This is a genomic window from Arthrobacter sp. StoSoilB22, from assembly GCF_019977315.1.
Lineage (GTDB): Bacteria > Actinomycetota > Actinomycetes > Actinomycetales > Micrococcaceae > Arthrobacter.
This window is the reverse complement of sequence record NZ_AP024652.1, coordinates 4,287,977-4,515,646: the sequence shown is the minus strand read 5'-3', so window position 1 is coordinate 4,515,646 and position 227,670 is coordinate 4,287,977. Positions and strand designations below refer to the sequence as shown.

The following is a 227,670-nucleotide window of genomic DNA, read 5'->3' as shown; positions in this document are numbered from 1 at the left end:
AGCCGGAGTCATGGCCGCCTTTCCCGGTAAACCGCGCAGGGCGGCCCTTCACGGGGTACTCGCGCTAGGTGTCGCGTCAGCGGTCACCAACCTCATCTTCAAGCGGCTGCTCCCTCGGGCCCGCCCCCTCCCGACGCACCTGCCGCTGTTCCGCTTCGTGAACCCGCAACCCACCAGTTCATCCATGCCCTCGGGTCATTCCGCGTCCGCCGTGGCATTTGCTGTGGGCGCTGGGATTGTCTCCCCCGGCCTGGGTCTGGCCTTTGCTCCGATTGCTGCGGGAGTGGCCTACTCACGCGTGCACACGGGCGCCCACTGGCCCTCCGATGTGGTGTTCGGTTCCGCACTGGGCGCCGGAGCAGCCGTCCTGACCCGTAAGTGGTGGCCTGCCAGACCTGCTGAACCGACACCTCGCCGAACGCCTGCGAAGGCGCCGGCAATATCTGATGGCGACGGGCTGGGTATAGCGGTCAATGCCCTGGGTGGGTCCTACACCCCTGAAACCGCGGAACTTTTGCGGGGCATATTCCCTAAGGCGCATATACGTGAAATTTCCGAGGGTGAAGACGTAGCGGCTGAAATCGAGGCGGTCGCAACCCGACCAGGCATCGTCGCCTTGGGCGTTTGGGGCGGCGACGGAACGGTGGGCACCGCGGCGGCTGCCGCCGTCGAACATTCACTGCCGCTCCTGGTCCTGCCAGGGGGAACCCTCAACCACTTCGCCCGCGACCTCGGTACCAGCTCCATAGACGATGCAATCGACGCCGTGACCCGAGGGCAGGCGGCTTCCGTCGATTTGGGCCATGTGGTGGTCCAGCGGGGCCTTCCCGAGGCGCCCGAGACCACCGAGTTGGCCATGCTGAATACTGCCAGCTTTGGCGTCTATCCGAATCTGGTGCGTCGCCGGGAGAGATTGCAGCCCGCTATGGGTAAGCCGTTGGCCGGCGTGGTGGCATCGCTACGCACCTTCGGAGTGAACTCCCCCACCACACTCCTGGTTGATGGGGTGAAGCACAAGCTCTGGATTCTCTACATGGGCAGGGGCAGGTTCTACCCCAGCGATCATGCACCACTACGCAGGCCGGTACTGGATGACGGTGTTTTCGATCTGCGCATGATCACTGCGGACGAGCCGTTTGCCCGTGCAAGGCTGCTCTGGGCAGTCGTGACGGGTACGGTTGCCGCCTCCAAGGTCACCCACCTGACCGAGGCCACTACCGTTACCGTGGAAGCGATTGGGCAACCCTTGGTTCTGGCGGTTGACGGGGAGCCGAAGCCTGGCGTCCGCAAAGCCACCTTCACGGTGAAGCCGGGCGAGCTTACCGTCTACTCGCCGCTGCCGGAGGCCTAAGGCGCGGGGGCATCATCCGCGAGGACTACCCTGACTGAACCCTGAATCATCCCTGAGACAGGCGATTTGTGTTCCTTCCGTGAGTAGCGTTGTAGCTACATTCGAAACTCACTTGCACGCACATGTGCTCCGAGGAGGGAACGCTTCCATGATCGAAGCAAAAGGCCTGACCAAGGTCTACGGCGAGAAGACCGCCGTGGGCGGCGTCAGTTTCACTGTCCAGGCCGGACGGGTGACGGGCTTCCTGGGTCCGAACGGTGCCGGCAAGTCAACCACCATGCGCATGATCATGGGGCTGGACGCTCCTACATCGGGCTCTGTAACCGTCAACGGTGAGCCCTTCGCGCAACACAAGGCGCCGCTGCGGGAGATCGGTGCCCTGTTGGACGCCAAGGCTGTTCACACGAGCCGCACCGCATACAACCACCTGCTTGCCATGGCAGCAACGCACAGCATCCCCAAGAGCCGTGTCCGGGAAGTCATCGAGATGACCGGACTGGGAGACGTCGCCAAGAAGAAGGTCAAGGGATTCTCACTCGGAATGGGTCAGCGCCTTGGCATCGCCGCAGCGCTGCTGGGTGACCCGCAGACCATCATCCTCGATGAGCCGGTGAACGGTCTTGATCCTGAAGGCGTGGTGTGGGTTCGCAACCTCGTCAAGTACCTGGCTTCTGAAGGCCGCACGGTGTTCTTGTCCAGCCACCTCATGAGCGAAATGGCGCTGACTGCAGACCACCTGATCGTGATCGGCCGCGGCAGGATCATCGCCGACGCACCCATCGCCGAAATTATCACCGGCAAGGGCCATGCACGGACCCGCGTCCGCACGGACCAGCCTGAACGCCTCATGCAGCTCCTGGCCGGCACCGGCGTATCCGTGGAGGTCCACGAACGCGAACTGCTGGAAGTTTCAGGGCTTGATCCCCGCGGCATCGCCCGTACGGCTTTGGACAACCAAGTGATGGTCTACGAGCTGACACCGCTCCAGGCAAGCCTGGAAGAGGCTTACATGGAACTGACCAAGGATGAGGTCGAATACCACTCGCACATCACCACCGGGGCCTCGGTTCCCGCCCAGGCCGGAGGGAAATAGACATGAGCACCACCACTGTGGACCGCAAGTCCATCCGCAACTCCGTCGGTCCCGGACCGGCATTCCACCGCGTACTCAACTCCGAGTTCATTAAGTTCCGCACGCTGATGTCCACGCTGATCCTCCTGGCTTCCACTGCCTTGGTGATGGTGGGTTTCGCCGCCCTCTCAGCATGGGGAACAGGACAGTTTGCAGAGCAGGTGGCCAACGACCCTGAGGCCGCTGCCGCCATGGCAGCGCAGGGTGGGGACCTCGCGGTGAGCATACCCACCTCGGGAATCTCGTTTGCCCAGCTCATCCTCGGGTCCTTGGGCGTCCTGCTCATGAGCTCCGAGTTCACCACCGGAATGGCACGCTCCACCTTTGCCGCCGTTCCCAAAAGGCTTTCGCCCTTCCTGGCAAAGCTGATTGTGGTTATGGTCAGCTCCTTCCTCCTGACCGCCGTGTCCATCTACATCGCCGGGCTGGTGTCGCTCCCTATCGTGGATAACTACGACCTCAAGCTGGATCTGGGCAGCTCACAGTCGGTCAAGCTCCTGGTGGTCAACAGCATCTACGTGGCAGCTGTAGCGGCCATTGGCATGGCCCTTGGAACGATCGTGCGGAACTCTGCCGGCGGCATCATGAGCCTGGTTGGGCTGCTGTTTGTGGCACCCATCGCTTTCCAGCTCATCCCCGGTGATTTCTTCAAGGAAGCCAACAAGTACCTGCCCACCAGCACCATTAGTCCGTTGACCGCCGTCGAGCATGTTCCGGAAACGCTGGAAGCCTGGCAGGCAGGCTTGGTCCTGGGAGCTTGGGTAATTGTCCCGGTTGCGCTGGCCATGATTTTGCTCAAGAAGCGGGACGTCTAGGACGGAGTGCCGTCTAGGCTCGATTCATGACTGAAGCTCCACAGATGAAGGACGTATCGGCCACCACGGCCGATGCGTCCTTCGCTGAAATTGCCCAGCGACGCAGGGGCCGTATCCGGCGCTACTTCTTCAAGCGTCCCCGCGCCATGGATGCCGTGGTGATCCTCTGCTACGTTCTCCTGGCGCTGCCCACCATCATTCCGTCGGCCGTCGACGGTAAATGGCTCGTGGTGGTAATTCTGCTGTTGATCGCCTCGGCGTTGTTCTTCAGGCGACGGTTCCCGCTGCAGGTGGTTCTGGCAGTCGCGCTTCTTGAAATAGCGGCCACCATCCTGAACCCATGGGGCTCGAACGTTTCCGCTGGCCTGTGGTTCGCACTGTACGCGGTGGCGGCGCTCCGGAGGCGTGCGCTGACCCTGGTGGTGTTCGCCGCGGCCAGCCTCCCGTTGAGCCTTTTGTACTTGTTCATGTGGACCAGCCCCAGCCAGATGGACAATTTGCAGGACGTCCCGGAGAACTTCCACCTCATCAACAACATCGCCACCGCCGTGACCATCATGCTCTCCAACCTCCTCGCCACGGGCATCGGCATCTCGGTACGCCAGCGCAGGGAGCATGAGGCGGAGATCGCGGCCTGGGCTGCGCGGACAACGCAGCTGGGCAAGGTCACCGAACGGAACAGGATCGCCCGCGAAATGCACGACGTCGTTGCGCACTCGCTGACGGTAATGATCAGTCTCTCGGACGGTGCCGCCGTGGTGGTCAAGAAGGATCCGCAGCGGGCCGGCGACGTCCTCGGCGAACTGTCGCGCACGGGAAGGGCCGCCTTGGCAGATATGCGCCGGGTGCTCGGTGTCCTGCGCGACGATTCCGGGCGGCCAGCACCGCTGACACCCCTTGAATCCGGGCAGAACCTGGCGAAGCTCTTGGACGGTTTCCGAACTGCCGGACTGCCGCTGCACTATGCCCATACGGGACCTGGCCTCCCGGCTGACCCGGCTTTCGAACTGACGGTCTACAGGATTGTGCAGGAGTCGCTGACCAACGTTTTGAGGTATGGGCGCTCGCTCAGCCGGGTTGATGTCCAAGTGGCTCGCGACGGCGATTTGGTCACCATAGACGTGCTCGACGACGGCCGGGGAACCCGCGAAGGTGGCAGCGAGTCCGTGGGCAGCCTGGGGACAGGACAAGGCATTGCCGGAATGAATGAACGCGCCGGAATCTATGCTGGAATCGTTACTGCCGGTCCGGGAAAAAGGGGAGGCTGGGCGGTCCACGCCGAGCTCCGCTGGAACGGCGAAAAGGGGGAATCATGACCGAAGACATCATCAACGTGCTGCTGGTGGACGATCAGCCACTGCTGCGGATGGGCTTCCGGCTCATTCTTGAGGGCGAAGAGGACTTCCACGTTGTGGGCGAGGCGTCGGATGGGATTGAGGCCGTACGCCAGGTAGAGGCCCTGCAGCCGGACGTGGTCCTGATGGACGTGCGTATGCCAGGCATGGACGGCATCGAAGCAACACGACGGATCTCGGATTCAGGCTCCGATGCGCGGGTCATCATCCTGACCACTTTCGACCTTGATGAGTACGCTTTCAGCGGCTTGCAGGCCGGTGCTTCCGCGTTCCTACTTAAGGACGTTGCGCCATCTGAGCTGGTTCACGCTGTGCGCCTGGTAGCCAGTGGCGATGCGGTGGTGGCGCCGCGAGTCACGCAACGCCTGCTGGAAACCTATGTTCGCGGCGGCGTGGTGCCCGGACATTCTCCGAGCCCGCACCGCGATCCCCTTTTGGACGAACTCACCCCGCGTGAAACCGAAATACTCACCACCATTGCCGAGGGCCTCTCCAACGCTGAGATCGCCCATAAATTCTTCCTCTCCGAGGCCACGGTGAAGACCCACGTCCGCCGGATCCTGAGCAAGCTCCAGTTGCGTGACCGGGTGCAGGTTGTTGTCTATGCCTACGAAACCGGACTCGTGGTGCCCAGTAACCCGGATTACTAACCGGGACCCTGTCGGCACTGGCCGGCGTGGTCCCGGCGCCCAGTATCATGTCCTTCTGGGCCGACCGGCCATAACGATCCTTTGGAAGGGGACGCATGGAGCGAGCGGGCCTCGACGCCATAGACCAAAGGATCCTGTCAGAGCTGACCAAAAACGCCCGCATTCCGCATGCCGAACTGGCGGGCAAGGTACTGCTCTCCCGCAACGCGGTGCGCCAGCGGATCGAGCGCATGGAGCGGCAGGGCTACATCCAGGGGTACACCGTGGTGGCGGGCCTTGATACCCAGGATCTGGTGTCCGCCTTCCTCATGGTTTACAGGAAGGACCGGATGCGGGGCGCAGACGTCCTGAGTGAACTCCGCGCCATCCCCGAGGTGGTCCTGTGCGATGTGCTCAGCGGGGATTTCGATCTCATTGTCCGGGTCGAAGCACGTTCGCATGGGCGGATCCGGGAGATTTGGGAGCAGATTTCAGCCCTTCCCGGGGTCTCGGACACGGTGACGGCAGTGACGCTGTCCAACGTGATCCGCAGGGCGTAACGCCGGGAACCCGGCCTGCACCTAGGTCCTGACGGCGGTCCGTCAGGTGCCGACGGCGTCCAGAATCAACTGCGCGTCTTCCCTTCCCATGAAGCCCAGGGCCGCCACCGCATCGATCACGGCCATCTGCCCGTCCTTGGCCTTATGCGCGACTTCAGCTGCCGCCGCGTAACCAATCGCCGGAATAAACGCGGTGGCAAGTCCAGCCGACCCGGACACCCGTCGCCTGAGCTCTGCCTCGTTGGCCGTAATCCCTTCGATGCAGTGCGTCCGGAGGATCCGCACGCCATTGGTGAGCCAGTCGAAGCCCTGGAACAGTGCGTTGGCGATCACCGGTTCAAAGGCGTTGAGCTGGAGTTGGCCGTTGTCTGCTGCCATGGTCACAGTGGTGTCCGCGCCAGCTATGGCGAACGCTATCTGGTTCAGGGTCTCGGGTATTACCGGGTTGACCTTGCCCGGCATGATGGACGAGCCGGCCTGCCGGGCTGGCAGCAGGATTTCGGCGAAGCCATTCTGTGGGCCGCTGGAAAGCAGCCTCAGGTCGCTGCTGATTTTGGACATCTTGATGGCCGACCGTTTCAGCATTCCTGAGACATGCATGAAGACTCCGACGTCGGAAGTCGCCTCGAGCAAGTCCGCTGCGGGCACCAACGGCAACCCTGAGATTTCTGTCAGAGCGTCAACTGCCCGCGCCTGGTAGCCCGGCAGGGCGGTGATTCCCGTACCGATGGCTGTCGCCCCCAGACTGCATTCGAGCATGAGGTCCGCCGACTCTTGAAGCCTCTGCCGGTCTTCTTCGATCGTGGCGGCAAACGCGTGGAACTCCCGGCCCAGGGTCATGGGTACTGCGTCCTGCAGTTGGGTGCGCCCCATTTTCACCACATGCGCGAATTCCTCCCCCTTGACCCGCATGGCCTGAGCCAAAGCGGCCAGCTCATGATCCAGGCAACGGATCGCGGAGATCAGGGCCAGTTTGATGGCAGTAGGGTAGACGTCATTCGTTGACTGGCACCTGTTGACGTGGTCAATGGGATGCACGTACTCATAGCTGCCCCTTGAGTGGCCCAGGTGCTCCAAAGCTACGTTCGCGATCACCTCGTTGGCGTTCATATTGGTACTGGTTCCGGCACCACCTTGAATCATGTCCACGCAGAATTGCCCGTGGTGTTTCCCGTCCTCGATTTCCCGGCATGCGTGATCAATGGCCGCGGCAACCACGGGGTCGATCGCCCCAAGATCCATGTTGGCCCGGGCCGCGGCACGCTTCACCCTGGCCAGGGCCACCACCAGTCCCGGGTACCGGGAAACGGGGACCCCGCTGATGGAGAAGTTATCCAGTGCCCTGGCAGTGTGGACGCCCCAATAGGCAGTATCCGGAACCGGGACGGAGCCCAGTGAATCCCGCTCACGTCGATGCGTCACGATCCATGTCCTTGGTTATTGATGCAGATGACTTTGGGTTGGGTCATTTCTTCGTAGGCGAAGCGGACTCCCTCACGCCCCATGCTTCCGTACTTGGAACCTCCGAAGGGCATGCCGTCGAACCGGTAGTCGGAGGAATCATTGATCATGACTCCGCCGGCCTGGATCCTGCGGGCTGCTTCCATGGCCTGGCCCAGCGAGGCTGTGAAGATCCCAGCGTGGAGACTGAAGTCAATCGAGTTGGCAACCTCTATGGCTTCGTCGAGGCCGTCCACCGGACGCAACATCACCACGGGGCCGAACACTTCCTCTGCCCACAAGCGGCTGTCTTCCGGGACGTCTTCCAGGACTGTTGGGTGCAGGACGTTTCCCTGCACTTGGTTCCCGGCGAGAATGACGGCTCCAGCGTTCACCGCGAGATCGATCTTGGTGCGCACTTCTTCCAGGGCGGAGGCGCTGATCATGGGACCCACGTCAGTTGTTTCGTCCGAGGGGTCGCCGGCCACCAACGCCCTGGTCCCAGCGAGGAACAGTTCCTTGAACCGGCCGTATACTTCCTTGTCCACCAGGATTCTTTGAACGCCCACGCAGTTCTGGCCGGCTGCCCAGAACGCTCCGGATACGCAGGACGATGCCGCCTCCTGAAGATCGGCATCTCCCATGACGATCACCGGCGCGTTTCCGCCCAGATCCATGGAGAGCCTCTTGAGACCCGCCGTCTTCGCGATACTTTCGCCGGTGGAAAAGCCGCCAGTGAAGGACACCATCCGGACATCACGTGCAGCAATGATGTGCCCTGCGATCCCACGGCCGCCGTGGACCACGGTGAGCACGTTGTGGGGCAGGCCGGCTTCCATCAGGACTTCAGTGAGCAGCTGGGCTGACAAGGGGGTAAGGGCGGAGGGCTTGAGGATGACGGCGTTTCCGCCTGCAATAGCCGGTCCGATCTTGTGGGCCACGAGGTTCAGGGGATCGTTGAAGGGCGTAATTGCCAGGATCATGCCCAAGGGTTCCCGGGTGAACCACCCTGTCCGGTTCTCCGAGCCTTGGTAGGCATCGAACGGGATGACCTCCCCGGCGCTGCGGCGGGCCTCGGCTGCGGACAGCCGCAGGGTGTTGACGGCGCGCAGGACCTCCTTGCGTGCCTGCCGGATGGTCTTGCCGGCTTCGGCGACGATTGTCCCGGCAAAAGCGTCCCGCCGTTCCTCCATCAAGGCGGCGGCTTTGTCCAGAATCTCCGCCCGGGCGTGCCGGGAAAGGTCCGCCGCCACCCGGGCTCCCGCACGGGCGATTTCCAGGACGGCGTCAACATTCGCGTCGTCGGTCAGGGGAACAGCGCCCACTACGCGGTTGTCGTAGGGGCTGGTGACATTCTGGAAGGCCGGAAGGGACGGCGAGTCCGTTGCGGTACCTGTTTCCTTAAGCATGGGAGGCCACCTTTGATGCAGCGTGCATGGCAATGATGTCCGAAAGCAGGGCGTAGGCGGTCTCCACGCGTCCGGCACCCGGGCCGGACACCGTGACTGGTCCCAGGAGGTCCGTGGTGAAGGAGACGGCGTTGGTGGCCCCGGATATTCCCGCCAGGCCATGGTCCAAAGGCAGTGCCACCGGTTTGACGCTGGCCATGACTGAGCCGCTGGGCGTGATGCGCGCAGAGCCCACGAGCTTCCAGCGCAGCCCTTGGCGGGCGGCATCCTCAATAGCCCCGCGGGTGACGGAGGAGATGCCCTCGCAGCTGACGTCCTGCAGGGTGATGTCCGCCCCCAGAAGCTGGTTGGCGAGGATCAGGACCTTGAGGCGAACGTCGTAGCCTTCAATGTCTGCGGCCGGGTTGGCCTCTGCGTATCCCAGATCCTGTGCTTCCTTGATGGCATCATCCAGATCCATTCCGGCTTCCATACGGCCGAGCACGTAGTTGCTGGTTCCGTTGAGGATGCCCTCGAAACCGCTGATCGTGAGTCCGGCGAACATCTTCCTGGCGAGTCGGATCACCGGGGTTCCGCTCATGACAGCGCCTTCGAACTCGAAGTGCACGCCATTCATTTCGGCCAATGCCGACAACTCAGGCCCCTGCAGTGCCACCGGGCCCTTATTGGTGGTGCATACGCTCTTGCCTGATTCCAGTGCCCAGCGGACGTGGGATACCGCCGGCTCCCCGTCTTCAGGGTTGGTGAACGTTGCTTCACACACGATGTCAGCCGTGCAGGTGCGGATTACTGCCTCATTGTTGGTGTCCTCTGAACCGCCGTGGTCCGCAAAGGTCTCACCCTGTCCCAGTCCAAGCACCAGCGGAAGATCGATTCCGTCGGCGTTCATCAAAGAGCCCAGGCGGAGATCGGTGATGGCTACAACGCGAAGGCCAAATCCCAGTTCACTGGAAAGTTCCTTGCCCCGATTGGCAATAAGTTCGGCCAGGGTGCGGTTGACGCCGCCGAAACCGATCAATGCGAGGTCATAGGTCTTCATGGTTCTCCTTCATGGGTGGGGTGGATGCTTCAATCTTGTGGCAGTTCCCTGTCCGTCCCACCATGTCGTTTTGACCTAAGCGGTGGGCAGATCGACCATTCGGCTGCCGTTGTGTCCAGGCCACCCTCAGAGGGTCATGTGCATCATGTGCATTAACAAATGTATTTAATGACTACTACCGCCATTTTTGTGTTACCTTCGTCACTACAGACGCCATCCCCGGCACCCCCACCCCCGGATGTCCCAAGGCGTACCCTTTCGCATCTGCCACTTACCGGAGACACCACATGGAATCTTCAACACCTCTGCAACTGGACAATCCGCCCACTGCCACGGCTACCGAAGCTGAGGCCGGGCTACGCCGCTCAATGGGCCCACGGCACCTCATCATGATCGCTATGGGTGGTGTGATCGGATCCGGCCTGTTCCTGAGTTCCGGATACACCATTTCCCAGGCTGGCCCTCTGGGCGCCGTGATCGCTTACTTGATTGGCGCCTTCGTGGTGTACCTCGTGATGGCCTGCTTGGGGGAGTTGGCAATCGCCTACCCCGTGTCAGGGGCATTCCACATTTACGCGTCCCGCTCTATCGGTCCGGCCACTGGGTTCGCCACTGCCTGGCTTTACTGGCTCTGCTGGGCCGTGGCTATCGGGTCCGAGTTCACGGCTTCCGGACTCCTGATGCAGCGCTGGTTCCCCGACGTCGAGGTCTGGGTTTGGTGCCTTATCTTTGCCGCGGTTCTTTTTGGCTTGAATGCTTTCTCTTCCAAGTTCTTCGGTGAATCCGAGTTCTGGTTCTCAATCGTGAAGGTGGGTGCCATCATCGCGCTGATCGTGTTTGGCGGTGCCGCCTTGCTGGGCTTCCATCCGCTGTCCGGGTCCACCAACCACCCATTCCTCCTGGAGAACTTCAACACCTCCGGTGGACTGTTCCCCAACGGCTTCACAGGGGTACTTATCACGGCCCTCGCGGTGTTCTATGCCTTCTCCGGGTCAGAATTGATCGGCGTTGCGGCAGGCGAGACCAAGGACCCTGCCAAGAACATTCCCAAGGCCATGCGCAGTACTGTGATCCGGCTCCTGATCTTCTTTGTAGGCGCCATTGCCGTCATTGCGGCCACGGTTCCCTATGAACAAGTAGGGCTGGACGAGAGCCCCTTCGTCACCGTTTTCTCCTCAGTGGGTATCCCCTTCGCGGCGGACATCATGAACTTCGTGATCATCACGGCCCTTCTCTCCGCCGGCAACAGCGGGCTGTTCTCCTGTGCACGCATGCTTTACTCCCTGGCTGATGAAGGTCAGGGTCCCAGGGCCCTGAAACGCCTGACCCGCCGGGGCATTCCCTTGGTGGCGCTGTCCGTGAGCATGGTGGGCGGATTGGCCTCCCTGGTCAGCAGTGTGGCGGCCCCTGAGACCGTCTACCTTGCCTTGGTTTCCATTGCAGGTTTCGCGGTGGTGGGTGTCTGGATGTCCATTACGGCCTCCCACTTCTTCCATCGCAGGGCGTTCATCCGCAATGGAGGACGGCTGTCCGATCTTGGCTACAAAGCTCCGTTCTTCCCGGTGGTGCCGATCCTCGCCTTCGCCCTGTGTCTGGTGTCGCTGGTTGGCATTGCCTTTGACCCAACGCAGGTTGCTGCCCTGTACTTCGGTATTCCCTTCGTGGCGGCCTGCTACCTGTTCTTCCACTTCCGTTACGGGGCGAAAGCCAAGGCGAAGCGTTCACGCTGACGTAAACCAGTGAGGTGCACTTAAACCAGCAGCACGGCCGGGCACCATGCCCGGCCGTGCTGCCTTATCCAAGGAACCGGAATGACCATGAGTGACACCGGGCCCGCGGTCACGGCTGGCCTTTCCAGCTGGCTGGAGATCGACGGTTCCGCCTTTGGCAGGAATGTGCAGGCTGTGCAGGGCATACTGGACGGCCAGTCCATGTTGTGTGCGGTGATCAAATCCGATGCCTACGGGCATGGAGCGGACATGCTGCTGCCGTCCCTGGTGGCTGCCGGCGTCCCCTATATAGGGGTTGGAACCAACGCTGAGGCCTGCCTGGCCCGCAAGCATGGATTCGCGGGACGGCTCCTACGGGTCCGGGCAGCGGCACCGCAGGAGGTGCAGGCAGGCCTCCCGCATGTGATCGAGGAGCTGGTTGCCGATCCGCAGAGTGCTTGGGAAATGAGCCGGATAGCATTGGTGGCGGGGCTAAACCTCCGCGTTCACCTGGACATCAATTCGTCCGGTATCAGCCGGCACAGCCTTGATGTCTCATCGTCCTTGGGACGGGCCTGCGCGGCAGGCATCGTGGGCCATCCGGGTTTGGAACTGGCCGGAATCATGACTCATTTCCCGCTGGATGACCCGGAGCATATCCACAGTGGGCTCCGGCAGTTCAGGTCAGAGGCGACCGCAATTCTCCGCGCGGCCAACGTGGACCGCAGGAAGGTGTTGCTGCACGCCGCAAACTCTTTCGCAGCGCTCAACGTCCAGGACTCATGGCTGGACATGGTGCGCGCGGGGGCTGTGCTCTATGGCGACTCGGACCCGAAGCACACCGGATTCGAGCGGTGCTTGGCGTTCAAGGCCCGGATTGGATCCATTAATCGGTATCCGGCCGGGACCAAGGTGGGTTATGGCCACACCCATACGCTGGCGGTGGACTCCAGGCTGGCCACGGTGACTGTGGGTTACGGCGACGGATACCGCCGTGCCTTAGGCAGAGGCGGAACCGTCTTGGTCCGGGGGCAGCGGGCTCCGGTGGTGGACGCCATTTCCATGAATTCCATGGTCATCAACGTCTCCGGGATCAACAATGTGAACCCTGGAGATGAGGTGGTGCTCTTTGGGCGCCAGAATGATGCGGAAATCACTGCGGCCGAGCTCGAGACTGCCAATGCAGGAATACTCGCGGACCTGTACACGGTGTGGGCCAGGGACGCCCGTGTCCTCGCGGCGGATGTGCACGTGTGAGAATGGCGTGAGTGCTTGGTGGAAGGAGCGGATCAGTGGAGGTGTCTCCGGAAGCTTCGTCGTTGGCCCAAGGCCTGCGCCTGGTACGGCTGGTAACTGACCGCGAAAAACAGGGCCGCCAACTGTTGGGGGTCTCGCAACTGGCCGCCGAACTGGACATGGAGCAGAGCCGCGTCTCACGCCTGGCGCAGGAACTATGTGACCTGGGATTGCTGGAACGGGTGGACCGCGGCCCCTTCCGCACAGGACCGGGATTTTTCAGCCTGGCTGCCTCCCTCAACGTCGGCTGGGTCCAGGAATCCCGGGCAGAGCTCGAAGAGCTGGTGTCCAGCCTGGGTCTGAGATCCCGGCTCTCCGTGCGGCAGGGGGTCCGGGTCCTTCTGCTGCGGTCCTCAACCAATAACTCAGTACTCGGTGGCTTTGCCAAGCCCGGGATGGTCACGCCTGTGTGGTGCACGGGAGCCGGACGTGCCTTGCTCTGGGATCACACTCCCGCGGACCTGGAATCCCTGCTCCATGGCGTGAACTTCATTGGCACAGGTGGCCCCGCTGCGGCGCATTCCGCGGAGGAAGTCATGGACCTGATGGCGCGGGACAAGCCCGGCGGAGTTGTTGTGGCCGCGGAGGAGTTTGAGCATGACGTCTGGGAACTGGCTGTCCCCGTCCGTTCAGCAGACGGTAAGATCCTGGGAGCCCTCAGCGTGTTGGGGAGCCGATCACAGATGGAAAACGCCGCCCGGGAGATCGCCCTGGTTCTCCATTCGGCCGCGCAGCGTTTGGGCAGGTCGCCCCAGGCCTAGCTGTTTCCGATGGACCCGGGCAAGGTATCCGCGGGCCTTACCCGCCCGCCTGCGGTGGATTCGAGCCACTCACTCCACGAGCGCAGGGCAACAGCAAGGCTTTCGCGCTGTGGTTCCAGCCGCGATTTGGGGCCCACGATCTGCAGGGCAGCCGTTACTTCGCCTTTGAAGTCCCGGATGGGTGCCGCCAGGGAGTAGAGGCCCGGCTCGGCTTCCTCGTCAACAATCGAATATCCCCGTTCACGGGCAGCGCGGAGCCGGTCCAGGAAGTCGTCCACGGACACCGGGGTGTTGGGTCCGTGTTGGGCGAAGTCCACGGATTCCAAAATCTTCCGCACTTCTTCATCCGAGGCGTCCCACAGAAGAGCCTGGCCCGCGTCACTGCAGTAGGCAGGGTAGGGGCGGCCCAGCCAGGACCCTACGAGGTTGGCGCTGGCAGGCACTTGCTCGGCAATGGTGACTGTACTGTTTCCGCTCAGCACGCCAAGGAAGCAGGCTTCGCTGGTTTCGGCGGCCAGTCCCTCCAGGGCGGCCAAGCCGTTGGTTTTGAGGCGCTGTTCCGTCACCAGTTGTGCGTCGGCCAGGATGGACCAGTCCAGGCTGTACTCGCGTTGCCCGGAACGAGTCAGGAAACCAGCCTGCTGCGCACCTTTGAGGCTTCGCGAAACCTGGCTGCGGTCCTTGTCCAGGAGGCCTGCGACGTCGGCGACGGTCGCTCCGGCATGGCCGGAAGCATGACGGGCGCCGACGGCGAGGACGGCCATCATGCCGCGGCCCATGCTGGAGGTCTTAGACATGGATCGATTCTAGCCACCCGGTCAATCAGTGGATGGCAAAGACCCTGGCAGGGAATCCGCTGCCGCCCAGGGGTTTGGCCCAGGTTGCGATCAGTACGGCGCCTGATTCCGGCAGGGAATCGAGGTTGGCCAGCAGTTCTATCTGCCATTTGTTGCGGGCCAGGACGTAGGTTTCCAGGCTGAAGTCCTGGCGGGACGTGGCGAGGCCGGGGTCCGTGTCCGTCTGTTCGTGGCCGACGGCGGCGGCACCCCGCTGTTCGATCAGGTACTCAAGGACTTCCCGGGACCATCCGGGCGTGTGGCTCAGGCCGTCGTCGTCCTTGTTCGCCATGGCATCCGGGTTGGGCCAGCGTTCGCTCCAACCGGTCCGGAGGGCAACAAAGGATCCTTCGGGGACCTGACCGTACTGTGCTTCCCAGGCGAGGACATCCGCCATGGTGGGGACGGCGTCGTCGTCGTTTTCAACGCGGCCTCTGATGTCCAGGACCACCAGTGGAAGTACCATCTCTTCCACGGGGATCTGGTCCAAGGTCCGCCCGCCGCGGATGAAGTGCGACGGCGGATCGACGTGGGTGCCCCACTGGCCCACTATCGAATACCTGTGGGCGGTAAAACCGTCCCCCTTGTCCAGGTCGAAGAGCGCCTCCCGTGTTTCGTCCGGGAAGGCAGGGAAGTGGGGCTGGCCGGGATGGAATGCGTGGGTCAGATCGGTGAAGGTCTTGTTGTTCAGGAGAGGAGCGAGTTGATCCCAAAGGCTGGTCATGAGGCCACCGCTTGGTGGCCAACGGAGGTCAGTGAGCTGCTGGAGACACTCAGCGGTCCGGATACTTCAATGACGGGGACTTCCCAGGGGTGGATGTCTACGATCCTTTGAACGAGCTGGTGGACGGCGTCGTCCTCCAAGGAGTCATCGAAATAGGAGGTGAAAACGAAGGTCGGCGAAATGGTTCGCTGCCCTACGCTGCCCAGTGTGGGGTTGGCGCCCTCGGCAACGGTGAAGCCCTCGTAGCCTGCGGAGGACTCGAATACGTGGTGATAGTTCCCGAATCCGCCCAACTCCGGGCTTTCGGTCAAGGCTTGCAACAAGGATGAGATGCCGGCGTCCCTCTCCAGCGCGGAGAGATCACCTCCGGCGAGCCGTGTCATGGTTTCCGCAGGGATGGGCCAGTGAATGCGAAGTTTCCGTACGGGTTTGAGCTGGATTTTCATGGGGTAGAGCCTTCCGGTGATGTGCCTTCCGGGAGCCATGGTGGCATATTGTGACGCTCATTACAAGCATACAGAAATGTTTATAGTGCACACTCAACTTCCAAGGATCGATGAATCTGCACAGTCGCGGCACAGCTCTCCCATATACAACCCAAAGGCGCGGGGCGTTTCATGGATGCATGACTACTCCTCACCCCAATCACGACCGCGGCCTCGAGTTCGACCTCTCCACACTCCTGAGCCGGCGACGCGGCCTGGGGATGCTCTTCGGCGCAGGCGCGGCAGCAGCCCTGGCGGCCTGCACGCCAAGTGCGGGCGGCGGCAGCGCATCGCCGTCGAGCACTGCCACCGCAACGGAAAGCACGACGGCGGCCGCGTCGCCTTCCGCATCGGCCACGAGCACGGTGACCCGTGCCTTCGCTGAATGTGGAGTGGAGATCCCGGAGGAGACGTTGGGGCCCTATCCGGGCGACGGTTCCAACGGCCCCAACGCGCTGGAGGCCTCCGGGGTGGTTCGTCGCGACATCAGGTCCAGTTTTGGCGGATCCACCACAAAAGCCGAGGGCGTACCCCTGACAGTTACACTGACGCTTTTGGACAATTCCAACGGTTGCGCCCCCTTGGCTGGAGCCGCCGTCTACGCCTGGCATTGCGATCAGGATGGCAAATACTCGCTCTACGACTCAGGCCTTGAGAACGAGAACTACCTCCGCGGCGTTCAGGAAGCCGACGCCAATGGGCAACTTACCTTCAGCACCATCTACCCGGGTGCCTACAGCGGTCGCTGGCCTCATATTCACTTTGAGGTATTTGAATCCATGAGCAACGCGACGGCGGCCGGGCAGGTCCTCGCGGTCTCGCAAATCGCGCTTACTGAGTCTGCCTGCAAGGAGGTTTATGCGACCTCCGGCTATGAAGCCAGTGCCCGGAATTTCCCGAATACCACTTTGACCTCGGACAACGTCTTTGGGGACGATGGAGGAATATACCAACTGGCGACTATGTCCGGCTCGGTCGCGGGCGGATACACAGCCGCGCTGAACGTCACTGTATAGCCCGGTAAGCACGAGGAGCGGGGGCTAGACTCGGTGGCATGCCTTCGAATGCCTCCGCCGCAATTGACCACATCAAGGACCTCGGTGCGTACGTGTCGGCGTCCCCGTCCAGTTTCCACGCGGTGCACGAAGCCGCACGTCGACTGGATGCTGCAGGCTTCACCGGATTGGATGAACTGAAGCCGTGGAATGGTGGAGCGGGTAACTTCTACGTAATCCGCGACGGTGCACTCATCGCTTGGGTCACACCCGAAAGCGCCGGACCAACCACTGGTTTCAATATCCTTGGTGCACACACGGATTCGCCGTCGTTCAAGCTGAAGCCGAAGCCCACCACCGGCAAATTCGGATGGCTGCAGGCGGGCGTCGAGGTCTACGGTGGACCGTTGCTCAATTCCTGGCTGGACCGGGAATTGCAGTTGGCCGGCCGATTGGTACTGCGTGACGGTACTGAGCACCTGACGGCGACAGCTCCGCTTCTTCGCTTCCCGCAGCTTGCCATTCACTTGGATCGCGGCGTCAATGACAACGGGCTCCACCTTTCCAAGCAGCAGCACATGAACCCCATCTTCGGTCAGGGCGATGCTGCCAGCGAGGACCTTCTGGGATTGCTCGCCGATCGTGTGGAAGGCGCCACTGTTGATGCCGCGGACATCGGCGGTTACGACGTCGTTGTGGCGGACACGCAGGCACCTGCGGTTTTCGGGGCCAAGGGTGAGTTCTTCGCCTCCGGCCGGCTGGATAACCTTTCCTCCACGCACGCGGGGCTTCTGGCGCTGATAGCCCACGCCTCCGCAGCGCCTGCGTCAGGCCCGATCGCCGTCCTCGCAGCGTTCGATCATGAGGAGATCGGTTCCAATTCCCGATCCGGCGCCTGCGGACCCATCCTTGAGGACATCCTGGTGCGCATCTCCGACGGCCTTGGCGCTTCGGTGAGTGAAAGGCGGCAGGCCATAGCGGCGTCGTTCTGTGTTTCTGCGGACGCCGGCCACGCAGTCCACCCGAACTACGCGGAAAAGCACGATCCCGCCAACAGGCCGGTGCTCAATGGTGGTCCACTACTGAAAATCAATGCCAACCAGCGCTACGCCACGGACGCTGCGGGAGCTGCTTTTTGGGCCAGGCTTTGCGCCGAGTCCGGCGTTCCTTATCAGGAGTACGTCTCCAACAACGATCTCCCGTGCGGTTCCACCATTGGGCCTCTCACTGCTACCCGCCTCGGGATCCGGACGGTGGACGTGGGTATCCCGCTGCTGTCCATGCACTCCGCGCGGGAACTGTGCGGAGTGGAGGATCCCAGGAGCCTGGCCACTGTGGTGGAACTCTTTTTCGCCACTTCGGTCTAGGCTGAAGCGTCAAGCACTCATTTCAGGGGTATTACAAAAGTTTCCTATAGGAAACTTTGGATGCTTTGAGGTTTACATTTTGTGCACGGTTCCTGTTTGGGCGTCTTCAAAATGTTTGGTTGCACAGTATTCAGCGCGGTGTAGCAGGTTAGCGTGATGTAGTCATGTGGCCCGTGGCACACCACTGTGGCCAACCCCAAACCCAAAGGACGGCGCAGAACCATGCACGCTGACCAACAGCTTTCCAAGTCCCTGAAGCCCCGACACCTCTCCATGATCGCTATTGCCGGCGTCATCGGAGCCGGACTGTTCGTTGGTTCCGGAGCCGCAATCCAGCAGGCCGGTCCGGGTATTCTTGTTGCCTACCTTGCTGCCGGACTGGTGGTCATCCTCGTCATGCGCATGCTGGGTGAGATGGCTGCGGCCAACCCTGAGACGGGCTCGTTCTCCACCTATGCGGACAAAGCACTTGGCCGTTGGGCCGGCTTCAGCATCGGCTGGCTGTACGCCTGGTTCTGGATCATCGTCCTTGGCATTGAAGCCACGGCCGGTGCGGCCATCATGCATCGCTGGGTTCCCGGAGTGGATCAGTGGATCTGGGCACTCATTCTGATGGTGCTCCTCACGCTGACGAACCTGGGATCCGTGAAGTCCTACGGCGAGTTCGAATTCTGGTTCGCTTCCATCAAGGTTGCGGCAATTGTCATCTTCCTGCTCGCTGGCATCGTTGCAATCCTCGGTCTCATGCCGGGTGTTTCCGCCCCCGGTGTCGCCAACCTCCTGGATCAGGGTGGCTTCATGCCGAACGGTCCGGGCGCAGTCCTGGCCGGCATCCTCGTAGTGGTCTTCTCGTTCTTCGGCGCCGAAATCGCCACCATCGCCGCCGGTGAGTCCGAAAACCCGGTGGACGCCGTCAAGAAGGCAGTGAAGTCCACCGTGTGGCGCATCCTGATCTTCTACATCGGCTCCATTGCCATCGTGGTGACCTTGCTGCCGTGGAACGATGCTTCCGTGGCCAAGAGCCCATACGTAGCCGTCATCGAGCTTTACGGAATTCCGGGTGCAGGCACCATCATGGACATCGTTGTCCTCACCTCGGTTCTCTCCTGCCTGAACTCTGGGCTGTACACGGCCAGCCGAATGCTCTTCTCCCTCTCGCAGCGTGGCGATGCTCCCCGGTCCTGGATGAAGATCTCCAAGCGTGGCGTTCCGGCTGCTGCAGTGCTCGCTTCCACCGTGGTGGGATTCCTCACCGTTGGTGCCAACTACATCGCGCCGGACTCCGTGTTCCTGTTCCTGGTGAACACCTCTGGTGCAATTGCGCTCTTCGTGTGGTTGGTGATCGCAACTTCGCAGCTCATCCTGCGCAAACGAATGGGTGCAGCCGCCAAGGATCTCGATCTCAAGATGTGGTTCTTCCCGTACCTTACGTGGATTGCCATTGCAGCCATCGTGGCGCTGATCATCGGTATGGTCATCATCGAATCCACCCGCGAATCGTTGTTCCTTTCGCTGGCGTTGGCCGCGATCGTGGTGGGCATCGGCGTGCTTCGCTACCGCCGGAAGGGTGCCACACCTTCCAACCCGGTGCCCGCCGGGGAAGCTGAGGACGCCAAGATCGGTTCCTGACAGGGTTGGTTTTTTCGTAGCGGGACAGCCGCCGTCAATACCCGACGGCGGCTGTCCTGTTTCGTTTTAAGGGCACCGGTATGCGGCTACTGGGCCAAGCCGATGACCAGGTTGATGGTGACGGCCAGAATGACAGTGCCGAACATGTAGGACAGCAGGCTATGTTTGAGTGCCTCGGCGCGGATCGTGTGATTGCCGAGATTAGTGTCCGACACCTGATACGTCATGCCCAGGCTGGTGGCCAGGTAGGCAAAGTCCGTGTACTGCGGAGGGCGCTCTTGGTTGAAGCTGATGCCGCCCACTTCACCTCCGACCCGTCCATCCTGGCTGTAATACAACTCGGCGTAGCGCAGCGTGAAGAGGGTTTGGACCAGCATCCAGGACAATCCCACGCATGCCAGGGCGAGTGCCGCAGAGGAAAGACGCGTGCCGGTTCCTTGCGTGTGCGAATCGACGATGACAGCGGCGACGGCTGCAAGGCTGGCCAGGTTGGCGATCAGAATCAGCACGTCCGTGAGGCCGCGAGATGGGTCCTCGGAGGTCGCGTGCTGCTCGGTCTCTTCCGGATCCAGCCGTGCAATCACCAACCACACCCACGCCACATAGACCAGGGCGGCCACGGCCCAGCCAATTGCCGGAGCTTCCACCCAGTTGCCCAGGGCGCCGGCAACGGCAAAGGCCGAGGCGCCGGCCAGAACCATGACGACAAAGCGCAGCCGGCTCCGCTTCACCCTGACGTTGTGCATGTGCTCACCCTAGCCACTGGAGGAGCTCAAAGGTCTGCACGGCGTGACTGGTTGGTGGCAACTTGCCCGCTGCGTTTTTTGTCGGCCTGCAGAATGCCGTCCCGTACGCCGGCACGGATCGTGAAGTACAGGAAATAGAGGGCGATCGCTGAGAAAACAACGGTCAGAACCAAGGCGCTAAGCGGTGTGGCATCCATGGCCCTAACCCTAGCCGGAGGCTCCCACCGCAACTGGAATCCACGGATTGCTCCCGTTCGTGTTATTGTCTTTGTCGCTGTCAAGGAGAAAAACGAAACATAATTTCTCCTGATCACCTTGCGCGGGTGGCGGAATGGCAGACGCGCTAGCTTGAGGTGCTAGTCCTCGAAAGGGGGTGGGGGTTCAAGTCCCCCTCCGCGCACAGAGAAACCCCCGGAAGATGATCTTCCGGGGGTTTTGTCGTACCTGGGCTCTGGGCCCAGCCTCAGCCGCCCGACCGGGGTGCGAACATGATGACGCCCACACCCACCATGCAGATGGCGGCGCCGATCACGTCCCAGCGATCCGGCCGGAAGCCGTCCATCAGCATTCCCCACGCAAGGGAACCGGCAATGAACACGCCGCCATAGGCCGCCAGGACCCGGCCGAAGTGAGCCTCGGGTTGGAAGGCCGCGAAGAAACCGTAAATTCCCAGCGCCACGACGCCAAGCCCTGCCCACCACCACGCTTTGCCTTCGCGCACGGACTGCCAGATGAGCCAAGCTCCGCCGATCTCTGCGACGGCTGCCAAAACGAAGAGAATGGTGGACTTCAGAATGGTCATAGCCCCAGTATTCCTTGCTGCCCCACCGGGTTATCCACATACGCAACTTGGCCGGTTTCGGCCGGAGATTCCGCCGAATAGCTTTGAGTGCGGGAGATGCACTAAGATATTGAAGTCTGTGTTACGCCTTCTTGCCGTGTTTAGGCCAGGGAGCGCCAACGCAGCATCGCAAATGAACCTCCTGTTACGGAAATACCGTAACCGCTTAGCCCAAAGGAGGTGGGTTCACATATGCGTCCTTACGAATTGATGGTAATCATCGACCCCGAGGTCGAAGAGCGTACCGTAGAGTCGTCGCTTCAGAAGTTCCTCAATGTCATCACCACCGATGGTGGAACCATCGAAAAGGTTGACATCTGGGGCCGTCGCCGTCTGGCGTACGACATCAAGAAGAAGTCCGAAGGTATCTACGCCGTGGTGAACTTCACCGCAGCGCCGGCTACCGCCAAGGAACTTGATCGCCAGCTGTCTCTCAACGAGACGATCATGCGCACCAAGATCATCCGCCCTGAAGACCAGAAGGTCGTTGCTGAGTAATCAGCCCCTTCCAATCTTTAACCCGCAGGAACGAACAAGGAGGCAGTAGATGGCAGGCGAAACCACTATTACGGTCATCGGTAATCTCACCAATGACCCCGAGCTGCGGTTCACCCCGTCTGGCTCAGCAGTAGCGAACTTCACCATCGCTTCTACTCCCCGGACCTTTGACCGCCAGTCCAATGAGTGGAAGGACGGGGAAACCCTGTTCCTCCGCGCATCGGTATGGCGCGAAGCAGCCGAGAACGTGGCCGAGTCCCTTACCAAGGGCATGCGCGTCATCGTTTCCGGCCGTTTGAAGAGCCGTTCTTACGAGACAAAAGAAGGCGAGAAGCGCACCGTAATCGAGCTTGAGGTCGATGAAATCGGCCCGAGCCTGCGTTACGCAAACGCCAAGGTCAACCGTACCCAGCGCTCCGGCGGTGGCCAGGGTGGCTTCGGTGGCGGTAACGCCGGTAATTCCGGTGGCTTCGGAGGAGGCGCTCCTGGTGGAAACCAGGGCGGCGGCAACTCCGGTGGAACCTGGGGCGGCAACCAGCCCGCACAACAGCAGGATGATCCTTGGGCGACGCCCGGTGTCAGCAATGCTGGCGGCTGGGGCAATGGCCCGGATTCCGAACCTCCCTTCTAAACACCAAATAAACGTCCGACGCCGGACACTCACCGTAAGTGCCGGAAGGCACCATGGTGACAACCGCCGTCGAACACCACCATCCCGTGGATCAATATCCACGGGCTCCATAGAAAAGGAGCTCCACGATGGCTAAGGCTGAACTCCGTAAGCCCAAACCAAAGTCCAACCCCTTGAAGGCCGCTGACATCACTGTCATCGACTACAAGGACGTAGCACTGCTGCGCAAGTTCATCTCCGACCGCGGAAAGATCCGCGCTCGTCGCGTCACTGGCGTTACCGTTCAGGAACAGCGCAAGATCGCCCAGGCAATCAAGAACGCCCGCGAAGTTGCTCTGCTGCCTTACTCCGGCGCTGGCCGCGGCTAAGGAAGGGATTAACTAACATGGCAAAGCTCATTCTGACCCACGAAGTAACCGGCCTCGGTGCTGCTGGCGATGTTGTGGAGGTCAAGGACGGTTACGCACGTAACTTCCTGCTCCCCCGCGGCTTCGCTCTGACCTGGACCAAGGGTGGCGAGAAGCAGGTTGAGACCATCAAGGCTGCCCGCGCCGCTCGTGCGCACGCTTCTGTTGAAGCTGCACAGGCACAGGCTCAGGCTCTGTCCTCCAAGAAGGTCAAGCTCGAGGTGAAGGCCGGCGAGTCCGGTCGTCTCTTCGGCACCGTCAAGCCTGCTGATGTCGCTGCTGCTGTTGAGGCCGCTGGCCTCGGCGCCATCGACAAGCGCAACGTTGAACTGCCGAACCACATCAAGTCTGTCGGTTCGTACACGGCCAACGTTCGCCTGCACGAGGATGTTTCTGCTGTCATCGACCTCGAGGTCGTTGCTAGCAAGTAGTCTCTGACTGCAAGGAAGGCCCCCGCTACCGAATTCCGGTGGTGGGGGTCTTTTGCTTCCCCCCAACTGGCGGGGGATTACGGTGTGTTGATCTCCTCCATGACGTGCTTGTAGCCGGTTCGGATCATCTCTGCGAGCACACCCCGGTCCACGTCATCGAGCTTGTTGACGTAGAGGCAGGCGGCGCCGGTCTTGTGCTTGCCGAGTTCGGGTAGCAAACGGTCTGCATCGGGACTGTAAGTGAGTCCGTACAGCGCCAGGTTGGTCTTGCGCGGAGAGAACCCGACGGCGGCTGAGTCACCCTCGCGGCCGCTCTCGTACTTGTAGTGATAGCTACCGAAGCCGACGATTGACGGGCCCCACATGACGGCTTCCTGGCCGGTGATGTCGCGCATCATTTCCAGCAATTCAAAGCCGTCCTCGCGCCGCTTGGGGTGTTCCACCGCGGCCAGGAATTCTTCCACGGAGACGTCCGTGGGTTGGGTCTTGTTCTCTGCCATAGGGGTAGTGTGGCAGACGCGCCACGGGTGCGTCAGCATATCGGGTCAGCACCCCGGTGATAGCCTTCAGCGGTGACTTCAGAAGCCCTGCGTATTCGCCCGTTCCACCAAGTAGACGTCTTCTCTGAGGTCCCGTACCTTGGCAATCCGCTCGCGGTGGTGGTGGATGCCCTAGGCCTCAGCACGGAAGTGATGCAACACTTCGCCAACTGGACCAACCTCTCCGAGACGACGTTCCTGTTCCCTCCCACCCACCCCGAAGCGGACTATAAGGTGCGGATCTTCACGGGCAGCGAGGAGTTCCCTTTCGCTGGCCACCCTACGTTGGGCTCGGCGCACACGTGGCTGCAGGCCGGGGGAGTGCCCAAGACTGGCGGCGTTGTGGTTCAGGAGTGCGGCGCGGGTTTGGTGCGAGTAAAGCACGACGCCGGTCGCTTGGCTTTCGCTGCGCCACCGCTGACCCGCTTCGGTCCGGTGGATGAGAATACGCGGGCGCAGCTCGCTGCCGGCCTGCAGCTGCCCGAGGATGCCCTGCTGGATGCGTCGTGGCTGGTCAACGGACCCACGTGGATCGGCGTGCTCCTCGGTTCGGCTGAGCAGGTCCTGGCCGTGGAGCCGGATCTCGCTGCCATGGGTGACCTGAAGGTCGGGATCATTGGCCCCCACAAGCCCGGGGCCGGCATCGACTTCGAGGTGCGTACGTTCATTCCCGGCGACGCCATGGTGGAGGACCCGGTCACGGGAAGTTTCAATGCCGGTGCGGCCCAGTGGCTGATCGGCAGCGGCCGGGCTCCCCGCGAGTATGTTGCCGCCCAAGGTACTGTCCTGGGCAGGGCTGGCCGTATTCACGTCAGGGCGGAGGATGGCGAAATCTGGGTGGGCGGTGCCTCAGTCACGTGCATCGAAGGCACGGTGCTGCTCTAAGCGCTGCTAGGAGCGCTTGGGGCGTGTCAGGACAACCAGCAGGAAGATGCCGGCACTGAAGGCCGCCTGGACAGCAACAACGGACGTCGGTACGTAGCCAAGGTACAGGGCCAGCAGCATCGGAACCATGGCCAGGACGGTCACGTCCAGCCCGCGCATCAGGGAGCCGAGTTGGGCCCGCGGTACCGGCCCGAAGGGGGTCTCCACCGGCGGGGCGGTCCAGTCGGGTGGGGTCCTGGTGGCTGCGCGGAGTGTCCCGGCACCCATCCCGACCCCGGCCAGGGCACCAACGCCTATCAAGGCAGGGTTCGCAGCCCCGAGCAGCACCAACAGACTGCAGAGCACAGCCATCCACACGGACATCGCCACGCACGGCATCAGTGTCCGGCTTGTTCGCACAAGTGCCGGATGCAGCGGAAGCATTGCGTCGAGTTCAGGGACCAATGCCGTTTTGCGGGCCACACCGCCCAGTCCGGAAGCCGTGGCACACCCTGCGATCACGATCACCGTCAACTGTGCGAACTCGGGTAGGCCACCCTTCACCAGCAGTATGGCGATGCAGGCGGTGAGCCACAGGACCGGCGGCGTCACCGGGGGATTGAGCCTGATGAAGGCCACGGCGTCAGCACGGATCAGCGCCCTCAGTGGGCCCCGCGTGGGGCGGGCGTAGAAGCGGGCTGCCCTGCCGCCGTCGATCCTCTTACGATTGCCGCCCAGAGCTCTGAGCACCTCGTTGGAGTCCATCATGAACAGCGACGCACCGGCGTGCCCGGCAACGGCGCCGCCGCGTACCAGTTCGTCTCCCCGCACCTGGCCGGCGCGCGGCACCACCACGGCAAGGAGCCCGACGGCGGCAACGGTCGCCAGTGCTGTGGGCCACGGAGAGGATGAGAACGCCGGAAGGACAGAGCACGCAAGAACTCCCGCCGTCGCAATTGTCTTGCCAAGCCGCGGACTCAGTAGGGCAAGCTGCTGAAAGGCGGCTAGAGTCACCGCGATGGAACCCGCAGCTCCGAAGGTGAGTGCGGCAAGAACGTGTTCGCCAGGAGCACGGTCAACAGCGGTCACCATGCTGAAGGGCAGGTAGATGATGGTTGATCCGGCTGCGGTAAGGGCCACCCTGCGAATGAAGGGTGGCAGAACCATGGGCCGGCGGTCGACGGGGAGCGTGAGCCACCAAGTGCTCTCTGCTCCGTTCACTGATATCGGTCCAAGCTTCCGGGCAAGGTTGCTGATGACCAGGAGGGCCGCGAGTGTGATGGACGTCCACAGCAAGGACTCCGGCAGCACCACCCATTGGGCCCGGATGATGCTGTTCTGCGGTGATGTCCTCTCCGCGATTTCGTTGCGCAGCGCCAGGACGAACGAGGCCGCAATGGTCAGGGAAACACCTATGCCGAGTCCCCAGCTGTAGGCGTCAACGAAGCGGGTTCCCCACGAGATCCGGTTGCGTTTGTAGCGCCGGGCGGATTGGCGGGTGAAGCGGACAATGTCCGAGGCCAGCTCCCGGTATTGCGGGGAACGTTCAAGGGCAAGCACGTCAGGATCCGGCAATGATCGAGGCCCCCTGCTCGGGGTGAAACTCCTGGACTTCCTCGCCAATGACCAAACACGTGGTGGCCGTGGCGAGCAGCAGTTGCGGATCGTGGGTCACCAGGACCACGGCACCACCGTCTTGGGCATGCGCGGCGATTCGATCACCCAGGGCGTCGCGCATTGTGGGATCCAGCCGCTGTTCCGGCTCATCCAGGATAAGGAGCGACGACGGGCGGATGAGCCCGGAGGCAAGCAGTAACCTGCGGCGCTGGCCGGAGGACAACGCATCCGGAATGGCGTGGGCCCTGCCCAGGAGCCCAAAGAAGTCCAGTTCTTCTTCAACGCGAGCTTCGGGGTCATCCAGGGAGTGCCCACGGGCAATGAGGAGCAAATGCTCGCGGACTGTGAGGGACGGGAAGAAGAGATCGTTGTCGAAAACTGCGGAGACGTGCCGACGGAACGGTACCGCGTCCGGATCGATGAGGAGGCCGTGGACCTTGATGTCTCCGGCCAGGGCGCTCTGCCGTCCCGCAATGGTCCGGGCCACCGTGGACTTTCCGGCGCCGTTGACGCCTACCATTCCCAGGACTTCACCAGCGTCCACCGTCGCGGTCACTTCGCCGCAAACCGGAGACCCGGCATAGCCAACCAGCAGCCTTTCGGCCTCCAATACCTTCCCCATGGTGCAACCCTACCGGCGGGATTGCGTCACCCTCTGATAGCCAAAGTTGCTGCCCACTTCGCGGCGGAGAAGAAGAGATGCCTGTTTAGGCCTTGTTGGCGGGTACTGAGTACAGGGCAGTCGTGCGCCTCGAGGTGGATGTCAACCGCTTCCCTAACAGAATCAGCGGCTGTTCGACGGTACGGGCCAGTACCTCTGCAACACCGAATGACATGGCGGCGGCCAGGACCAGCCTGACAATAGCGAGCCCAAAATTTCGTTGGTCAGCAGGGATAGCCATGCTCACCACGTCGATGCAGAAAGGGTGGAAAAGGTAGATCGCATACGTCCTGGTCCCCAGGAAAGCGACAGGCTTCCAGCTCAGCAACCTTGTGAGGGGCGAGGTAGCAAGGATGAATGAAGGGAAAAGAAGCGCAACGGTGAAGGAGAACAGGACGTGCGCATTGCCGCTCTCGGCGCCGCCGGGGAGGACCGGGTCAAGAATGTAGGCGGTGATAGCTACAGGTATGAGCGCGGCAGCCACTCCGGGGTGCGCGAGCTTTGACACCATCTTGAATCCCCGGTGGGTGTGCATGGTGAGGCCAAGGACGCAACCGGCAAGAATGGCGGTGTAAATCCCGAAGTATCGCGCACCTTCACAGTAACTGGCCGCGGAGGCGAGGACGAGCAAAACGCTGGCCGTGGCCAGTCGATGCCTTCTTATCAGCGGTATGGCGAACATGAGGAACGGCCACACGATGTAGAACTTTTCCTCGATGCCAAGCGACCAACTGTGGACAAAGCTGCCACCGCTGGCGAGATCCCCATTGAACGTTGCCAGGAGCGGTAACCGCTCCGCAAATTTGACCGGACCCTCACCCAGGCCGAACACGAAGACGCCCACTGCGGCCGTTGAAAGCGCAATGTAATAAAGCGGCAGGATGCGAAAGGCCCTTCTTACATAGAACTGAAAGATCGACACCCGGCCACGCCGGCGTTCCTCGCGGATCAGGAGCGATGTGATCAGGAAACCGCTGATCACAAAGAAGAGAGTCACTCCCATTGACCCGTTGAGAAATCCCCAGATGTGGGGGTCGCTCATGTGAGAGACGAGGACTATTGCGATGCTGACGGTTCGGAGCCCGTCTAGCTGCGGCCAGTACCGGGCGGACAAGAAGGACGACTCAAGCTTTTCCACAGATCCCTTTTCAGGCTTCACTGCCTGCCTTGAGACATCGCGGCAGGTTCACGCCAATCGTCTAAATAGTGTGAACGGGCCAGGGGGTTTGGTCCGTTCACACCATCTATTTGGTCTACGCAGCGCGGTGTTGTGGACCTGCGTAAAGGCGTGTGGTTAGTGCCCGACTTCTCCGTGGCCGCCTATCGTGGCAAACTCAAAGAGCTGGACGGGCACATGAGGGCTGGCCGCCCCTACCTCACTCACTCCACCGGCACCTGATTGACGCCCAGCGCATTGGGTAGAAGTTAAGCGGGCGCATCTAGGAGGAGCACATATGGATACTGCACGGACCTTTGAGTCGATTGTCATCATCTTCAACCCCAACAGCACCGGGGACGCACCTGAGCTCGCGCAGCAGCTGCACGACAAGCTCGAGCAGCTGCTCACGTACCAGTCCGAAATTACACTTCAGCCCACTGAGCATGCCGGGCATGCTGTGGACCTGGCGCGTGAGGCGGCCTCAAAGGGCGGCGACGTCCTGGTGGTCTCCGTCAGCGGCGATGGGGGGTACAACGAGGTTGTCAACGGCGTCATGCAGGCGGAGAATCCGCGAGCCGTTTCCGCGGTTTTGGCTGCAGGCAACGCCAACGACCATAGCCGGATCATTGGCACCAAGCCGTTGGAAGAGGCCATTGTGGAGGGCCGCGTCCACAACATCGATCTTCTTCGGATTCACACGGGTCAGAATGATGATGCGCCCTATGAATACGCGCATTCCTACATCGGATTCGGCCTGACCCCGGTGGTGGCCACTGAACTGGAAAAGGGCAGTAAGGGCGCTCTCAAGGAAATGGTCACCGTGATCCAGACCTTTTCCAAGTTCGAGCCTTTCGGCATCCGCCTGGCGGATGGAAAGCGCCGGAAGTTCGACAGCCTGGTGTTCGCCAACATCAATGAAATGGCCAAGTACGCCACTTTGAGTGAGGCAGAGGATCACCCGTCCGACGGAAAGTTTGAAGTCATCACTTTTCCGCACATGCCCAAGTGGCGTGTTCTGCTGACCGCGCTAAAGGCCACCACCCAGGGCCTTGGTGATCAGCCGAGCGTGAGCAGCTATGAATTCACCACGCTCAAGCCGCTGCCGTATCAAATGGACGGCGAGGTCAAGTCCGTGGAGGCTAACGTCAAGGTCAGGGTGGAGTGTGCTCCCGGGGCGTTGGCTACCCTCGGCTAGGCACCTCTAGCCTGCCGGGGCACAGGCGGCCGTAACGAAGTCATAAATCCGGCCGCGCAGTTCATTCGAGGCCGCAATCTTCAGCACGCCCCTCCGGTCACCAACGGTCACCCTCAGCGGCAGGAGGGTGCCCACCTTGTCTTCAGCAACAGCGTGGGGATCGCAGCGGGCGGGCCGGATAGTAAGAGGTAGTTCCTGTTTGCGCGCGCCCACGGCGAGATGTGCCGGCCAGGGGTCTGCCGGAGATTGCGCCAGCAAGGTGGTCTCCTCAAATGACTCGATAGTAAGGCTTCCCGGGTCAGTCCCCGGCGTGGCCGGCGTGATGAGAAGGCGTACGACGGCGGTGCGGCCGTCAGCGGCAACCTCCAGCGCGGGGTCCAGGACCATGACAGCGACGGCGGCGGCCTCCGATGCCAGGCACAGCTCGCCGGCGTTTCTGGAAAGGACGCCGAAGGGATCGGAAGCGTTGGTGCTGGCCTCCACGGGCTCCTTGCCCGGTTCTGCGTAGGTGATCCTGGCGTTAAGTGCTGTTGTTGTGCCTTCTGATACTTCGCAGGCGGCCGCGGGCAGTATTGCGGGCAGGCTCTTCGGCTGACGGGGTGGCAGTTCGAGGCCGCCAGCAGAAGGCTTCCAGGCGATGTCACCTTGGAACAGCGGGGATTGCAGCTGCGCCACAGTCACAGTTATTGGCGAATCCGTGGTGTTGGTGAGCTGCAGCAGGATGGCCTGTTTTCCGTATTGGTCCCGGGACTGGTTGATCTCCACAGCCACGGTCTGGGTACTCCCGCTGCCGGAGGGAGAGCCGGTACTGCCGGAGCTGCAGGCGGCCAGAAATGGCATGGTCATGGCCAGAGCCAGACCCGCCGCAAGGAAAAGCCACCGCCGGCACGTCATGCGATCAGTGTAGGGGCGCGGACGAGTAGGAGGCTCCGGGCCAACCAGTTGGAGCCCTTCCGCGGTCCGCTCTTGCCCGGTATCCGCTTCGCGGCTAGTACTCTGAAATAAGAGGCGAATATGACAAGGAGATCCATAGCTTCCCCGCACTGCTGTGGGCGATTCCGGTGCAGGTTTTTCTTAGAGTCCACAAGTTTGCTGCCCCGCAACGGTCCGAAGCCAGGCCCATTTCGGCTGCCAGGGATTCGGCAGTATGCGGTGCTTCGACCTCTACTGCCATTTCCCGCCAACAACCACCCGATCCACATTCAGTGGAAACAGCCCTCGGTTGACTGGGGCCGGGAATCGAGGGAAATGCTGAATCCGGTGGAACGGCGCCCTCGTCTATTCCTGTCCAGAGGATGGAGCACACCCATGCAAACAAGACCACTCCAATAAGGAGCACGGCAAAGCATCCTAAGCGCGGACGTGTTTGAGTTTTGCCCGGTTCAGCCACTGATTCCCCCATTTTGCCGATCCCAGCCTACATGGGCATGATCTGTTGCCTTGAGCTGGGTAAGATGACCGCACGCACGCAGAATTCTGCTCGTTGATTTCCGGACGAAAGGCCACCCTGATGTCATTCCAGGCTTACCTTGACGCTATTGAAGACAAGACCGGCCTCACTCCGCGTCAGTTGGTTGAAATAGCAGACACCAAGGGCTTCAAAGACCCTTCGGTGAAGGCCGGGGCGATTCTTGAATGGCTCAAAGCGGACTACGATCTTGGACGCGGTCACGGAATGGCGTTGGTGCATGTCATCAAGAAGGGGCCGCGGATTGACAGCAAGCATGTGGGATCGGACGGCACGCACCGCGACGAATCGTACACTCTCTGGTTGGATGGCAAGGCGAGCAAGCCCACTCCTTAATGCCCCTGTGACATGCTGACGCTAAGCATGCTTAGGTTAATCAAGCCATCCTGGTGAGCACGCAGAGAGGACCACCATGTCCATAGTGACCCAGTTGTTCAAAAGCCCCGCCGCGGACGTATGGAAAGTGATCGAGGATGGCTGGCTCTATACAGGCTGGGTGGTGGGTGCCTCCCGAATCCGCTCCGTGGACGCGGCATGGCCCCAGCCAGGTGCCAAGCTGCATCATTCCGTGGGCTCTTGGCCCTTCCTCATCGATGACAGCACCAGTGTCACCGCCGTGGAGACCGGCCGTAAGCTGGAGCTGCTTGCCCGGGGATGGCCCATGGGTGAAGCGAAAATAGTGATCACCCTTGAAGATTTGGGTGGCCATCAGTGCCGTGTTTCCATTGCCGAAGACGCCGTGCGTGGGCCGGGAAAAGTGGTTCCCAAGGTCCTGCGGGATCCTGTCATCGGGGTCCGGAACCGGGAGACCTTGAAGCGCCTCGAACTGATGGCCGCTGGTGGGGCAGGCAGGTAGGACTAGGTGGTGTAGCGCGACGGCTTAACCCAGTCAAAGGCCGCTGCCTTGGACCTCGCGCCTTGGGCTGCCTTGGAGCGGTTCGGTTCGCCCAGTTCGGCAAGCAGCTTCTCGGACAGGACTACGAGCTCCCCGAAAACATCCGGGGTGAGCCACTCGGGCCGGGTTGCGAAGAGGATGTCCTCGCTGGAGGTGTTGCCGCTGGCGCCGGGTGCGAACGGGCAGCCGCCCAGTCCGCCGAGGGCCCCGTCCACCATTGCGGCACCGGCTTGGATGGCGGCAAGTGTGTTGGCCACGCCCAGGCCCCAGGTGTCGTGGCCGTGATAGACGATTCGCCGGGCGGGGGACTCGTCCCGGACCCGGGTGATCAGGCGGGCTACCTGCGCTGGAATGGCTTGCCCCAGGGTGTCGCAGATGACGATGTCCGTGGTGCCCTCGGCCCGGGGGTCGTTGGCGATCGAAAGAATGCGCTCCTCCGGAACGTAACCTTCGAACGGGCAGGTGAAGGACGTTGCGATGCACAGCTGGATCTGGCCGTTCACTGCGCGAGTGTACGCAACAGCTTCGGGCAGGGCGGCCAGGCTCTCATCAGTGGTCCGCCCGATGTTGGCCTTGTTGTGGGAGTCGGAGGCTGACAGGCAGTACTGGAAATTCCGCGCACCAGCGGCAGACGCTTTGGCTACGTGGCCTGGTGTGGCTACCCAGATCCAGCATTTCTCCAGTTCTTCGGGGGTGAGGGCCCGGACTACTTCGAGTGTGTTGGCCATGGTGGGGACAAGGTCGGCGCGGGCCATGGAGCCAAGTTCGATGGCGGGGACGCCGAGGCGCAGCAGCTCGCGGACTGTTTCGATCTTCTGGTCCGTGGGCAGGAGTTTGCCGGTGAGTTGGAGTCCGTCGCGCAGGGTGACATCCCTGAGGATGGCGTTGCCCAGCGTGGATGCCAGGGGGCTTTCGAAGCGGTTCATGGTCGGAGGGCCTCCTCGCGGCCGGAAGCCGCATTGATCTGCGCTGCATCCATGGTGAGGAGTCCGCCAAGGATTTCCTGCGTGTTTTCGCCCAGGTCGGGGCCGAGGTTTCGGATGGGCAGGGACTGGTCTCCGATCACGGGAACAATGCCGGGGAATCCGACGCCGGGGAGGATTTCCTCGCCGGTGGAAACGTCGAACTTCTGGATCATGTTGCGGGCGGCGTACTGGCTGTCCGTGCTGATGTCCGCCGCGGTGTAGATGGGACCGGCGGGAACACCGGCGGCTTCGAGGGCTTCGAGGGCCTCGGCGCCTGACAGCGTGGCTGCCCACTCGCCGATGGCCTGGTCCAACTCTTCACGCTTGGCCCAGCGCCCGGCGTTTGTCTGCAGGGAAGGGTCTTCTGCGAGGTCAGGGCGACCAATGGTCTGCATGTACCGCTGGTAGATCGAATCCCCGTTACCGGCCACCACAATGCTCGCGCCGTCCTTGCACACGTAGGCGTTGGACGGAGCGATGCCCTCCATGCGGCCACCGACGCGCTGCCGGTCCACGCCGTATGCCTGGTAGTCAGGGATCAGTGACTCCATCATGGAGAACATGGCCTCGTTCAACGCGACGTCGATGATGCGCTCGGTGAGCGGAACAGCGCCAGCCGAGTCCCGGCGTCGTGCTTCACGCTGGTACAGGCTCATCATGGAACCGAAGGCGGCGTACAGGCCCGCGATTGAGTCTCCGATGGAGACGCCCACCCGCACCGGCGCGCGGTCCGGGTCGCCTACCAGGTTGCGGAACCCTCCGTAGGCTTCGGCGACGGCGGCGAAACCAGGCCGCTGCGACAGCGGTCCCGTCTGCCCGAAGGCGGAAATGCGGGTGACGATGAGGTCCGGGTTCGCGTCGTTGAGAACCTCGGGCCCCAAACCCCACCTTTCCAGGGTGCCGGGACGGAAGTTCTCCAGAAGGATGTCGCATTTGGCCACGAGCTCCAGCACTGCCTGCTTGCCCGCATCCGTGCGGAGATCCAGGACCACTGACTTTTTGTTGCGGTTCAGGGTGCGGTACAGCATGGACGTGTTGCCCTTGTGCAGGCGCCAGTTGCGTAGTTCGTCGCCGGTTCCGGGCCGCTCCACCTTGATGACTTCAGCTCCGAAGTCGGCCAGCAGCCTGCCTGCCGTGGGCGCGGCGATGTAGTTGCCGAGCTCCAGAACCCGGACGCCGTCCAGAGGGGCGATTGTTTGGTGTGTCATGGTCTTCTTTCGTGCGGGGCGGATAGGCGGTGGGCGCGCCGATGTGAGTGCACCCCTACACTCTGGCTCAAAAGTGACCGCAGGCGCTAGAACGCGTCGAGGGTTACACGCGGTGGATGGTCGTTATGACGTTCGACGGCGGCGAGGGGTTCCGCTGGCGGCGGCGCGGCCGCTGTCCTGACCCTCGGGGACGACCCTCCGCCTTAGCATGGTCCAGAGGTACGCCGACCGGGGGAGTGTGTGATGGGGCCGTTGGAATCGAACCAAGCCAGTACGAGGCAGGATGAGCAGGCACGTACGGGCCTACGTTCCAGCACCAAGCGAAAGCGCTCCGCGCGGCGACGGAAGCTTGAGTTGGCGATCCTGCTGGTGTTGGTAGTCGCGCTGGCACTTTCGGCTACTCCGTGGCCCTCGGCGCTGCTGATCCGTGCTGTTTTTGAGCGCGGAGCACAGGCAACCATTGACGAAATGACTCCATACGTTCCGGATACGCCGCTGCAAACCCAAGAAGGGGTGGTCTACAAGCCCGGATCCACCTTTGATGTCTTTAGTCCTCAAGGCACCACGGCGGCACTTCCCACTGTGGTGTGGATTCACGGTGGCGCGTGGATTTCAGGAGCGCAGCGCGACGTGAATCCGTACCTGAAGATCATCGCCGCCGAGGGCTACACCACCATCGGCATGAGTTACCCCATTGCACCGGAGGCCACCTACCCCACGGCGGTGCGGGACATCAACGAAGCTCTCGCCTATATCAAGGCCAATGCCGCCGAGCTGAACGTGGACGCCAGCCGCATAGTTCTGGCCGGTGACTCCGCCGGCGCCCAGCTCGCCAGCCAGATGACCACGCTCACCGTAAACCCCGGGTATGCCAATCTGATGGGAATTGAGCCCGCGCTCCAGAAATCGGATCTGGCTGCCACCATCCTGCATTGCGGCGTGTACGACCTCAGGGCCATGGCGGATCTCAACGGGATTGTGGCCTGGGGATTCAAGACGTCACTGTGGGCCTACACGGGCACCAAGGACTGGTCCGCTACCTACGCCGGGGCCACCATGTCCACCATCGATTTCGTGACCGACGACTTCCCTCCCACGTTCATCAGCGGCGGCAATGGTGACGGGCTCACGTGGCTCCAGTCGGTTCCCTACAGCAACCGGCTGAAGGATGCGGGAGTTCCGGTGACCGAGCTGTTCTGGCCGGCCACTCACCAGCCCGAGCTACCTCATGAGTATCAGTTCCATTTGAACTTTGCCGAGGCCCGTGAGGCGCGGGACAAGACGTTCGACTTCCTGTCCGAGCACGCGCTGAGGCGTTGAGCACGGCAGAACCCTAGCGGACTTCAATTTATCTCCATGATGGAACTATTCTTGAGGAATGACTTCCTCTTTGCAGGTCACCGCAGACAAGCGCCTACCGGTTTTGTTCTGGGTTTCCGCCGTGTGCGTGGCCGCGTTGGTCCTAGTTCCGGGGTGGATGCTGCTGGGAAATCCGGCCGTACTGCGTGGTCATCCGCTCCTGCCGTCGCTCCTGGTGACGGCCGCCGTCGTCGGAGTTCTCTGGGGTATTTTGCTGTGGCGTCGACGCCGTAGCTCCTCGAAGCGGTCCTTGGCCAGGGCTGTGGGTGCGTGGGCCGCGCGCGTCGGCGTGCTGGCACTTGTGGCCATGCTGGCGTGGCTGAATCCCTTCGCATACCAGGCCTCCGAAGCGGCTGAAGCGGGATCGGTGGCCGGATCCATGGTGGAATCGCCCACAGCCATCACCATGAAGCCGGCCGGGGCAGCTGTCACCAAGGGGCTCGTTTTCTATCCGGGCGCTCGCGTTGAAGCGCGGGCGTATGCGGACATCCTCAAGCCAGCGGTGGACGCCGGGGTCCTCGTGGTGATTCTCAAGACGCCCCTGAATCTCAGCCTGCTGGACGGAAGCCAGGCACGTGGGGCCATGGCTGACCATCCTGAGATCTCCACATGGACGGTGGGTGGCCACTCGCTGGGAGGGGTGAGCGCGAGCTCTTTTGCTCTGGGAAACAAGGATGTGGATGGTCTGCTGCTTTACGCCTCCTACCCTTTGGACTCCTTGCGTGACCGGTCGGGACTGCAGGTTCTGTCCATTTCCGGCACCGAAGATGGCCTCAGCACGCCGGCGAAGATCGACGCCTCCCGTGAGTTGCTGCCCGCCGATGCCACCTTCGTTGAAATCCGAGGCGGGAATCACGCGTTCTTCGGAAGCTACGGTGCGCAGCCCGGCGACGGCGAACCCTCTGTGGATCGGGGCGTTGCCCAAGAGCAGATTTCCGCGGCAACCGTGGCGTTTCTGATGCAGCTCAAGGAGTAGCCAAGACGCCGCGGGAATACTTCTGACTCATCACCCGTTCAGTGATTTAGATGCAAATGCATGTAAGCTGGATGAACGAGCAACAGGAGAATGCCATGGAAACCCGCCGCATCACCGTACTTTCCGCCGGACTCGGCGTCCCGTCGTCGAGCCGCTTGCTGGCCGACCAGCTGGCCGCCTCCACCGAGCGGCAACTGCGCGCGGCCGGGTACGACGCGAAGATTGACGTCGTTGAACTGCGCGACCTCGCAGTGGACATCGCCAACAACTTCGTCACCGGCTATGCCGCACCGCGCCTGGCGGACGTGATTGCCGGCGTCGAGGATTCTGACGCCATCATCGCCGTCAGCCCCGTCTTCAGCGCCTCTTACAGCGGCCTGTTCAAGTCGTTCATCGACGTCCTGGACCCGAAGTCGTTGGACGGCAAAGCCGTGCTGCTGGGCGCCACAGGCGGCACCGACCGCCACCAGATGGTCCTCGACTACGCAATGCGTCCCCTGTTCAGCTACCTGCACACCAGGATTGCGGCCACCGGCGTCTTCGCGGGGCCGCAGGACTGGGGAAACACCGACGACGGCGCCTCGCCCCTGTCGGTGCGCGTAGACCGAGCGGCCGGTGAACTCGTGCAACTATTGAGCGGTTCCCAGCCGCACCGGAAGAACGATGCACTTGAGTCGCTGCCGTTTGAACAGTTGCTTGCCGGAATCTCAGCAGGCAGATAGGACGAACTAATTGCCAGGGCCGATCGTTGGGGCAAACATGAAATGTCCTGTGGATTCCATTGACCTGGTGATGAGCGAACGAAGCGGCGTGGAGATCGACTACTGCCCGCAGTGCAGGGGCGTGTGGCTGGATCGCGGGGAGCTGGACAAGATCATTGACCGGGTCGCTGCGGAGACCATTCCAGCCCCTGCCCGGCCTGCCGCCGCACCGTCCCAGCCGCCGATCGCGCCCCCGCCCATCTACAACCCCTTCGAGTCCCGGCCACAGCAGCCGCGGTACGACGATAGGGATAGGCGCGACTACGACCGGAGGGATGACGACCGACGCGACGGCTATGGTCGCGACCAGTACGGCCGCAAGCGCAAGAAGAAGGAAGGTTTCCTGGGGGACTTGTTCGACTTCTAGCTTTCAGTCGTCCAACAGCTCAATGAACTCGCGGGCCTGCTTGATGTTGATGTCTGAGTGGCGCGTCAAAGCAAGTGCCGCGCCCTCAACATCGCCGCTCTTTGCCAGCGTGCGGATACGACCGTAAATCTCGTCGTTGAGCATGTTGCTGCTCACTTCCCGGGTGACATCGCCCTTACTGACGATTGCCCTGTACCTGTAGGGGAAACGTTCAGGCTCGTCGTCGTCGGCAATCAAATCTTTGGGTGTGGCTTCCGGAGTGAACGGCTGGGGGTGCGCCGCCAGTGCGCCGACGGCGTCACGCGAGGCCCGCAGGCCCTCTCCAGTCGCCTGCAGGTAAAGCTTGATGGCCGCCATGCCCTGTCCCTGAGCAATGAGCGAGTAGAGCTGCCTGTGCTGCTCTTGATTCAGCTTCGCTGCAGACTCTCTGGCCAACTCAACCGCGTCCTTGGGTGCATTCGCCGCTGCGAAGTCGGCCTTGCTTTCGACGGAGCGCTTGGTGAAAGAGCGAATAAGCAGGAGCACTCCCGCAATGACCGCAACGAGGATCAGGAGCGGGATGAGGATGGAATCCATGGCGTCGTCATAGCCGATCTACGTAGTTCTTGGCAGTAAGCAAATCTGAATGGGTGGCCTGGCGGAGGACTTTGATGGCCTCGATCTTTTTACCGCTGCGGACCAGGTTTTGTAACTCGAAGGCCAGTTGAGGGTTCAGTTGACCGTTGGGGAGCACTGCTGGTTGGTGTCCCGTTTGTCCGGCAGCGTGAGACCGCGCAGCCTGTGCCTGAATGGCCGTCCTGCTGTTCTCCACCTGCTCGCGATGGCTGGCCTCGTTCTGGCTCGGCTTGGTAGTGGCATCTATGCGGGCGCGAAGGGCCAGTGCCTCCCGCACTTGGGACGCTTGGTGGGCAGCGGAACGTGCCGCCAGTTCGCGTTGATACCTCTCGGCGTCGGAAAGGCCGGTATCGCGCGGCTTGAAGGCTGCCGTGAGCGCCCACAGCAGGCCCACGAGGACAAGAAGCGGAAGGACAATCGTCAGTACGTCACCAAAGTTCATCCCCATGCCTAGAGCTTATGCCAGAACTTGGTTATCCACAGCACATTCCACTTCCGGCATAGGCTTCTGAGAGATCTCTGTCAAATTAAAGACGGTTTTGTAAGATGCATCACATTTCGAGTATGTATCACCGGATTTTCCGTCCTTGGATGACCCCCGGAGCTGTAGTGTCTGTGGATTAATTGCTGGCAAAACTTTCTCGCGTCCACAGCGTGTGGGGAGTGTTTCCGCAGGTCAGAGCGTTATTTCCCGTGAAAGAAATTCTCTATCCACAGGGTAACGCACAGTCTGTGCACAACCTCTGGCTGGTATTCCACAGGTTATCCACAGGGGGTGTGAAGCACCTGCTGTAACGTGTCTGGAGTGTCCATTTTGGGCACGAATATCCCGCGAAAGTGTTTCCTGGGCTTCCAAAAAGTCACCACTTGAGAAGAGCCCATGGAAGCCACTGTGGATAACCTGTGGACGCGGCTATTCTGTCGGGCCTGCGTGACATCGTGAGATGCACCAGGCGGACACTTGGCCACGCACTGCGCTTTACGGGCCGCCAGGGAGTTCAGCTCTACAGCGGCACACAAATGGAGGACGGCTTTGTCAGTAACGCACTTGGACTCAATCGAGGGCTCACGCGCTTCGGACTCGAGCCGGAAACCTCCCCAGGACATCCCCGCTGAACAGTCGGTGCTCGGTGGAATGATGCTGTCCAAGGACGCAATTGCCGACGTCGTGGAGATCGTTCGCGGACACGACTTCTACCGTCCCGCCCACGAGACCATCTATGAGTCCATCATTGACCTCTACGGCCGCGGTGAACCCGCTGACGCCGTCACCGTCTCGGATGAACTGACCAAGCGTGGTGAGATCAACCGTATCGGCGGCCCCGCCTACCTCCACGAGCTCATTCAGACCGTGCCAACGGCGGCCAACGCAGGCTACTACGCTGAGATCGTTGCAGAGCGTGCGGTGCTACGGCGCCTTGTTAACGCCGGCACCAAAATCGTCCAGATGGGCTACGGCCAGGACGGCGAGGTGGAAGACCTCGTCAACCAGGCGCAGGCCGAGGTGTACGCGGTGGCGGAAAAGCGTACTGCCGAGGATTACGTGGCGTTGAAGGACGTCATGGAGTCCACCGTGGACGAGATCGAAGCTTCGGGTCACCGCGGCGAGGGCATGACCGGCGTTCCCACCGGCTTCTACGAACTGGACGAACTGACGCACGGACTCCACCCGGGCCAGATGATCGTTATCGCCGCCCGTCCTGCCGTGGGTAAGTCCACGTTCGCGCTGGACTTTGCCCGCTCCGCTGCCATCAAGAACAACCTGGCCACGGTCATGTTCTCCTTGGAAATGGGCCGGAACGAAATTGCGATGCGTCTTCTCTCAGCAGAAGCGACCATTGGCCTGCAGGATCTCCGCAAGGGCACCATCAAGGACGAGCAATGGTCCAAGATCGCCACCACCATGGGTCGCATGAACGATGCTCCGCTGTTTATTGATGACAGCCCCAACATGTCCCTCATGGAAATCCGCGCCAAGTGCCGCCGCCTCAAGCAACAGCACGACCTCAAGCTCGTGATCCTCGACTACCTCCAGCTCATGAGCTCCGGCAAAAAGGTGGAATCGCGCCAGCAGGAAGTTTCCGAGTTCTCGCGTGCGCTCAAGCTGCTCGCCAAGGAGCTTCAGGTTCCCGTCATTGCCCTGTCGCAGCTGAACCGTGGTTCCGAGCAGCGCCAGGACAAGCGCCCCATGGTGTCCGACCTCCGTGAATCCGGCTCCATTGAGCAGGACGCCGATATGGTGATCCTGCTCCACCGTGAGGACGTCTACGACAAAGAGTCACCGCGCGCAGGCGAAGCTGACATCCTCATCGCCAAGCACCGTAACGGTCCCACCAAGGACATCGTGGTGGCATTCCAGGGCCATTACTCCCGCTTTGCCAACATGGCCGGTGAAACCGGGGCGGGTGGCGGCGGCTTCTAGCCCCTACTGCCCGGCCTGGGAAGAGCTGTTCAGCAGCCCTCGAAGTCCATGAGTACCTTCACCTTGGCGGCCGACCCGGATTCGGGATCGAACGCGTAGCCGATCCATTCCTTGGCCAAGCGACGGGCCAGTTCCACGCCCACAACGCGTTGGCCCATGGTGAGGACCTGGCAGTCGTTGGACAGGATGGACCTCTCCACGGAGAACGAATCATGGGCAGCCGTGGCACGGATACCCGGGACCTTGTTGGCTGCGATCGCCACACCAATGCCTGTGCCGCAGAAAAGGATGGCCCTGTCAGCCTTGCCGTCCCGGATCATTTCACCGGCGGCGATGCCCACGTAGGGGTAGGGCCTGGTGAAGTCCTCGTCCGCGCGGTTCACTCCGATGTCGATCACTTCGGTGATCCTGGAGTCGGCCTCAAGATCGGCCATGATTCGGTCTTTGTAATCAACGCCGGCTTCGTCGGCGCCCACAATGATGCGCATGAAATTCTCCTAGTGGGTTGCTGCAACGGGAACGGCTGTGAAATGGGGCCCGACGGCGGCGAACACCATGGCGAGCGACGTCGCCCCGGGATCCGGCGTGCCGATGCTCTTTTCGGCCAGTGGCCGGGCCCGACCCTTGAGGGGGCGAAGTTCCGCGGTGGACGCAGCAGCCGCTGTAGCGTCGGCTGCGGCAGCTGCCCAAGCGTCCTCCGCAACAGCGCCGGAGGAGATGCGGTCCTCCAGTGAGGACGCGAACGGAAGCAGGGCATCCATCATGGTCTTGTCGCCGATGTCGGCTTTCCCGAGGCTCGCGATGCGGTCCGCGAAAGCTCGAACAGACTGGGCTAGGACGTCCGGCGTCGGGGTTTCTGCGTCCCCCAACCGTTCGCCTAAGGCGCGCAGTCCGGCACCCCAGAGGACGCCCGACGTGCCGCCGGCCTTATCTGCCCACGCATCGCCGGCAGCGGCCAGTAGCGAGCCGGCACCTGCGCCACGCTCAAGGGCCACGGTTGCTGCTTCCAGGGCGGCTGCTGATCCGCGAACCATGCCACGGCCGTGATCGCCGTCGCCGGCGATTGCGTCCATGTCCCCGAGGATTGATTCGGAATCGCGGAGCAGCGTGGCCGTCGTGTCCAAGGCTCGAAGACACTGGGCAGCGTATGCGCGGGACTCGGCTGTGGAGGAGTAGTCCGCAGCGGCAACGTTGTCCGTCTCAGCTTCCGCGGTGTCAGAGGAAGCGGCAGCGAACCCCACCGCACCGCGACGGTATGCAGGTGTTAGCGCTGGAGCGGTCCAGTACTCCTCCAGTTCGTCATCCAGCCACGTCAGCGTCAACGAGGCACCGGCCATGTCCAGGCTCGTCACCAGCTCGCCCACCTCCGGCATGACCAGCGTGTAACCGGCCTCGCGCAGCAAGGGAGCCACGGTCCGCCAGAGGACAAAGAGTTCTTCGTGCTTGGTGGAGCCCAGGCCGTTGAGGAGCACGGCCAGGCGGGTGGAAGCGCCCACAGGCGTCTCGGCCAGCACGCGTCGCACCAGTTCCCGGCCAAGCTCGACGGCGGACGGCAGCTCGGTATCGAAGAGCCCAGGCTCGCCGTGGATACCAAGCCCCAGGCCCATCTGTCCTTCGGGAAGGCGGAACAAAGGCTGCTCGGCGCCGGGGAAGGTGCAGCCGCTGAATGCCGTGCCAATGGTTCGAGTGAACTCATTCGCCTTGCGCCCCAAGCGAACCACGGAGTGCAGGTCCAGTCCGGCTTCGGCAGCAGCTCCCATGACTTTGAACACCACGAAGTCCCCGGCGATGCCCCGGCGCTTCTCAACTTCGTCGAGTGATGCGCTGGCAATGTCATCGGTCACCAGAACGTTGTGGGTGGGGATACCCTCGGCGTTCAGGCGCTCGGTCGCCATGCCGAAATTCATCACGTCGCCGGCGTAGTTCCCGTAAGTGAACACCACTCCCGCTCCGGAATTGGCTGCCTTCGCCACCGAGTAAGCCTGCTGGGCGGAAGGCGAGGTGAAGATGTTTCCCACCACGGCGCCGTCGGCGAATCCCGGACCGATGATGCCGGCAAAGGCAGGGTAGTGCCCGGAGCCGCCACCGGTGATGACGGCAACCTTGGGCGCTGAGGGGCGGCTGCGGCGCACTGCGCCACCTTCCACCTGGCGGACGAGGTCCGAGTGGGCATCGCAGAAGCCAGCGAGGGCTTCGTCGGCGAAGTCGGCGGGATCGTTGAAGATTCTGGTCATGGTGGGTCCTGGTTCTGGATTTCGGACTGGGGGAGGGGCTTAGTGGATGTGGCTGCCGCCGTTGATGTCGATGGTGGTTCCGGTAAGGTACGCGGAGTCTTCCGAGGAGAGGAACGTGATGACGGCGGCTACTTCCTCCGTGGTGGCGTTGCGGCCCAGCGGGATGCCGGCGTTGATGGCGGCTTCCTGCTCATCGGTGCTGCCGACGCGGATGTTCGTGTCCACTGCACCGGGGGTGATGGCGTTGACGGTCACGCCGGTCTCCCCGATTTCGCGGGCGAGTGCCTTGGTGAAGCCCAGGATGGCGGCCTTGGCTGCGGAGTAGGGAACCTTGCCGAACACGCCGCCGCCGCGCTGGGCGGAGACCGAGGACATGTTGACGATGCGGCCCCAGCCGTTTGCGATCATGTCCGGCAGGAAGGCCTTGGTGACCAGGTAGGTGCCGGTGGCGTTAACGTCCATCACTTTGTGCCACAGTTCAAGTGTGGTTTCCAGGAAGGGAACGGGAGAGGTGATGCCGGCAATGTTGGCCAGTGCGCCTACGGCAGGGAGGTTACCGGCGGCAACTTCTGCGGCGACGGCGGCCTGGGCCGCGGTGACGGACGCTTCATTGGCGACGTCGATTTCATAGCCGAAGGCCGGGACGTTGAATTCGTTGGCGATCTCCGCAGCAACCTTGGCGGACTTCTCACCGTCGAGGTCCAGGATGACGATGCCCCAGCCCTGGTTGGCGTAGCGGCGGGCGGTGGTCAGGCCGATGCCGCGATCGGAGGTAGCTCCGGTGAGGACGGCGGTGCGCTGGATGGTGGTCATGGTGCTCCTTGAATGGTGGTTGTTAGATGAGGTCTGAGATGAAGCTGGCAGCCTTGGCGGCAGCGGCCGGGCGCTCGTCGTGGGTGACGTCCCGGGTTTCGAGTTCCAGCGAGAAGTGGCCGGAGTAACCGGCGCCTCCCAACGCCGCCAACCCTGCGGCAAAGTCGGCGGCTCCGTTACCGATGCTGAGGTTGATGTTTCCCGGCTGGTCGCCGGAGGCAGGCTTGGCATCGCGGAGGTGGACGTGCTTTACCCGTGATGCGAAGCGGTCAACAAAGTCCACGGGGTCCCCTCCGGAGGCCACGATGTGGCTGAAGTCCATCACCAGGCCAACCTCCGAGCCAGTCAGCCGGTCGGCCAGGAGTTGGGCGCGTTCGGCGTTCCAGCACAGCCGGTAGAAGTGCAGGGATTCAGTCCACAGCTCGATGCCGAACTCTTTAGCGCGAACAGAGGCATGAATCAGCTGTTCAGCTACAACGTCGATGTCTTCTTCCAAGCTCCGCAGCGGCTCGTGATCGATCGCCCCACACGGCAGGACCAAGGCTTTCGCGCCAGTCTTGGCTGCCAAGGCGAGCAGCATCTCGAGGTGCCTCTCGCGCGCCGCTTGGGCGCCGGCGTCGAGCGTTGCGTTCAGGTCGCCGACGTCGCCGTTCACCGAGCGGACGCGCAGGTCCGATTCACGCACGACGGCGGCAACCGCCTTCACTGCCTCGGCGTCAAGCACGTACGGCACATGATCGCAGACGCCCGGAAGCGCGCCCAGATCGATCTCCTCGAAGCCGAGCCCCTGCATGGTGTGGAGTGCCGCACCCAGTTCCTGGTGGCGGAAGCTGATGGACGAGCAGCCCAGTCGTTGATGAAACATCGTTGTTGATCCCCTGCGTCGAAGCCTCATCGGTGAGGACCTCTTAGTGATGTAAGCCACTTTAGATGCGTTGACTGTCAACAGTCAACCTTCAAAGTTGACTGTTGACATTGCTGGTGCGCTGCGTCACAGTTGTCGTATTATGTTGACTGTCGACAGTGAGGTCGCCGAAGAAGCGCCGCACTCTTCGAAAGGGAAAAAGACAGATGAGCAATGAAGCTCTGACCATGCGTGGTCCGGTTCATGGAACCAAGGATGCAAAGCGCGTCGCCGTCGGCTCCGGCGTTGGCGCAGTGATCGAAACTTACGACTTCATCGGCTTCGGCACGGCCGCCGCACTGTACTTCGGCACGGCGTTCTTTCCGGGCGCTGACCCGGTAACAGGCACCCTGGCCTCCTTCGCGACCCTCGGCGTCGGCTTCGCCGCCCGCCCACTGGGTGGCATCATTGGCGGCCACCTGGGTGACAAGCTCGGACGCAAGCCGGTCCTGGTTGCCTCACTGATCCTCATGGGCCTGGCCACCTTCGCAATCGGCCTGCTCCCCACCTACCAGCAAGTGGGCCTCTTGGCCCCGGCGCTGCTGGTACTGGTCCGCGTGATCCAAGGCCTCGCCTTCGGTGCCGAATGGGGTGGCGCCATCCTGATGAGCTACGAGCACGCACCATGGCGCAAGAAGGGTCAGTTCACGGGCATCGTGCAGGCCGGCTTCCCTGTGGGGCTGCTCCTGGCCAACCTGGTGTTCCTCAGCAGCGTGGGCCTGGGCAGCGAATGGGCCTGGCGCGTACCGTTCCTGGCCAGTATTGTCCTGGTGGCCGTGGGCCTGATCATCCGTTCCAAGGTTCCGGAGTCCCCGGTGTTCGAGGACGTCAAATCCAAGGGCGACATCGTCAAATCCCCCATCGTGGAGGTCATCAAGACGGACTGGCGCAACATTGTCCGCGGCATCGGCCTGCGCATCGCTGAAACAGCAGGCTACGCAGTGTCCGTCACGTACATGATCTCCTACCTCCACACCAACAATCTGGCGGACAAAACCGAGACCCTGGTGGCGCTCTGTGTCGCCGCCGGCATTGGCATCTTTGCCACCTACTTCTGGGGCAAGCTGACCGATAAGGTGGGCCGTCGGCCCGTCTACATCTGGTCCACAGCTTTCGCCGTGCTCTTCGGAATCCCCATGTTCATGCTGGTCAACACCGGCTTGTTCTTCCTGATCATTGCCACGATCGTGATCGCTTACGCCGTTTGCCAGAACTCCCTGGCCGGTGCGCAGGGCGCCTGGTTCCCGGAACTTTTCCAAGCCAAGACCCGCTCCTCCGGAGCCTCGCTGGCCTACCAGATCTCGGCCATGGTCTCCGGCTTCACCCCGTTCATCACCACCCTGCTGTTTGTCAGCATGGGTTGGATGGGACCGGCCCTGCTGTTCAGCGTCTACGCAGCCATCGGCCTGTGGGCGGCGCTCATCACCAAAGAAACCTGGGGCAAGCGGGAGCGTCAGCTTGCCGAAGAAGCCGCCAGCAAAACTCCCCAGACCATAAACGCCTAAGCACCCCTCGACGTCGGGCGCGTTCTCCCCATCGGTGCGCGCCCGACTCCGGAAGGAAACCTGTGACTCTCTCATCAATCGAAGCGGCGCCCGTAGCCGCTCCCACGGCAGAGCGCGTTGACCGTATCCGCGCCGCCGCGTACCGCATGCGCCACCACGCCCTGAATATGGGCGAGGTCCAGGGCCAAGGCTACGTTGGCCAGGCGCTCGGCGCCGCCGACATGCTGGCCGCCGTCTACGCCGATCAGCTCAGCTACCGTGCCGAAGACCCGCACTGGGAAGGCCGCGACAGGTTCCTCCTCTCCACCGGCCACTACGCGATCGGGCACTACGCTGCGCTGGCCGAAGCCGGGATCGTCCCCGTTGCTGAACTGGAAACCTACGGATCCGATGATTCCCGCCTGCCGATGTCCGGCATGTCCACGTACACCCCGGGCATGGAAATCTCCGGAGGCTCATTGGGCCACGGACTCACCATCGCCGTGGGAATGGCCTTGGGCCTGCGCTTGCAGGGTTCCGCATCCCGCGTGATCAACTTCCTTTCCGACGGCGAGCTTGACGAAGGTTCCACGTGGGAGGCTGCCATGGGTGCGCACCACCACCAATTGGGCAACCTGATAGCCATGGTGGACATCAATGCCCTCCAGGCTGACGGTGCCACCAACACCGTTCTGCGGACCGAGCCGGTCACCGAAAAGTGGGAATCGTTCGGTTGGTACACCCAGCGGGTGGACGGGAACGACGTCGGTGCGTTGCTGGCAGCGTTCGACAACATCGCCACGCGCTCAGCTGCTTCGGGCCAGCCGTCGGTGATTCTCTGCGACACCAAGGTGGGGCGGGGTGTACCGCTGCTGGAAAACCGCGAAAAAGCACACTTCATGCGAATCGAAGAAAACGAGTGGCAGATCTGCCGTGAGCAGCTGACTGCAGGATACGAAGGGAAGGCTGCCTCATGAGCGCCACCACCGAAGCCCCCAGCACCACGGCTGCCGTGAAGCCGAAACTCAAGACCTCGGCAATGATTGCGTCCTTCGCCGATCCCGGCCAGAAGACCGCCTCCGCCCCTTTCGGCCATGCGCTGGTCAAAGCCGCCGAAGCCGATTCCCGCATTGTTGGCCTCACCGCCGATCTGGGCAAATACACGGATATGCACATCTTCGCCAAGGCCTACCCGGACCGCTTCTTCCAGATGGGCATGGCCGAGCAGCTCCTTTTCGGTGCGGCAGCGGGCATGGCTGAGACCGGTCTTATCCCGTTCGCTTCCACGTACTCGGTGTTCGCGGCCCGGCGTGCGTATGACTTCCTGTGCCTGGACATCGCCGAACCGAACCTCAACGTCAACATCATTGGCGGACTCCCCGGCCTCACCACCGGGTACGGTCCCAGCCACCAGGCCACCGAAGATATGGCGATTTTCCGCGGCATGCCCAACCTGACAATCGTGGATCCCTGCGATTCCGTGGACATAGAGCAGGCAGTGCCGCAGCTTGCAGCCTCCGACGGTCCCACGTACCTGCGCTTGCTTCGCGGCAACGTGCCCACGGTCCTGGATGAATACGGCTACACCTTCGAGCTCGGCAAAGCCAAGGTCCTTCGCGGCGGCAACGATGTTGTCTTCGTATCCTCGGGCCTCATGACCATGCGGGCACTCCAGGCGGCGGACGCCCTGGCCAAACACAACGTGGACGTTGCCGTGGTGCACACCCCCACCATCAAGCCCTTCGACGCGGCCACCGTACTGGCGGAGCTCAACACCGACCGCCTCGCCGTCACGCTGGAAAACCACACCGTTGTTGGCGGTCTGTTCGAAACTGTTGCGTCCGCCGTCGTTACCGCCGGCCTGGGCAAGCGCGTGGTTCCCATCGGACTGCCGGACCAGTTCCTCGACGCCGGTGCGCTGCCAACGCTGCACGAACGCTACGGACTGTCCGTCGACAGGATTGTGGCCAAGGTCCTGGCCGAACTCGGCTAGGCTTCCGCGAGTTTTGTGCAGCTGATGCCCTTAAAACCCGCTCTAAAGGGCGTTAGCTGTACAAAAACCCACGCGCCCGTAGTATCGACTGTTAACAGTCGCCCATTGACACCGAGGAATCACTATGGCCCTAAGCGCCTCCCTGCTGGGACTGGAAAAGAAAAGCCTGCGCGAACAGGCGCTGGCCGCCCTGCGCACTGCCATCACCAGCGGCGAGCTGGAACCAGGCAAGCATCTTGTGGAGACCGAACTGTCCGAGATGCTCCAGATCAGCCGTGGGACACTGCGCGAAGCCCTGCGCCAACTGGAGCAGGAAGGCCTGATCTCCGCCGGAGCGCGTGGCCGGATGTCCGTGCGTCACCTGGACGTGAAGGAAATCCGGGACATTTTTGCCGTCCGGGGCGTACTGGAGTCCCTGGCTGCCAGGACCCTGAGCGCCATGGCCAATAAGGAAGCCGCGCTCGCCGAGCTGCGTGCCGCCGTCGATGCCATGGACAAAGCTGCGAAGTCGTCGTTGGAAGAGCGGATTGAGGCGGACCTGGAATTCCATCGGACTCTCTGCCGCCTGTCCGGCAACGAGACGTTGCTGCACTCGTGGGAGTCGTTGGAAGGTTCCATCCGCATGTCCATCATGTTTGCCGGCCTGGAACGTGCCACGCGCAATATGAGTGTGGGGCGTCATCACGACATTGTTGCCGCTATTGAAACCGGCAATGCAGCGAAAGCGCGCGAAACCATCATTGAGCACATGAATGGTGCTGCCGAAAACCTGGTGGGCTAGATTTACTCCAGAGTTCATTCAAATTTACAACCGCGAATCTCTGCGATCTCCCTAGAGTACTTTCCGGCCTGCGGCAAATAAGCTTGAACTAGCTTTCTGCGCGGTTGAACCCCAGAGCCTGACTATATATTCTCCATGCGGACCATCAGTGGTCGGATCCTTTTACCCCTACGTGGCGGCAGCTATTGCCATTCATGAATGATTCCCAGCAGTTGGCATCATTTAGTGATATTGATTGCAAGCAATCAAGGACGCCGTTGTGTCGTTTGGCAACGCCGGCCCCGCGCAATAGATGGTCTCTCAGGCTGAAATTCGGCCAGGAGCCACTTTCAGGAGGAGGAGCATCACCATGAACACAGGGTCGGCGACCAGCATCCACGGAAGTACAAGTGGGGTTGATTTGTCGGAAGAACCAGGAAACTTCGCGGGGTCGTACCGACTGAAACTCCGTGTTCTGGGAGCTTCTGTCTCAGTGGTGCTGCAGGCGGGAGTAACTCCGTATCTCTACGCGGAACTGCGGCGAGCATGGGAGCGCTGCCTCGATCTGTCTGACGAGCCGTCTTCCGGAAATAGCGCCGGGGCAGAACCGGTTCACGCAGCGGGACGGCCCTTTCGGGCCACAGTCTCATCGCGTGTTGGAACTTCCGTGGTCACCGGCCGCACATTCAGGCAATTCGCCGCGGATCTGACAAGCGCCATAACCTTGGCGGGCATCACCGCGGGCCGGGGAGAATTGGTGATGCTGCATGCCGCAGCATTGGCGGATACGGGAACCGGCCGGACAGTTGCCCTTGTAGGGCGTTCGGGCATGGGAAAGACCACCGCAACCAGACGTCTGGGGGCTACCCTGGGCTACGTCACTGATGAAACCGTTGCCGTTGATGGCGCAGGAATGATCGTTCCATATGCGAAGCCACTATCGCTGATAGTCGAAGAACTCCCCGCACCCAAGCACCAGATCGGCCCTGACGACCTCGGACTGCTGGTGGCACCTGCCTCGCCGACGCTGGCGTTGGTTGTCCTACTGGACCGAAAGCCCAATGCGTCCACACCTAAGGTCACTCCGCTTTCTCACGCGGAGGCGATCATCGAGCTCGCACCCCACACCTCGTCCCTGGGTGAAGTCCGCCAGCCAGTGAGTCGCCTCTGTGGGATCCTCGACGCGACCGGTGGCGCGGTCCGTGTGACTTACCGCGAGGCCGGAGACTTGGCGGTGGTTTTGCCCGCCCTCCTTGAACAGCCAGCCATACGTAAAACGTGGAGGTCAGTCCTGCATAGGGGCACAGAACCGTTGTCGGAAGAACATTCGCACCTCCATGGCGCCCACTCCAGGGTCCTCAAGAGGGCTGATCTCCTCGACGCCGTTGAGATTCCCTCACCAAACGGCCAGGACCCTGAACTGATCGTGATGACCGGCCAGGGCGTAGTTCGACTTTCAGGCATTGGGCCCGCCATCTGGCACGCACTGGCTACCCCTTGCGATCTAGTCGGAATCTCCGAGCGCATCGCTCCTCATATTGGACTTCCAGGTGGATATGAATCCCATTTGCTGGAGAGTGTTGAGAAGCTTCGGTCTCACGGAATTCTGCTGGATGCATGATCAGTGAGGCCTTTGAAACTTGCATAGTACATCCCAAGCAGCAAAAAATTTGGGATAAGAGCACAATGATAAGTTCCGTTTGCACCGAAATTTCCACGACAGATTTACTTCAGTCAGCTAGCGCGCTGACTGGCTTGAAGGAGCAAACGATGACCTTGGATAAAGGTAAAGCAAAAAGTTCGACTATTGACCGGCGTAAAGTGGTTATCGGGACGGCGTGGAGCATTCCTGCAATTGCTATAGCTGCGGCAACTCCGGCAGTGGCTGCGTCACTCCCTCCGGTGGTTGTGACGCCCGGAACCGGAACCGTCATCAGCAACTGGAAGGGCGACCACCACTACGGGAGCTTCGAAGAGGATCTGGATCAACGAGCCTACGATTTCCCCGTCACGGTAAAGGACGCCAACGGCAACCCTGTTGTAGGCGCTACGGTCACCGTCACCGTATCCGGCCAAAATGGCGACGGCGACGTCCTGGGTATCTACGCGTACCCGGCGCCGGATAACGGCGGACCAGAGTCGGATCAGAGCCGCAGTGTCACCGTCGTCACGGGTGCAGATGGTGTTGCTCTCTTTGCTGTGAGTACTCAAAACCTGGCATCCAGCGAGAGGCCTTCCACCGCAACCATGACTGTGACCGTGACCTACAACGGCACCACCACTGTGTCCGTCATCAGCGTTGTCTTGACCGAATCTGACTAGTAGCCGAAACGTTGGCTGCCCTGCCTTTGATGGGGAGGGCTTTTGCAGTTCCGCTCGTCCCGGGTGGTGGGTGTGTCCGCCCAGCCCGGGAAGGCGCACCTACGGGTTCGACGCTATCCGTCGGGCCCGTAGGTTGCGTTTCAGGGTCTTTTAGAGAGTCTTCACTTACGTACCTGGACTCTTCCTAGTTGCCCACTGCAACCCCGCGCTACTCCCGTTGTATCGGGGCCAGGATCACTTCGCTGTTGGCGTTGCTGCGGGCAAGGCTCGCTGCTGTCTGGTTTGGCACTTTCAGTGGCTCATGCCCGATGCCCCAATCTCAGTGGTGGAGCATGGAATCCCTCAGTGGCATAGGCCGCCTAAGGCCTGTTCACCATCGCCCGGAGGCATGCCACTGAGCGTCAGTGTGGCTGTATCCAATCTCCTGGAGTGCATTCGCCAGCTCCCCGCGTGTGGCGCATTTGAGGCCTGCAGCAGCAAGTTTCCGGCGGCCGCGGAAGAGATGGCCCCGGACGGTGGTGGTACGGAGTCCGAGCGCTGAGGCCAGCGACGAAGCTGTCAGGGCCCGGCGTTGCGCGAAGAGTTCCAAGACTTGGATTTCACGATCGGTGAGCCTGGTGCCGACTCCCGGCTTTGCCGGAAGCGTGGAGGCAGAACCAACCACCACCTCTTCAATCCGCCGTGGAATTTCCGCAGGTGTTGAGTCATCATCCAGGATGGCAACGGCACCCTCTGCGCCTAGCGCAGAGCGTTGAGCTGAGCTCACCCTTCCCAACACAATGCAGCGTCGGCCGGTCGCAGCAATAGTGCGGACCTTCAGCGGAAGAGGAACTTCGTCATCAAAAAAGGCGTCCAGCGCTATCCAGTGGGCAGCTCTGGGATGATCCCGCGAGAAGGAAGCCCAGGAACTGTAGACCTTCCCCAGCGTTGTGGCTTTTGCACTGCTTTCCCACTCAGACATGACTGCGCTGTTGAGAACTGGATTCCTGTGGATGAAGTCGACGTCAAAGGTGTATGCAACAGCTCCCATTTTGCCCCCTGATCGATGGCTAGGCCCGCGCTTTCAACGCGCCAGCTATGTGTAGATGTCGATCTGACACATGAGTAAGTTAGCCCGCTCTTTTCGCCCTATCAGTGGCCTTTCCTGTGTTGGCTAAGTGTTGTGGGGCGAGGCTCGGCGAGCGTTGTGACCTGCGCGGCACCGGGCCTACACCCCTAGTACTTTGGGAGTAGTCAGAGCACCTCAGGTCACCAGCGCTTCCATAATCAGACAGGCGGAGCAACTCCGCTTTCAGTCGGGAGTGAGTAGATGACCGAACAAGAGAGGCCACGATGCCAACCTTCCTTGCCTGTTCCGGTCATTCATGCGGGATCTCTTGCCTCACTCCTTCCGGAACCATCAGCTAGCCACATGGGATTTTTTGGTGTTGACATTGATGAATAAACCCACCCAAAGTGTGAGCAGTTCACGCCAGGTAAATGACAAGCTGGACATGCTTGAGCATGACGGCCGGGTAAGAGTCCTGCTGGTTGATTTCCTGTGCATTACGTGGGCTGTCGCGATTGCCGAGCTCCTCCGCTTCGGCCTGGAGCGACCCTCATTGGGCATAGGGTCCGTTCAGACGCCGTACCCGCTGGTTAGCGTGGTCCTCGACGTCCTGTGGTTGATTACCTTGGGGGCCCTAGGAACCCGTGGGCACCGAATCCAAGGCTTCGGCACTGAGGAGTACAGGCGGGTGACCACGGCTTCCCTGTGGCTGTTCGGAGGCATAGCCATCTTCTCGTACGTGTTCCAGCTCGACACTGCCAGAGGCTATGTGGCGGTGGCCCTGCCATTGGGCACCATCAGCCTGCTCATCGGCCGGTGGGCACTGCGGAAAGACTTGATCCTCCGGCGGAAGTCCGGCCAGCATCTGCGCCGGGTTCTTGTTGTTGGAGGGGCCCCGAGTGCTGCCCACCTTATTCAGCAACTCCGGGCCCATCCGGCTGCCGGCTACCAGCCTGTGGCCGCATACTTAACCACTCCAGATGCTTTCGACCCTTGGCCGGAAGGGCTCGACCTGCCTGTCATGGGCAAGGGCAAGGACCTGGAAGGAATATTGGCAGCGGTGGAAGCCTCCGCGGCGGACTCCGTGGCCATATCCGGCGCAGACGTTGACCCGCCCACATTGCGGCAACTTGGCTGGGCGCTAACCGCTCGCGACATCGGCATGTTCATGGCTCCTGCGCTGACCGATGTGGCAGGTCCGCGAATTCACATGCAGCCTTTGGCCGGGTTGCCCCTGATCCATGTCACCACGCCTAAGTTGGAGGGCCTGAAAGCTGTAGCCAAACGCGGGCTGGATGTCTCTGCGTCGTTGGTCATACTCACTATCCTTGCCGTCCCCATGTGCGTCGTTGCCCTTTTGGTCAAACTCGACAGCTCTGGCCCGGCAATGTTTCGGCAGACGCGTATCGGTCGGTCCGGTGAAGTCTTCAGTATGCTGAAGTTTCGATCCATGGTGACCGACGCCGAGCAACAACTGTCCCGGCTCGCCGATCTCAACGAGGGCAACGGAGTCCTTTTCAAGTTGAAAGACGATCCTCGCGTCACAAGGGTCGGCCGATTCATCCGTCGGTATTCCATTGACGAGTTGCCCCAACTCTTCAATGTCCTCATGGGCGACATGAGTTTGGTGGGTCCGCGTCCGCCGCTTCCGGTGGAAGTAGAAACCTACGACGACTTTGCCCACCGCCGGCTCTTGGTCAAACCCGGCCTTACGGGTCCATGGCAGGTTAGCGGGCGCAGCGATCTGTCCTGGGATGACTCGATTCGCCTTGACCTCTACTACGTAGAGAACTGGTCCATGTTTCAAGACATGATCTATCTCCTGCGAACCGTGAGAGCCGTCTTTGCCAAAGACGGCGCCTACTAGAAGGTTCCTCGTCGGGGGCTCGCTGCTGCGGGAGAGCATCCAGGACCGATCCCCGAGTCCGGCTCAAAAGCGATCCATTGTGTCTGTAGTGGGGATGTCACGTGGCACCTAGCGCAGTGCGTCGCTCAACGGTTTGCCATTGGCAAGAATCCAGGTGCTGGAAATCGCACCCTGGGGTGTTGTGGCTGGCATAGTCGCCTTCGGGAAGATACCGAAATCCGATGCATAGTAAACCCGTCTGGCGCTCTTCGTCACAGCGATTGCAGCTGCCTCTGGCACCGTCTCGGCGAAAGCTGCCCCGGCCGCCAGGGCAAACCCTCCGGTGGCGATCAATGCTCGCCGGCGAAAGCTGAGGGCATTCGTTCTTGCCGGAGAAATCGCAAGTTTGGTCCTCACGGTTCAACCGACCCCTCGAGGCAGTACATCTAGCCCGGAGGGGCCGAACGCCGGCCTCTGGAGCCATCCTGAGATGCACGCCATCGGCTGAGGGGATCCGACGCGGTTTGTCCCTCCTGGCTTCCAGGCAAAGAATTTACCGGGTGAGCCTCAAGAGCCCTGCCGGGAGCAGACGGTGGATTGTTTTCGGGCGTCAGTGGATTGTGGCCCTGCAAGTCTTCGGCGCTTCCGTATGCTCCGTAGTAGCCATAATTGAGATCTCCGGGACCCTTGGTGGATACGCAGTTAAGAATGACGCCCAGGACGCGCCCGCGCACACGAGTAAGGTTGCCGAGGGCGCGGTACAGGGTGTCACGGGTTGTCTTACGTGCCCTTGCTACCACAAGCGTGCCGTCTGCGACTCGGGAAAGTACAGCGGCGTCAGTGACGGGGAGCAGCGGCGGCGCATCGATGAGGACCATAGCTCTCAGCGACAGTTCCCTGAGCAGATGTTCCATGGCCCGTGAGCCAAGGAGTTCGGAGGGATTCGGGGGGATGCGACCAGCTGTGAGGATCCGGAGGTGGGAATTCGGACCCCATTCCTGAAGTACGTCATCGATGGCCGCCCGGCCCGAGAGGATGTCCGTCACACCAACGTCCGGCAAGACACCAAAAACCTGATGAACTGTGGGACGGCGAAGATCCGCGTCCACAACAATGACGTCCCTGCCGGCAGCGGCTATGGTCGCCGCCAGGTTGCTGGTGACTGTGCTCTTGCCTTCGGAGGGCAAGGAACTGGTAATCAGCAGGATTCGGGGAGGGTTGTCTACATCAATGAAGTCCAGATTTGTGCGTAGTTCCCTCAAGGCTTCAGCCATGGCATGGCCGCCGGGAACCCGATGAGTTCCCGCAGTATTTTCAAGTACGCTCGACTTTTCGCTGAGCCGTTTGTCCAGAGGCAAAGTACCCACGACGGCCAGGCCAAATAGCCGCTCAATCTCGCTGGCTCCGCGAATCCTCCGGTCCAGGTGGTTTCGTGCCAGCGCGTAGCCAAGACCAATGAGCAATCCCGCGGCCAGTCCAATGCCCAGCGTTGCCGTCAAGAGCGGTGACACGGGGGCCGATGGAAGGCTCGCCTTCGCCAAAGGGACGATCTTGGTGACGGGTTCTGTCCCGGGGCTGGCATTTCCTTTGTCCAAGTCGTAGACCTGCGCGGCCAAGGCGGTCACCCACGCATCAGCTACGTTCTGGGCTGTCTGGGGGTCGGATGACCGTGCAGTGATCCGGATTTCCACCGAATCGAGGGGGACACTCACGCTGATCGATCTAGTGATGTCCGGGGCCGATTCCTTCAAGCCCAATGACTTGATGACGCTTTCAGCTACCAGGATGGACTCGCCCACCGACTGATAGCCCTTGGCTTTGGACTTGGCGAGGCTGTCTCCCGCCAGGGACATGCCAAGGTTTTCGGCCCCCGCTGCCACCACTATTCCGCTTGACTCCGCTGAGTAGATCTTGGGCTGAAGCGCATACCACCCCAGGGATCCTCCCACCATCAACACTGTGATGAGCAGGATCCCCAGCCAATGTGAGCGGACTACGGAAAGGAGGTCATTGCCCGACATCCCTTGAGGTTTATCGTCCTGCAGCAATTGTGTGGTCCTCTCCATGCATGCCGGGTGCGTACTATTCCAAGACTTGTAGTGTCAGTCTCGGTACTGCTGTGGAGCACTGAGTACCTGATAGGCCGCGCGCCTCAGTACCGTGATCCGCCGTCGTTACCGGGGGTGTCGCAACTCGCGGCGAGGCCATGGAAAGCCAGCCCGGCCAGGAAGTTCCTGACTTGCTGGGCCACGGAAGGTTCATCTGCTCCCGAGTAGGCGCTGGCCAGCTCCATGAGAATGTCGGTTTCAGTACGTGTTCCGTCAATGAGTTCCCAAATCGCGGCCGCCGACCCCTGAAGAACGAGGGGAAAACCGAGTTCCACATTCAGCACCACCACGCGCTCTTCACCCAAGGCCGGGACTTCAGCCACGGCTTCTGCCCTGTGCCAGAACTGATTTACGTCATGGCATCCGTGGTGCTGCTGGGATAATTCTCCGTATTCACCCCCCAATTTGTCCGTAGTTGGTGAGAGCCCCCCGCGGTCATTGAGCAATTGCTGCATGGACGAAGGCGCCTGACCTGCGGTAGAGCTGGCCAGGCTCTGATAAACGTCCTCAAGCTGACTGGTGACCGCGTACATGGAGAATCGTTCCCTGGCCAGTCCGACGGCGGCTGTGGCCGCCGATGCTCTTAGCCCCGGCTCTTCGACAAAGCGGCGCATGGCTGCGGAGAGTGCCTCGACGCTTGAGTCCGAGACGATCCCCGCGCCTGACTCATCAATGAACGGGGCGAGCCCGCAGCTGTCTGTCACGATGACGGGGACACCCACGGACATGGCTTCAAGGACGCTCATGGGAAACGGCTCGTTGACGGAGGGCAGCACATACACGGATGCTTTCCGCATACGGTCAAGCGTGCTGCCGGGCTGCAGCGGCCCTTCAATCCGGATCCAGTCTGAGGTCCCGGTATCCAGAATTTGTTGCCGCACTTTGGACTCTTCGCCTTCGTCCGGCCCCACGAAAGCCACTTCTATTTGCTTGTCAATGGTCTTGGCCAGCATGGCGGCCGCATCGACCAGCACCGTGGGCCGTTTTCGACTATGCAGCCGGGCCAGGTAGAGAAATTGAAAGGAACTATTCGCTGTATTCACTACGACCCACCGTTCATCGCGACGTCGGCCTGAGGCACTCCGTTGACGAGCCGTTCGAGGGTTTGGTGACCGTCACCTAGAAGTTCTCCCAAGGATTTCTGTTCCTCGGGTGTCAGCCAAAAGCACCGTTGGCTGGCGCGCAGCACACGAAGGGTAAGCAGCCGGTCCAGGATCTTCGCCAGCTTCTTGTCGGATTCGTCGATCATGCCGTGCGTTTGGACCACGAAGGGTGTTCGCCGGATCAGGCAGAGGAGGGCAGCCGGAAGCATCACCAAGTCACGTGCCAGGTGAAGATGGACAACATCTGCACCTTTGAGTGCCCACCATAGGGACGGCAGCATTGTCGGTGCGCAGAGCCCGGCGAACCCGGTGCGGGGGACAATCTGGAGGGCCTTGAAAAGTCGGGTCCTTACGCCTGGACCAAAGTATGAAGGGTCCACATGCCCGCGTGCACCAGCGAATATCTGCACCTGATGTCCCCGTTTGGAAAGCTCTGCCGACTGGTTTTGAGCCACCCGAACGGGCCCGCCGTATGCTCCGTCCGGACTGACCAGCGTTACTACCTGCACAATTTTCATGGGGTGTGACTCCTGCCCCGACCGGACACCAACAACGTTCGCTTGATCGCCGCGAAGTACCGGTCAACCATGACGCTCTCCCGATGTCGGTCCGCATGGGATATGGCGTCTCGCCGCCGCGCGGCAACGTCCTCCGGATTGCTGAGCAGTGCCCTCAGGTGACCGCTTAACGACGTCGGGTCCAAGGGCGTGAAGCCTATGGCTTGCTGACCGGCGGCATCAGGCAGTCCGCCATGATCCGCATAAACCACCACGCACCCGGCGGCGGCCGCCTCCAGAGCCACGGTTCCGAAAGGCTCGGGCATCCGACTCGGTATAACCACGATGGAATTCCGGTTCAGAATCCGGTTGGCCTCCTCCGGACCCTTGGAGCCAAGGAACTTTACTGCCTTGCCCAAACCGCTCTCTTCGGCGAGGGTCTCCAGTCGTTCACGTTCGGTACCATCACCCACGATTGTCAGTGTGAGGCCGTCGTTCTCGCCTACCAGATCAGCTGCGGCCTGGATGAGGAGGTCCACGCCTTTGTCTTGACTGAGCCGGCCTAAATACACGATGCCCAACGGAGCGCGCACTTCGCCGTCGAGGACGTTGAAGAACTCATCCCGGTAGCTGTTAGGGATCACTTCAACATCACCTTTGATGTGATCCGCCAAAACCTTACTGTTTGCCACAAGGACATCGGCCCGCTCAATAATTTTGTACTTAGCTGAATACTTCAGCCGCTGAAGGCGGGACAGTTCCTGCCCCGGCATGGTCACCCACATCCTGAGGGTGACCATCCAGGGCTTGCGGATGAGTACCAGAGGCCACCACAGCGATATTGCCGGGTTGTTATGGAATACGACGTCGGCCCTGTTCACCAGCGCTAACAGTCGCCATGGTTTTGGCTTCCGGATGACTTCGTAAGGGAATGTCTTCGTCGGGTGCGCTTCTGGTGTGTTGGTGATGACGGTTACGTCGGCACCATGACGCATGAATCCACGGGCCAGAATGTCGGAAGTAATTTCCACTCCGCCGACACTCGGGTGGAACACGTGGGCCACCACTGCGATTTTCAGCGCTCGTTCGGTCTTGAGCTTAGTGACCACGAACACCACTTCCAATCTGTTGAAAAAATTGCGCTGTCCCGTCGCGAAAAGGCCCCCATCCGGAGGCTCTGGCTATCTCCAGGGCTTTGGCACTCCGCTCTTCAACCAGCCCGGGATCGTCCAGAAAACGGTGAAGTTCAGTAGCAATCTGTTCAGGTGCGAAGCGATCCACTATGGCGCCCGCTCCTAGGGCCACGAGGTCGTCAACACCGCTGCCGGCCGTGACCACCGCGGGCAGACCCTGACTGAGTCCTTCCAAAGCGGCAAGCGAACGACCCTCAACAAGGCTCGGTAGCAACAGCACGTGGTGCTTGCGCATTTCCAGGAGAATTTCGCTCCTTGGCATCGTCCCGCGGTAATCCACCGTGCGGAGCATGTCTTCAAGGGCTGGAAAAGTCTCGCCGGGAAGTTGGCCAATGGCCGTGACGTGGACGGCGGAAGAGAGGGCCTTGGCCGCTGACACAACGTCAGCGATCCCTTTCATGCCTACGATGCGGCCCACAAACAAGACCTTTAGCGGACCGCGCCCGTCCCACCTCAAGGGCTTTTGCCCGGGATGGACATCAGGACAGCCATAGGGAATCTCAGTGATGTGGCTGTCAATGCCGGCCGCGCGAAGGCTCTCAGTGACCTGTGCCGACGGTGAGATCAGCCGGGTTGCCAACGCTAGCTCAAGGTCTTCCATGGCATGGACCTTGCTTCTGGATAAGTCCTGACGCGCCGTAACGGCCCATCCCGGTGCGCGGCTTTGAAGCTGACCTGCCCAGCTTCTGGTGGTAGCCCAGTGAACGTGAGGAACTTCCAGAATCGTTTCCATGCCGCGTTCCCTGGCCGCCCCGAACACTCTTGAAGCGAAGGTCGAGTATCCGTAGACGGCCGCAGGCTGATTCAGCCGGCTGAGGGCCTTGATCGCCTTGTTCTCCACCTGCCGTGCGACCCAGTGCGCGGAGAGCGGACCTGATCCTGAGCCAAGCCGTCTCAACGCCGCGGGCTGTGCGCGCAGGAGAAGGTTGCGAACAAGTTCACTGGCCGGTGTGACGTGCAGCTGCTGGCTTCCAATCATGGGAAAAAGCCGGCGTTCAACCAATGACTTTGCGGGCCGGAGCCATGACAAGGCCTCCGACTCTGTCCAGCCGATGGAGGTGATGAAGGCAGATAGTTGACGGTGCTCGCTGAGCGCGGTCAGGGTTTGACGGACATTCTCGTTACCGAAGGGGTGCACAAGGACCGTTTCCACAGCGGTGGCGGAAGCGTGCTGCGTGGACTCACTCATGGCGCGTTGACGATGTCGGCGGCGATGGTGGCTATGTCATGGGGCCTGAAGACAGCAGCAATTTGCAGGTCGTTGCGGCCGCCTTCTACGTTCTCGCTGTGCAAGGCCTCTCTTTGCGAACGAGGATACATGGTGAGGTGTTGCCCCGCGGCGGCCACCACCCGCCGTCGATATCCATTGCGGATGGCCAGGGCGTTGAGCCAGATATCGTCGGCACGCGGAGCCACTTCCCGGAAAGCAGTCCCAGCCTCACGTATGGCTGACTGAAGCCTGGGAGGCAAGAGCGCGCCGGCCCCGCCCGTCAGGAAATTGGCGTGGCTGGTTGACCCGGTGGGTGCCGGGGCCCATGAGTTGTAGTCCTCCAGGGCGCATCGCGCCGCATCAGTCCTCATGCGGTGCGCACGATAGGCAGGAATTTCATGGGCATGCCCGGCGGCTCCAAGGAGGCCCTCAAGCCAACGCCGTGGGTACATTAGGTCATCGTCGGCCAAGACGAGGTCCATGCGGTCAGTGGTGAAATCACGACAATAGGGAAAGTACTTCTTGTGAGGTCCGAGGTCCTCGCAGGGAAGAATTTCCAACCCGCGGCGCTGAAGATTCCTGAGCATGGGGTACGTGGCTACCTCGAAATCCGGCTTGTCGACCCACAGAATCATCCGTGCCGGACGTACTGAACCCGCTGCGATGGACTCCAGGGCATGGGCAACGATCCCCAACCGGCGGCCATAGGAGGTCATGCTCACCACAACGTCCGCTGAACCCGTTATCTTGTGCCGGCTGAAACGGTTGCGAAGCCTGAGCATACTGATGAGCCCGGCCTTGTACGCAAGCCGGGGAACTCTCGGCAGGAGACTGTCCAAGGCAAGCTGTGGCCCTGGATTATGAGGAGACGGCATGTACGTTCTTCTTTCCTGTCAGGTGTTTGATCGTGGTGCGGACCAGTTGGAAATCCATCCGCCTGAGTCCGTAGAAGCCCCGCATTGCCATGCCGAAATGCGTCCGTAGCCAGACGATGTTCATGGTGCCGGCGACGACACTGCCGGCCAAAGTGGCCAACGCAGCTCCCATCGCGCCGAGGGCGGGTACTGCCGCCAAGAGAGTGGCGGTGTTGAGCAGCGCCCCAATGACCATTCCGAAGCTGCGCAGCCCGGGCCGGCCACGAGCGCTCAGACCGGCGCCCGCGACGGAACCGGTGGTGCCCAAGGACACTGCCGCAAGAATTACCCAACACACCGGTACGGCGTCATTGAAAGCCGTACCGAAAAACGTGGGGATGGCCCAAGGAAGGACCAGGCCGATTGCGACGGCCGCCAACCCAGTGGCTGCCGCCGTCAAGCGTGAAGTCTGTTGCAGACGCTCTCCGTCGTCGCGCTGGTGGGAGTCCTCCGCGTCGGAGGAAAAGACGACGTTTCGCACCGCTCCGGAGAGCAGGGCGGGGATCTCACCCAAACTGACCGCCACCGAGTAGAGTCCGAGCTGTGCAGCGTTCCCGAACGGAACCATCAGAAGCTGGTCGAGGCGCAAAAGAACCACACCTGCCAGGGAGCCCACCCACAGACGACTTCCATAGTTGAACAGCCGCACCCTTGCAGCGGTGGCATTTCTCCACCCGCGCCGATACATGATGAGGAACGGCAGAGTCACCAGGCCCTTCAATAGGGGGAAGCCCAGCATCACTATCGTCGCTGCCTGCGGGGTCAAAAGATGTGCTGCTGCCAGGGCGGACAGCGCAACAAGCCGGAGGACCGACAGGGCCAGATCAATCCTTGCCGATAGCCTCCATGCGTGGTTCCCGGCCAGGACACTGTTCGGTATTGAGGCCCAGAAGGTGGGAACGGTCAGGATCGCCGTAAGGAAGATGAGCTGTTCAATCTCCAGGTTTCCATCGGAGAGGAGAGATGCGCTTAGCGCCACAAGGGCCGCTGCTGCCAGCCCTAAGAGTGTGAGAATCCAAAAGGCCCGTCTAACTGCCCTTCGGGCGCCCCGCGCCTGCTTGGCAACATAGAAAGTGAGCGCCTCTGGAATGCCAAGTGCGCCGATTGCCACCGCGAACAGCATGGGAGCCATTCCGGCAGCTAGCTCTCCCCGGCCGGCAACACCGAGGGATTGGGCCAGAATTGGAGCCGTAGCCAGTGACATCAGTGGGGTAATTGCCGAGCCGGCTACCGCATGGAATATCCGGCTTCCATGGCTATCCGTTTGGGTAGCATCCACACTCGACAGAGGGCGTATTCGAATCCTCATCAAGCGGGTACCCGCGTTACTGGAAAACCCGATGATCCACCCGTTGGCCGCAACTCATGAGATGAAGCCCGATGGATGCCGTCCACTGCCGGCAAGGTGCGGGTGGAACGGTAGCTCGCCATGGCGAGCACGAACCAGAAAAGGTGAATGTCGATCGAGTTGCCACCGATTGAGCTGTAGCCGTTGATGGCCACGATGATCAAGGCTGCCGCCGCGGCGCCCGGCCAACTCCCACGGTCCTTGATGTCGATCTGAGCAAAAAGTAGGCAAATCATGAAAATGAAGAACGCTACTGCAGCAAGAGTTCCGAACATGAGAGCCATGATGAAGTAGCCGTTCTCAAGGCTGGAGCCCAGGGTGCCCACGCCCTTGAGGTCCCTTGCTCCCGGGTAACCGCCAGCAAAAAAGTCCGCCGTATGGTCCCAAAACCAGTCGAACGCGGCCACTCTTAGGGCGGCCGAGCCGTTGTCGTCCTCGAACTTTCGCAGGAGCTTCTCGCCGGCCACCCCCTGGACGCTGACCAGAAGGGCTATGAGGACCACAGCGGCGAAGAGAATGCTTCGGATGACTTTTCGTCCTCCGATGATCACCAGGAAGACGAATCCGGCCACCGTAAGAATGAGGCCCATGCGACCGTAGGCTAGCGGCACAGTCACGAGGAGGACCGCCGCCAACGCAAAGCGCAGCAGCATTGACTTGATCAAGGCAAGGAGCGGCATGGTGGCAGCAAAAAGGACACCAACCTGGATGCCGTGGCCAAAGGTTCCAATAGCGGCGCCAAGCTCGGAGGTCGTCCCGCTCAGCCAGATCCTGGAGAAGTCGCTTTCCCACACCACGGGCCTGCCTGTGGCCACTTGGGCCTGCGAGAGCACGGCTTCCGCCAGTGCCAGTAGCGCAAACGTCAGAAGAAAGGCCTTGCCTGCCCTTGGCAATGAGCGGATCGAATATCGCATAAACACGAAGACGTAATACGGTGCCACCACGATGCCAAGGACGAACATCGCTGTATCCAGCAATCCCGCGCTTCCGGGGTTTCCGACGTCGGTCATCATGACCGCCGCCATGCCACCGATGGTTGCTTGGGGCAAAACCCCTGCAGAACGGATCACCCGCCCAAAGACGCTTGGGGTGAATGCCAACTGGACGAGGATAAAGCAGAGGAAGAGGTACGTCGAAGGGTGCAACCCGGGCATGACTTCGTTTTGAACCACCCCCGGAACCAGGATTCTCGCCACGATCACGGCAACCAGCACGATGTGCATGCGACGCACAAAAACGACGCTGAAAACCAGACCGAAACCCAACCAGACGATCAGCGCAGTCAATGCGGCGCTCCGTCTGCCTTGGCTTTCACGGCGGGCCATGCAGTGCCCGTCGGTGCCAGCAGGCGTGTCCCGGGCTGTAGGTTCTTCACTACCAATGCGCCGGCTCCCACCAGGCACGAAGCGCCGATTTCCACGCCGCGCAGCACTGTTGCGCGGGCTCCTATCCAGCTGCCGTCACCAACCACAATCGGAGCGTTATCGAACTCAAAAGTTGGGGAGTCGTACGAATGGCTGCCGGTGCAAATGAAGACATTTTGCGAGATGCAGCAATCGGAACCAATGGTGACAGGCTCAAGATTGAGGATCCAGGCATCGACTCCGATCCACACGTTGTCACCGATTTTCAGCTTCCACGGCCAATGGATTTTGACTCCATGGCGGACTTTTACACCTTGCCCGACGGAGGCACCAAAAGCCCTGAGGATTCGAACCCGCAATGATGACGGGCACCACCAGGTGCTGAAGACAAGATTTTGAACGGCGAACCAGGCCGCTTGCCAGAGTAGTCCGCGGCCTTTGTGGTAGCCGGCCCCGGTGAACCCGGCCAGATCCATGCGGCTCATCCTTGGTGGAGTTCCAAGGCATAGGCGTGGCCTGCGGTTGATACTGAACATGCCAGCGGCCTCGTCGTGGTGTCCATTTGTCCTCGGCATTCTGTCATTCGGATACCCCTTGATTCTTGCCAGAACGCACACCCCCTAGAGCCGGATGGCCTCACTTTCTCAGTAGTGCGGCGTGCCGCTTATCCACGGTGCAGGGGCAACCAGTCACAGGATGCTGCGCTGTCACCATCCGGTTCCGCTCTCTTGCTTTCCGGGTCCTCCGTGGTGGTGTGTGGCTATTCCGTGTTGGCGCAAAGTCCATCTGCGTATCGGGCAAGGACGGATCAAAGCGGAGCGAAAACCAGCGTCTTCTTCCTCTACACGCAGATGCTTTCCACTGCCACACCTAATACGGGGAGGACCTCCACGGAGGGTTCGGGTTCTCTAGCTTTCTGCTATCCCCGCGGCGGGCCCCGCCACTGAGAATGGGCTCCCATTGGGGTCTAAGGGGCGCAAACCCCCTTCCACAATCGAGGGGTACCCGATTGAAAGAATGCTGAGGACAAATGGACACCACGACGAGGGCGCCGGCATGTTCACCATCGCTTATTAGCCACGTCCATGCCGTGCAACACCAACCGGTGACTCAAAGCCCGGTTATTCACACTGGCCTGGATATCCCGGCTGAGCCCCAACCCAAGGCCTACGGAAAGGGACGACGCATCGCTTTGATTGCGGGCATCGTCATGGGGCATCTTGTGACCATCTTCGGGCCGTTGCTGCTTGGCCGATGGCCCGTGGCACCCCTGTGACGCGCACATTTTCTCGGCAATGGACATCCGTTCCGGCAATGACTTTCTGCCCGAGCGGGGAGGGCTCATGAAAGCGCTGATTGTGGGTCTGAACTATGCCCCGGAACCCAGCGGAAACGCTCCGTACACCACCAAACTCTCCCAAGGGCTGGCGAGGCGCGGGGTGTCCGTCAAAGTGCTGACAGGCTACCCCCACTACCCCGAATGGAAGATCGCCGACGGCTATACCGGCCTCTCCATGGAAGAGAATTTGGCCGGCGTGCCTGTTAAGCGACTACGGTCCAGCGTCCCTAGACGACCCAACGGACTGAGCCGCCTCCTCATGGAGATTACGTTCGGAGTCCGCACCGTGCTTGAGCGTTGGGACCGCCCGGATGTGGTCCTCGTAGTCAGCCCTGCCCTTTTCTCCGCGGCTTTCGCTATTGTTCGGGCACGCATTTTTCGTGTCCCGGTTGGCATCTGGGTCCAGGACCTCTACAGCAAGGGCATGGAAGAAACGGGCGATTCGCGTTCCCCGCTGGCTTCCATCATGAAGCGCCTCGAAGCCGCGATCTTCAGCTCCGCGGACGGAGTCAGTGTGATTCACGAACGTTTCCGCGATCACGTCGTCAATGACCTGAGGGTGCCCGCCCACCGTGTCCGCGTCATTCGAAACTGGACGCACGTACAACACCACCATTCTTTTGACAGAGCGACCGCCCGCAAACGATTTGGCTGGGCGGCAACGGATTTCGTAGCACTCCACGCGGGCAATATGGGGGTCAAGCAGGGGTTGGAGAACGTCATTGATACCGCGCGCCTGGCTGGACGTAGCGGAAGCGATGTTCGTTTCGTCTTGCTGGGCAACGGTAACCAGCGGCGAACCCTCGAATCCAAAGGTATGGGCATCGACAGGCTGCAGTTCCTGGAGCCGCTTCCGGACCGCGACTACTCCGAGGCGCTCCGATCCGCCGACGTCCTGCTGGTCAACGAGCGCCCGGGTGTCAAAGAGATGTCAGTGCCGAGCAAGCTGACGAGTTACTTCGTGACCGGTCTTCCGATTATTGCCGCCACTGAAGCAGGCAGCGCAACAGCCCACGAGTTATTGGCCGCAGGGGCCGGGATCCGGGCTGAGTGCGGATCACCCGGAGACCTGGTGGCAGCCATCGAGCGTCTCCGCAAGGACCCTGAAACCGCCAAAGACTTCGGTGCTGCAGGCCGGCAGTACAGCGACAGGGTTCTTACCGAAGAGGTGGCAGTGGAGAGCTACGTCGAGTGGTTGAGCGATCTGGCGTCGCGAAAGCGACTGCGCTGACACGGGATTTACCTCATTTATCTGTACGAAGAGAAGGAAAGACCTTGGCCAAGAAAGCGCTAATAACAGGAATTACGGGGCAGGACGGCTCTTATCTCGCCGAACTCCTGCTCTCTAAAGGCTATGAGGTGCACGGATTGATCCGCCGCTCTTCAACCTTTAATACGTCCCGGATCGACCACCTTTACGTGGATCCGCATAACAGCAAAGCACGCCTCTTCCTCCATTACGGTGACCTTTCCGATGGCGCCCGGCTGGTGACTTTACTGGCTGATATCCGTCCTGACGAGGTCTATAACCTGGGCGCCCAGTCCCATGTGCGGGTTTCTTTCGACGAACCGGAGCACACCGGCAACACCACTGGAATTGGTACAACCCGGCTTCTGGAGGCCGTGCGCATGGCCGGAATCGAAACCCGCTTCTACCAGGCATCCTCGTCCGAGATGTTCGGCGCTACCCCGCCGCCGCAGGACGAGGCCACTCCTTTTTATCCGCGTTCTCCTTATGGCGCGGCCAAGGTTTACAGCTACTGGATGACGAAGAACTACCGGGAAGCTTATGGGATGTTTGCCGTCAACGGCATCCTGTTCAACCATGAATCACCACGCCGTGGAGAGACATTCGTTACGCGCAAAATTACGCGTGCCGTGGCAGCCATCAAGGCAGGTAAACAGTCCGAGTTGTACATGGGCAACCTTCAAGCTGTTCGCGACTGGGGGTATGCCGCGGAGTACGTCGAGGGCATGTGGCGCATGCTTCAGGTAGACGAGCCCGATGACTATGTGCTGGCCACCAATGAGGGCTATACGGTCAAGGACTTTCTTGAGACCGCGTTTGAACATGCTGGTTTGAAATGGGAAGACTACGTTCGCTTTGATGAACGTTACCTTCGTCCTACAGAGGTTGAAGCGCTCATTGGCGACTACTCCAAAGCCAAGGAGAAGTTGGATTGGGAACCGACTGTCAGGACGCCGGAGCTGGCCCGCCTCATGGTGGACGCCGACATTGAAGCTTTGCAGCACGGAGGAAACCCGTGGATCGATGCCGTGGATCTGCAGTCCTGGAAGGCACTCGCCCGATGACGGCCTTTACCCCCGGACGGCTTGATCGATCCTCCCCTTTCTATGTTGCAGGGCACGGAGGCTTGGTGGGATCCGCCCTGTGGCGGAAACTTTCGGCTGAAGGCTTCACGAAGAGGATCGGGCGGACATCCAAGGAACTGGACCTCAAGGACCGCACTGCCGTATTCGCGTTCTTTGAGAAGGAGAGGCCACGATACGTGGCCTTGGCGGCAGCCAAAGTTGGCGGCATCCTTGCGAACAAGACGTACCCGGTGGATTTCCTCACTGAGAACATTCGGATTCAAGTAAATGTCATGGATGCAGCCCTGGAATATGGGGTGGAACGGCTGCTGTTCTTGGGCTCATCCTGCATCTACCCCAAGCTGGCACCCCAGCCCCTCAAGGAAGAGTACCTACTAACAGGGCCGTTGGAGGAAACCAACGAAGCGTACGCCATAGCCAAAATCTCCGGAATAATGCACGTCCAAGCTGTACGTCGGCAGTACGGTCTACCGTGGATTTCGGCCATGCCCACCAACCTGTACGGTCCTGGAGACAACTTTTCGCCACATGGTTCCCATGTCTTACCGGCCCTTATTCGTCGGATGGACGAGGCCCGGGCTCGGGGCGATGAGTCGGTGACAAACTGGGGAACGGGCGAACCGCGCCGCGAATTTCTTCACGTCGACGATTTGGCTGCTGCCTGCCTGCACCTGCTGGAAAACTACGACGGTCCGGAACACGTCAACGTCGGTGTCGGGGCGGACCTGACCATTAAGGAGCTCGCCGGCTTGGTTGCCGCCGTCGTCGGTTATGAGGGCGCCCTTGAATGGGACGCGACGAAACCCGACGGCACGCCCCGCAAGCTGATGGACGTGGAGAAGCTGGAGTCGCTCGGATGGGCCGCGGGCATCTCCTTGAAGGATGGGCTCGAGTCCACCTACGCCTGGTTCAACGAGAACCGAAACGGCCTCAGGGACTAGCTTGTGAAGCCGCTTCACGTTCTGCTCGCGGCTATGAGCCCGTCAACCTCGGCAGCACCAGCACCGGTGGAAGTTCTCAGGATCACTGAGTCGATCCTGCTCTCTGCCGCAGTGGTTTCCCATGTCGCGGCGGAATGCAACATCCGGGTGCTGCTGATCAAGGGTCCAGCAGCGACCAAAGTGGGGGCACGTCCCGTAAGACCATCCCTGGACCTGGACATTCTGCTCCATCGCTCGGACCTGAAGGCTCTGTTAAAGGCACTTGAGCAACGGGGGTGGGCGGCCAGAATCCCTGAAGTCTCCGAGGCGTTCCCTGATCACTCAACGACGCTCATCAACCCGGGGTGGCCCTCCGACATCGACGTCCACTGGAGGTTTCCCGGATTTTACGAGGATGAGTCTGAGGTTTTCGAACACCTTTGGGCTGCCAGGCAAAGCATCGAGCTGGGTGGTCGTCCCGCCTGGACGCTTTCGCGCAACGACGCCCTCCTGGTAACCCTCCTGCACGCCCTGCGAAGTCCGGCAAAGGGGGTCCTCCACGACGACGTCGCATTTTGCCTCCAGGAGATAAGGCAGTCCCCGCAGGCGCACTATGACAGGGCACTGGAACTCGGGGCAATAGGACCTCTGGGGCCGTTGTTTGCGGAGTTGCCGGAAACGCGGGCCTTTGACCTTGGTGAGCCGCCCTTTGATTGGGTACTTCGGACGACGGCGCAAAGGTCTGCCACTCTCCGTCTCTTCCACCTCATGGAGATTCCGTGGTCCAGGAAGCCGGCAGCGCTGTGGCAGGCGTTGGTTCCCTCCCGGGAGTCCATTAGCTGGCATGACCTGGACCTTCGCGACATGAACCATTGGCAGCAAACCTCGTTCAGGTTTCGCCGACTATGGCGGAGTTTGACCGAGGGCGTCCAGACCCTGCGGGAAGTCCGCGAAATCCGCGCCCGCATCCAGAAATAGGCGGGGCCCCACCGCGCGGCCGCCCCCACAGTTTTTGATCATCTTTGTCACTCTGAAAAGCGAGAACTCATGCGAATCACCGTCATAGGCACCGGATATCTGGGTGCCACCCATGCCGCCTGTATGGCCGAACTTGGCTTTGAGGTGCTTGGTCTCGATATTGACCCCGCAAGGGTCGGGTCGCTTTCAGAGGGACTGTTGCCGTTCCATGAACCCGGCCTGCCCGAACTTCTTCGGAAGCATGTGAAGAGCGGACGCCTTCGCTTCACCACTTCTTATCAGGAAGTAGGAGCGTGGGGCGATGTTCACTTCATTGGCGTGGGAACTCCCCAGCGCCCCGGAGAAGGTGCTGCCGACATGTCATTCGTGGATGCGGCAACCATCTCCCTCGCCCGAAACATCACCAGGGACGCCCTTATTGTGGGAAAGTCGACAGTTCCGGTGGGAACCACGAGGCGGCTGAAGACCCTTGTTCGTGACAACAAACGCCCCGGCGTCACAGTGAACGTTGCGTGGAATCCGGAATTCCTCAGGGAAGGCTTCGCAGTAGTAGATACTTTGACCCCGGACAGGCTGGTTATTGGTGTGGAATCGCCTGAGGACGAGTCAGTGTTGCGGCAGGTTTATGCGACCGCCCTCGGGGAAGGCGTGCCCTTGATCAGCACCGACTTTGAGACTGCAGAGCTGGTCAAGGTAGCTGCAAATGCTTTCCTCGCTACAAAAATATCCTTCATCAATGCCTTCTCTGAGGTAACAGAGGTCATTGGGGGAGATATTCGAACGCTTGCGGATGCCATTGGCCTCGACGCGCGTATCGGGCGGCGTTTCCTCAACGCCGGCATTGGGTTCGGTGGCGGATGCTTGCCTAAGGACATACGCGCACTTCAGGCACGCGCAGCTGAACTCGGCTTGGATCGAAGCATGCGATTCCTCGACGAGATGGACGGCATCAATTTGAGGCGTCGAGAGCGCGCTGTTGAGTTGGCCCGCGTGATGCTCGGTTCGATTCCCCACAGCAGGATCGCCATCCTTGGTGTTGCGTTCAAGCCCAACAGCGACGACGTCCGGGACTCGCCGGCCCTGGACATCGCCAATAGGCTCTTCGACGAGGGTGCGGAGGTATCGATCTATGACCCGGCAGGCAACCTCAACGCCTCCCGGCGATCGCCTCAGCATAATTACGTACCCTCCACAGAAGATGCCGTCAGGAACGCAGATCTTATCCTTCTTCTTACCGAGTGGGACGAGTTCAAAGCCCTGACGCCGGAGGTTCTTTCCGCGCAAACGGGGACACGGAAGATCATTGACGGACGGAACATACTCAAGGTCCGGGAATGGGAAGATTCCGGCTGGTCGCTTGGTTCGCTCGGTCGCCGCTACGAGGCGAACATGGCGACAGAAGACCAACCAAAGCCGCAACTCCACATGAGTTCCGGCCCCTCCGCCTAGAGGCGGCTCTCAATCGATTGCCTCGACGGTGCCGCCGGCCGCACGGTAGCGCGGTACCGTCGGGCTACTGCTGCGCGGCTGGCCTGCGGGGGGATTCCGAGTTTTCGTCGAACCGAGGCCAGTTGGTTACGGAGAGTCGAGTCGGCAATTCCCAGTCGCTTCGCTACTTCAATCCGCGGCAGTTCCTCATCAGTGAGGAAGTAAGCATCGGCCGCCACTTCCTCAGCAGTCGTTAGGGGGACGTGATTTCGGCCGGTGGTGGGATCAAACGGCAAATGTGTTCCGTCGGCGGCGATGCTCCTGACCGCGGCAAGCAGGACGGGCAGCGTGGCTGTTTCCGGTACGTAGCCCCGTACGCCGAGATCCATCAGGCGTAGGACGCGCGAGCTGTGGAGCAGACCGCCGTAGACAAGCACCCTGTAGCTGTCATGGACCAGGTCCACCACATCGGCTTCAAGCTCCGGTAACGTTCCATCAACCACGGCCACGCGACCAGAAGAGACGGCGGGCAACGAGTTAGTGGCCCAATGGATCAGCGCCGTGAACTGCCGGTGCGTACTGACAACAAGTATCTGGGGCAACTCCGTGACTCCTGTCTTGTGGGTCAAGTGAAATAGTGGGGCGCTGAGGAAGGCTCCGGGCCGAAGCCTCAAACTTGGGATGGGTCACTGGCGCCCGATGTCAAGGGCTTGGGTGCATTCCGAATGAGATCTGCCAGTTGTTTTCGAGTGGTGGTATCGGTCTTCCGCAGAGCGTTGGAAATGTGGCTCTCCACAGTCCGGATGCTGATGCCGAATTGCTCCGCGATGTCCTGATTGCTCTGCTGCCCGGCGACGAGGGCAACTTCGATCTCCCTCATGGTCAGGGAAGAGCCGGGAGGCTCGGACCTGAAATCAAACAACGTCCCCACCACACCGAAACGGGCAACGAAATCCTTTGCTGCCCTTCTGATCTGGCTGGCAACAGCAGGCTCCCCGCTGAGTTGGCACCTCTGCTCTGCTCCGCGAAGAAGCATGGACACTTGAAACGTGTCTCCGTCCAAGACGTAGGTGTCCAGTAAATGGCGTAGTCGGGGTAGATCCATCGCTATGGCGGCATCCGCAATGGTTAGGAGCTGGTGGTGTGCTGTCATGGAGCGGTCCTCCAGAATTTTTTGGAGGAGACCCCGGACTCGCGGGCCCGGGAGCAGTCCCAGCGCGAAAAGCCCCGTGTGCATGGCTTCGTAGACATAACCACGGGCAAGTGACTTTTCGATGATGCGGCTGGCTCGCTCGTCGAAGGCTTTGGCGCTCGCGGGGCGGCTTGCGGCGAGGTCGTGCAAACCCGTGCCGAAACCAGGTAGCGCACCAATATCCACTGCGTTGGATCCCGCCGACATCCCCAAGGAAGTCGCTGGCACCGCGTCCCGAAGTGAGGAGAGGCGCAGCATGGCCACGTGCAACGGCTCCACGATAAACCCAGGCTTGCCCAAGGAAAAGGCGCGCCCCATGAGATATTCGGCTTCGTCAAACAGACCGTGATGAAGAAGGGAAAGCGCTGCGATGTAACTCTGGCTGACGAAGGCTAACTGATCGACATTCTGCAAAGCCCTTTCCCGACACTCGAGAGCCATGACGAGGGCCGATTCTTCGCGGCCGCTGGAGAGCATTGCCATACCGCGGATAAATGACTCGAAAGGCTGGCAGCCATGTGCTCCCTCGGCGGAGTCCATAGCGCTCTGCGCCCTCTGTGGGTTGAGCTCATAGAGCTCCAGCATTCCCTTGATTGTGGGGAGAATGTCGCTTTGTGGTCCGCGCCTGGGGGGATCACCTATAACCTCGTCCCGATCGCCGGGGATGCCGCTCTGTGATGCGTGAAGGAGTGCGATGACCCCTTCGGCTTCATGCCGCAGGCCCGGTTCTTTGGAAGACAGAGCCTGCATTGTCCCGATTGCGCCGGGCAGGTTCTTCTCGTGTGAGAACTGCCACCAAGCCAAAGACATACTGAACAAAAAGAGCTCTGGTAATTCACCGCCGTCGGAGTCGGTTTGGAGCAAAACTTCCTGGATTCGATGCGGGTTGGCAGGCGCTCCCCAATAGAATTTGAGGATCGCGACAGCATTGGCCAGGCTGCGATCACGTTGCCAGTTTTGGTAGCACAACTCTTCAAAGGCGTCGCGCCGCTGCTGGAAGTATCGCGTGGCGGCCGCGTGGTTGCTGCCCATTTCTCCGCGCACCTTGGAAATCGAAGCCGACAACATGTCATCTGTGGCTGCCGGAGTGGGGAGATCGCCTGGCCCTGCAATGACGTGATCAGTGACTGCGCTCTGGAGAATTCTCCGCGAGCTTAGCGTGTGGGCACGAAGGTAGTCATCCACTATCGGCGGAAAGACAGCAGCAAGTAGGGTTTCTTCCGGGCCTTGAATCACAGAGATCAACCCGTTGTATTCGAGGTTATCGAGGATGTCCTCACCCACAGTTGCCACCAATCGGTCAACAGGGCTGGGACCCAGAAGCGACAACTTGTTCAGAGCCCGGACTTCCTCCGGCCGCAGACCCTGGAGCAAGGCTTCCACGGTTCCGTTGAGATGTTCGTTCATCAGTTTGGGGCTGTTCATGCACCACTGACCGTCCTTGAGAATGATGCGCCCGCTGAGGGCCGAGGTCTGGAGGATGCGAACCGCCAACCGCAAATTGCCGCCGGATTTGGTCAGAACAGTCGCAACTACATTCACTTCCGCCGGATGCCCAAGGGTTTCGGTGATGAGTTTGCTGATTTGGTCGTATTCCAGAGGTGCCAGGGCGACGGTGGCTTCGGGAATGCTCCCCAAATAGCCGGAGGTTCTGGGCTGAAAGGGTCGATCATTCATGGTGGTAATCAGCGGGACATTGCTCCTTCTTCGCAGCACGTCCACTACTGCCAACGACTCGCGGTCCAGGTTCTCGAGATCGTCGATCGCTATCAGGTGCGCCCCGGACCTGGCCATCTGGACCGAGAGAAGGTCCACGATGCCGAGAATTCCGATTGTCCTGGAACGAAGATCCAAGCCCAGGGAAAGTACGCCGGCAAAAGGCACGGCAGCAAGCGCTGGAGCAGCGAACATGGTGTAAACAGTGGCGCCGTCTTCCTCCAGTTTCGCAACGACTCTCTTAAGGAGACTGGTTCGGCCACTGCCGGGTGCCCCGACGATTCTCACACCCAGACCTTTGGCAACGTAGTCCAGGACACATTTCATCTTCCGTGTATGCAACTGCTGACCCCTTATGGAGGCGGCTGTTCGACCACGTGACGCCGCCAAAAAGCCGTGCCTCTACTTGACAACTTCCAAGTGGGCCAAGGACTTGATTCGTGTCGAGGAACGGTTGGGGCCTTAGTACATTTGCACGGCAGTCATAGGCACGACGAAGGCGCCCCGGTACTTAGGCCTTGGCATTGGGGGAGAAGGAATGCCTGCCCTAGCTTCCAGCGCGGTTCTGCAGATGGTCCGGCAGCCGGTTTCCCGGGGCCCGGCCACGGATTTCCAGCAGTTCGCGGGCATGTGCATGCAACTTCTTGTCCTCGTCAGACACTGGTTCCCAGGCGGGGACGGGAACGGCCGTCCCCGTTTCGTCGCGCGCCACCATCACCGTGAGGCAATAGGTGGTGAGGTTCATGACCTTGGTTTTAGGGTCACCCGAGCGGACGTGAACCGCGATGTGCATACCCTTGGCGCCGGTGTAGACGAGGCGCGCCTCCACTTCTACGACGTGTCCGATCAGCAAGGGCCGGTAGAAGCGGACACCGCCGGAGAACACCGCCACGGTGTCCATGCCGCAGTAGCGGGAGGCGCACACGTAGGCGGCTTCGTCGATCCACTTCATCACGATGCCACCGTGGACCTTGCCGCCCCAATTCACATCAGTGGGGGACGCCATGAACCGCAGGACGACGCGCTCGGCGGTCCCGGCGTCGGTATATTCCTGGGCGTTCATCGCGTTGACGATCTGTTCACGGACCTCAATGCGGGCCAGGGCGTGATCGCGCTGCTCGATCTCCGCAGCTGTTGACGGTTCATATTGCGGGACGGGAATCGGCTTGCCGTCCGGACCGACGGCAACGAAGATGACCATGCACTGGCTGTGCATGGTCTCCGGGCCGCCTTTGGGATCCCGTGAGCTGACAACGGTGTGAATGTGCATGGAGGAGCGCCCGGTGTAAACGATGGTGGAGGTTACTTCCACCATGTCGCCGCTGTTGACCGGATCCGTGAAGTGGATATTTCCCACGTAAGCCGTAACGCAATAGGCCTTGGCCCAGCCAACGGCTGCCGCGTACGCTGCTTTGTCCACCCACTCAAGGACGGTGCCGGCGTCGACGGACCCGCTGTGTCCGACGTCCATGGGAGCCGCGAGGAAGCGGAGGGTCACTGAGTTGGCGGCGTCATCGCTCATGGTGGCAGTTTACTGTCGCCAGGTTTCTGTTACGTGACTAAGTCCGAATGACAGATAGCACTGCCCCGGCACCAGCAGGCGTCGGGGCAGTGCCCATCTCAGTAAAAGGACTCACTGACCTCCCGTATATGCAATATTCGGCATAGAAGGAGCGTCCATGCCCACACCGATATAGAAGCCCGGGTGGGGCGGCTGGTTGTAGGCGATATTCTCGCGGGCAACCGAGAGCCGGTACACAGGATCGTGCATCAGGGTGCGGAGCCGGACGTCGGTACCGGACGTGGTGGTGTAGATCCGGAGCTCCGTGCTGTCCGCGGAACGCCAGGCAATTTCTTCCCGCCAGTCACCCAGCAGATCGGCCTGGATGGCAGGGTTGCCCTTGGTGCTGTTGTTGGTCAGCGCGCCGGTGGCCGTCAGCAGGCGATCGCTGTTTTGGGTGTTCCAGTTCCACTTGCTGATGCTCGGGGTGCCGCTGTTGCTTGCGACGTCCCAGTCGTGGTCCACGATTTCCCGGAGCAGATCGCCGTCCCACCACGCCAGGAAGTTTGCTGCCGGGATGTTGGTGGAGAGCAGCTCACCCTTGGCTGAGCGCAGTTCGCCTACCGGGGAGTTCCACGCAGCGTCGCCCCCAACGGCCCACCCTTCAGCGCCCAGGTAGCGCGGGTCGATATCTCCGGAGGCTCCACGGCCGGTATCCCTGGCCGCCGGAATGCTCCAGAGCACTTCACCTGTGGCGGAGTCGCGGAAGGTGGCTCCAAGGTTCCCGCTGGATGCCATGTCTTCGTGGACTGCAAAGGTTTCCAGGCCCGGACGGGATGGATCCAGGTCGCTGGTGTGGATGGCATCTCCATGGCCCAGGCCCGTGGTGTAGAGCGGCTGGCCATTGTCATCGATGGTCATGGAGCCGAAGATGAACTCGTCCTTGCCATCGGCATCCACATCAGCCACGGACAGGTTGTGGTTGCCCATACTCCGGTACTGATCGCCGGAAACGTTGGAGTCGAACACCCAGCGCTTCACGATTTTGCCGCCCACCAGGTCGTAGGTGGCCAGGACTGCGCGGGTGTAGTAACCGCGGCTGAACATCATGGACGGGTGCTCGCCGTCGAGGTAGGCGACGGCGCCCAGGAAGCGGTCCACGCGGTTGCCGTACGTGTCACCCCAGGCGCCCACGTCACCGCGCGGCGGGTCATACGCCACGGTGTCCATGATGGTGCCCGTCTGCCCATGGAAGACCGTCAGGAATTCCGGACCGGTAAGGACGTAACCGCTGCTGTTCCGGTGATCTGCGTTGGCATTGCCGATCACGGTACCAGCAGCGTCCCGGGTCCCGTCGGCGGTCTTCATGGCCACTTCAGCCTTGCCGTCGCCGTCGAAGTCGTAGGCCAGGAGTTGGGTGTAGTGCGCGCCGGCACGGATGTTCTGGCCGAGGTTGATGCGCCAGAGCTTGGTGCCATCCATGGTGTAGGCGTCCACGTAAACGGTGCCCGTGTACCCGGCCTGAGAATTGTCCTTGGAGTTGGACGGAGACCACATCTGGATGACCTCGTACCGGCCGTCGCCGTCGAGGTCGGCAACCGTGGCGTCACCGGCCGAGTAGCTGTAGGGCTGCCCGTCCTTGGTGTAATCGTCGGCTGGCTTATCCAGTTTGATGGCCAGGTAGTCCTGCGCCAGGGGGCTGAATTCCTTGGTCTCCTTTTCGCCGCTGTTTCCACCGCCGGCTACTTTGATGACGTACTTCGAGGCCGCGGTTCCGGTGGTGTCCAGGTAACTGGTGCTGTTGGTGACGGGTGAGGACGTGATCTTCTTGCCGTCACGGAAAACGTCGAAGCCGATCTTGTCTTCATCGAGGCCGAGCATGCGCCAGCCGATCCGGATTCCCTCTGCCGTGGGTATCGCGACAGGTGCCCGGTCCAGCTTCTCCATCTGGCGGTCCAGAACCACCACGTCGTCGGTGCCGACGGTTTCAGACGGAGCCGATTCCCCGCCGGCGTTCAGGGCCGTCACCCGGTAGTAGTACTTGATGGTGGTCAGGACGGTGGTGTCGGTGAACTTCTTGTCGTCGGCTTTACCTACGTAGGTGAATGCCCCGTCAGCTGCCGTCGAGCGATAGACGAGGTACGCCGTCGAGCCCTTAACCTCGCCCCACTGAAGCGAAACGCTGGTCTTTTCCACCTTCTTGGTTTTCAGCTTTCCAGGTGCTGCGGGCGCTGCGGTTGCGGGGTCGATCAGCGGTACGTCCAAAGTGTTGGACGGGACGGACTCCAGGCCTGTGCGGTCTACGGCAGTGACGTAGTACTTGTAGGGCAGTCCCGCTGTGGCGGTGGTGTCCGAAAACGCGGGGTCGGCGACGTTCTCTGCAATCAGCTGCGCGGACGCCTCGAAGGGTGCCTGTCGGAACACGCGGTAGCTGGCGGCGTCGCCAACAGCGTCCCAGGAAAGCGCGACGACGGGTGGCTGGGCGGCTGCGTCGACGGACGTGGTTTTGAGGTTAGTGGGGCCAACCAGCAGCGGGGTTACTTCGAGCCCGTTGAGGCGCTGGCCGGATCCGCTGATGCTCAGGTTGAGTTGACCGTCGGTCACCAGGACCTCGTTGATGACTTTGGTGGCGGACGCGGCTTTGCCTGAGGTGACGGTGCCGAAGCCCTTGCCTTCCACGGTGATGTCAGTCCGCGTGGAGCCGATCCAGTCGCTGTGGTAGGTCTTCAGGGCGTAGGTGCCGTTGGGGACGTCCAGCTGGAATTCGAAGCTGGCGCCGCTGAGGACGAAGTCCCGGAGCAGGTTGGTGGTGGTTGCGCCGCGGTCGCGATCGCTGAGGACCGTGATGTCCTTGAAGCCATAACCGCGCTCGGCAGAGTAGGCCATGGTGCGGTTGACTTCGGTGTAGCCGGCCTCTACTGGGGCGCCGACGGGTCCGAAGTCGAACTTGTACGTGGCCTGCTTGGTGGTCAAGGCCAACGCGTCGCTGTACTCGGACAGGCCTTTGCCGTTCATTGCTGCCACGCGGACGGTGTAGGCGGTGCCTTCGGCGAGGCCGTTCAGGTTGGTGGTGGGAATGGTGGAGGTGGTGGCCAGCTTGTAGGCGCTGTCCGGTTCAGTGGCCAGTTTGCGGTAGATCTTGTAAATGTCCGCTCCCTCTACCTGCTGCCATTTGAGCAGGGCGCCGGCGTTGGAGACGCTGCCGGCAACCAGGCCTTGCGGCTTGGCAGGAACGTTCGACGGCGGCGTGACCTCCTGGACGCGCGACGCCAGCGGAACGTTGAGCTGCTTCATGCCGCCGGCGAGCAGGCGGGCAATCTGGATGGCGCCGTATTCCTGGAAGTGGGTGTCGTCAGCGGTGCCGCTCGGACGCCCGGGGTACACACCGGCGTCGACGTGGAGGAAGACCGACTTGGCTTCTTCCGGTCCGATTTGGTCGTAGTAGCCGCGGCTGAGGGCGGACAGATCCACCAGTGCCACGTTCTCTTCTGCCGCGAGTTCCTTCATCTTGTCCACGTACTCCGGGAAGCTGACGCGGAACGTGCCGGTGGCGGCGTCGAAGTCCCGGCGCCCCACTGGGGTCACCAGGATGGGGGTGGCGCCACGTTGGCGGGCACCGTTGACGTAAGTGCGCAGGTATTCCTTGTAGTCTGCCGGGGACGCGTAGCGGTCGTCGACGCCGATGGTTGCGTCATTGTGGCCGAACTGGACCATGAGGTAATCGCCGGGGTTGATGACGCGGAGGATCTCGTCAAGGCGGCCCTGGCTGATGAAGTTCTTGGAGCTACGGCCGCCGATCGCGTGGTTGTATACGGGGACTTTGTCGTCCAGGTAGCGGTCGATCATTTGGCCCCACCCCGCCTGGGGTGCGTAGCCGGGGTCGTACGTCTGCACGGTGGAGTCGCCGGCCAAATAAACACCCGGGTCCGTTGTTGCCGTGCGGGGAGCGCGGGCTGCGATGACCAGCGAGTTGATCTTGGCGGCGGTTCCGGTGATGTCCAGATTGAGTTGACCGTCCACCAAGGAGATGGGGAATTCCATTTCCAGGAACTGGCCGGCCGGCTTGTCGGTGGCCTGCACTTTGGCCATCTTCTCGGCAGTGATAGCGATGTTGGTGGCTTCCGTTGCGTCGCCGGCGATGAGCTTCACGGTGTAGTCGCCATTGGGAAGGTCCACTTGAAAGGAGCTGCCCTGAGCTTGGACGAAGTCGCTGCGCAGGGAGTCCGTGGTGCCCCTGTCAGTCCCGGAGGTGACGGCGGTGTCCGTGAAACCGAACTTCGCGGTGGGGCTATAGGCGCTGCCTGCGTTCACTTGCGTGTATCCGTCGGCCACGGCGCCGGGGCCAAAGTCGAACTTGAACCCGCTTCCGGCTGGGGGGAGCGGCGTTTGGGCATGCGCTGCAGGGAGCCCTGTAAAGGCGAGGGCAGCCGAGGCGACGGCGGCAGTCAGGGCGGTTGCGCCTGTTCTGACCGCGCGTTGAGGGGGGTGTTTCACCGAACATCTCCTTTGATGACGCGTGGGGGTGAGTACCGGCCACACTGTCGGACTTTGTATCGTTTCATCAACCCGGGAGGCGCATCCATGGTGGTGTGGCGGAGGGAGGCCGCCGGCTGAGGGATGAGAGTGGAGCAGCTGGAAAACGCTTGCCCGGTGGGACATGTTTACCAGTGTTTGAAATCACGAGTCAAGGAATTGACGGGAGTATTTGTTGTTTTGTGTTCATTGTCGTGAAGTGTGACAGCGTCACCCCAGCATCGATTTGCTCTATAAATGAGAATCAATATCATTAACTCATGCCTCATCACCCCACCTTCATGTCCCCTGTCCTAGCCCCGCGCAACCGCCGCCTCCGCGCCCTGCCGATCGCCGCCGTCGGACTTTCTGCTCTGTTGCTGGCGTCCTGCGCCACTCCCGGCGGCTCGGTGGGCAACGCGGTCGATGCAACGCCCTCGGCCGCCTCAACTCCCAGTGCGAAGGAGGCCGGCGCCCCCACTCCGCGGCTCGTCTATACCCACGACGCCGGCATTGCGGTACTGGACGCGGCCTCGCTTGAGCAGGTGGGAAGTGCGGAAATGTCCGGTTTCAATCGCCTGAATCCGGCCGGCGACGGCCGACACGTCTTCGTGTCCACAGGCGACTCCTTCCGCCTCTTCGACGCCGGCGCCTGGACCGAGCCGCATGGAGATCACAGCCACCACTACGTAGCTGAGCCCACGTTGACTGAGTTGGCTTTTGCGGCGGACAAGGCCGGTCACGTGGTACTGCATGGCGGCAAGACCGTGCTGTTCAACGATGGTTCCGGAAAGGTGGAGAGCTTCGAGACCTCTGCTCTGGCCGCCGCCGTGGAGGATGGAAAGCTTCCTTCGACCGACGTCTACACCACGCCCGAGGCGCATCACGGCGTGGCCGTGGAACTTGAAGATGGCAAGCTGCTGGTGACCTTGGGCAACGAGGAGAACCGTTCCGGAATCGCCGTCCTCTCCGAAGGCAAAGGCCAGGACCGCAAGGAAGTACTGCGCAACGAAGAATGCCCCGGCGTTCACGGCGAGGCAGTAGCCGCAGGCGAGGCCGTAGTGGTCGGATGCGAAAACGGAATGCTGATTTACAAGGACGGCGCCATCACCAAGGTGGCCAGCCCTGACGCCTACGGGCGGATGGGGAACCAGGCGGGTTCAGAAAAGTCGCCCGTCATTCTCGGTGACTACAAAGTGGATAAGGCCGCCGAGCTCGAGCGGCCTACCCGGATCTCGCTGGTCAACACCGAAGCCGCCACGTTGAAGCTGGTGGACACCGGGGCCAGCTACTCCTTCCGTTCGTTGGGTCGCGGACCTTCGGGTGAAGCGCTGGTGCTCGGCACTGACGGTGGATTGCGGGTGATTGATCCGATCTCCGGAGCGATCACCTCCACCATCCCGGTGGTGGGCGCGTGGGAGGAGTCCGCAACCTGGCAGGACCCGCGTCCCACGCTCTTCGTTCAAGGCTCGACGGCGTTCGTCACCGAACCGGCCACCAGCACCATTCACGCGGTGGACCTGAAGGCGGGCAAAGTGAAGAAGTCGGCCCAGCTGGAGCATGTGCCGAACGAGCTGACCGGGGTCACGGGCTAGAACCTTCTCTCACATCCCACTGCTTAAACGCCGACGGTCTCTCACTTTCCTGAAGGAAGTGAGAGAGCGTCGGTGTTTTGGGGCTGTTATGTGAGAGAGCGTCGGGGGTGGGGTGGCTAGGCCAGGACGCGGAGCTTGGAGCCGGAGCGGCCAAAGAGAGCGGCGTCGGCGGAGATCCTGCCGGCACCTGCCAGAGCGAGGGCCAAGGCAGCGCCCGCGAAGAGCAGAACCAGTTCGTATCCGCCGTTACCAACAAAGACGCCGGCCGGGGCGTGCACCAGGAACAGTGCTCCGAGCATGTTGACGGCCAGGAGCGCGGCGAACACGCGGGTCAGGAAGCCAATGATCAGCGCGATGCCGCCCACCAACTCAAGGGTTGCCACGACTGGGGCTACTGCGGAAGCGCCTGGCACGCCCATCTGGGCGAACGATGCCTGTGTGCCGGCGATGGTGAATTCGTTGAACTTCTGCCAACCGTGCGCGGCGAAGAGAAATCCTGCAATGACGCGCAGGATGGTCAGGACTGTGGTGGTCAAGCTGGTCTTGTTCATACCGTCAACCCTTCCGAAAATAGGTTGAAGTGTCAACTAATTGAGGCTTTCTATGACCAAAGCCTCAGCTGCCCGGCGTGAGCCCCCGCCTCCGGCGCGGTTTCGCCTGAAGCCACGGCTGCAGCAGCCGGGTGGTGATCGGCAGGAAGATGTACGTCATCAGCGGCGTGAGGATCACGATGTTAAGGAGCACCGCGAACACCAGCGGCCAATCCTGCGTCAAGGGGTGCAGCAGGAAATTGGCCAACAGGCTGAGCGGGAAAAACGGCAGAAAGATGCTGATGGCCTGCTTCCAACGCGGAGGAACCACAGTTTCGGGCACAACCACGGAGACGTCGCCGGGGCGAGAGAACCAACCCTCAATCCCCGTGTGCCGCTCCACCCGGGTGGTCTCCATCATGTCCCTGGCGCTGTCGATCCACCAGCGGCGTTCCTCCGAGTCCTCCCACCCCTGCAACGAATCGGCATCGGCGAAACGGTAAAGCATGTGCCACTCCGTGGAATCCACCCCATTGCGAACCCAGCCCGACCCCAAATATCCCGGCCACTCGCGGGCAAGCTCCTGGCCGGCGTGGGCCCACGCGTTGGCTTGGCGGGTGTAGCCCGGAAGGATAGTGCGGGCGACGGAAACGGTAACGGGATGCTCGTGTGACACGGCCCAAATGTACCCGGCCAGCGGCGGACTAGGCTTGTTTAGTGCCTCAAACCACAACCGCTCCCACCCGCTCCAACGCCCGCGAGATCCTGCGCCTGGCCGTCCCCGCCTTCGGTGCGCTCATTGCCGAGCCGCTGTTCCTGTTGGCTGACTCCGCCATAGTGGGGCACCTGGGCGTCGACCAGCTGGCAGGTGTCGGCCTCGCATCCACCATCCTGCACACCGCCGTAGGGCTCATGGTCTTCCTGGCGTATTCAACGACGCCGGCGGTGGCCCGGGCGATCGGCGACGGCAAATTGGGGAAGGCATTGGCAGCAGGGCGCGACGGCGTGTGGCTGGCACTGCTGCTGGGGCTGGCGCTCGCCGTGGCTGGTTTTGTTGCGGCCGAGCCGCTGGTTGGCTCCATGGGAGCCACTGGAGAGGTTCGCCAGTTCGCCGTCGATTACCTGCGATGGTCCATGCCTGGCCTGGCCGCGATGCTCCTCATCTTCGCCGGTACCGGCGTGCTCCGTGGATTGCAGGACACCCGGACACCGCTGGTGGTGGCTACCGCAGGCTTCGCCGTGAACATCGTCCTCAACGTGTTCTTCGTGTACGGACTGAATATGTCCGTGGCTGGCTCCGCGATCGGCACGAGCATCGCACAATGGGCCATGGCCGCCGTCTACTTGGTGATGGTCAGCCGGAACGCGCGGCAACACGGGGTGTCCCTTAAGCCCAACTGGCATGGCATCCGGGCCATGACCAAAGTGGGTTCGTGGCTCATGCTGCGTACGCTGAGTCTCCGCCTGGCCATCCTCGCAACTGTCCTGGTGGTGACTGCCCAGGGCGCAGTGAACCTGGCGGCACACCAGTTGGCCATGACCATTTTCTCCTTCCTGGCCTTTGCCCTGGACGCCCTGGCGATCGCCGCACAGGCCCTGATCGGCAAGGAACTGGGCGCCCGGAACGCCCAACGCGTCCGTGAACTCACCCGCACCATGATCCGCTGGGGCCTCGGGTTCGGTGTGATCACCGGCGCACTCTTGGCCATTGCGGCTCCGTGGGCCGGATACCTCTTCACGTCCGACGCCGGCGTTCGCTCCGCCCTCACCGTCGCCCTGTGGGTCCTAGCGGTGGGACAACCGCTGGCAGGTTACGTCTTCGTCCTTGACGGAGTGCTTATCGGTGCTGGCGACGCGCGCTATTTGGCGATTGCCGGCGTCGTTAATCTGGTGGTCTATTTGCCGTTGCTGGTGGCGATTCACCAGATAAAGCCCGACGGCGAGGCGGGGCTCCTTTGGTTGTGGGCCGCGTTTGCGCTGGGCTACATGCTGGCCCGCGGCGTGACTTTGGGGCTGCGCGCGCGGACCGATCGGTGGATGGTGCTGGGTTCGCACTAAACTGGACGGGTGACTCTCCCTGCGACTCCTGCCCAGACTCCATCTGCCACCGAGGCCGGACTCTGGAAACCCGTGCTCATCCGTGCGACGGTTGCCCTGGTGTTCGGCGCAGTGACCATCTTCTGGGCTGCTCCATCGGTGCACGTCCTGGCCTGGGCCGTGGGGCTGTATTTGTTGGCGACCGCAGCGGCAGTGTGGATGTCCCGCGCTTTGCCCGTTGCCGTTCCGTTGGTGGTTGCGCTGGGAGGTGTTGGCGCTTTGGTCACACAGTCTGACGCGGGCGTTGCGCTGTCGGCCATGCTGGCGCTGCTGGTGCTGGGACTCCTGGAGTTCGTCCATGGCCTCCGGAAGCGGGATGCGTTGGCGCGCGACTGGGTTGTGTCCGGCGTCATTGCCGTGGGCACTGCGGTGCTGCTGCCGTTCTTCACGTCACTGGGCGCCCATGCGCTGTTGGGCGTAGCTGGCGGCGGGGCCATCATTTCCGGTGTGCTGTGGATTCTCTCCGGGCTGACGCTGCGGCACGAAGCCAATACCGCTGCGGGCGGTTCGGCCCGGGCTGCTGCTCCCGGCGCTTCGCCCGAGGCCGTAAACTAGTAGCTGGACGTTCTACTCGTTGTAGAACTTTTGCTGACCGGCGGGGACTAACCGCCATCATTGGAGGAATGACCGTGGCAGACCAGACGCAGGGAGAACCGCGCAAGATGCGGACCTCGGTCAAGGGACCCCTCATGTTCTCCGCATTCTTTGCAGTGCTGGCATTCGTTGCCGTGCTGATCTTCGCGTCCGGCGGCAGCGCAAAGGCCCCGCGTTTCGACCTCGCCTTCACAGGCGCAGGCATCGCGTTCATCGTGAGCCTCGTCGTGGCAGCCATGCTCTCCATGAGCCACAAAGAGAACGCCGACCACCTCGGCAAGGGTTCCGGCGTCAACCTCAGCTCCAAGCGTCCCGGCCACGGCGGCGCGGCTGCTCCGGGCGACGGGCCTGAAACGCCCGACGCCGGCCGCTAACCTTCCGCCGCTTCCTCACCACGGGTGGGCCGCGCCTTACGGGGCTGGGTGACCACCACTATGAGCACCGCTGTGCCGACGAGTGCCAGTGCCCACCAAGGGAATCCCGGGTCCATAGCTTGACTGGGAAGTGCGTGGGCGGATCCGGCGGCTGGGGCGTCAACGCGCTCGCCACGCACCAGGAGTCTGTGGCTGTTGACCCCTGTGGGCGTGCATGTCACCAGAGTGACGTAATCCTTGTCCTGGACTTTGCGGAGATCGTCCGTTTCCTCCGGCAGTACGGTCTTGATCTGATCGACCTTGTAATAGAACGATTCGCCAAGCACCGTTACGGAGAAGACATCGCCTTGGCGTACTTGGTCCAGGTCATCGAAGAGCGTCGCGTTAACGAAGCCTGAGTGGGCAGTCAGCACGCTGTGGGTCCCCGTTCCGCCAACCGGCAGGCCGGAACCGAAAAGATGCCCGGCACCTTTGGACAGCGTTTCATCATCGGTGCCGTGAAAGATGGGCAGGTCCGAGTGGATGGAGGGGATGCTGATGCGTCCCATCATTCCGCCGGGTCCGACGTCGAGTATTTTTTTGTAAGCGTCCGAGCCGGCCCCGACGACGGTTTTCTCGCCTCGGTTGTTCAACGAGTACGGGTCGCGAAGCGGCCCGGATGGCAGCTCCTTGTTGAACTGCCGGGCCTCGTCCAGAAGTGTTTTTTGGGCCGACGGAGAGAGATTCTCCACGGTGTCCACATAGCCACTGATCTCTGTGGCATGAACCCGGTCGGAGAACCATGCGGCGGCGGTGGGGTACAGCATCACTCCAACGCCCAGGATGGCGACGACGACGATGATGATGCGTTGGACGCTCCATCCGGCGCGGATGTTTCGCTGGGGCCGCAGCTTGGAGTCTTGGTGCTTTGACATGAGAGTCCTGGGGGATTTGTGCTCTGGGGGAGCAAAGCGGGGAAGAGCGCGTGTTCGGCGATCTTCCCCGCTTTGGTGTTCAGGTTGCGAACCCTTGCAGGTTGGCGGTGACTAGCTGTTGGTGCTGCGGCGTGAACGGACCAACAGGAGTCCGGCGCCGGTTACCAGGAGTGCGCCTGCTGCGTACAACAGGCCGGTTCCCACACCACCGGTGAGCGGCAATTCGAAGCCACCGTTGGAGGGGATGTTCTTGACCTCCAGGTCAACACCCACCGTGGTGCTGGCCGAGTTGATCAGGAAGGAGATCGGCTCTGCGAGCAGCTCGTAGCCTTCCGGAGCGGTGGTTTCCACCAGGTAGTACGTGCGGTAATCGGCGGAGCCGGGCAGTACTGCAGCGCCGTTCGCCCAGTCGGAGTAGCGCAGGCCGGAGATGGTGAGGGTGCCATCGGCAGCAACGGTGAAGGTGCTCTGACCGTTGATGACAATAGCGTTGGTTCCGGCCAGGGCATCAGCCTGGTTGGTGTAGACCGAGAAGGAAGCGCCGGCAAGGGCAGCGCCGTTCTCGTTGGTCTTCAGGAGCGTCATCTCGCCCCACTTGGTGACAACCGGGGGAGTGATGATGGGGCCGCCGGGCTGGCCGGGAACGGTGGTGAAGCTGCCCAGGTTCGGGTAAACCATGGCGTCGTTCTCGATTTCGCCGATGGTGTTGACGGCGGTGTTTACAACAACCTGTACCTTGGTGTCGTTGTTGGCAGCCAGCACTGCGAGGCCTGCGGGGGTGAAGACGATGGAGACCGTGTTGGTGGCAGCATCGAAGGCAACCGTGTAGTGGGTGCCTTCGGTGATGACCGTGCCATTAACTAGTGTGGCGCTGGCATCAAGGTAGGTCAGCTTGTCGTCCAGCTGGTCCACGATCTTGTAGCCGTCAATGACTGCTTCGTTCGGGATGTCACCGGTGATGGTGAAGTCGATCTGATCGCCGAGCTTGACGTCGGGAGCATCCGTGACGGTCTTCTCTGCACCCGTGATGGAGTTCTTGGGGTACACATGGACGTTGTAGAGCCAGTTGTCCTTGTTATCCGGGTCAGTCAACGGCACTGAAACCAGGAACGGAGCTGACGGGGTCACGCCGGCCGGGTAGTTGGTTTCCGTTACCAGGTACAGGCCGACGGGGAGGTTGCCGAACGCTGCGGTGCCCGCGGCGTCGGTGACCTGGGCAGTGCCGGATCCCAGAGTGAACCCTGCACCTGTTATGGATCCTGCGGGATCGGCGGGGGAGAAGACGCTGCTCAGGTTGTGGGCAGCGTCCCAGCCGGCATTCGTGGACAGGTCGATGGCGTTGACCTGCTGAATGGTGAATTCGATGCCGGCCAAAGCGGTCAGTCCCGTGGTGTCCACGGCCGTGCCATTGTTGGGCAGTCCGGTGGGGGTGTCCGGGCGTTCGAACTTGTGGACCGTGATGGAACCGATCTGGTCCGCGTCCACCAGCGGGGCTGCCGAGGCCGGGGCGGCGGAGAAGGACATTGCCAGTACCGCACCGGCAATGGTGGTGGCGGCGGCCTTCCAAAGGCGCCGGGAGCTTTGATTACTCACTTTTTCCTCTTTCATGGGTGATGATGCGATGCTCGGGAGCGAACATTTTCTGGGGTTGGACCTGCCGCTTTTGCTGCAGGCGGGGAATGACGTTTTATGGGTGGTTTCGGGTGCGTCGTCCATTGCCTGACGCGAGGACCATGGCAATGAGAAGCAATGACGTTCCAGCGGCTGCAAACGGCCACCAGCCGATGCCGCCGGATTCAGGCATCTTCAGCGCAGGGACGTCGCGGACGGTGACCAGGAAGATACCGTTTCCATCGGCGTCGCTCGTTGTCACGACTCCGCCGCCGCTTCCTTGGCCAATGGTCACGGCACCGTTGGCGGCAACGGTGAATTGCACGGCTTCGGCCAGCAGGTTGAAGCCATCCGGAGCTGTGGTCTCTTCGAGCCAGTACACGCCCGGCTGAATGCCCTCGAGTTGGAACTGTCCGGTCTGGGACGGAACGGGAGCCACGGTGAAGCTGGTGTTGACTGCGCCCGGCGCTCCGGCTGCGTCATTGTGGATGGCCCAAGTGGATCCCGCCATGGGAACCCATTCGTCGTCGGACGATTCGCCGAGTTTTTCGATGAGGATCTTGGCCGGTGTCAGGTGGGTGGTAGAGCATTCCGGTGCCAGCGGTGTGGTGCTGGTTGCGCAGCGGACGGGTGTGACGCTGCCGGCGCCAGTGGCGACGTTGACCAGTTGAGCACTCCAAGCGTCCGCCTTGACGGTGACTTTGTAGCTGAGCACTGCGGTTTGTCCGGCCGGAAGAGTGAACTGCTGGGTAGTCAGCGTGGTGGACGGTGCCACGGGATTCGCGACGGCGACCGGCGCTGCGGAGCCGATGGTGAGGACTGCGGATCCGGGGACGAACGTGGCCTGATCCAGGACGTCTGCGAGGTTGTCCGTGAGGACGACGTTATTGATCTGGCCGCGGTTGCTGGTGGCGGTAACGGTGTACGTGATGGTGTCGCCGGGTTTCACCCATTGGCCGTTTGACGGCTGGGTGCCCACTGAGGCCGACTTGGCGATGGTCCATTGGGGCTCCACGGGCGTATTTACCGTTGCGGAACATCCAACCCCGGGCAAAGGCGGGCAGGCAGGATCAACGGTGGGAACCATGGTGGTTGATCCGGGAACCGGAACGGGCCCACCGCCTGGCATGTTGGGAACAGCTGTTTGGGCTGGAGGCGTGACTTTGGCCGTGTTGGTAATGATTCCGGTGGTGCCCGGTGCCACCGTGCCCTTGATGGTGTACGTCAGGGTTCCGCCCACGTTGATTCTTACGGTGCCGGAAATGCTGCCGGTGCCGGTGGGAGCGTTACAGGCGGTGGGTCCGGCCGGGGGCAGATTTGAGGTTCCCGCAACCGTAACCGCACAGGTCCAGGTTGCACCTGTGATGGATGAGGGCAGGGGGTCGGTGAATACGGCGTTGACAGCATCGCTGGGTCCGTTGTTGTGGACCACAACTGTGTACGTGATCGGCTGGCCCGGGACGTAAGCGGCAATGTTGGCACTCTTGGTGATGGACAGGTCCACCACCGGACGGACGGTCAAAGGCGCCGTTCCGGGAGAGTAAAGCCCCGTGATGGTGGGGAAGTTGTTGGTGCAGTTGGGAATGGCCGTGCCGTCGTTGGCCAAGCACCCTGAGTTGTTGTAAATACCGGGGGTGTTGCTGGTGACGGTTACCGTGATGGTGCACGAGGCACTGCCCTGCGCGAGGTTCCCGGTGACGTCCACCGTACGGCCTGAGACAGTGCCCGCTGTACGGACGCATGTGCCACCGAGTGGGCCGACCGCAGTAAGGCCAGTGGGCAGGGTGTCAACGAAGTGCCAGCCATTCTTGGCCATCAGGTCGCTGGTGTTGGTGACGGTGTAGGTCAAGGTGGTGTTCTGACCCTGGAAGATGCTGGTGGGGCTGAATGCCTTATCCAGCTGTGGCGTAACGTCAACCAGCTGGGGAAGGTCGAATCCGACGTCGTTGCCGGTGCCGGTGGCCTGCAAATTCCTTACCCGGATACCCAGCGTAGGGGTGGTGCCGGTCAGCGGGACCTGGATGGCTCCCGACTGGAGCTTTGCCACGCTGTAGTCGGTATTGCCGTAATTGAAGACTTGCCGGCTGGGATCAGCGCAGGGGTCCAGGTTTGAACCGACCACCGTTGCTACGCCATTAATGAGGATGGAGAATTCCTGGCGGGCGTGGTTGGAGAAGCAGTTGGTTTCCCCGAAGATGCCCGAAATCGCGTAGTAATGGCCAGCGATGGTGGGAATCGTGTTCTTGGTGGTTTGGAGCTGAAGCCCCGCCGGTTGGACTCCGTTGGAAGTGTTGGTGTACTCGCTGAGGATCTGGTTTTGAGCGGCCTGAGCGTCGGTCATACCCTGGTATTTGCCCATGACATAGGCCATGTCGCGAAGAAAATTGATGGCATTGTTGCGGTCGCATTGATCGTTGTTGGTGATGACGCCGCCGTTGGCCGGCAACGGAGTGCTCTGCCGTACGATCCAGCCGTTGCAGGCGCCGTAACCGGGAAGCCAGGCTGCATCTGCCGTGTACTGCTCGTTCTGTGCAGCCGCGCCGCCCGTGTATGAAGTCAATGGGATGGGAGCAGTGGCAGCGCTGATGTTGGAGAAGTCTTCGCTGTAGACCAAGGTGCCAGGCTGGGTGACTCCGGGGGAGCCGGGCAGTGCGCTCACGGGCGTGGGAGCGTTGACTACTCCATAAGCTGACATTCCTACTACTACGAGAAGAACGCTCGCAATGAGCGCGAGCAGAGTCCGGCCCTTGCCTTCACCCCGCCCGTCTTGATCGTGGGCACGTTTGTGCTCAAACTTCTGCCGCATGGAGTCCCTTTTCCTAATGCCATGGCCAATCAACCCTCTGGAGGGCCGCCCCTTTATTTCTTACTGAGGAGTAAGTACGGCATGACGGAAAATCATGATGCGGAAATGAATGTGACCCTGGTCACATTTGAAAAAAGGGATGCGAAAGTACCACTGCCGCGCAATAGCGGGGTCAATAGCCGGACTGTCACGTCCAGCGCTGCGGCTGGGAAGTGGCGCCCACTCCCATGAAAAGCCGGGTGCGACCATCAGGTGGATGACCGTATAGACGCGCGGCCGCAGTTATGCCGGCATCACACGCCCTCGGCGGCTTTTCTTGCCCGGTATGCCGCGACGTGGGCGCGGTTGGCGCAGTTGCCGGTGTCGCAGTAGAGCTTGGAGCGGTTGCGGCTGAGATCCAGGACGGCGGCATCGCAGTCCTCCGCAGCGCATACGCGCATGCGATCCATTTCCTTGCTTCGGACGACGTCGATGATGGCCATAGCAGCTTCGGTGCCCATCCGATCTGCCAGCGGCGCTTCCGGGGTTGTGGCGTGGAGGTGCCAGTCCCAGTGGTCATGTTTGACGAGCTGGGGGAGTGCTTTTGCGTCGGCGAGCAGCTTGTTGACGGACTTTGCCGCCGTGTCCTCATCGGCGCTCCACAGGGCTGCCAGTTCGCGACGCAAGTGCTTGATGCTATCCAACTCCGCCGGCGTATGGACCCGCGAGCCTGTGAACTCTTCGGCGTCCAGGAAGGCGTTGAGGTCCTGCACGGTGACCAGCGCTTCCTCTCCGTTGGCGGCGGTGTTGATGAGATTAACGACGCTACGGAGGGCTACCTCGGTGTCAGGCGCAAAAAGCACTTTGACTCCTTACATGTTTCGGGAGTACTGTCATGACCATAAGCCCACTTTACTCCTGACAGGAGGCTGCTGTGTCAGCTCCAACGACGAAGGCTGATGCAAAGAGTTTCCTGGCATCAGGACTCGGCATCGCACTCTTTTCCTCGGCTGTTTTCGGCACGTCCGGCTCGTTTGCCAAATCAATGCTGGAAACCGGCTGGTCACCCGGCGCCGCAGTTGCCGTGCGCCTCACCGGTGCCGCGCTCATCCTGGTGATTCCCGCCGTCGTGGTTCTACGTGGCCGTTGGCACCAACTCAAGGACAACTGGCTGACCATCCTGCTGTTCGGTCTCATCGGCGTAGCAGGTTGCCAGCTCTTCTACTTCAACGCCGTTGCCCGCCTCTCCGTAGGCGTAGCCCTGCTGCTTGAGTACCTGGCTCCGGTGATGATTGTGCTGTGGCTCTGGATTGCCAGCCGACGCCGGCCCCGCGCGCTCACCGCTGCCGGCGCGCTGTTGTCCCTGGGCGGCCTGGTTCTGGTGCTTGATCTGACAGGTGCCGTGAAGGTGGACTTGGTTGGCGTTCTGTGGGGCATGGCCGCAGCCGTGTGCCTGGTCATCTACTTCTTCATCACCGCGAAAGAGAACGACACCCTCCCGCCACTGGTGCTCGCTTCAGGGGGCCTCCTCGTGGGAGCGCTGGTGATGTGGCTCGTAGGCCTGGTGGGATTGCTGCCCATGACGTTCAGCACCGCCGACACAACGCTGGGGCCGTGGACCACCCCCTGGTGGGTTTCCGCCGTGGGGCTCATCATTCTGGCCACGGTACTCGCGTACGTTACCGGCATCATGGCTGCCCGCAGCCTGGGGTCCAAGGTGGCCTCGTTCGTGTCCCTGACCGAGGTGCTTTTTGCCGTGATCTGGGCCTGGCTGCTTTTGGGCGAACTCCCGGGGACGATCCAGCTGCTGGGAGGGCTCCTCATTGTGGGTGGTGTGGTCCTGGTACGCGTCGATGAGCTGCGTGGAGATCGGCGGGCAGCTCAGGAAGTAGCCCGGGTCCTGGATCACCCGAACGATGTTGAACCGGTCCCCTCCGTGAACGTCACCGGGAAATAGGCTTTAACAAGAGAATGCCCGGACGCTGTGCGTCCGGGCATTCTTCCCAACTGTCTTAGTTGGAGGCCTGCTGCTGCTGCTCAGCGTTCTTCTGAGCGCGATCGCCGGCTTCGCGAAGTGCGTCGGCAACCTTCTTCAGGTTCGAAGCGTGCTGGCTGTCCCACTCGCCGCGGAACTTGTCAGCGTCCGGGCCCTTCCAGTCGGTGCCGTCAAGTGCGCCCTTGAGCTGTGAACGCTGCTGCTCGATGTTCTCAGCACCAGCCTTCAGCTTGTTACCGAGCTGACGAAGCTGATCAACATCTGCACCCCAAATAGCCATGAGATTCTCCTTCATTTTTCGGACCCGAGCTCTTCGGCATCCCCAGCGGCCTCCGGCTCATCCGGAAGATCCAATAACTAAAACCTATCCCGGGAATGCAAAAACCGTCGATGGGCACCCCTCCCCATGTAGCACTGCCCATAGTTAGCATGGGGTTATGTGCCGCAATATCAGGACCCTGCATAACTTCGAACCGCACGCCACGAGCGCCGAAGTGGAGGCCGCTGCCCTGCAATACGTGCGCAAAATCAGCGGATCCACCAAGCCCTCCAAGGCCAACGAGGAAGCCTTCGCGGAGGCCGTCCACGAGATCGCGCATATTACGCAGCATCTCCTTGACTCCCTGGTGAGCCATGCGCCGGCGAAGAATCGCGACGAGGAAGCCGCCAAGGCGAAGGCCCGGGCCGCCGTCCGGTTTGGGGCTGCCTAGCCGCAGCTCGAGCCGCAAGGCAGTGGTGGGTGACCAGACGTTCCTGAACACCCACAACTGCCCAGTTGGTTGGGTCTACTTCCCGAACGAGCGCAGCCTCAGCGAGTTGGCAACCACCAGCACAGAGCTGGCCGCCATTGCCGCGCCGGCGATCATCGGATTCAGGAACCCAAGTGCTGCCACCGGGATGCCAATCGCGTTGTAGAAGAACGCCCAGAACAAGTTGGTCTTGATGGTGGACAGGGTCTTGCGCGATAGTTCAATCGCCTGCACCAGCTGACCAAGATCACTGCCCATGACCGTCAAGTCCGAGGCTTCGATGGCAACATCGGTCCCCGATCCCATTGCTATACCAAGGTCCGATTGGGCCAGGGCTGCGGCATCGTTCACGCCGTCACCGGCCATGGCAACAGTGGCCCCGGAAGCCTGCAGCTTCCGAACCGCCTCAACTTTGCCCTCCGGAAGTACGCCGGCGAAGACATCTTCCGGTGAAATTCCGACGGCGGCAGCCACTTGGGCGGCCACTGCGGCATTGTCGCCGGTCAGCAGGATGGGACGGATGCCCAAGTCCTTCAACTTCTGGATTGCTGCTGCCGAGCCGGGCTTGATGGTGTCCCGCAGGCTCACGATCCCTGCAGCCTCACCGTCCACTGCAACCCAGATGGCTGTGGCACCACCGTTTTCCTCTGCCGCCAGGGCCTCGCGTTGGCTTGAATCGAGCGGAATGCCGTTCTCCTCCAACCAGCCGGAACGTCCGACAACTACGGTCTTGGAGACTCCGTCAAGTGAGACGGTGCCCCTTACACCGCCGCCCGGAGCGGAACTGAAGCCTTCGACACCCGGGAGGGTCCCGGCGTCGGGCATCGCATCCTCGGCGGCGGCCGCAATGGCGTGCGCGATCGGATGCTCGGAGGCCGATTCGACAGCCCCAGCCAGGGTCAGAACGGCTGCCGGAGCGTAGCCGTTCAGGCCAACCGTGTGGTCCACGGCGAGCTTCCCGCTGGTGACAGTACCCGTCTTGTCCAGCAAGATGGTGTCCACGTGGCGGGTGTCCTCAAGAACCTGTGGGCCCTTAATGAGGATGCCCAGTTGAGCTCCGCGTCCCGTCCCCGTCAGCAGCCCCACCGGAGTTGCCAGGCCCAGGGCGCAGGGGCACGCGATCACCAGAACCGCAACGGCTGCGGTGAAGGCTGCGTTGAGGTCGCCCGAGAAGAACAGCCATACAAGGAACGTGATCAGGGCGATGATCAGCACAATTGGAACGAAGACAGAGCTGATCCTGTCAGCGAGCCGTGCAATGGGCGCCTTTCCTGTCTGCGCTTGGCTGACCAGCCGGCCCATCTGAGCGAGGGTCGTGTCCGATCCCACGCGGGTGGCGCGGACCAAGAGCCGACCGGAAGTGTTGATGGTAGCGCCCGTCACCAGACTGCCCGGCCCAACCTCCACCGGCACCGATTCTCCGGTGACCAGCGAGGCGTCGACGGCGGACGCGCCGTCCGTGACCACGCCGTCGGTGGCGATCTTCTCACCAGGGCGGACGACGATGACGTCCCCCACAAGGAGTTGATCCGCCGGGATCTTCTCCTCAACGCCGTCCACAAGGATGGTTGCGTCCTTGGCGCCAAGGTTCAGCAGCGCTTTGAGCGCGTTACCGGCCTTGGCCTTGGCGTTCGCTTCAAGGTAGCGGCCCAGAAGCAGGAAAGTTGTGACTACGGCAGCCACCTCAAAGTAGAGGCCTCCGCCGGACATGCTTTCCATGCCGGGGTGTTCCGTCATACGGGGATCGGCGAACAGTTGCCACGCCGAGTAAAGGTACGCGGCAATCACACCGATGGAGACGAGGGTATCCATGGTGGAAGCGAGATGCCGGGCATTGACGGCCGCTGCACGGTGGAAAGGCCAGGCCGCCCAGCTCACCACAGGCAAGGCGAGTACCGCGGCAACCCATCCCCAGTTGGCGAACTGGAGGGCGGGAATCATGGAGATCGCGAAGACCGGCACGGTCAGAATGGCAGCGGCGATCAAGCGTGGGCGGAGCGTGGAGGCGGCGGGGCCGTGAGCCATGTGGTTCTCGTGATCCATATGCGCGGCGCCGCTGGCGCCATGCTCGGCATGCTCCGTGAGCGCGGCAACGCCGGCGCCATGCTCGGCATGCTCGGTCGTGCCTCCCTTAGACGCATGCTGCCGCATGCCGCCGGCGTCGCCGCCATGCTCGCGTTCAGGTCCGGCAGGCTCAAGCACATCATCGCCGTGTTCGTGGGTGTGATGAGGGGGAGTGTGTCCGGGGATTTCTCGGGGGTTTGGAGCTGGGGTGTGGCGGATGGTGGCTTTGTAACCCGTCGCGTTGACGGTGTCCACGATTTGCTGGTCTGTCACGGTTGCCGGGACTGTGACGTGGGCTGATTCGAGGGGCAGGTTGACGCTGGCCTCCACACCCTCGAGTTTGCCCAGTTTTCGTTCCACTCGATTGACGCACGAGGCGCAGGTCATGCCCTCGATGCCCAGTTCGATGACCCTTTGTGCGGGTTGGTTGAAAGTCTCCTGGCTACTCAAGAGGACTCCTAAGCTTCGTTGGCTACCACCAGGTAGCCGGCTTCTGCCACGGCCTCGCCGATTTCGGACGGCGAAAGCTCCTTGGTTGATGTGATGGTCACGGTTGACAGGCCGCCGGGATTTAGGTCCACTGCAACGTTTTCGACACCGTTGAGTGACTCGAGTTCTTCGCTCACGCTGGAGACGCAGTGACCGCACGTCATGCCGGAAACGTTGACGTTGGTGTGGATGCTCTGGCTCATGGGGGTCTCCTTGGTGATGAGTTGAATAGTGTGGTGCTTAGTGGCTGAATTACCGCAGCAGGCGCCCGATGGCATCGGTGGCCTCCTTCACTTTGGCGTCGATCTGTTCGGCGCGGGTTTCGGGGTCGGGCTCGGAGGCGGCCCCCACGACGCAGTGGCCGATGTGCTCCTCAACGAGTCCCAGGCTGACGGCGTGAAGGGCCTTGGTGGCGGCGGCTATCTGGGTCAGGATGTCGATGCAGTATTTGTCATCCTCCACCATGCGCGCAATCCCGCGGACCTGGCCCTCAATCCGTTTCAGGCGTTTGAGGTAGGCGTCCTTATTGCTGGTGTACCCGTGGGGAGCGGCGTGCTCCAGGTCCACCTCGATGATGGGTGCATTGGGGTGGCTCATGCTCAGGTCTGGCGTGCTCATGCCTTGAAACTATACCCGCAGGGGGTATTGAGTCAAGTACCCCCTGGGGGTATTGCCCGAAAAATAGCAGCTACTCCCCCGCCGAGCCGCGACGAGACCGGCTTTCCGAGCGCACCAAGGCTGGCATGGCGGCTGCAGCTGCTAACGGACGCAAAGCAGGACGCCGGGAAATCACGACAGACCACGAGAAGGTCAAGAGAGCACATGAACTGAAAGCCCGGGGCCTCAAGCCATCGGATATCGGAAAGATCATCGGAGCCAGCCGCGCCACCGTCTACCGATACCTCGGTATGGATTCCTGAGCCACAGAGGTAACTGTCCCGGAAGTTGTCTTTGTGACTGCTGTCCACGGCAGATGATTTGGAACAACATCTGGGACGGAAATATTACGCGAAGGCCGACTGCTGGTTGTCAGTTGTAGAAGTCCTCTGCACGAATGATCAAAGTGCCGTGCACAGGCCTCCTTCCGTCCGGCGGGATGCTTCACCGGACCGCCGTGAGGCTCGGCTCCTATAGGCCGAAGCTGACCACAACTTTGCCACGGCAGTCGCTAGTGGGTCAGTAGGAGTTTGCGGATGCAGTCACGTAGATCTGTGAGCAGTTCGTTATCGGGATTGCTGCGGGCGAGAGCTGCCAAGCCGCGGCAGGCCAGACCTGCGTCGGTGAGTTCACCGCTGACCAGAAAATCCATGAGTTCCGAGATGGGAAGAAGGCGGACCTCTCCGGATTCAGACTCGTCCCAGGCCGCGTCAAATCTTTCCGATGCGTTGGCGGCTATTACAAGATGTTTGCGTCGTGACGAGTTCGCAGCCCACCACTCTGAGCCAGCGTAGAAGGTTGATTCTGAGTGGTAGCCGGTTTCTTCTCGTAGCTCTCGAAGAGCTGCATCCGCGGGTTGCTCGTCGGCGTTGAGGTATCCGCCGGGGAGTTCCAGTAGTGCTTTCTCGGGCCCCACACGGAACTGTTCGAAAAGGACGACGTGACTTGCTGCAGGAGTGAAGGCAAGGGTCGCCGCAGAGTCGCGACTGGCAATGACATCCCAGTCGGTCACCGCTCCATTTGGTTCTTCATAGGTTTCACGGTTGATCGTCACGAAGCCTTTGTAGGCGGTGGTCGTTCGGACCTTCTTCCAAGTGTCGATGACAGACACAGTTCTCCTTCTCTGTGGAGGACCAATCCAAGTACCAGCCCACGATAAGCGGCCTCAACACGTCGCTGACACTTCCGGCCCGACAGTGTCCCGTAGCGTGATTTCTAGCGAGCGGGAAGGCGCGAGTACATGTACATGTCCTTGCGCTGGCCGCCAATCTCCAGCCAGCTCCTCATCGTCCCTTCCCGTACGAACCCGCTGCGCTCGGCTGCGCGCCAGGAGCCCTCATTCCAAGGCTCGACGTAGAGTTCCAATCGATGAATCCCGGGTTGCGCAAGACCCCAGGCGGCGAGGGCACCTAAAGCAGAGGAAGCAGCTCCATTCCCCCGATGACTTGGCGCCACCCAATAGCCAATGCTCGCCCGGCCTTGGCTGAGGTTCTTCAGCCACAGCCCGATTTGGCCAACCGCCTGATCAGAGGAGGCATCAGCAATAGCGAAGGAGTACCCGGTGCCATCAACTAAGCGTTGGTGCTGTCTTTCGATGAAGGCCAGAGCTGACTGGCGTGAACCGCTGGCGGGAACTGTCGTGATGGCAGGAATGAGTGGATCGCTCGAGGCTTCCTGGATCACAGGAACATCGGCTGCCGTAAATGGGCGGAGCCTGTAAGGGGGCGTAACGAGTACAGGCTGCTCCAGGGGCGAACTGCGTCGGCGTGTAGCAGAACACGGGCCCGAGCTCATTGAACCAGCTTAGTGGGGAACCGGCATGGTTAGGACGACCTCGTTGCAGCCAGGGCCTACGTACTCAGGGCATCGCCGGAGGGTCGATGTCAGCTCGTGCGGCCCGGACAATATCCTGGGCGTCGGTGATGTCGGACGGCTCCGGAGCAGGTGCGAACAGGGCCACGGGTGGCTTCGCTGCACTGCAGTCCTGTTGGGGAAGTGTCACCACGCTTCTGATCCGCAGTTGCCCTGCCTCGAGGTGTTCCATTCGGAACATCACGCCGGTGGCATTCAGTTCATCCGGCACGTCGCCTGTTTCGGACGCCCAACGCACCACGCAACCGCGGACCTCGGCAGTGCCGGCAGTCGGGCCCGGTTTGACCTCCATGGGGAGGAAGGGATCGGGCCCTGGGCGGATGTCCGGGCGTCGTTTCTGCTCAACATCGTTCAAGGGGTGCCTGGAAAGGCGAATTCGGAGATCCAGGCCTGTGGTCTCCACCAGTTGGGGCAACGTGAAATCCGTAAAATTCTGTGCGACGGCCTGGGCCTCGAGTGACTTGCGGGCTGCCATGACCCAGGGATCGGCTTCTATGGCCGCGTTGGGCGCAGTTCCTTGCCATTCGACTGCCGGATAAGGGGGCGTGGGCTTCTTCTCGTCGCGGCACGCAGCGAGCCCGCCAGTGACGGTGACCAGCAGCAGCGAGGTAGCAACGGCATTCAAATACCGCGCCCGGGATGTCCTTGCGTCGCTCATGATCAACCCCTTTTTGCGCGTTTTCGCCTATCGAATCTACCACGGGCCCTGAGGGTGAGGACCAGCTCGACGGCGGGTGGCAGCCCGCGGGGGTGGAACGCCGGCCCGGACCGTAATCGGTCCGGGCCGGCGGCTCGGTGTCAACGGGGTCAGTGCCTTTCCGCTGGGGTGTGGACCACGCAGATGGTGCCGGCCGGAACGTGTGCTGTTCCGCTGACATCCTCTCCGGAGAGCAGGTTTAGTCCGCTCGCCGTGTACTCGGCGTCGGCGTCGGTGTGGTTGATGAGAAAGGTGAAGGTGCCTTCTTCTGAATGGCGCGAAGCTACCTCCAGCCCGGCGGGCGGTTGAAGTCCGGGTTCAATTCCTGCAGCATTCACGGCGTCAAGTACGACGTCAGCGAGGTGGCCGCCGTCGAGCTTTGTAGAGATGTACCAAGCGGTGCCGTTGCCGAACTCGTTGCGCGTGATCGCGGGACCGGAAGCGGCGGGGCCGTTGGTGTAGCGGCTGAGTACGGTGGCAGTGGTGGCGTGGATTTCCTCGGACCACACCGTTCCGGTGGCGCCGTTACCCAAGGAGACGATCTCGTGCTCCCGCAAGGGCAGGAATTCGTGAATCTCCAAACCGAGAACTTCACGGAGGCCACCCGGGGAAGCGCCCGCCGGGACGGTGTCGTTGGCATCCACGATTCCGGAGAAATAGGACACCATCAGGTGCCCGCCGTCGTGGACGTAGCGGCTGATGTTCGCTGCTGCCTTGTCGCCCACCAGGTAAAGCGCCGGGGCGAGAACCAGGTCGTAACCGGAGAGGTCGGCTTCGGGGTGGGCGAAGTCCACGCTGATCCCGCGGTTCCACAGGACGGAGTAAAACGACTCGATCCGCTCGCGGTGGTCAAGGTCGCTGCTGGGCCGCCATTCCAGATCCTGCGCCCAGAACGACTCCACGTCCCAGAGGATGGCCACCCGCGAATCCACGGTGGAGCCCTTCACGGGGGCGAGTTTCCTGAGGTCGTCGCCCAGGTCAAGGACCTCCCGCCAGATCCGGGTGCCGGTACCGGCATGCGGGAGCATGGCGGAGTGGAACTTTTCAGCGCCATAGCGGGAGGCCCGGAACTGGAAGAACATGATGGCGTCTGCCCCGCGTGCCAGGTGGGACACGCTGTTGCGGGCCAATTCCCCGGGCCGCTTGGCAATGTTCCGGCCCTGCCAGTTCACGGCTCCGGTGGAGTGTTCCATCAGCATCCAGGGACGGTTGCCTGCCAAGGAACGGGTGAGGTCGGCATCCATGGCGAGGAGAACGTGGTTGTCTGCGCGCTGCGCAACCAGGTAGTGGTCGTTCGCAACGATGTCCACCTCCTTGGCCCAGGCCCAATAGTCGGCTGAAAGGCAGTTGGTGGCCATGAAGTTGGTGGTCACAGGGAGATCAGGCGTGTACTTCTTGATGACATCGCGCTCGGCAGTGAAGCACTGCAGCATGGCGTCCGAGGTGAACCGGCGGAAGTCGAGCCGCTGTGCCTGGTTACTGACGCTGGCCGAAAGCCTGGGTGCGTCAATCTCATCCCACTCGCCGTACTTCTGCCCCCAGAAAAGGGTGCCCCAAGCCTGGTTCAGAGCGTCCAAAGTGCCATAACGGTTGCGGAGCCAGTCGCGGAACGCCAGGACGGACTGCTCGTCGTAGGACTCACTGACCGGTGCGCCGTATTCATTGTGGACGTGCCAAAGAACCAGCGCGGGGTGGGCTGCGTAGCGGCGTGCCAGTTGCTCGGTGATATTGGTGGCCGCACGGCGGTATTCCGGCGAGCTGGGGCTGGCCATGCCACGCGATCCGTTGCCCAAGGTGACGCCCTCACGGGTCACGGGGCGCGCATGCGGGTACTTCTTCCAGAACCAGGCAGGCGGTGCCGCCGTAGGTGTTCCAAGGTCAACGCTTATGCCTGCCTGCGCGAGGAGGTCCATCAAGTCGTCCAGCCATTCGAAGTCGTATTCACCTTCGCGGGGTTCCAGCAACACCCAGGAGAAGATGCCGATGCTCACCAGGTTGATCCCGGCCTCCTGCATCAGCGCGATGTCTTCCACCCAGACCTCACGGGGCCATTGCTCGGGGTTGTAGTCCCCGCCGTAGCAAAGGCCGGCCGGTCGCTGTACCCAAGGCGCGGGCGCGCGTTGGGCGGCGGGGGCCTGCAGGACGTCTGTCATCGAATAGTCTCCTTAGAACTGTGTGCGCTCCCAGTATTATCACAGCCCTAAAGGCGCTGACTAGATGAAGTTTAGTGTTGACATAGATCACAGAGCTGTGACTAACTGGAACCGCTCACAGTCACACACCGAACTTCCGCTCGGATGAGCGACGAATCCACACAGCACAATTCAGCTTTTCGACAAGGAGGACGAAATGCGCAAGTCATTTCGTGCAGGCGCCGTAGCCATGCTCGCAGCGGCCACAATGCTCGCCGCAGGTTGTTCAGGAGGTTCCACGGCAGGCAGCCAAAGCGCGGCCACCAGCGATCCCAACCAGAAAGTGGAACTGACCTACTGGGCTTGGGCCCCCAACCTGGACAAGGTGGTGGAACTCTGGAATGAGAAAAACCCCACCATCCACGTCACCGTGAACAAGCAGGACGGCGGAGACCCGGCTGTCACCAAGCTGCTCACCGCCGTCAAAGCCGGCAGCGGCGCCCCGGACCTGATCCAGGCCGAGTACCAGAAAATCCCTACCCTGGTAGCAGCCGATGCGCTCGCAGACCTATCCGGCACCGTGGCAAACGACACCAAGAGCCACTTCCCTGATGGCGTTTGGAACGATGTGACGCTGGGCGGCGATGCGCTGTACTCCGTTCCGCAGGACACCGGCCCCATGGTCTTCTACTACCGCGCTGACATCTTTGAGAAGCTGGGCATCGCTGTTCCCAAAACCTGGGATGAGTACGCGGCCGCTGCAAAGACTGTTCATGCAGCTGACCCCGAGGCCCACTTGGGAACGTTCTCCTCCAACGACGCCGGATGGTTTACCGGCATGGCACAACAGGCCGGAGCCTCCTGGTGGGGTGTTGATGGTGACGCCTGGAACGTGAAGATCGCCGAAGAGCCTACAGAAAAGGTGGCCGGATACTGGGGCGGCCTCGTGGAAGAGGGCGTCATCGACAACAAGCCCATGTACACACCGGAGTGGAACACCGCGCTCAACACCGGCAAGCAGGTTGGCTGGCTCAGCGCAGCTTGGGGCCCGGGTGTTCTGGAGGGCAACGCCGGTGCTACGGCGGGCTTGTGGAAGGCCGCACCTATGCCGCAGTGGGATGCTTCCAAGCCGTCCACCGGCAACTGGGGTGGATCTTCTACTGCCGTCACCTCCCAGTCAAAGAACCTCGACGCCGCGGCCAAGTTCGCCACGTGGCTGAACACCGACCCGGAGGCAATCAAAGCCTTGGTCAAGGAAGCGGGCATCTACCCCGCTGACACCGCAGGCGCGGAATCATCACTAACTGAGGCTCCTGCGTTCTTCTCCAACCAGCCCGATTTCTACAAAATTGTTGGCGAGGCTGCGCAGAACGTGGGCTCGTTCACTTACGGCCCTAACGTCAACGTGGCGTACAACGCCTACAACGACCAGTTCGCTAAAGCTGCACAGTCCAAGGAGAAGAGTGCCTTCCTGGACGCAGTCAGCACCATGCAGCAGGTCACCGTGGATGACCTGAAGAAGACCGGCTTCACGGTCAAGTAACCGCTCCAAGCAACGGTTGTCAGCAACCGTTCCAGCGCGGGAGGGCGTCCGCAAGCGAGACGCCAGACGCCCTCCCACACGCTGATCCCACCTCGAACCACCACACCTCGATCCACCACAAGGAAGTGCACCCGTGGCAATGACCGTAACCAGGCCCGGTCCGGCGGCCGATACTGCAGCCGGAACCCCGAGGAAGTCGCAGAACTTCAAATCCCGGGTGCTCATCCCTTACGCAATGCTCGCCCCGGGCATCATCCTGTTCCTCGTCTTCATGGCAGCGCCCATCATTTACACCCTGGTGCTGAGCTTCCAGAAGAAGAAGGTCAGCGGGCTGGGCCTGGGCAAAGGTTCACAAAGCACGGCGTTCGCCGGTTTGGACAACTACGTCAGCGCGCTATCAGACCCGGAGTTCCTGGGCAGCGTCCTGCGCGTCCTCACCTATGGGCTCATTCTCATCCCACTGATGCTTGGCTTTGCCCTGCTCTTTGCGCTCCTGCTGGATTCGCGGCGGACAAGGGCCGGCAGTTTCTCCCGAACGGCCATCTTCCTGCCGTACGCGGTACCTGCGGTGATCAGCTCGCTGTTGTGGGGTTTCCTGTACCTTCCCGGCGTCAGTCCGTTCCACTTCCTGGCCAGGCAGTTCGGCATGGAATTGCCGTCGCTCCTGGATCCCAACCTGGTCACGTTCGCCATCTGCAACATCGCCCTGTGGGGTGGTGTCGGCTTCAACATGATCGTCATATACACCTCGCTGAAGGCCGTGCCCAGCGAAATCTACGAGGCCGCAAAGCTGGATGGCTGCTCCGAGATCCAGACGGCCATCAGGATCAAGATCCCCATCATCGCCCCTTCACTGGTGATGACAGCGTTGTTCTCGATGATCGCCACGCTGCAGGTCTTCGCCGAACCCACAACGCTGCGCCCCCTGGCTAACAGCCTTTCCACTAGCTGGTCTCCGCTCATGCTGGTGTACCGGGATGCTTTCACCCGCAATGACGTCTTCTCTGCTGCTGCCACCAGCATCGTGATCGCCTTGGCAACCTTCATCATTTCGTTCCTGTTCCTGCGCATCGTGCAGAAGCGGGCCTTCGGACAGGAGAACTGACCGTGACTGCCCTCGCCACGCCACCCACAAACCGCCGCGCCAACCCCAAGCGAAGCAAGGCCACCAAACCGGACTTCATCAAGGAAAAGCCCAGCTATCTCTCCACCGGAATCCTGATCCTCGGCGCGCTCTATTGCCTGTTTCCCGTGATTTGGGTTGTGGCTGCCGCGAGCAAGGACGGCACTGAGCTGTTCTCCACCTTCACCTTGGCCCCCAGTACGCACCTTTGGGACAACATTGTGGAGCTCACCGAATACCGCGACGGCCTGTTTTGGCGCTGGATGCTCAACACGGCCCTATACGCGGGCGTCGGCGCGATCGTGTCCACCTGGGTTTCAGCTCTTTCCGGCTACGTGCTGGCGAAGTTCGATTTCCCGGGCAAGTCGGGCGTCTTCAAGGTGCTGCTGATGGGTGTGCTGGTCCCCGGCGTTATCCTCGCCATTCCGCAATATCTGATGCTGGCCCAGGCGGGCCTCACCAACACCTACTGGTCGGTGCTCTTGCCGCAGATCATCAGCCCGTACGGCATTTACCTGGCGCGGATCTACGCCGCGGCCTCCGTTCCCGGTGATGTCATTGAGGCCGCCCGAACCGAGGGCGCCAAGGAAATGTATATCTTCAACCGCATTGCTGCACCCATGATGCTCCCGGGCCTGGTGACCATCTTCCTGTTCCAGTTTGTGGCCATCTGGAACAACTTCATGCTGCCGTACATCATGCTCGGCGACGACCAATTGTTCCCGATCACTGTGGGACTTAACGGTCTGCTGAACCAAGGCGCTTCAGCGCCCGCCCTGTACACGCTGGTGCTCGCCGGCGCGCTGCTGTCCATCGTGCCGTTGGTGATCATGTTCCTTCTCCTACAGCGCTATTGGAAGGTGGATCTTGCCGCTGGCGCCGTGAAGGCCTAGCGGTAGGTAGGCTTTGGGTCATGACGCAATCCGCCCCCAGGCCACGGCCCAAAATCGACGATGTGGCCGCAGAAGCCGGCGTATCGCGAGGTACGGTTTCCCGGGTTCTTAACGGTGGCCATTGGGTCAGTCCGTCAGCCTTGGCAGCCGTCAACGCCGCGATCAAGAAGACGGGCTACCGAGTCAACCCGCATGCAAGGAATCTGGCCACCAATCGTGCCAATTCCGTGGCTTTCCTGCTCACTGAGACCCAGGAACGTCTCTTCGAGGACCCCAACTTCGCTGTCCTCATGCGCGGCGCAGCGGACGCTCTGGCTGTGCATGACATCCCGCTGGTCCTGATCATGGCCGGCACCGATGATGAACAACGGCGGGCCACCGACTTCCTCACAGCAGGCCACGTTGATGGTGTCCTCCTCATTTCCTCCCATGGCAGCAGGAAGGGCATCATCGCGGACATCATTGCCGCGGGTGTCCCGGCGATCGCCTGTGGCGCTCCCTTGGGCTTCGAGAAGAAAATGGGTTACGTCGCTGCCGACGACTACGAGGGCGCGCGCGACGTTTTGCAGTACCTGCGCGACGGCGGCCGGCGGCGGATTGCCACCATCGCCGGCCCTGCGGACACCTCCGGCGGTACGCGGCGACTCGAAGCGTACCGGGACGATCAAGGTGCGGATATCGATGAGGAGCTCATTGCCCGGGGCGACTACAGCCGCGACAGCGGCGCCAAAGCGATGCGCGAACTTCTCAGCCGCACCAAGAACATCGATGCCGTTTTCGCTGCGAACGACCTCATGGCACTCGGCGCCATGGATGTGTTGCGCGAGGCCGGCCTGACAATCCCGGGTGATGTCGCCGTCGTCGGCTTCGATGACATTAAGCTCTCCCAGGAGACGACCCCTCCGCTCACCACGGTCAGGCAGCCCTTTGATCGGATCAGCGAGGAAATGGTGCGGCTGCTGCTGGACGTCATCAGCGGCAAGCGTCCGGCCGCTGTCACCATCCCCACCGAGCTGGTCATCCGGGAATCGGCCTGACTGGTACCGCATAGGCTTGGATCATGCTGAACCTGGTCCTTGGGCTCCTCTTCTCGGGGCTCTTCCTCGCCTCTTTCCAGTCGGATCGGCGGCGGCTTCGCAACGGCGTGTTCCTGCTGGTGGCGGCGTGGTTCCTCCTTCAGGCTGTGCTGGAGTTCCTCATTGACCTGAACCCGTGGTTCGAGTGGCTGAACCTTGTGGTCCTGGTGGTCCCGGTGGTGAGCATCTTTGTGTTCGCGGGCTTCCTGATCGCGAATGGTGCCACGATGGTCCGTAGGGAAGGCCCGGGGATCACCAGTTTCCTGCCTATCGCGGTGGGGCTTGCGGTATTCCTCGCGCCGGTGGTTGCGTTTCTTTTCGTGCTGAGCGGGCAGCCGGTATTGGCCGGCGTCGCCGCCCTCGCCTTCTTCCTCTGCGCCTACCTGGGCTGCGCCTTCGTGGTGTTCCTGGGGTACGCGTTGGTGTATTCGCGGATGCCTTTCAGCCCCAATCCGGCGGCCGTGATTGTCCTCGGTTCCGGCTTGATCAATGGCAAGGTCCCGCCATTGCTCGCCGCCCGCTTGAACAAGGCTTTGGAAATTTACGACGGCGGCACCCCGGCCAGGCCGGTCTTGGTGCCTTCCGGAGGCCAAGGCCCGGACGAACCCCGGCCCGAGTCCGCCGCCATGAAGGAGTACTTGGTGGCAAAGGGTGCGGTGGCCACGGATGTGTTGGAAGAGAACCAGGCCACCACCACCCGCGAAAACCTGCGGTACTCCGTTGCCCTGCTGGCAGATAAGGGCATTCAGGGGCCGGTGCTGGTATGCACCAACAATTACCACGTGCTCCGCGCCGCGCTCCTGTCCCGGCGCCAGAAGATCAACGCCGAGGTTGTGGGTGCTCCCACGGCCAGATACTTTGTGCCCAGCGCCTTCCTCCGGGAGTTCGTGGCCGTGATGAGGGACAACCGCCGGACCAACATCATTCTTTGCCTGCCGATGTTCGGGATTGCCCTGCTCATCACGGTCGCACTGATGAACTCGACTGTGGTGTAACTCTTCCTAGGGCTTGGGGAGCCCAGTGGTAAACGTGTGCGTCCACTGGGTGACAGAACCGTCGGTAAAGACGTACCCGGGCCGCCGTTCCGCTGTGACGATCACAGTGCCGGAAGGCTTCCTGTAACTTCCGGCTGCCACTTCCTTGCCGTCAATCAGGTACGCCACACCCGGGACAGAGGGGATGGTGTAGCCGTCCTGCCCGTGACCCGGGCGGTCCGTGAAGGTGACAGGGGCCGGCGTCGTCATTTCGTAACTCAGCCCGAAGCCTAACGGCAAGAGGACACCGCTGGCGTCGGCCTTGGGAACGTTGACCGGCAGCTTGCCGCTGGGGTTGACCGCACCAGAGATGGCGCGGACAGCACCGTGGAAGTTGACCTCCTTGACTCCATAACTGTTAAGCACGGCGTCGGCGCCAGGGAAGACGTTGATGTCATAGGGATTGCGGGTTGCCACAACGATCACCGGTGTGCCGGTGGCCGCGAGTTCTGCAACCATCTGTTTCTGTGCAGCATTGCCGGTGGCGTTGTAGGAAGCGAAGACCACGGCATCGACGTTGCCGGCGGCAGCCACCGCACGTGCACGGTAAGCCGCGGAGGGCGAGGCCCCATCCTCGTAGTCTTCAGTGACCGTGAATCCCTGATCCTTCAGCATTGGACCCGCGAGCTCGGGCCACGCTGAACCGGCACCCACCATGAGCACTGAGCTGCCCGAAGCGAGCGGCAAAACCCCGTTCTCATTACGCACCAAGGTGACGGCGTGGTCGGAGATCAGCTTGGCCGTGGCCAGGTTCTCTGCGCTTCCCACTACGGTGTCCACAGCGGCGGGGTCAGCCAGGGGCTGCTCAAAGACCCCACGCTTGACCTTCCATTCGAGGATCCGTCGGACGGACTCGTCCAGGCGGGTCTCGGTGATTTCACCGGACTCGACGGCGGCGCGAACCCCAGCGAACGACGCGTCCACATCCGGGGAGTTGAGGAGGATGTCAGAACCGGCCTGGATGGCCTTGACGGCGATTTCTTCCTGGGGCCACTCGGCGGCCATTGCGGCCATATCCAGGGCATCTGTTGTCACCAAACCCTTGAAGCCCATCTCATCGCGAAGCAAACCGGTGAGTACCTTGTGGGACAGGGTGCCAGGCATTTCCGCGTCGATGGCCTCAACAATGATGTGGGCCGTCATGACCATGTCCACGCCACCGTCAATTGCGGCCTTGAATGGCTTCAGGTGCTCATTGAGTGTTGCGCGATCGTAAGTGACGGTAGGCAGTCCGTAGTGGGAATCCACTGAGGTGTCGCCGTGGCCGGGGAAGTGCTTGGCGGCCGCACCTACGTTGTGCGCTTGAATGCCGTCGATCTGGGCAACACCGAGGGCACTGACCAGCGCCGGGTCCTCGCCCATGGAGCGGATTCCGATGACAGGGTTGTCCGGGTTGGAGTTCAGGTCCAGGACCGGTGCGAAGTCAACGTTGATACCCATGGCACGCATTTCGGAGCCAAGGATTTCACCTTGTGCCTTGGCAAGATTCGCATCAGCCGTGGCGCCGAGGGCCATGTTGCCCGGGAGCACCGTGGCGGGCGGTCCGATGCGGGCAACCAAACCGCCTTCCTGGTCGATGGTGACGGCTAGTGGAATGCCGTTCCCGTCCTCTCGCAGGGCCGTTTGCTGCAAGCCGTTGGAGAGACCCGCAACCTGCTGGGGGTTGTTGGTGTTTCCGGACCAGGCGAAGTAGAGGACGCCGCCAAGGTTGTACTTTTCCACTACCTCGGCGGGTGTATTGACGCCGTACCGCTCTTGGTTCTTCGCCGCCATGGAGGTGTCGCCGGCCGACGATCCGTAAACGTGGGTCCAGGTCATCTGGCCGATCTTTTCGTCCAGCGTCATGCCGGAAATCATCGCCTCGATGTCCGGCGAGGCGGAGGCCGTCGTCGTACTTCCTGCGGTGGTGGGCTGGGCTGCGACTGCCGTGCCCACGCCGGTCAACACCCCCGCGCCCGTCATCAACAGCGCAGTGGCGGCCGCCGTCATGAGTGAAGTTCGTTTTCTTTGCATGTGTTTCCCAATCCCATCGTCCTTGTTGTGGTTGAGGTTTGCCGGTGCCATTAGCGCTTGCCGTTGTAGAGGAGGTACCCGCGGGTGTCGCGCACGAACTGGTCCAGTTCGGACCGCCAGCTGTCCATGATGGTCCTGGCGTCAGCACCGGCGTCGAGCTGTTGGGCAAAGCGGGCCGAGCCGCTCAGCAAGCCCATCCAGCGTCCGCCGTCGCCTCGCCACCCAAAGCCGGGGTACAGGCGCTTGGCTTCGACCAACATATGGGTGCCCACTTCCAGGGCTTCGACGCGGGTGGGATCGGTGATGTGAACCTGCACGCCCCCACAGATGACGCCTTGGTTTTTGGAAAGTGTTGGCTGGAAATACGCCTCACGGAACGTGACGCCCGCAAGACCCTTGCTGTTCAGTGCCTCGGCCCAGCGGTAGTCCACGTAGGGCGCGCCGATGAGTTCGAAGGGCCGGGTTGTGCCGCGCCCCTCTGACATGTTGGTGGCCTCGAACAGTGCAGTGCCGGGGTACAGGGTGGCGGTTTCTGGTGTGGGCATGTTGGGGCTTGGCAGGATCCACGCTGCCCGGTTGTCCGGCCCGGTCATGTCGCGCCGCCATCCCTGGACCTCCACCACCTGAAGGTCTTGGATGGGTGTGAGGCCCGCGGCGGGAAGATGAACCGCGTTAAAGTATTTGGCGAGCTCGCCCACGGTCATCCCATGCTGGAGCGCAATGCCCAGCTGGCCAACGCCGGACTCGAAGCCCTTCTGAAGCACCGGTCCGCGGGCCTGGCCGCCGATGGGGTTGGGGCGGTCCAGGACAACAAACGTGGCTCCGGTTTGGGACGCCGCCTGCATGGCACCCCACATGGTCCAGATGTAGGTGTAAAAGCGGGCGCCGACGTCTTGAATGTCGAAGCATATGGTGTCCACGCCGGAGGCTTTGAAGAAGCCCACATAAGCGGCAACGTTGGCGCCGTAGGAGTCGTAGACCGTGATGCCGGTCCGCGGGTCCACGGATGTTCCTTCGCTGGCGCCGTCCTGCGCGGTCCCCCGGAAGCCATGCTCGGGCCCGAAAACTGCCCTGACGTCCACGCCTTTGGCCGCCATGTCATCCACGATCGAGCGGAAGTTTGCCAAGACGCCGGTGGGATTGGTGATGATGCCTACCTTGCGCCCCGCGAAAATGCTCCAGTTATCGGCGGCGGCTACATCGGCACCGTTGACAAGTACTCCCGGTTTTCCCGGCCGGTTCTGTGCGTTGGGGTTGTTGGCGGCCGCACCAGGAGCAAAAGGTGCGACGACGGCGGCAGCTGCCGCCAGCCCCGATGCATGAAGCAGTTTTCTACGATCCAGTGCCATGAAAGAGCCTTTCGAGGGGAGCGAGTAGCATGACAAGTTTTGTGATTTTACTTACACCGACCGTATTCGCTTGCCCGCACTGCGTCAATGACTTACCTTCCTAGCGATGCTTGTGTAACTTAATGACAAGGCACTGGTGGCCTTGGATTGGGCTCAAAGGACTCGAAAGGAAACCATGGTGGAAGCGCCGGGGAACGCGCAGTTGTCCCGCACCGTTTTGGTGCGAATACGGTCTGTCATGCCGGGGTTGCGCCCCTCGGAACGGGCCGTGGCCGAGCTGGTTCTCTCGGACCCATCGCGGGCTGCCACCATGTCCATCGGGGATCTGGCCGAGGAATGCGGGACGTCCACCACGTCAGTGGTGCGTTTCTACAAAAAGGTGGGCTACGGCGGCTACTCCGATCTTCGCTTGGACCTTGCCCGCGAAACTGCTCGCGAGAGTGTGGCCCATGGCGTGCCGGCGGAGGTCTACGAGGACATCAACACCGCAGACTCTTTGCAGGACATCGTCTCCAAAATTGCGTTCAACGAAACAATGTCCATCGCCGATACCGCGCAAGTGTTGGACGTGGACCAGCTGGCCAGGGCGGTGAGTGCAGTGTCCACTTCCCGGAAGATCGACATCTTCGGCGTGGGGGCAGGCGGTTTGGTGGGCCAGGACATGCAGCAGAAATTGCACCGGATAGGACTCACCTCCTTCAGCTGGGGAGATCCGCATGCCGCCCTGGCTTCCGCAGCCCTCCTGGATGCCGACGGCGTTGCTGTCGCCATCTCCCACTCGGGAGCCACGCTGGACACCATCGATTTCTTGAAGGCAGGCAAGGCGGCGGGAGCCGTCACCATCGCCATCACCAACCATGCTGATTCGCCACTGGGCAGGGCGGCCGACGTTGTGCTGAGCACGGCCGCCCGCGAGACTCCTTTCCGCCCGGGGGCCATGGGTAGCCGGATTGCGCAGATGATGATCGTTGACTGCCTCTTCGTGGGGGTCGCCCAGCACTCCTACGACGCATCAATTGCTGCACTCCAGAAGACGCACGCAGCTGTGCGGGGCAGGAAGCTGCCGCGAGCGAACCCTTCGACCTAGCAGCCCGATATGACAACCAGGGAAAGGGCGCCCGCGATAGGGTCGGTCCATGTTCACCCTGGTTGCCCCTGATACGTCCTTTTACCACTCGTTCCTCGAGTCCCACCAAGAGTGGGCCGGGGCCCATCAGGACGGTGCCGCCGTCTTCATGGCTGACGACGTCACCACCCCCGAAGGATTCGAGGAATGGGTTGCCAGGCTGCTGGACGCTGAAAACACCCCGGAGAAGGACGGCATGGTTCCATGCACCTATCTCTGGATCACGGAGGACTCGCGCTACGTAGGCTCCATCGCGTTCCGTCATCACCTCACCCCAGCCCTCCTGAACTCCGGTGGGCACATTGGCTACGGAGTCCGGCCGTCCGATCGTGGACGGGGAGCGGCTTCCTGGGCTCTGCGTGAGATGTGCGGCCTCGTGGCTGCGCGGGGGGAGTTGGATCGCGTTCTCCTGACATGCGATGACAACAATGTGGCCTCGGTCAAGACGATCGAGCGTTGCGGCGGCTTGCTCGAGGATGTGCGGATGGATGATGACGGGACCGCTTTCCGTCGCTACTGGATTGACGTCCGGACAGCCGCCCTCCGGGCAGCCCCGACAGATTAGTTTTGTCACCCTAGGGTTGACACTTCGGCCTGGTGCGGCGCACCATGGGATGCATGAGCAGTCAACCCCGGGGTGACACGCCCGTTGCGCGGGATTCACCATGGCACAAAATCCTTACTCACCGACCCCCTGGTGATGGCTCCAGGGAGGCGGCGGCCAAACGATTCACAGAACGCGGCATTACCCCGGAACAAGTCAGCGCGGTCATCGCTGATGGCGGGGATGCCCTCTATTCGGCTGCAGCCGAGGGCAAACCGGGCTGGGCAGAGCCGTTCGGCGGGCCTCTCGCCGTCGCTCTCCTCGCAGCCGAAGTCAGCATTTTCGCAGCGCATTTGAACTCCAGGGCGTCCGGAGTCAGATCGGCAGCAGTCGCCGAACTCCTGGACGAATACAGCGCGGTAACCGTAGCCGGTGAGCTCGGTGTGGCGCGCCAGAAGGTCTACGAAATCGCCAGAGCGGGTCTTCGCCCGCCATACATCGAGCAGGTCCCGTGGAGGGCGTCATGAATCCCATCGAAGAAAAGGTCCAACTACCGGACCCGAAAACCCAGTACCTTGTCCATCCCCTGGACCTCCCCGAAGCCCGTAATGAGTACCTGACGGGCTGGTGGCTGGGAATTGTTGCCACCCCGCAGGTCTACACGGCACTTCTGGCCTTCTTTTGGGCGGTCAGCAACAACTACGTCACGCCCATCCTGGTCCCGCTGGTCCTGGTGGTGATCGCGGGGTGGATTAGTTCCAAGCTGACCCGTGGCGCTTGGGACTACATTCCCCGGAAACGCCATGACAAGGACCGGCGGATGACGGTGATGACCACCGCTGCCTCGCTCATCACTTCACTTGCACTTTTCGCAGGTCTGCTGACCTTCATGGTGTGGGCCGCATCCCAGGACTTCGTGCCGGGCTTCAGCGCCTACCCGTTGGGAATGGGTGTGGCAATCGTGGTGATCATGGCCGGAGGGCTGGCGGTCAAACTGATACGGCGCCGGTCACTTGACGTGGCTTCGGATGCCATCAGCTTGGTGGTTGTGGCGGGCGCTGTAGGGCTCGGGTTCGGTATTCTCCCCGCCGGGCGCGAAATCGCACCGTTGGACTTGCTGCCCGGCGCGGCGATCCTTCTGGGCGTCTGGCTAAGCTGGCTGCTCTTCACGCAGGTGGAGGCCCGCCGCAACCACGGCTGACCGCTGCATAGCCTGTTCATGTTCCCGTCACCAAGCCTTGCTACGCTGCCGCTCAACCCGCAGGCCGGGCAGGCTTACAGACCAGGAGGACCGCATGACGGAGGCAACCCCACCATCCACATCACTGGACGATTGGTGGATCAGGGACAACCTGCGTGAAACCATCGACCATTTGGTGGAATTGGGCTACACCATCAGCGGAGGGCAAGGGGAGGACCCGGACCTGATCGATCCCGGCGGATCGGCGGTGGAGACGTGGAACGAGGATTATCCCTATGAGCGGCGGATGACCCGCGATGAGTACGAGATTGAGAAGTATCGGCTGCAGATCGAGCTGTTGAAGTTCCAATACTGGGGTCAGGACCTCGGGCTCAAGCACGTGATTGTTTTCGAGGGACGCGACGCTGCCGGTAAAGGCGGCACCATCAAACGCTTCACCGAGCACTTGGATCCACGGTCCGCCCGCACCGTGGCGCTCGCCAAGCCCTCCGACCGCGAGCAAGGCCAGTGGTACTTCCAGCGCTACATCCAACACCTTCCCACCGCAGGCGAGATCGTCATGTTCGACCGCTCCTGGTACAACCGCGCCAACGTGGAACGCGTCATGGGCTTCTGCACCGACGACGAATACGACACCTTCATGGGCCAGGCCCCGGTGTTCGAAAAGATGCTGGTGGACGCCGGCATCCACGTCACCAAGTTCTGGTTCTCCGTGACCCGTCAGGAGCAGCGAACCCGCTTCGCCATCCGCCAGATCGACCCCGTCCGCCGTTGGAAGCTCTCGCCCATGGACCTGGCATCGCTGGATCGCTGGGACGAGTACACGGACGCCAAGGAGCGTACATTCCTGTACACGGACTCCGATCACGCGCCGTGGATCACCATCAAATCCAACGACAAGAAACGCGCCCGCATCAACGCCATGCGCTACTTCCTCAATCAGTTCGACTACGCGGACAAGGACACCTCGGTTGTCTACGACGCCGATCCGCTCATCCTTCGCCGCGGTCGCGACGCCGTGGGCGACTAACCCGCAGCGTTCAACCCTCAAGCCCGACGTCGGCACTCACCGCGAGTGCCGACGGCGGGCTTTCCGTGTCGTTCCTGAAAGTTGGGTTACATTTTCCTGACTGCCGGACATTAACTGGATATGAGGGTGCAAACGGAGCAGGGGGATCGCGTGGAGTCTGCCGGGCAGAAGCATTTTCTGGCGACGCATGCGGCGTGCCACGACAAGGTGTACCGGTACTTCCGGCGTCGAACGGAGGGGACGCCCGCAGCCGAAGACCTTACCGCCGACGTCTTCCGCATCGTGTGGGAAAAATGCCGTCAGGGCCAAGAATTGTCTGAGTTAGTGGTGTTCGGGATCGCCCGGAATGTCCTCCGCAACCATCACCGTTCGGCCGTTCGCTCCATCAATCTCACACAACAACTGGAACGTCAGAGAACGCGCGGGCTGGGCTCCGACGACGGAATGGTGGCCGACGCACTGGATCGGCTCAAGCCGGAGGAACGCGAGGTTCTCCTCCTGACGTACTGGGACGGGTTCACCTCCGCCGAGGTGTCAGGTCTGCTCGACATTTCCGCCACGGCCGTCAGAATGCGGCTGCACAGAGCACGGAAGCAACTCAGCAATCTGATTCGGGAGGATCAAGCCACAGAGGATGTGCAGCGATGAGTAGCAAGGAAAAATCCACCATGGATCGCCTGACCGCAGCTGATCCGGCTTCCGCGGTTACCGAAGAAGAGTTGGCCCGCAGCCGCGAGAAGAGCCTGGCTGTCATGGACACTGATGCCGAGCACATCACCGTGGGTGGGTCGGTTGCAGATTTCCATCAACAGCATCCCGGACGCCGGGTACGGTTGGCAGCAGGATTCGGATTGGCGGCGGCTGCAGCCATTGTTGCCGGGGTAGTGGTGACGTCCGCAATGACGGCCCCGCCCACGGAACAAACGGCGCCAGCCGCTACCCAGCTGGATCCCGCGCCGGAAACAGGCTCCTCCAGTGCGCTGCCGCTCCCCGAAATTACGGGCTCCCCGACCCCTACGGTGGAAGCCGACATCGTCACGGGGGGCTCAGGTAAGTTGGCCGTTTCCACGACCGAAATTGACGGTGTGATTTCCGAGGGTATTTACATGCGCCCCGATGTTCTCCGGATACTGAAACTTGAGGCGGACAATAAAGGTTGCATCGGCAACGGCTTCCTCTTTCCGACTGGCACGAAGGTCACGGACACCGGGTTGGTGATGCCCGACGGAACAGTCTTCAGCACCGGAGATGTCATCTCCTTTGGGGGCCTGGAAGTGAATTCCAAGGACGTGGGAGAGTGCGCCGACGGCCGCCCGCTCGTCTATATGGAAGAGGTACGTGCTTACCCCGGAAAGGTTCCCAACGTAGGCGGATAGCACCAAACCGCGACGTCGGCACTCACCGTAAGTGCCGACGTCGTGCGTTCTATTCGGTAGCCTCGTCCTCCACTACCGGGTCCTTCAGCAGCAGTGCCGTGCCCTGGAAGGCGGGCAACTCGAGGAAGAAGCTGCACAGATCATCCACCTGGGCCACTTCTTCTTCAGCGGAGAACAAATCATGGACTGTAGCTCCCGGAACAAGGTGCGGGGACTGGATGCTGCCGGCGATGTCCTGGTCAGAGAAGTTCAGGACCGTCACCTGCAGTGCCCCATCCGCGAGCTGATTGACCAACACCAGCAAGCCGCGGTTGGAAACGTCGGGCACATCAAGGAGCGTGCTGGTGGCGATGCCTGATTCTTCCCGCACCGTAAGGATCTGCTGGAGGCGCCGCGCATAGGAGTTCGGGTCCTTCAGCTGCTCAGGGAGGGAACCGTACAGGCTCCGGGCACGCGCCATACCGGCCAGGGAGGTCTTGGCGTCCGGGCTGGTCCCCATGAGGTCGTGCGCGCCACGGTTGATCCACCGGGTGTCACCCTGCGAGGTGAGTTCCTTGACGGTTTCGCGGTCCAGCGCTGTGATGCCTGTGAGGTCCCAACCGGAGAGCGCGAACACACCCGGCTGCAACGCGTTGTACATGGACAAGAGCACGTGGGCGTCCAGGACCTGCGCTTCCTGCTCCTTGGTGATGGCATCCGGGTCCTTGATCCCGAGGGCGGCCATGATGAAGCTGACGGTGGTGCAGGCGATGCCGTTGGTGGTGAAGACCGCGTTGTAGGGCCCGTTCTCACCCGTGAGCCGTTCACGCATGGTGGTCTGGACCTTCTCGGCCACCTCGGCACCGGTGAGCTCCTCGCCGGCAAGTTCAAAGACTTCATCCCTGTGCCCGGCAGCGAAGTGGAGCAACTCATAGGTCAGTTCATCGTGGTTCTGCAGGGCGTGAACCAGCGATGCCTGGTCCACGCCGATCTCCATGGACAGCCGCAAGGTGAGGCGCAGGAACTCGGTATCTCCGATGACCAGGGCGTAGTGGTAGGCGGGCCTGGTGATGAAGTCGTAAGACAGGTCCGGGCCGGACTCGGACTGCGACTTGATGTCATCGATAGTGAGGTTGAGCTCTTGGAAGGAGAACCCGCCCACCTTGCGGATCATGGAACCAATCAACTGGTTGGCTGCCTCGGACAACGGGTGACCCTCGGACCAGCCCGGTTCTTCCTCGGCGCTCTTCTCCACACCCAGGAAACCGTTGGCATCCAGCCGGAGCGCTCCGGTCCCGAGGTCCAGCAAGGAGTGCAGGGCGTCGCCAACCACCAGGCGCATGCCGGCGAAGGTGGGGTCCAGCCAGTTAATGGAAGGCTGACCGGCCTTGAAGTAGTGGAGATAAACCCAGCGGCGTTTCTTGCCCGTGGTGTCGATGATGGGCTTGGTGGCGCTCCAGTTGGTTTCCTTGACGCCGGGCTCGTAGAAGATAACCCGCTGCAGTCGCCCGATGATGTAGCCGGCCTTTTGCAGCGCTTCCTCAGCCGCGGGGCTGATGTTCACCGAATCTTCGCCCTCGGGGACGTCCGGCAGCAAGTGCCAGTCCTCCTCCGGGATGTCCACCATGTGATAGATGCCGGGGTAATCCCGGAAGTTCATTTCGGCGAGGCGGAAGTCCGCTCCCTTGCCGGTGTGCCCCGGGACGATGTCGTCAATGACGGTGCCGCCGTGCTGGTTGGCTACCTCGCACATCTGCCGGAACTCTTCCTCCGTGCCGAAGGCGGGATCGATCGCCATGCTGATCCGGTCGAAGTGGCCGTCCACGCTGGGTGTTTGCGACCATCCGCGGATGCCGCCGGCCAGCTTCACCGGTCCCGTGTGCAGGCCCCTGATGCCGATCTGGCTGAACGCGTCCCAAAGCGCTGGGTCACCCAGCGCAGAAAGGAAGGACTGGCCGTCCTTGGTTATGAAAGACAGTGGATAGGCAGTGAACCACACAGGTGCACGCTCAACAGCTGCGCGTGGGTTGGGCCTGGCATACGAGTTCTGCCACATGCTGGCCTGCCCGGACAACTGCCGGGCCATGGTGTTGGCGTCACCCAGCATGGACTGGTTCCGGAGCCAATCCACGTACGTGGAGTTCAAGCCGTCGAATTCCAAGGAGGGCCGGGCGGCAAAGAACTGCCGACGCCGGGCAATGGGGCGCAGCGCTTTGGGACGGGCAGGGTAGAACTGCTCGTCAAACGTGATTTCCGCCGGTTCGCTTGCGGTTTCATCGGGCGTTTCCTGTGGCGTCTCCTCCGCATTTTCTTCCGGAGTTTCGCTGATTTCTGACACGCTCTCGCTGACTGCAGGCTCCCGCACAGTTGTCTCCTTTACGTGGTCGCCGCGTCAACGCCGACCTTCCGAGGGGGTCGTTCAAGAGGTCACGTACCCGGGCTTGCCCGGACTATTCATGCTAGTCGCGGGAGCCTGCCGTTTGTCTAACCAAGGAACAAGTAAGTCTCGTTATTATGTGCCGAGTTGACCTTGGGCGCGCGGGCCTATCGGTTACCCCCGCAAGCCAGTAGCGTGACTCGTGGAGATCGGAGCACCCATGAAAATCGTCGTGATCGGCGGCAGCGGCCATATCGGGTCCTTCCTGGTGCCCAGGCTTGTGCGTGCCGGGTACGAGGTCATCAACATCAGCCGCGGAAGCCGACCACCCCATGCCGACGTCCCCGAATGGCAGCAGGTCCGCCAGGTTACAGCGGACCGCGAGCACGAGGAACTTGAGGGCGTCTTTGGTGACCGGATAGCGGGACTGGGTGCCGACGTCGTGGTTGACCTCATTTGCTTCACGCTGGAGTCAGCCACTGCGCTGGTGAACCGGCTGCGCGGCGAGACAGCGCATCTGCTGCACTGCGGGTCGATCTGGCGCCACGGTGTCAGCTTGAAATTGCCCATCACCGAAGGATCGGATTCGGCTGGCGAACCCTCGGCCGCAGAACCAACTGACGATTACGGAATCCGGAAACGCGACATCGCCCGAATGCTCAAAGAGGAGACCGCTTCAGGGGGTCTGGCCACAACATCCATCCACCCCGGCCACATCGTGGGACCCGGCTGGTTCCCGATCGGGCCACTGGGCAACCTGGATCCAGGCGTGTGGCCCGTGATTGCTTCCGGGCAGACACTCAAGGTCCCCGGAAGCGGTACCGAGCTGATGCATCACGTGCACGCCGACGACGTGGCGCAGGCCTTTGAGAAAGCCATCCTCAACCGCGACGCTGCAGCCGGGGAAGACTTCACCATTGTTGCTCCCACAGCCCTGACGGTTCGTGGCTACGTGCGCATCGCCGCGTCCTGGTTCGGGCAGGATCCGCACATGGAGACCGTGAGCTGGGAAGAATTCCGACGAATCACCACTCCCGAATTTGCCGATTCCAGCTGGGCCCACCTTTCCCGCAACCACTGCATGAGTATCCACAAAGCCGCCTCCCTCATCGGGTACGCGCCCGGATACGAGCCCGAGCAGGCCATTCGCGAGTCCCTGCAATGGCTCATCAGCAACGGACAACTCCACGTGCCGAAGTTGCTCACGTAAGCCTGTACAAGCTGCATTCGAAGCCCGAAGCTTAAGGGGCCACAAGGGGGAGCTATATGTACAAGGCAGCGGCCAAGGATGTGACCGATTCCCGGCTGGACCACGCCTTCTTCATCCTTGGTGGCGCCGCTGCGGTGTGGTTGGCGTTCCTGCTGGTGGGGGAGAGCTTCCATTTGGGGTGGGGCCAGGTGTGGTTCTACTTCTTCTTTTGGGCGTTCCTCGCGTATCTCCTCCTCCCTCGCCTGCACCGCATCCTCACCACCATCTACGTTCCCGGCTACTTCATCGGCCGCGCCCGGACCAGCGACGGATTACTGGGAGATCCCGTAAACGTCGCGTTGCTGGGCGACGAGCCGCAACTCCACGCCATCATGCGCGCGGCCGGCTGGACTCAAGCGGACCAAGTGACGCTCAAAAGCAGCCGCCGCATCATCAGCTCCACCATCTTCCGCCGGAGTTACTCCGAAGCCCCGGTCAGCCCGCTCTACCTCTTCGACCGGCAGCAGGACTTCGCCTATCAGCAGGAAGTGGACAACAACCCAGGCAAACGCCACCACGTCCGTTTCTGGCGATGCCCCGAAGGCTGGCTGCTGCCCGGCGGGCACAAAGTGGACTGGCTGGCTGCCGGCACCTACGACCGCAGCGTCGGGTTCTCACTCTTCACCCTGCAAATTACGCACAAGATCGAGCAGAACACCGACGTTGAGCGGGACCACATCATTTCCAGCGTTACCGCCGCTGATCCACGCGTCACGGTGCAGGTGATTGAGGACTTCTCCACCGGCTACCACTCCAGGAACGGAGGCGGGGATTCGATTTCCACCGACGGCGACCTCCCCATCGTGGACGCGCGACGCGTGCAGGTCCCGGCCCACCAGCCATCCCGCCCCACGGACAGCCGCGACAGACGGCCGGCGCCCACCATGGTGGGCGCCGCGTTGGTGGTGGCCAGGTCCATCGCGGCCTTTATCCTGGCGCTGACACTGGTGACCTCTTCCGATGTTTTCTCGGACATCACCACCGACGGCGACCCCCTTGACCCGCAAACCACGACGACGGTTGTCACCTTTGTTGCCGTGGTAGTGCTGATCTTCGGGCTGGGGGAAGTTTTCCTTGCCTGGCGGATTTTCCTGGGCAGCAACGGGGCAAGGGTGATCGCGATGGGCCTCAGTTCTGTCTCCGTGGTGGTCCAAGCCGTTGACTACTTCACCGGAAGCACCAACATCACCCTCGAAGCCGGACTTTTCGGTGTGGCCACTGACATCCTGGTGCTCCTGGCGTTGTCCAGCCAACGGGCCCGGGTATATGCCAAGAGGCAGCGCGTCCCGGCCGTCCCGGCGTCGGTGGTCACCCGTCGCGTGCCTTCCTGACCCTTTTTGGTGGCTTCTCGCCGGCGACTCGCCGTCGCTACGGGCGTGTCGCGGGGGTTTCGGATTCAAAGTGGGTAGTGGCGGTACGCGGCGCCGCCTAAAGATGGCGCCGCTTAAACAAAAGAGCTCCGGAGTGCGTTATTGGGGGATACGCACTCCGGAGCGGTCTTTGAGCAGGGGCTTTCGCCGTCCTGCAGTAATTACTCTACGTGCCGCGCGACGCCTTTGCCACCACCTCGAATAAGTACTTTCGCTTTAGTTTTTATGAGCAGCTTCGTGCCTCCTCTTTTGGGGCACAATCAGCACCGGACGCCGCTGGTGATGGCTCAGCCAAGCAGCCACCGAGCCATTCAAAGCCTCGGAAATACGGTGTCCCAAGCCAGGCTCGGGAGAGCCAACAATGATCATTGAGGCATCTATGTCAGAGGCCAGGCGTCCCAGCGCCCGGGCAGGATCGCCGGCAAGCAAGCGCAACGTCCAATCTGCCGTGCCACCGTCCATGGCTTCCGCGATGGCCTTACCCAGATCATCCCGGATAACCGCCACGTCCTCGTCATCCTTTTCGGGGTGAAGGGACATCCGGTGAGTCTCACGCGAAGGATCCCACTCCACGAGGTAGCTGGCCTCGTCCACATAAGCGCAAACCAGCGGCACGCCCAGTTGCTCGGCCAAGGTCCTGGCAGTTTGTAGTACTTCCACATGCTGGTCCGGCAGTACGCCCACAACCAAGGGAATCCGTCCGCTGAAACCTTCCGCAGCCATACCCCTATTGTTGCTCCGCGGCGTGTGCTTGAACAGCGTGTTTGGCGGATCCGGCTGCGATAAAGACGTCAGCCCTGAGCCCTTGTAGAGACATCCGCCCCGGCCTACGGTTAATCCGAAGAAAGGCGGTCCGTGATGGAAATCTTCATGTGGTGGCTCGATCTGCACCTGGACAGTAAAGAGTGGCTGCGCGAAAACCTGCGGGCCGATGAACTTCCGCTCCAGGTGCTGCGGCACATTGCAGAAGCCGGAGGGCCCCATCCGGACAAGGTCAGTGGTGTCCTGACCAGTGCGGATTGGGACTTCATCGAGACACAGTCGGAGTTTGTGGACTAACTGGCCCTGGTCAACCCGCTACTCCTGGTGAACCCGCTAGGCGCAGCTGGCTGCCGGGCGAGCAGCCGTGACAATGACCTGAGCGGCAGTGTCCGGGGCAAGTGGGTGACTTTCCTGAGCGTCGGAGGTGACCGAGGCCCGGTGCTGGGCCTTCATGCGCAGCAGTGCAATAGCTGAAATCAGGAACCACGCCACGTTGGTCACCACTGAGGGCCATGCTCCGTGAAGTGTGCCGTTGATGATGAAGGCGCAGGAACCAAAGAGATTTACGGTTTGGAAAGTGCTGCCCGCCTGCAGCCATCCCATGGAGACCGCCATGTAGCCGCCGAGCATTGCCACAGCGCCGGCCCAACCGGCAATTTCGAACAGCAGTTCCATGGGAGTCCTTTCAGATTTGGGCATCCGGAGAGAGCCGGCAGGCGGCGTAAGGTCCGGGATGGGGGCTTGATTCGGGGGTCGATGCTGCGTGACTGAATCGTGCTTGTGAGTCAATATTGAGGGACTTACCCCTTTAGTTCAATTGCATTATTCTGAATCCCATGTTTAGGAGTGCTTAACATGGAAATGGACCCCCGCAGGCTGCTCGTACTTCTCGCAGTTGCCCGCACCGGAGGCGTTCTTGCTGCCGCCGATGAACTGCGGATCACACCGTCCGCAGTGTCGCAGCAGCTCAGCAAACTCGAACACGAGGCGGGTCAGGCCTTACTCCTGCGGACCCCCAAAGGTTCAGTGCTCACCCCCGCGGGACTGGCCATGGCGGAGGCAGGGGAAGAGATAGAACGGGCCCTCAACGTTGCCCGCGCCCGCATGCAAAGCGAAGTCAACATTGCGGGAGTGGTGCGCGTGGGCGGCTTCACCAGCTTCATGCGCACAGTGGTGATCCCGCGACTTCCGGAATGGCGCAACCAGTACCCCCAGCTACAGATCCAGATTGTTGAAGACAGTTTCCCCGCGCTGATGCGGCTGCTACGTCAACGGCAGCTCGACGCCGTAGTGATTGAACAGGATTCGACGGCGGCAGAGCAGCGTCCGATGGCCGCCGGGATGGTCGAAGATCCCCTGCTGGACGAGCCCTGGAAGCTCGTGGTGCCGGCAGGAAGCCTGCTTGGCACGGACAACATAGACCTCAGTCGCCTGCCCTTGCCGTGGCTGGGAGTGGAACCGTCGGCAGCAAACACAGCAGTGCTCGGACGCCTCCGCCACTCAACGGGCAGCCGGATTGACACTGTTCACCAGTACCACGACACACTCACCGCACTGGCACTTGTAGCGGCCGGTGAGGGGGTGGCCATTGTGCCCACCCTGGCTCTGACGGGCGTGGTCCACGATCACGTGGACATCCTGGATGTTCCTGGCTTAGGGACCCGGCACATCGCACTGCGCCGTTTCGACCGGCGAAAGGCAGCGAGCCTGCCGGTGGACACAGTGGCCCGCCTGCTCCGGGAATCGGCGGCTGCGTTCGATACCCGCTCGGGCAGCTGACCGGTCCCGCCTTCTCTGACGGGACCGGCAGGATCAGCTAGTTCAGCGCCGGGGTGTCAGTAGGGACCACGCCCGAGCCGTACAGATCAGAGGCAAGATCCCGGAGGGCACGCAGGGCCACCCGCTGGGTGAACGGACCATAGGACACGCGGGCCACACCAAGCGCCTGGAGCTCAGTTGCCGGAAGGGCGCCAGGTGCACCGATGACGGAGAGCTTCCCGTGCCCGAGGCCCTCAACCAGCGGCTCGATGACCTCACGGGTCATGGCTCCGGGCACGAAAACCAGCGATGCGCCGGCGTCGAGGAACGCCCGTCCCCTGACGATGGCGTCCTCGATGCTGTCCTTAATGGGCCGGTCGCCGCCACGGGCAATGGCATCGGTGCGGGCGTTCAGCTGGAACACAATGCCTTCGTCCTCGGCGGCCGAAATGATCGCGTGAACACGGGCCACGGCCTCGTCGAAGGGCCGCAAACGGTCTTCTACATTCGCGCCAACCACGCCGATCGCGATAGCCCTGCGAATGGTCTCGGCAGGGTTCTCGTAGCCATCGTCCAGGTCAGCAGTGACCGGGTGATCCACGGCGTCGACAATTCGCTTGACCCCTTCCAGCGCGACGTCCAACGGCATGGTTCCATCGGCGTAACCAAAGGCCGCAGCAATGGAATGCCCGGCGGTTGCGATGGCCTTGGTTTCAGGCAGGTCTGCCACAGTGCGGGCACTGATGGCATCCCACACATTGACCACGCTCAGGATTTCCGGTGCCTCATGCAGGGCCTTGAGCTGTAGTGCACGTGCAGCGGTATTTGCTTCAGTCATCGTTGTTCTCCGTCATCGTTGTCCGTCATTCACGGGTGTAGCTACCACCCACAGCCTAGGCATAACGTCACACAGGTTGCGGGTAAGGCCTGACACCATGTCCTCGTATGTCCGTGTGCTACGGCCTTTGCTGAATCGTGGGTAGCGGCTCCACCGATTCCGCACCCACCACCTGGTCGCGGCCCTGGGCTTTGGCGCTGTATAACGCCGCGTCTGCCACACTGATCATGAAATTCAGGTCTGCGGCTTTGGCACCTGTGGATGTCACCCCATAGCTGACCGTGGGGTAGGGCAAACCAGCCGGATCTGCCATGGCGGACAGGCGCCGGCTGATGTCCGAGGCGATGGCCTCTGCCCGTTGTTGCGTCGCGCCCGGCAAGAGAAGAATGAACTCCTCACCGCCGTATCGCCCCACAAGATCCGTTGACCTTACTGACGCGGTGCAGGCCTCGGCAAAGGCACGCAAAGCAGCATCTCCTGCGGCATGTCCGTGTTCATCATTGACGGCCTTGAAATAGTCCAGGTCCGCCAGGATCAGTGCAGCGTTCTGGTGGGCAGCCGGGCCTGCCAGTTCCTTTTCGGCCAGGCCCAGGAAGGCGCCCCTGTTAAGCAGCCCGGTCAGATGGTCCCGTTCGGCACGTTCCCGGAGCCTCTTGATCAGGTGGCTGTTGCCGAGCGAGTTGATGGTGAAAGACAGCGAGACCAGCAGAATCAGGTGCATCAACGCCGCCGGTGCATAGCCGAAAAGTGTCCGGAAGGAACTCCCGTCCGGCCCTTCCAGTACAAACGTGACGCCCCGGCCCAAGTAGTACAGGGACGTAAGTCCGGCGATGAGGGCCAGAAACTTCGTCATCCGGGACTGGGCGGACTTCGCCAACCACAACTCTCCTGCGGCCATGCCAAGGCCTGCTGCCGTCATTCCCAGATACATCAAGCCTCCGGACCACAGGCTGGATTCGACACCGTCCATCGCTGATGCAAGGAAGGTGATCAGCGGTGCCGGCGATATCTGCCACGCGCTGACTTTTCGCTCGCGAAGAGCTCGAGCGCCGGCCCAAATGCTGAACGCACCGGCCACGATCAGCGCTTTGCCCGGCGGATTGGCCCAGGCCAGAAAGGAGGTTCCGTTCAGCAGGAAAGCGAAATTTCCGGCGAAGAAGAGAAGGAGGGCAACCCGCCACCACGTGGTGGAGGTGGACCGGATTCGCCGTGAGGAGGCGGCGGACAGCACTATCAGGGTCAACGTGACTATCCCCAGGACCATCCTTACGGAGAACGGGTCCAGGACTATCGCTCCTTCATGCAAAGAGGCTGTAATCATGGCTCGGTCCTGCTACCGGCCAACCACCGCGAACATCCTGTTTGTTGACCTCATGGCTCTTTGACCTCGCAAAACATCTGATCCCCCAGTACGTTGTGGCGGCCGATTGGCCGCAAAACCACAGTCAAGCACGTTTTCCCGCTGCAGCATCCAACGGTCACCACAAGCGGCGAAAAAGTTTTTCTGATTTTCGCGTCACGATCAGGGGTTTGGATGCACTGTAACCGTAAGGGTCCCTCTTGCCCGAAGTTCGGACTATCCACATACGCCCAAAAAACCGTTGCTACCCGCACGCCCTGATGGTTCGATGGGGTTCATGGCTACCGCAGAGAGTTACGTCATCGCGATCGGAACCAAGAAAGGCCTGTGGCTCGCAAGCAGCCCGGACCGCAAAGTATGGTCCCTCTCCGGCCCGCACTTCCTGATGAGTGAAATACCCAGCATCGGGATAGATACACGGGACGGCAAAACACGAATCATGGTGGGTGTGCGGTCCGAGCATTGGGGTCCCACCGTTGCCCACTCGGACAACCTCGGCGCTACATGGACCGAGCCCGAGCACGGCGCCATCAAGTTCCCGGAGGGCACCGACGCCGCGTTGGAGCGCATCTGGCAGATATACCCCGACGCCGCATCACGCCCGGGAGTTGTCTGGGCCGGGTGCGAGCCGATTTCCGTTTGGAAATCAACCGACGGCGGCGAGCACTTCGAGCTGAACCGCGGACTCTGGGACCACCCCCACCGTAGTGAGTGGGGTGCCGGCTACGGCGGGGCGGCGGCGCACTCCATAGTGGTTGATCCTTCCGGGGAGAAGGTTCACATCGCCATGAGTACGGGCGGCGTTTACAGATCGCTCGACGGCGGCGCCTCCTGGGAGCCGCGCAACAAGGGAATCTCGGCCTACTTCATGCCCGATCCCAACCCGGAGTTCGGCCAGTGCGTTCACAAGATCGCGGCGGATGCCGCCGTCGAGGACCGTTTGTACGCGCAGAACCATCACGGCGTGTATCGCACCGACGATGGAGGCGAGAACTGGGACTCAATCGCGGACGGACTTCCGGCGGACTTCGGGTTCGTGATGCTGACTCATCCTCGGCGCGAGGGCACGGCGTGGGTGGTTCCGTTGAAAGCTGATGGCGAACGCATCCCGCCGGACAGCAAGCTCAGCGTCCATCGCACAGACGACGCCGGCCGGACGTGGAAAGAGCTGCATACCGGTCTCCCGGACCACGAATACAACGCCGTGCTACGGGATGCAGCGTCCGTGGACACCGCCGAACCCACCGGCGTGTACTTCGGAACCCGCGGAGGCGCCGTGTATGCCAGCGCAGACGAGGGCGAGACGTTTACCGAAGTGGCATCGCACTTGCCGGACGTGCTGTGCGTGCGTGCCGCCGTCGTGGTGGGAAACCCGGCAGGGGCAGAAATCCCGCTGGCAGCCGCGGAAGCCACGTTGGTGGCGGAAACTGAACAATTCGTGGAGGCAGCAGCGCAGACGCGGGATCCTGGTACCGAAAACCAAGCCCCGGTGCCTGGTTAGGCCCATCATGGCTGACTATACGGTCGTGTTGCCTGGTGTCCTGCAGCCACTCGTCGGCGGACAGTCCTATCTGACTGCGTCCGCCGACGGGGCTGTGACCGTTGGACAGTTGCTGGACTCGGTGACCGGAGATTATCCGGTGCTGGCCAGGCGTTTGCGTGATGAAACCGGGGCTCTCCGCCGTTTCGTGAATATTTACGTTAACGGTGACGAGATCCGGCGTGTGAAAGGTCTTGATACTGAAGTTGCGGCCGGCCAGGAGGTTTTGATCATCCAATCCGTGGCTGGTGGCTGAGAGGGGTTTGGGGTCGAGCCGGATCAGGCGACACGCCAAACACTGCATTCGTCGGTGTTGATGGCTTTCCGCATTCCTGAGGCGTGGTCCATGATCCACACCACGCCGATGCCCGGCGCAGTTTCCTGGACGCGTCCGCGGCGGATAACCACGTCATCATAGGCGGGTCCCACGGACAGGCGGGCTTCGATCTCGTCTCCCCGATGGAGCTGGCTGATCGCGCGTATACGTGTTGTGTGTGTTGTGACTTCCTTCAACATGGTGGCCTCCTGGGCTGGAGCTTGTGCCTGCACTTGCCGGCTCTTCCAGTGTGGCGCGGCAATGTTGCCACGGTATTTCGGCCCGGTTAGGGTCCCGTTAGCATTCCGGGATGGTTGGGTTTCCAGGTGAACAGCCCCGCCTGCCGGGCTCGGTGACTACCCGGTTGTAGCCTGATCTCGGTTGCTGAGACTCACAGGAACCACAGGCTCCGGCTCAGGGAGATCGAATGGGTGCGCTACGGCGATCAATCGCGTTATCTACAGGCTTGGTGGTGTTTGCTACCGGCCTGTTCTTCGTACAGACCCCCGCGACGGCGGTGCCGTTGCCCGGGCCGGACAATCCGAACGTCCAGTTCGTGGAGGGTACGCCGCACTCGGAGCATGAGTTCGAGAATCCCCCCGAGCGTGCCACGCCGTTCAATACCGGCCCCGACTCGGGCGCAGGTCCAGACTCCGGCGCGGCGGCTGCAGGGCCCAGCGGCGACATCCGGGTACGGCTGGTCACGGCCAAATTGGCGGACAACGGCAACACGGTCTCCATGACCAGTGCTGAGCAAGCTGTCACTGCGTCCAGCAATTACTGGAAAGCCATGACGGCCAACAAACTGTCCATGACGGTGAATACCAAGGTTGCCGGTCACCAGTCCAAGGCGAAGTCCACCGATAGCTACAGCACCATCATGTCCACCATCACCAGCGAGCTGGGTTGGTCGGCCAGCCCGTACACGGCACTGGTGATTTTCATTCCCACGTCCACTTTGTCCGGAAACGCCCTGGGCGCCGGATACAGCAGCGGAAGCTACAGCGGCCGGGTCCTCCTGCCGCAAATCAGCGGGTTCACGAACAACGTGATGAGCCATGAGTTCGGGCATGTCATCGGCCTGATGCATGCGGACGCGTTGCAGTGCGGCAGTGGTGCGTCCGACGTCGGCGTTGACGGTTACGGTCGGTTCACGGATCCTTCGTGCTACATCCGGGAGTACGGTGACACGACGGACATCATGGGTGCCGCCCAATTCGAATCGCCCGTGGTGAGCAGCTCGCTCTGGGACTACGCGGGGCTGGGTCGTGGCGACGAAATCCGGGACGTGGGGATTGCCACCGGCGCTAAGACCTACACGCTCAAACCATGGGGTGGAACGGATGCCCAGCGTGCCATCAAGTTCACGGATCCCATCAGCAAAGAGGTCTACTACCTTGAGCTGCGGCAGGCCGCCGGATATGACAGCTACCTGGACGACTCCGGCAAGCCAGCAGGAAACAGGGGCGTCAAGATCGTCCAACGCGGCGGAGCCACGGTCGCTTCGTCCCTGATCCTCATGCCGTCCACCAAGCCATTCCCGGAACCTTGGTACGCCACCAACCACGCATGGCAGGCCGGCAGCACTTTCACCACCTATACCGGCACTCAGGTGACCATCAATTCGGTGTCCACCACAACGGCGTCGGTCACTATTTTTGCCGACCCCAAGCTCACGGCGAAGATTCGGTTCTCGGCCGGCGACTTCGACGGCGATAAGCTCGCCGACGTCCTCTCCCGTGAGGCGGACGGCTCCCTGATGCTGTACACAGGACTGCCCGGTAACAGGCTCAACAATCCCCGTGAGATTGGCTCGGGATGGAACATCTTTGATGCCATCACCGGTATCTCGGACTTTGACGGCGACGGCCGCGGGGACATTTTGGCACGCACCAGCGACGGTGCCTTGTGGCTGTATCCGGGCGATGGTCGCGGCGGTTTCCTGGCCAAGCGGCAGATCGGATCAGGTTGGCAGGGCTTCTCAAACCTCATTGGCGTGGGGGATTTCGACGGCGATGCCCGCCCCGATCTCATGGCCACCAAGCCCGATGGCAGTCTGTGGCTCTACCCAAGCGACGGCCAAGGTGGATTCCGGGCATGGTCGCAGATCGGCTCCGGCTGGAACGGCTTCACCAGCATCACTTCCGACGGCTCCTTTAGCGGTGCCGGTGCCGGACTGCTGGCGCGGACAAGCGACGGCACTCTCTACCTGTACCCCGGAAACGGCTGGGGTGGCTTCGTGCCCCGCATCAACCTCGGGGGTGGTTGGAATTCGGTGGGCGACATCGTGAGTGGGCAGGACTTCACGGGTGATGCGAAGTCGGACGTGCTGACCGCGACCTCGTCAGGAACCATGCGCCTCTACCCGGGCAGCGGTTCGGGATTTGCCGATCGGCTGGCCATTGGGGCCGGGTGGAACCAGTTCAGCCAGGTGTGGGAGGCAGGAGATTTCGACGGCGATGGTGTCGCGGACATCCTTGCCCGCGGCACCAATGGTGTGTTGTGGCTCTACCCCGGCAACGGTTCCGGCGGATTCCTGCCAAGGGTCCAAGTGGGTTCTGGGTGGGCCGCGTTCACCTCCGTTCTCAGTGCGGGAGATTTCGACGGCGATGGCCACCCGGACCTTGTGGCTCGGACCTCTGACGGTGTGTTGTGGCTGTATCCGACGGATGGGCGCGGCCAGTTCCTGGCCCGCAAACAGATTGGCACAGGGTGGCAAGGCTTCACGCAGATGCTGGCACCGGGCGACTTTTCGGGCGACGGCAAAGCCGATCTCGTGGCGCGGGCCGCCGACGGAAATCTTTGGCTCTACCCGGGCAACGGAGCCGGTGGTTTCCAGTCATGGCGGCAGATCGGAACCGGCTGGAACATTTTCGATTCAGTCATGCAGGGCGGTGACTTCAACGGCGATGGCCGGGAAGACATCATGGCCCGCGGAAGCGATGGCTCACTGTGGCTCTACCCGGGCAACGGCAACGGGGGCTTCCTGACACGGGCTTCCCTGGGGGCAGGCTGGAACATGTTCTCTACCTTCGCCGCTTTGGGGAATGGCTTTACGGGATTGGGGAATCCTTCCGTTGTTGGCATCGCCGGTGATGGAACATTGTTCCTTTACGTCGGCACCGGCCAGGGGGCCTTCCAAAAGGTGGTGGTGGACCCGCGGTAGGGGATTATCGCCGCGCTCCTGCCCAGTTGCGCTCCTCCCGTTGTGCGCTCCTGCCCAGTTGCTGAGGCCAGACCCGGCCCGCGAGCAGCAAAATGCCCGGCACGTCACAGGACGTGCCGGGCATTTCCGTTGCTCCAGGCCGAGTAACCGGGCAGGAGCGTCGGGGTTAGACGTGCTGGTGTCGCTTGTGGACGCCGAGTTCCGCAGTGGGCGTCTTGGCTGATTCGCGGGCTGTCATGGCCGAGACAGCTGCGATGACGCAGATGACCGCGGTAAAGATGGAGATCTGGACCCAACCGCCGGGTTTGGTGCCACCCAGGGCGGTGACGATTGCGGGAGCGAAGCCTGCCATCAGGAAGCCGAGCTGCGTACCGATGGCCAAGCCGGAGAAGCGGACCTTGGTGCTGAACATTTCACCGTAGAAGGATGGCCAAACGGCGTTGGCTGCGGCGTATCCGAAGGAGAAGTAGACAACGGAGACCAGGAACATCAGCGGCACGTTGCCGCCCTCCAGGGTCAGCAGGAACACCGGCGTCATGATGGCGCTGGACAAAGCTCCGTAGATGAATACGGGTTTGCGGCCGATCTTGTCCGAGAGCATGCCGAACAGTGGCTGGGTTCCCAGGGCAACAACGTTTGCCGCGACCACCAGCCAGAGCGTGATGGTGCTGTTGACGCCGGCAACGTCCTGGGCGTATTTGATGGCGAGCGTACCAAAGACAGTGCTGACGGCGGCGATGAAGGCGCAGCAGACCACGCGGAGAACATCGCGCCAGTGCAGCCTGAGGAGGTCGGCAACGGGGAGCTTGGAGATCTGGTTGTTCTTCTTGGCTTCGGCGAATGCGGGCGGTTCGTGCAGGGTGCGGCGGATGAAGAAGGCCACCAGTACTACCACAGCGCTGAGCCAGAACGGGATGCGCCAACCGATGCCGTACTTGATGTCATCCGGCAGGGCCACCACGGGGATGAAGACGAGGGCTGCAAGGATTTGGCCACCCTGTGTACCGGTGAGGGTCCAGGAGGTGAAGAAGGAGCGGCGGTTGTCCGGGGCGTGCTCAAGGGTCATGGAGGAAGCGCCGGCCTGCTCGCCTGCAGCGGAGAGGCCCTGGCAGAGCCGGGCGAGGACCAGCAGGGCCGGAGCCCACCAGCCAATGGTCTTGAAGTCGGGGAGGCAGCCGATAACAAATGTGGCTGCCCCCATGAGGACCAGCGTGAACATCAGGACCTTCTGCCTGCCAATGCGGTCACCGAAGTGACCCAGAATCACCGCACCCACGGGGCGGGCAACGTAGGCGAAGCCGAAAGTTGCGAAGGACATGATGGCCGCGTTCGCGTCGGCGGAGGGAAAGAAGACGTGGGGGAAGATCAGGGCCGCGGCAGAGCCGAAGATGAAGAAGTCGTAATACTCGACGGCGCTGCCCAGGAAGCTGGCAAGCGCGGCTTTCTTGGGGGTTCCGGAAGTGGTTTCAGTGCCTGGCGTCGCTGACGGCATTGTTTGGCTCATGGGGTGTTCCTTCTGTGACGACGATGTCGCGGATCTGGCTTCTGTGGGGAGACCCAAGCATGGTGCGGCCGGTCGATCCCTGCATTAGTAACCACATGGTGAGAGCTACTTGTGCAATACAGCAATAGTGGCTGTGAGTGGGGTCACTTGTCAAGAGATGTCACCACCATCTAGAAATAGCTCTCACTATGTGAGAGCATCAAAACATGAGTGTGAAAGAGGACACAAAGACCGACATGGTCGGCAAGGCCTTGAGCCTGTTGGTTCTATTGGGAAATGAACCGCGCGGGGCGAGTGCGGCGGATCTGGCAAGGAGTGCGAATCTCCCGTTCAGCACCACGTACAGACTGCTGGGTTCACTGACCCGCGATGGATTTGTTGACTACGAGCCCGATGGGCGTCGGTACCACTTGGGACTACGCGTCTTCCAGCTCGGCCAGCGCGTTTCCAATCACCACGGCTTCGCGGCAACGGCGCTGCCCGTCCTTCAGCGTGTCACTGAAATTACGCATGAGGCCACCATCTTGTCCGTGCGCGACGGCAATCATCACCTCACTGTAAACAAGGTGGACGGACCCAAGACCTTTCGGGTCACCAGCGACCCCGGTCACCTGGGCGCCTTGCACACTACCTCCGTGGGTAAGGCGATCGTGGCGTTTGAGGATGAGATCGAGCGGAAGAGGCTGCTGGAGGAGCTCCCCCTGGATCCGCTCACCGAGCACACCATTACCGACCGCGACAAGTTCCGCGAGGAGATCGAGCAGGTGCGACGCCAGGGTTACGCGGTGATGGATGAAGAAAACGAGATTGGCATGCGCGCCGTCGCTGTTCCGGTTCTCAACTCACAGGGCCATGCGTTCGCCTCCCTCGCCACGGCCGTCCCGGTGTTCCGCATGAGCATGGAGGAATTGATTGCCCACGTCCCTACCCTGCAGGAGGCCGCGGCTGAACTCGCGGCCCGCCTGCCCCAGCGGTGACCCTCACCCAACCAGGTCGCAATAGTGCGCGTTTAGACGGCTCTAAGCGCGCTTAACTGCTACTTGGTTGGGTGCGCACTGTGGAAATGTTCGCGATAAGAACAAGCGTGCGGAATATGAACACTTGTAGTAATCTAAATAACACCCCGGCTGGAAGCGCCCCAGAAAGCGCCAAAAGCTCGGCGGTGCTGAAGTCAAAGGAGCTTTAGGATGAGCAACCGAGCCGAGTCCGTTCTGGTGGGCCTCGTAGGCGAAGGCGTCATGCCCTCACTCACGCCGCCCATGCACGAACGCGAAGCCGATGTGCAGGGCCTTCGCTTGCTGTACCGCCCCATCGACTTGCTGGAACTGCAGTTGCCGGCCACCGCCGTCGGGGATCTCCTGACGGCGGCGCAGCGCATGGGCTTCAACGGACTGAACATCACGCACCCGTGCAAGCAGTTGGTGCTGGGGCACCTTGATGAAATTTCCGACGACGCCGCGCGCCTGGGTGCCGTCAATACCGTCCTGATTCAGGACGGCCGGCTGATTGGCCACAACACTGACTTCTCCGGCTTCGGCTCGGCGCTCGCGGACGGCCTCCCCGAGGCGCGACTAGACCGCGTAGTTCAGTTAGGTGCAGGCGGTGCCGGTTCCGCCGTCGCCTACGCACTCCTCAAAGCCGGCGTCGGCACCCTGGACCTGGTGGACATGGATCCCGCCCGCGCCGCGGAACGTGCCGCCGAGCTCGGGGGGCTTTTCCCTGAAGCCACCGTTACGCCGCGGAGCATCAACGAGCTGCCCGAGATCATGCCCCTCGCTGACGGCTTGGTGCACTGCACTCCCATCGGCATGGCGGCCCACCCCGGGCTCCCCTTGGACATGGGCCTGGTGGAGCCGCGGCATTGGGTGGCGGACATCGTCTACCGCCCCATCGAAACGCAACTGGTCCGCGAGGCGCGGGCCAAGGGATGCGACGTCCTCGACGGCGGTCGCATGGCAGTCGGTCAGGCAGCCGACGCCTTCCAGCTCATCACTGGACGCGAGGCGGACCGCGATCGCATGCGGGCGCACTTCCTGGAGCTGATCGCCGCCGAAGAAGAGGCACTCTTGGCAAAGGCGGCCAACTGATGCGCACCGGAATCGCCACGGTTTGCCTGTCCGGCACGCTGAAGGAGAAGATGCAGGCCTGCGCGATTGCGGGCTTCGATGGCATCGAGATCTTCGAACAGGACCTCGTCACGTCCCCCCACAGCCCGGAAGAGGTCCGGACAATGGCCGCCGACCTCGGCTTGGGCCTGGATCTCTACCAGCCGTTCCGGGATTTCGACGGCGTCACTCCGGACCTGCTGAAGGCCAACCTCAAGCGGGCCGAGGCCAAGTTCAAGCTCATGTCACGTTTGGGCATGGACACCATCCTGGTCTGCTCCAACGTGGCCACGGCAACCATTGACGACGACGATCTCAGAGCCGAGCAGCTCGCGGAATTGGCAGAGTTGGCCGGGGCGCACGGCGTCAAGGTTGCCTACGAAGCCCTGGCGTGGGGCAAATACGTCAACGACTACGAGCACGCCTACCGCCTGGTTGAGATGGTGGACCACCCCAACCTCGGCACCTGCCTTGACTCCTTCCACATTCTTTCCCGTGACTGGGACACCGCGCCGATCGAGCAGATCAACGCGGAGAAAATCTTCTTCGTTCAGGTTGCCGACGCCCCCAAGCTCTCCATGGACGTGCTGTCCTGGAGCCGCCATTACCGGGTTTTCCCGGGTGAGGGCCAGTTCGAGCTTGCCAAGTTCATGGGCCACGTTGTCCGTGCCGGATACACGGGCCCGGTCTCCCTCGAGGTCTTCAATGATGTCTTCCGCCAGTCGGACACCGAGCGCACCGCCGTGGATGCCATGCGCTCCCTCATCTGGCTGGAGGAACAGAGCGCCAAGTGGCTCGCAAGCACCTCCGTGGCAGATGCACCGGAAGACAAAGCCGCGTCCCGCCGTCGTTATCCCATGGAACTGGCCACGCTGCCCAAGGTGAGCGAACCCGCCGGCTTCAACTTTGCCGAGGTCAAGGCTGACGACACCGCTCAGCTTGAGAAGCTCCTGGGCCAGCTCGGCTTCGGGTTCGAAGGCCGCCACCGCACCAAGGATGTCCAGCTCTGGACCATGGGCCAGGCGCGCGTCATCATCAACGAGCAAGCGGCCTCGCACACCGAACCGGCTATCGCCGCGTTGGGGTTCGACGTCGACTCTCCAGTGATTGCCTCCGCTCGCGCCCAGCAGCTCAAGGCGCCCGTGGTGGCCCGCAAGGTCCAGGCCGACGAGGAAGTCTTCCAAGGCATTTCTGCCCCTGACTCCACCGAGATCTTCCTGTGCCAGGGCAGCCCGGACGGGACGGCGGCGTGGACGCACGAGTTCGGCGAGGGTCTGGAACACGCCTCCAGCGCACAGAACGCCGTCATTGACCACGTCAACCTCGCCCAGCCGTGGCAGCACTTCGACGAAGCCGTCCTCTTCTACACCAGCGCCCTCGCCTTGGAACCGCAACCCTTCGCGGAGGTCCCCAGCCCCAGCGGACTGGTGCGCTCGCAGGTGATGCAGACCAGCAACGGCGCCGTCAGGCTGGTGCTCAACCTGGCTCCGGCCCAGCAGGCACAAGAAAAAGCCCGCAAAACGTACCAGGAACACATCGCGTTCGCCGTGGAAGACCTCGTGGCTACGGCCCGGTCCGCCCGCGATCGTGGCCTCGAGTTCCTCCAGATTCCGGCCAACTATTACGAGGACCTGGACGCCCGGTTCGATCTTGAACCCGGATTCCTGGCCACCCTCAAGGAGCTCAACCTCCTCTATGACCGGGACGCCAACGGCGAGTTCCTCCACTTCTACACGGCCACCGTGGGCAGTGTGTTCTTCGAAATGGTGGAGCGCCGCGGCAACTACGACGGCTACGGGGCGCCCAACGCCCCGGTGCGCCACGCCGTCCAATACGACTCGCTCCACCGGGCTTAGACCCGAAACCAAAGAGAATCCATCAACCGAAAGGAGCCGGCCGTGCTGCAAGAACAGACAGCACCAGCGCTCGAATCCGAGGAGCTCGTGCCCGCCGCTGAGCCACACGCTGCGCACGATTCCAAGAAAGTGGAAACCCAGGCCGATCTCAGTGCTGAGATCAAGGGCATCGGGGACCGCTACGCCGAGGCCCTGAAGAATGGCAAAGGCCCGGAAACCATGCCGCGCCTGGACTACGCCCCTTACCGCAGCAGTATCCTCCGCCACCCCACCAAGAGCCTGCACCACGCGGACCCGGAGACAATCGAGCTCTACTCGCCCGCCTTCGGTCACCAGGATGTGCACGCGCTGGAATCGGACCTGACCATCCAGCACAACGGCGAACCGCAGGGTGAGCGCATCATCGTCGCTGGCCGCGTCCTTGATGGCGATGGGCGTCCTGTAGCGGGACAGCTCGTGGAGATCTGGCAGGCCAATGCCTCCGGCCGCTACATCCACAAGCGCGACCAGCACCCCGCACCGCTGGACCCGAACTTCACCGGCGTCGGGCGTTGCATCACCGGCGACGACGGCTCGTACAGCTTCACCACCATCAAGCCCGGCGCGTACCCGTGGAAGAACCACCTGAACGCCTGGCGTCCGGCCCACATCCACTTCTCCATGTTCGGCTCGGAGTTCACCCAGCGGATCGTCACCCAGATGTACTTCCCGGGCGACCAGCTCTTCCCGCTGGACCCCATCTACCAGTCGATCGTGGACCAGGATGCCCGCGACCGCCTGGTGGCACAGTACGACCACGAGCTGACCAGTCCGGAATGGGCCCTCGGCTACAAATGGGACATCATCCTGACCGGTTCCAAGCGGACCTGGACCGAAAACGAAGCATACGGCGACGCCGGGGACGAGGAGTAAAGCGCATGAGCAAGCTGGCACCCACACCGGGTCAGACCGTTGGCCCTTTCTACGGCTACGCCCTCCCCTTCAATAAGGACAACGAACTCCTGGCGCCGGGCAGCCCCGGCAGCATCCGCCTCCAAGGCACGGTCTACGACGGCGCGGGCAATGCCATTCCGGACGCCATCCTGGAAATCTGGCAGCCGGACTCCGAGGGCAAGATCGTCCAGCGCACCGGCTCCCTGGTCCGCGACGGCTACACCTTCACCGGCTGGGGCCGCGGCTCTGTGGGCAACTCAGGCGTGTACACGTTCACCACAGTCAACCCCGGTCCCACGGCACCGGGTGCTGCTGCGTTCATCTCCGTGGCTGTGTTTGCCCGCGGCCTCATGAACCGCCTCTTCACCCGCGTGTACCTGCCGGAAAACGAGGAAGCACTGGCCAACGATCCCCTGCTGAGCTCCCTGGATCCCGAACGCCGCAAGACCCTGATCGCACGCCGCGATCCCGACGGTGGCCTCACCTGGGACATCCGCCTGCAGGGCGGCGACGAGACCGTGTTCCTGGATTTCCAGCAGGACGGATCGCTGGATCTGGCTTCCGAGGATCAGGCAACCCGATGACCGACGGCGACTTCGGCCTCCTGAGCCCCGTTTCGGCGTCGCCCGCTGTGGCGGCGCTGACGGGCGACCGTGCCGTGATGGCGGCAATCCTCGACGTCGAAGCCTCTTGGGCTTCCGTCCTCGAGGAGGCGGGGCTGGTCCCCGGCGGATCCGCCGCTGTGGTGGCCGAAGCCGCCTCGATCGAGCATTACGACGCTGCCTCAATTGCCGAACGCGCCCAGGGTGGCGGCAACCCGGTCATTCCCTTGCTAGGAGACTTGCGCGCCCGCGTCCGGGAATTGGACTCCGGAATCGGTGCCGGCAAGGCCGTCCACACCTCCCTGACCAGCCAGGACGTTCTCGACTCCGCTCTCATGCTGCTGGCCAGCCGCACCATTTCAGCGTTGCTGGCTGACGTCAAGGGCACGACGACGGCGCTCGCCACCTTGGCGGAGCAGCATGCGGACACGCTGTGCGTGGGCAGGAGCCTGACGCAACACGCGCTTCCGTATACGTTCGGGCTCAAGGCTGCGCAGTGGTTCCAGGGCGTGGCCGCTGCCGCTGCCCGCTTTGAATCCCTGGAATTTCCGGTTCAGTTCGGCGGGGCCGGCGGGACGTTGGCCTCCGGGACCAAGCTGACTACGGGTACTTCCTCCACACCATTTACGCTCGCGGATGGGTTGGCTGCACGCCTTGGGCTGGCCGCAGTCCCGGCCCCTTGGCACACCAACCGGCTGGCCATCACAGCCCTGGGCGACGGCCTCGCTGCCGTCATCGATTCCTTCGGCAAGATCGCTGCCGACCTGCTCTTCCTGAGCCGGCCGGAAGTCGCCGAACTTGGCGAACCCCTGGCTGCCGGGCGGGGTGTTTCCTCGGCCATGCCGCAGAAGCAGAACCCCGTGCTGTCAGTCCTGATCCGCAGCGCAGCGTTGCAGGCTCCTGGTCTTGCCGCGCAACTGCACCTCGCGGCGGCTACCTTCAACGACGAGCGGCCCGATGGCGCCTGGCACAGTGAATGGCCGGCTCTGCGCCAGCTGCTCGCGTTGGCCTTGGGCGCAGCCGGACACCTTCGCGAACTCACCGAAGGCCTCCGGGTCTTCCCGGACGCCATGCGCCGGAACCTCGAGCTCTCGGGACCACTGCTGCTCAGCGAAGGTGTGTCGGCCGCCGTGGCGCCTCTCCTGGGCGAGGACGGAAAACAGAAGCTGCAGGCCGTCGTCGACGAGACCCTGAAGGCGCCCGCCGCCGAGCAGTCCCGGATGTACACCAAGCTGCTGCGCGAAACCGTGCCTGCGGACAAGCTCTCGGACGCCGAACTCGAAGCTCTCCTGGACCCCGCAAGTTACCTCGGCGAGGCAGCGGAGATCAGCCGCCGGGTCCTTGCCGCCTACCCGGATTACGCAGGAACCTCGAAAGGAGCCACTCGTGGCTAAGCCAACCATCAAGGCCGTGCTGCTGTCCCCGCAGCGTGAACTGGGATCCAAACCGCTCTTGGTAGTGGGCCCGTCACTGGGCACGTCCACCATTCTCTGGACGGAAACGGCTGCCCTCCTGGGTGACGAGTACGACGTCATCGGTTGGGACCTCCCGGGCCACGGGATCTCGCCGACCACCACGGAAGGTTTCGATGTTGCGGAACTGGCTGACGCCGTCGTCGATCTTGTTGACTCTGTTGCCCCCGGCGTGGGGTTCCACTACGCCGGTGTTTCGCTGGGCGGGGCCACCGGCCTGCAGCTTGGCATCAAACACGGCAACCGACTCCGCAGCCTGTCCGTCCAGTGCAGCGGCGCTAAGCTCGGCACTCCCGAGGGCTGGTTGGAGCGTGCGGAAACCGTCCGCAGGCTGGGCACCCCGGTGATGATCCAAGGCTCCGCTGAACGCTGGTTCGGGCCGGGCTTCATGGACCGCCAGCCGGACATCAGCAGCCGCCTGCTGCACGCCCTCCGCGACGCCGATCGCTTTGGCTACTCGTTCTGCTGCGAAGCCCTCGCCGCATTCGATGTCCGCGAGCAACTGGGCAGCATCACCGTTCCCACGCAGGTGATTGCCGGCGTCGAGGATTCCGTGGCGCCGCCGTCGATGGCCGAGTCTGTTGCGGACGGGATCCGGACCGGCGGCGGAACGGCAGTGGTGGAAACGCTCGACGGCGTCGCTCACCTGGCGCCCGCAGAAGCGCCGGCCGCTGTGGCCGGCTTGATGCGCACTTTCATGAAGGAGAACGGACGATGAGTACTGTTTCCGGCGATGCTGAACGCAACGGCGCCGTGCAGCCCGATGCCACCGCACAGGACATTTACGACGCCGGCATGGTGGTTCGCCGCGAAGTGCTCGGCGACGCGCACGTGGACCGGGCGAACACCAACAAAGATTCCTTTACCGAGGACTACCAGGACATGATCACCAGGATCGCCTGGGGTGGCATCTGGACGCGGCCCGGCTTGAGCCGGCAAATGCGATCCGCCGTTACCCTCACGGCACTGGTGGCGCACGGTCACTGGGAGGAGCTGGCCATGCACGTCCGGGCTGCCCTCAATAACGGCCTGAGCAGGGACGAAATCAAGGAAATCCTGCTGCAGACCGCCATCTATTGCAGTGTGCCGTCGGCCAATTCCGCGTTCAAGACGGCCCAGAAGGTCTTCGCCGAGATCGACGCGGCCTCCACCCCCAACTAGTCCCCACCCCGAAGGAAATCCCATGAACCAGGCTTTCGTGTACGACGCCGTGCGCACGCCCTTCGGCAAGTTCGGCTCCGGTCTTGCCGCTGTCCGTCCCGACGACCTTGCCGCCCATGTGGTCCGCGAGTCCGTTAAGCGTGCCCCGGGGCTTGATGTTGAGCGAATCGACGAAGTGGTGTTCGGCAACGCCAACGGTGCCGGCGAGGAAAACCGCAACGTGGCCCGCATGGCCACCCTGTTGGCTGGCCTGCCGGTCTCCATTCCGGGCACCAGCGTGAACCGGCTGTGTGGATCCTCGTTGGACGCGGCGATCATCGCCTCGCGCCAGATCAACGCGGGCGACGCCGAACTCATGCTGGTGGGCGGCGCGGAATCCATGAGCCGTGCGCCGTGGGTGCTGCCGAAGACCTCCAAGCCCTACCCGGCCGGCGACATGACGCTCGCTTCAACCACGCTCGGTTGGCGCCTGGTGAACCCGGCCATGAGCAAGGACTGGACCATCTCCCTGGGCGAAGCCACCGAGCGACTCCGTGAAAAGTACGGAATCACCCGGGAGCGGCAGGATGCTTTTGCGGCTGATTCGCACAACCTGGCCGACGCCGCGTGGAACGAAGGCTTCTACGATTCTTTGGTGTCGCAGGTTCCGGGCACTGATCTTGTGCGGGACGAAGGCATCCGTGCCGGTTCTTCGGCGGAGAAGCTTGCCGGGTTGAAGACGGTGTTCCGGGCTGAGTCTGACGGGCCCGACGGCGGCACGGTCACCGCCGGGAATGCCTCGCCTTTGTCTGATGGTGCTTCGGCGGCGTGGATCGGATCCGAAGCTGCGTCTTCCATTCTTGGCTTGGACCCGTTGGCGCGCATCGCCGGGCGTGGTGCCCACGGCAACGATCCCCAGTTCTTCGGTTTCGCCCCGGTGGAAGCCGCGAACAAGGCCCTCGCGAAGGCGGGCATCGGCTGGGACCAGGTGGGCGCCGTCGAACTTAACGAAGCGTTCGCCGCGCAATCGCTGGCGTGCGTTGATGCATGGGGGATCGACCCCTCAATCGTGAACCAGCACGGTGGCGCCATCGCGATGGGCCACCCACTCGGTGCCTCCGGTACCCGCATCCTGGGTACGCTCGCCCGCTCTTTGCAGGCTTCCGGGCAGCGCTGGGGAGTTGCGGCGATCTGCATCGGCGTGGGCCAGGGCCTGGCCGTGGTGCTGGAAAACGTTTCTGCCGGAGTTTCAGAAGGAGTCTAGGGCGATGCTGAATTTCATTGACACTGTTGGCGAGGCTGTCGCCGGCATCAAGGACGGTTCCACCGTGATGATCGGCGGGTTCGGTAACGCCGGGCAGCCGTTCGAACTGATCGACGCGCTGATGGACTGCGGCGCGAAGGACCTGACCGTGGTGAACAACAACGCCGGCCAGGGCGATCAGGGCCTCGCGTTGCTGATCAAGGAGGGCCGAGTCCGCAAGATGATCTGCTCGTTCCCGCGGCAGTCCGATTCCTGGCATTTCGACGCCAAGTTTCACTCCGGTGAGATCGAGCTGGAACTGGTCCCGCAGGGCAACCTGGCCGAGCGCATCCGTGCTGCCGGTGCCGGTATCGGTGGGTTCTTCACGCCCACCGGTTACGGCACCACGTTGGCTGAGGGCAAGGAAACCCGGTTGTTGGATGGAAAGTGGCAGGTGTTTGAGACGCCGATCCATGCCGACGTCGCCCTCATCAAGGCACTCAAGTCCGATGGCAAGGGCAACCTCGTTTACCGCAAGACGGCCCGGAACTTCGGCCCCATCATGGCCGCCGCTGCCAAGCACACCATCGTGCAGGTCTCGGAGATCGTGCCTACCGGTTCCCTGGATCCGGAAAACGTAGTGACGCCGGGGATTTACGTCAACAGTGTGGTCCGCGTCGATTCTGCCGGCGGCGGAGTCGGCACCAGCACAGAGAAGGTGGTCTGAGCATGAGCACCCAAACAAGCATCCAGACCTCGGAGAAGCCGCTGGGCCGCGACGAGCTCGCCCAGTTGGTGGCCCGCGACATCGCCCCGGGCTCGTTCGTGAACCTGGGCATCGGCCAGCCCACGCTCGTGTCCAACTACCTCACCGAGGAACAAAACATCACCCTCCACACGGAGAACGGGATGCTCGGCATGGGCCCGGCAGCTGAGGGCGACGAGATCGACGGCGACTTGATCAACGCCGGCAAGATTCCCGTCACCGAACTGCCCGGGGCCTCGTACTTCCACCACGCCGACTCGTTCGCGATCATGCGCGGCGGGCACTTGGACATCTGCGTGCTCGGCGCTTTCCAGGTCTCCGCCACCGGCGACCTCGCCAACTGGCACACCGGCGCCCCGGACGCCATCCCGGCCGTGGGCGGTGCGATGGACCTCGCAACCGGTGCCAAGGACGTCTTCGTGATGATGACCTTGCTGACCCGCGAAGGCGTGTCCAAGCTCGTGGAACACTGCACCTACCCGATCACCGGCGTCGGCTGCGTCACCCGCGTGTACACGGACAAAGCCGTGTTCCTCACAGGCCCCGACGGCGTCACCGTCCGCGAAACCTTCGGCTGCACCTTCGAGGAAATCCAGGAGCTCGTACCGCTGCCCCTGAAGAAGCCGGCCTAAGGGAGGCAGAGTAGGCCTCGCAAGTTCCGGCCCCCGCGTTGTGAGGCCCGCTCTGCAGGGTTTTCGGGGCGTGAGTCCTGCAGAGTAGGCCTCGCAACGCGATTTAGGATTGGTAACCATGACCGACTCCGCAATTACCCCCCAGGCAAGCGATCAGTATGTGCAGTCGCTGGCCCGGGGACTTGCCGTGATCCGGGCGTTCGACGCGAACAACCCCGTGATGACACTCAGCGAAGTCGCGGCCCGCACCGATCTGACCCGTGCCACGGCCCGGAGGTTCCTGCACACCTTGGTTGAGCTGGGCTATGTCCGCACCGATGGCAAGACGTTCGCGCTCACGGCCAAGGTGCTGCAGCTCGGATACTCGTATCTGTCAGCGCTGTCTATTCCGCAGCTTGCCCAGCCGCACTTGGAACAACTGAGCCTAAAGCTGGGGGAGTCCACCTCTGCCGCGGTGCTGGACGGACCGGATATTTTCTACGTGGCCCGCGTTGCCACCCGCAGGATCATGAACGTCGGCATCACGGTTGGCACCCGCTTCCCGGCGTACGCCACGTCCATGGGTCGCGTGCTGCTCGCCGGATTGCCGCAGGCTAGGTTGGAGGCTTACCTCTCGACGGCGGAACTCACCCCGCTCACCCCGCGGACCGTCGCCAGCGCCTCCGACTTGAGGGCCGCCGTCGAACATGTCCGCAGGCAGGGGTGGTGCCTCCTGGACCAGGAGCTGGAACTTGGGCTGATGTCCATCGCAGCACCGGTGTGGAACCACAACAACGGCGACAACGTGGCTGCGATCAACGTGTCCCTGCAGGCCCAGGCCGTTGCTGCCCAGCCGGACCCGGAGAAGTATCTGGAGGGCGTGCGCCAGGAAGTGGTGGCCACCGCGCAGGCAATCTCCCAAGACGTCTCCGCGAAGCACTAGCCGGTTCGAGCACTGACTACTTCCGGATCGCAGCCAATCGGGTCTCAAGGATCCGGCGGACCATCGAGTCCGGCACGGGGTTGTCCGCCGAGAACCGCAGCGTCCCCGGCGACCATGAGTAGCCCCCCAGCTCTTCGGACATTTCCGGCAGGATCTGCCCACTAAACGGGTACAGGGCAAGGTGCTTCTTGGTTTCGAGCACGCTCACAAAGCCCTTGCCATCAACCAGCAAAGCGGGCATCCCGTAGCTGACGCCTTCTTCGGCGTCGGGGGCCAACTCGCGGGCGATCGCCACAATTCGCTCCAGAATTGGGCGGTTGCCCTCGCTGACGCCCGCAAGATATTCGGTGACGGTTCCCATGGCTCAATCCTGCGCCATCGACGGGAGTTTTTGTACAGCTAATGACCTCTAGAAGCGGTTTTAGGGGCGGTATCTGTACAAAAACTCCAGAGGTTTAGCGTTCCGGGATCACCGCGATGCCCTGAATTTCGATCAGTGCTTCCTTCTGCCACAGGCGCGTGACACCGATGCCTGCCATGGCGGGGTAGTGCGATCCCGCCATTTCGCGCCAGATGCGTCCGATTTCGCGGCCGTTGGCCATGTAGTCGTCAACGTCCGTGAGGTAGATGGTCACGTTGACAAGGTCTTCGGGCTGTCCGCCGGCCTCGCGCAGGGTGGTGATCACGTTGGAGAACGCCTGCGTGAACTGTTCCACGATGCCGCCGGGAACGATCTTCATGTTCTTGTCCAAAGCCGTCTGCCCGCCCAGGAAGACGGTGTTGCCGGCCAGGATGCCGTGCGCAAAACCCGATGGTTTGGGCAGCGATTCCGGGTTGATCGTTGTGTGGCTCATGCTGTTCCTCCTCGTTGTGGCAACTGCAAAAACTTTTGGAAAGCCTCTGTGCAGATCATTTCTGCCGTGCTACGTTGAGCATATGTGACGATCGTAAAAAAGTCGACACATCATAAAATCTCGAAGGGAACCCGCAATGAAACTCGCCACCCTGCGCACGGCCAACGGAGGAACGACGGCGGCACTCGCCACGGGCGCCGACTCTTACCTCACCCTGCCCGCCGATGACGTCGGCGCGCTCCTGGCTCGGCCGGACTGGCGGAACGCTGTTGAAGAGGCTGCAGCGTCGAAGGAGCAGACCATAGTTGCGGCCGCCGACGCTGACCTCGCCCCGCTCCTTCCCCGGGCCGGCAAAGTCATCTGCTGCGGCTTGAACTATGGGGACCACATCCAGGAAATGGGCCGCGAACTTCCCGAATACCCCACACTGTTCGCCAAGTATGCGGACACCTTGGTGGGGGCTGAAGACGCCGTAGAAGTCCACGGCAGCGGCCGTGTCGACTGGGAAGCCGAGCTGGCCGTCGTCGTAGGTTCTGAACTGTTCCATGCAGACGAAGACCAGGCCCGTGCGGCCATTGCCGGGTACACGGTGGCCAACGACGTCTCCATGCGCGACTGGCAGAACCGGACCCTGCAGTGGTTCCAGGGCAAGGCCTGGGACGGCACAACCCCCGTGGGCCCGGTCATGGTCACCGCGGACGAGGCGGACCAACACTTCAACGTCCGCGGATACGTCAACGGCGAGCTTGTGCAGCAGGGAAACACCAGCACCCTGGTATTCGGCCCGGCACAGCTGCTGTCCTACATCTCGCAATTCACCGCTCTGCGTCCCGGCGACCTCGTCCTTACCGGAACACCCGGGGGAGTGGGCATGGGAATGACCCCGCCTCGCTTCCTTAAGGACGGCGACGTCCTCACTACGGAAATCGACGGGATCGGCCGGTTGGAGAATCAGTTCCGAATCCACGCACCCGTCGCAGTCCCCGCCTGACAGCAATCGTCCAGAACCACCAGATAAAAGGAGAAAACCCATGAGCCAGACCACTACCGAGTACCAACTCGAAGGCGATAACTCCATCTACGCGCAGGCTGACGGCAAGGTTGTCCCGGTTGTCACCCGCGCCGGAGCTGAGGACACCAACACTGCGCAGTCCGGCGACTGCATCCGCGTGTCCGGCGTCAGCATCCAGCACACCCCGGCAACCAAGATCTGGTTCGGCCAAGTGTCCAACACCCCCGGGTACCGCTCACTTCCGCACCACCACGGCGAGGCTGAGACCGGCGGCTATGTGTTACGTGGCCACGGCCGCATCTACTTCGGCGAGAACTACTCGGAGTTCATCGACATGAAGGCCGGCGACTGGGTTTTCGTGCCGCCGTTCATGCCCCACGTTGAAGCCAACATGTCCATCACGGAAGAACTCGTCTGGCTCACAGCGCGCACGCCGGAGAACCTCGTGGTGAACCTCGAAGACGTGGCTGACGAAACCCTCGCCGACTACCGCCGGGCCTAAGCCATGATCACTGGAACCCTGACGTCCGAGACCTTCCTTAAGGCAGTTGAACTAACGCCCACAGCGGCCGAGGTGTTCGACGAAGCCTATGAAGCAACCACCCAGTACGTGCCGTGGCCAAAAGCCTATGGTGGAGACATGGTGGCACAGGCGGCGGCCGCGATGATGCGGTCCGTTGAAGCTGACAGGACTCTGCACTCGATGCACAGCTACTTCATGCGTCCCGTGGATATCGGTTCCAGTGTCCGGTACGAAGTGGAGCGCCTGCGGGATGGCCGAGGGTATTCCACCCGCACGGTCCGGGGTTTCCAGAACGGCAAGGCCGTGTACGCGGCCATGGGTTCGTTCCAGGTCCCTGAGAGCGGCCCGGACTTCCAGCCCGAGGCTCCTGCCGCCGTCGAGCCTGAATCGCTGCGGACTGCGGCCGAAGCGCTGGACGGCGTGGACGGCCAAGCCGCGGAGTACTGGTCGACGGGCCGTAGCTTCGATATGCGCCATATTCCAGGGCCGGTATATATCGATCTCGAGGGCGGTTCCGTGCCGCAGCAGGCCATTTGGGTCAAGGCTTTTGACGCCCTGCCCGACGACGCCGACCTCCACCGCACAGCGCTGGCTTACGTCTGCGATTACACAATTTTGGAGCCGCTGCTCCGGGTGAACGGACTCAACTGGTCCAGCCCGGGACTCGCGACCGCCAGCTTGGACCACTCCATGTGGTTCCACCGCGATGGTCGCGCCGACGACTGGGTGCTCTACGCCCAGGACGCCATTTCCGGTCAAAGCAACAGGGGCCTCGCCATGGGCCGCTTCTTCGATCGTCAGGGAAGGCTGCTTGCCACGGTCGCCCAAGAGGGCATGATTCGGGCTGGCACCTAAACAGCATTAGATCTCCGCCAACCATCCGCTTCAACGACGCACCACTGAAAGGACCGGCCATGAGCATGATGCCATCGGCCCACGTGGACACGTTTACCCGCGACCACCTGCCGCCCGCCGATACTTGGCCTGCGCTTGAATTCACCCTTCCCGAACTCCACTACCCGGAGCGGCTCAACGCTGCGGCGGTACTGATCGACGACGCTGTTGAGCAGTACGGCCCAGACCGTCCCGCCCTGTGGACCCCTGACGGCTCGGTATGGACCTACGGTCAGCTCCAGCAGCGTTCCAACCAGGTGGCACAGGTCCTCACCGAAGACCTCGGTGTCGTTCCGGGCAACCGCGTGTTGTTGCGCGGACCCAACAACCCTTGGATCGTGGCTGCCTGGCTGGGTGTCCTGAAAGCCGGCGCCGTAGTAGTCACCACCATGCCCATGCTGCGCTCCACCGAGGTCTCCACCCTCATCCAACTCACCAAACCCGTGGTCGCCATCTCTGATCACCGGTTCGTGGACGAGCTCGCGATCGCGGCGGCGGATGAGGTCAAGGTCCTGACGTACGGGGCCGGCAATGGATTCGACGACGACGGCGACCTCGCCTCGCGCTGCGAGCACAAGAGCGGCAAGTTCACGGCAGTGGACACAGCCGCGGACGACGTCGCCCTGTTAGGACCGACGTCGGGCACCACCGGCGTGCCCAAGGTGACTATGCATTTCCACCGGGACATCCTGGCCAACGCGGATACTTTCGCCCGTTACATCCTGGAACCAACTGCAGATGACGTGTTCGCGGGTTCCCCGCCCTTGGCGTTCACGTTCGGACTTGGCGGTTTGGTGGTCTTCCCGCTCAGGTTCGGCGCGTCGTCGCTACTCACAGAGAAGGCCGGGCCGGTGGAGCTTGCTGAAGCCGCAGCCGCGGCAGGAGCCAGCATCCTCTTCACCGCACCCACGGCTTACCGGGCCATCCTGAAAGAGAAGCGCGGAGACCTCCTCAGGGGCCTGCGTATGGCCGTCTCCGCCGGAGAGCATCTCTCCAAGGAAACCTGGGAAGCGGTGCATGAGGCCACGGGTTTGCGGCTGATCAACGGGATTGGCGCCACGGAAATGCTGCACGTCTTCATTTCCGCGGCAGGGGACGATATCCGCCCTGGGACCACTGGCCGCGCGGTGCCGGGCTTCAGGGCCACCATCCTGGACGACGACGGCAACGAACTCGGCCCGGGCAACATCGGCCGCCTGGCAGTGATCGGCCCCACCGGATGCCGCTACCTCGACGACGCACGGCAGGCCAACTACGTGGTCCGTGGCTGGAACGTCACCGGTGACACGTTCGCCATGGATGCCGACGGGTACTTCACCTACCAGGCACGCTCAGACAACATGATCGTCTCCTCCGGCTACAACATCGGTGCGCCCGAGGTTGAGACGGCCATCGACCAGCACCCGGATGTTGTGGAAAACGCGGTCATCGGGGTTCCGGATGAAGAGCGCGGCAGCATCGTCTGCGCATTCGTCGTCCTGCGCGAAGGCGTCACTGGCGACGCCGGGAAGCGCAAGGAAATCCAGGACTTCGTGAAGCAAACCATCGCCCCGTACAAGTACCCGCGGGATGTCCGCTTCGTCAACGAACTGCCCCGCAATCCCAGCGGCAAACTCCAGCACTTCAAGCTCCGCGACAGGGTCCTCGCGCAGGACAAAACAGCGAGCCAGACCGAACAACTTACCCCCGCCGGCCAGAGCCAGGCTTGAGAAGGAGCAACACCATGAAAATCGCAATCGTTGGAGGCGGGCCTGGCGGTCTGTACTTCGCAGCACTGATGAAGCAGCTGGACCCGTCGCATGACATCACCCTCTGGGAACGTAACGCTGCCAGCGACACCTTTGGCTTCGGCGTCGTGTTTTCCGATGAGACCCTGGGCGGCATCGGCAACGCTGATCCCGTAGTGGCCGAGTACATGAGCCGTCGCTTCGCACGCTGGTCCGATATCGACATCCACTTCCGCGAGCAAATGATCACGGTGGGCGGCCAGGGCTTCGCTGCCATGAGCCGCAAGGAACTGCTGGAGCTGCTCCAGCGCCGCTGCATCGAACTGAACGTGGACGTGCGTTTCAGTACCCTGGCTCCTGCCGTGGAGGAGCTTGAAGCCAACTACGATCTTGTTCTCGCAGCGGACGGCATCAACTCCCAGATCCGGGCCAAGTACGCCGACTCCTTCAAGCCCAACCTGGACCCGCGTACCAACAAGTTCATGTGGCTTGGTACGGACCAGGTTTTCGAGGCCTTCAAGTTCTTCGTGAAGGAAACCGAGTGGGGCGTCATGCAGATCCACGGTTACCCCTACTCGGACGAGGGCTCCACCTTCATCGTGGAAATGCACCAGGACGTGTGGCACGCCGCGGGCTTCGACGAAACCGCCAACGAGGTCTTCCCTCCCGGTGTCTCCGATGAGAAGGCCATCGCCAAGATCCGCGAGATCTTCGCCGAGGAACTGAACGGCTACGAGGTCCTCACCAACAACTCCAAGTGGATCAACTTCACCACGGTCCGCAACGAGAGCTGGCGCCACAACAACGTAGTGCTGCTGGGCGACGCTGCCCACACCGCCCACTTCTCCATCGGTTCGGGCACCAAGCTGGCCATGGAGGACTCGCTGGCATTGGCTGCTTGCCTCCACGAGCACCCGGATGTGGAGTCCGCCTTGGTTGCTTATGAGACCGAGCGTCGGCCCGTGGTTGCCTCCACTCAGCGTGCAGCCCAGGCATCCCTTGAATGGTTTGAGCGCATCGGCCAGTACAAGGACCAGGACCCTACACAGTTCGCGTTCAACCTGCTGACCCGCAGCCGCCGCATCACGCAGGAAAACCTGCGGCTCCGCGATCCCGAGTTCGCCGACGCCGTGGACCGCGACTTCGCTGCCTCGCAGGGGCTGACAGAGGTCGCTCCGGCCATGTTCCAGCCGTTCCGGATCGGCCAACTGGAGTTGAAGAACCGCATTGTGGTCTCCCCGATGGACATGTACTCAGCTACGGACGGTGTTCCGGGCGACTTCCACAAGGTCCACCTTGGCTCCAAGGCCCTCGGCGGTGCAGGCCTGGTCATGACAGAGATGGTCTGCGTCTCCGAAGCCGGCCGCATCACCCCCGGCTGCAGCGGCCTCTACACGGATGAACAGCGTGAGAGCTGGAAGGAAATCGTGGACTTTGTTCACGCCCGTTCCACCGCCAAGATCGGCGCCCAGCTGGGCCACTCTGGCCGCAAGGGCTCCACCAAGCTCATGTGGGAAGGCATTGACCAGCCGCTCGAATCCGGTAACTGGACCGCCGTGGGTCCCTCTGCCTTGCCGTACAGCCCGGAGAACCAAACTCCCGTGGAGCTGGATCGCGCTGGAATGGATGCCATCAAGGCCGAGTTTGTCGCCTCCACGGTCCGTGCGGACGAGGCCGGTTTCGATCTCCTGGAAATCCATGCCGCCCACGGTTACCTGCTGTCCTCCTTCCTTTCGCCGGTGTCCAACAAGCGGACCGACGAATACGGTGGCAGCTTGGAGAACCGGCTGCGGTTCCCGCTGGAAGTGTTCGACGCCGTTCGTGCAGCTTGGCCTGTCAGCAAACCGGTGACGGTGCGCATCTCCGCCACAGACTGGATCGAAGGTGGCAACACTTCGGATGATTCCGTGGCCATCGCCAAGGCGTTCGTTGAGCACGGCGCCGCCGGCTTGGACGTTTCCACCGGGCAGGTCGCCAAGGAAGAGAAGCCCGCCTTCGGCCGTAGCTACCAGACGCCGTTCGCGGACCGCATCCGTCAGGAAGTTGCCGCACCTGCAGGCGTGGCGGTGATCGCCGTCGGCGCCATCTCCACCTACGATGACGTGAACTCCATCCTCCTGGCCGGCCGTGCGGACTTGATCGCCTTGGGACGCACGCACCTTTACGATCCCCAATGGACGCTGCACGCAGCGGCCGAGCAGGAATATCAGGGGCCCGGCGCCGACTGGATCCCACAATTCCGTGCTGGTCGCCGCAAGCCTCCGAGCTCACGCACTGACGCCGTTCGTCCCCGCCTGTCCCTGCTTAAGGAAGCCGACATGGAAGAAGTCAACACACACCTCCGCTGGACTCCCGAGTCCGCCGCAGCATCGGTTTTGGTGAAGTAGCCATGGCCACCGCACCAGTCAACGACTGGAACGTGCCCAAGAAGACCACCGGTTTGGTGTTGTTCTGCTGCTGGCTCGCGATCCTCGCCGAAGGTTACGACGTCGGCGTCCTGGGCGCTATCCTGCCGGCACTTGCCGAGTACAAAGAATGGAACCTCAGCCCCCTGGCCTTGGGCGGTCTGGGATCATATGCCCTGATTGGCATGCTTATTGGCGCCCTCTTCATCGGCACGCTCAGCGACCTCGTCGGCCGCAAGAAAATGCTCCTGGCTTCCATGGCGATCTTCACGCTCACCCAAGCAGGCGCTGCTTGGGCGCCGACGCCGGAGCTGTTCGGCTTGTTCCGCCTCATTGGCGGACTGGGCATGGGTGGTGTCATTCCGGTGGCAGCGGCCCTGACCATTGAATACTCGGCGCCGAACAAGCGCTCCTACAACTACGGCCTCATGTACTCCGGCTACTCACTGGGCATCGTTGCCGCCGCTTTGGCTGCGCTGTTCGTCCTGCCCATGGGTGGTTGGCGTGCTGTGATCGCGATCGGTGCCGCACCTGTGGTGCTGATTCCGATCATTTGGAAGTTCCTGCCTGAATCCTTGGAATTCCTGGAGTCGAAGGGCCGGAAGTCCGAGGCCAAGGCCTTGGCCGCCAAGCTGAACATCTCCAACTACAAGCCCGTTGTTGCTGTGGCTCCGGCAGTTCCTGCTGCCCAAGGCGGCCAGGTGGATCCGTGGTGGAAGACCATCACCACCATGTTCTCCCGGAAGTACCTGCGCTCCACCGTTTTCTTCTGGATCTCGCTGTTCTGTGGCTTGGTCCTGGTGTACGGCTTGAACACCTGGTTGCCGAGCATCATGAAGAAGGCCGGCTACGACCTCGGCTCGTCACTGACCTTCCTGCTGGTCTTCAGCCTCGCCTCCGCAATCGGGGGCCTGCTCCTTGGCCGCGCCGCAGACAAGTACGGCAAGAAGCTCATCCTGGTGGTGTTCTACATCCTGGGCGGCTTGGGCATCATGCTGCTGGTCTTCCCCAACACCATGGTGGTCAACCTGCTGTTCGTGGCCTTCGCAGGCGTTGGTTCCATTTCCACATCGCTGGTGCTGACCGGCTACATTGCCGACTACTACCCGGCCAAGGTCCGTGGCACGGCGACGGGCTGGGCCCTGAGCTTCGCCCGCCTGGGTGCCATTTCCGGACCGTTGATCGGTGGCTGGATCGCAGGCTCCAAGCTGCCCTTCGAGGCCAACTTCGCAATCTTCGCCGGCATCGCGGTTCTGGCCGCGGGTGCTGTGGCGATGATTCCGAAGCCGCAGCCTGAGGTGGCAGTCGCCGCCGTCGACGTTGATCCTAACGACGCCGCCGTTAGCGCCCGCTAGGAGAATCGTGGATAGGTTTCCGGAGGCGTCTGTCCAGCGAACAGTGGAATGGGTGGACACCGACGCCTCCGGGCACCAGCACAACTCGGCCATTCTGCGCTGGGTTGAGGCTGCGGAGGCCGAGCTCTTCCGTTCGCTGGAGTTGCCGGACTATTTCCCCAGCGCTCCGCGTGTTCAGCAAGTCATCAACTACAAGGCCAAGCTGTGGTTCGGCCAGCGCATCACCGCCACGGTGACGGTAAGCGCGCTGGGCCGGACCTCGCTGACCCTGGCTTTTGAGGTAGCGTCCGACGCCGGTGAGGTCGCCGCCTACGGGACGGTCACCACCGTGTACGTCCCCCATGGAACCGCAGCTGCACAGCCATGGCCGGAACACTTCGTCAAAGCTTTGAAAGGAGCCTGACCCCCTACGCCGAGACGGCGGTTGATGACAATGGTGAGCAATGGGATTGTCATTCACTGCCGTCTCGGCCAGTGGTGGTTGGGGACGCGGGGTGGGTGGCTAGCGCAAGCCCTTGATTATGTTCTTCGGCCGCTGCATCTCGCCGTGCTTTGCGCCGAGGATGATCACCCAAGCCGCGAACGCCGGAATGGCCCACTGCAGTGCTTTGAGCTGGGTCTGAGCGGACTTCAACTCATCGGATGCGCCGGCCCGAGGTTCTGTTGCACCCTTGGCGCCTTCGTCGGAGAGCTCATCCACCTTCTTGCCCACAACACCTGCGTACAACGTGACGGCGGCTCCAGCCAAAGTCACCACAGTCTTGTAGACAGTGTTTGCGGCGACGTTGTCCTGCTTGGCGATCCGGCCCTTGTTCTCCCATGCGATGGCAAGGTCCGAGGCCAGGTGTCCGGCGAAGGCTGCTGTCTGGATGGGGGCCCACTTTCCCCAACCCTTGCTGGAGAGGCGGGTGCGCTCGGTGGGGTCTTTCGCTTCTGCAGCGGCACCATTAAGTCCGATGGCGCCCATCAGTGAGCCGCCAAACCATGCCGCGGCGGTGAGGTCGTGAATGGAGCGGGCTACGAGATTTCCTGCCATGATGTGTTTCCTATCGTTGATACGGAAAGGACCTTTCGGGGCGGTGTGAGCCTCGAATCAGCGTGGCTCCATAGTAAGCATGCTTACTATGACACGGCTAGCCGGACAGTCTCCAGAAGAAGAACGAGCGCCTCAGGCATTCCACATGATCCGTTGATCGGGGCCGAATATGGGCATTGAAGCAATCTGACCGGAAGCATTACCGCGCCTATGATGAACTGGACTGGCGCCGGAACTGCGGCGCGGAAATGAGGATCCTTCGATGTTCGCCGTCCCGGCACCCCCGGTGCGCCACCAGCAGCTGCTCGTCACCATTTTCGGCCTCTACGGACGAAATGCAGGCGACGCATTGCCGGTATCTGCGCTGATCTCCATGTTGGGATCACTGGGCTACGACGCTCCCGGCGTGAGGTCGTCAGTTTCCAGGCTCAAAGCCAAGGGTGTTCTTAAGAGCGTCCGCGAGGGCGGGATTGCCAAGTACAAAATTTCGGAGTCCGTCAGTGATGTGTTCCGGGAAGGTGACCGCAGGATCTTCGCCCCGGAGCAGCCCGCGCCGGTAGATACCTGGGTGCTGGCGGTCTTCTCCGTGCCCGAATCCATGCGGAACCGCCGGCACCAGCTGCGATCAGCCCTGCTGTCCTTGGGCTTTGGTTCAGTCGCCAACGGTGTGTGGATTGCTCCCGCGCATAAATTGGAGCAAGCCCGGGAGCGGCTCACGGCTGGCGGGTTGATCGAGTTCGTGGATCTCTTTCGGAGCGACTACGTTTTTGATGGCCCTATGCGGCCCAAGATTTCGGAGTGGTGGGACCTCAAGGAATTGGACCAGCAGTTTACGGAATTCCTTGAACTCTACGACGGTGCGGAGCAGCACTGGACCGGGCTCGTGGGCAGCGATCCGGACATCGCACTGGCTGAATCCACCGAGGAGATGCGTCGCGATGCCTTCCGCTACTACATTCCGATGCTCACCATGTGGCGCAAGTTTCCGTACCGGGATCCAAACCTCCCCACTGACTACTTACCGCCCGATTGGCACGGTCCTGCCGTGCGCAGGACGTTCCAGGCGGTCCACCGCTTGGCCGCTCCGCTTGCCGCGGCCCATGCGCATGAGGTCATAGCCGAGGCGCTCAACCCGGCTGCTGCCTGAGCGCGGGCCGGGTGTTTACTCGCCGATTCGGGGTGCGTCGATGATGCCAAACACCTCACCTTGTGGCGCTTGGATGATGGCCATGCGTCCCAGCGGGCTTTCGGTGACAGGCATCAGCAGGCTGGAGCCGAGCTCTACGGCCCGATTCGCAGTGCCCTCAACGTAGTCGCTGGCGAACCAGGTCAGCCAGTGGTTGGGGGTGCCGGAGGGAAGGTCAACGTCATGCTGAATCCCGCCCACTTCCCGGCCATCCAGCGGCCTGCGAATGGTGGAGTACACCAAGCCGTCTTCGGTGACGTCCTGGTAGCTGACGTCGAAGACCTCGGAGTAGAAGGACCGCGCCGATGCGAAGTCCCGGGTGTGGAGCTCATTCCAGCACAGTGCGCCGTGCTCATTGACGCGTTCCGCGCCGATATGGGTGCCTGCCTGCCACACGCCGAAGGTTGCGCCCACGCTGTCAGTCGCCAGCGTCATTCGCCCGGATTCCATGACGTCGAAGGGAGGGGCAAGCAGCTCTCCGCCGGCCGCGCTGATCTTCTTGGCGGTGACATTGACGTCATCCGATGCCAGGAACGTTGTCCATACGGTGGGCGCATCCGGATCCTGCTTGGGCCCTACGCCCGCCACCGCCCGCCCGGCGACGTGTGCAAGCGAGTATTCCCCGGCGTCCTGACCGCCGGCAACAAAATCCCATCCGAAGAGGTCTGCATAAAAGGCCTTCGCCGCTTGGAGATCGTCAACGCCCAGGTCAACCCACATGGGCGTCGCTGCGGGCCAGTTCGAGATTTTGGTGGACATGGAACTCCTCGGGGTAGGACGCTTCGGGGGCAGCTGCCTCCCGAACGCCTGATGCGCCAGGCATTAGAGAGGCAGCCACCCATAAAGTGCGCCGTGGTCCCGATTCGTGACACGATTTCGACCCAAAATTCACGGCACCCGCAAAATTCACGGCGCCCGCAAGAGGTGGGGCGGCAAGCGTAAGCCGCTTGCCGCCGTCGTGCGTTCCGGGTTAGACCGTGCGCGTTGCCTTGGCGAGGTTCCCGCGGAGTTCCTCCGCGTTCTGGCGGATGACGTAGGCGCGGCGGTCACGTTCTACGCGCCAGCTGTCCTCCAGTGGGCCGATGTTGACGGTGTCGAAGCCGAATTCGTCGTAGAGCTTGGTGACAAGCTCGGCGGCTTCGGGGAAGTCGCTGGAGGTGGCCAGGGCGCGACGGTTGGGCGTGCCGGCAGCGGTGCCGTCCGTGGTGATGTCCTTGGCGAAAATGTGGTTGAAGCCCTTGGCTACCTTGGAGGTGGGCAGGTGCTTCTGAAGCAGGCCGGAAGTGGTGGCTTCTCCGTTGTCCAGCTCAGCGATCCGGCCGTCGCGCTCCCAGTAGTAGTTGTTGGTGTCGATGACGATCTTGCCCTCAAGCGGCTCGGTGGGGATGTCCTTGTAGTTCTTCAAAGGGACGGTCACGACGGCGAAATCTCCTGCTGCTGCTGCCTCACCTGCCGTTGCGGCCCGGGCGCGCGGCCCGAGTTCGGTCACCAGCTCACGGAGGGTTTCCGGCCCTCGGGAGTTGCTGATGACCACGTCGTAGCCGAGTTCTACCGCTTTGCGGGCGACTTGGCTGCCAATGTGTCCTGCACCGATGATTCCGATTGTTGTCATGCCTGTGACAACAACAAGTTGCACACGCCTAATTCCCGCGTGACGCAATATTACTGAGAGGTTTATACTAAGTAGTCTTACTATGCTGTTTGGCATCGAAGACGAGGAGGTTCGGATGGCCGGGCATTTGGAACTGGCTGAAACGCCTGATGGGGAATTTCGGATTCTGATGGTGGACGGCGACGACGTGTTGATGGGTCTGTCCAAGCAGTTTTCCACCATGGACGAGGCTGTTGAGGGAGTCGCAGCCATCCGTGAAGTTGCAGGAACGGGGCTGCTAAGACCAGCTTCGGCTGAGCGGTATGCGGTACTTATGCTTGAGGAACCAGTGATCGACTCCGCGCTGGCCGCCCAAGGTGCGCAAGCGCAGACACACGCAGGGGTGGTCAGCTGTGGCAACTGATGAAGCGACAAAAAAGAAACGCGGCGTTCTTTTCGATGTGGATGGAACCCTGATCGATTCCAGCTACTTCCATGCCATGGCGTGGTGGCAAGCGTTCCGACGCGAAGGCCTGGATGTCGAAATGTCCGCCATTCACCGAAGGGTTGGCATGGGAGGTGACCGGCTCATCCAGAGTCTGATCCCGGACTGTCCCGAGGACATGCAGGAAGATCTCAAGTCCGCGCACGGTGCGGTCTTTTCAACGTTTTGGCCGGCTCTGCGCACCTTCGCTTCGGTCCGTGACCTTCTGGCTGCATGCTCGGACGCGGGACTGGCTGTGGGCTTGGCCTCGTCAGCGCAGGAACGCGACCTTGAAGTAAGCAGGCACCTTCTCGATGCCGGATCCTCCATTGATGCGTGGACCAGCTCAAACGACGCAAAGCAGAGCAAGCCCGCACCGGACATCCTCGAGGCCTGCCTGGAAAAGCTGGGGCTCGGTCCGGAGGATGTGGTGTTCGTAGGCGACGCCGTGTGGGATGTAAAGGCCGGAGCTGCGATCGGCGTTCCCGTCATCGCCCTGACCTGCGGCGGAATCAGCGAAGCCGAACTGCGCGACGCCGGTGCCGCGGAAGTCTATGACAATCCGCGGCACCTGTTGGAGCACTTGGAGACCAGCATCATCGGCCAGCTGATGGCGGGTTCGCGGGACACCTAAGCGCCTGTCCAGCCGCCTGCGGGCATGCCGCCCGGCACCCGGAGCGGTGTTACCGCGTGAGCTTTGCCGAATCCGGTTCCTGATCACCGATGTGGCCGGGCGCGTTGGCGGCGAGGACGCGCTGAACGAACGCGCTGTATTCCTCCATATAGTGGCGCAGAAGCCCGGCTGTCGCTTCGTCCTTAACTGAACCGTCGTCGTCGTACGCATCTGCGACGAAGCGGATGTAAGCCTCAGGTGCGTTCAACTGTGGCGCATCCAGGAAGCTCAAAACGCTGCGCATGGACGACTGCATCACGGCTGTTCCAATACCGCCCGGCGATGCGCCGATGATTCCGGTGGGCTTGCGAGCGAATGAATTGGTGCCCCACGGGCGTGAACCCCAATCGATGGCATTCTTCAAGGCGCCGGGAATAGAGCGGTTGTACTCGGGCGAGATAAACAAGATGCCGTCCGATGCGGCGATGGCATCCTTCAAGTCCCGGCCCGCCGCCGGGAAATCAGCATCGTAATCCGAGCTGTACAACGGAAGGTCTTTGATGGCGATCTCATGGAACTCGAGTTCCGGCGGCGCCACGCTGATGAGGGCCTTGGAGAGGACCCGGTTGATGGAATTGCTTGCCAGGCTTCCGACGAAGTAACCGATTTTGAAGGTGTCCATAGTGGCGTTCCTTTCCGACGGCACGGCCGGAACCGGCTCGTCGACGGTGTGGTGCTGGTTGCTCCCAGCTTCCACCGACCTTAGTGGACTTATGCACATAGCGCAGCCCCTACTCCCGCCGGGCCCCTTGCAGTCATAGACTCATGCCAACTGAGTCTGGAGGGTTCCGGAAAAGGGGTGGCGGGTGAAGGCAGGCATAGCGCGCGAGACGCTTGACGGTGAGCGACGTGTTGCTGCAACGCCGGAAACGGTGAAGCAACTGATGGGGTTGGGCCTTGAGGTGGATGTGGAGTCCGGCGCGGGGCTGGCATCGGGCCACAGCGACCACGACTACCTGGCTGCGGGCGCGTCAGTGGTGCAATCACTGGTTCCCGGATCGCTGGATGTCTACTGCCACGTGCGTCCCCTGGAACCGTCGACGGCGGGAGCTCTCCCACGCGGCTCGGTCACCGTTGGTCTGGGGTCGCCGTCCTCGGAGCTGCCCACGGTGCGGGCGCTCGCCGCCGGGGGCATCACCTCCTTTGCGCTTGAACTGGTCCCACGTATATCGCGAGCCCAGTCCATGGACGCGCTCACCTCGCAGGCCCTGGTGGCCGGTTATCGCTGTGTTCTCGAGGCCGCCATGAGGCTCCCGCGGTTCTTTCCGCTGTACATGACGGCGGCTGGGACCATTCCGCCCGCCCGCGTGCTGGTGCTCGGGGCCGGGGTTGCCGGCCTTCAGGCCATCGGAACCGCCAAAAGACTAGGTGCTCGCGTGTCCGCCAATGACATCCGACCCGCCTCGGCGGACGAAGTGGCATCCATGGGAGGAACCTTCATCAAGCTGGACCTTGAAACCGCAGAGGCTTCGGGCGGCTACGCCAGGGAGCTCAGCGCGGACCGGGGTGCCCTCCAAAGAGCCCTCTTGGCGCCGCACGTGGCTCAGGCCGACGTCCTCATCACCACTGCTGCCGTGCCTGGAAGGCGCGCCCCACTCCTTGTGACCCGCGAAATGGTCCAAGGGATGCGCCGGGGGTCCGTGGTGGTGGACTTGGCTGCGGAATCCGGCGGAAACGTGGAGGGGAGCATCCCTGGGCAGGACATCCCCATCCCCACCGGCGATGGCCAGGGCACAGTGACACTCGTGGGAATCAAAGACGCGGCATCGGCAATGCCTGCGGATGCCTCACGACTGTTCGCCAAGAACGTCGCCAACCTCCTGGCACTCATGACTCGGGACGGCGTGGTGGTTCCGGACTTTGAGGATGAAGTCATTGCAGGCACGTGCCTCACCCACAACGGCCAAGTCCTCCACGCACCAACTGCGGAGGCACTTGCGGCGCTCGCTGGAGAGGCTGCGCCCCTTGTAGGCGGGAATGCCGGCGCCTCCGGAGCCAGCGGTTCACCATCCGGCGGTTCTCGCACTGGCAGTGAACCCGGTAGCGAACCCGGCAGCGAACCCGGTAGTGAAGGAGTGCGCTAATGGATGGCATGAGCCTGCTAACGATTACTGTGCTGGCGGTATTCGTGGGTTTTGAGGTTGTTTCCAAGGTCTCCAGTACCCTGCATACGCCCCTCATGTCAGGCGCCAATGCCATCCACGGCATCATCCTGGTGGGCGCCATCATTGTGGCGGGACAGGCCGCTGACCCGTGGGTGTTGGCAGTTGCGCTGCTGGCCGTAGTCCTTGCCACGGCTAACCTCGTGGGTGGTTTTGTGGTGACCGACCGGATGCTGGAGATGTTCCGCGGACGGCAGCGGCCGCCGTCGAACGCTGCCGTTCCTGAAGGCCGCGGAGGCGCGGAGCCGGCCGCCACCGTGGAGCAGGGGAAGAAGGAGCGCCGGCCATGACGCTTCTGAACCCCACGTGGACCTCGCTGCTGTACCTCGCCGCGGGGGCCTGCTTCATCCTCGCCCTTAAGGGCCTAAGTTCACCACGGACTGCCCGGCGCGGGAACCTGATCGGAGCATTTGGCGCTCTGCTGGCTGTGTTGACGGTGTTTGTCTCTGTGAAACTGGACAATATCCCGTGGATTCTGGGGGCCATCGTTGTGGGCTCGGGTGTGGCTGCGCCGGTGGCCCGCCGGGTGCACATGACGCAGATGCCGCAGCTCGTGGCACTCTTCAACGGTGTGGGTGGTGGTGCTGCGGCGCTGGTGGCGTTGCTGGAACTCTCCCATTCGGGCGATCCGTGGGTTCGCCTGGCCATTGTCTTCACGTTGCTGGTGGGTGCGGTGTCCTTTGCTGGCTCCGGTGTCACTTTCGCCAAACTTCAAGGGCTCATGACCACCCGGCCGGTGACATTTCCCGGGTTACCAGCCTTGATGGCCGTGGTGCTGCTTGCCGCAGTGGGTGCTGGAATTGTGGTGATCCTGAACGGCTGGTTGGTGGTGGCGCTGCTCCTGCTGCTCTTGGGTCTTGGTGCCGGAATCCTGCTGGTGCTGCCGGTGGGAGGCGCGGATGTGCCGATTGTCATTTCACTCCTGAACGCCTTCACTGGCCTGGCTGTCGCGGCGTCCGGACTGGTGCTAGGCAATGTCCTCCTGGTGGTGGCCGGGACGCTGGTGGGGGCTTCCGGCACCATCCTCACCCGCGCCATGGCTGCCGCGATGGGTCGCAGTGTTGCAGGCATCATGTTTGGGGCTTTCAAGGGCGGATCTACCGCAGGTTCAACCACCGTCAGTGAGCGGCCCGTAAGATCCTCCAGCGCGGAGGACGTGGCAGTATTGCTCGGCTATGCACAGCGGGTGATCATCGTCCCGGGATACGGCCTTGCAGTGGCCCAAGGCCAGCACACTGCCGCGGAGCTGGCCTCGGCCTTGGAGTCACGCGGAATTGAGGTGGACTTCGCCATCCACCCGGTGGCCGGGCGCATGCCGGGCCATATGAACGTACTCCTTGCCGAGGCTAACGTGCCCTACGAGTCCCTGAAGGAGATGAGCGACATCAACTCGGAGTTCAAGACCACCGATGTCGCGTTGGTGGTGGGGGCCAACGATGTTGTGAACCCTGCCGCAAAAACCACCTCGGGGTCTCCGATCTACGGTATGCCCATTCTGGAGGTCGCCGACGCCCGGCAGGTGGTTTTCCTCAAACGTTCCATGCGCCCCGGATTTGCCGGTATTGAGAACGAGCTCCTGTATGAGCCCCAGACCACCCTGCTGTTTGGCGACGCGAAGGACTCCTTGACCAAGGTGCTGGGGGCGGTCAAAGCGCTGTAATTGACGCAGGTCACACAACTGGGCATGGTATTCGCGTCATGTGAGCATCGGCGACGGCACACTTCCTGTACAGAAAGTTTGTCCAGGACGCTAGGAGCCACCCATTGCAGCACCGTAAGAAGGATTCGTTATTTGGAGCACCCTTCGTACAGGCAAGGGGAAAGAGTGTGACCAACTGGAGGTCGCTGGTTGGTCTGAAAGTTCAGATCTGGCGCGGCGACGAGATCGTGGACCAGGGCGTAGTGGAGGCCGTGACATCTGACGGCAGCGTTGTATGGCTCACCCAAACGGGAGCAGTGGAACGTCGGATGGTGGTGAAGGAACGCGGCGCAGGCATCCGGATCCAGCTCATCAACTGAGCTGGATCCGGAGAGCTGGCTGACGCTACACAGCGTCAGCCAGCAAACGGCCCCACTTCGCGTCGAGCAGTGGGGCTCCCGCCAACTTCAGGGCATGCCAGAGGGTGACCGCCACGGAATCGAGAACGGGTACTCCGGTGCGGCTTTCCACCTCCGCCGTGATGTTGGCGCCGTACAGGTTGGTGCATAGGTAGACCAAGGCATCCGGGTGCGAAGCTGCCAACTCGAGTGACCCAGGAAGCATCTCTTGGTCGGTGACCCGCGCGAAGGACTCGTTGTCGCTGAGGTCCAGGTGCCGGTGGTCGACCGTCTTGATCCCTTCACGGGCATAGGACGAGATCACGGACTCGTTCACGTCGGCGGTGTAGGGCGTGAACAGCCCGATCCGCTCGGTTCCAAACGACGCGAACGCGTCAAGATAAGCGAGCGTGGACGTGGTGGCAGGGATGCCCGTGGCCTCTGTGATCTCGCGGACCAAAGCATGGTCATGCGCAGCGCCAAGCCACGATCCCGAGGTACCGTTCCAGGCGATCACGTCCACATTAGCCGTGGCCAGCAGCTCGGCCGCAGCACGCATCACCGAGGAATCGAACTGCTTGTCCGAGGAATGGTCCAAGGCAATGCGGGTTACCGGGATGCGCGTTGAGTGGATGGTGACGTCCTGGCGATCGCCGAGGATCCGGTACGTCTGCGGCTCCAGGCAGGTGTTGGAGGACGGCACGATCATTCCGATCCGGGTGGCGCGATTGTTGGAAGGCATGGTGGCTCCTAGAGAGTAAGCGTAGAAACGGGCACGGCCAGCGAGTCGCGGTGTTCGGTGAAGCCGTTTCGGGCAACGAAACGTCCCACGGGCCCTGGATCATGGAAACCGTCGCCGTCGAGTACCACGCGACCAGCGGAGACGACGACGGCGGGCCAGCCGTTCAGCGTCTTCCCCTCGAAGGGCGAGAAATCAGTTCCCATGTGCAGCGCGCCGCCGTCGACGGTTTGCTGTTTGACGGGATCGAAGACCACCAGATCGGCGTCGAAACCTTCCACGATTGCGCCCTTGCGCGGCACGGCGTTGATCCGTGCGGGGCCGGCAGAGAAGACCTCCACGAAGTCCTCCACGGATCCGCCGGCTTCGGAAACCAAAGCGGTGAAGCTCACCGGCATGCGGGTCTCAACGCCGGGCAGGCCGTGCGGCATGTAGCGGACATCGTCGGTGCGCTCGCGTTTTTGGGAGAGGTCGTAGCATGAGTGGTCCGAGGAAACCGTGTGGATGGCTCCGGCTGCAAGGCGGTCTTTGAGAGCGGCCACTGTTTCGGCGCTGCGCATGGGCGGGCAGCACGCGTACCACTCGGGAAACGCCGAACCGTAGACAGTGTCATCGAGGGTCAGATAGTGCGGGCACGTCTCGGAGTACGCCTCCTGCCCGCGCTCGCGGGCCTCGGTCACCAGGTCCACGGCGCCGGGTGTTGACTGGTGCACGAAGTACACGGGAGCCCCGGTGTACTCGGCCATGGCAAGCGTCTCTTTGACGGATACTTCCTCGGCGAGTTCCGGCCGGGTCCGGTGCAGGTGCTCGATCCCGATCAGGCCATCGGAGGCGTGTTGTTCCGTGCAGTCGGTGATGATGGCGTCGTGCTCGGCGTGGATGTAGGTCAGGCCGTCCAGGCGAACCATTTCGCGCATGACCTTCAGGACCGTATCTCCATCGGCCATGGTGGAACCACGGTTGGTGGTGTACATCTTCACGGACCGAACACCCTCGGCGGCCAGTTGCTCCAGTTGCCACGGGACGGTCTCGTCCCACGTGACCACTGCCCCGTGCAGTGCGACGTCGCAGCGTGAATCGGCGGCGAGCCGTTTCTTGTTCAGGACGGCATCCAGGGGAGTTTCCTGGGCGTCGCGTGGAATACCGAAGTCAATGATGGTGGTGGTCCCACCCCACAGCGCAGCGGTGGAGGTGGTCCGGTAGTCATCCAGGGTGCGGAAGCGGCCGGTCACTTGGGCCACGTGGCAGTGGCCGTCCACGCCGCCGGGAATGACCAGTTGACCCACCGCTTCTACGGTGCGGACGGCGGCAGGAACGGGCTCGGTGGCGTCAATGAGCTCGATGATGCGGCCTCCGTCCACCACTACATGGGCGTCCTGTCGGCCAAAGCTGTTGACCACGGTGCCGTGGGCAATGACGAGATCGGGGAGTTGGGACATCGTCGTCCTCCTTTGTTCTTGAAAAGTTCTAGACAGTGGCAGGGCGGTGGGCCGACTGCGCTGTGGCCAAGGCGGCGTCGAGGTCTTGCGACAGGCCCCGCCTGGCCTTCACCGGCGGTGCTGCGAACGAACCGCTGCGATGGGCGCCGGAACGCAGGGCCACCACGGCCTCCGTCATACGAATGCCGGCCGAGATACCGTCAACCACCGGCACGGGGATGTGGCCTTCAAGTTCCCGGGCCAGTCCGGCGAGCGGTGCACCCGCGAGGATCACGACGTCGGCGCCGTCCTCGTCGACGGCCTGCCGGCTAAGTGCCAAGAGGGTTTCCTTGAAATCGGCTTGTACGGAGCCGATCGAGTTCAGGCTCTGGTTGATGGAGCGAATGGAGGCCAGGCGGCCACCGAAGCCGAATCGTTCAACACAGTCGAGGTACCAGGCTTGTATGCGGTCCGAAATGGCGATGATGGAGAACCTGTGGCCTTGCAGTGCTGCTGCGCACAGGGCGGCCTCGGTGATGCCGATGACCGGTACGTCCACCAGCTCTTTCAAGGCCGGCATGCCGGGGTCTCCGAAGGCAGCCACCACAACGCCGTCCACCGCGGTTCCGCCGGGTTCGTCCCCGGCGTGAGTGCCGCCGTCGTGCCCGTATTCGGCGATGAGTTCGGCAACCGCACCCGCAGCGATCAGTGCCTCGAAGCGCGTCTCGATATATTCGACGCCGTGCCCGGCGGTCCGCACGATCAACTCGGTATCCGGACCCGCCGACCGCTGTGCTTCGGCTTCGATCAGGGCTGTGACGTCGTCACTGATATTGGGATTGATGACCAGGAGTTTCATGGTTTCTTCCGTTGCAGCTTGGGCTCCGTCGCGCTGGACTCCTGCGGGAACTGCTCGCGGTACTTGCCGATGTGCGACGCCGATTGCGCGGCGGCGCGGTCTGGATCGCCACTGGCGATGGCGGCGTAGAGGTCGCGGTGTTCCTGGATGAGTTCCGGGAGGTCGCTGACATGGCGGAAGAGCCAATGCATGCGTCCCTGCAGGGGTTCCAGTGCGGAGCGGAGGAAATCGTTGTTGGCGATGCGCGTGATGGCATCGTGGAATTCGCTGTTGGCGCGGTGGGCTTCCAGAATGGAGCCCTTGGCCAGGCAGCGGTCGGCCTCGTTCAGGAGGCCTTGGAGGTGTTCGAGATCTGTCACGGTGGCTCGTTTGGCGGCCAGGCGGCAGGCAAGCACCTCAAGGGATTGGCGGACATCGAAGAGATCTTCCACGTCCTTGGGGCTCAGCCCGCTGACCTCGGAGCCGCGGCCGGCGCGGTCGCGGATCAGGCCCTCCTGCCGGAGCATCCTCAGGGCTTCGCGGATGGGAAGGCGGGAGACATTGAATTCGGCGGCGAGATCGCGTTCCACCAGCCGGGTGCCGGGCGCATAGTGCCCCTCAAAAATCCTGGAACGGAGCGTGTCACGCACAGACTCCCGGAGGGGGCGGTCAGTGTTCTTCGTGTCTTCTGCGGCAAGCATGTCCAGCTCCAATTCGTAATGTGTGAGGCAGTGCGCCCGGCGACCCGACGGGCATCCGGCCATCCGGCGGTTCAGGACCGTCCGGCCGGACCGGTCGATGCGAGTCAGACCGGGAGTCGCTTGTTGTAATCCAGTGCCAGCACCGAGATGCCCATGATGACGGCGGATCCAACAAAGTACAGCAGTGCCCAGGTGTAGGAGCCGGTGGCCCCGACAATCAGGCCTACCACAATCGGGGTGACGAATCCGGCAATGTTGCCGCTGAAGTTCATGGCACCGCCCAGGACACCGGCGTTGGTCCGGCCACCAAGGATGGACGGGATGGACCAGAACAGGCCAACCCAGCGCAGGAAGAACAGGACCACCGAGAGAAGCACGACGGCGGTGATCGGGTCCGCGACAATGGTGACACCTACGAGGCCGCTCACCACGACGACGCTGGAGATGCCCAGCAGCGTACGCATGACGAGGTTCGCGGATGCGCCGGAGGCGCGCCACTTGTCGGCGATGATGCCGCCGAGGATTTCACCGACGAAGCCGGCACCGAAGATGACGAACGTGGACCAGCCGATGGTCTTGAGGTCGAAGCCCTTGGCTTGTGCCAGGTAAAGCGGACCCCAGGTCAGCAGACCGTAGAAGACGCCGTTGAAGCCAAGCCAGCCGAAGCACATGGCCCAGAAGGACCGGAACTTCAAGTAGGGGAGGAGCGCGCGCTTGCCTTGGGCGCCTTCCTTTGCGGCCTCGGCATCGTCCTCGGCGTGGGAAGCCTCGATGTAGGCGGCTTCTGCCTCATTGACGCCCTTGTGCTGGCGGGGGTTGTCGCGGATGTACCACCAGACTGCAAGGCCCATGAGGATGGTGGCTGCTCCGGCGATGATGAAGGACATCCGCCAGCTGCCGGTGGACGCGATCAGCCAGGTGATGAGGATGCCGCCCAGGCCCGCGCCAAGGGGAGCTCCGGCGTCGAGGATGGTGGCGCCGCGGCCACGTTCCTTCTTGTGCATCCAGATGGCATTGAGCTTGCCACCTGCCGGCATGACGCCGGCTTCAGTGACGCCGATACCCAGGCGGGCGATGAACATGCTGACGAATCCGCCAGCGAAACCGGAAGCGGCCGTGGCCGCGCCCCAGCCGATGCAGGAAGCGGTGACCATTTTGCGGGGGCCGAACTTATCGATCAGCCAACCGACGGGGATCTGCATCAGGGCATAGGTCCAGAAGAAGGCCGACAACAAGAGCCCGACGAGCTCGGGAGGCAGGTTGAATTCCTTCTGGATGATGGGGAGGGCTACGGAGATGGAACCACGGTCTATGTAATTGACCGCGACGAGGACCAGAAGCAGGATGAAGAGCTTCCAGCGGACGTTCGTGCGTCGCTGCACGCCGTTCTTGCCGGATGTGGGCTCGTTCTCCTGGGTTTCCTCGGTTGCCAGTTGGGTGTTTTGGGGAGACACAGCTTCTCCTTCATTAGGAGTCAACGGGATGGAATGTCTTGGGGGGATGAGCCGGGCGGGATACCGCTGCAGCCTGACCCGCGCCGGCGGCAGCTGTTGTGGGCCTGCCCATCGATGGGGCGGAACCACAGCCGGAAGCGGGATCATTTGGGATCCCGCTTTGGGATCCCAAAAACAAAACTAGATGTGATGTGCGGCACTGTCAAGGGTTTTGGTATACCTGCGCTCCCCGCCGAATGTGACCGAGCCCGTTGCGGCGCCCTGCCTAACCCCGCTGTCCCTCCGTTGAGGCCGAACTGTATGCCAGAATCTCTGCCAGCTCGGCGAGCCGGTGCGCACGCGCCGATTCTGCCGGAGTGAACGGCTCGCCAGCACGAGAGAAGACCAGTGGTCCATGCCAGGCCGTCGGGATCTTGAGGATGTCTGTTGAAGGCCCGACGCCGGTTGTCGCCTCGCTGCCCGGGCGTTCCGGATCGATGGGAACTACTTTCGCGGAAAGAAGCTCGGCGACAGCCAGGGGGAGTTCCTGCGGATTCCCGGCGACCCTTGTGGCGAGGCTCAGCGCCTTGGTTTGGCCATCGGCCATGGCCAGTGCGGTGGTGGGCCAAACCTGGGACTCACGCCCGCCGCCGTCGTGCAGTGCCTTCAGCAGTTCCTGTTCGGTGACGCTCCCCGGTGCCGAGAGCACGAACTCGTCCATCACCGCACCCTCCATACCGGCTCCGGCCGTCACATGGACATGCAGGCTGAGGATGTTGCTGTCCAACTTCGCGAGTGATTGGGTGATTTTCTGCAGTGATCCCGGCTGGTCGTGGAGCAGGGTACGCGCGCGCCACAGCGAGGGCGCCAGATGAAGCTGCCTGCGCTGGTGAAGGGCTGCGCCGTGCAGCCAACGCCGCAGAACCTTCGCGGCAGACGGCTCAGCCACCCAGATGACCAGCACGGTGGCCGTGACCGCCAGCAACAGGACCTTGGCCACGTAGGGCAGATGGGTTTCCACCACTGCGGCATGGACCAGGAGCTCGATGGGAAGCATGACCGCGATGTTGGCGAGGGTGAGGCGGGCCTTGGGCGGTTCGGGCAACTGGCCGCAGACATCACAGAGGAGGTCCGCGGTGACGGGAGTGCTCGGGTTGGGCTTCATGCTTTCATGCTGCCCTGCCCCTGTTTCGAACCGATTGCCTGTGCGTCACGTTCCGGGGACAGCCCAGTGAACGCAAAGAACCCGGCGTTCTCGCGAGGAGAACGCCGGGTTCTTCAAGCAACCGGGTTCAGTGAAGCAACCGGAAAGGGGCGATCGCGGAGAGCGGGGCCTAGCGGATGCGGTCCGAATCGAGGTCCGGGTCGAGGTCCGAACCCTGGCCTGCGTTGCGGGCGGCGGCCGCGTCCTTCAGGAGATCGCGGATTTCGGCCAGCAGCGCAGTATCTGCAGGCAGCGGCTCCTCCTCGGGCTCCTCGGTGGAGAGCCGGTCCTTGACCAGGGAGTTGATCTTGTTCATGGGTGCCACGAAGATGAAGTACACCACGGCCGCGGTGATCACGAACGTCACCAGGGCGGTCAGCACGGCGCCGAAATCAACGAACGTAGCGGGGTTGTTCTCCCAGATCTTGAAGCCCAGTCCTTCGGCGTTCATGCCGCCGGCGGCAGCGATCACGGGGTTGATGATGTGGTTGGTGAAGGCTCCGACAAGAGCGGTGAAGGCACTGCCGATGACGACGGCAATGGCCAGCTCAATCACGTTGCCGCGAAGTATGAAGTCCTTGAAACCCTTAAACATGGATGGTCCTCCGATTGGGTGCGGGTGTCTGCCTCAGCAGAGATCAAACTACCACTCCGGGGTTTCACGTGGGGGTCAAGCGGTGTCTTTGGCCGCCGGACCCCCACTGGATTCCAGCTTGGGCGTTCCGGATCAGGCGGACGTTGCTTCCAGATCGCGCTGGGAAACCCTTGCGCCCTTCCCTCTGTTCACCATGAGAGCCAGCAGGTCGAACACCACGGTTGCCGCGGCCACGCTGGTGATGTCGGCGTGGTCATAGGCGGGCGCTACTTCAACGACGTCGGCGCCTACGATGTTGATGCCGTTCAGGCCGCGGAGCAGTGCCAGAAGTTCGCGGGAATGCAGTCCGCCCATTTCAGGCGTGCCAGTGCCCGGTGCGTAGGACGGATCCAGGACGTCGATGTCGATGGAAACGTACACGGGAGTATCGCCCAACCGCTGCTTGACCTGGTCAATGGCCGCCGGGACGCCGATGACATCCAGGTCAGAACAGCGAATGATCTGGAAGCCGAACTCGTGGTCCTTAAGGAAGTCGTTGCGATCGTAAACCGGGCCACGGATGCCTACATGCATGGATTTGTCTTCAATCAGGAGCCCCTCTTCGAAGGCCCTGCGGAAGATGGTCCCGTGAGTGACCGGCTGGTCAAAGTAGGTGTCCCACGTGTCCAGGTGGGCATCGAAGTGAAGCAGTGCAACGGGGCCGTGCACTGTGTTGAGGGCCCGCAACATGGGGAGGGCAATGGTGTGGTCGCCGCCGATGGAGATCAATTTCTTGTCCTGGCTGATCAGCGGGCGGGCCTGCTCCTCGATCTCGCGCACTGCCCGGCTGATGTCGTAGGGCGTACACGCGATATCGCCGGCATCCACTACCTGGACTTCGTTGACCGGCTCGACGTCCAGCTCGGGGTGGTATCCGGGGCGCAACAGGCGGGAGGCCTCGCGGACTGCGGCCGGGCCAAACCGGGCGCCGGGACGGTAGGAGGTACCGCCGTCGAACGGGACGCCGACGATCGCGATGTCGTAGTCGGGAACGCGATCGATCTGCGGCAGCCTCGCGAAGGTACCCAATCCTGCGAAGCGGGGAACCTTGGTGGCATCGACGGGGCCAATGGGCTGGTGAGTGGTCATGACAGGGATCCTTCGGTTACTTTGTGGGACTCCGGGGTGCCCGGCTTCTTTTTACTGGTGAGTTCTGAGAGGGACTTGTTGGCCGTTTCCGGCGCGAGCAAGAACGTCGCTATCAGGCCAACCAGAGAGATGACGGCGCCGATGAGCAGGGAACCGGCGGCACCAAAGCTCACAATGGCGATGGGCATCAAGTACGTGCTGGCCGCCGAGCCGATGCGGCTGATTGCCGTGCCGAAGCCCACTGCCGTTGCGCGGACCTCCGTAGGGAAGAGCTCGTTGGGGTAGACAACTTCGAGGAAGCTGGAGGCGCCGGAAGCCAGCGCGAAGATCGCCAACGCGATGAACAGCGGTGCGGCCTGGACGTCGGGAATGAAGGCCGGGATGGCGAGTGCCACCACGATGACGCCGAAGCTCCAAAGGAGCAACTTGCGTCGACCTATTCTTTCCACGAGCCAGAGGCCGGGAATGCCACCCACCACGAACAACATGGAGATCAGGAACGATCCCCCGTAGAGGTTGGCGTCGCCGTGCATCCCGAAAGATGCCAGAAGGTCCGGGGCGAACGTGTAGACGGCGAAGAGCGGGATCACCTGGGCCGTCCAGAAGATGGAGACAAACAACGTGCGCTTCCAATACTGGCCCCTGAAGATATCCAGGAACCGGCCCTGCTTGGCGGGACCCTCGCTGTCAGAAGCGATATCGCTCAGCCCGTATTGCTGCCCGTAGACCTTCTTGATGACTGCGTCAGCCTCATCACGTCGGCCTCGGGAGAGCAGCCAGCGAGGCGACTCTGGGGTGCCGAGACGGCACAGCAGGGTAATGATGGCGAAGATCGCAGGGCTGGCGACCATCCAGCGCCAGGCGTCCGGACCCATGTCCCGAAGCAGATAACCGACGGCGTACGCGACGGCCGCGCCAACGGCCCAGACCACGAAGGTGGCGCCCAGCAGACGGCCGCGGTGCTTCTTCGGAAGGAACTCTGCCAGAAGGGAGGTGGCGATGGGGTAGTCGGCGCCAATGGCCATTCCAAGGAAGAAGCGGCACAGGACAACCTGCCACACTTCGGTCGCGAAGCCGTTCAAGAGGGAGAAGACGGCCAGCGCGATGAGGTCGGCTATGTACATCTTGTGCCGGCCGATCTTGTCGGTGAGCCACCCAAAGACGGCACCGCCGAAGAAAATGCCCACCAAGCTGGCCGCGCCGATCAAACCGATTTCAGCCGTGCTGAGCTGCAGCCCCGGCGTCATGGTGATCAGGGCGATGCCGATGATGGATAGGGCATACCCATCAATGAACGGTCCGCCGGAGGCGAAGAACGTCAGCTTCTTGTGAAACGTGGTCAGTGGGGCATCGTCAATGAGGTTGCTTGTTGCGCTCATTGCAACCCTCTCTCGTGAGTGCTCTTGGGGAGCGGGGGGAGTAAGTACTTCAATTCTTGGTGACCCGCGTCACTCCGGCTATCTGCACTTTGAATACAAATGATGAAGTCTCTTATACTTTTGTCTAAAGCGCCCCATCAACGCACAGAACAGGAGTCCACCCATGGCAATCACCGTCGCCGAACTCGTCGCCGAGCCGCAGCTTGGCCTCACGCTCCTGGCCGGATCTGGCGGCGCCGACAACCGCATCACGTGGGCCCACACCTCGGACCTGCCACGGCTCTGGGAATGGGTCACAGGCGGCGAGCTCATGATGACCAATGGCCTCTCGATTCCAGCTGACGCTGACGGGCAAGTGGCGCTCGCCGAAGCCTTGATGGACTCCGGCGCCAGCGCCTTGGCCATCGGCGAGAAGATGCACGCGCCGCCCCTGACCGCGGAATTCCTGGCCGCTTGCGACAGGCTGCCGTTGCCCCTGCTCAACATCCCGTATCCCTTGCCGTTCATCGCGATAGCCCGCTCGGTTGCTGAGGCGTCGTTGGTGGAAGAATCCCGACGACTCCGGCAGACAGCGCGGGTCTACGATCTACTCCGGACTGTCGGGGCATCCGAGGATCATTGGCAGAGCCTTGTCCAGCGGCTTGCCACGGAGCTCGACGCAGAGCTGTTCGTGGTGGACCGCCGCTGCCTGCATCCGTGGCATCCCGAAGGTCAGCGGCTCCCGGACTTCCTGGCCGACGAATGGGCCCCGCTTCCCGGCCGGGTCTCTGTGGCCGGCAAGAACTTCCAGTGGCACCGGATCCGCGGCAGGCACGTGCTGACCATGGACATTCCCACCCATGCAAACGCGCTTCTGGTGGTGCTGCCCAACAGCGAACCGCACCCGGACGCCGTCGTACTTCTCCATGCCGCGACCGTGCTGGGACTGCAGCTTTCGCGCATCGTCCTGTCGTTGGAAGGCCGCCACCGGCTGGCCGGCGAGTTCCTGATGCAGGCCATGGAGGGACGCCTCGGAGTGGCCGAGATGGAGAGCCGGCTGACGGCTTTTGAGGTGCCGGCCCGGGATTTCGTGCTCGCCTCCATGTCGGCGGACGCTGCCAGGGAATTGGACGCTGTCAAGCAAGCGGACGACGGCGGTGGGCTGGCTGGCGTGCACATCGAACTGTGGCGGCACGGAGTTGCGTCAGCGTCCTTGAAGCGGAACAACAGGCTGCATGTGGTGGTCCCAGCTGATGTGGACGACGACGTCCTGGCGCACTGCGCCGGCGCGGAAACCGTCATCGGCATCAGTGCCCCGGCCGCCGTTGCGGGGCTGCAACGGGCTCTTCAGGAGTCCCTTTGGGCTCTCGGCTCGGCCAAGGCCAACAAGCTGGACGTCGCCCACTATGCGCAGGGGCCATCGTGGTTGGGCATGACGGGTTTTGAGGAAGGAACGGCGCTGGTCCGGCGACTGCTGGGCCCAATTTTTGACTACGAGCAGAGCCAGGACGGCGATCTCATCGTCACCTTGCGGACCTATCTGAACTCGCAGCGTTCCTGGCAAAAGACGGCTGCCGCCCTGTTCGCGCACCGGCAAACAATCATCTACCGCATACGAAAAATCGGTGAGCTGACGGGGCTGGACATGGGTGAGACCTCCACGGTGGCGCAACTCTGGTTCGCGTTGCAGATTCACGAGACCATGCACCAGTAGCCGCACCTTGCTTGCGCTTTTTCGAAACTACCCGCTATGGTGTGAAGCGTGTCACTCAGGTGGCGCAACGCTTTTGATCTGCGGCGGGAGAGTCCTGCCGGTACATCCAGTCAGGCGCCGTAGGAGCAAATCCTCCCCAGGAATCTCTCAGGCCCACGTACCGCCGCGGTTAGGCAACTCTGGAAAGCAGTCCGGGCAACCGGGCTCACCGACGGTGCAAGCAGGAGACCATCCCTGCGGAATCTCTCAGGTCCAATACAGAGCGGGGAGGAACCCCACATCATCGTGGCGCTCAGTGGGCGCCTGAATCATGGAGTTCCTCTTGACTGTTAAATCAACCCCCACCGCCTTCGCGGACCGGCATATTGGCGCCAGGCGCCAGGCCGACGTTGACACCATGCTCAAGGCAATCGGCTACGACTCTGTCGACGGCCTGGTAGACGTCGCGGTCCCCGATTCCATCCGCCAGGACACTGCCCTGAAGTTGCAGGACGCCCTCACCGAGGTGCAGGTACTTGCCGAGCTCCGCAAGCTGGCGTCCAAGAACAAGACCGCTGTCCAGATGATCGGCCAGGGCTACTACGACACCGTGACGCCCCCGGTCATCCGCCGCAACATCCTCGAAGCTCCGGCCTGGTACACGGCCTACACTCCGTACCAGCCGGAAATTTCCCAAGGTCGTCTGGAAGCACTCCTGAACTTCCAGACCATGGTGCAGGACCTCACGGGGCTGCCCATTGCCAACGCTTCGCTGCTGGACGAAGCCACCGCCGTGGCTGAAGCTGTGCTGCTGATGCGCCGGGCCAACAAGAACAAGGCTGCCAAGGACGGGAAGACTGTTCTGGACGCTGACCTCCTCCCGCAGACCATCGCGATAGTGAAGGGCCGCGCCGAGGCGCTGGGCTTCGAGGTTGAGATTGCGGACCTGTCGGCCGGCCTTCCGGACGGCGACATCAACGGTATCGTCCTGCAGCAACCTGGCGTTTCGGGCCGCGTTTTCGACCATTCCGGCGTCATTTCTGATGCGAAGGAACGCGGTGCCCTGGTAACGGTTGCCGCCGATTTGCTGGCGCTCACCCTCATCACGCCCCCGGGCGAGCAAGGTGCGGACGTCGCCGTCGGAACCGCACAGCGTTTCGGTGTGCCGCTGTTCTTCGGTGGCCCGCACGCTGCCTACATGGCCGTCCGCGAAGGCATGGAGCGCACGCTTCCCGGCCGCATCGTGGGCGTCTCCAAGGACAACGCCGGCGTTCCTGCCTACCGCCTGGCACTCCAGACCCGCGAGCAGCACATCCGCCGCGAGAAGGCCACGTCCAACATCTGCACCGCTCAGGCTCTGCTCGCGATCGTCGCCTCGATGTACGCCGTGTACCACGGTCCCGAAGGCCTGAAGGCGATCGCCGAAACAGTCCACGGGCACGCCCGTGTTTTGGCTACAGCACTGCAGAAGGCCGGCCGCGAACTCGTCTCCGAGGCCTTCTTCGAGACCCTCACCGTCCGCGTTCCCGGCAAAGCTGACAAGGTCATCGCCGCCGCCGAAGCCCGCGGCATCAACCTGCGGCTCATCGACGCGGACACCGTTGGCGTTTCCGTTGATGAAACCACGACGCCGGAGGTCCTCTCCGCGGTGGCCGTCGCCTTTGGTGCCGGTCCAGTAAGGGACGCCGCAGGGTTCGAACTGCCCTCTGAAGTGGTCCGCACCTCCGATTTCCTGCAGCATCCGGTGTTCAATACGCACCGTTCCGAGACGCAGCTGTTGCGCTATATCCGCAAGCTGTCCGATCGGGACCTCGCGCTGGACCGAACCATGATCCCGCTGGGCTCGTGCACCATGAAGCTCAACGCGACCGCCGAGATGGAAGCGATCTCGTGGCCGGAGTTCGCTTCCATCCACCCGTTCGCTCCCGACCACCAGACGGCCGGTTGGCGTGAACTGATCACCGACCTCGAGGCGGACCTCACGGAGATCACCGGCTACGACCAGGTCTCCATCCAGCCCAATGCCGGTTCGCAGGGCGAGCTGGCCGGCTTGCTGGCGATCCGCGGCTACCACCTGTCCCGTGGCGACGAGCAGCGCACTGTCTGCTTGATCCCTGCTTCGGCTCATGGGACCAATGCTGCCTCGGCTGTGCTGGCCGGCATGAAGGTTGTTGTGGTGGCTACGGCTGCCGACGGCACTATTGATCATGCCGATCTGACGGCCAAGATCGAGGCCAACAAGGACGTGCTGTCCTGCATCATGATCACGTACCCGTCCACGCACGGTGTGTACGACGCCGACGTCCGCGAGGTTTGCGACGCGATCCACGCAGCCGGCGGCCAGGTCTACGTTGACGGCGCCAACCTCAACGCCCTGGTTGGCTTGGCCCAGCCGGGAAAGTTCGGCGGCGACGTGTCCCACCTGAACCTGCACAAGACCTTCTGCATCCCGCACGGTGGCGGTGGACCGGGCGTTGGACCTGTAGCTGCCAAGGCCCACCTGGCTCCCTTCATGCCGGGCGACGCGAACAAAGCGGCGCACGAGGAAGGACACGGGGTGGCCATCTCGGCGTCACGTTATGGCTCTGCCGGTGTGCTGCCGATTTCCTGGGCGTACGTGAAGCTCATGGGCGGCCAGGGTCTCACCGAAGCCACCAAGTCCGCGCTGCTCGCAGCCAATTACGTTGCCTCCCGCCTGGATGAGCACTTCCCGGTTTTGTACACGGGCGAGGGCGGACTGGTAGCCCACGAGTGCATCCTGGACCTCCGCGAGCTGACCGCACGCACGGGTGTCACGGCCGAGGACGTTGCCAAGCGACTGATCGACTTTGGCTTCCACGCTCCCACGCTCGCGTTCCCGGTTGCGGGGACGCTCATGGTGGAGCCCACGGAGTCGGAAGACCTTGCCGAGATCGACCGCTTCATCGAAGCCATGATCACTATCCGTGCCGAGATCGAACAGGTGGCCGGTGGTGATTTCACTGTTGAGAAGTCGCCGCTGCGCAACGCGCCGCACACGGCTGCCGCCGTCGTGAGTTCCGACTGGGACCGTGACTACCCGCGTGAGCAGGCCGCCTTCCCGGTCCACCACCTCAAGCAGGACAAGTACTTCCCTCCTGTTGGCCGCATCGACGGCGCCGCCGGTGACCGCAACCTCGTGTGCTCCTGCCCGCCCCTCGAAGATTTTGAAAACTAAGGACTCCCCACATGTCTGAGAATTACACCGCTCTCTACGAGCAACACAAAAAGGCCGGCGCGTCCTTCACCGACTTCGGTGGCTGGCAGATGCCCCTCAAATACGAATCCGAGCTCGCCGAGCACCACGCAGTCCGCAAGTCGGCAGGCCTGTTCGACCTCTCCCACATGGGAGAAGTCTGGGTGTCCGGCCCCGACGCGGCTGCTTTCCTGGACTACGCGCTGGTGGGCAAGCTGTCCGCCATCGCGGTGGGCAAAGCCAAGTACTCACTGATCTGCAACGCAGACGGTGGCATCATCGATGACCTCATTACCTACCGCCGGCCCTCTCCCGAAGAAGACGTGGACAGGTACCTGGTGGTGCCCAACGCCGGGAACGCGAAGGTAGTCGCTGCCGCGCTGAAGGATCGTTCGGCCGGTTTCGACGTCGTGGTGGAAGACGCGTCAGCCGAGACATCGCTGATCGCCGTGCAGGGTCCGAACGCCGAAGCGATCCTGCTTGCTCTGGTCCCGACAGAGCAGCACGCTCTGGTCACCGAGCTGAAGTACTACGCGGCCGCGGAGGTGGGCATTACTTTCGACGGCGGCACCCAGGACCTGCTGCTGGCCCGCACCGGCTACACCGGCGAGGATGGCTTCGAAATCTACCTCCCCAACGTCGATGCGCCTGGCCTCTGGGAAGCCCTGCTCGACGCCGGCGAAGGCCACGGTCTCATCCCCGCCGGACTCGCAGCCCGCGACTCCCTGCGCCTGGAAGCAGGAATGCCCCTCTACGGCAACGAGCTCTCCCGCCACGTCAACGCCTACGCCGCAGGGCTGGGCCCGGTGGTTTCCCTGGCCAAGGAAAGCGACTTCATTGGCCGCGATGCACTGACAGCCATCAAGGCCGCCGGCGTCGGATCCACTCTCGGCCAGAAGCTCGTGGGCCTCAAAGGCGCTGGACGCCGCGCCGCCCGCGCCCACTACTCGGTCCTCAAGGACGGTTCCCTGATCGGCGAAGTCACCTCCGGCCAGCCAAGCCCCACGCTCGGCTACCCGATCGCGTTGGCGTATGTCGACGTCGAACATTCAAAACCCGGCACGATGGTGGACGTCGACCTCCGCGGCAAGGCAGAAGCCTTCGAGGTTGTGCAGCTGCCGTTCTACAAGCGCCAAAAATAGGAGTTTTTGTACACATAAAGCCCCTATGAGGCCCTTTTGAGGGCATCAACTGTACAAAAACTCGAAGAGAGAGAAGGAATTGGAATGAGCAAGGTAGTTGCTGAATTGAAGTACTCGGCTGAGCACGAGTGGGTTGCCGTCGATGGGGACGGGCCGGTGGGGATCGGGATTTCCGCGGTTGCCGCTGATGCCTTGGGCGACATTGTGTATGTGGACCTGCCCGAGGTTGGTTCCACTGTGACCGCGGGGGAGACCTGCGGCGAGGTGGAATCCACCAAGTCCGTGTCCGATCTGTACTCGCCCGTGACGGGGGAGGTGACCGAGATCAACGACGCCGTTGTCAGCGATCCGGCGCTCATCAACAACGATCCCTACGGTGCAGGCTGGCTGTTCAAGGTGGCCGCAACGGAAGAAGGGCCGCTCATGTCGGCCGAAGAATACGCTGCAACGAACGGTGGAGAACTGTGAACCCGGTATCTGTAACTGACTACCAGCAGGTGGTGTCGGCGTCGTTGGACGCACAGCTCGCCGAGCTGGACCCCGAGATCGCTGCGAAGATCGACGACGAACTGGGTCGCCAGCGCGACGGCCTGGAAATGATCGCGTCCGAGAACCACACAGCCGTCGCTGTGATGCAGGCTCAGGGCTCGGTGCTGACCAACAAGTACGCCGAAGGCTACCCGGGCAAGCGCTACTACGGTGGCTGCGAACACGTCGACGTGATCGAGCAGCTGGCTATTGACCGTCTAAAGGCATTGTTCGGCGCCGAGTACGCGAACGTGCAGCCGCACTCCGGTGCACAGGCGAACGCCTCGGTGATGCACGCGCTGATCAAGCCGGGCGACACCATCATGGGCCTGAACCTCGCCCACGGCGGCCACCTGACCCACGGTATGCGCATCAACTTCTCCGGCAAGCTCTACAACGTGGTTCCGTACGGGGTCCGCGAGAACACCCACACAGTGGACATGGCCGAGGTTGAGGCTTTGGCCCAGGAGCACAAGCCCGCGCTCATCGTTGCCGGCTGGTCCGCATATGCGCGGCAGCTGGACTTCGCTGAATTCCGCCGGATCGCTGATTCTGTGGGGGCCTACCTGATGGTGGATATGGCCCACTTCGCCGGGCTGGTGGCCGCCGGGCTACACCCGTCCCCGGTCCCGCACGCGCACGTCACCACCTCCACCACGCACAAGACCCTCGCCGGTCCGCGTGGCGGAATCATCCTCTCCAACGATGCCGACATCGCCAAGAAGATCAACTCGGCCGTCTTTCCGGGCCAGCAAGGCGGACCGCTGGAGCACGTGATCGCAGGCAAGGCCGTAGCGTTCAAGATCGCCGCCTCCGAGGAGTTCCGTGAGCGTCAGGAACGAGTGCTTGCCGGATCCCGGATCCTCGCCGAGCGCCTAATCCAGGAAGATGTGGCAGCCAAGGGCATCTCCGTGGTGTCCGGCGGAACAGATGTGCACCTGGTTCTCGTGGACCTGCGCAACTGCGAACTCAACGGCCAACAAGCCGAAGACCGGCTTGCCGCGATCGATATCACCGTCAACCGCAACGCCGTCCCGTTCGACCCGCGCCCGCCCATGGTCACCTCCGGCCTCCGCATCGGCACCCCGGCGTTGGCTACGCGCGGATTCGGCGAAGCAGCCTTCCGGGAGGTCGCGGACATCATCGCCGAAGTGTTGATCGCCGACGCCGATGCCGACCTTTCCGGGTTGAGGCGCCGGGTTGATGTTCTTGCGAAGGCGCACCCGCTGTACCCGGGTGTCGCTAACCTCTCGCAGTAGCCCGGCGGGTTCGCCCCTCGGGTTCGCCTGTTGGGTTCGCTCGGGTTGCCAGGTCCACAGGGGCCGACGTTCCACTCACCAGTGTTGGGGCCGGGCGCGCTTGTCCGTTTGCTTGGGAAATTATTCCTGGCCGATTCGGGGGTTCCCTGCGCAGTATGCCGTGCGAACGGCATGTTGGGCAGCGAACCCCCGGAATGGCGAGGCGCAGGGCCGAAGGGCGGGGCCGGAGTGGGTATCCGGGCTCGTGGTTGGTGTTTGGGGTTTGAGGGTCCGCTCCGTTTGTTGGGGGCGGGGCGGGTTCTATTCGTTGTACGTCGTTAGGAAATGACCATGGCCGTTGGGGTCTTTGATCTGTTTACTGTGGGTATTGGCCCGTCGAGTTCTCATACTGTGGGGCCGATGCGGGCCGGGGCGGTGTTTGCCCGGGAGCTCCGTGAGTCCGGGGTGCTCGAATCCGTTGCAGGCTTGCGGGTTGATCTCTACGGCTCCTTGGCCGCCACGGGCAAGGGACACGGGACGTTCACAGCTGTCTTGCTTGGACTTGAGGGCTTCGACCCCGAAAAGATCCTGCCCGCTGAGGTAGAGGAGCGGCTGGCATCCATTGCTGACACGGGCAAGCTCAATCTGGCCGGCGGGATCCTCCTCGACTACACCCTGGAGGATATGGTTCTTCATCCGTTGACGGTGTTGCCGCGGCATACGAATGGGATGAAGTTTCAGGTCTGTGATGCTGAGGGGAACGTGGTGCGGGAGGCGACGTTCTTTTCGGTGGGTGGTGGGTTCATTGTTCGGGAGGGTGAGGAAGACGCGGCTCTGGAGGATCTTGAGGAGTCGAAGAAGGAGTTGCCGTTGCCGTTTAGGACGGCGGCGGAGTTGATGGGCCGGTGTTCGTCCAAGGGGTTGGGCATTAGCGACATCATGTTCATCAATGAGCGTGCCAGCAGGTCTGAGGAGGAGATCCGTGAGGGTCTTCTGCATATTTGGGCCGTGATGGAGGCCTGTGTTGAAACGTCGTTGAAGCGTGAGGGTGTGTTGCCTGGGGGTTTGAAGGTTCGTCGTCGTTCTCCTGATTGGTTGGAGCGGCTCCTGAAGGAGGACAAGGACCGGAATGATCCGAAGTATTGGCAGGAGTGGGTGAATTTGATCGCGTTGGCGGTCAATGAGGAGAACGCTTCCGGTGGCCGGGTGGTGACGGCGCCGACTAATGGTGCGGCGGGCATTATTCCGGCGGTGTTGTATTACGCGTTGAACTATGCCCCGGGCATGGACAAAGCTACCCAGCGGGACCGGGATGATGTGGTGGTGAAGTTCCTGCTCGCTGCTGGTGCTGTGGGGGTTTTGTATAAGGAGCAGGCGTCCATTTCGGGTGCTGAGGTGGGGTGTCAGGGTGAGGTGGGGTCGGCGTCGTCGATGGCTGCTGCCGGGTTGGCGGAGGTGATGGGCGGTACGCCGGGTCAGGTGGAGAACGCGGCGGAGATCGCCATGGAGCATAATTTGGGGCTGACGTGTGATCCGATCGGGGGGTTGGTGCAGATTCCGTGTATTGAGCGGAACGCGATCGCGGCGGCGAAGGCCATCAACGCGGCGAAGATGGCGTTGTGGGGGGATGGGACGCATCGGGTGTCGTTGGATGAGGTGATCGTGACCATGCGGGAGACGGGCAAGGACATGTCCCATAAGTACAAGGAAACCGCGATGGGCGGCCTGGCCGTCAACGTCGTCGAATGCTAAGTGGCACACCACCATGCATTGCGAGGCCCGCTCTGCGCCCTAAAACGCACGCTGAACGTGCAGAGCAGGCCTCACAACTTGGAAATCAACACAAAGGAACGTCATGACACTCGCACCTGAAGGCCGTAAGTTGCTGCGCGTTGAGCAGCGTAACTCGGCGGTCCCGGTTGAACGTAAGCCTGAGTGGATCAAGGCCAAGGTCCAGATGGGTCCGGAGTTTGTCCAGCTCAAGAACCTGGTGAAGAAGGAAGGCCTGCACACGGTGTGTGAAGAGGCCGGGTGCCCGAACATTTTTGAGTGCTGGGAAGACAAGGAAGCGACGTTCCTGATCGGCGGGTCCGAGTGCACCCGGCGCTGTGATTTCTGCCAGATCGATACCGGCAAACCCTCACCGGTGGACATGTTCGAACCCACCAAGGTGGCCCGCAGTGTCCAAGCGATGCAGTTGCGCTACGCCACGGTGACCGGGGTAGCCCGTGATGACCTGGCCGATGAAGGTGTGTGGTTGTACGCCGAGACGGTCCGGAAGATCCATGAGCTGAACCCGGGTACGGGGGTGGAGTTGCTGATCCCTGATTTCTCCGGCAAGCCCGAGCACATCGCGGCGATCTGTGATTCCAAGCCCGAGGTGTTCGCCCATAACGTGGAGACCGTGCCGAGGATTTTCAAGCGCATCCGTCCGGCGTTCCGGTACGAGAGGTCCCTGGATGTGATCACGCAGGGCCGGGATTTGGGCATGGTGACCAAGTCCAACCTGATCCTGGGCATGGGTGAGACCCGCGAGGAAATCTCCGAAGCCCTGAGGGACTTGCACGCGGCCGGCTGTGACCTGATCACGATCACCCAGTACCTGCGCCCGTCCGAGCGTCACTTGCCGGTGGACCGGTGGGTCAAGCCGCAGGAGTTCGTGGACCTCCAGCACGAGGCCGAAGAAATCGGGTTCCTCGGCGTCATGTCCGGGCCGTTGGTGCGGTCCTCGTACCGTGCCGGGCGCCTCTGGGCAACCGCGATGCGGAAGAAGGGCCGGGACATCCCCGACGAGCTCGCCCACATCGCCGAGGGCATCCAGGACTCCGGCACCACCCGCCAGGAAGCCTCCACCATCCTCGCCGCACACGGCTAAACACCCGCACAAGCAGACCAAGCCCATTTCGCTGGCCACCAAGTTGCGGGCCATCACAACAGCAGTAGTACGACGGCGGTCGGTTGCCTCTCCGGGGCGACCGGCCGCCGTCGGGCGTGAGTCCTAGACACTAGTAAAACTGTCCGTCAAGGAGCCGACACAATCGAACACCAGCGCAGTTTTTGCTCAAGACGAGCACAATATTCGCGCACTCGCGCCACGGTTCGGGCGTTGGCGGCGGCGACGGCTGTGTCCATATTTTGGACACAGCCCGGGGAAGGTGAGTACTCGACGCACCGCCGAAGCTGGGTATACCTGCGGGGGGCCAAGTAGTGAGGCGGAAAAACTAAGTACCGGCATCGCACAGGTGGGTATCTTTCGACTCCCTGTTCGAATGAAAAGAGAGGTACCCGGAAACCTAGCCACGGCACTTGCGCTGACTGAACCATTGGGGACATCGCTTCATCCGACAACAACGATCGGATGCTTGGGGGTTGCGACGCGGCTCCCCGGGACGTAGATCAACCAAGGAGTCTTATCATGCGCAAGCTTTCCAAGAAGAGCCGGGTCACCGCAGCCGTCGCAGGTGTGGCATTGGTAGCAGTGGGTGGCGGAGCCGCCTACGCCTACTGGACCACCACCGGTTCAGGCAACGGCACGGCAACCAACTCGGCCGGCGGCGGAACGGTCACCCTTCACGCTAACTTCGCAGGAGGACTCGCGCCGGGCAACCAGGTTGATGTTGCCTACACGGCCGACAATTCGACCACTTCCAGCACCGTGGTGGGCGCCCTCACCGCCAGCGTGACCACAAACGTGGCTGGCTGTCTTCCGGAGTGGTTCCAGGTCACGGCCGTCACCAGCAACAGCCCGGTCGCGGCCAACACCACAGGAACGTCCGTGGGCGACGGCGTGCTGACGTTCAACGACAGCGCCACGGTGAACCAGGACGCCTGCAAGGGTGCAGTCGTCAAAATCACCGTCACCAGCCTGTAGCTCAGGACCGCCGGGGACCACTTTGCCAGTGGTCCCCGGCCTACGCATTTCTTCCCGCAGCACCGAACACGTCCGAAAAGAGCTTCCATGGACCACCGGCCAACGCGAACAACGCCGTTCCACCGTACACGAGTGCCACTCCGCGCGCTGATACTTGCGCTCGTAGTTGCTTTCGTCCCGGTGGCGGCCCTCGCGGCAAGCAGCGGGCAGGGGACCTCGCAAGGGAACCAGGCGAAGGACAGCAAGGGAATTACCGTGACGCTGTCACCCTCCAGCCGCACCGTGGACCAGGGGCAGTCCGTCACGTTCACGGTGGCTGCGACATCCACCGGGGGCTTCGCCGGCCCGGTGACCTTCGCGGTCGCGGGACTGCCGGCAGGAGCGACTGCCAGCCAGTCGCCGTCGTTGGTCAACCTCACGTCCGGTAGCACCGCACAGGTGACGCTGACCGTTGCCACGGCAACCACGACGCCGGCCACGAAGACCGACTTCACCGTCAAGGCCGGCAGCGGGACAACCATGTCCAACACGGCACCGGGACAGCTGCAGGTTTTGGAGGTCAAACGGAACTTCGGCGTTTCCGGTTCCGTCGTCGGGCTCTTGGCCCCGGGGGTTTCCCGCGGAGTGGACCTGCAGATCAACAACACCAACAACAAGAGCATCGCGGTGACGAACTTGAGCGTGCAGATCAGCCAAGTGGTCAGGACGCCCGCCGCTGTGGCCGCTAACCTGCCGTGCACGGCCGCGGATTACCACATCGCCCAATACACAGGGTCATACCCACTCACCGTTGAGCCGGGCACCAGTTCACTTTCACGCTTGAACGTGCCGCCAGGGAAGTGGCCGCAGCTCAAAATGCTGGACACCGCCCAGCTTCAGGATGGTTGCAAAGGCGCGACCCTCAAGCTCACGTACTCCGGCACGGGACAGGCGAACTGACATGACTGCGACAGCCCGAACTCCGCGCACTCCAAACACAGGACGCCTGGCACGAACAGCCGCTGCCACCGTGGCCCTCTGCATCCTGGGCGGCGCAGGGACCGCGTACGCCTACTGGGCTACCAGCGGAACTGGCAGTGGATCAGCAACGAATGGCACCATGCAGACCGTCACGGTGGACGCCCTCATCCCGGGCGATACCCTGCAAACCAGCCTTGCACCCGGTGGGACCGCCGACGTCATCTTGCGAGCCACAAACCCCAATTCCCACGCGGTCACCATTTATGGCATCGCGGGCAATGGTGCCGTCACCGCCGACGCAGCCCACCCCGGTTGTGCCACCACAGGCGTCACCTTCACGCCGCCACCCATTCCTTTGTCACCGCCGATAACTATCCAGGCAAACAGCTCCATCCCGCTCACGCTTCAAGGGGCGGCAAGCATGAGCGCTGCTTCGCCGTCTGCTTGCCAGGGCGCCCAGTTCACTGTTCCCGTCACCATGGAGGTGCGGAAGTGAGCCGGCTTGGTCAGGCCACCAACATCGGCACCTTTGGCCGGTGGCATCGCATTGCCTTAATCGTGGTGGGAATCCTCTTCGTCTCCTGGGGAGGGCCCGCTGCCGTTGCTTTCTGGGGTTCGGTCAGTGCCGGCTCCGGAGTGGCAAAAGCTGATGCCCTTAGCCAGGGCGCGAGGCCAACTACTACCGTTTCCGGCACCAGCGTGACGGTCGCCTGGACCGCTAGTACGACGGCGGCAGGACGGTCCGTAACCGGCTACAGCATCGCGCGCTACGGTTCCGCAACGGGAGGTACAAAGGTTCCGGCGACGGGCAGCTGCAGCGCAACCGTTGCAGCACTGAGCTGCGTTGAAGCCGGCGTCCCGGCCGGGACCTGGTACTACGCGGTGACTCCCCTGCTGTCCCTCTGGCAAGGAGCCGAAAGCCTGCGAAGCAACGCAACCACTCCGGTTACGGACACCACTGCGCCGGACGCGCCAAGTGTGAACGCACCCGCCGCCCTTAACGGGACAACTGCTGCGGAAGTTCTGGTCAAGGGCGCAGCCGAACCGAACTCGACGATCACCCTGACCATCTCCGGCGCAGGAGCGCAGCCCAAAATCCAACAAATAGGCACCGACAGCTCTGGCAAGTGGACGGCTGCAGTGGTTGATCTCCGTGGCTTCGGTGACGGAACCATCACCTATTCTGCGAGGGCAACGGACGCAGCAGGAAACGTCAGCCTCGCAGGGTCTGCGACCTCATCCAAGGACGCAACAGCGCCCAAGGTTACGGGCGTCAGACTGAACAACGGTGGGAGCAAGGATGGGAAGATCGACCCGGGCGATACCGTGACGCTGACGTACTCCGAGGTTCTTAAAGTCAGTACAGTCAACACCGCATGGACTGATTCGCCGGGTGGATCACCTACCCAAAATGTGACGGTCAGTATCAACTCAGGCAACGTGCTCACGGTCAGCGCCGGCAGCTCGCCGACACTTACGGTGGGCAGCGTGGATCTGGGAGCCATCTACGGGCCGTCACCAGGAGTCCTGACGTACTCCGGGTCAACCCTGGTTTGGGATGCCACGGCAAAAACACTCACCATCACCTTGGGTGCAACTGTTTCGGGCACCCCAAGCAACGCAAATCGAAGCGCGCTAGCGGCGACGTACACGCCCGCATCTGGAATCACGGACCTGGCCGGCAACCTACTGGCGACAACCCCGATGGCTGGAGCAGCGTCAAACTTCTAGTCCCAGGGTCCCGGCCATGTTTCAAAGATAGTGCCCCTCGTACACGTGATGAGGGGCACTATCTGCGCCCAATACCCGGGTAGCCCTAAATGCCGGGCGTAACCTTGAAGCGGACGCCAGCGCCGTCGTCGTACGTTTGATCCTGCGACGAAAGGCGAGCCGCCCCTTGAAGGCTGTAGCGGAAATGTTCACGATGGGTCCTGGAAACAAGGACCACCATCCCGCACTCCGCTGCGCTGTAGGTGTATTTGTTCCGTTGATTACGTTGACACTGCTGGGACGGCTGGATCTGGCCGTGTTTGCTTCGTTCGGGGCGTTCACCGGTATTTATGGCAGGAACGAACCCCACAGCGTGCGCTTCCGCAGCCAGTTGCGCGCCGGCGGCTTCATGCTTCTCATTATTCTTCTGGCCACGATGGTTGCCCGCCTGGCGCAAGCAGGGGGCATGGATGGTGCAGCATACTCCTGGCTACTCACGGCAGCGACCACACTGGTTGCCGGCGCCTGCTCCGTGGTGGTTGCAGCGTGGCGGCTCCGGCCCGGTGGCTCCTTGTTTCACATCTTCGCCTTCGCTGCCATTGCCTCGATCACGGCTCAGCCTCCCCTCTGGGAAGCCATGCTGGTGGCGGTGGCCACTACCGTGTTGTGCCTGCTGATCGGTATGTCATCGCGGATCCTCAAGAGCCACCGGACTCCGTGGAAGCGGCCCCCGCCCATTCGTCACACTGCGGCCGAAAAGCGTGCCATCTGGCTTGAGGGTGCCGGCTACTTGGTGGCCGCAGGGCTGGCGGGAACCATCGCTACGTTGGTGGGGGAACGGCTGGGGTTCGGGCATACGTACTGGGCCATGGTGGCAGCTGTTGTTCCGTTGGTGGGTCACTCCACACGGCACAGGGTGAGCCGTGGCATTCAAAGGATCGCAGGAACGGTGATTGGGCTGGTCTTGCTCGCTGGCATTCTCTGGCTGAATCCCGCGCCGTGGGCCATGGTTTTGGTCATTGCAGCGTGCCAGTTCGGGGCGGAGATGTTCATTGCACGCCAGTATCTGGTGGCCCAGGTCTTCGTGACGCCGTTGGCGTTGATTGCTACTCTGCTGGCCGCGCCGGTGGATCCTGCTTTGCTGCTGCGGGACCGCATCATCGAGACCGTCATTGGCGCCGCCGTCGGTGTTGCCGTGGTAGTGGCACCGGCTGTTTGGCGGCGTTTACGGGCGGCAAATTCGGGCGCTTAGCCTCAGGAAAAAAGGATGCGGTCAGCGCCGCCCGGGCAAATCACTTAGTATCAATTGCTTAGACAATCTAGATACATGTCTACCAAAGGACCGGTGATGAGCGACAAAAGTGAACGTCAGGGCTATTGGTACGGGCTGGAAAGCCGCAAGCGGATGGGTGCTGTTGACGTGTTGAATGCACTGAGGGACTATCGCACGGCCGAGGCTGACATGCGTCGTCGAACCCAGGCGGCCATGGGCATGGGTGAGACGGACCTCATGGCATTGAGGTATCTGCTGGAGGCCGAGCGCGCTGGAAGGGACGTGGGCCCCAAGGAGCTGACGGTGCGTTTGGGGATGACGTCTGCCTCCATGACGTCCCTGGTGGACCGCTTGGTCCGTTCCGGCTACGTCACCCGTGAGCCGCATCCAACTGATCGGCGCGCCCTTATTCTCAAGCCCACACCCGGGTCCGATCAGGAAGTTCGTAGCACCCTGGGTGACATGCATGCCCGGATGATGGAGGTCGCCGAGACCCTGGATCCCGAGGAATCGGCAGTAGTGGTGGACTTCCTGCGGCGAATGCGCGGAGCCATAGACAGCGTGGCCAAATAATCCGGACTGGACATTAAGTAGTAAGTACACATATAACTAGATAGCCAAGCTACTTACTAGGGAATGTGTGGGAGAGAACGATGACAGTCGCGCTGCGTGAACCAAGTTCTAAACCAGTGGCTGAAAACACCGTGGATACCGTCACGGAACAGACAATTCCCAGTGGACCCGTGCACTGCGGTTCGCATATGGCAATCTCCGCCGGACCATCCTACGACTCCATGCAGTGGGTCGCAGTGGAGCCGATCTGGCCAGAATGGGCCTGCGGGTGCGGCTTCCGCATGGACATCGACGCTTTGGACCCCGTGAGTGGCGTCTGGATCGCGGCTCTCCGCCGCCAGAGCCTGCAGCATGAACTGGCAATTGCGCAGAACACGCTGGAGCTGGCGTTCAAAAAAGCGGTCGACGCCGGTGTCGACCCTCGCGCTCTGGCCGAGGTGACCGGAGTCCCGGTCACCGAAGTCGACCTCCTCCTCAAGTGACGCTCCTTGAACGGGCGGCCGTCCGCGCTGATCGCGGGGCCGTCTGTACCGAACGCGCCGCTAAGAGGGAAACATCAACCACGGCAGTCGCAACAGCAACGTCCACGAGCATCGTCGCCGGGACTCCCGCCGCAATCGCCGTAGCCTCAAGTGACAGCCAACCGGACGTGGTCCTTGGAGGCCGCTACCGGCTCGGCACCCAACTGGGCGGAGGCTCGGAGGCTTACGTCAATGAGGCCTGGGACCTGGCTACCGGCAAAGCGGTTGCGGTCAAGATTTTCAGGTCCACGGATTCAGCGGATAACGCCCCTTTCCGGCGAGAGCTGGAAATCCACGGACGCCTGCGGCACAAAAACATTGTCAGGGTCCTGGACTCGGGAGACTCCCGCGACGCAGGAATCCACCATCAGGAAAGCCGCAGTTACGTGGTGCTGGAGCTGGTGGGCGGCAAGGATTTGCGCGGGATCATGCACCATAACCCGGCTTCCCCTGAACAAACGGCTGCCTGGATGACGGACATTGCCCGTGCCTTGGCCCACGTTCATCGCAGGGGAATCGTCCACAATGACATCAAACCCGGCAATATCCTGGTGGACTTCGCTTCCGACCCGCAAGGGCCGGGAATCGCGAAACTGACTGACTTCGGAATCGCGCTCAACGGACGCCACGCGGCGCCCAACTCTTCTTCGGGCACACCTCACTACCTCAGCCCCGAGGAGGTGTGCGGCGAAGCATCCACCACCGCCAGCGACATCTACTCACTGGGTTTGGTTGCGCTCGAATGCCTGACCGGGACCAAAGCGTTCCCAGGCACACCCTTGGAGTCCATGGTGGCAAGGACTCTTGGGGAACCCCGAATTCCCGGCACGGTGCGGCGGCGCTGGTCCATGGTGCTTCACGCCATGACTGATCCCCGCCCTGCCGGCAGGCCGTCTGCCAGCCAAACCGTCGGCATGCTCCGACGCCTCAGCTGGTAGCCAAACAATCAGGCAGATAGCGGCACACGTCCCCGTGCCGAACTGGGGCCTCCTTCAGGAAAGAGAGAATGAAAAATGGGAATCATTGGTTGGATCGTCTTGGGTTTGATTGCCGGCGCCATCGCAAAGGCCATCATGCCCGGTAAGCAGGGCGGCGGCTGGATCACCACCATCCTCCTTGGCGTCGTTGGCGCCGTGCTGGGTGGTTGGATCGGCAGCGCACTCTTCAAGGTGGGCATCAACGAGTTCTGGTCGCTTTCCACGTGGCTGCTGGCAATCGGTGGCGCACTGCTGGTCCTCATCATCTGGGGACTGTTCACGCGCAAGAAGGCGTAACTGCCCAAGCCCAAGAGGCCCCGCCGCTGCACGTTCTGCAGTGGGGGGCCTCTTTGCTGTCCTCCGCACCTCACCCCGCCGGGTAGCCGAGGGCCAGGTCGATCAAGAGGCGGGCGCCGAAGCCAGTGGCACCTTTGCTTCTCCACAAGTCGTCCTTGTCCGACTGCATGGTGCCGGCAATGTCGATGTGCGCCCAAGGGGTCTCCCCAACGAACTCGGCCAAGAACAGCGCAGCTGTGGTGGACCCCGCGTAGGGTCCGCCCAGATTGGAGATATCAGCAACGTCGGAATCCAGCTGGGGACGGTAGGCCCGCTCCAGGGGAAGCTGCCACACCTGCTCGTCAGCACGGCTCCCGGACTCAAGCACCAGGTCCACCAGGCGTTGATCATTCCCGAACACCGGAGCGGTGAGCTGCCCCAAGGACATCAGCGCCGCGCCGGTGAGGGTGGCTATATCCACAATGCCGTCCACGTGGTCCTCCACCGCCAGCGTCATGGCATCGCACATCACCAGGCGACCTTCGGCGTCGGTATTCTTCACCTCGATGGTGAGGCCGCTGCGGGTGGTGAGGACATCTCCTAACTTGTACGCCGAACCGGAGGGCATATTGTCCGTGCACATCAGAAACCCGGTAACGGCGGCCTTGCAGCCGAGGTCACGGAGAGCGGTGAAAACGGCCAAGACCGCTGCCGCCCCGCCCATGTCCATTTTCATGAGCAGGTGCATGGGGTCGCTCGGTTTCAGGCTGACGCCGCCGGAGTCGTACATGATGCCCTTGCCCACCAATCCGAGGTGTCCTGTTGGCGGTCCCTCCGGTCGGTAGCTGAGCTTGATCATGCGGGGCTCTTGGGCACTGCCGGCATTGACGCCGAGGAGGCCGCCGCACCTGAGGTCGATGAGTTGTTGCTTGTTGAACTCCTCCACCGTGAAACCGAACCGATTGGCTAGCTCCTGCGACACCTCGCCCAAACCCGCAGCCGTGAGGTGGCTCGGCGGTGCATTGCACAAATCGCGGGCTATGTTGGTGGCGCGGACCTTCACCCGACCCGTGGTCAGCCCCCGTTCCGCAGCCGCAGTGTCTACGCCCGGGGCGAGGAACTGCACCTCGCTCAGAGCCGTTGGCTTGGCCTTGCTCTTTAGCGTGTCGTAGCGGTAGCGGGCCAGCAGCACGCCCTCGGCCAAAACCTGCCCCAGGTGCTCGGCATCGATTCCCGCAGTATCGGAAAGCTCAAATCCAATCCGCGCGTGGCGCTGCGTGGCGCGAACCAAGGCCGCTGCGGCCTTCCGCCAGCCGTCAGCGTCCAATGAGCCCGGTTTGCCGCCGCCGACCGCAACCACCAGCGTGCCCGAGGCGTTTGCCAACTGCAGCGTGGTTCCGGGTTTGCCGTCGAAGCCCGCACTTTCCAAGGTTTCCCGGTGCAGTCCGACGGACGCCGGAACCTCACCCTCGGAGGGGACAACCACGCCAAGGGCATCCAGCTGGCCAAAGCCGTCCACGAAGTGCAGCTCCGGTTCGTCGGCCTCAAGGGACGGGACAGCCGTGAAACCTTCAGGGATGAGTTTGTAGGGTTCGTGATTCACCGTTTCGCCTGTTCTGTAATGGTTTGAGCCGCTGTAGTGGTTTGAGCCGCCGTGGTCGCTTGCGCCGCTGTGGCGGTGGGATGCGCCGTAACCGCTTGGTCCGCCGGGAGGCCGGGTTCCGGGATGGCATCCGGATCGTCCGGTTCGAGTTGCTCAGGGAGGTCACCCTTCATACGTCCGGGCATGCGGCCTGCCGGGACAATCGCCAGCAAGGCAAGCCCGGACAACCCGAGGAGGGAGATCTGCAGGGCCCGAAGGCGAGCTTCCTCATTGACCTCGATCGCGGCCTCCAACTCGGCGGGACTGCTGACCCGGTCGCCGATGACGCCTTCAACTTGGGCATTGGTCATGAAATCGGCCTCGTTGATGTTCACCTTGTAGATCAACTCCTGGGATACCTCCGGATGCGCGGCGGCGCCGCTGGCTATCAGGCTGGACAACATTCCGACGGCGAACGCGCTCGCCACCGCGATGCCCACACTGCCGGAGAGGTTATGGACCAGCCCGCGCCAAGCTCCGACGTCGCCGGCCAACTCGCGGGGAACCGCGCTGAGCAGCGTGTTGAACACCAAGGCGACGATTGCGCCTTGGCCAAGTCCCAGCAGAATCAGCCCCAGCACCACGAAGATCTGACCCCAGTCATTGCGGATGGTGAAGGCGAGCAGGATGAGTGCGCCGGCCACCACCACGAAGCCGCCCTGGGCGATGACACGTGGCGGGAATTTGTCGTACAGGAAAGCCACAAAGGTGCTCGCGAGGAAGATCGACAAGGTGTAAGGGATGATCGAAAACGAGGTCTCTATGCTGGAACGGCCCTGAACGATCTGTATATACAGGGGGATCAGGAAGTTTGCGGCCGTACCAACAAACAGCATGATGGCCATGCACGCCGTGACTGCGAGCTCGGAACTGGAAGCGAGCACCCTGAGGTCGAAGATCCGCGGAAGCTTGGCATCCTGGCGCTTCCTGATCCACGTGAAGAACACCTGGCCCATGATGAGCCCCAGGATGATCAGGAGTGGCGCGGGTGAGAGGCCGAGGATCTCGAAGGGTGCCTGGCTGGTGGCGAACCACGTACCCCAGGAGGACAGGCCGCTGAAACCGAAGCTCAGCAGGATGACGGCCACCGCGGCGATGATCGACCCCGTCCAGTCGATCTTCAGGTTCGGTTGCGCCGGGACAGTCTTGAGCCTGAAACTCAGCAGCAGGTTGATGGCACCAAGGACCACCATGAGTCCGAACGAGTAACGCCAGCCGATGGTGGTTGCGAACCAGCCGGCAATGAGCAGCGCCAAAACACCCGCTGCCGGGATGGCCGCGGCCAGGAGCCCGATGGCTTTGGCTTGTTGTTGGTCCTTGTAATTGGTGGCGATGAAGACCGTGAGGGCCGGTGCGATCAGTGCAATCACCGCGCCTGAAGAAGCTTGGGCAATGAACAGCATTGCGGGACTGAGACTCAGTGCCACACCCGCCATGGCGGCCGCATGGATGGCCACGGCGATCTGGAACACCTTGCGCGTTCCGAACCGCGCGCCCAGCTTAGCTCCCAACAGGATGAAGGCCGCCATTGAAAACGTTCCGGCAGTGATGGCAGTGCCCACGGATGTAGCCGCAGTGTCCAGGTCGGTAGTGATGCCTTGCATTGAAACCGTCAAGGCGTTGACGGCGAACGATGCCTGGATCTGGGTGAGGACCACCACGATCAGGGGCAGCCAGGAAGCCGCCTTGACGGGTGGTGGGGTTTCTTTGGTGGTGCGCTCACTGGCCATGTCTTGCTCCTGGTGTGCTCTGTTGGTTGCATGGGTTTATTGGTGCTAGTTCTGAAGCGGCCAGATCACGGGCACCAGCAGGATGGCCACAGCTGCATAGAGGGCCATGATCGCCAGCCCGAACTTCCAGTAGTCGCCGAACCGATAGCCTGCCGGTTGCATGATCATCATGTTGGCCGGAGTCGCCACCGGCGTCAGTAAGGCAGCGGAGGACGCCACCGACACACACATCAGCACTGCGTAGGGGTTGATGGAGGACTCCTGCGCCACGGACAGGGCAATGGGGATGATGATCAGCGCCGTGGCCGTGTTGCTGATCAACTGCCCCAGGACGGCGGTGACCACGAACAGTCCCACCAGCAACAACAACGGGCCGCCATCTCCCACTACGGACACCATGCCTTCAGCCAGGATCTCCGCAGTGCCCGTCGAGGTGATCGCCGTGGACAACGGGATCATTCCCGCCACCAGGATGAGCGTGGTCCACGCCATGGAACGGTGGGCCTGCTGAACGGTCACCACGCGGAGTACCACCATGGCCAGCGCGGCCAGGAGCGCGGCGACCGGCGCAGGGACGAGATTGGTGGCCAACAGGACAACCATGACGCCGACGACGATCAGCGCCGGTGTGGCGCGGGGCCCCAACGGGACGGTCTGCCTACGGATGGTATCCGGCGAGTCCACCAGCAAGACGTTGTGATCCACTGTGTGCTGGTCCAAGGCAGACCAGGTTCCCTGCAGAAGCAGCCTGTCTCCGGCGGTGATGAGAGTGCGTCCCGACGATTCCGGCTCGCCCGGATGATGGTGGGCCAGCACCACCAGGTCGCCGCTTTCGGTGACCATGCCGGGGTAAGCCTCCGTGCCAACGAGATTCGAACGGGGTGCGACCACCACCTCGGCTACTCCGTAGCTGCTGCTGATGAGCCCGCACGTCGCGTCGTCGTCTTGTTTCAGGCCATACCGGGCGGCAAGGGCGTTGATGGTTTGCTGTCCCCCTCGCACCACAATCTCATCGCCTCCTTCGAACACATCGCTCCCGGACGGCTTGCCGGCCGGGTCCTGAACGCTGATGAGGTGGAGATGACCGCCGTCGTGCTCGTCCTGAAGACACGCAACCGGCTGGCCCACCAACGCCGAACCGGCGGGGATGCTGAGCCGGCTCAACCCATCGCCATCCAGATAATGGTTCATGAGCGTCTCACCATGGGAACCCAGATCCTTTGGGAGTGCCTCAGGGGTCCTGGTGGGCAAAAGCCGTGGCCCCAGCCAAAGGGTCAAACCGATGGTTCCCAACAACAGCGGAAGCCCCACCAGCCCGAACTCGAAGAACCCGATCCCCGTTCCGGTAGTGTCCAGCGCCGCATTGAGAATGAGGATGTTCACCGGTGAACCGGTCAGGATCAGCAATGAACCCGCGTGAGCGGCAAAGGCCATGGGCATCAACAGCTCGGAAGGCCGCCTGCCCAGGCGAACCGCCAGCACAACCACCATGGGAAGCAGCGCGGCAACTGCCCCATTGACACTGATGAGTGCCGTTAATAGGGCCGTAAGAACCATCATCAACACCATCAGCCGGGTCCGGCTCGTCCCCGAAAACCTGATGAGCAGGCTTCCCAACCACGTAGTAACGCCTGCGGCATCAATGGCCTCCGCCACCACGAACAGCGCCGCAATCAACACCACGGTCCCGCTCCCGAAACCGGCAAAAGTATCGTCCAACCCCACAATGCCGGTGCCATACAAGGCCAAGGCCGCTCCGAGTGCCACTACCTCAACCGGCAGGCGGTTCCACACGAACGCCGCAATCACCACGACGAGCACCAGCAACGTGAGGGCGACGTCTGTCATGAGTGCCTTCGGTAACCCGCAGGATCTTTGGCCAGCATTCTCTCAGACTAGATCCGTGTTCCCGCCGCAGGGTCACCCCAAACAGGTGAGTGATGGGCGTTTTCCGAGGTCACGGCTAGGGTAAATATCCGGTCTTATAGGCCGCTGCCACCGCGTCATGCCGTGAACCGGCCCCCAGCTTCGAATAGATAATGCGAATGTGAGTCTTCACCGTGTTCACGGACAAGTGGAGTTCCGCTGCCATCTGTTCCTGCGACAAATGCGATGGAAGGAGAGCGAGGACCTCCCGTTCCCGGGGAGTCAACGACTGCGCTTGCCGGGTGTCAGTGGGCGGCCGTAAAGTCAGCAGCCGCTGGGCCAGGGCCTCTCGCGGCCCATAGGCGCCTACCCTTTCCACCAGGAAGTCCATCACTTCCCGGGGAGCGATGGCCAGGGGTCGGAGGACGTCCAGTTCGGCTGCCGTGTGGAGGGCTTCTTCCAGGAGTTTGCCGGCCAGTGTGCGTCGTCCGGTTCGTAGGGCCATGGAGCATTCCAGAACGGTCACGTGGAGCCTGGTCCATTCCAGCAGCGGCGTTATTGTGCCGGCGTGCAATGGCCTGAGGCGGTCCGAAGCAGCGTCGAAGCGGCTGATCCCGGCTGGCCCCTGAGCACGCAGGAGGCAAAGTTCACCCGTTCCTGGAATTCGCTCTTCCGCCCATTCCAACACCTCACGGGCTTGGTCGGCATGGCCAAATGCCAGTGCAGCGGTGTGCTCTATCACAGCGATGCTGGCAGCCAGCGGCCGGGCAAAGACATGGTCCCTGCTGATCCGCAGCCTGGCTTGCCGCAGGTCGCCAAGGGCGTTGCGCCTGTTCCCGGAATCCAAGTGCGCGCATGCTGTAATGATCTCCAGCGTGGCTCGCATGGCACCCCCGACTCCCGTGGAGGAAGACCCGAGTTGTCCGAGTTCGGAAAGGCCTGCCGCGGCAAACTGCAGGGCCTTGTTCGGTTCAGCACGGAGGAGCGCGGCCGAGGCATGCATGAGTGCGCCAGCAGACCTTCCGGCGCCGGCCGTCCACAGTTGTCTCGGCAGCTTTTCCTCTGAGAGCCGCAGAACTTCACCGGCACGGCGGAGCTGGCCTTGCAGCGAATACATGGCTGCCAGTTTGAGATAGACCTTGCCGGCGAGGTAAGCGTTGCCTGCCTCGCTGGCTTCGATGAGGGCTGCGGAAGCTTCGTTCTCGGCAATCCCATAGCTGCCTTCCACCAACGCCGCAGTGACCGTAACCATCCTCGCCTCGTTACGGACGTCGCTGTGCCCCGAGAAACGGAGCGCAGCGTGGTCCACGGTGGCCTGCGGGTCATGGCTCTCCCACGCGTCGCTGAACCAGGAAAGTCGCGCTTTTGCCAGAGCCTGCAGCTCTCGGAGTTCGGCAGGAGGTTCGGCAGTCCGATGCCGGTTAGCCGCAGCTAAATAACGGGTAGCGGTGGTGGGCTGACGGCTTTCAACATAGGCCAGTGCGGCAACCACGCAGAGTTTGGGATTCACAGCGAAGAGGGCGTCAGGCAAAGCAGCAATCGCACGGCGGACGTGCACCACTTCACCCGATCCCAAGAGCGCCGCGCCATGCCGTTCAAGGACGTCGATGATCAAATCATTGTCCGCGGAGTCCATGGCGTGCCTGAGCGCCGCAACAGGCTCGCCGGCACACTCATGCCACCGCGCAGCAATCCGGCTGAAGCGCAGCAGTTCGTCGGGGTGCTTCCGGGCCAGCCTGGCTTTGAAATAGCCGCGGATCAGAGGGTGGACCAGGAAGACATTCCGCCCGATGCCTGACGACTCAACGATTCCCTTGTCATCGGCCAGGCGCGAGAGGATGCAGCCGGCGTTCGTGTTACCAGCAAGGATGTTGGCCTGTGCCGCAACCACCTCGCGGCACACGCTGGAGCTGGACAGTACATGCCGTTCCTCACGGGAAAGAGCACTGAGTATCTGGTGGTCCAGGTAATCGGAGAGCTGCCGGTCGTTGGCAGCGAGGTCTCCCAGAGCGGCGTCCGGATTGGCAGCCTCGCGAAGATAACGCAAGGCGAGGACCACACAGGCCGGCCACCCCTGGGTCTGCCTGAAAAGCTCAGGCAGTTGCTGCACCCCCACCAGGGTGGTTGTCCTTGCTGCCAGTACGTTGATGTCGTTCACAGTGAAAGCCAGGTCTTTCGCGCCCAACTCAATGACGCGTCCGCTCAGCCGGGCAGGTCCCGGGTCAACCGCAGAGTTGTCCCGGAAAGCAAGGACCAGTTGAAGGGGCAGGCCCGCTTGGTTGAGCAATGCGGGTATCCAGTAATCTCGTTCAACCGGAGCAAAGCCGTCCACGCCGTCGATCACCAGACGAATGGTGGTGCCGGATGCAGTCAGTACTTGGGCAAGATCTCCCAGGACGTCCACAGCACAGTCTTCGGCTCCGGAAAATTGCTCCAAAGCGCGCGGTGGAACGGCAGGGCATCGCCGGAGCGCTCCCAATATGGCGGGCCATAGGGCTTCCCTGTTGTGTTGGTCGGGGCCGAGCCACGCGACGTCGTGCAACTGACCGTCCAGCCACTGGCTCAAGAGCACTGTTTTTCCGTACCCTGCGGGGGCGCAGATCAGCACGGTGCTGGCCGTGCAATCAAGCTTGGCCACGAGTCGGGGGCGTGCCATCAATGCCAAGGGCGGCCGTGGGACCGCAGTTGGCTTCGGGCTTAAGAGGTCCGGGCGGGTACCACCTAGGTCGTCCACACCTTCAGTGTAGGGGCGGGGCTTCGAGGATTCACCCGGTATAGACGATCCGCGTGGCGGCCATGGGACGTAAGGATGATCTTGGCGGCCGTGAGACGCTTGGAGAAGGCCCGCGAGAGGGGTTTCACCATGCAGTTTTTCAAGGACATCATGAGTGCCGCGGACTCCGGGTGGGTCTACCCGCTTGGGGCGATCTTTGTTGCGCTCTCGGCCATCTTCCCACCAATTCCCACCACGTCATTGTTCGTGGCCTTGGGCGCACTAGCAGCCACGGATAACCTCCCCAACGCGTTCCTGTTGTTCGCAGCCATGCTCGCCGGTGCCGTGGCCGGCGACGTGGGCGCCTACGAATTGGTCCGTCGCCGGGATATGGCCAACTGGAGGATGCTTCAGGGTCCCCGCCCCCAGAAGGCTCTGCACGCATCCCGGGAACGCTTGGCCAAGCATGCGGCCTCGTGGGTCCTGACGTCCAGGTTCGTGCCTATGGGGCGGCTGACCATGAACGTGGCCAGCGCGATCACCCCGGTTCCACGGGGGAGGTTCGTCCTGTATTCGGTGGTGGCAGGCATCGTGTGGTCCGCATACTCCGTGGGTATTGGTGCCCTCTCCGGGCTCCTGCCCGGGCTTTCCACTGAGTTCGCCGTGGTGATTGCCATAGCGTTCTCATTGCTTCTGGGCCGGGCCATCAGCGCTGGAGTGACCTGGTATCTGCAGTTGGATGACTAACCAAGCCACGCTACTGAAGCGAGGACGTCAACCGCGCCAGGTTATCCAGTGCCTTGTGGCCTACTGGCCGGCGGAGCCAGTCCTCCAGCAGCAACTCCGTGCTGGCCGCGCGGTAGCTGTCCTCGACTGCCCGCATTTGGTCGACTATTGAGCGTCCATGAACCAGTACGGAAACTTCCATGTTGAGGCTGAAGGATCGGACATCCATATTGCTCGAGCCGATCACAGCGACGTCGTAGTCCACGGTGAAGTGCTTGGCATGCAGGACTTGCGGGGCCTTGTACAGGTAAATTCGGACGCCTGCCCGCAGTAGAACCTCGTAGTAGGAACGCTGTGCGTGGTAGACCATGGCTTGGTCGCCCACTTCCGAGACGAAGAGCTCCACGTTGAGGCCACGGGACGCTGCTGTGATGATGGCCAACTGGATGGCCTCGTCCGGTACGAAGTATGGGCTGGTGATGCTGACGCGGTGCTCGGCCTTGTAGATGAGTGTGGTGTAGAGCTTGAGGTTGTTGTCATTGTCGAAGCTGGGGCCACTGGGAAGGACCTGTGCGTCGATGAGCTCGGGTGCGGAACCAAGGACCACCGGCGAAGTGTCCAACGGCAGCAGTGTCTCGGATTCGCTGTACCAGTCAGTGACGAACACTGCGTCCAGTTCCCGCACCACGGGGCCTTCCAACCGCACCATCAATTCGTGCCATTGGAGGCCCCGCTTGATGTTGCTTTTCTTGTTATAGGACGCATCTATGAGGTTTTGCGAGCCCGTGTATCCCACGCTGCCGTCCACTACCACCAGCTTGCGATGATTGCGCAGATCCGGGCGCTGCCACTGTCCTTTGAAAGGACGCAAGGGGAGCATGGCATGCCATTCGGCGCCCATCCCATCAAAAGCGCTCAGCATGTCCCGATACGTGGGGTCGCGGACCGCTGCCAAATGGTCGAAGAGGACGCGGACCGGAACTCCCCGCCGGCAAGCCCTGGCCATGGCCTCGAAGAACGGCTCAGTTGTGGGGTCCAAGGCCAAGATGTAGAACTCCACGTGCACGTACTCCGTGGCGGCATCGATGTCCTCGATCATGCGATCAAAACATCCCTTGTAGTCCTCCAGTAATTCGGCCCGGTTGCCGCCCACCATGGGCAGCGCGCCCAGCCGGAGGTTAAGTTCGACGGCGGAGCGCAGCCAGGCGGGCCAGTCCTCACTGTGGCTCACTGCTGAGAGGCCGGGCGTCCGTGCCAGCATGAGCTCGTTGACGGCGCGCTGCTTATCGCGCCTGGCCTTGGGAAGTTTGCCGCGGCCCACCAGCAGGAATGCCACCATTCCCAAGTAGGGGATGAAGATGATCGCCAGCACCCAGGCAATGGCAGAGGACGGCCGCCTGTTTGCGGAGACCATCACTGCCGCGATTGATCCGAGCACAATGTGGAGCGCCAACAAGATCCAGGCGACAGCATCGGCGTCGTTCAGTAGTCCTTGCATGCCGCGCTACTTGGCGTTCTGCTGCGGTATGACCACCTTTTTGATGATCAGCAGAATAGAGGCCGTGGTGGGGCACGCTATCAGCGCCCCCAGCAGGCCCAGGAGCGTCCCGCCCACCATCGCGCCAATGAGGACCAGGGAGCCTGGGATGCTGATCGCCTTTCCCACTATGCGTGGTGTGAGAACGTAGGCCTCCACCTGCATGTACGCCAGCATGACGAGGAAGACCACAAGGGCCGTCGAGGGAGAGGTGAAAAGTGACACCACGGTAATGATTGCCGTGCTGATGGCGCTGCCCACTAAAGGTATGAGGGTGATGGGGAACGCCAGGACAGCGAGGACCGCCGCGTACCTGACTCCTGCAACAGACAGGAGAATGAAGGTGAAGAGCGCATTGAACAACGCAAGGACGGACATGCCGCTGAGGTATTTACCCACCGAAGCAACAATTGTGTCGGTTATCTCCGCGAATGATTCCCGTCGTGATGCGGGAACCAGGGAGTAAAGGCTGGCTTTCATCATTTCGTGCCCCGCCACAAAATAGAGGGTCAGGACAACAACAAAAATTACGGCGAAGGTGCCATTCACCACGTTGTAGCCCACCTGCACGGCACCCCCGCCAATGGCGAGCCACACATTGGGATCCGCCGCCGAGGTTTCCAGCCACTCCAAGAGCGGGGTCAGCGCTCCTCCCAAAGTTCCGTTAAATTCCAGGAACCATTCCTGTTCACTGACTGCTTCGAAACTGGATGGCAGCAAACTGACCAGCGCTGCGCCTTCCTCCACCAGGATGGGGACGATGAACCGTATCAGCACGGCCACCAGCAGCAGGAAGCCAACCGCCACGGCAAGGACTGCGCCGCCGCGGGAGAATTTCCACCGTTCCAGCCAACGAACCAGGGGATAGAGGCCCAGGGAGATGAACAATGCGGCAAAGATCAAGGTCAGCGAATACCGCAATGTGATGACTGCGGAGCCCAAAGCCAGGGCTACCAGTACACCGAGCGCCGCGATGAGGCCGAAGCGGAACGGTCCGCCTTCCAACAGGGGGAATGCCTTCAATCGCGTCATGCGGTCCCTTTCGGCTGTACGTGAAGAGCAGACCGTAGCCTGGGTCAGGCCAAAGCGATCTCCTTGAGGCGAGCGTACTCGGCTTCGTTAATGTCTCCAGCGGCAAGCAGCGCTTTGGCCGCTTCGATTTGTTGGGTGGGGGAGGGGGCTCCGGCAACGTCGCGGATGTAGTTCTCCGCCTCTTCCACCGATTCCCTGACCCGAATCTCACTACGCAGAGCCATGCCCTTTCCACGCATGATCACGTAGATCAATGCGGAGATGAAAGGAGCCACGAACAGGCATAGGATCCACAATGCTTTTACGCCACCACTCAGGGCTTTATCGCGGAGAAGATCGGAGATGATCTGAAAGAGGAGGATCAAATAGGCAACAAAGAAAAATGCAACAATGATGCTCCACAACGATTCCAAAAAGCTCATGGTGTCTTCCCATCGTTCGTTCGGCCCGGGGCTGGACCGCCGTCCTCCGGCTGGGGATTCGCTCCCCGGCTGGACCACACCACCATTCTCGATTCGCCCGCGCCCCCAGCGCGCGTGCCTTCGGGGGATCGGTATCGAATGGGTAGAAAGATCACCCACTAAGGGTGAGCGGGTTGATGGCGTTGGACGACTGACGGATTGATACGTGCCCGCTGCCGGTCACAAATCCCCCGTAGCGCCGTGGCTGCAGCACGCATCCGGAGGTCCGCTACGCTGCTCAGAGCCACGCCACTCCGCACGCATAGGGCCACCAATGACGCACTCTTTCGCAGCCGACAACGCCCTCCCGCAGTCGCAACATTCGCCGGGACCGACGCCCGAGCGCAGCCCCGAACGCAGCCCCGAGCGCTCCGCGGCCGGCACCGCTCTGGGAGCCTTCGGAATGGTGGCACTCATCGGCGTGATCGCACTCCTCCTCCACATGCTCGCGGAGCATTCTCCGCGAGTGGGTCCCGGTTACGCCGGCTGGGCGCAGGAAACCATCGGTTCCGCTCTGGCCGCGGTGCGCTGGTTCCTCGGTGACATGACCGAGCCGCTGTTCTACAAGTCCGATCTCGGAGCGGTCGGACTGCTCACGGGTGCCGCGTTAGCGTGGTGTGTTGGCCGCCGCGGTGTGAAGTGGGTCGGCACACTTAGCTACGATTCCGGGCTGTGGCCCTGGGTTTTGGCTTCCGCTTCGATGAGTTTGTTGCTGTCCAACCTGGTGTTCGGTTGGGTGCTCGACGACGGGTGGCAGCCAACGTTCGTTCCGTTCGTTTGCGTCGCTCCCGCTATGGTCCTGCTGTACGGGGCTGGTTGGCGGACCTGCATCACCGGAGCGATCCTGGGTGCAGCTACCACCACACCGTTGGCGTTGCTGTTTATCCCCACTGTTTCAGCCCCGCTTGCCCTGCCGGCTGTGGTGGCAAGCGTGCTCGCCATGTCAGTGGGCTCGGTCATCTCATTCCTGATAGCCCGGCGTCTGCCGTGGCTTGTCCTGCGGGAGTCTCGGGAGGTTCGCCCTGCCACGCAAGCGGAGCTGCCGCCGTCGAGCCTCAACCGGCGCGTTCCCGCCGACGCCGTTTGGGCTGCGCGGCGGGTCCTCAAGGACTTCACGGAAACTCATTTCTTCGCCAACGAGCTCGCCGGCGCCGGTGTAATCCTTGCTGTGGCCGCGGCATTTGTCCTGAACCCGGGACTGCCGTCGTACGGGACCGGCCTGCTGCCGCACATACTGTTTGCCCAGGCACTGACCTCGGCTATCGGTGTCACGCTATGGCGGGGCTGGTATCGCGAGGGCGGATGGGCGGCCACCTACGCGTCCGTTGTGTCGGTTGCCCCGGCGGCAGTCCTCGCGTACGGCGGCTCCTGGCAGGGAATGGTGGGTGGTGCCGTGATAGGTGCCATCCTGGCACCGCCTGTAGCCAAGGCGATCTCTGCGCGGCTGCCCACCGGCTTCCATCCCGTCATCGGCAGCACGGCCGCCATGGCAATCTCGACGGCGGTCGCCTTGCCCCTGATTGGGCTGCTGCCGTAGTTCGCGTGTCCCCGCCCAAGTGACGTGGGGCCAACCCGGCCGGTGTTTAGCCGCCGACGTGATGAATCGTGAACGCACTCAGGAATCCCACCGCGGCCGTTAGCCCGGTCAGATTATGGTGCTCCTCGAAGGCCTCGGGAATCATGGTGTCCGCGAGCATGGCCAGGATTCCGCCAGCGGCAATGGCCGTGATAAACGCGATCACGCTCTCCGGTGCATTTTCCAAGGCGGTGTATCCCAGCAGGGCAGCAAGCCCGCTGAACACTGCAATGCCGGCCCAGGTGCCAAAGACGTAGGCGGGGCTGCGTCCGGCCTTCTTCATGCCTGCCGTGCTGGAGAGGCCTTCCGGGACGTTGGATATGAAGACGGCGGCGAGCATGGCCGGACTCACTGCTCCGCCGGCGAGAAGGCCAACACCAAGGACCACTGATTCCGGGATGCCGTCAATAAGTGCCCCCACTGCGATGGCCGTGCCGCTTCCCGGGGAATCCTTCTCCGAGGGCTGAGGTCCACCGGAACGTTTCCGATGCTTGGCTCCAGCCCGGGCCAGCAAGACGTTGGAGCCCACAAAGATCACCGCCCCCAAAAGGAAGCCAAAGATGGTGGGGATCAGTCCGCCGCCCTCAACGGCCTCATCCACAAGTTCGAACGACAATGCAGAGATCAGGACGCCGGCGCCGAATGCCATCACCGTGGACACGATTTTGGCCGGCACTTTCCAGATCCACGCTATGCCCGCTCCGAGGACTAAAGCGCCACCGGCAAGTGTTCCCCACATCAAGGCCTGCAACCACATTGGCATGAGTCCCACCCTTCCATTGGCCGTTCATGTGCATCAAGAAGTGTTGCACATGGGGTTCGATGGGCTATCCCGACGTGCGTAGATTGCCCGGGGTTCGGCTGGGTTGGGCTGGGCTGGGCTGGGTTGTATTTGGCTGCGGGAGTCTTGAGGTTTTCCTGAGGAAGTGTTGCGGGTATGCAGGATTTGTTCTTGATTCTGGCCCGGCACAGTAGTTCTTATCAGCCACACAGGCTGGAAACGAACGGCCGGCCGGTCTCACGGTGGCCTCCCGAAAGGAAACTGATTCCCATGGCCATCAGCCTCAAGACCACCTCCGGCAAGATCCTCGCTTCCGTCGCACTGGTCGGCACCGCAGCCGCCGTCGCCGGCATGGGCACCTACGGCGCGTTCACCTCTTCGACCTCCGCCTCCCAAGCCGTCACCGCAGGAACCGTCACCATCGCCCTGGGCGCACCCGGCCCCGCGAACACCCTCAACGTCCCGGTCGCCGGCCTGCTGCCCGGCGACAAGGTCGAAAAACTCGTCACCCTGGCCAACACCGGCAACTCGGACCTGAACAACGTCACCCTCACCACCAACGCCGGCACCACCGCATCCCTGCTCACCACCGACGTGACCAACGGCCTGCAGCTGACCATCGAAAACTGCTCCGTGGCCTGGACCGGCGCCGCAGCCCCCTACAACTGCACCGGCACCAAGACCACCGTCCTGGCCTCCGGACCGGTCATCGCAGCGAACAAGGTCCTGAACAACCTCACCTCGCTGACCTCGGCCAAGACCGACAACCTCAAAGTCACCACCGCGTTCCCCACCACCGCGAACAACGACTTCCAAGGCGCCACCTCCACCATCGCCTTCGCCTTCACCGGCACCCAACGCACCGAAACCACCAAGTAAACAACACCACCGGCCCCGCCGGGTCTGATCGGTTCCTTTCCCCCAGCCCGATCAGGCCCGGCGAGTATCCCGTCAAGCACAGCCACTTCACCAGAACGGAGAATCACCACCAGCCCCGCCGGGCCTGGTCGGGCGCCCCCCTGCCCGATCAGGTCCGCCGGTATTGACGCACCCGGTTCTGCTGTTGGGCAGCGTTTCTGCTGGAGAGCGGTTCTCCTGTGGGTCACCGGTTTCGCTGTTCAACACGGTGAGCGCGCCTTACCCCCCCACGAACTTCAACCCCCACCACGGAAGGAACGCCACGTCATGAGCATTATCACCAGCATCAACGAACCCGCACTCCACGGCCGGCGTTCCGCCGGGGAGGCTAGTGCCGCCGTCGGAATCTCAGCTGATGCGGCTACCCCAACTGTTGCCGCCGCAACTGCCGTCACAACTGCGGCCCCTACAACTGCTGCCAGCGCCGCTGGCACTGCTGGCCGGTTTCGTCGGATTGCCGGCAAAGTGGTCAAGGGCATCGGCGTGGGCATGCTGATCCTAGGCGCGTTGGTGTTCCTGTTCCTGGCGATCGGGCCACGGATCCTGGGTTACCAAACCTCCACCATGCTCACCGGTTCCATGGCCCCGCTGATCAACCCGGGCGACGTCGTGGTCACCGTCCCCACCCCCACCACCGACGTCAAAGTAGGCGACATCATCACCTACCACATCCCCGTCGAAGACCAGCGCGTGGAAACCCACCGCATCACCGAGATCACCACCACCGCCGACGGCGGCATCGCAGTCCAGACCAAAGGCGACGCCAACAACGGCCTCGACCCCTGGATCGCCACCCTCCAAGGCAACACCGTGGACAAGCACGTAGCCACCATCCCCTACGTTGGCAACGCCATCCGGGCCCTGCGCGAACCCATCGTCATGAACACCCTCATGTACGGCGCACCCGCCATCCTCGTCATCGGAATGCTGGCCTCCATCTGGACCAAAAACCCGGACAACACAGCCCCGCAAGGCACAGCAAAGCCCCAGGCGGCAAGCGGTGAGTGAGGACCCGGGCCCCGTAACGGAGGCCACCGCCTTGGAACCGTGCCGCCTTCAAGAGTTGGCTGACGAGCTGGGAGATCCATCACCGGCGCTCGGTTTTCTCTCCAATTACCTGTCCATGCTGCCGGACCGGGTGCTGAGCATCTCCAACGGCTTATGCGGGCACAACGCTGAAGCGAGTATGGACGCCATCCTGAGCCTGAAGATTTCCTCGGCCATGGTGGGAGCCATGGAGACGGAGGATCAGTGCCAGGTCATTGAACGGATGATCCGGGAAGACCACTTCGACTCCGCAATCCGGGCATTCCCGGCCCTTCAGAAGTCCACGGACCGCTGCTTTGCCGAGGGTCCGCAGCTGCTGGGGAAAGCACGGGAGACCCTCTGCACCGCGCCCCGGACTTCTCTCTAGTGCGAAGCGCTCACCTGGTGTTCAGCACTCATCGGTCGTTCAGCGCTCAGCTGGTGCTCAGCGCTCAGCCGGCAGGCTCGTGTCGGTCGTTGTGACCTGGTGCGGCACAAGGAACAGCGCGGCTACGGCCAACAGCCCGGCGGCGGCGAAAACGTAGAAGCCTGCAGGGTAAGCGATGTTTGCGGCAACCAAAGTCCCCGTCACCGCCGGCCCGACGATTGCGCCGAGCCTGCCCACCCCTGCTGCGAAGCCCAGCGCCGTACCACGAAGGCGGGGAGGGAAGAGTTGGCTGACCCAGGCGTACACCAGTACCTGGGAGCTGAAGACGAAGACCCCCGTGACGAATACGGCTGCGTTGAGCAGGAACTCGTTCTGGATTTTGACGCTCAGGATTTCCAGCAACACTGCGGACAAACCGAACCACATCAGCACGATCTTTTTGGTCCCGTGTTTGTCGGCCAGGATTCCGGCGAGGAAGAGACCAGCGACGGCGCCGAGGTTGAGGACCAGCAGCAGTGTAAGGCCCGTGCTAACCGGGTAACCTGCGGCTGCCATCAGCTGTGGCAGCCACGTGTTCAGGCCGTAGACCAGCAGCAACCCCATGAACGAGGCGATGCCGATACCCAAGGCAACCATCGGATACGGCTTCTGCAGGAGGTCGCGGAAACCTGTCTTCGGCTTGGCGCTGGTTGAATGTCCGCTGGTTGAACGCCCGACGGCGGTTGTTGCGTTTGCGGGTTGGCTCGTCTTGAGTTCGCTGGCCTGCGTCGGAGCCGTTGTGGCCGGGGTGCCTGCAGCAGGGGCTGCTTCAGGGAGAGACTCCGGGAGTTTCGCCCACAGGAAGGGCAGAAGGGCGAGACCCGCAACGCCGCCGATGATGAACATGAGCCGCCAGTTCGGAACGATGAAAATTGCCAGAAGCGCCGTTGCTACAGCGCCAACGTGGTAACCGGTCATGGTCCGGGTAGTGGACTTGCCAGCCGATCCGGCAGGGGCGTAGTCGTTGATGTACGCCAAAGCCGCAGGGAGGCACGCGCCCAAGCCGAGTCCGGCCAGCATACGAAGCAGGGAGAAGACGGCGACATTCGGGGCGAAGGCAACTCCGACGGTGAACAGCGAGAAGCTTGCTACGCAGGCGATCAGGAGTTTACGGCGTCCGAATTTGTCCGAAAGCGGCGCGATGAAGAGGGCGCCGAGGCCCACACCTACCAATGAAATGGTGGCGGCGAAGGTAGCCCCGAACGCGTCAAAGCCCAACTCGCCGGTCTTGATGAGTGTTGGGATGACGGTACCCAGGACAACGAGGTCGAAGCCGTCCAACACCATGGCCAGCCAGCAAAGCCAAACGGGCCATTGAGAGCGGCGGGCAGATGACATCGTTGGCATAGCGTCCTCGGTACTTCGCAGATAGGTCGACCCACCGCAGAACGGTCGGTCGGTCGGTTAAGAGAGTTGTATCACCGCTCGGTGTTGCCTGGCACACGTTCTACCATTGAACGGAAGGGAGCCAGCAGGGCATTCGCCCAGGCCGTGTCCCGGAGCGCCGCAATCGGCAGGCTGATGAGCGCCCTCATGAGGCGGCGGCCGGAAGCAAAGGAGCAGGGCATGGCTAACTCGGCGTCAGGCGATTCAGTGGTAGACCGCGTGGTGCGGGTCATAGAGGCCTTCCCGGAAGGGACCACCTCGCTGCAGCTAAGCGAGTTGGCTGACCGATCTGGACTTCCGTTGTCATCAGCCCACCGACTGGTCCGGCAACTCTCCGAACATGGACTCTTGGACCTCGGCGCGGGCGGTACTGTTCGCTTGGGTCTGCGTTTATGGGAACTCGTCAACCGCAATTCACCCACCCTGGCTCTCAGGCAGGCTGCCATGCCGTTCATGGAAGATATACAGCAAGTCCTCAACCAGAATGTGAATCTGGCGGTGCTTGACGGGTGGGAGGCACTATTTGTGGAGCGGCTTTCGCGTCGGGGATCAGTGGCCAACCGGGCGCGGATCGCCGGGCGGATGCCCGTCCACATTTCCTCGGCCGGTCTGGCCCTGATGTCGAACCAATCGCGCGAATTGCAGACGGAGTACCTCCGGCAATTCGCAGATCCCAGCGCAAAGGTAACTGCCGGCGTCGTGCGTCAACTTCTAGCCGAAGCGGCGCAGCAGGGGTACGCGCAATTGGCTGGTGTGGTGGATCCCGATACGTGGGGGATTGCCGTGCCGGTGATCAACAGCAAGCGTCGCACCGTGGCGGCGCTCGGAGTGGTTGTGCCGCTGGCGGAAATGCGACTTCAGGCGCTGGTGCCCGCGCTCCAAACGGCTGCCCGGGGGATAGGACGTCAACTCGGCGACTAGAGTCCAACTTCCGTTCAACGGAATTGTTGTAACGCCAATCACTCCTCGCGGGCCACACTGAATTCAAGATTCATCCCGCTTCATGGCAAGCAGGGATCCGCAACGAAGCGAGGAACCATGGCACGTACACCGATTACCACCCAAGTGGCCATCATGGGTGCAGGCCCAGCCGGCCTGATGCTCTCCCACCTGCTGGCCAAGCAGGGCATCGAATCTGTGGTGGTGGAAATCCGCAGCCGCAAGGAAATTCAGGAAACGGTTCGTGCAGGCATCCTTGAGCACGGAACAGTGAACCTGCTGGTGGATTCCGGCGTCTCGGACCGGGTATTGCGCGAGGGCGACCGACACGACGGAATCGAACTGCGGTTCAACGGTGAGAGTCACCGCATCAACTTCAAAGAGCTCGTGGGTGAATCCGTGTGGCTGTACCCGCAGACAGACGTGTTCGCGGACCTTGCCGCAAAGCGGGCGGCCGACGGCGGCGACGTCCGGTACAGCGTCACGGACACCACCGTGCACGACCTCGAAGGCAAGCCAAAGGTCTGGTTCACCGACTCCGACGGACAGGAGTTCGAAATCCAGGCCGACTTCCTGGTGGGTGCCGACGGGTCGCGCAGCCACTGCCGCTTCCAGATCCCCGAAGCCAACCGCAAGTGGTACTTCCACGAGTACCCGTTCGCATGGTTCGGAATACTCGCTGAGGCCCCGCGCAGCGCCGACGAACTCATCTACGCGAACTCCGAGAACGGGTTCGCCCTGATCAGCCAGCGCACCGAAACCGTTCAACGCATGTACTTTCAGTGCGACCCCAAAGAGAACGTGGCCGACTGGGACGACGAACGGATCTGGTCCGAGTTCCGCAAGCGCGTCAACGGCAACGGCTTTGAACTCAAAGAGGGGCCCGTTCTGGAAAAGATGGTTTTGCCTTTCCGCAGCTTTGTTCACACACCCATGCGGCACGGAAACCTCTTCCTCGCCGGCGATGCAGCGCACACAGTGCCGCCCACTGGCGCCAAAGGCCTGAACCTGGCAATCCACGACGTCAAGGTGCTCTTCGAGGGGCTGGACTCCTTCTACTCCAACGGCTCCACCGCGCTGCTCGATTCCTATAGCGACCGCGCCCTGGACCGCGTATGGAAGGCCCAGCACTTCTCTTACTGGATGACGTCCATGCTCCACACCGTGCCAGGTGCCGACGATTTCGACCGCGCCCGCCAGCTTGGTGAGCTTCACTCCGTGGTCACATCCGAGCATGCCAAGGCGTACCTCGCGGAGTCGTACACGGGCTGGCCAACCTCGCGGTAGCGCTCTTTTTTGGGGGCTGTTGGGCGCTGTCGTTGCTGCGCTGGTTGCTGGTTGCTGGTTGCTAGAGAACGAATTTCACGTGTCCGTCGAAGTATGGGTCCTGGGCCACGGGCCTTGGACCCTGGGCCCTGAAACACGGGCGCGGTTCGTAGGAGGTCCTGTGCGGTCATGATCAGGTCACGGTTCGCGTGCGGAGCGCCGGTCCCGGGTTGCAGGTCGAAAGCAGCGAAGGCGCGGCAGTGATCGGAACTCACAGGCCACAGATAGCCAGTAGGGAGTGCGGGGCAGGCAGCTGCACGGGCGGCCCAAGCGCCACCATGAGCGTTGAGCACACGTTCCTGTATCGCTCTTTGCCCATCGCGCCCTGCCGCCCCTCGCGCCCTGCCGCCCCTCGCGCCCTGCCGCCCCTCGGGTTCTGCCGCCCCTCGGGTTCTGCCGCCCCTCGGGTTCTGCCGCCCCTCGGGTTCTGCCGCCCCTCGGGTCAGGCCCCGCACACCGTTTTCAGGCAATCCCATTCAGGCAGTCCCGTTCAGGCAGTCCCATTGAGCCTATTCAGACAGACCCGCGTGGGGTTGTTGTGGGTTGGGTTTATGTTCGTTGGGGTGTGTGGTGGTGGTTGCGTCGGGGTTTTTGGTGGGGGTCGATGTGGGGTGGGGGGATGAACCAGGGGGCGCCGGTTGTCATGTCGATGCGCCATTGTTCTTTGTGGATGATGTGGTGGTGGTGGCTGCAGAGCAGGGTGCCGTTGTCTGTGCCTGTGGTGCCGCCGTGGGACCAGTAGGTGGTGTGGTGGGCTTCGCACCAGGGTGCGGGCATGGTGCAGTCGGGGAAGGTGCAGCCTTGGTCGCGGGCGGTGATGGCTTTGCGGATGTGGGGTGGGAAGATCCGGGTGGTGCGGCCGATGTCCAGGATTCGGGAGTCGCTGCCGAGTAGGACGGGGATGATGTCGGCGTCGCAGGCGATTTTGCGGATGGTGGTGGGGTGGATCGGGCCCAGGTACGTCGCTGTGCCTGTGCTGAGCCGGTACCGCGGAGCGCCGGTGCCGGGTTGGTTGGGCGTGTTTGGCTGGTTCGGGGCCGTGGCGGAGCCGCTGGATTGGTCGGCTTGGCGGGTTGTTCTATTTTGGGCTGCGTGGCCGGGCCCGGTGAGATGGGTGAAGAGGTCGCGGTGGTCGATGGTGACGGTGAGTTGGGGTCGGAGTCCGCCGTTGGAGGGCAGCTTGCCGGTGCTCATCGCGACACTGCAGGCACCGACGAGGCCGTCGAGGAGTTTCTGGGCCCTCGAACGCCGGTCCAGGTCCGGGCCGTCAGCGGTGTCCTTACCAGCTAAGTCTGTGGAAGCCGGGCTGAAGACTGCTGATGCGTGCACGGGTGATGCGTGCACGGGTGATGCGTGCATGGGTGATGCGTGCATGGGTGATGCGTGTGGTCCGTGACCGTGCGAGGTTTCGTTGGTTCGTCCGTGACCGGCACCGGTAATGGGGGAGCTGGCGGGTGCTGTGTCGGGTGGTGCGGTGGTGAGGCGTGGGTTGGTGGCGGTGTTCATGGTGGTGGTGAGGGTTTCGTATTGTTCGTCGGTGGCGAAGATTTCGATGTGGTGGAGTCCGTAGCGGCGTCGGCGGCGTAGGAACGCGCCTTGGTGTTGGCGGAGGATTTCTTCGGTGGGTTCGGGGCCGTCGTGGTCTATCAGGTCGGTCCAGCGTCGGGCCATTTTGGTGACGAAGTCCGGGTCGGTTTCGATGGCGGTGGCGGTGAGGGCGTGTTCCATCCGGGTGAGCATTTCTTCATCGGCGAGGTGCCGGACTTTGTCCAGGGCGGTGCTGATGATCGACGCCGAGCGTGAGGGCAGCTCTCCGGAGGCGAGGGCGTCGGCGAGGGCTTCGCGGCGGGCCGGGACGTCCTGGCCGGTCATCCCGGTGTGGGAGAGGGCCTCGGTAGCGAGGGCAAGCCTGCGCCGGGCTTCAGCGATACCGATCCGCAACCGGGCCCGAAGGAACTCCGCCGTGTTCCGGTACCCATCATCCACGACGCTGGCAGGAGCTGTGACCTTCGAATCCGGGACGTGTTCGGTCCAGCCGGTCCGCCATTCCGGCGCGGCCGCTGACGCCCCCGGCCGAGCTTGCAGTGCTTGCTTCCGGGACCGTTCCACCGCCTGCGCAGCAACAACTTGCAAGTACTCCACGTTTCGGGAGATCTCCTCGACCCTGCCCGCGAAATCAGCCGCCTCAACAAACCCCAACAACCGCACCTCATCGGCCGCTATTGATCGCAGCGCATCAGTTGCGGCAGCACCCTCAAGGAGCGCGGCCTCCAGGACCGCCGCACCGGCCGCCGCGGACACCGCGGACAACCCGGCCGCTGGTTCTTCTGTCAGGGTGGATTCCCCGCGTCCGGACGACTGCTTGTGCAGCAAACCAGGCACTGGTTCTTCTGTCGGGGTGGAGTCCCCGCGCCCGGACGACTGCTTGTGCAGCAACCCGGGCACAGGTTTGCCTGCCGGGTTGGATTCCCCGCGCCCGGACGACTGCTTGTGCAGCACACCCGGCACCGGTTCTTCTGTCGGGGTGGATTCCCCGCGCTCGGACGGCTGCTTGAGCAACAACGGGGGCACTTCTTCCGGCCCTGGTTCCCCAAGCCCATGCAACGATTCGAATCCAAGAAGCAGCCCAGCGTTCCAAGAGGGATCAGCGGCGGGTCCTGCCGCCGTCGAGGGCTCGCGCACCGATGGCCGGGAAAGCATGTCCGAGGAAACGGGGGAGCCAATTCCAGGCACCTCACTGGCGCCGGGGGAACCGTCCCGCCGCGCCACGACCTGCCCAATGCCTTCCATAACCCAACCCTGTCACGAAGGCTTTACCACCATCAGACCCAATCGACGCTATGTGGAAAACCCCACCCAACTGCCAAATGCCAACGCCCGGCGCGAGCGTCTTTTAGCAGGGCTAATCCTTGCGCTGGGGTCCTTGCGCTGGGCCTAACCGACGAGCCCGGTTTGGTGGTGGACGACGGCCTGATCGACTTTCCGGTGGAATCGCATTCCGGCCGCGCCTCCCACGATCGCGCCGAGGAGAGGGACGATTAGGGCGATGGCGAGTCCAACGATGCCGCTGGCGGTCATGAGGCTTCCGTGACGGGAATCTGCGGGGCGCCGTTAAGATTGCCGAGAATATTGAACTGGCTCCCAGCCACCGCTGCGAGAATCGCCACGATGATGGCGATGATGATGCCCCAAAGCCACACGGCGAGTCCTTGCTTCACGCCGTCGAAACGCGCCATCCGGCCAGCGACGTACCCTCCGCAGTAGTAAGCAAGAAACAAGACGACCGCCAGCACGATTCCACTCACCATGCCCAGGGTTTCCGCGTTCTGCCGGGCTTGCTCCGCCGCTTGTTGGGTCTCGGATGGATTTGCCGCTCCTACACCTACGCCTATGGCCGTGGCCAAGGCGCTTAGCAGGACGGTCATCCCGATGGCGGTTAACCAGCCGAAGAATGCCGAACCCCACTTGATTCCGCCGAAGCGTTCCTTCTCCGCGGCAACGACGTCGTTCCTACGGCCCTGAGGGGTGCTTGATCCTGCGTCATTTTCATATGCCATGTCAGCTCCTAAGCCGGGTCCCTGAACGTGGGTTAATCAAGAAAACACCACGCCCTGCAGGAAGGCAAGGATGCTTACTAATTGCTGTGCCTCATTCATCGGCGTCAGTTGGGCCAAGAATATGCACGCGCACGTGCCCAGGAGTCGACTTCTGCCAAACCGCGCGTGCCAAACCGCGCGTGCCAAACCGCGCTGGACTCCATCCCACCCTTGGAGAAGCTGCAGAGCCGTCACCGCCGGAGAGCCCGGCGCCCGAGGCAGTGCTAAAGCGTACGACGGCGGGAGGTCGCCGTCGGGCGCCAGGGTTCCCAAATATAGGGATCCGTGCCTGTTGCGTGGGAGAATTTGAAGCATGGAAGCCACCACCGCAGGAGCTCGCACGCTTGAACGCGGACTCAGCCTGATCGACCATGTAGCGGCAGGCAACCATCGGCTCGAGGACATTACCAAAGTCTCGGGACTCAGTCGCTCGGCCACCCATAGGATGCTGACCTCGCTTGTAGGAGCAAGGTACCTGAGCCAGGCCGAAGACCGAAGCTACCACCTTGGCGTGAAGCTGCTGGAGCTGGGCACTCAAGCCCAAACCAGCATCGACTTGCCAGGAGCCGTGCAGCAGATCTTGTCCGACATCGCCCGGATCACCCTGGACGCCACCCACTTGGGAATACTCTCCGGGGATGAAGTGGTGTACCTGGCCAAGGCCCGTGGTCACCGTGGGTTCGAGATGACCTCCTACCCCGGCGTCCGCCGACGGGCTCAAACCACTGCACTGGGCAAGGTGCTGCTGGCCGAGAAGGACGAGTCGGAGGCGATCAAGGCCTTTAACCACACCTTCACTCCCACGCCACTTTCCATTAGGACGGCCGAAGACTTCCTGGATGCGCTGCACCGGGCGAAGCACAATGGTTACGCCATGGATGATCAGGAGAACGAACTCGGGATCACGTGCCTGGCCATCGGGATACCCGATTTGAGCGGTGTCATGGCTGCCGCCGTGTCAGTCTCGGCCCCCAGCGTCCACATGACCCCTGAGCGCATCCAGTCCCTTGTTGTGTTGCTTCAGAAGTTCCAGCCGGAGCTCACCAGTTGCCTTCCTCCCGGATTCGAAAGGGCTTGGATCTAGCCCCGGCAGACCCAGCCCTTCCGACCCGACGGCGGCTACCGCCTCACGGGTTCTGAGGCGTCCAATAGTTCGAGTTCGTGCCGTTGTGGCATGCCTTCCCAGTCGCCGGGGACGAGGCAGGCGAAGGCGCCTGTTCGTACTGCGGTGTGGAGCCGGTCCTGGATGGGGGCTCCGGCTAGGAGGTCAGAGATGTAGCCGGCTACGAAGGCGTCTCCTGCGCCGACGGTGTCCACAGCGTTGATGCGCACTGCTTCCTGGCGGTATTCAGCGTGGTCGATCACACCGACGCAACCGGCTGGGCCGTTTTTGATGATCACTTGGTGGGGGCCCAACGCGGCGATTTTGTGGGCGAGCTGGAGTGAGTCCGCTCCGGGCCCTACTGCGATTTCGGCTTCGTCGTCGCCGGCGAAAACAAGATCTGCTTGTTCGATGAAGCGCCGGAAGACCGGCCCGGCTTCCTTTTCTGTCCAGAGGGCTGCGCGGTAGTTCAGGTCGAACGAGATGGTCACCCCGGCTTCGCGGGCCACGGTTACTGCGTGCAGCGCGGCTTGATGCGCTGTTGCGGAGAGGCCGGGTGTGATGCCGGTCAGGTGCAGGAGTTTCGCGTTTTGGATGGCGTCGACGGGGACGTCTTCCGGTGCCAGGCGTGAGCCGGCGCTGGCGGTGCGATAGTACCAGACTTTCAGGTGTTCCTGGGTTCGGCGTTCCTTGATCATCAGGCCTGTGGGGGCGTGGGGGTCGCGGATGCCGAGTGTGGTGATGCCTTCGGCGGCCACTTCCCGGAGTACGAGGTCTCCGAGGCTGTCCTGCCCGACGCGCCCGAGCCAGGTCACGCTTGTGCCGAGGCGTTGCAGGGCGATGGCGAAGTTGGTTTCGGCCCCGCCCATGCCCAGCCCCAGTGACCCGGCATGTGCCAGGGGGCCCGGCGTTACGGCTTTCATGAGGGCCATGGTTTCGCCCATGGTCACCACGTCCGTGTATGTCCCGTTACTGCAGCTCATGTGGCTGTCCTCGCGTCCACGGCCTCAGCCACGAGCTTGCTGAGTTTTTCGGCGCGTGCGGTGAGTTTGGTCAGGTTCCCGCCGGTGAAGGCGTCGCGCAGCAGTGGGCCGCCGAGGCTCACGGCCAGGGCGCCGGCTGCGATCCAGGCCGGTGCGTCCTCGATTCCGATGCCGCCGGAGGGAACGATCCGCATTTGTGGGAAGGGTCCGCGGAGTTGGCTGATGTAGCCGGGTCCGACCGTGGAGGCGGGGAAGAGCTTCACGGCGGTGGCGCCGGCTTCCCAGCCGGCGAGTAGTTCGGTGGGTGTCAGGCCACCCGGGAACACCGGAATGTTACGTTCGACGGCGGCGCTCACCACTGCGGTGACCGTCGCGGGGGTGACAAGGTAGTCCGCGCCTACCTCGAGTGCCTGCTTGGCGTGGTCCACGGTGGTGATGGTGCCGACGCCGATTTCGGCGTCCGTACCGAAGCGTTCCTTAAGCCGGGGCAGTTCGGCGAACACGCCCTCGGTGCTCAGTGTCAGCTCAATGGACCGGACCCCGCCGCGGATCAGCGCCTCGATCACGGGGGCGTACTCGCGGGCGTGGTGTGCCCGCATGACGGCCACCACAGGATGGGCTGTCAGGATCGCCGAGGGGGCCGGGCGTGCCGGGTTGTGAGAGTTGTTCATCGGGCCAGCCACCCGCCGTCCACGGGCAGGACGATGCCGTGGATGTAGTCCGCGGCCGGGGAGGCCAGGAACACCACCGCGCCGGCGAGGTCGTTCCCTGTTCCCCAGCGGGCTGCCGGGATCCTGGTGGAGATTTGTTCGTTCCGCACGGTGTTGGCCAAGAGTGCCTCGTTCATGTCCGTGGCGATGTAACCGGGCGCGACGGCGTTGACGTTCACCCCGTGCGGGGCCCATTCGTTGCAGAGGGCTTTGGTCAGTTGGGCTACCGCTCCCTTGGATGCTGCGTAGGCCGGGACCCGTAAGCCGCCCTGGAAGGACAGCAGGGATGCGAGGTTGATGATTTTGCCGTGCCCGCGTTCGACCATGGGCTTGCCGAAGCCTTGGCAAAGCTGGAACACGGCCCGGGTATTGATGTTCATGACCGCGTCGAAGTCTTCCAACGGGAACTCCACGGAATCATGGCGGATCTGCGTGCCGGCGTTGTTGACCAGGATGTCGATCCGGTGCCTGCCCAGCGTCGTTTCGATACCATGGGTGACGGAGTCCTGGCTGGACAGGTCGATGGCCACGGCCTCGGCCCTCACGCCGGCTTCTGCCGCGGCTGCTGCCAGTTCCGGGGCGAGCGGGCCGCGTTGGAGCGCGACAATGTTCGCGCCCGCCCGGACCAATCCCAATCCGATGCCCAAGCCGATGCCGCGGGAAGCTCCGGTGATGGCCGCCGTCGAGCCGGTCAGGTCAAAAGGCGCCCGCAGCGCCACGGTCTCAGTGGTGCCGGTGTCAGTTCCCGTTGTGTCTTTCATTCTTCTTCCTTGCCGGGGGCCGCTGCCGCCGTGGCGGTGGCGGGGCCCACGAATACTTTGAGGACCGCCCCGGCGGTCATGGCTTTGGTCAACGCGGCCAGCGTTTGATCGAGGGGGAAGACCTCCACGGGGATGCGTCCGAGCCCGAGATTGCCGCCCTCGATCAGTTCCACGGCGCGTTCGACGTCGGCCCGCGTGTAGACGCGGACACCCACCACCGTGTTCTCTGCAAAGGTCAGGGCTTGCAGGTCCACCTCGACGGGTTTCTTGTACACACCCACCAAGACGATGGTGCCCAGCACCCGGACAGCTTTAGGCAACAGTGCCGCCACGGAGGGGTGGGCTGCGGAATCGAACACGATGTCCGCGCCGTCCCCACCCGTAGCGTCCAGAACGGCTGCCACGGGGTCGGAGCCGGTAGGGACGGTGTCAAAGCCCAGCTCCTCGGCCACCTTGCGGCGCTCTTCCGAGGGCTCGGAAATCAGCACGCTGCCGGCCCCTTCATGCCGGGCGACCAAGGCGGTGAGGATGCCGATAGGACCGGCACCGAACACCACCACCCGCTCCCCGCCGCGAAGCCCGGACCGGGACACCGCATGCACCGCCACCGCCAGGGGCTCAGCCAACGCAGCTTCCTGGACCGGAACCCCGGAGCTAATGGGGATGAGTGTTTCCGCCGGCAAAGTAACGTACTCTGCCAAGGACCCGGCGACGTCAATCCCGTACAGCTTCAGGCTCCGGCACACATGCGTGTCACCCTGGCGGCACGGGTGGCAGTTCCCGCAATGAATCAGCGGCTCCACGATCACCCGTGTTCCCACGGCCGGACCCCCCGGGGCTGCGACCTCTACGATTCCCGTGATCTCATGACCCATCACCACCGGCGCTTCGGCCCGGGGGTGGCTGCCATGAAGGATGGAAAAGTCCGTCCCGCAAATACCAGTGAGCTCTGACCGGACCAATGCCCAACCTTCCGGCACCTCGGGGAGCGGAATGGTCCGGTATGCGATGGTGTCCGGACCGGTCCAGACGGCTGCGCCCATGGTCAGTGACGTGGTTTCAGCTGCAGTTTCGATGCTCATGCGGACACGCTCCCCATCAACACCTCAATGTTAAGGATGTTCCGCGGTGTGCGGCCGGCGCACACCTCCACCACATTCTCCACCGTGCGTCGCTTGAGTTCCGCGTAGGATTCCTCGCTGTACCAAGCCGCATGGGGCGTGAGGACCGCGTTGTCCAGCTCGAGCAACGGACTGGTCCTGGGCAACGGTTCGACTTCGAAGACGTCCAGGCCGGCAGCATGCAGACGACCGTCCGTGAGGGCTGCTGCCACGGCCTCGGTATCCACCACTCCGCCGCGGCAAGTGTTGACGAGCACAGCGCCCGGCTTCACCCGGTCCAGGACGTCACCGTTGATCAGGTGATGGGTGTGCTGGTTGAGCGGCACATGGAGGGAGATCACATCAGCACCGGCAATGAGTTCCTCGAAGCTCACCACAGTGATCCCGTCCTCCGTGACATCCCCGGGAGCCAGCAGCGGATCCGAACCAATGACCTGGTAACCGAGTCCCTTTGCTTTCCGGCCCGTGGCTGCACCAATCAGGCCCAAACCCACCACCCCGAACACGCGCTCACTGATCCGGTGCAACGGCTGAACCGGCCCCAGCGAATATTCGCCGCGGCGCACGCCACGGTCCAGCTGCGTAATCCCGCGGGCCAGGCTCACAGCCAACGCGATCGCGTGATCGCTGACGTCTTCGGTGCCGTAGTCGGGAACGTTACAGACGGCGACGCCGCGCGCAGTGGCCGCTGCGACGTCGAGCGTGTCAACCCCGACGCCGTAACGGCCTATCGCTTTCAGGCCCGGCAACGCGTCCAAAACCTTGGCTGTAATAGGCGCGTACTGCACAACGATCGCGTCCGCGCCGGCAGCAGCATGGATGACCTCGTCCTCGGTCCGGCACTGAGCCAACACCAGCTCAACGCCGGCAGCCCGGGCGACAGCACGCTCAATATCGATCGAATCATGATCACAGTCGGTGATGACTATTTTGGTGGGATGAGTGGGGGTGGTGGGTTGCGGCATTACTTGGCGTCCTCTTCAAGGAGAAGGTCGCGGTCGACCGTCTCCGGGGATTTGATGGTGGTGAACAGGCTGATCCCCATGATGGCCATCATGTAGATGGCAACCGGGACCCAGGATCCGCTAAAGGCAGTAACCAATGCGGAACAGATCAGCGGGGCTATGCCGCCGCCGAAAACGGAGGAGAACTCGCGGCCAAGTGCCACGCCGGCGTAGCGGTAGCGTGCGCCGAAGAGCTCAGGGAAGTATGCGGATTGGACGCCTACGGATCCCTGGGCGGCAAAGATGAAGCCCAGGACGATGACCAGCGAAATCAGGAACAGGTTGCCGGTATTGATCAGCAGGAAGGCCGGGACGGGGAAGATGAAGAGGAACGTGGTGACCACCAAGTACATGGACCGACGACCGAATCTGTCCGAGAGGTTGCCAAAAACGTAAGCGGACACGCACGCGAACAGGGCGCCCACCAGCAGGACCTTCGGTATGAACGTCGCGTCGATCTTGAGTTGGCTGATGAGGTAGGAACCCAGGAACACCTGGAACAGGTAGGAGTGGGCGTTGGCGCCGACGTTCATGAAGAACACGCGGAAAAGGTTCTTGCGGCCGTTCTTGACCACATCTGCCACCGGGGTGTCCTTCTTGCCGATAGCGCCTTCTTCCTGAAGTTCCTGGAAGACCGGGGACTCTTTGAGCTTTCGGCGGATGACGTAGGCGGCGATCGTCACGAAAATGGAGGAGAAGAAGACCAGTCGCCATCCGTAGGACTCCAGGGCTTCCTTGGGCATCATTTGGACCAGAATCCACACCACAGCTCCAAGCGCCGTGCCGGCCGCGGCCCCTACGAAGACGAGTGAGGCGTACTTGCCGCGCGTGCCCTTGGGAGCGGTTTCCGCAATCAGGACCACGCCGCCGGCCTGCTCAGCACCGGCGCCGAAGCCTTGAAGGAACCTGCAGGCAACCAGCAGCGCTGGTGCCCAGAGCCCGGCTTGCTGGTATGTGGGAAGAAGCCCGATGGCGAAAGTGGCGATGCCCATGAGGAAAAGGGTGGCCACCAGCACCCACTTGCGGCCCAACTTGTCGCCGTATTTGGAGAAGAAGAGTCCACCCAGGGGCCGCGCGCCGAAGCCCACGGCGTAGGCTCCGAACGCTGCGAGGATGCCGATTGCGGGCTCTACGTTGGGGAAGAAGATCGTGTTGAAGATGATCGCGGAGGCGGTTCCGTAGATCACGAAGTCGTACTGCTCCAAGGCAGTTCCGATCAGTCCGGCCCATGCGGCGCGGCGGACGTTCTTCACCTCGGATGGGGTGCCGGTACCTGGCCGGCGGGCATTCTGAACAACGCTGTTCTCAGTCAATCTTGTCTCCAAGCGAGTGATGGCTAGAGGTTGTAGCCGTGTGAGTAGGGATGCGGATTTCTTGATTCCGATTATAGGGATGGCATCCCGAAAACCGCTGGAGATAAATGTAGCTTATGTTCCTGATCCGTGAAAGCGATTTCTATCAAAGGCCCGACGGCGGGCCTCACAACGCCGGCATTAAGCTACCTCTGCCCACCCAAGGATGGGACCATAGTCATATGGGCGAACAAGAGAATGTGCAGCCCGCCGAGGGCGCAGCAACATACAGTGCGGCGTCAGAAGAACGGGGAGATCCTACAACGCAGCAGATGCGGACCGTCGGCCAGCGTCGCCGCGAAGCCGAACGCAAGCTGGACCTTCACTTGGAGGAAGCCAGCCACAAGGACGGAACGTCTGTCACCGAAGGCGAGGGCCATTCCGAAGGGTAGAGCCGCTGGCTCGCTCTGGATGTTTGGATTGATGGAGCGGCGTGTCACTGCTGTGGGCTTCGCCCTGGTGGAGTTGAAGCGCGCTGTGGATCAGCGGGAAGTGGCTGAATGCCTGCGGTGTGTTGCCGAGGTGCCGTTGCGTCCGAGGATCCCACTCCTCGCTGAGCAGGCCCACATCGTTGCGCAGGCTGAGTAGTCGCTCAAAGAGCTCGGTCGCCTCGCCGGTGCGGCCGATTCCCAGCAGCGCGTCCACCAACCAAAACGAGCACGCCAGAAAGACACCTTCGTCGCCCGGGAGTCCGTCGTGCCCGGACTGGGTGCGGTAACGCAGGACCAAGCCGTCATCGCTAAGTCCTTTCTGGATGGCATCTACGGTCCCGGCAACCCGCGGGTGCCGGTGCGGCAGGAAACCCACCCGTGGAATGAGGAGCAGGCTCGCGTCCAATTCCGTACTGCCGTAGGACTGGACGAAGGTGTTGAGTTTTTCGTCGAAGCCTTTGGTCATGACGTCAGCGTGGATCTCGCTGCGAAGCGCCGCCCACCTGTCAGCCGGGCCGGGCAAGCCGGATGTACGCACCGCCTTGACCATGCGGTCCGCAGCCACCCAGGCCATCACCTTGGAATGGGTGAAGTGCCGGCGCGGTCCGCGCATTTCCCACAGCCCGTTGTCGGGCTGGTTCCATGCACCCTCCAGGTACTCCATCAACGCCACCTGGATGTCCCATGACGTGTCCACCGTGCCCTGAGGAGAAGCAGCCCGGGTCAGTGAGAGACCATCCAGTACCTCGCCCCACACGTCCAACTGAAGCTGCGGGGCAGCGGCGTTTCCGGTACGGACCGGCTGTGAACCTTCGTAACCGGAGAGCCAGGGAATGTCCGCCTCCGGAAGTCTCCTGGCGCCGTCGAGCCCGTACACAATCTGAAGCTCTGAAGGGTCGCCGGCGATAGCGCGCAGCAGCCAATCCCGCCACGCGCCGGCTTCCTCGGTGTAGCCCGCAGCGAGCAGCGACTGCAAGGTCAGCGTGGCGTCGCGCAGCCAGCAGTACCGGTAGTCCCAGTTCCGCGGCCCGCCCAATTGCTCGGGCAAGGACGTAGTTGCGGCGGCCACAATCCCACCGGTAGGTGCGTACGTCAGGGCTTTAAGGGTGATCAGGGACCGTTCCACCGGCTCCTTGTATTTGCCGGACATCTCACTGCGGCCAATCCATTCAAGCCAAAACTTCTCCGTTCCGGCAACGGCACGGAAGGGATCAATCCGCCGGGGCTCCCGTTCGTGGCTTGGCGCCCATCGCAGCACGAACGGAACGCGGTCGCCTGCTTTCACCGTGAATTCGCTGTAGGTGCGCTTGTCCCGGCCCTCCAGGGTGACCGGGGTGGTGAGGTAGGCCGAGTCGGGGCCGGCCACCGCGCTGATGCCGTGCTCGCTATGCCGGACCCACGGCACCACCCGGCCGTAGTCGAAGCGCAGAACCAACTCCATTTTCATGGTTACCTCGCCGGACAGCCCCTCGACGATCCGCACCAGATCCACGGCGTCGTCGCGGACGGGCATGAAATCGATCACCCGGACCGAGCCGCCGTCAACTTCCCACTCCGTTTCCAGGATCAACGTGTCCTCGCGGTACTGGCGTCGCGTGCTGTTTCCCCCGTCGGGTGTCCCGGCGGGGGCGAGGAGCCAGCGGCCAGCGTCGGGGTTATGCAGCAGTGCGGCGAAGCAGGCCGGGGAGTCGAAGCGCGGCAGGCACATCCAGTCGATGGAGCCGCTGCGCCCCACCAAGGCAGCCGTGTTCAGGTCCCCGATGATGGCGTAGTCCTCGATCCTGGCCATGAACAAAACTCCCTCAGTCGGCGTCGTCAGCTATGCCCGAACCGTACCCCGCGCGCCTGAGTGCCTCCAATGAGACTCGCGCGTCCTGCGGGATGGCTTTTATTCGGTGCCGGCTTTCAACCGTTGGAGTCCATCCAGGATGAGGTCGAGGCCGAACATGAACTCGTCGCCAAAGTCGTAGCCGGGTTTGAGGACATGCTCGACGGCGATCTCCACCATGCGCGGATACTCACCTGTGGAGAAGCGCTCCATGATGGGTTTGGTGATTTCCGCTGCAGTGTCGCGGCCTTCGAACGGCAGGGCAGCTTCCTGGGCGGCGAATCCGTAGATGTAGCTGTCCAGTAGGGCATAAGCGTGGGCCGTCAGTTGCACAGAGAACCCCGCACTCCGCAAAGTGTCGAGTGTCGCTTCATGGTGCCGGAGTGTGGCCGGTCCCGGGGCGGACCGGCTTTCCACCAGCCCGACTGCCCAGGGGTGCCGCTTTAGTGCCGCTCGCACTCCCGTTGCCCGCCGCTGCATCTCTTCGCGCCAATCGCCGTCGGACGCCGGAAGGTCGATTTCGCTGAAGACCATGTCCACGATTCCGTCCAGGATTTCGTCCTTGTTGGCTACGTAGTAGTAGAGCGACATGGGTTTGGTTCCCATGCTGTGAGCAAGCGTGCGGATGGTCAACGCAGCGAGCCCGGATTCGTCCGCGAGCGCGACGGCGCACTCCAGGACGCGTTCCCGGCTCAGGGGGAGGCGCTGGGCTGCTGCGGTCACGGGATCTCCCTCGGCTTGGAACGGGTTCATGGCGGTTTGGTGCTGGTGGTCTAGGTCCTAAACCTTTAGTACCTCTAGACGTTTAGTACCCCTAGACCTTTAGTACAGTGTACGGTAACGTCTTTGGTACAGCGTACGAAATTGCTGAAACAACCCCGTAACCCATCAACGCACACCCTGAGAGGTCCGGCCATGACCACTGGTCAGCAAGCCAAGGAATCACGTCATCACAAGCGGCGGTCCATACCGGGCCCGTTCATGAGGGCCATTGTTCAGGAGGGTTACGGTTCCGCCGACGTCCTGCGCGAGGCTCAGGTCCCGCGCCCCGCCATAGGTGAGAATGAAGTACTGGTGAAGGTTCAGGCCGCCGGGTTGGATCGCGGGACATGGCACATCACCAGCGGTTTGCCGTATGCGCTGCGCCCGGTCTACGGTTTCCGCGCTCCGAGGCATCCCGTTCCCGGGCTGGACCTCGCCGGTACCGTTGAGGCGGTGGGTTCACAAGTGACGCGGTTTGTTGTGGGTGACCATGTCTTCGGGTCGGGGAAGGGAACCTTCGCTGAGTACGCCGCTGCCGGTGAAAATCATCTTGCGCACAAGCCCTCGGGTATTAGCTTCGAGCAGGCCGCTGCGGTGCCGGTTTCAGCCTGCACTGCCCTGATTGCGCTGCGCGCCGGCGGTATTGATCCGATGAAGGCCTCGATGCCAAAGGAAAAGGCGGCGGCATCCAGGGAGCTCAGCGTACTGATCACCGGCGCCTCCGGAGGCGTGGGCAGCTACGCGGTGCAGCTCGCCAAGGCTGCAGGCGCCCGGGTCACCGGCGTTGCCAGCACCGCCAAGCTGGACTTGGTCCGAACCCTCGGCGCAGACCACGTCATCGACTACACCACGGAGGATTTTGCTGATGGCGCGGAACGCTACGACGTCATCATCGACATCGCAGGCAACCCGTCCGTTGCCCGACTTCGGCGGTCGCTCACCCCTGCCGGTACTGCTGTGATCACCGGTGGTGAGGAAGGCGGCTCGTGGACGGGGAGCATGGATCGCCAATTGCGGGCAGTGGCACTCTCCCCGTTCATCAAGCAGCGGCTCACCATGATAGTGGGAACCCAGACGGCTGGGGATCTGGAACACCTTGCGGAGCTCTTGGACGCAGGAACCATCACTCCTGCAATAGACCGAACGTTTCCGCTGGCGCAGGTCCCCGAGGCCATGCGTTATTTCGACGCCGGTAAAGCCCGCGGGAAGGTGGTCATCACCATCTAAGCCACGCAGGGTAAGCCACGCAGGGTAAGCCACGCAGGCGAGGGCAATGTGCTCGGCTGAACATGCCCTAGCCCGGAGCTCCCGTCGCGTGCTACCACTGACCCTAGGAACAAACCCTTGAGGAGAAGCCGTGGCCGAAGACCTACCTGTCCTTGTTGTTGGTGCTACGGGTTTCCTGGGTGGCCAAGTGGTGGACGAGCTTCTCAAGCGTGGCAAGAAAGTCCGCGCTTTGGTGAGACCGAAGTCCAATGCGGCCAAGCTTGTTGCCAAGGGTGTTGAGATTGCCCGCGGGGATATGCTGGACACCGCCTCCTTGATCACTGCGATGACCGGTGTTTCGGCGGCGATCTCGACGGCGGCCGGCTATACGCGCAATGACAAGAACGCCACAGCGATCGACACTTTCGGCAACAACAACCTGGCTGTCGCGGCGAAGCACGCCCGGGTGCCGCGCTTCGTGCTCATCAGCATCGTCACGTGCGACCAGACTCCCCAGATTCCCCATTTCTGGAACAAGAAGAAGGCCGAGGACACTTTCGAAGATCTCGGTGTTCCCTTTGTGGCCCTCAGGCCCGGCGCGTTCTTCGACCAAGCGGTGGGGATGGGCGGGGATCCCTTCGCGAAGGGCCGCTTCGTGTGGCTCGGTTCCAAGGATGCCCGGCTCACTTTCGTCCTGGCCAGTGACGTCGCCGCGTACCTTGCGGAGGCGGTGGACGCGGACGTTGTTGAGGGTGAGCGGATTGACATCGGGTGGAGCCGGCCGGTGAGTATTCATGAAGCGGCGGAGCTGGCTGGCCGTCGGGCGGGAAAGCAGATCAAGGTGATGTCCGTACCCGCCGGTGCCATAGCGGGACTCGGTAAAGTGACCGCGAAAGTCCTGCCGTTGGTGGGCGATATGGCAAGCATGGTGGCGTGGTTCGAGACCGGCAGGTACGTTGCGGACATCAGCCGCCAGGAGCAGGTATTTGGTCCAGCGCCGACTCCCGAGGATGCAATCGGCAGGGTGGCGGAACGCTACGGTCATTAATTAACGCCGATGAACGCGGCGTGGCGATGACTGGCCGGAGCTCTTGTTCGTAAGTATCCTGATGACACAGATTTGACGCAGGCCCTGACTGCGCCAAAACAATATGAGGAGCACGTTATGAGAATTGGTTCTTCCATTGCACTGATTGCCATCGGAGCTATTCTGGCTTTCGCGCTCGCCCCCGGAATCATCCCCTTCCTCGACCAAGTCCTGGTCGGCTACATTTTGATCGGGGTCGGCATCATCGGCCTCATCATCTCCATCGCCATGTCCAACAGGACCCGCCGCACTGTTGTTGAACGCCGCGGCGATCCCCACACGGTTGTCGAGCGGCGCCCCGAGGTCTAGCAGCCGCAACTTATCGAAGAAGCGCACGACGGCGGGAGGCCGCCGTCGTGCGCTGTTGTGCGTCCGGACCCGAAGGGCCAGTCGCCCGGAGGGCCCGGCGGCGACAGTTCAGGGTGCGCCTGTGGTCAAGCCGTTCGGAGACCATCTTGGCCGGAGCCGAATTCAGATAGCCAAGCCGATGCGGGGTATGTCAGCGCCATCTCCCTAGCGGCGTAGGCTGCTGCCATGGAGAAGTCATTCGACATTGAACTGGTCAATCACAACGAGTACTTGGTGCGGTGGGCCTCGGAAGGCCAAACCGGGGAGTCCCTGGTCCACACCAACCCGGATTTCCTGGCTGAGGCGGGCCTGGACGTCTTTGAGGAGCAGCGTGTTGTTGAAGAAACCACGACGTATCTGGCCGAACATCAACCCGTGATCGATTTCCCGCAGACCGTTGACCTGGAAGAGATTGCTGCCGCCTATTCGGACTACACAAAGCAACTGAGGGCCCGGCTCGACGCTCGATAGCTGCTTCAAGCCTGCGTCTTGGTCCCCGATGCAGCGACTGGTATACGGGGGTCCCGGCTGGGGTTGACGGCTTAGGGCTGGACGTCGGCCGTGACGCGCTCGCCGTTGAAGTACTCCAGCTGCCAGCCGTCGGTCACATGGTGGTGGGCCAGGTTGAGCACAGCGTTCTGCACGCTGCTCAGGGTGCGGCCGATCGCTTGGCTCAAGGTCAGCCGAATCAGGGTGCCGTGTGCAACCACCAGGACGCGTTTGCCGGCGAATTCTTCAGCTAGTGATTCCAAGGCGGCAATGCCGCGGTCAGCAGCGGCCTGGTCTGTTTCGCCTCCACGGAAGCCGCCCGGGATGCGCAATGCCTCCAGCTCGGGCCCTGCCTGGAGTCCTTCGGCGGGACCGAAACTGCGCTCGGTGAGCTCCGGAACCAGCCGGGCAACTTTGAGTCCCAGGCCGTCGGCGATGATCCGGGCAGTTTCGGCGGCACGGCTCAGTGGCGAGGACACTACGGTGTCCCATGCCTGGTCTGAGAGGAAGTCGACGGCGTCGCGCGCCTGTCCGCGGCCGACGTCGTTGAGCGGGATGTCAGTGGCCCCCTGCAACCTGCGCTCCGCGTTCCAGTCGGTTTGGCCGTGGCGGACGAGGGCGAAAGTTGTGAGGGTCATGCTTTCCATTGTGCCCTGCAGGCGCGCCGCTCCGCAGTTTCCTCCGTCACGTAGGGACGTTACGTCACGTGAGGAAGCGCCCGACGGCGGGAGGTCGCCGTCGGGCGTTCTGCTGCGGTTAGTGCCGCCCGGCCCGATCTCCGCCGGATTCAGCCAGGTCCATGCTGAGTCCCGGGTGGCGGTGGACCGGCTCCGGATCGCGCCATAGCCGGGCAATTGCGTCTTAGCATTACCCATCCGGCTGCTTAATCAGTATCCTGATTACTTATCTGGTAAACCGGATGATGCTGTGTGGGCTGTTTGCCTGGGCCGCACGTGGCTGAAGCAGACGGCCGCGCGGCCATCGTGAAAGTTTGAATGACGGCATTGCGTGGTGACGCTAGGACAGTGGTTGAGTCCGCGGCTCCAGGTCGGCCTGAAGGACGTGACATTCGTGGGCAACAACTACGAGGCCGTGGACCCCCATCTCCCCGCCTCAGCCGCAACTGCAGGAACAGACGTTGCAGGTGCCGCTGAAACACTTGACGGCCGCTACCAGCTGGGACCCGTTCTGGGCAGAGGCGCCATGTCAGCCGTGTACCAGGCGACGGACCTGCTGCTCGGCCGCGACGTGGCCATCAAAATTTTCCTGCCCGGTTCCGGCGACGAATCGTTCCGGGCCCGCCAGGAAAACGAAATGCGGCTCCTGGCCGCCTTCGACCACCCGGGGCTGGTGGCTGCCTTCGACGCCGGAGTCGACACGCGCAATGACGAAGAACGTGCCTATCTGGTGATGGAACTTGCTGAGGGCAGGGATTTGCGCGCCGTGCTCACTGACGGGCCGCTGACCGTTCCCGAGACCGCGCGGATCGGCATCCGGCTGGCCGGGGCACTCTCCCAGGTCCATCAACACGGCGTTATCCACCGCGACATCAAGCCGGCCAATATTTTGGTATCCGACGACGACGGCCTGGCGCAGACCGTCAAGCTGGCAGACTTTGGCGTCGCTCTGGTCATGAACGACAACAGGCTCACCGCAACCGGCTTCACCGTGGGGACCGCCCAGTACCTTAGCCCCGAGCAGGCTCAAGGCCTGGGCCTGACTCCCGCGAGCGACATCTACTCGCTGGGCTTGGTACTGCTCGAATGCCTCACCGGCAGGGCCGAGTACCCGGGCACCCCCATTGAGACAGCATCAGCGCGCCTCCACCGGGCACCGCAGGTTCCGTTGGAATTGCCGGCTCCGCTGCGGGAGTTGCTCGAAGCAATGACAGACATGGATCCGGGGAAGCGCCCCACTGCGCAGCACGTGGAGCAGGCGCTCGCCGAGGAAGGGATACAGGCCGGGCGAAGGACCGCCGTGCTGCCGCAGGTTCCGAGCCGGCCGCCTCTGCGGGCAGTCACCCGGAAGCAGGCCACAGTTACCGGCATTAGGGACTTCAGCAAACGGCGACCCAAGACCGTCCGTGGCGTGGCCGCGGCAGCGGTGACCATTCCGCTGGCCCTGCTGATTCTCTCTCAGGGTTTCGCGCCCGCAAGCAACACAGCCGATCCCTCCCAGCCTTCGGACACAGGCGTTTCGCAGGCGGAGCCGCAGCCAGCTGCGCCGGTGGTGCCCGCCATCCCTGTTGCGCCATCGCCTGCTGATGCCCAGCCTGCCGACGCCGGTAGCGGCGACGCCGGAAGTGCTGACGTCCAGCCCGCTGACGTCGTCAATCTTCAGGAGCCCGCCCAGAATCCTGCGCCAGTGCAAGCGCCGGCGCCCGCGCCCGCAGCGGTGCCGGGCCCGGACATTGCCAAGGAAAAGAGCAACGGAAAGAGCGAGAAAAAGTCTGAAAAGGCCAAAGGACCCGGCGAGGGTAAGTAGTTTAAAGACCTGCGGGAAAGCTGACCGCCACGGTTGTTCCGCCGCCGGGAGTTTCGGTCAACGTGAGCTCGCCCCCATGTGCTTTGGCGATGCTGCTGCACGTGGCCAGACCAAGTCCGGAACCTGGGCCGTCGCCTTCCCGCCGCAGACGCACCAAGGGCTCCAGGGCTTTGGCGCGATCTCCGGGCTCGATGCCCTTGCCGTTGTCCGCCACGAAGATCGTGGCGCCATGATAATTGGAAACCCCGTTGATCCGGACGCGGAGATCGCGATCAGGACTGCGGTAGTTCATGGCATTGGAGAGCAGGTTCTGCAGCAGCGTCCGGAGTTGTCCATGGTCGGCATGGAGGGCCAAATCCTCCACCTCCACAATCCCGTGATTCTCGATGCCCAGGTCGCGGGCAACTTCTTCGGTCACT

216 protein-coding genes, 1 tRNA gene and 1 riboswitch (2 of these 218 only partly in view) are annotated in these 227,670 nt (G+C 62.3%); of the genes, 121 read left to right on the top strand and 96 right to left on the bottom strand.

Features of this window, described 5'->3' with window-relative positions; all coding sequences use genetic code 11:
* The 6 genes from LDN70_RS20960 to LDN70_RS20935 form a co-directional block, all read left to right on the top strand.
* Positions 1–1,351, top strand: partial view of a bifunctional phosphatase PAP2/diacylglycerol kinase family protein gene (locus tag LDN70_RS20960; RefSeq protein ID WP_223941318.1) — the 3' portion only. It extends 152 nt beyond the left edge of the window; 1,351 of the gene's 1,503 nt are visible here — the last part of the coding sequence; the start codon falls outside the window, past its left edge; the stop codon is at positions 1,349–1,351.
* Positions 1,352–1,499: 148 nt separating this feature from the next.
* Positions 1,500–2,444: an ABC transporter ATP-binding protein gene (locus LDN70_RS20955; protein ID WP_142937331.1), complete on the top strand. Its 945-nt coding sequence runs from the start codon at positions 1,500–1,502 to the stop codon at positions 2,442–2,444.
* A 2-nt stretch (positions 2,445–2,446) separates the two neighbouring features.
* The gene (locus LDN70_RS20950) at positions 2,447–3,298 is read left to right on the top strand and encodes an ABC transporter permease (RefSeq protein WP_142937332.1); all 852 of its coding nucleotides are present in this window, start codon (positions 2,447–2,449) and stop codon (positions 3,296–3,298) included.
* A 26-nt stretch (positions 3,299–3,324) separates the two neighbouring features.
* Positions 3,325–4,614: a histidine kinase gene (locus LDN70_RS20945; protein WP_142937333.1), complete on the top strand. Its 1,290-nt coding sequence runs from the start codon at positions 3,325–3,327 to the stop codon at positions 4,612–4,614.
* Positions 4,611–5,303, top strand: a complete 693-nt coding sequence (locus LDN70_RS20940; RefSeq protein WP_142937334.1) for a response regulator — start codon at positions 4,611–4,613, stop codon at positions 5,301–5,303. Before LDN70_RS20945 ends, LDN70_RS20940 begins: the two co-directional genes overlap by 4 nt.
* 95 nt (positions 5,304–5,398) lie before the next feature.
* Positions 5,399–5,842 carry an Lrp/AsnC family transcriptional regulator gene (locus tag LDN70_RS20935; RefSeq protein WP_062072164.1) on the top strand — a complete coding sequence of 148 codons (444 nt, stop codon included), beginning with the start codon at positions 5,399–5,401 and terminating at the stop codon, positions 5,840–5,842.
* Positions 5,843–5,884: 42 nt separating this feature from the next.
* Here LDN70_RS20935 and LDN70_RS20930 read toward each other — a convergent pair whose 3' ends face one another.
* Genes LDN70_RS20930 through LDN70_RS20920 form a run of 3 tightly spaced genes read right to left on the bottom strand, consistent with a single transcriptional unit; the run spans position 5,885 to position 9,730 of the window.
* Positions 5,885–7,264, bottom strand: coding sequence for an aspartate ammonia-lyase (locus tag LDN70_RS20930; RefSeq protein WP_223941317.1), 1,380 nt, complete (start codon positions 7,262–7,264; stop codon positions 5,885–5,887).
* Complete coding sequence (locus LDN70_RS20925) at positions 7,261–8,691, bottom strand: aldehyde dehydrogenase family protein (protein ID WP_223941316.1); 1,431 nt, start codon at positions 8,689–8,691, stop codon at positions 7,261–7,263. Before LDN70_RS20925 ends, LDN70_RS20930 begins: the two co-directional genes overlap by 4 nt.
* Positions 8,684–9,730 (bottom strand): homoserine dehydrogenase, encoded by a 1,047-nt coding sequence (locus LDN70_RS20920; protein WP_223941315.1) that lies wholly within the window; start codon positions 9,728–9,730, stop codon positions 8,684–8,686. The genes LDN70_RS20925 and LDN70_RS20920 overlap by 8 nt, the downstream gene beginning before the upstream one ends.
* A 287-nt stretch (positions 9,731–10,017) precedes the next feature.
* On the opposite strand from LDN70_RS20920, the gene LDN70_RS20915 reads away from it, so the two are divergent.
* From LDN70_RS20915 to LDN70_RS20905, 3 genes are all read left to right on the top strand, one after another.
* Complete coding sequence (locus tag LDN70_RS20915; protein ID WP_223941314.1) at positions 10,018–11,460, top strand: amino acid permease; 1,443 nt, start codon at positions 10,018–10,020, stop codon at positions 11,458–11,460.
* A gap of 81 nt (positions 11,461–11,541) precedes the next feature.
* Complete coding sequence (gene alr, locus LDN70_RS20910) at positions 11,542–12,696, top strand: alanine racemase (protein WP_223941313.1); 1,155 nt, start codon at positions 11,542–11,544, stop codon at positions 12,694–12,696.
* A gap of 35 nt (positions 12,697–12,731) precedes the next feature.
* On the top strand, positions 12,732–13,496 hold the full coding sequence (locus LDN70_RS20905; RefSeq protein ID WP_223941312.1) for an IclR family transcriptional regulator: 765 nt from the start codon (positions 12,732–12,734) through the stop codon (positions 13,494–13,496).
* Here LDN70_RS20905 and LDN70_RS20900 read toward each other — a convergent pair.
* From LDN70_RS20900 to LDN70_RS20890, 3 genes are read right to left on the bottom strand one after another with little or no spacing between them, the layout of a single operon-like run.
* Complete coding sequence (locus LDN70_RS20900; RefSeq protein ID WP_223941311.1) at positions 13,493–14,293, bottom strand: IclR family transcriptional regulator; 801 nt, start codon at positions 14,291–14,293, stop codon at positions 13,493–13,495. The two genes, LDN70_RS20905 and LDN70_RS20900, sit on opposite strands and share 4 nt — an antisense overlap.
* A gap of 25 nt (positions 14,294–14,318) precedes the next feature.
* Positions 14,319–15,056: a cyclase family protein gene (locus LDN70_RS20895; RefSeq protein ID WP_223941310.1), complete on the bottom strand. Its 738-nt coding sequence runs from the start codon at positions 15,054–15,056 to the stop codon at positions 14,319–14,321.
* Positions 15,053–15,502, bottom strand: coding sequence for a YqfO family protein (locus tag LDN70_RS20890; RefSeq protein WP_223942704.1), 450 nt, complete (start codon positions 15,500–15,502; stop codon positions 15,053–15,055). Before LDN70_RS20890 ends, LDN70_RS20895 begins: the two co-directional genes overlap by 4 nt.
* A 179-nt stretch (positions 15,503–15,681) precedes the next feature.
* Here LDN70_RS20890 and LDN70_RS20885 point away from each other — a divergent pair, with 179 nt between their 5' ends.
* From LDN70_RS20885 to LDN70_RS20875, 3 genes are all read left to right on the top strand, one after another.
* Positions 15,682–16,557: an intradiol ring-cleavage dioxygenase gene (locus LDN70_RS20885; protein ID WP_223941309.1), complete on the top strand. Its 876-nt coding sequence runs from the start codon at positions 15,682–15,684 to the stop codon at positions 16,555–16,557.
* Between the two features lie 38 nt (positions 16,558–16,595).
* On the top strand, positions 16,596–17,903 hold the full coding sequence (locus LDN70_RS20880) for a M18 family aminopeptidase (RefSeq protein ID WP_223941308.1): 1,308 nt from the start codon (positions 16,596–16,598) through the stop codon (positions 17,901–17,903).
* A gap of 222 nt (positions 17,904–18,125) precedes the next feature.
* The gene (locus LDN70_RS20875) at positions 18,126–19,532 is read left to right on the top strand and encodes an amino acid permease (protein ID WP_142937337.1); all 1,407 of its coding nucleotides are present in this window, start codon (positions 18,126–18,128) and stop codon (positions 19,530–19,532) included.
* An 86-nt stretch (positions 19,533–19,618) separates the two neighbouring features.
* Here LDN70_RS20875 and LDN70_RS20870 read toward each other — a convergent pair whose 3' ends face one another.
* The gene (locus LDN70_RS20870; protein WP_223941307.1) at positions 19,619–20,278 is read right to left on the bottom strand and encodes a DUF1345 domain-containing protein; all 660 of its coding nucleotides are present in this window, start codon (positions 20,276–20,278) and stop codon (positions 19,619–19,621) included.
* Positions 20,279–20,304: 26 nt separating this feature from the next.
* Positions 20,305–20,475: a hypothetical protein gene (locus LDN70_RS20865; RefSeq protein WP_223941306.1), complete on the bottom strand. Its 171-nt coding sequence runs from the start codon at positions 20,473–20,475 to the stop codon at positions 20,305–20,307.
* 120 nt (positions 20,476–20,595) lie between these two features.
* Between LDN70_RS20865 and LDN70_RS20860 the strand changes: the two genes are divergently transcribed.
* A tRNA-Leu gene (locus tag LDN70_RS20860) sits at positions 20,596–20,678 on the top strand.
* A gap of 63 nt (positions 20,679–20,741) precedes the next feature.
* Here LDN70_RS20860 and LDN70_RS20855 read toward each other — a convergent pair.
* Positions 20,742–21,080: a YnfA family protein gene (locus LDN70_RS20855; RefSeq protein WP_223941305.1), complete on the bottom strand. Its 339-nt coding sequence runs from the start codon at positions 21,078–21,080 to the stop codon at positions 20,742–20,744.
* A gap of 231 nt (positions 21,081–21,311) precedes the next feature.
* Here LDN70_RS20855 and rpsF point away from each other — a divergent pair, with 231 nt between their 5' ends.
* The 4 genes from rpsF (at position 21,312) to rplI (ending at position 23,086) form a co-directional block, all read left to right on the top strand.
* Positions 21,312–21,617 (top strand): 30S ribosomal protein S6, encoded by a 306-nt coding sequence (gene rpsF / locus LDN70_RS20850; RefSeq protein WP_011776755.1) that lies wholly within the window; start codon positions 21,312–21,314, stop codon positions 21,615–21,617.
* Positions 21,618–21,666: 49 nt separating this feature from the next.
* Positions 21,667–22,248, top strand: a complete 582-nt coding sequence (locus LDN70_RS20845) for a single-stranded DNA-binding protein (RefSeq protein WP_011776754.1) — start codon at positions 21,667–21,669, stop codon at positions 22,246–22,248.
* Between the two features lie 128 nt (positions 22,249–22,376).
* Complete coding sequence (gene rpsR, locus LDN70_RS20840; RefSeq protein ID WP_003800144.1) at positions 22,377–22,616, top strand: 30S ribosomal protein S18; 240 nt, start codon at positions 22,377–22,379, stop codon at positions 22,614–22,616.
* A 17-nt stretch (positions 22,617–22,633) separates the two neighbouring features.
* On the top strand, positions 22,634–23,086 hold the full coding sequence (rplI, locus tag LDN70_RS20835) for a 50S ribosomal protein L9 (protein ID WP_142937339.1): 453 nt from the start codon (positions 22,634–22,636) through the stop codon (positions 23,084–23,086).
* A 77-nt stretch (positions 23,087–23,163) separates the two neighbouring features.
* Here the strand turns inward: rplI and LDN70_RS20830 are convergent, their stop codons facing one another.
* Positions 23,164–23,586: a DUF1801 domain-containing protein gene (locus tag LDN70_RS20830; protein WP_223941304.1), complete on the bottom strand. Its 423-nt coding sequence runs from the start codon at positions 23,584–23,586 to the stop codon at positions 23,164–23,166.
* A gap of 72 nt (positions 23,587–23,658) precedes the next feature.
* On the opposite strand from LDN70_RS20830, the gene LDN70_RS20825 reads away from it, so the two are divergent.
* Positions 23,659–24,510: a PhzF family phenazine biosynthesis protein gene (locus tag LDN70_RS20825; protein WP_223941303.1), complete on the top strand. Its 852-nt coding sequence runs from the start codon at positions 23,659–23,661 to the stop codon at positions 24,508–24,510.
* A gap of 6 nt (positions 24,511–24,516) precedes the next feature.
* On the opposite strand, the gene LDN70_RS20820 is transcribed toward LDN70_RS20825, so the two are convergent.
* The 3 genes from LDN70_RS20820 to LDN70_RS20810 form a co-directional block, all read right to left on the bottom strand.
* The gene (locus LDN70_RS20820; protein ID WP_223941302.1) at positions 24,517–26,049 is read right to left on the bottom strand and encodes a DUF6297 family protein; all 1,533 of its coding nucleotides are present in this window, start codon (positions 26,047–26,049) and stop codon (positions 24,517–24,519) included.
* Between the two features lies 1 nt (position 26,050).
* On the bottom strand, positions 26,051–26,728 hold the full coding sequence (locus tag LDN70_RS20815; RefSeq protein WP_223941301.1) for an ABC transporter ATP-binding protein: 678 nt from the start codon (positions 26,726–26,728) through the stop codon (positions 26,051–26,053).
* A gap of 85 nt (positions 26,729–26,813) precedes the next feature.
* A complete protein-coding gene (locus tag LDN70_RS20810) occupies positions 26,814–27,809 on the bottom strand; it encodes an acyltransferase family protein (protein ID WP_286198870.1) in 996 nt (331 codons plus the stop codon).
* A gap of 412 nt (positions 27,810–28,221) precedes the next feature.
* Here LDN70_RS20810 and LDN70_RS20805 point away from each other — a divergent pair, with 412 nt between their 5' ends.
* Positions 28,222–29,121, top strand: a complete 900-nt coding sequence (locus tag LDN70_RS20805; protein ID WP_223941300.1) for a diacylglycerol/lipid kinase family protein — start codon at positions 28,222–28,224, stop codon at positions 29,119–29,121.
* A gap of 6 nt (positions 29,122–29,127) precedes the next feature.
* On the opposite strand, the gene LDN70_RS20800 is transcribed toward LDN70_RS20805, so the two are convergent.
* Positions 29,128–30,015, bottom strand: a complete 888-nt coding sequence (locus LDN70_RS20800) for a hypothetical protein (protein ID WP_223941299.1) — start codon at positions 30,013–30,015, stop codon at positions 29,128–29,130.
* Positions 30,016–30,631: 616 nt separating this feature from the next.
* Here LDN70_RS20800 and LDN70_RS20795 point away from each other — a divergent pair.
* Positions 30,632–30,925 (top strand): DUF4287 domain-containing protein, encoded by a 294-nt coding sequence (locus LDN70_RS20795; protein ID WP_142937349.1) that lies wholly within the window; start codon positions 30,632–30,634, stop codon positions 30,923–30,925.
* 76 nt (positions 30,926–31,001) lie between these two features.
* Positions 31,002–31,445: an SRPBCC family protein gene (locus LDN70_RS20790; protein ID WP_142937350.1), complete on the top strand. Its 444-nt coding sequence runs from the start codon at positions 31,002–31,004 to the stop codon at positions 31,443–31,445.
* A gap of 2 nt (positions 31,446–31,447) precedes the next feature.
* On the opposite strand, the gene LDN70_RS20785 is transcribed toward LDN70_RS20790, so the two are convergent.
* Positions 31,448–32,410 carry a hydroxymethylglutaryl-CoA lyase-like TIM-barrel protein gene (locus tag LDN70_RS20785; protein ID WP_223941298.1) on the bottom strand — a complete coding sequence of 321 codons (963 nt, stop codon included), beginning with the start codon at positions 32,408–32,410 and terminating at the stop codon, positions 31,448–31,450.
* Positions 32,407–33,657, bottom strand: coding sequence for a CaiB/BaiF CoA transferase family protein (locus LDN70_RS20780; RefSeq protein ID WP_223941297.1), 1,251 nt, complete (start codon positions 33,655–33,657; stop codon positions 32,407–32,409). Before LDN70_RS20780 ends, LDN70_RS20785 begins: the two co-directional genes overlap by 4 nt.
* Positions 33,658–33,900: 243 nt before the next feature.
* Between LDN70_RS20780 and LDN70_RS20775 the strand changes: the two genes are divergently transcribed.
* From LDN70_RS20775 to LDN70_RS20760, 4 genes are all read left to right on the top strand, one after another.
* A complete protein-coding gene (locus LDN70_RS20775) occupies positions 33,901–34,977 on the top strand; it encodes an alpha/beta hydrolase (protein WP_223941296.1) in 1,077 nt (358 codons plus the stop codon).
* 58 nt (positions 34,978–35,035) lie between these two features.
* The gene (locus LDN70_RS20770; RefSeq protein WP_223941295.1) at positions 35,036–35,992 is read left to right on the top strand and encodes an alpha/beta hydrolase; all 957 of its coding nucleotides are present in this window, start codon (positions 35,036–35,038) and stop codon (positions 35,990–35,992) included.
* A 95-nt stretch (positions 35,993–36,087) separates the two neighbouring features.
* Positions 36,088–36,714 carry an FMN reductase gene (locus LDN70_RS20765; protein WP_223942702.1) on the top strand — a complete coding sequence of 209 codons (627 nt, stop codon included), beginning with the start codon at positions 36,088–36,090 and terminating at the stop codon, positions 36,712–36,714.
* 49 nt (positions 36,715–36,763) lie between these two features.
* Positions 36,764–37,120: a TFIIB-type zinc ribbon-containing protein gene (locus LDN70_RS20760; RefSeq protein WP_250820893.1), complete on the top strand. Its 357-nt coding sequence runs from the start codon at positions 36,764–36,766 to the stop codon at positions 37,118–37,120.
* Positions 37,121–37,123: 3 nt separating this feature from the next.
* On the opposite strand, the gene LDN70_RS20755 is transcribed toward LDN70_RS20760, so the two are convergent.
* Positions 37,124–37,696 (bottom strand): hypothetical protein, encoded by a 573-nt coding sequence (locus LDN70_RS20755; protein ID WP_142937356.1) that lies wholly within the window; start codon positions 37,694–37,696, stop codon positions 37,124–37,126.
* A gap of 7 nt (positions 37,697–37,703) precedes the next feature.
* Positions 37,704–38,177 (bottom strand): hypothetical protein, encoded by a 474-nt coding sequence (locus tag LDN70_RS20750; protein ID WP_142937382.1) that lies wholly within the window; start codon positions 38,175–38,177, stop codon positions 37,704–37,706.
* Between the two features lie 591 nt (positions 38,178–38,768).
* Between LDN70_RS20750 and dnaB the strand changes: the two genes are divergently transcribed.
* Complete coding sequence (gene dnaB / locus LDN70_RS20745; protein WP_017197290.1) at positions 38,769–40,157, top strand: replicative DNA helicase; 1,389 nt, start codon at positions 38,769–38,771, stop codon at positions 40,155–40,157.
* Positions 40,158–40,186: 29 nt separating this feature from the next.
* On the opposite strand, the gene LDN70_RS20740 is transcribed toward dnaB, so the two are convergent.
* Genes LDN70_RS20740 through LDN70_RS20725 form a run of 4 tightly spaced genes read right to left on the bottom strand, consistent with a single transcriptional unit; the run spans position 40,187 to position 44,069 of the window.
* Entirely contained in the window at positions 40,187–40,645 is a 459-nt protein-coding gene (locus LDN70_RS20740; protein ID WP_166841963.1) for a ribose-5-phosphate isomerase, read from the bottom strand.
* A 9-nt stretch (positions 40,646–40,654) separates the two neighbouring features.
* Complete coding sequence (locus LDN70_RS20735) at positions 40,655–42,391, bottom strand: dihydroxyacetone kinase family protein (protein ID WP_223941294.1); 1,737 nt, start codon at positions 42,389–42,391, stop codon at positions 40,655–40,657.
* A 39-nt stretch (positions 42,392–42,430) separates the two neighbouring features.
* Complete coding sequence (locus LDN70_RS20730; protein ID WP_223941293.1) at positions 42,431–43,204, bottom strand: SDR family NAD(P)-dependent oxidoreductase; 774 nt, start codon at positions 43,202–43,204, stop codon at positions 42,431–42,433.
* A 22-nt stretch (positions 43,205–43,226) separates the two neighbouring features.
* Positions 43,227–44,069: a sugar phosphate isomerase/epimerase family protein gene (locus LDN70_RS20725; protein WP_223941292.1), complete on the bottom strand. Its 843-nt coding sequence runs from the start codon at positions 44,067–44,069 to the stop codon at positions 43,227–43,229.
* A gap of 206 nt (positions 44,070–44,275) precedes the next feature.
* Here LDN70_RS20725 and LDN70_RS20720 point away from each other — a divergent pair, with 206 nt between their 5' ends.
* The 6 genes from LDN70_RS20720 to LDN70_RS20695 all read left to right on the top strand — a co-directional run bounded on the left by LDN70_RS20720 (position 44,276) and on the right by LDN70_RS20695 (position 50,667).
* The gene (locus LDN70_RS20720) at positions 44,276–45,613 is read left to right on the top strand and encodes an MFS transporter (RefSeq protein ID WP_166841960.1); all 1,338 of its coding nucleotides are present in this window, start codon (positions 44,276–44,278) and stop codon (positions 45,611–45,613) included.
* A 62-nt stretch (positions 45,614–45,675) separates the two neighbouring features.
* Positions 45,676–46,569, top strand: a complete 894-nt coding sequence (locus LDN70_RS20715; protein ID WP_502773754.1) for a transketolase — start codon at positions 45,676–45,678, stop codon at positions 46,567–46,569.
* On the top strand, positions 46,566–47,585 hold the full coding sequence (locus tag LDN70_RS20710) for a transketolase family protein (protein ID WP_223941291.1): 1,020 nt from the start codon (positions 46,566–46,568) through the stop codon (positions 47,583–47,585). Before LDN70_RS20715 ends, LDN70_RS20710 begins: the two co-directional genes overlap by 4 nt.
* A gap of 124 nt (positions 47,586–47,709) precedes the next feature.
* Positions 47,710–48,366, top strand: coding sequence for a GntR family transcriptional regulator (locus tag LDN70_RS20705; RefSeq protein WP_223941290.1), 657 nt, complete (start codon positions 47,710–47,712; stop codon positions 48,364–48,366).
* A gap of 646 nt (positions 48,367–49,012) precedes the next feature.
* Positions 49,013–49,966: a hypothetical protein gene (locus LDN70_RS20700; RefSeq protein ID WP_223941289.1), complete on the top strand. Its 954-nt coding sequence runs from the start codon at positions 49,013–49,015 to the stop codon at positions 49,964–49,966.
* A gap of 149 nt (positions 49,967–50,115) precedes the next feature.
* Entirely contained in the window at positions 50,116–50,667 is a 552-nt protein-coding gene (locus LDN70_RS20695) for a transcriptional initiation protein Tat (protein ID WP_142937358.1), read from the top strand.
* A gap of 370 nt (positions 50,668–51,037) precedes the next feature.
* On the opposite strand, the gene LDN70_RS20690 is transcribed toward LDN70_RS20695, so the two are convergent.
* Positions 51,038–51,697: a helix-turn-helix transcriptional regulator gene (locus LDN70_RS20690; RefSeq protein ID WP_223941288.1), complete on the bottom strand. Its 660-nt coding sequence runs from the start codon at positions 51,695–51,697 to the stop codon at positions 51,038–51,040.
* Between the two features lie 427 nt (positions 51,698–52,124).
* Between LDN70_RS20690 and LDN70_RS20685 the strand changes: the two genes are divergently transcribed.
* Positions 52,125–53,582: a sugar transferase gene (locus LDN70_RS20685; protein ID WP_342211712.1), complete on the top strand. Its 1,458-nt coding sequence runs from the start codon at positions 52,125–52,127 to the stop codon at positions 53,580–53,582.
* A 425-nt stretch (positions 53,583–54,007) separates the two neighbouring features.
* Here the strand turns inward: LDN70_RS20685 and LDN70_RS20680 are convergent, their stop codons facing one another.
* The 9 genes from LDN70_RS20680 to LDN70_RS20640 form a co-directional block, all read right to left on the bottom strand.
* The gene (locus LDN70_RS20680) at positions 54,008–55,582 is read right to left on the bottom strand and encodes a tyrosine-protein kinase domain-containing protein (protein WP_142937360.1); all 1,575 of its coding nucleotides are present in this window, start codon (positions 55,580–55,582) and stop codon (positions 54,008–54,010) included.
* Positions 55,583–55,713: 131 nt separating this feature from the next.
* Positions 55,714–56,712: a PqqD family peptide modification chaperone gene (locus tag LDN70_RS20675; RefSeq protein WP_223941287.1), complete on the bottom strand. Its 999-nt coding sequence runs from the start codon at positions 56,710–56,712 to the stop codon at positions 55,714–55,716.
* A complete protein-coding gene (locus tag LDN70_RS20670; RefSeq protein WP_223941286.1) occupies positions 56,712–57,290 on the bottom strand; it encodes a glycosyltransferase in 579 nt (192 codons plus the stop codon). The genes LDN70_RS20675 and LDN70_RS20670 overlap by 1 nt, the downstream gene beginning before the upstream one ends.
* Positions 57,287–58,378 carry a glycosyltransferase family 4 protein gene (locus LDN70_RS20665; protein ID WP_223941285.1) on the bottom strand — a complete coding sequence of 364 codons (1,092 nt, stop codon included), beginning with the start codon at positions 58,376–58,378 and terminating at the stop codon, positions 57,287–57,289. Before LDN70_RS20665 ends, LDN70_RS20670 begins: the two co-directional genes overlap by 4 nt.
* The gene (locus LDN70_RS20660) at positions 58,368–59,651 is read right to left on the bottom strand and encodes a glycosyltransferase family 4 protein (RefSeq protein WP_223941284.1); all 1,284 of its coding nucleotides are present in this window, start codon (positions 59,649–59,651) and stop codon (positions 58,368–58,370) included. The genes LDN70_RS20665 and LDN70_RS20660 overlap by 11 nt, the downstream gene beginning before the upstream one ends.
* A complete protein-coding gene (locus LDN70_RS20655) occupies positions 59,648–60,547 on the bottom strand; it encodes a hypothetical protein (protein WP_223941283.1) in 900 nt (299 codons plus the stop codon). Before LDN70_RS20655 ends, LDN70_RS20660 begins: the two co-directional genes overlap by 4 nt.
* Positions 60,531–61,790, bottom strand: a complete 1,260-nt coding sequence (locus LDN70_RS20650; protein WP_166841952.1) for a lipopolysaccharide biosynthesis protein — start codon at positions 61,788–61,790, stop codon at positions 60,531–60,533. The genes LDN70_RS20655 and LDN70_RS20650 overlap by 17 nt, the downstream gene beginning before the upstream one ends.
* A gap of 104 nt (positions 61,791–61,894) precedes the next feature.
* Positions 61,895–63,220, bottom strand: a complete 1,326-nt coding sequence (locus LDN70_RS20645) for a hypothetical protein (RefSeq protein ID WP_223941281.1) — start codon at positions 63,218–63,220, stop codon at positions 61,895–61,897.
* Entirely contained in the window at positions 63,217–63,774 is a 558-nt protein-coding gene (locus LDN70_RS20640; protein WP_223941280.1) for a DapH/DapD/GlmU-related protein, read from the bottom strand. The genes LDN70_RS20645 and LDN70_RS20640 overlap by 4 nt, the downstream gene beginning before the upstream one ends.
* A gap of 629 nt (positions 63,775–64,403) precedes the next feature.
* Here LDN70_RS20640 and LDN70_RS20635 point away from each other — a divergent pair.
* The 6 genes from LDN70_RS20635 (at position 64,404) to LDN70_RS20610 (ending at position 70,318) form a co-directional block, all read left to right on the top strand.
* Complete coding sequence (locus LDN70_RS20635) at positions 64,404–64,574, top strand: hypothetical protein (RefSeq protein WP_160147622.1); 171 nt, start codon at positions 64,404–64,406, stop codon at positions 64,572–64,574.
* A 67-nt stretch (positions 64,575–64,641) separates the two neighbouring features.
* On the top strand, positions 64,642–65,868 hold the full coding sequence (locus LDN70_RS20630) for a glycosyltransferase family 4 protein (RefSeq protein WP_223941279.1): 1,227 nt from the start codon (positions 64,642–64,644) through the stop codon (positions 65,866–65,868).
* Positions 65,869–65,912: 44 nt separating this feature from the next.
* Positions 65,913–66,950: a GDP-mannose 4,6-dehydratase gene (gene gmd / locus LDN70_RS20625; RefSeq protein ID WP_142937370.1), complete on the top strand. Its 1,038-nt coding sequence runs from the start codon at positions 65,913–65,915 to the stop codon at positions 66,948–66,950.
* A complete protein-coding gene (locus tag LDN70_RS20620) occupies positions 66,947–67,912 on the top strand; it encodes a GDP-L-fucose synthase family protein (RefSeq protein WP_166841949.1) in 966 nt (321 codons plus the stop codon). Before gmd ends, LDN70_RS20620 begins: the two co-directional genes overlap by 4 nt.
* A gap of 33 nt (positions 67,913–67,945) precedes the next feature.
* The gene (locus tag LDN70_RS20615) at positions 67,946–68,869 is read left to right on the top strand and encodes a nucleotidyltransferase family protein (protein WP_166841948.1); all 924 of its coding nucleotides are present in this window, start codon (positions 67,946–67,948) and stop codon (positions 68,867–68,869) included.
* Positions 68,870–68,938: 69 nt separating this feature from the next.
* Positions 68,939–70,318 carry a UDP-glucose dehydrogenase family protein gene (locus LDN70_RS20610; RefSeq protein WP_223941278.1) on the top strand — a complete coding sequence of 460 codons (1,380 nt, stop codon included), beginning with the start codon at positions 68,939–68,941 and terminating at the stop codon, positions 70,316–70,318.
* Here the strand turns inward: LDN70_RS20610 and LDN70_RS20605 are convergent.
* The 4 genes from LDN70_RS20605 to LDN70_RS21190 all read right to left on the bottom strand — a co-directional run bounded on the left by LDN70_RS20605 (position 70,315) and on the right by LDN70_RS21190 (position 79,200).
* Complete coding sequence (locus tag LDN70_RS20605) at positions 70,315–70,926, bottom strand: helix-turn-helix transcriptional regulator (RefSeq protein WP_166841946.1); 612 nt, start codon at positions 70,924–70,926, stop codon at positions 70,315–70,317. The two genes, LDN70_RS20610 and LDN70_RS20605, sit on opposite strands and share 4 nt — an antisense overlap.
* 41 nt (positions 70,927–70,967) lie before the next feature.
* Entirely contained in the window at positions 70,968–73,532 is a 2,565-nt protein-coding gene (locus LDN70_RS20600; protein ID WP_223941277.1) for a LuxR C-terminal-related transcriptional regulator, read from the bottom strand.
* A gap of 220 nt (positions 73,533–73,752) precedes the next feature.
* Positions 73,753–74,727, bottom strand: a complete 975-nt coding sequence (locus LDN70_RS20595; protein ID WP_142937376.1) for an acyl-CoA thioesterase — start codon at positions 74,725–74,727, stop codon at positions 73,753–73,755.
* A gap of 111 nt (positions 74,728–74,838) precedes the next feature.
* A complete protein-coding gene (locus tag LDN70_RS21190; RefSeq protein ID WP_286198869.1) occupies positions 74,839–79,200 on the bottom strand; it encodes a rhamnogalacturonan lyase family protein in 4,362 nt (1,453 codons plus the stop codon).
* 299 nt (positions 79,201–79,499) lie between these two features.
* On the opposite strand from LDN70_RS21190, the gene aztD reads away from it, so the two are divergent.
* Positions 79,500–80,813: a zinc metallochaperone AztD gene (aztD, locus tag LDN70_RS20580; RefSeq protein ID WP_223941276.1), complete on the top strand. Its 1,314-nt coding sequence runs from the start codon at positions 79,500–79,502 to the stop codon at positions 80,811–80,813.
* A 116-nt stretch (positions 80,814–80,929) separates the two neighbouring features.
* On the opposite strand, the gene LDN70_RS20575 is transcribed toward aztD, so the two are convergent.
* Positions 80,930–81,364 carry a DoxX family protein gene (locus LDN70_RS20575; protein ID WP_223941275.1) on the bottom strand — a complete coding sequence of 145 codons (435 nt, stop codon included), beginning with the start codon at positions 81,362–81,364 and terminating at the stop codon, positions 80,930–80,932.
* A 64-nt stretch (positions 81,365–81,428) separates the two neighbouring features.
* On the bottom strand, positions 81,429–82,019 hold the full coding sequence (locus LDN70_RS20570; protein ID WP_223941274.1) for an antibiotic biosynthesis monooxygenase: 591 nt from the start codon (positions 82,017–82,019) through the stop codon (positions 81,429–81,431).
* Between the two features lie 41 nt (positions 82,020–82,060).
* Between LDN70_RS20570 and LDN70_RS20565 the strand changes: the two genes are divergently transcribed.
* The 3 genes from LDN70_RS20565 to LDN70_RS20555 all read left to right on the top strand — a co-directional run bounded on the left by LDN70_RS20565 (position 82,061) and on the right by LDN70_RS20555 (position 84,408).
* Positions 82,061–83,401 carry an MATE family efflux transporter gene (locus LDN70_RS20565; protein WP_166841941.1) on the top strand — a complete coding sequence of 447 codons (1,341 nt, stop codon included), beginning with the start codon at positions 82,061–82,063 and terminating at the stop codon, positions 83,399–83,401.
* Positions 83,402–83,410: 9 nt separating this feature from the next.
* Positions 83,411–83,995 carry a hypothetical protein gene (locus LDN70_RS20560; RefSeq protein WP_223941273.1) on the top strand — a complete coding sequence of 195 codons (585 nt, stop codon included), beginning with the start codon at positions 83,411–83,413 and terminating at the stop codon, positions 83,993–83,995.
* Between the two features lie 68 nt (positions 83,996–84,063).
* Positions 84,064–84,408 carry a hypothetical protein gene (locus LDN70_RS20555; RefSeq protein WP_166841940.1) on the top strand — a complete coding sequence of 115 codons (345 nt, stop codon included), beginning with the start codon at positions 84,064–84,066 and terminating at the stop codon, positions 84,406–84,408.
* Here the strand turns inward: LDN70_RS20555 and LDN70_RS20550 are convergent.
* The 4 genes from LDN70_RS20550 to LDN70_RS20535 form a co-directional block, all read right to left on the bottom strand.
* Positions 84,405–85,322: a class C sortase gene (locus LDN70_RS20550; protein WP_142937389.1), complete on the bottom strand. Its 918-nt coding sequence runs from the start codon at positions 85,320–85,322 to the stop codon at positions 84,405–84,407. The genes LDN70_RS20555 and LDN70_RS20550 overlap by 4 nt on opposite strands.
* Positions 85,323–85,433: 111 nt before the next feature.
* Complete coding sequence (locus LDN70_RS20545) at positions 85,434–86,915, bottom strand: SpaH/EbpB family LPXTG-anchored major pilin (RefSeq protein WP_223941272.1); 1,482 nt, start codon at positions 86,913–86,915, stop codon at positions 85,434–85,436.
* Between the two features lie 94 nt (positions 86,916–87,009).
* A complete protein-coding gene (locus LDN70_RS20540; RefSeq protein WP_223941271.1) occupies positions 87,010–89,739 on the bottom strand; it encodes a DUF7927 domain-containing protein in 2,730 nt (909 codons plus the stop codon).
* Positions 89,740–90,032: 293 nt separating this feature from the next.
* Positions 90,033–90,581 carry a CGNR zinc finger domain-containing protein gene (locus LDN70_RS20535; protein WP_223941270.1) on the bottom strand — a complete coding sequence of 183 codons (549 nt, stop codon included), beginning with the start codon at positions 90,579–90,581 and terminating at the stop codon, positions 90,033–90,035.
* Positions 90,582–90,652: 71 nt separating this feature from the next.
* Here LDN70_RS20535 and LDN70_RS20530 point away from each other — a divergent pair, with 71 nt between their 5' ends.
* Positions 90,653–91,675, top strand: coding sequence for an EamA family transporter (locus LDN70_RS20530; protein WP_166841937.1), 1,023 nt, complete (start codon positions 90,653–90,655; stop codon positions 91,673–91,675).
* A gap of 55 nt (positions 91,676–91,730) precedes the next feature.
* Here LDN70_RS20530 and LDN70_RS20525 read toward each other — a convergent pair whose 3' ends face one another.
* Complete coding sequence (locus LDN70_RS20525) at positions 91,731–91,994, bottom strand: WXG100 family type VII secretion target (RefSeq protein WP_011776688.1); 264 nt, start codon at positions 91,992–91,994, stop codon at positions 91,731–91,733.
* A gap of 157 nt (positions 91,995–92,151) precedes the next feature.
* On the opposite strand from LDN70_RS20525, the gene LDN70_RS20520 reads away from it, so the two are divergent.
* Complete coding sequence (locus LDN70_RS20520; protein WP_024818746.1) at positions 92,152–92,424, top strand: DUF2277 domain-containing protein; 273 nt, start codon at positions 92,152–92,154, stop codon at positions 92,422–92,424.
* A gap of 75 nt (positions 92,425–92,499) precedes the next feature.
* On the opposite strand, the gene LDN70_RS20515 is transcribed toward LDN70_RS20520, so the two are convergent.
* From LDN70_RS20515 to LDN70_RS20505, 3 genes are read right to left on the bottom strand one after another with little or no spacing between them, the layout of a single operon-like run.
* Positions 92,500–94,977: a heavy metal translocating P-type ATPase gene (locus LDN70_RS20515; protein ID WP_223941269.1), complete on the bottom strand. Its 2,478-nt coding sequence runs from the start codon at positions 94,975–94,977 to the stop codon at positions 92,500–92,502.
* 8 nt (positions 94,978–94,985) lie between these two features.
* Positions 94,986–95,219, bottom strand: a complete 234-nt coding sequence (locus LDN70_RS20510) for a heavy-metal-associated domain-containing protein (protein WP_166841935.1) — start codon at positions 95,217–95,219, stop codon at positions 94,986–94,988.
* Positions 95,220–95,268: 49 nt separating this feature from the next.
* The gene (locus LDN70_RS20505; RefSeq protein WP_223941268.1) at positions 95,269–95,634 is read right to left on the bottom strand and encodes a metal-sensitive transcriptional regulator; all 366 of its coding nucleotides are present in this window, start codon (positions 95,632–95,634) and stop codon (positions 95,269–95,271) included.
* A gap of 125 nt (positions 95,635–95,759) precedes the next feature.
* Between LDN70_RS20505 and LDN70_RS20500 the strand changes: the two genes are divergently transcribed.
* Positions 95,760–95,936, top strand: coding sequence for a helix-turn-helix domain-containing protein (locus LDN70_RS20500; RefSeq protein ID WP_223941267.1), 177 nt, complete (start codon positions 95,760–95,762; stop codon positions 95,934–95,936).
* 248 nt (positions 95,937–96,184) lie between these two features.
* On the opposite strand, the gene LDN70_RS20495 is transcribed toward LDN70_RS20500, so the two are convergent.
* The 4 genes from LDN70_RS20495 to LDN70_RS20480 form a co-directional block, all read right to left on the bottom strand.
* On the bottom strand, positions 96,185–96,784 hold the full coding sequence (locus LDN70_RS20495; RefSeq protein ID WP_160147624.1) for an NUDIX hydrolase: 600 nt from the start codon (positions 96,782–96,784) through the stop codon (positions 96,185–96,187).
* A gap of 104 nt (positions 96,785–96,888) precedes the next feature.
* The gene (locus LDN70_RS20490) at positions 96,889–97,467 is read right to left on the bottom strand and encodes a GNAT family N-acetyltransferase (protein WP_223941266.1); all 579 of its coding nucleotides are present in this window, start codon (positions 97,465–97,467) and stop codon (positions 96,889–96,891) included.
* Positions 97,468–97,531: 64 nt separating this feature from the next.
* Positions 97,532–98,203, bottom strand: coding sequence for a hypothetical protein (locus LDN70_RS20485; RefSeq protein ID WP_223941265.1), 672 nt, complete (start codon positions 98,201–98,203; stop codon positions 97,532–97,534).
* A 149-nt stretch (positions 98,204–98,352) separates the two neighbouring features.
* Positions 98,353–100,395 (bottom strand): beta-galactosidase, encoded by a 2,043-nt coding sequence (locus LDN70_RS20480; RefSeq protein ID WP_223941264.1) that lies wholly within the window; start codon positions 100,393–100,395, stop codon positions 98,353–98,355.
* A 196-nt stretch (positions 100,396–100,591) separates the two neighbouring features.
* Between LDN70_RS20480 and LDN70_RS20475 the strand changes: the two genes are divergently transcribed.
* The 5 genes from LDN70_RS20475 to LDN70_RS20455 all read left to right on the top strand — a co-directional run bounded on the left by LDN70_RS20475 (position 100,592) and on the right by LDN70_RS20455 (position 106,004).
* The gene (locus LDN70_RS20475) at positions 100,592–101,917 is read left to right on the top strand and encodes an ABC transporter substrate-binding protein (protein WP_223941263.1); all 1,326 of its coding nucleotides are present in this window, start codon (positions 100,592–100,594) and stop codon (positions 101,915–101,917) included.
* A 139-nt stretch (positions 101,918–102,056) separates the two neighbouring features.
* Entirely contained in the window at positions 102,057–103,022 is a 966-nt protein-coding gene (locus LDN70_RS20470) for a carbohydrate ABC transporter permease (protein WP_166841999.1), read from the top strand.
* A 2-nt stretch (positions 103,023–103,024) separates the two neighbouring features.
* Positions 103,025–103,933 (top strand): carbohydrate ABC transporter permease, encoded by a 909-nt coding sequence (locus tag LDN70_RS20465; protein WP_142937402.1) that lies wholly within the window; start codon positions 103,025–103,027, stop codon positions 103,931–103,933.
* Positions 103,934–103,953: 20 nt separating this feature from the next.
* Positions 103,954–104,970 carry a LacI family DNA-binding transcriptional regulator gene (locus tag LDN70_RS20460; protein ID WP_223941262.1) on the top strand — a complete coding sequence of 339 codons (1,017 nt, stop codon included), beginning with the start codon at positions 103,954–103,956 and terminating at the stop codon, positions 104,968–104,970.
* A 23-nt stretch (positions 104,971–104,993) separates the two neighbouring features.
* Positions 104,994–106,004: a YdcF family protein gene (locus LDN70_RS20455; RefSeq protein ID WP_223941261.1), complete on the top strand. Its 1,011-nt coding sequence runs from the start codon at positions 104,994–104,996 to the stop codon at positions 106,002–106,004.
* Between the two features lie 6 nt (positions 106,005–106,010).
* On the opposite strand, the gene LDN70_RS20450 is transcribed toward LDN70_RS20455, so the two are convergent.
* Together LDN70_RS20450 and LDN70_RS20445 are read right to left on the bottom strand one after the other, a co-directional pair.
* Entirely contained in the window at positions 106,011–108,032 is a 2,022-nt protein-coding gene (locus tag LDN70_RS20450) for a glycoside hydrolase family 3 protein (protein ID WP_223941260.1), read from the bottom strand.
* A gap of 74 nt (positions 108,033–108,106) precedes the next feature.
* The gene (locus LDN70_RS20445) at positions 108,107–109,405 is read right to left on the bottom strand and encodes an exo-beta-N-acetylmuramidase NamZ family protein (protein WP_142937406.1); all 1,299 of its coding nucleotides are present in this window, start codon (positions 109,403–109,405) and stop codon (positions 108,107–108,109) included.
* A 175-nt stretch (positions 109,406–109,580) separates the two neighbouring features.
* Here LDN70_RS20445 and LDN70_RS20440 point away from each other — a divergent pair, with 175 nt between their 5' ends.
* The 7 genes from LDN70_RS20440 (at position 109,581) to LDN70_RS20410 (ending at position 114,682) form a co-directional block, all read left to right on the top strand.
* Complete coding sequence (locus LDN70_RS20440) at positions 109,581–110,492, top strand: MurR/RpiR family transcriptional regulator (RefSeq protein ID WP_223941259.1); 912 nt, start codon at positions 109,581–109,583, stop codon at positions 110,490–110,492.
* Positions 110,493–110,541: 49 nt separating this feature from the next.
* On the top strand, positions 110,542–111,096 hold the full coding sequence (locus LDN70_RS20435) for a GNAT family N-acetyltransferase (protein ID WP_223941258.1): 555 nt from the start codon (positions 110,542–110,544) through the stop codon (positions 111,094–111,096).
* Between the two features lie 53 nt (positions 111,097–111,149).
* Complete coding sequence (locus tag LDN70_RS20430; RefSeq protein WP_166841924.1) at positions 111,150–111,602, top strand: hypothetical protein; 453 nt, start codon at positions 111,150–111,152, stop codon at positions 111,600–111,602.
* Entirely contained in the window at positions 111,599–112,276 is a 678-nt protein-coding gene (locus LDN70_RS20425; protein ID WP_166841923.1) for a hypothetical protein, read from the top strand. Before LDN70_RS20430 ends, LDN70_RS20425 begins: the two co-directional genes overlap by 4 nt.
* 94 nt (positions 112,277–112,370) lie before the next feature.
* Positions 112,371–113,306, top strand: coding sequence for a polyphosphate kinase 2 (gene ppk2, locus LDN70_RS20420; protein ID WP_223941257.1), 936 nt, complete (start codon positions 112,371–112,373; stop codon positions 113,304–113,306).
* 120 nt (positions 113,307–113,426) lie between these two features.
* Positions 113,427–113,954, top strand: coding sequence for an RNA polymerase sigma factor (locus tag LDN70_RS20415; RefSeq protein WP_223941256.1), 528 nt, complete (start codon positions 113,427–113,429; stop codon positions 113,952–113,954).
* Positions 113,951–114,682, top strand: a complete 732-nt coding sequence (locus tag LDN70_RS20410) for a hypothetical protein (protein ID WP_223941255.1) — start codon at positions 113,951–113,953, stop codon at positions 114,680–114,682. Before LDN70_RS20415 ends, LDN70_RS20410 begins: the two co-directional genes overlap by 4 nt.
* A gap of 49 nt (positions 114,683–114,731) precedes the next feature.
* Here the strand turns inward: LDN70_RS20410 and treS are convergent, their stop codons facing one another.
* Positions 114,732–117,026, bottom strand: coding sequence for a maltose alpha-D-glucosyltransferase (gene treS, locus LDN70_RS20405; protein WP_223941254.1), 2,295 nt, complete (start codon positions 117,024–117,026; stop codon positions 114,732–114,734).
* Positions 117,027–117,258: 232 nt separating this feature from the next.
* Here treS and LDN70_RS20400 point away from each other — a divergent pair, with 232 nt between their 5' ends.
* Entirely contained in the window at positions 117,259–118,248 is a 990-nt protein-coding gene (locus LDN70_RS20400; RefSeq protein ID WP_223942699.1) for an NAD-dependent epimerase/dehydratase family protein, read from the top strand.
* A gap of 56 nt (positions 118,249–118,304) precedes the next feature.
* Positions 118,305–119,618: an LssY C-terminal domain-containing protein gene (locus tag LDN70_RS20395; RefSeq protein ID WP_223941253.1), complete on the top strand. Its 1,314-nt coding sequence runs from the start codon at positions 118,305–118,307 to the stop codon at positions 119,616–119,618.
* A 255-nt stretch (positions 119,619–119,873) separates the two neighbouring features.
* On the opposite strand, the gene LDN70_RS20390 is transcribed toward LDN70_RS20395, so the two are convergent.
* Positions 119,874–120,380 carry a universal stress protein gene (locus LDN70_RS20390; RefSeq protein ID WP_142937415.1) on the bottom strand — a complete coding sequence of 169 codons (507 nt, stop codon included), beginning with the start codon at positions 120,378–120,380 and terminating at the stop codon, positions 119,874–119,876.
* 135 nt (positions 120,381–120,515) lie between these two features.
* Here LDN70_RS20390 and LDN70_RS20385 point away from each other — a divergent pair, with 135 nt between their 5' ends.
* Entirely contained in the window at positions 120,516–120,716 is a 201-nt protein-coding gene (locus tag LDN70_RS20385; RefSeq protein ID WP_223942698.1) for a hypothetical protein, read from the top strand.
* A 36-nt stretch (positions 120,717–120,752) separates the two neighbouring features.
* On the opposite strand, the gene LDN70_RS20380 is transcribed toward LDN70_RS20385, so the two are convergent.
* Entirely contained in the window at positions 120,753–121,094 is a 342-nt protein-coding gene (locus LDN70_RS20380) for a CBU_0592 family membrane protein (RefSeq protein WP_223941252.1), read from the bottom strand.
* A gap of 180 nt (positions 121,095–121,274) precedes the next feature.
* Here LDN70_RS20380 and LDN70_RS20375 point away from each other — a divergent pair, with 180 nt between their 5' ends.
* Entirely contained in the window at positions 121,275–122,198 is a 924-nt protein-coding gene (locus tag LDN70_RS20375; RefSeq protein ID WP_142937417.1) for a LysR family transcriptional regulator, read from the top strand.
* A 37-nt stretch (positions 122,199–122,235) separates the two neighbouring features.
* Here LDN70_RS20375 and LDN70_RS20370 read toward each other — a convergent pair whose 3' ends face one another.
* Positions 122,236–123,015, bottom strand: a complete 780-nt coding sequence (locus tag LDN70_RS20370; protein ID WP_223941251.1) for an isocitrate lyase/PEP mutase family protein — start codon at positions 123,013–123,015, stop codon at positions 122,236–122,238.
* 118 nt (positions 123,016–123,133) lie between these two features.
* The gene (locus LDN70_RS20365; protein ID WP_223941250.1) at positions 123,134–124,336 is read right to left on the bottom strand and encodes a GGDEF domain-containing protein; all 1,203 of its coding nucleotides are present in this window, start codon (positions 124,334–124,336) and stop codon (positions 123,134–123,136) included.
* 307 nt (positions 124,337–124,643) lie between these two features.
* Between LDN70_RS20365 and LDN70_RS20360 the strand changes: the two genes are divergently transcribed.
* Both LDN70_RS20360 and LDN70_RS20355 read left to right on the top strand, forming a co-directional pair.
* On the top strand, positions 124,644–125,876 hold the full coding sequence (locus LDN70_RS20360; RefSeq protein ID WP_223941249.1) for a WD40/YVTN/BNR-like repeat-containing protein: 1,233 nt from the start codon (positions 124,644–124,646) through the stop codon (positions 125,874–125,876).
* Between the two features lie 7 nt (positions 125,877–125,883).
* A complete protein-coding gene (locus LDN70_RS20355; protein WP_166841915.1) occupies positions 125,884–126,171 on the top strand; it encodes a MoaD/ThiS family protein in 288 nt (95 codons plus the stop codon).
* A gap of 23 nt (positions 126,172–126,194) precedes the next feature.
* Here LDN70_RS20355 and LDN70_RS20350 read toward each other — a convergent pair whose 3' ends face one another.
* Positions 126,195–126,431: a hypothetical protein gene (locus LDN70_RS20350; protein WP_024818712.1), complete on the bottom strand. Its 237-nt coding sequence runs from the start codon at positions 126,429–126,431 to the stop codon at positions 126,195–126,197.
* A gap of 227 nt (positions 126,432–126,658) precedes the next feature.
* On the opposite strand from LDN70_RS20350, the gene LDN70_RS20345 reads away from it, so the two are divergent.
* On the top strand, positions 126,659–129,397 hold the full coding sequence (locus LDN70_RS20345; protein ID WP_223941248.1) for an FG-GAP repeat domain-containing protein: 2,739 nt from the start codon (positions 126,659–126,661) through the stop codon (positions 129,395–129,397).
* A 166-nt stretch (positions 129,398–129,563) separates the two neighbouring features.
* Here the strand turns inward: LDN70_RS20345 and LDN70_RS20340 are convergent, their stop codons facing one another.
* Positions 129,564–130,901, bottom strand: coding sequence for an MFS transporter (locus tag LDN70_RS20340; RefSeq protein ID WP_166841913.1), 1,338 nt, complete (start codon positions 130,899–130,901; stop codon positions 129,564–129,566).
* 206 nt (positions 130,902–131,107) lie between these two features.
* Between LDN70_RS20340 and LDN70_RS20335 the strand changes: the two genes are divergently transcribed.
* From LDN70_RS20335 to LDN70_RS20280, 12 genes are all read left to right on the top strand, one after another.
* Entirely contained in the window at positions 131,108–131,878 is a 771-nt protein-coding gene (locus tag LDN70_RS20335; RefSeq protein ID WP_142937423.1) for an IclR family transcriptional regulator, read from the top strand.
* 210 nt (positions 131,879–132,088) lie between these two features.
* The gene (locus LDN70_RS20330; protein ID WP_142937424.1) at positions 132,089–132,988 is read left to right on the top strand and encodes a shikimate dehydrogenase; all 900 of its coding nucleotides are present in this window, start codon (positions 132,089–132,091) and stop codon (positions 132,986–132,988) included.
* Complete coding sequence (locus LDN70_RS20325; protein ID WP_142937425.1) at positions 132,988–134,862, top strand: bifunctional sugar phosphate isomerase/epimerase/4-hydroxyphenylpyruvate dioxygenase family protein; 1,875 nt, start codon at positions 132,988–132,990, stop codon at positions 134,860–134,862. The genes LDN70_RS20330 and LDN70_RS20325 overlap by 1 nt, the downstream gene beginning before the upstream one ends.
* Positions 134,863–134,904: 42 nt before the next feature.
* Positions 134,905–135,774: a protocatechuate 3,4-dioxygenase subunit beta gene (gene pcaH / locus LDN70_RS20320; RefSeq protein WP_502773753.1), complete on the top strand. Its 870-nt coding sequence runs from the start codon at positions 134,905–134,907 to the stop codon at positions 135,772–135,774.
* Positions 135,775–135,779: 5 nt separating this feature from the next.
* Entirely contained in the window at positions 135,780–136,379 is a 600-nt protein-coding gene (gene pcaG / locus LDN70_RS20315; protein WP_142937427.1) for a protocatechuate 3,4-dioxygenase subunit alpha, read from the top strand.
* Positions 136,376–137,791, top strand: coding sequence for a lyase family protein (locus tag LDN70_RS20310; RefSeq protein WP_223941247.1), 1,416 nt, complete (start codon positions 136,376–136,378; stop codon positions 137,789–137,791). The genes pcaG and LDN70_RS20310 overlap by 4 nt, the downstream gene beginning before the upstream one ends.
* Complete coding sequence (locus tag LDN70_RS20305; RefSeq protein WP_223941246.1) at positions 137,784–138,587, top strand: alpha/beta fold hydrolase; 804 nt, start codon at positions 137,784–137,786, stop codon at positions 138,585–138,587. The genes LDN70_RS20310 and LDN70_RS20305 overlap by 8 nt, the downstream gene beginning before the upstream one ends.
* On the top strand, positions 138,584–139,030 hold the full coding sequence (gene pcaC, locus LDN70_RS20300; RefSeq protein ID WP_223941245.1) for a 4-carboxymuconolactone decarboxylase: 447 nt from the start codon (positions 138,584–138,586) through the stop codon (positions 139,028–139,030). The genes LDN70_RS20305 and pcaC overlap by 4 nt, the downstream gene beginning before the upstream one ends.
* Before the next feature lie 22 nt (positions 139,031–139,052).
* Positions 139,053–140,273, top strand: coding sequence for a thiolase family protein (locus tag LDN70_RS20295; protein ID WP_223941244.1), 1,221 nt, complete (start codon positions 139,053–139,055; stop codon positions 140,271–140,273).
* A 4-nt stretch (positions 140,274–140,277) separates the two neighbouring features.
* Positions 140,278–140,979, top strand: a complete 702-nt coding sequence (locus LDN70_RS20290; RefSeq protein WP_223941243.1) for a 3-oxoacid CoA-transferase subunit A — start codon at positions 140,278–140,280, stop codon at positions 140,977–140,979.
* 2 nt (positions 140,980–140,981) lie between these two features.
* On the top strand, positions 140,982–141,650 hold the full coding sequence (locus tag LDN70_RS20285; RefSeq protein WP_223941242.1) for a 3-oxoacid CoA-transferase subunit B: 669 nt from the start codon (positions 140,982–140,984) through the stop codon (positions 141,648–141,650).
* A 118-nt stretch (positions 141,651–141,768) separates the two neighbouring features.
* Positions 141,769–142,572, top strand: a complete 804-nt coding sequence (locus tag LDN70_RS20280; protein ID WP_223941241.1) for an IclR family transcriptional regulator domain-containing protein — start codon at positions 141,769–141,771, stop codon at positions 142,570–142,572.
* A 16-nt stretch (positions 142,573–142,588) separates the two neighbouring features.
* Here LDN70_RS20280 and LDN70_RS20275 read toward each other — a convergent pair whose 3' ends face one another.
* Complete coding sequence (locus tag LDN70_RS20275) at positions 142,589–142,933, bottom strand: iron chaperone (protein ID WP_223941240.1); 345 nt, start codon at positions 142,931–142,933, stop codon at positions 142,589–142,591.
* 94 nt (positions 142,934–143,027) lie between these two features.
* A complete protein-coding gene (locus tag LDN70_RS20270; RefSeq protein WP_223941239.1) occupies positions 143,028–143,426 on the bottom strand; it encodes a RidA family protein in 399 nt (132 codons plus the stop codon).
* Positions 143,427–143,562: 136 nt separating this feature from the next.
* Here LDN70_RS20270 and LDN70_RS20265 point away from each other — a divergent pair, with 136 nt between their 5' ends.
* Genes LDN70_RS20265 through LDN70_RS20235 form a run of 7 tightly spaced genes read left to right on the top strand, consistent with a single transcriptional unit; the run spans position 143,563 to position 151,745 of the window.
* Positions 143,563–144,417: a fumarylacetoacetate hydrolase family protein gene (locus tag LDN70_RS20265; RefSeq protein WP_223941238.1), complete on the top strand. Its 855-nt coding sequence runs from the start codon at positions 143,563–143,565 to the stop codon at positions 144,415–144,417.
* Positions 144,418–144,457: 40 nt separating this feature from the next.
* Positions 144,458–144,940, top strand: coding sequence for a cupin domain-containing protein (locus LDN70_RS20260; protein ID WP_142937438.1), 483 nt, complete (start codon positions 144,458–144,460; stop codon positions 144,938–144,940).
* Between the two features lie 3 nt (positions 144,941–144,943).
* Positions 144,944–145,816, top strand: coding sequence for an acyl-CoA thioesterase (locus LDN70_RS20255; RefSeq protein WP_223941237.1), 873 nt, complete (start codon positions 144,944–144,946; stop codon positions 145,814–145,816).
* 59 nt (positions 145,817–145,875) lie between these two features.
* Positions 145,876–147,564, top strand: coding sequence for an AMP-binding protein (locus tag LDN70_RS20250; protein WP_223941236.1), 1,689 nt, complete (start codon positions 145,876–145,878; stop codon positions 147,562–147,564).
* Between the two features lie 14 nt (positions 147,565–147,578).
* Positions 147,579–149,969 (top strand): bifunctional salicylyl-CoA 5-hydroxylase/oxidoreductase, encoded by a 2,391-nt coding sequence (locus tag LDN70_RS20245; RefSeq protein WP_223941235.1) that lies wholly within the window; start codon positions 147,579–147,581, stop codon positions 149,967–149,969.
* Positions 149,970–149,971: 2 nt separating this feature from the next.
* Positions 149,972–151,342, top strand: a complete 1,371-nt coding sequence (locus tag LDN70_RS20240; protein WP_142937442.1) for an MFS transporter — start codon at positions 149,972–149,974, stop codon at positions 151,340–151,342.
* Between the two features lie 7 nt (positions 151,343–151,349).
* A complete protein-coding gene (locus tag LDN70_RS20235; protein ID WP_142937443.1) occupies positions 151,350–151,745 on the top strand; it encodes an acyl-CoA thioesterase in 396 nt (131 codons plus the stop codon).
* Positions 151,746–151,844: 99 nt separating this feature from the next.
* Here LDN70_RS20235 and LDN70_RS20230 read toward each other — a convergent pair whose 3' ends face one another.
* Positions 151,845–152,378 carry an ABC transporter permease family protein gene (locus LDN70_RS20230; RefSeq protein WP_142937444.1) on the bottom strand — a complete coding sequence of 178 codons (534 nt, stop codon included), beginning with the start codon at positions 152,376–152,378 and terminating at the stop codon, positions 151,845–151,847.
* A gap of 262 nt (positions 152,379–152,640) precedes the next feature.
* Between LDN70_RS20230 and LDN70_RS20225 the strand changes: the two genes are divergently transcribed.
* Positions 152,641–153,525, top strand: a complete 885-nt coding sequence (locus LDN70_RS20225; protein WP_223941234.1) for a PaaX family transcriptional regulator — start codon at positions 152,641–152,643, stop codon at positions 153,523–153,525.
* 15 nt (positions 153,526–153,540) lie between these two features.
* On the opposite strand, the gene LDN70_RS20220 is transcribed toward LDN70_RS20225, so the two are convergent.
* Together LDN70_RS20220 and LDN70_RS20215 are read right to left on the bottom strand one after the other, a co-directional pair.
* Positions 153,541–154,323 carry a VOC family protein gene (locus tag LDN70_RS20220; protein ID WP_166841896.1) on the bottom strand — a complete coding sequence of 261 codons (783 nt, stop codon included), beginning with the start codon at positions 154,321–154,323 and terminating at the stop codon, positions 153,541–153,543.
* 211 nt (positions 154,324–154,534) lie between these two features.
* Positions 154,535–155,176 carry an NADPH-dependent F420 reductase gene (locus LDN70_RS20215; protein WP_223941233.1) on the bottom strand — a complete coding sequence of 214 codons (642 nt, stop codon included), beginning with the start codon at positions 155,174–155,176 and terminating at the stop codon, positions 154,535–154,537.
* An 82-nt stretch (positions 155,177–155,258) separates the two neighbouring features.
* Between LDN70_RS20215 and LDN70_RS20210 the strand changes: the two genes are divergently transcribed.
* Entirely contained in the window at positions 155,259–155,579 is a 321-nt protein-coding gene (locus LDN70_RS20210; protein ID WP_223941232.1) for a hypothetical protein, read from the top strand.
* On the top strand, positions 155,569–156,273 hold the full coding sequence (locus LDN70_RS20205; protein WP_142937447.1) for an HAD family hydrolase: 705 nt from the start codon (positions 155,569–155,571) through the stop codon (positions 156,271–156,273). Before LDN70_RS20210 ends, LDN70_RS20205 begins: the two co-directional genes overlap by 11 nt.
* Before the next feature lie 49 nt (positions 156,274–156,322).
* Here the strand turns inward: LDN70_RS20205 and LDN70_RS20200 are convergent, their stop codons facing one another.
* The gene (locus LDN70_RS20200) at positions 156,323–156,934 is read right to left on the bottom strand and encodes an NADPH-dependent FMN reductase (RefSeq protein WP_142937448.1); all 612 of its coding nucleotides are present in this window, start codon (positions 156,932–156,934) and stop codon (positions 156,323–156,325) included.
* Between the two features lie 184 nt (positions 156,935–157,118).
* On the opposite strand from LDN70_RS20200, the gene LDN70_RS20195 reads away from it, so the two are divergent.
* The 4 genes from LDN70_RS20195 to LDN70_RS20180 all read left to right on the top strand — a co-directional run bounded on the left by LDN70_RS20195 (position 157,119) and on the right by LDN70_RS20180 (position 160,493).
* Positions 157,119–158,396, top strand: a complete 1,278-nt coding sequence (locus tag LDN70_RS20195; RefSeq protein ID WP_223941231.1) for an NAD(P) transhydrogenase subunit alpha — start codon at positions 157,119–157,121, stop codon at positions 158,394–158,396.
* Entirely contained in the window at positions 158,396–158,764 is a 369-nt protein-coding gene (locus tag LDN70_RS20190; protein WP_223941230.1) for an NAD(P) transhydrogenase subunit alpha part 2, read from the top strand. Before LDN70_RS20195 ends, LDN70_RS20190 begins: the two co-directional genes overlap by 1 nt.
* The gene (locus LDN70_RS20185) at positions 158,761–160,134 is read left to right on the top strand and encodes an NAD(P)(+) transhydrogenase (Re/Si-specific) subunit beta (protein WP_223941229.1); all 1,374 of its coding nucleotides are present in this window, start codon (positions 158,761–158,763) and stop codon (positions 160,132–160,134) included. Before LDN70_RS20190 ends, LDN70_RS20185 begins: the two co-directional genes overlap by 4 nt.
* A 167-nt stretch (positions 160,135–160,301) precedes the next feature.
* Entirely contained in the window at positions 160,302–160,493 is a 192-nt protein-coding gene (locus LDN70_RS20180) for a hypothetical protein (RefSeq protein WP_223941228.1), read from the top strand.
* Positions 160,494–160,518: 25 nt separating this feature from the next.
* On the opposite strand, the gene LDN70_RS20175 is transcribed toward LDN70_RS20180, so the two are convergent.
* The 9 genes from LDN70_RS20175 to LDN70_RS20135 all read right to left on the bottom strand — a co-directional run bounded on the left by LDN70_RS20175 (position 160,519) and on the right by LDN70_RS20135 (position 169,946).
* The gene (locus tag LDN70_RS20175; protein WP_223941227.1) at positions 160,519–161,253 is read right to left on the bottom strand and encodes a maleate cis-trans isomerase family protein; all 735 of its coding nucleotides are present in this window, start codon (positions 161,251–161,253) and stop codon (positions 160,519–160,521) included.
* Positions 161,254–161,261: 8 nt separating this feature from the next.
* Positions 161,262–162,689 (bottom strand): amidohydrolase family protein, encoded by a 1,428-nt coding sequence (locus LDN70_RS20170; protein WP_223941226.1) that lies wholly within the window; start codon positions 162,687–162,689, stop codon positions 161,262–161,264.
* Positions 162,690–162,717: 28 nt separating this feature from the next.
* Positions 162,718–163,527, bottom strand: coding sequence for an aspartate/glutamate racemase family protein (locus tag LDN70_RS20165; RefSeq protein ID WP_142937455.1), 810 nt, complete (start codon positions 163,525–163,527; stop codon positions 162,718–162,720).
* Positions 163,524–164,207, bottom strand: a complete 684-nt coding sequence (locus LDN70_RS20160; RefSeq protein WP_142937456.1) for a GntR family transcriptional regulator — start codon at positions 164,205–164,207, stop codon at positions 163,524–163,526. Before LDN70_RS20160 ends, LDN70_RS20165 begins: the two co-directional genes overlap by 4 nt.
* Positions 164,208–164,311: 104 nt before the next feature.
* The gene (locus tag LDN70_RS20155) at positions 164,312–165,661 is read right to left on the bottom strand and encodes an MFS transporter (protein WP_223941225.1); all 1,350 of its coding nucleotides are present in this window, start codon (positions 165,659–165,661) and stop codon (positions 164,312–164,314) included.
* 265 nt (positions 165,662–165,926) lie between these two features.
* On the bottom strand, positions 165,927–166,805 hold the full coding sequence (locus LDN70_RS20150) for an ACT domain-containing protein (RefSeq protein WP_166841891.1): 879 nt from the start codon (positions 166,803–166,805) through the stop codon (positions 165,927–165,929).
* Positions 166,806–166,974: 169 nt separating this feature from the next.
* A complete protein-coding gene (gene mscL / locus LDN70_RS20145) occupies positions 166,975–167,439 on the bottom strand; it encodes a large conductance mechanosensitive channel protein MscL (protein ID WP_166841890.1) in 465 nt (154 codons plus the stop codon).
* Between the two features lie 132 nt (positions 167,440–167,571).
* Positions 167,572–168,567: an agmatinase gene (gene speB, locus LDN70_RS20140; RefSeq protein WP_142937459.1), complete on the bottom strand. Its 996-nt coding sequence runs from the start codon at positions 168,565–168,567 to the stop codon at positions 167,572–167,574.
* Positions 168,564–169,946 (bottom strand): MFS transporter, encoded by a 1,383-nt coding sequence (locus tag LDN70_RS20135; RefSeq protein WP_166841888.1) that lies wholly within the window; start codon positions 169,944–169,946, stop codon positions 168,564–168,566. The genes speB and LDN70_RS20135 overlap by 4 nt, the downstream gene beginning before the upstream one ends.
* A 163-nt stretch (positions 169,947–170,109) precedes the next feature.
* On the opposite strand from LDN70_RS20135, the gene LDN70_RS20130 reads away from it, so the two are divergent.
* From LDN70_RS20130 to LDN70_RS20055, 16 genes are all read left to right on the top strand, one after another.
* Positions 170,110–171,639 (top strand): PucR family transcriptional regulator, encoded by a 1,530-nt coding sequence (locus LDN70_RS20130; RefSeq protein WP_223941224.1) that lies wholly within the window; start codon positions 170,110–170,112, stop codon positions 171,637–171,639.
* A 74-nt stretch (positions 171,640–171,713) separates the two neighbouring features.
* Positions 171,714–171,812, top strand: a riboswitch (glycine riboswitch).
* Between the two features lie 149 nt (positions 171,813–171,961).
* Positions 171,962–174,814, top strand: a complete 2,853-nt coding sequence (gcvP, locus tag LDN70_RS20125) for an aminomethyl-transferring glycine dehydrogenase (RefSeq protein ID WP_223941223.1) — start codon at positions 171,962–171,964, stop codon at positions 174,812–174,814.
* A gap of 11 nt (positions 174,815–174,825) precedes the next feature.
* Positions 174,826–175,974 carry a glycine cleavage system aminomethyltransferase GcvT gene (gene gcvT, locus LDN70_RS20120; RefSeq protein ID WP_223941222.1) on the top strand — a complete coding sequence of 383 codons (1,149 nt, stop codon included), beginning with the start codon at positions 174,826–174,828 and terminating at the stop codon, positions 175,972–175,974.
* An 84-nt stretch (positions 175,975–176,058) separates the two neighbouring features.
* Positions 176,059–176,442 (top strand): glycine cleavage system protein GcvH, encoded by a 384-nt coding sequence (gene gcvH / locus LDN70_RS20115; protein ID WP_017197389.1) that lies wholly within the window; start codon positions 176,059–176,061, stop codon positions 176,440–176,442.
* Positions 176,439–177,761 carry a serine hydroxymethyltransferase gene (gene glyA, locus LDN70_RS20110; protein ID WP_286198868.1) on the top strand — a complete coding sequence of 441 codons (1,323 nt, stop codon included), beginning with the start codon at positions 176,439–176,441 and terminating at the stop codon, positions 177,759–177,761. The genes gcvH and glyA overlap by 4 nt, the downstream gene beginning before the upstream one ends.
* A 330-nt stretch (positions 177,762–178,091) precedes the next feature.
* Positions 178,092–179,492 (top strand): L-serine ammonia-lyase, encoded by a 1,401-nt coding sequence (locus tag LDN70_RS20105; protein ID WP_223941221.1) that lies wholly within the window; start codon positions 178,092–178,094, stop codon positions 179,490–179,492.
* Between the two features lie 103 nt (positions 179,493–179,595).
* Positions 179,596–180,615 (top strand): lipoyl synthase, encoded by a 1,020-nt coding sequence (lipA, locus tag LDN70_RS20100; protein ID WP_166841882.1) that lies wholly within the window; start codon positions 179,596–179,598, stop codon positions 180,613–180,615.
* Between the two features lie 540 nt (positions 180,616–181,155).
* Positions 181,156–181,611 carry a hypothetical protein gene (locus LDN70_RS20095; RefSeq protein WP_142937471.1) on the top strand — a complete coding sequence of 152 codons (456 nt, stop codon included), beginning with the start codon at positions 181,156–181,158 and terminating at the stop codon, positions 181,609–181,611.
* Between the two features lie 132 nt (positions 181,612–181,743).
* Complete coding sequence (locus tag LDN70_RS20090) at positions 181,744–182,550, top strand: hypothetical protein (protein WP_223941220.1); 807 nt, start codon at positions 181,744–181,746, stop codon at positions 182,548–182,550.
* Between the two features lies 1 nt (position 182,551).
* On the top strand, positions 182,552–183,067 hold the full coding sequence (locus tag LDN70_RS20085; protein WP_142937473.1) for a hypothetical protein: 516 nt from the start codon (positions 182,552–182,554) through the stop codon (positions 183,065–183,067).
* On the top strand, positions 183,064–184,302 hold the full coding sequence (locus LDN70_RS20080; RefSeq protein WP_223941219.1) for an Ig-like domain-containing protein: 1,239 nt from the start codon (positions 183,064–183,066) through the stop codon (positions 184,300–184,302). Before LDN70_RS20085 ends, LDN70_RS20080 begins: the two co-directional genes overlap by 4 nt.
* A 166-nt stretch (positions 184,303–184,468) precedes the next feature.
* Positions 184,469–185,533, top strand: a complete 1,065-nt coding sequence (locus tag LDN70_RS20075) for an FUSC family protein (RefSeq protein WP_223941218.1) — start codon at positions 184,469–184,471, stop codon at positions 185,531–185,533.
* Between the two features lie 96 nt (positions 185,534–185,629).
* Positions 185,630–186,127, top strand: a complete 498-nt coding sequence (locus LDN70_RS20070) for a MarR family winged helix-turn-helix transcriptional regulator (RefSeq protein WP_223941217.1) — start codon at positions 185,630–185,632, stop codon at positions 186,125–186,127.
* Between the two features lie 116 nt (positions 186,128–186,243).
* Positions 186,244–186,609, top strand: coding sequence for a hypothetical protein (locus LDN70_RS20065; protein ID WP_223941216.1), 366 nt, complete (start codon positions 186,244–186,246; stop codon positions 186,607–186,609).
* Positions 186,606–187,586 (top strand): serine/threonine-protein kinase, encoded by a 981-nt coding sequence (locus LDN70_RS20060; protein WP_223941215.1) that lies wholly within the window; start codon positions 186,606–186,608, stop codon positions 187,584–187,586. The genes LDN70_RS20065 and LDN70_RS20060 overlap by 4 nt, the downstream gene beginning before the upstream one ends.
* A 75-nt stretch (positions 187,587–187,661) precedes the next feature.
* Entirely contained in the window at positions 187,662–187,922 is a 261-nt protein-coding gene (locus LDN70_RS20055) for a GlsB/YeaQ/YmgE family stress response membrane protein (RefSeq protein ID WP_142937478.1), read from the top strand.
* Between the two features lie 70 nt (positions 187,923–187,992).
* Here LDN70_RS20055 and LDN70_RS20050 read toward each other — a convergent pair whose 3' ends face one another.
* The 4 genes from LDN70_RS20050 to LDN70_RS20035 all read right to left on the bottom strand — a co-directional run bounded on the left by LDN70_RS20050 (position 187,993) and on the right by LDN70_RS20035 (position 195,873).
* Positions 187,993–189,504: a leucyl aminopeptidase gene (locus LDN70_RS20050; protein WP_223941214.1), complete on the bottom strand. Its 1,512-nt coding sequence runs from the start codon at positions 189,502–189,504 to the stop codon at positions 187,993–187,995.
* Positions 189,501–191,273: an MFS transporter gene (locus tag LDN70_RS20045; protein ID WP_223941213.1), complete on the bottom strand. Its 1,773-nt coding sequence runs from the start codon at positions 191,271–191,273 to the stop codon at positions 189,501–189,503. The genes LDN70_RS20050 and LDN70_RS20045 overlap by 4 nt, the downstream gene beginning before the upstream one ends.
* A 45-nt stretch (positions 191,274–191,318) precedes the next feature.
* On the bottom strand, positions 191,319–193,121 hold the full coding sequence (locus tag LDN70_RS20040; protein WP_166841875.1) for an SLC13 family permease: 1,803 nt from the start codon (positions 193,119–193,121) through the stop codon (positions 191,319–191,321).
* Between the two features lie 115 nt (positions 193,122–193,236).
* On the bottom strand, positions 193,237–195,873 hold the full coding sequence (locus LDN70_RS20035; protein ID WP_223941212.1) for a LuxR C-terminal-related transcriptional regulator: 2,637 nt from the start codon (positions 195,871–195,873) through the stop codon (positions 193,237–193,239).
* 75 nt (positions 195,874–195,948) lie between these two features.
* Here LDN70_RS20035 and LDN70_RS20030 point away from each other — a divergent pair, with 75 nt between their 5' ends.
* Positions 195,949–196,599 carry a DedA family protein gene (locus tag LDN70_RS20030; RefSeq protein WP_223941211.1) on the top strand — a complete coding sequence of 217 codons (651 nt, stop codon included), beginning with the start codon at positions 195,949–195,951 and terminating at the stop codon, positions 196,597–196,599.
* Positions 196,600–196,609: 10 nt separating this feature from the next.
* On the opposite strand, the gene cls is transcribed toward LDN70_RS20030, so the two are convergent.
* Genes cls through LDN70_RS20015 form a run of 3 tightly spaced genes read right to left on the bottom strand, consistent with a single transcriptional unit; the run spans position 196,610 to position 199,569 of the window.
* Entirely contained in the window at positions 196,610–198,076 is a 1,467-nt protein-coding gene (gene cls / locus LDN70_RS20025; RefSeq protein ID WP_223941210.1) for a cardiolipin synthase, read from the bottom strand.
* A 6-nt stretch (positions 198,077–198,082) separates the two neighbouring features.
* Positions 198,083–199,147, bottom strand: coding sequence for an AI-2E family transporter (locus LDN70_RS20020; RefSeq protein WP_223941209.1), 1,065 nt, complete (start codon positions 199,145–199,147; stop codon positions 198,083–198,085).
* A gap of 44 nt (positions 199,148–199,191) precedes the next feature.
* Positions 199,192–199,569: a PLDc N-terminal domain-containing protein gene (locus tag LDN70_RS20015; protein WP_142937484.1), complete on the bottom strand. Its 378-nt coding sequence runs from the start codon at positions 199,567–199,569 to the stop codon at positions 199,192–199,194.
* 313 nt (positions 199,570–199,882) lie between these two features.
* On the opposite strand from LDN70_RS20015, the gene LDN70_RS20010 reads away from it, so the two are divergent.
* Positions 199,883–201,145 carry a hypothetical protein gene (locus LDN70_RS20010; protein ID WP_223941208.1) on the top strand — a complete coding sequence of 421 codons (1,263 nt, stop codon included), beginning with the start codon at positions 199,883–199,885 and terminating at the stop codon, positions 201,143–201,145.
* 46 nt (positions 201,146–201,191) lie between these two features.
* Here LDN70_RS20010 and LDN70_RS20005 read toward each other — a convergent pair whose 3' ends face one another.
* Positions 201,192–201,947 (bottom strand): ZIP family metal transporter, encoded by a 756-nt coding sequence (locus LDN70_RS20005; RefSeq protein WP_142937486.1) that lies wholly within the window; start codon positions 201,945–201,947, stop codon positions 201,192–201,194.
* A gap of 288 nt (positions 201,948–202,235) precedes the next feature.
* Here LDN70_RS20005 and LDN70_RS20000 point away from each other — a divergent pair, with 288 nt between their 5' ends.
* From LDN70_RS20000 to LDN70_RS19990, 3 genes are all read left to right on the top strand, one after another.
* The gene (locus LDN70_RS20000) at positions 202,236–202,844 is read left to right on the top strand and encodes a TasA family protein (RefSeq protein WP_142936802.1); all 609 of its coding nucleotides are present in this window, start codon (positions 202,236–202,238) and stop codon (positions 202,842–202,844) included.
* A gap of 306 nt (positions 202,845–203,150) precedes the next feature.
* Positions 203,151–203,891 (top strand): signal peptidase I, encoded by a 741-nt coding sequence (locus LDN70_RS19995; RefSeq protein WP_142937487.1) that lies wholly within the window; start codon positions 203,151–203,153, stop codon positions 203,889–203,891.
* Complete coding sequence (locus LDN70_RS19990; protein WP_142937488.1) at positions 203,884–204,297, top strand: Hpt domain-containing protein; 414 nt, start codon at positions 203,884–203,886, stop codon at positions 204,295–204,297. The genes LDN70_RS19995 and LDN70_RS19990 overlap by 8 nt, the downstream gene beginning before the upstream one ends.
* Positions 204,298–204,354: 57 nt before the next feature.
* Here LDN70_RS19990 and LDN70_RS19985 read toward each other — a convergent pair whose 3' ends face one another.
* Complete coding sequence (locus tag LDN70_RS19985; RefSeq protein WP_502773752.1) at positions 204,355–205,683, bottom strand: MFS transporter; 1,329 nt, start codon at positions 205,681–205,683, stop codon at positions 204,355–204,357.
* A gap of 219 nt (positions 205,684–205,902) precedes the next feature.
* Here LDN70_RS19985 and LDN70_RS19980 point away from each other — a divergent pair, with 219 nt between their 5' ends.
* Positions 205,903–206,643, top strand: a complete 741-nt coding sequence (locus LDN70_RS19980; protein ID WP_142937490.1) for an IclR family transcriptional regulator — start codon at positions 205,903–205,905, stop codon at positions 206,641–206,643.
* Positions 206,644–206,760: 117 nt separating this feature from the next.
* Entirely contained in the window at positions 206,761–207,948 is a 1,188-nt protein-coding gene (locus LDN70_RS19975; RefSeq protein WP_142937491.1) for a 4-hydroxybenzoate 3-monooxygenase, read from the top strand.
* Between the two features lie 588 nt (positions 207,949–208,536).
* On the opposite strand, the gene LDN70_RS19970 is transcribed toward LDN70_RS19975, so the two are convergent.
* The 3 genes from LDN70_RS19970 to LDN70_RS19960 form a co-directional block, all read right to left on the bottom strand.
* Positions 208,537–210,777, bottom strand: a complete 2,241-nt coding sequence (locus LDN70_RS19970; protein WP_353618851.1) for an HNH endonuclease signature motif containing protein — start codon at positions 210,775–210,777, stop codon at positions 208,537–208,539.
* 144 nt (positions 210,778–210,921) lie between these two features.
* Positions 210,922–211,065 carry a hypothetical protein gene (locus LDN70_RS19965; protein WP_223941207.1) on the bottom strand — a complete coding sequence of 48 codons (144 nt, stop codon included), beginning with the start codon at positions 211,063–211,065 and terminating at the stop codon, positions 210,922–210,924.
* The gene (locus LDN70_RS19960) at positions 211,062–211,544 is read right to left on the bottom strand and encodes a hypothetical protein (RefSeq protein ID WP_223941206.1); all 483 of its coding nucleotides are present in this window, start codon (positions 211,542–211,544) and stop codon (positions 211,062–211,064) included. The genes LDN70_RS19965 and LDN70_RS19960 overlap by 4 nt, the downstream gene beginning before the upstream one ends.
* Before the next feature lie 352 nt (positions 211,545–211,896).
* Here LDN70_RS19960 and LDN70_RS19955 point away from each other — a divergent pair, with 352 nt between their 5' ends.
* Complete coding sequence (locus LDN70_RS19955; protein ID WP_223941205.1) at positions 211,897–212,667, top strand: IclR family transcriptional regulator; 771 nt, start codon at positions 211,897–211,899, stop codon at positions 212,665–212,667.
* A 35-nt stretch (positions 212,668–212,702) separates the two neighbouring features.
* Here LDN70_RS19955 and LDN70_RS19950 read toward each other — a convergent pair whose 3' ends face one another.
* From LDN70_RS19950 to LDN70_RS19925, 6 genes are read right to left on the bottom strand one after another with little or no spacing between them, the layout of a single operon-like run.
* Positions 212,703–213,668, bottom strand: coding sequence for a sugar kinase (locus LDN70_RS19950; RefSeq protein ID WP_223941204.1), 966 nt, complete (start codon positions 213,666–213,668; stop codon positions 212,703–212,705).
* Positions 213,665–214,339, bottom strand: coding sequence for a bifunctional 4-hydroxy-2-oxoglutarate aldolase/2-dehydro-3-deoxy-phosphogluconate aldolase (locus LDN70_RS19945; protein ID WP_223941203.1), 675 nt, complete (start codon positions 214,337–214,339; stop codon positions 213,665–213,667). Before LDN70_RS19945 ends, LDN70_RS19950 begins: the two co-directional genes overlap by 4 nt.
* On the bottom strand, positions 214,336–215,139 hold the full coding sequence (locus tag LDN70_RS19940; RefSeq protein WP_223941202.1) for an SDR family oxidoreductase: 804 nt from the start codon (positions 215,137–215,139) through the stop codon (positions 214,336–214,338). The genes LDN70_RS19945 and LDN70_RS19940 overlap by 4 nt, the downstream gene beginning before the upstream one ends.
* Positions 215,136–216,221: a zinc-dependent alcohol dehydrogenase gene (locus tag LDN70_RS19935; protein WP_223941201.1), complete on the bottom strand. Its 1,086-nt coding sequence runs from the start codon at positions 216,219–216,221 to the stop codon at positions 215,136–215,138. The genes LDN70_RS19940 and LDN70_RS19935 overlap by 4 nt, the downstream gene beginning before the upstream one ends.
* The gene (locus tag LDN70_RS19930; protein WP_223941200.1) at positions 216,218–217,225 is read right to left on the bottom strand and encodes a C-terminal binding protein; all 1,008 of its coding nucleotides are present in this window, start codon (positions 217,223–217,225) and stop codon (positions 216,218–216,220) included. Before LDN70_RS19930 ends, LDN70_RS19935 begins: the two co-directional genes overlap by 4 nt.
* The gene (locus tag LDN70_RS19925; protein ID WP_166842534.1) at positions 217,225–218,577 is read right to left on the bottom strand and encodes an MFS transporter; all 1,353 of its coding nucleotides are present in this window, start codon (positions 218,575–218,577) and stop codon (positions 217,225–217,227) included. Before LDN70_RS19925 ends, LDN70_RS19930 begins: the two co-directional genes overlap by 1 nt.
* 221 nt (positions 218,578–218,798) lie before the next feature.
* Here LDN70_RS19925 and LDN70_RS19920 point away from each other — a divergent pair, with 221 nt between their 5' ends.
* A complete protein-coding gene (locus LDN70_RS19920; RefSeq protein WP_223941199.1) occupies positions 218,799–219,008 on the top strand; it encodes a hypothetical protein in 210 nt (69 codons plus the stop codon).
* Here the strand turns inward: LDN70_RS19920 and LDN70_RS19915 are convergent.
* Positions 218,977–220,836 carry a glycoside hydrolase family 15 protein gene (locus tag LDN70_RS19915; RefSeq protein ID WP_223941198.1) on the bottom strand — a complete coding sequence of 620 codons (1,860 nt, stop codon included), beginning with the start codon at positions 220,834–220,836 and terminating at the stop codon, positions 218,977–218,979. The two genes, LDN70_RS19920 and LDN70_RS19915, sit on opposite strands and share 32 nt — an antisense overlap.
* A gap of 99 nt (positions 220,837–220,935) precedes the next feature.
* Positions 220,936–221,628: a TetR/AcrR family transcriptional regulator gene (locus LDN70_RS19910; RefSeq protein ID WP_223941197.1), complete on the bottom strand. Its 693-nt coding sequence runs from the start codon at positions 221,626–221,628 to the stop codon at positions 220,936–220,938.
* 162 nt (positions 221,629–221,790) lie between these two features.
* Between LDN70_RS19910 and LDN70_RS19905 the strand changes: the two genes are divergently transcribed.
* From LDN70_RS19905 to LDN70_RS19890, 4 genes are all read left to right on the top strand, one after another.
* On the top strand, positions 221,791–222,864 hold the full coding sequence (locus tag LDN70_RS19905; RefSeq protein WP_223941196.1) for an NAD(P)-dependent alcohol dehydrogenase: 1,074 nt from the start codon (positions 221,791–221,793) through the stop codon (positions 222,862–222,864).
* Between the two features lie 130 nt (positions 222,865–222,994).
* The gene (locus LDN70_RS19900; protein ID WP_166842529.1) at positions 222,995–223,891 is read left to right on the top strand and encodes an SDR family oxidoreductase; all 897 of its coding nucleotides are present in this window, start codon (positions 222,995–222,997) and stop codon (positions 223,889–223,891) included.
* A gap of 117 nt (positions 223,892–224,008) precedes the next feature.
* Entirely contained in the window at positions 224,009–224,239 is a 231-nt protein-coding gene (locus LDN70_RS19895; RefSeq protein WP_043470828.1) for a DUF6458 family protein, read from the top strand.
* A 225-nt stretch (positions 224,240–224,464) separates the two neighbouring features.
* Positions 224,465–224,749 carry a hypothetical protein gene (locus LDN70_RS19890; RefSeq protein WP_223941195.1) on the top strand — a complete coding sequence of 95 codons (285 nt, stop codon included), beginning with the start codon at positions 224,465–224,467 and terminating at the stop codon, positions 224,747–224,749.
* 71 nt (positions 224,750–224,820) lie between these two features.
* On the opposite strand, the gene LDN70_RS19885 is transcribed toward LDN70_RS19890, so the two are convergent.
* Complete coding sequence (locus tag LDN70_RS19885) at positions 224,821–225,414, bottom strand: histidine phosphatase family protein (protein ID WP_223942693.1); 594 nt, start codon at positions 225,412–225,414, stop codon at positions 224,821–224,823.
* A 382-nt stretch (positions 225,415–225,796) separates the two neighbouring features.
* Between LDN70_RS19885 and LDN70_RS19880 the strand changes: the two genes are divergently transcribed.
* A complete protein-coding gene (locus LDN70_RS19880; RefSeq protein WP_223941194.1) occupies positions 225,797–227,251 on the top strand; it encodes a serine/threonine-protein kinase in 1,455 nt (484 codons plus the stop codon).
* Between the two features lies 1 nt (position 227,252).
* On the opposite strand, the gene LDN70_RS19875 is transcribed toward LDN70_RS19880, so the two are convergent.
* Positions 227,253–227,670: the end of a GAF domain-containing sensor histidine kinase gene (locus tag LDN70_RS19875; RefSeq protein WP_166842528.1), read on the bottom strand. Its footprint extends 812 nt past the window's final position; 418 of the gene's 1,230 nt are visible here — the last part of the coding sequence; its start codon lies off the right edge, out of view — the gene reads right to left on this strand; the stop codon is at positions 227,253–227,255.

Bases quoted from the DNA above. Each gene is read 5' to 3' on its own strand.
- LDN70_RS20955 (WP_142937331.1), top strand. From the start codon at position 1,500: ATGATCGAAGCAAAAGGCCTGACCAAGGTCTACGGCGAGAAGACCGCC.
- LDN70_RS20950 (WP_142937332.1), top strand. From the start codon at position 2,447: ATGAGCACCACCACTGTGGACCGCAAGTCCATCCGCAACTCCGTCGGT.
- LDN70_RS20945 (WP_142937333.1), top strand. From the start codon at position 3,325: ATGACTGAAGCTCCACAGATGAAGGACGTATCGGCCACCACGGCCGAT.
- LDN70_RS20940 (WP_142937334.1), top strand. From the start codon at position 4,611: ATGACCGAAGACATCATCAACGTGCTGCTGGTGGACGATCAGCCACTG.
- LDN70_RS20935 (WP_062072164.1), top strand. From the start codon at position 5,399: ATGGAGCGAGCGGGCCTCGACGCCATAGACCAAAGGATCCTGTCAGAG.
- LDN70_RS20925 (WP_223941316.1), bottom strand. From the start codon at position 8,691: ATGCTTAAGGAAACAGGTACCGCAACGGACTCGCCGTCCCTTCCGGCC.
- LDN70_RS20920 (WP_223941315.1), bottom strand. From the start codon at position 9,730: ATGAAGACCTATGACCTCGCATTGATCGGTTTCGGCGGCGTCAACCGC.
- LDN70_RS20915 (WP_223941314.1), top strand. From the start codon at position 10,018: ATGGAATCTTCAACACCTCTGCAACTGGACAATCCGCCCACTGCCACG.
- alr (WP_223941313.1), top strand. From the start codon at position 11,542: ATGACCATGAGTGACACCGGGCCCGCGGTCACGGCTGGCCTTTCCAGC.
- LDN70_RS20900 (WP_223941311.1), bottom strand. From the start codon at position 14,293: ATGTCTAAGACCTCCAGCATGGGCCGCGGCATGATGGCCGTCCTCGCC.
- LDN70_RS20895 (WP_223941310.1), bottom strand. From the start codon at position 15,056: ATGACCAGCCTTTGGGATCAACTCGCTCCTCTCCTGAACAACAAGACC.
- LDN70_RS20890 (WP_223942704.1), bottom strand. From the start codon at position 15,502: ATGAAAATCCAGCTCAAACCCGTACGGAAACTTCGCATTCACTGGCCC.
- LDN70_RS20885 (WP_223941309.1), top strand. From the start codon at position 15,682: ATGACTACTCCTCACCCCAATCACGACCGCGGCCTCGAGTTCGACCTC.
- LDN70_RS20880 (WP_223941308.1), top strand. From the start codon at position 16,596: ATGCCTTCGAATGCCTCCGCCGCAATTGACCACATCAAGGACCTCGGT.
- LDN70_RS20875 (WP_142937337.1), top strand. From the start codon at position 18,126: ATGCACGCTGACCAACAGCTTTCCAAGTCCCTGAAGCCCCGACACCTC.
- LDN70_RS20870 (WP_223941307.1), bottom strand. From the start codon at position 20,278: ATGCACAACGTCAGGGTGAAGCGGAGCCGGCTGCGCTTTGTCGTCATG.
- LDN70_RS20865 (WP_223941306.1), bottom strand. From the start codon at position 20,475: ATGGATGCCACACCGCTTAGCGCCTTGGTTCTGACCGTTGTTTTCTCA.
- LDN70_RS20855 (WP_223941305.1), bottom strand. From the start codon at position 21,080: ATGACCATTCTGAAGTCCACCATTCTCTTCGTTTTGGCAGCCGTCGCA.
- rpsF (WP_011776755.1), top strand. From the start codon at position 21,312: ATGCGTCCTTACGAATTGATGGTAATCATCGACCCCGAGGTCGAAGAG.
- LDN70_RS20845 (WP_011776754.1), top strand. From the start codon at position 21,667: ATGGCAGGCGAAACCACTATTACGGTCATCGGTAATCTCACCAATGAC.
- rpsR (WP_003800144.1), top strand. From the start codon at position 22,377: ATGGCTAAGGCTGAACTCCGTAAGCCCAAACCAAAGTCCAACCCCTTG.
- rplI (WP_142937339.1), top strand. From the start codon at position 22,634: ATGGCAAAGCTCATTCTGACCCACGAAGTAACCGGCCTCGGTGCTGCT.
- LDN70_RS20830 (WP_223941304.1), bottom strand. From the start codon at position 23,586: ATGGCAGAGAACAAGACCCAACCCACGGACGTCTCCGTGGAAGAATTC.
- LDN70_RS20815 (WP_223941301.1), bottom strand. From the start codon at position 26,728: ATGGGGAAGGTATTGGAGGCCGAAAGGCTGCTGGTTGGCTATGCCGGG.
- LDN70_RS20810 (WP_286198870.1), bottom strand. From the start codon at position 27,809: ATGAGCGACCCCCACATCTGGGGATTTCTCAACGGGTCAATGGGAGTG.
- LDN70_RS20805 (WP_223941300.1), top strand. From the start codon at position 28,222: ATGGATACTGCACGGACCTTTGAGTCGATTGTCATCATCTTCAACCCC.
- LDN70_RS20800 (WP_223941299.1), bottom strand. From the start codon at position 30,015: ATGACGTGCCGGCGGTGGCTTTTCCTTGCGGCGGGTCTGGCTCTGGCC.
- LDN70_RS20795 (WP_142937349.1), top strand. From the start codon at position 30,632: ATGTCATTCCAGGCTTACCTTGACGCTATTGAAGACAAGACCGGCCTC.
- LDN70_RS20790 (WP_142937350.1), top strand. From the start codon at position 31,002: ATGTCCATAGTGACCCAGTTGTTCAAAAGCCCCGCCGCGGACGTATGG.
- LDN70_RS20785 (WP_223941298.1), bottom strand. From the start codon at position 32,410: ATGAACCGCTTCGAAAGCCCCCTGGCATCCACGCTGGGCAACGCCATC.
- LDN70_RS20780 (WP_223941297.1), bottom strand. From the start codon at position 33,657: ATGACACACCAAACAATCGCCCCTCTGGACGGCGTCCGGGTTCTGGAG.
- LDN70_RS20775 (WP_223941296.1), top strand. From the start codon at position 33,901: ATGGGGCCGTTGGAATCGAACCAAGCCAGTACGAGGCAGGATGAGCAG.
- LDN70_RS20770 (WP_223941295.1), top strand. From the start codon at position 35,036: ATGACTTCCTCTTTGCAGGTCACCGCAGACAAGCGCCTACCGGTTTTG.
- LDN70_RS20765 (WP_223942702.1), top strand. From the start codon at position 36,088: ATGGAAACCCGCCGCATCACCGTACTTTCCGCCGGACTCGGCGTCCCG.
- LDN70_RS20755 (WP_142937356.1), bottom strand. From the start codon at position 37,696: ATGGATTCCATCCTCATCCCGCTCCTGATCCTCGTTGCGGTCATTGCG.
- LDN70_RS20750 (WP_142937382.1), bottom strand. From the start codon at position 38,177: ATGAACTTTGGTGACGTACTGACGATTGTCCTTCCGCTTCTTGTCCTC.
- LDN70_RS20740 (WP_166841963.1), bottom strand. From the start codon at position 40,645: ATGCGCATCATTGTGGGCGCCGACGAAGCCGGCGTTGATTACAAAGAC.
- LDN70_RS20735 (WP_223941294.1), bottom strand. From the start codon at position 42,391: ATGACCAGAATCTTCAACGATCCCGCCGACTTCGCCGACGAAGCCCTC.
- LDN70_RS20730 (WP_223941293.1), bottom strand. From the start codon at position 43,204: ATGACCACCATCCAGCGCACCGCCGTCCTCACCGGAGCTACCTCCGAT.
- LDN70_RS20725 (WP_223941292.1), bottom strand. From the start codon at position 44,069: ATGTTTCATCAACGACTGGGCTGCTCGTCCATCAGCTTCCGCCACCAG.
- LDN70_RS20720 (WP_166841960.1), top strand. From the start codon at position 44,276: ATGAGCAATGAAGCTCTGACCATGCGTGGTCCGGTTCATGGAACCAAG.
- LDN70_RS20710 (WP_223941291.1), top strand. From the start codon at position 46,566: ATGAGCGCCACCACCGAAGCCCCCAGCACCACGGCTGCCGTGAAGCCG.
- LDN70_RS20705 (WP_223941290.1), top strand. From the start codon at position 47,710: ATGGCCCTAAGCGCCTCCCTGCTGGGACTGGAAAAGAAAAGCCTGCGC.
- LDN70_RS20695 (WP_142937358.1), top strand. From the start codon at position 50,116: ATGACCTTGGATAAAGGTAAAGCAAAAAGTTCGACTATTGACCGGCGT.
- LDN70_RS20690 (WP_223941288.1), bottom strand. From the start codon at position 51,697: ATGGGAGCTGTTGCATACACCTTTGACGTCGACTTCATCCACAGGAAT.
- LDN70_RS20680 (WP_142937360.1), bottom strand. From the start codon at position 55,582: ATGTCGGGCAATGACCTCCTTTCCGTAGTCCGCTCACATTGGCTGGGG.
- LDN70_RS20670 (WP_223941286.1), bottom strand. From the start codon at position 57,290: ATGAAAATTGTGCAGGTAGTAACGCTGGTCAGTCCGGACGGAGCATAC.
- LDN70_RS20660 (WP_223941284.1), bottom strand. From the start codon at position 59,651: ATGAGTGAGTCCACGCAGCACGCTTCCGCCACCGCTGTGGAAACGGTC.
- LDN70_RS20655 (WP_223941283.1), bottom strand. From the start codon at position 60,547: ATGCCGTCTCCTCATAATCCAGGGCCACAGCTTGCCTTGGACAGTCTC.
- LDN70_RS20650 (WP_166841952.1), bottom strand. From the start codon at position 61,790: ATGTCACTGGCTACGGCTCCAATTCTGGCCCAATCCCTCGGTGTTGCC.
- LDN70_RS20640 (WP_223941280.1), bottom strand. From the start codon at position 63,774: ATGGATCTGGCCGGGTTCACCGGGGCCGGCTACCACAAAGGCCGCGGA.
- LDN70_RS20630 (WP_223941279.1), top strand. From the start codon at position 64,642: ATGAAAGCGCTGATTGTGGGTCTGAACTATGCCCCGGAACCCAGCGGA.
- LDN70_RS20620 (WP_166841949.1), top strand. From the start codon at position 66,947: ATGACGGCCTTTACCCCCGGACGGCTTGATCGATCCTCCCCTTTCTAT.
- LDN70_RS20615 (WP_166841948.1), top strand. From the start codon at position 67,946: ATGAGCCCGTCAACCTCGGCAGCACCAGCACCGGTGGAAGTTCTCAGG.
- LDN70_RS20610 (WP_223941278.1), top strand. From the start codon at position 68,939: ATGCGAATCACCGTCATAGGCACCGGATATCTGGGTGCCACCCATGCC.
- LDN70_RS20600 (WP_223941277.1), bottom strand. From the start codon at position 73,532: ATGAAATGTGTCCTGGACTACGTTGCCAAAGGTCTGGGTGTGAGAATC.
- LDN70_RS20595 (WP_142937376.1), bottom strand. From the start codon at position 74,727: ATGAGCGATGACGCCGCCAACTCAGTGACCCTCCGCTTCCTCGCGGCT.
- aztD (WP_223941276.1), top strand. From the start codon at position 79,500: ATGCCTCATCACCCCACCTTCATGTCCCCTGTCCTAGCCCCGCGCAAC.
- LDN70_RS20575 (WP_223941275.1), bottom strand. From the start codon at position 81,364: ATGAACAAGACCAGCTTGACCACCACAGTCCTGACCATCCTGCGCGTC.
- LDN70_RS20555 (WP_166841940.1), top strand. From the start codon at position 84,064: ATGACCGTGGCAGACCAGACGCAGGGAGAACCGCGCAAGATGCGGACC.
- LDN70_RS20550 (WP_142937389.1), bottom strand. From the start codon at position 85,322: ATGTCAAAGCACCAAGACTCCAAGCTGCGGCCCCAGCGAAACATCCGC.
- LDN70_RS20540 (WP_223941271.1), bottom strand. From the start codon at position 89,739: ATGCGGCAGAAGTTTGAGCACAAACGTGCCCACGATCAAGACGGGCGG.
- LDN70_RS20525 (WP_011776688.1), bottom strand. From the start codon at position 91,994: ATGGCTATTTGGGGTGCAGATGTTGATCAGCTTCGTCAGCTCGGTAAC.
- LDN70_RS20520 (WP_024818746.1), top strand. From the start codon at position 92,152: ATGTGCCGCAATATCAGGACCCTGCATAACTTCGAACCGCACGCCACG.
- LDN70_RS20510 (WP_166841935.1), bottom strand. From the start codon at position 95,219: ATGAGCCAGAGCATCCACACCAACGTCAACGTTTCCGGCATGACGTGC.
- LDN70_RS20505 (WP_223941268.1), bottom strand. From the start codon at position 95,634: ATGAGCACGCCAGACCTGAGCATGAGCCACCCCAATGCACCCATCATC.
- LDN70_RS20500 (WP_223941267.1), top strand. From the start codon at position 95,760: ATGGCGGCTGCAGCTGCTAACGGACGCAAAGCAGGACGCCGGGAAATC.
- LDN70_RS20490 (WP_223941266.1), bottom strand. From the start codon at position 97,467: ATGAGCTCGGGCCCGTGTTCTGCTACACGCCGACGCAGTTCGCCCCTG.
- LDN70_RS20485 (WP_223941265.1), bottom strand. From the start codon at position 98,203: ATGAGCGACGCAAGGACATCCCGGGCGCGGTATTTGAATGCCGTTGCT.
- LDN70_RS20480 (WP_223941264.1), bottom strand. From the start codon at position 100,395: ATGACAGACGTCCTGCAGGCCCCCGCCGCCCAACGCGCGCCCGCGCCT.
- LDN70_RS20475 (WP_223941263.1), top strand. From the start codon at position 100,592: ATGCGCAAGTCATTTCGTGCAGGCGCCGTAGCCATGCTCGCAGCGGCC.
- LDN70_RS20470 (WP_166841999.1), top strand. From the start codon at position 102,057: ATGACCGTAACCAGGCCCGGTCCGGCGGCCGATACTGCAGCCGGAACC.
- LDN70_RS20460 (WP_223941262.1), top strand. From the start codon at position 103,954: ATGACGCAATCCGCCCCCAGGCCACGGCCCAAAATCGACGATGTGGCC.
- LDN70_RS20455 (WP_223941261.1), top strand. From the start codon at position 104,994: ATGCTGAACCTGGTCCTTGGGCTCCTCTTCTCGGGGCTCTTCCTCGCC.
- LDN70_RS20450 (WP_223941260.1), bottom strand. From the start codon at position 108,032: ATGACGGCGGCCGCCACTGCGCTGTTGATGACGGGCGCGGGGGTGTTG.
- LDN70_RS20445 (WP_142937406.1), bottom strand. From the start codon at position 109,405: ATGGCACTGGATCGTAGAAAACTGCTTCATGCATCGGGGCTGGCGGCA.
- LDN70_RS20440 (WP_223941259.1), top strand. From the start codon at position 109,581: ATGGTGGAAGCGCCGGGGAACGCGCAGTTGTCCCGCACCGTTTTGGTG.
- LDN70_RS20435 (WP_223941258.1), top strand. From the start codon at position 110,542: ATGTTCACCCTGGTTGCCCCTGATACGTCCTTTTACCACTCGTTCCTC.
- LDN70_RS20430 (WP_166841924.1), top strand. From the start codon at position 111,150: ATGAGCAGTCAACCCCGGGGTGACACGCCCGTTGCGCGGGATTCACCA.
- LDN70_RS20425 (WP_166841923.1), top strand. From the start codon at position 111,599: ATGAATCCCATCGAAGAAAAGGTCCAACTACCGGACCCGAAAACCCAG.
- ppk2 (WP_223941257.1), top strand. From the start codon at position 112,371: ATGACGGAGGCAACCCCACCATCCACATCACTGGACGATTGGTGGATC.
- LDN70_RS20415 (WP_223941256.1), top strand. From the start codon at position 113,427: ATGAGGGTGCAAACGGAGCAGGGGGATCGCGTGGAGTCTGCCGGGCAG.
- LDN70_RS20410 (WP_223941255.1), top strand. From the start codon at position 113,951: ATGAGTAGCAAGGAAAAATCCACCATGGATCGCCTGACCGCAGCTGAT.
- LDN70_RS20400 (WP_223942699.1), top strand. From the start codon at position 117,259: ATGAAAATCGTCGTGATCGGCGGCAGCGGCCATATCGGGTCCTTCCTG.
- LDN70_RS20395 (WP_223941253.1), top strand. From the start codon at position 118,305: ATGTACAAGGCAGCGGCCAAGGATGTGACCGATTCCCGGCTGGACCAC.
- LDN70_RS20390 (WP_142937415.1), bottom strand. From the start codon at position 120,380: ATGGCTGCGGAAGGTTTCAGCGGACGGATTCCCTTGGTTGTGGGCGTA.
- LDN70_RS20385 (WP_223942698.1), top strand. From the start codon at position 120,516: ATGGAAATCTTCATGTGGTGGCTCGATCTGCACCTGGACAGTAAAGAG.
- LDN70_RS20380 (WP_223941252.1), bottom strand. From the start codon at position 121,094: ATGGAACTGCTGTTCGAAATTGCCGGTTGGGCCGGCGCTGTGGCAATG.
- LDN70_RS20375 (WP_142937417.1), top strand. From the start codon at position 121,275: ATGGAAATGGACCCCCGCAGGCTGCTCGTACTTCTCGCAGTTGCCCGC.
- LDN70_RS20370 (WP_223941251.1), bottom strand. From the start codon at position 123,015: ATGACTGAAGCAAATACCGCTGCACGTGCACTACAGCTCAAGGCCCTG.
- LDN70_RS20365 (WP_223941250.1), bottom strand. From the start codon at position 124,336: ATGATTACAGCCTCTTTGCATGAAGGAGCGATAGTCCTGGACCCGTTC.
- LDN70_RS20360 (WP_223941249.1), top strand. From the start codon at position 124,644: ATGGGGTTCATGGCTACCGCAGAGAGTTACGTCATCGCGATCGGAACC.
- LDN70_RS20355 (WP_166841915.1), top strand. From the start codon at position 125,884: ATGGCTGACTATACGGTCGTGTTGCCTGGTGTCCTGCAGCCACTCGTC.
- LDN70_RS20350 (WP_024818712.1), bottom strand. From the start codon at position 126,431: ATGTTGAAGGAAGTCACAACACACACAACACGTATACGCGCGATCAGC.
- LDN70_RS20345 (WP_223941248.1), top strand. From the start codon at position 126,659: ATGGGTGCGCTACGGCGATCAATCGCGTTATCTACAGGCTTGGTGGTG.
- LDN70_RS20340 (WP_166841913.1), bottom strand. From the start codon at position 130,901: ATGAGCCAAACAATGCCGTCAGCGACGCCAGGCACTGAAACCACTTCC.
- LDN70_RS20335 (WP_142937423.1), top strand. From the start codon at position 131,108: ATGAGTGTGAAAGAGGACACAAAGACCGACATGGTCGGCAAGGCCTTG.
- LDN70_RS20330 (WP_142937424.1), top strand. From the start codon at position 132,089: ATGAGCAACCGAGCCGAGTCCGTTCTGGTGGGCCTCGTAGGCGAAGGC.
- LDN70_RS20325 (WP_142937425.1), top strand. From the start codon at position 132,988: ATGCGCACCGGAATCGCCACGGTTTGCCTGTCCGGCACGCTGAAGGAG.
- pcaG (WP_142937427.1), top strand. From the start codon at position 135,780: ATGAGCAAGCTGGCACCCACACCGGGTCAGACCGTTGGCCCTTTCTAC.
- LDN70_RS20310 (WP_223941247.1), top strand. From the start codon at position 136,376: ATGACCGACGGCGACTTCGGCCTCCTGAGCCCCGTTTCGGCGTCGCCC.
- pcaC (WP_223941245.1), top strand. From the start codon at position 138,584: ATGAGTACTGTTTCCGGCGATGCTGAACGCAACGGCGCCGTGCAGCCC.
- LDN70_RS20295 (WP_223941244.1), top strand. From the start codon at position 139,053: ATGAACCAGGCTTTCGTGTACGACGCCGTGCGCACGCCCTTCGGCAAG.
- LDN70_RS20290 (WP_223941243.1), top strand. From the start codon at position 140,278: ATGCTGAATTTCATTGACACTGTTGGCGAGGCTGTCGCCGGCATCAAG.
- LDN70_RS20285 (WP_223941242.1), top strand. From the start codon at position 140,982: ATGAGCACCCAAACAAGCATCCAGACCTCGGAGAAGCCGCTGGGCCGC.
- LDN70_RS20280 (WP_223941241.1), top strand. From the start codon at position 141,769: ATGACCGACTCCGCAATTACCCCCCAGGCAAGCGATCAGTATGTGCAG.
- LDN70_RS20275 (WP_223941240.1), bottom strand. From the start codon at position 142,933: ATGGGAACCGTCACCGAATATCTTGCGGGCGTCAGCGAGGGCAACCGC.
- LDN70_RS20270 (WP_223941239.1), bottom strand. From the start codon at position 143,426: ATGAGCCACACAACGATCAACCCGGAATCGCTGCCCAAACCATCGGGT.
- LDN70_RS20265 (WP_223941238.1), top strand. From the start codon at position 143,563: ATGAAACTCGCCACCCTGCGCACGGCCAACGGAGGAACGACGGCGGCA.
- LDN70_RS20260 (WP_142937438.1), top strand. From the start codon at position 144,458: ATGAGCCAGACCACTACCGAGTACCAACTCGAAGGCGATAACTCCATC.
- LDN70_RS20255 (WP_223941237.1), top strand. From the start codon at position 144,944: ATGATCACTGGAACCCTGACGTCCGAGACCTTCCTTAAGGCAGTTGAA.
- LDN70_RS20250 (WP_223941236.1), top strand. From the start codon at position 145,876: ATGAGCATGATGCCATCGGCCCACGTGGACACGTTTACCCGCGACCAC.
- LDN70_RS20245 (WP_223941235.1), top strand. From the start codon at position 147,579: ATGAAAATCGCAATCGTTGGAGGCGGGCCTGGCGGTCTGTACTTCGCA.
- LDN70_RS20240 (WP_142937442.1), top strand. From the start codon at position 149,972: ATGGCCACCGCACCAGTCAACGACTGGAACGTGCCCAAGAAGACCACC.
- LDN70_RS20230 (WP_142937444.1), bottom strand. From the start codon at position 152,378: ATGGCAGGAAATCTCGTAGCCCGCTCCATTCACGACCTCACCGCCGCG.
- LDN70_RS20225 (WP_223941234.1), top strand. From the start codon at position 152,641: ATGTTCGCCGTCCCGGCACCCCCGGTGCGCCACCAGCAGCTGCTCGTC.
- LDN70_RS20220 (WP_166841896.1), bottom strand. From the start codon at position 154,323: ATGTCCACCAAAATCTCGAACTGGCCCGCAGCGACGCCCATGTGGGTT.
- LDN70_RS20215 (WP_223941233.1), bottom strand. From the start codon at position 155,176: ATGACAACAATCGGAATCATCGGTGCAGGACACATTGGCAGCCAAGTC.
- LDN70_RS20210 (WP_223941232.1), top strand. From the start codon at position 155,259: ATGCTGTTTGGCATCGAAGACGAGGAGGTTCGGATGGCCGGGCATTTG.
- LDN70_RS20200 (WP_142937448.1), bottom strand. From the start codon at position 156,934: ATGGACACCTTCAAAATCGGTTACTTCGTCGGAAGCCTGGCAAGCAAT.
- LDN70_RS20190 (WP_223941230.1), top strand. From the start codon at position 158,396: ATGGATGGCATGAGCCTGCTAACGATTACTGTGCTGGCGGTATTCGTG.
- LDN70_RS20185 (WP_223941229.1), top strand. From the start codon at position 158,761: ATGACGCTTCTGAACCCCACGTGGACCTCGCTGCTGTACCTCGCCGCG.
- LDN70_RS20175 (WP_223941227.1), bottom strand. From the start codon at position 161,253: ATGCCTTCCAACAATCGCGCCACCCGGATCGGAATGATCGTGCCGTCC.
- LDN70_RS20170 (WP_223941226.1), bottom strand. From the start codon at position 162,689: ATGTCCCAACTCCCCGATCTCGTCATTGCCCACGGCACCGTGGTCAAC.
- LDN70_RS20165 (WP_142937455.1), bottom strand. From the start codon at position 163,527: ATGAAACTCCTGGTCATCAATCCCAATATCAGTGACGACGTCACAGCC.
- LDN70_RS20160 (WP_142937456.1), bottom strand. From the start codon at position 164,207: ATGCTTGCCGCAGAAGACACGAAGAACACTGACCGCCCCCTCCGGGAG.
- LDN70_RS20150 (WP_166841891.1), bottom strand. From the start codon at position 166,805: ATGAAGCCCAACCCGAGCACTCCCGTCACCGCGGACCTCCTCTGTGAT.
- mscL (WP_166841890.1), bottom strand. From the start codon at position 167,439: ATGTTTAAGGGTTTCAAGGACTTCATACTTCGCGGCAACGTGATTGAG.
- speB (WP_142937459.1), bottom strand. From the start codon at position 168,567: ATGACCACTCACCAGCCCATTGGCCCCGTCGATGCCACCAAGGTTCCC.
- LDN70_RS20135 (WP_166841888.1), bottom strand. From the start codon at position 169,946: ATGAGCGCAACAAGCAACCTCATTGACGATGCCCCACTGACCACGTTT.
- LDN70_RS20130 (WP_223941224.1), top strand. From the start codon at position 170,110: ATGGCAATCACCGTCGCCGAACTCGTCGCCGAGCCGCAGCTTGGCCTC.
- gcvT (WP_223941222.1), top strand. From the start codon at position 174,826: ATGTCTGAGAATTACACCGCTCTCTACGAGCAACACAAAAAGGCCGGC.
- gcvH (WP_017197389.1), top strand. From the start codon at position 176,059: ATGAGCAAGGTAGTTGCTGAATTGAAGTACTCGGCTGAGCACGAGTGG.
- LDN70_RS20105 (WP_223941221.1), top strand. From the start codon at position 178,092: ATGGCCGTTGGGGTCTTTGATCTGTTTACTGTGGGTATTGGCCCGTCG.
- lipA (WP_166841882.1), top strand. From the start codon at position 179,596: ATGACACTCGCACCTGAAGGCCGTAAGTTGCTGCGCGTTGAGCAGCGT.
- LDN70_RS20095 (WP_142937471.1), top strand. From the start codon at position 181,156: ATGCGCAAGCTTTCCAAGAAGAGCCGGGTCACCGCAGCCGTCGCAGGT.
- LDN70_RS20085 (WP_142937473.1), top strand. From the start codon at position 182,552: ATGACTGCGACAGCCCGAACTCCGCGCACTCCAAACACAGGACGCCTG.
- LDN70_RS20070 (WP_223941217.1), top strand. From the start codon at position 185,630: ATGAGCGACAAAAGTGAACGTCAGGGCTATTGGTACGGGCTGGAAAGC.
- LDN70_RS20055 (WP_142937478.1), top strand. From the start codon at position 187,662: ATGGGAATCATTGGTTGGATCGTCTTGGGTTTGATTGCCGGCGCCATC.
- LDN70_RS20045 (WP_223941213.1), bottom strand. From the start codon at position 191,273: ATGGCCAGTGAGCGCACCACCAAAGAAACCCCACCACCCGTCAAGGCG.
- LDN70_RS20040 (WP_166841875.1), bottom strand. From the start codon at position 193,121: ATGACAGACGTCGCCCTCACGTTGCTGGTGCTCGTCGTGGTGATTGCG.
- LDN70_RS20030 (WP_223941211.1), top strand. From the start codon at position 195,949: ATGATCTTGGCGGCCGTGAGACGCTTGGAGAAGGCCCGCGAGAGGGGT.
- cls (WP_223941210.1), bottom strand. From the start codon at position 198,076: ATGCAAGGACTACTGAACGACGCCGATGCTGTCGCCTGGATCTTGTTG.
- LDN70_RS20020 (WP_223941209.1), bottom strand. From the start codon at position 199,147: ATGACGCGATTGAAGGCATTCCCCCTGTTGGAAGGCGGACCGTTCCGC.
- LDN70_RS20015 (WP_142937484.1), bottom strand. From the start codon at position 199,569: ATGAGCTTTTTGGAATCGTTGTGGAGCATCATTGTTGCATTTTTCTTT.
- LDN70_RS20010 (WP_223941208.1), top strand. From the start codon at position 199,883: ATGACGCACTCTTTCGCAGCCGACAACGCCCTCCCGCAGTCGCAACAT.
- LDN70_RS20005 (WP_142937486.1), bottom strand. From the start codon at position 201,947: ATGCCAATGTGGTTGCAGGCCTTGATGTGGGGAACACTTGCCGGTGGC.
- LDN70_RS20000 (WP_142936802.1), top strand. From the start codon at position 202,236: ATGGCCATCAGCCTCAAGACCACCTCCGGCAAGATCCTCGCTTCCGTC.
- LDN70_RS19995 (WP_142937487.1), top strand. From the start codon at position 203,151: ATGAGCATTATCACCAGCATCAACGAACCCGCACTCCACGGCCGGCGT.
- LDN70_RS19985 (WP_502773752.1), bottom strand. From the start codon at position 205,683: ATGCCAACGATGTCATCTGCCCGCCGCTCTCAATGGCCCGTTTGGCTT.
- LDN70_RS19980 (WP_142937490.1), top strand. From the start codon at position 205,903: ATGGCTAACTCGGCGTCAGGCGATTCAGTGGTAGACCGCGTGGTGCGG.
- LDN70_RS19975 (WP_142937491.1), top strand. From the start codon at position 206,761: ATGGCACGTACACCGATTACCACCCAAGTGGCCATCATGGGTGCAGGC.
- LDN70_RS19970 (WP_353618851.1), bottom strand. From the start codon at position 210,777: ATGGAAGGCATTGGGCAGGTCGTGGCGCGGCGGGACGGTTCCCCCGGC.
- LDN70_RS19965 (WP_223941207.1), bottom strand. From the start codon at position 211,065: ATGACCGCCAGCGGCATCGTTGGACTCGCCATCGCCCTAATCGTCCCT.
- LDN70_RS19960 (WP_223941206.1), bottom strand. From the start codon at position 211,544: ATGGCATATGAAAATGACGCAGGATCAAGCACCCCTCAGGGCCGTAGG.
- LDN70_RS19955 (WP_223941205.1), top strand. From the start codon at position 211,897: ATGGAAGCCACCACCGCAGGAGCTCGCACGCTTGAACGCGGACTCAGC.
- LDN70_RS19950 (WP_223941204.1), bottom strand. From the start codon at position 213,668: ATGAGCTGCAGTAACGGGACATACACGGACGTGGTGACCATGGGCGAA.
- LDN70_RS19945 (WP_223941203.1), bottom strand. From the start codon at position 214,339: ATGAACAACTCTCACAACCCGGCACGCCCGGCCCCCTCGGCGATCCTG.
- LDN70_RS19940 (WP_223941202.1), bottom strand. From the start codon at position 215,139: ATGAAAGACACAACGGGAACTGACACCGGCACCACTGAGACCGTGGCG.
- LDN70_RS19935 (WP_223941201.1), bottom strand. From the start codon at position 216,221: ATGAGCATCGAAACTGCAGCTGAAACCACGTCACTGACCATGGGCGCA.
- LDN70_RS19930 (WP_223941200.1), bottom strand. From the start codon at position 217,225: ATGCCGCAACCCACCACCCCCACTCATCCCACCAAAATAGTCATCACC.
- LDN70_RS19920 (WP_223941199.1), top strand. From the start codon at position 218,799: ATGGGCGAACAAGAGAATGTGCAGCCCGCCGAGGGCGCAGCAACATAC.
- LDN70_RS19915 (WP_223941198.1), bottom strand. From the start codon at position 220,836: ATGGCCAGGATCGAGGACTACGCCATCATCGGGGACCTGAACACGGCT.
- LDN70_RS19910 (WP_223941197.1), bottom strand. From the start codon at position 221,628: ATGAACCCGTTCCAAGCCGAGGGAGATCCCGTGACCGCAGCAGCCCAG.
- LDN70_RS19905 (WP_223941196.1), top strand. From the start codon at position 221,791: ATGACCACTGGTCAGCAAGCCAAGGAATCACGTCATCACAAGCGGCGG.
- LDN70_RS19895 (WP_043470828.1), top strand. From the start codon at position 224,009: ATGAGAATTGGTTCTTCCATTGCACTGATTGCCATCGGAGCTATTCTG.
- LDN70_RS19890 (WP_223941195.1), top strand. From the start codon at position 224,465: ATGGAGAAGTCATTCGACATTGAACTGGTCAATCACAACGAGTACTTG.
- LDN70_RS19885 (WP_223942693.1), bottom strand. From the start codon at position 225,414: ATGGAAAGCATGACCCTCACAACTTTCGCCCTCGTCCGCCACGGCCAA.